This is a genomic window from Acinetobacter sp. LCT-H3 (assembly GCF_001866125.1).
In the GTDB taxonomy this organism is placed as follows: domain Bacteria; phylum Pseudomonadota; class Gammaproteobacteria; order Pseudomonadales; family Moraxellaceae; genus Acinetobacter; species Acinetobacter schindleri.
On sequence record NZ_MODX01000001.1, the window covers coordinates 115,344 to 280,873 of the forward strand.

At 43.4% G+C, this 165,530-nt stretch carries 175 protein-coding genes, 6 tRNA genes and 2 pseudogenes (1 of these 183 only partly in view); 117 read left to right on the forward strand and 66 right to left on the reverse strand.

What is annotated here, in order from left to right:
• The 4 genes in view from BK820_RS00585 to BK820_RS00600 are tightly spaced (at most 58 nt apart) and all read left to right on the forward strand, a layout consistent with a single transcriptional unit that may run on beyond the window.
• Window positions 1-1,113 carry the 3' portion of a UDP-N-acetylmuramoyl-L-alanyl-D-glutamate--2,6-diaminopimelate ligase gene (locus tag BK820_RS00585; RefSeq protein WP_004896282.1) on the forward strand. The gene continues 384 nt to the left of window position 1, outside the view, so only the last 1,113 of its 1,497 coding nucleotides appear in the window; its start codon lies off the left edge, out of view; the stop codon is at window positions 1,111-1,113.
• Window positions 1,114-1,125: 12 nt separating this feature from the next.
• Window positions 1,126-2,529, forward strand: coding sequence for a UDP-N-acetylmuramoyl-tripeptide--D-alanyl-D-alanine ligase (locus tag BK820_RS00590; protein WP_004896281.1), 1,404 nt, complete (start codon window positions 1,126-1,128; stop codon window positions 2,527-2,529).
• Window positions 2,530-3,648: a phospho-N-acetylmuramoyl-pentapeptide-transferase gene (gene mraY / locus BK820_RS00595; protein WP_048881757.1), complete on the forward strand. Its 1,119-nt coding sequence runs from the start codon at window positions 2,530-2,532 to the stop codon at window positions 3,646-3,648.
• Window positions 3,649-3,706: 58 nt separating this feature from the next.
• Entirely contained in the window at window positions 3,707-4,510 is an 804-nt protein-coding gene (locus BK820_RS00600; RefSeq protein WP_071319791.1) for a putative RNA methyltransferase, read from the forward strand.
• 71 nt (window positions 4,511-4,581) lie between these two features.
• Here the strand turns inward: BK820_RS00600 and ponA are convergent, their stop codons facing one another.
• Window positions 4,582-7,110 (reverse strand): penicillin-binding protein PBP1a, encoded by a 2,529-nt coding sequence (ponA, locus tag BK820_RS00605; RefSeq protein ID WP_071319792.1) that lies wholly within the window; start codon window positions 7,108-7,110, stop codon window positions 4,582-4,584.
• Window positions 7,111-7,279: 169 nt separating this feature from the next.
• On the opposite strand from ponA, the gene BK820_RS00610 reads away from it, so the two are divergent.
• The 15 genes from BK820_RS00610 (at window position 7,280) to BK820_RS00680 (ending at window position 26,336) form a co-directional block, all read left to right on the forward strand.
• The gene (locus tag BK820_RS00610; RefSeq protein ID WP_004810013.1) at window positions 7,280-8,338 is read left to right on the forward strand and encodes a pilus assembly protein PilM; all 1,059 of its coding nucleotides are present in this window, start codon (window positions 7,280-7,282) and stop codon (window positions 8,336-8,338) included.
• The gene (locus BK820_RS00615; RefSeq protein WP_005223471.1) at window positions 8,338-8,979 is read left to right on the forward strand and encodes a PilN domain-containing protein; all 642 of its coding nucleotides are present in this window, start codon (window positions 8,338-8,340) and stop codon (window positions 8,977-8,979) included. The genes BK820_RS00610 and BK820_RS00615 overlap by 1 nt, the downstream gene beginning before the upstream one ends.
• Entirely contained in the window at window positions 8,973-9,692 is a 720-nt protein-coding gene (locus tag BK820_RS00620) for a type IV pilus inner membrane component PilO (RefSeq protein WP_171260573.1), read from the forward strand. The genes BK820_RS00615 and BK820_RS00620 overlap by 7 nt, the downstream gene beginning before the upstream one ends.
• Window positions 9,692-10,219, forward strand: a complete 528-nt coding sequence (locus tag BK820_RS00625; RefSeq protein WP_004810006.1) for a pilus assembly protein PilP — start codon at window positions 9,692-9,694, stop codon at window positions 10,217-10,219. The genes BK820_RS00620 and BK820_RS00625 overlap by 1 nt, the downstream gene beginning before the upstream one ends.
• A gap of 16 nt (window positions 10,220-10,235) precedes the next feature.
• Window positions 10,236-12,401 carry a type IV pilus secretin PilQ gene (locus BK820_RS00630; protein ID WP_071319794.1) on the forward strand — a complete coding sequence of 722 codons (2,166 nt, stop codon included), beginning with the start codon at window positions 10,236-10,238 and terminating at the stop codon, window positions 12,399-12,401.
• A 36-nt stretch (window positions 12,402-12,437) separates the two neighbouring features.
• Window positions 12,438-12,974: a shikimate kinase AroK gene (gene aroK / locus BK820_RS00635; RefSeq protein ID WP_071319795.1), complete on the forward strand. Its 537-nt coding sequence runs from the start codon at window positions 12,438-12,440 to the stop codon at window positions 12,972-12,974.
• A gap of 27 nt (window positions 12,975-13,001) precedes the next feature.
• Window positions 13,002-14,081: a 3-dehydroquinate synthase gene (aroB, locus tag BK820_RS00640; RefSeq protein ID WP_071319796.1), complete on the forward strand. Its 1,080-nt coding sequence runs from the start codon at window positions 13,002-13,004 to the stop codon at window positions 14,079-14,081.
• 13 nt (window positions 14,082-14,094) lie between these two features.
• Window positions 14,095-14,937: a hypothetical protein gene (locus BK820_RS00645; protein WP_071319797.1), complete on the forward strand. Its 843-nt coding sequence runs from the start codon at window positions 14,095-14,097 to the stop codon at window positions 14,935-14,937.
• Between the two features lie 461 nt (window positions 14,938-15,398).
• On the forward strand, window positions 15,399-19,874 hold the full coding sequence (gltB, locus tag BK820_RS00650; RefSeq protein ID WP_171260570.1) for a glutamate synthase large subunit: 4,476 nt from the start codon (window positions 15,399-15,401) through the stop codon (window positions 19,872-19,874).
• A 72-nt stretch (window positions 19,875-19,946) separates the two neighbouring features.
• Window positions 19,947-21,368, forward strand: coding sequence for a glutamate synthase small subunit GltD family protein (locus tag BK820_RS00655; protein WP_071319799.1), 1,422 nt, complete (start codon window positions 19,947-19,949; stop codon window positions 21,366-21,368).
• A 185-nt stretch (window positions 21,369-21,553) separates the two neighbouring features.
• Window positions 21,554-22,144 (forward strand): LemA family protein, encoded by a 591-nt coding sequence (locus tag BK820_RS00660; RefSeq protein WP_071319800.1) that lies wholly within the window; start codon window positions 21,554-21,556, stop codon window positions 22,142-22,144.
• Between the two features lie 30 nt (window positions 22,145-22,174).
• A complete protein-coding gene (locus BK820_RS00665) occupies window positions 22,175-23,227 on the forward strand; it encodes a TPM domain-containing protein (protein ID WP_071319801.1) in 1,053 nt (350 codons plus the stop codon).
• Complete coding sequence (locus BK820_RS00670; protein ID WP_071319802.1) at window positions 23,221-23,781, forward strand: TPM domain-containing protein; 561 nt, start codon at window positions 23,221-23,223, stop codon at window positions 23,779-23,781. The genes BK820_RS00665 and BK820_RS00670 overlap by 7 nt, the downstream gene beginning before the upstream one ends.
• 211 nt (window positions 23,782-23,992) lie before the next feature.
• Window positions 23,993-24,478 (forward strand): pilin, encoded by a 486-nt coding sequence (locus BK820_RS00675; RefSeq protein WP_071319803.1) that lies wholly within the window; start codon window positions 23,993-23,995, stop codon window positions 24,476-24,478.
• Between the two features lie 220 nt (window positions 24,479-24,698).
• Window positions 24,699-26,336 carry a PglL family O-oligosaccharyltransferase gene (locus tag BK820_RS00680; protein ID WP_071319804.1) on the forward strand — a complete coding sequence of 546 codons (1,638 nt, stop codon included), beginning with the start codon at window positions 24,699-24,701 and terminating at the stop codon, window positions 26,334-26,336.
• A gap of 55 nt (window positions 26,337-26,391) precedes the next feature.
• Here the strand turns inward: BK820_RS00680 and bfr are convergent, their stop codons facing one another.
• The 6 genes from bfr to gmk all read right to left on the reverse strand — a co-directional run bounded on the left by bfr (window position 26,392) and on the right by gmk (window position 31,275).
• The gene (bfr, locus tag BK820_RS00685) at window positions 26,392-26,856 is read right to left on the reverse strand and encodes a heteropolymeric bacterioferritin subunit Bfr (RefSeq protein WP_071319805.1); all 465 of its coding nucleotides are present in this window, start codon (window positions 26,854-26,856) and stop codon (window positions 26,392-26,394) included.
• Window positions 26,857-27,097: 241 nt separating this feature from the next.
• Window positions 27,098-27,292, reverse strand: coding sequence for a bacterioferritin-associated ferredoxin (locus tag BK820_RS00690; protein WP_071319806.1), 195 nt, complete (start codon window positions 27,290-27,292; stop codon window positions 27,098-27,100).
• A 221-nt stretch (window positions 27,293-27,513) separates the two neighbouring features.
• Window positions 27,514-27,897: a deaminase RidA gene (ridA, locus tag BK820_RS00695; RefSeq protein ID WP_005223441.1), complete on the reverse strand. Its 384-nt coding sequence runs from the start codon at window positions 27,895-27,897 to the stop codon at window positions 27,514-27,516.
• Window positions 27,898-27,972: 75 nt separating this feature from the next.
• A complete protein-coding gene (locus BK820_RS00700) occupies window positions 27,973-30,078 on the reverse strand; it encodes a RelA/SpoT family protein (protein ID WP_071319807.1) in 2,106 nt (701 codons plus the stop codon).
• A gap of 217 nt (window positions 30,079-30,295) precedes the next feature.
• Window positions 30,296-30,577 carry a DNA-directed RNA polymerase subunit omega gene (gene rpoZ, locus BK820_RS00705; RefSeq protein WP_004896248.1) on the reverse strand — a complete coding sequence of 94 codons (282 nt, stop codon included), beginning with the start codon at window positions 30,575-30,577 and terminating at the stop codon, window positions 30,296-30,298.
• A 74-nt stretch (window positions 30,578-30,651) separates the two neighbouring features.
• On the reverse strand, window positions 30,652-31,275 hold the full coding sequence (gmk, locus tag BK820_RS00710; protein WP_004896246.1) for a guanylate kinase: 624 nt from the start codon (window positions 31,273-31,275) through the stop codon (window positions 30,652-30,654).
• Window positions 31,276-31,409: 134 nt separating this feature from the next.
• Between gmk and ispH the strand changes: the two genes are divergently transcribed.
• The 12 genes from ispH to rplS all read left to right on the forward strand — a co-directional run bounded on the left by ispH (window position 31,410) and on the right by rplS (window position 42,578).
• Window positions 31,410-32,360, forward strand: coding sequence for a 4-hydroxy-3-methylbut-2-enyl diphosphate reductase (ispH, locus tag BK820_RS00715; protein ID WP_071319808.1), 951 nt, complete (start codon window positions 31,410-31,412; stop codon window positions 32,358-32,360).
• A 160-nt stretch (window positions 32,361-32,520) separates the two neighbouring features.
• On the forward strand, window positions 32,521-33,033 hold the full coding sequence (locus BK820_RS00720; RefSeq protein ID WP_071319809.1) for a pilus assembly FimT family protein: 513 nt from the start codon (window positions 32,521-32,523) through the stop codon (window positions 33,031-33,033).
• Complete coding sequence (pilV, locus tag BK820_RS00725) at window positions 33,033-33,527, forward strand: type IV pilus modification protein PilV (RefSeq protein ID WP_071319885.1); 495 nt, start codon at window positions 33,033-33,035, stop codon at window positions 33,525-33,527. The genes BK820_RS00720 and pilV overlap by 1 nt, the downstream gene beginning before the upstream one ends.
• A 2-nt stretch (window positions 33,528-33,529) precedes the next feature.
• Window positions 33,530-34,483, forward strand: coding sequence for a PilW family protein (locus tag BK820_RS00730; protein ID WP_071319810.1), 954 nt, complete (start codon window positions 33,530-33,532; stop codon window positions 34,481-34,483).
• The gene (locus tag BK820_RS00735) at window positions 34,480-35,226 is read left to right on the forward strand and encodes a pilus assembly PilX family protein (protein WP_048881777.1); all 747 of its coding nucleotides are present in this window, start codon (window positions 34,480-34,482) and stop codon (window positions 35,224-35,226) included. The genes BK820_RS00730 and BK820_RS00735 overlap by 4 nt, the downstream gene beginning before the upstream one ends.
• 10 nt (window positions 35,227-35,236) lie before the next feature.
• Window positions 35,237-39,301: a pilus assembly protein gene (locus BK820_RS00740; RefSeq protein WP_071319811.1), complete on the forward strand. Its 4,065-nt coding sequence runs from the start codon at window positions 35,237-35,239 to the stop codon at window positions 39,299-39,301.
• Window positions 39,302-39,311: 10 nt separating this feature from the next.
• Window positions 39,312-39,827, forward strand: coding sequence for a type IV pilin protein (locus BK820_RS00745; protein WP_071319886.1), 516 nt, complete (start codon window positions 39,312-39,314; stop codon window positions 39,825-39,827).
• Window positions 39,821-40,288, forward strand: a complete 468-nt coding sequence (locus tag BK820_RS00750; protein ID WP_048881779.1) for a type IV pilin protein — start codon at window positions 39,821-39,823, stop codon at window positions 40,286-40,288. The genes BK820_RS00745 and BK820_RS00750 overlap by 7 nt, the downstream gene beginning before the upstream one ends.
• A gap of 143 nt (window positions 40,289-40,431) precedes the next feature.
• Window positions 40,432-40,689, forward strand: coding sequence for a 30S ribosomal protein S16 (gene rpsP, locus BK820_RS00755; RefSeq protein WP_005013161.1), 258 nt, complete (start codon window positions 40,432-40,434; stop codon window positions 40,687-40,689).
• A gap of 18 nt (window positions 40,690-40,707) precedes the next feature.
• Window positions 40,708-41,256: a ribosome maturation factor RimM gene (rimM, locus tag BK820_RS00760; protein ID WP_071319812.1), complete on the forward strand. Its 549-nt coding sequence runs from the start codon at window positions 40,708-40,710 to the stop codon at window positions 41,254-41,256.
• 26 nt (window positions 41,257-41,282) lie between these two features.
• Window positions 41,283-42,032, forward strand: a complete 750-nt coding sequence (trmD, locus tag BK820_RS00765) for a tRNA (guanosine(37)-N1)-methyltransferase TrmD (protein WP_071319813.1) — start codon at window positions 41,283-41,285, stop codon at window positions 42,030-42,032.
• A 174-nt stretch (window positions 42,033-42,206) separates the two neighbouring features.
• Window positions 42,207-42,578: a 50S ribosomal protein L19 gene (rplS, locus tag BK820_RS00770; protein WP_004787066.1), complete on the forward strand. Its 372-nt coding sequence runs from the start codon at window positions 42,207-42,209 to the stop codon at window positions 42,576-42,578.
• Between the two features lie 66 nt (window positions 42,579-42,644).
• Here rplS and BK820_RS15615 read toward each other — a convergent pair whose 3' ends face one another.
• From BK820_RS15615 to BK820_RS00805, 6 genes are all read right to left on the reverse strand, one after another.
• Complete coding sequence (locus BK820_RS15615) at window positions 42,645-42,869, reverse strand: hypothetical protein (protein ID WP_071319814.1); 225 nt, start codon at window positions 42,867-42,869, stop codon at window positions 42,645-42,647.
• 282 nt (window positions 42,870-43,151) lie between these two features.
• The gene (locus BK820_RS00785) at window positions 43,152-43,388 is read right to left on the reverse strand and encodes a lipase family protein (RefSeq protein WP_071319816.1); all 237 of its coding nucleotides are present in this window, start codon (window positions 43,386-43,388) and stop codon (window positions 43,152-43,154) included.
• 28 nt (window positions 43,389-43,416) lie between these two features.
• Entirely contained in the window at window positions 43,417-43,614 is a 198-nt protein-coding gene (locus BK820_RS00790; protein ID WP_071319817.1) for a hypothetical protein, read from the reverse strand.
• Between the two features lie 69 nt (window positions 43,615-43,683).
• Window positions 43,684-44,652, reverse strand: coding sequence for a lipase family alpha/beta hydrolase (locus BK820_RS00795; protein WP_071319818.1), 969 nt, complete (start codon window positions 44,650-44,652; stop codon window positions 43,684-43,686).
• A gap of 268 nt (window positions 44,653-44,920) precedes the next feature.
• Window positions 44,921-45,931, reverse strand: coding sequence for a lipase family alpha/beta hydrolase (locus BK820_RS00800; RefSeq protein WP_071319819.1), 1,011 nt, complete (start codon window positions 45,929-45,931; stop codon window positions 44,921-44,923).
• 396 nt (window positions 45,932-46,327) lie between these two features.
• Entirely contained in the window at window positions 46,328-47,359 is a 1,032-nt protein-coding gene (locus tag BK820_RS00805; RefSeq protein WP_071319820.1) for a lipase secretion chaperone, read from the reverse strand.
• Between the two features lie 156 nt (window positions 47,360-47,515).
• Here BK820_RS00805 and truB point away from each other — a divergent pair, with 156 nt between their 5' ends.
• From truB to BK820_RS00820, 3 genes are all read left to right on the forward strand, one after another.
• The gene (gene truB / locus BK820_RS00810) at window positions 47,516-48,421 is read left to right on the forward strand and encodes a tRNA pseudouridine(55) synthase TruB (protein WP_071319821.1); all 906 of its coding nucleotides are present in this window, start codon (window positions 47,516-47,518) and stop codon (window positions 48,419-48,421) included.
• A gap of 22 nt (window positions 48,422-48,443) precedes the next feature.
• The gene (locus BK820_RS00815) at window positions 48,444-49,211 is read left to right on the forward strand and encodes a sulfite exporter TauE/SafE family protein (RefSeq protein WP_071319822.1); all 768 of its coding nucleotides are present in this window, start codon (window positions 48,444-48,446) and stop codon (window positions 49,209-49,211) included.
• A 126-nt stretch (window positions 49,212-49,337) separates the two neighbouring features.
• Window positions 49,338-49,805, forward strand: a complete 468-nt coding sequence (locus BK820_RS00820) for a hemerythrin domain-containing protein (RefSeq protein ID WP_004809925.1) — start codon at window positions 49,338-49,340, stop codon at window positions 49,803-49,805.
• Between the two features lie 54 nt (window positions 49,806-49,859).
• Here the strand turns inward: BK820_RS00820 and BK820_RS00825 are convergent, their stop codons facing one another.
• The 4 genes from BK820_RS00825 to serA form a co-directional block, all read right to left on the reverse strand.
• Window positions 49,860-50,273, reverse strand: a complete 414-nt coding sequence (locus tag BK820_RS00825; RefSeq protein WP_071319823.1) for a hypothetical protein — start codon at window positions 50,271-50,273, stop codon at window positions 49,860-49,862.
• A 20-nt stretch (window positions 50,274-50,293) separates the two neighbouring features.
• Window positions 50,294-51,172 carry an EamA family transporter gene (locus tag BK820_RS00830; protein WP_071319824.1) on the reverse strand — a complete coding sequence of 293 codons (879 nt, stop codon included), beginning with the start codon at window positions 51,170-51,172 and terminating at the stop codon, window positions 50,294-50,296.
• Between the two features lie 245 nt (window positions 51,173-51,417).
• Entirely contained in the window at window positions 51,418-52,293 is an 876-nt protein-coding gene (locus BK820_RS00835; protein WP_071319825.1) for an EamA family transporter, read from the reverse strand.
• A 123-nt stretch (window positions 52,294-52,416) separates the two neighbouring features.
• Complete coding sequence (gene serA / locus BK820_RS00840; RefSeq protein ID WP_004809918.1) at window positions 52,417-53,649, reverse strand: phosphoglycerate dehydrogenase; 1,233 nt, start codon at window positions 53,647-53,649, stop codon at window positions 52,417-52,419.
• A gap of 354 nt (window positions 53,650-54,003) precedes the next feature.
• Here serA and BK820_RS00845 point away from each other — a divergent pair, with 354 nt between their 5' ends.
• The 3 genes from BK820_RS00845 (at window position 54,004) to craA (ending at window position 57,413) form a co-directional block, all read left to right on the forward strand.
• Window positions 54,004-55,413 (forward strand): D-2-hydroxyglutarate dehydrogenase, encoded by a 1,410-nt coding sequence (locus BK820_RS00845; protein WP_071319887.1) that lies wholly within the window; start codon window positions 54,004-54,006, stop codon window positions 55,411-55,413.
• 142 nt (window positions 55,414-55,555) lie between these two features.
• Window positions 55,556-55,933: a hypothetical protein gene (locus tag BK820_RS00850; protein WP_071319826.1), complete on the forward strand. Its 378-nt coding sequence runs from the start codon at window positions 55,556-55,558 to the stop codon at window positions 55,931-55,933.
• Window positions 55,934-56,183: 250 nt separating this feature from the next.
• On the forward strand, window positions 56,184-57,413 hold the full coding sequence (gene craA, locus BK820_RS00855) for a chloramphenicol efflux MFS transporter CraA (protein WP_071319827.1): 1,230 nt from the start codon (window positions 56,184-56,186) through the stop codon (window positions 57,411-57,413).
• Window positions 57,414-57,663: 250 nt separating this feature from the next.
• On the opposite strand, the gene BK820_RS00860 is transcribed toward craA, so the two are convergent.
• From BK820_RS00860 to BK820_RS00875, 4 genes are all read right to left on the reverse strand, one after another.
• The gene (locus BK820_RS00860; protein ID WP_071319828.1) at window positions 57,664-57,960 is read right to left on the reverse strand and encodes a DUF3817 domain-containing protein; all 297 of its coding nucleotides are present in this window, start codon (window positions 57,958-57,960) and stop codon (window positions 57,664-57,666) included.
• Window positions 57,961-58,173: 213 nt separating this feature from the next.
• The gene (gene sodC, locus BK820_RS00865; protein WP_071319829.1) at window positions 58,174-58,737 is read right to left on the reverse strand and encodes a superoxide dismutase family protein; all 564 of its coding nucleotides are present in this window, start codon (window positions 58,735-58,737) and stop codon (window positions 58,174-58,176) included.
• A gap of 128 nt (window positions 58,738-58,865) precedes the next feature.
• Entirely contained in the window at window positions 58,866-60,005 is a 1,140-nt protein-coding gene (locus BK820_RS00870) for an AI-2E family transporter (protein WP_004896196.1), read from the reverse strand.
• A gap of 116 nt (window positions 60,006-60,121) precedes the next feature.
• Window positions 60,122-60,766 carry a ParA family protein gene (locus tag BK820_RS00875; RefSeq protein WP_071319830.1) on the reverse strand — a complete coding sequence of 215 codons (645 nt, stop codon included), beginning with the start codon at window positions 60,764-60,766 and terminating at the stop codon, window positions 60,122-60,124.
• Between the two features lie 123 nt (window positions 60,767-60,889).
• Here BK820_RS00875 and BK820_RS00880 point away from each other — a divergent pair, with 123 nt between their 5' ends.
• Together BK820_RS00880 and BK820_RS00885 are read left to right on the forward strand one after the other, a co-directional pair.
• Window positions 60,890-61,366: a Holliday junction resolvase-like protein gene (locus BK820_RS00880; protein ID WP_034592066.1), complete on the forward strand. Its 477-nt coding sequence runs from the start codon at window positions 60,890-60,892 to the stop codon at window positions 61,364-61,366.
• Window positions 61,367-61,377: 11 nt separating this feature from the next.
• Window positions 61,378-61,956 (forward strand): hypothetical protein, encoded by a 579-nt coding sequence (locus BK820_RS00885; RefSeq protein WP_071319831.1) that lies wholly within the window; start codon window positions 61,378-61,380, stop codon window positions 61,954-61,956.
• Window positions 61,957-61,970: 14 nt separating this feature from the next.
• Here BK820_RS00885 and BK820_RS00890 read toward each other — a convergent pair whose 3' ends face one another.
• The gene (locus BK820_RS00890; protein WP_071319832.1) at window positions 61,971-62,597 is read right to left on the reverse strand and encodes a class I SAM-dependent methyltransferase; all 627 of its coding nucleotides are present in this window, start codon (window positions 62,595-62,597) and stop codon (window positions 61,971-61,973) included.
• A gap of 195 nt (window positions 62,598-62,792) precedes the next feature.
• On the opposite strand from BK820_RS00890, the gene BK820_RS00895 reads away from it, so the two are divergent.
• Window positions 62,793-63,344, forward strand: a complete 552-nt coding sequence (locus BK820_RS00895; protein WP_004809895.1) for a hypothetical protein — start codon at window positions 62,793-62,795, stop codon at window positions 63,342-63,344.
• Between the two features lie 80 nt (window positions 63,345-63,424).
• On the opposite strand, the gene BK820_RS00900 is transcribed toward BK820_RS00895, so the two are convergent.
• Window positions 63,425-63,757: a HopJ type III effector protein gene (locus BK820_RS00900; protein ID WP_071319833.1), complete on the reverse strand. Its 333-nt coding sequence runs from the start codon at window positions 63,755-63,757 to the stop codon at window positions 63,425-63,427.
• Window positions 63,758-63,924: 167 nt separating this feature from the next.
• On the opposite strand from BK820_RS00900, the gene crcB reads away from it, so the two are divergent.
• Window positions 63,925-64,305 (forward strand): fluoride efflux transporter CrcB, encoded by a 381-nt coding sequence (gene crcB, locus BK820_RS00905; protein WP_071319834.1) that lies wholly within the window; start codon window positions 63,925-63,927, stop codon window positions 64,303-64,305.
• A gap of 63 nt (window positions 64,306-64,368) precedes the next feature.
• On the opposite strand, the gene BK820_RS00910 is transcribed toward crcB, so the two are convergent.
• Window positions 64,369-64,620, reverse strand: a complete 252-nt coding sequence (locus BK820_RS00910; RefSeq protein ID WP_004809889.1) for a type B 50S ribosomal protein L31 — start codon at window positions 64,618-64,620, stop codon at window positions 64,369-64,371.
• Between the two features lie 117 nt (window positions 64,621-64,737).
• A complete protein-coding gene (locus BK820_RS00915; RefSeq protein WP_004809887.1) occupies window positions 64,738-66,036 on the reverse strand; it encodes an ABC1 kinase family protein in 1,299 nt (432 codons plus the stop codon).
• Window positions 66,037-66,291: 255 nt separating this feature from the next.
• On the opposite strand from BK820_RS00915, the gene BK820_RS00920 reads away from it, so the two are divergent.
• Window positions 66,292-66,501 carry a DUF1737 domain-containing protein gene (locus tag BK820_RS00920; RefSeq protein ID WP_004809883.1) on the forward strand — a complete coding sequence of 70 codons (210 nt, stop codon included), beginning with the start codon at window positions 66,292-66,294 and terminating at the stop codon, window positions 66,499-66,501.
• Between the two features lie 236 nt (window positions 66,502-66,737).
• On the opposite strand, the gene BK820_RS00925 is transcribed toward BK820_RS00920, so the two are convergent.
• Window positions 66,738-68,096, reverse strand: a complete 1,359-nt coding sequence (locus tag BK820_RS00925; protein ID WP_071319835.1) for an MATE family efflux transporter — start codon at window positions 68,094-68,096, stop codon at window positions 66,738-66,740.
• A 40-nt stretch (window positions 68,097-68,136) separates the two neighbouring features.
• Window positions 68,137-68,595 (reverse strand): DMT family transporter, encoded by a 459-nt coding sequence (locus BK820_RS00930; protein WP_004809881.1) that lies wholly within the window; start codon window positions 68,593-68,595, stop codon window positions 68,137-68,139.
• Between the two features lie 124 nt (window positions 68,596-68,719).
• On the opposite strand from BK820_RS00930, the gene hemW reads away from it, so the two are divergent.
• The 3 genes from hemW to BK820_RS15625 all read left to right on the forward strand — a co-directional run bounded on the left by hemW (window position 68,720) and on the right by BK820_RS15625 (window position 70,956).
• On the forward strand, window positions 68,720-69,874 hold the full coding sequence (gene hemW, locus BK820_RS00935; protein ID WP_071319836.1) for a radical SAM family heme chaperone HemW: 1,155 nt from the start codon (window positions 68,720-68,722) through the stop codon (window positions 69,872-69,874).
• Window positions 69,875-69,993: 119 nt separating this feature from the next.
• On the forward strand, window positions 69,994-70,398 hold the full coding sequence (locus tag BK820_RS15620; protein WP_228715846.1) for a hypothetical protein: 405 nt from the start codon (window positions 69,994-69,996) through the stop codon (window positions 70,396-70,398).
• 6 nt (window positions 70,399-70,404) lie between these two features.
• Window positions 70,405-70,956: an HNH endonuclease gene (locus tag BK820_RS15625; RefSeq protein WP_228715847.1), complete on the forward strand. Its 552-nt coding sequence runs from the start codon at window positions 70,405-70,407 to the stop codon at window positions 70,954-70,956.
• Window positions 70,957-71,295: 339 nt separating this feature from the next.
• Here the strand turns inward: BK820_RS15625 and BK820_RS00945 are convergent, their stop codons facing one another.
• The 5 genes from BK820_RS00945 to hemF form a co-directional block, all read right to left on the reverse strand.
• The gene (locus tag BK820_RS00945; RefSeq protein WP_004786992.1) at window positions 71,296-71,505 is read right to left on the reverse strand and encodes a cold-shock protein; all 210 of its coding nucleotides are present in this window, start codon (window positions 71,503-71,505) and stop codon (window positions 71,296-71,298) included.
• A 356-nt stretch (window positions 71,506-71,861) separates the two neighbouring features.
• Window positions 71,862-73,685 (reverse strand): acyl-CoA dehydrogenase C-terminal domain-containing protein, encoded by a 1,824-nt coding sequence (locus tag BK820_RS00950; protein WP_071319837.1) that lies wholly within the window; start codon window positions 73,683-73,685, stop codon window positions 71,862-71,864.
• A 391-nt stretch (window positions 73,686-74,076) separates the two neighbouring features.
• On the reverse strand, window positions 74,077-74,865 hold the full coding sequence (gene aroE / locus BK820_RS00955) for a shikimate dehydrogenase (RefSeq protein ID WP_071319838.1): 789 nt from the start codon (window positions 74,863-74,865) through the stop codon (window positions 74,077-74,079).
• 91 nt (window positions 74,866-74,956) lie between these two features.
• Window positions 74,957-75,163: a hypothetical protein gene (locus BK820_RS00960; protein ID WP_071319839.1), complete on the reverse strand. Its 207-nt coding sequence runs from the start codon at window positions 75,161-75,163 to the stop codon at window positions 74,957-74,959.
• 279 nt (window positions 75,164-75,442) lie between these two features.
• Window positions 75,443-76,387 carry an oxygen-dependent coproporphyrinogen oxidase gene (hemF, locus tag BK820_RS00965; RefSeq protein WP_071319840.1) on the reverse strand — a complete coding sequence of 315 codons (945 nt, stop codon included), beginning with the start codon at window positions 76,385-76,387 and terminating at the stop codon, window positions 75,443-75,445.
• 237 nt (window positions 76,388-76,624) lie between these two features.
• Here hemF and hemN point away from each other — a divergent pair, with 237 nt between their 5' ends.
• The gene (gene hemN, locus BK820_RS00970; RefSeq protein ID WP_071319841.1) at window positions 76,625-77,998 is read left to right on the forward strand and encodes an oxygen-independent coproporphyrinogen III oxidase; all 1,374 of its coding nucleotides are present in this window, start codon (window positions 76,625-76,627) and stop codon (window positions 77,996-77,998) included.
• Between the two features lie 142 nt (window positions 77,999-78,140).
• Here hemN and ribA read toward each other — a convergent pair whose 3' ends face one another.
• Window positions 78,141-78,743, reverse strand: coding sequence for a GTP cyclohydrolase II (gene ribA, locus BK820_RS00975; RefSeq protein ID WP_048881805.1), 603 nt, complete (start codon window positions 78,741-78,743; stop codon window positions 78,141-78,143).
• A 310-nt stretch (window positions 78,744-79,053) separates the two neighbouring features.
• On the opposite strand from ribA, the gene dxs reads away from it, so the two are divergent.
• The 8 genes from dxs (at window position 79,054) to BK820_RS01020 (ending at window position 87,857) form a co-directional block, all read left to right on the forward strand.
• Window positions 79,054-80,958, forward strand: coding sequence for a 1-deoxy-D-xylulose-5-phosphate synthase (gene dxs, locus BK820_RS00980; RefSeq protein ID WP_071319842.1), 1,905 nt, complete (start codon window positions 79,054-79,056; stop codon window positions 80,956-80,958).
• 120 nt (window positions 80,959-81,078) lie between these two features.
• Complete coding sequence (locus BK820_RS00985; RefSeq protein ID WP_004809859.1) at window positions 81,079-81,909, forward strand: inositol monophosphatase family protein; 831 nt, start codon at window positions 81,079-81,081, stop codon at window positions 81,907-81,909.
• Window positions 81,910-82,358: 449 nt separating this feature from the next.
• Window positions 82,359-84,227, forward strand: coding sequence for a DEAD/DEAH box helicase (locus tag BK820_RS00990; RefSeq protein ID WP_071319843.1), 1,869 nt, complete (start codon window positions 82,359-82,361; stop codon window positions 84,225-84,227).
• Between the two features lie 402 nt (window positions 84,228-84,629).
• Window positions 84,630-85,448 (forward strand): ABC transporter ATP-binding protein, encoded by an 819-nt coding sequence (locus BK820_RS01000; RefSeq protein ID WP_048881808.1) that lies wholly within the window; start codon window positions 84,630-84,632, stop codon window positions 85,446-85,448.
• Entirely contained in the window at window positions 85,445-86,224 is a 780-nt protein-coding gene (gene mlaE / locus BK820_RS01005) for a lipid asymmetry maintenance ABC transporter permease subunit MlaE (RefSeq protein ID WP_004809853.1), read from the forward strand. Before BK820_RS01000 ends, mlaE begins: the two co-directional genes overlap by 4 nt.
• Window positions 86,224-86,901 carry an outer membrane lipid asymmetry maintenance protein MlaD gene (gene mlaD, locus BK820_RS01010; RefSeq protein WP_071319844.1) on the forward strand — a complete coding sequence of 226 codons (678 nt, stop codon included), beginning with the start codon at window positions 86,224-86,226 and terminating at the stop codon, window positions 86,899-86,901. The genes mlaE and mlaD overlap by 1 nt, the downstream gene beginning before the upstream one ends.
• Before the next feature lie 17 nt (window positions 86,902-86,918).
• The gene (locus BK820_RS01015) at window positions 86,919-87,554 is read left to right on the forward strand and encodes an MlaC/ttg2D family ABC transporter substrate-binding protein (RefSeq protein ID WP_004809849.1); all 636 of its coding nucleotides are present in this window, start codon (window positions 86,919-86,921) and stop codon (window positions 87,552-87,554) included.
• 12 nt (window positions 87,555-87,566) lie between these two features.
• The gene (locus BK820_RS01020) at window positions 87,567-87,857 is read left to right on the forward strand and encodes an STAS domain-containing protein (protein WP_005223368.1); all 291 of its coding nucleotides are present in this window, start codon (window positions 87,567-87,569) and stop codon (window positions 87,855-87,857) included.
• Between the two features lie 269 nt (window positions 87,858-88,126).
• On the opposite strand, the gene BK820_RS01025 is transcribed toward BK820_RS01020, so the two are convergent.
• Entirely contained in the window at window positions 88,127-89,140 is a 1,014-nt protein-coding gene (locus tag BK820_RS01025) for a CorA family divalent cation transporter (RefSeq protein WP_071319845.1), read from the reverse strand.
• A gap of 153 nt (window positions 89,141-89,293) precedes the next feature.
• On the opposite strand from BK820_RS01025, the gene BK820_RS01030 reads away from it, so the two are divergent.
• A complete protein-coding gene (locus tag BK820_RS01030) occupies window positions 89,294-89,884 on the forward strand; it encodes an LOG family protein (RefSeq protein WP_071319846.1) in 591 nt (196 codons plus the stop codon).
• Window positions 89,885-89,915: 31 nt separating this feature from the next.
• Window positions 89,916-90,317 carry an NUDIX hydrolase gene (locus BK820_RS01035; RefSeq protein ID WP_048881813.1) on the forward strand — a complete coding sequence of 134 codons (402 nt, stop codon included), beginning with the start codon at window positions 89,916-89,918 and terminating at the stop codon, window positions 90,315-90,317.
• Between the two features lies 1 nt (window position 90,318).
• Here BK820_RS01035 and BK820_RS01040 read toward each other — a convergent pair whose 3' ends face one another.
• On the reverse strand, window positions 90,319-90,954 hold the full coding sequence (locus BK820_RS01040; RefSeq protein WP_071319847.1) for a ComF family protein: 636 nt from the start codon (window positions 90,952-90,954) through the stop codon (window positions 90,319-90,321).
• Entirely contained in the window at window positions 90,941-92,986 is a 2,046-nt protein-coding gene (gene recG, locus BK820_RS01045; RefSeq protein ID WP_071319848.1) for an ATP-dependent DNA helicase RecG, read from the reverse strand. Before recG ends, BK820_RS01040 begins: the two co-directional genes overlap by 14 nt.
• 34 nt (window positions 92,987-93,020) lie before the next feature.
• Between recG and BK820_RS01050 the strand changes: the two genes are divergently transcribed.
• Entirely contained in the window at window positions 93,021-93,839 is an 819-nt protein-coding gene (locus tag BK820_RS01050) for an NAD-dependent epimerase/dehydratase family protein (protein ID WP_071319849.1), read from the forward strand.
• Window positions 93,840-93,957: 118 nt separating this feature from the next.
• Here the strand turns inward: BK820_RS01050 and plsB are convergent, their stop codons facing one another.
• Window positions 93,958-96,519 (reverse strand): glycerol-3-phosphate 1-O-acyltransferase PlsB, encoded by a 2,562-nt coding sequence (gene plsB / locus BK820_RS01055; RefSeq protein WP_071319850.1) that lies wholly within the window; start codon window positions 96,517-96,519, stop codon window positions 93,958-93,960.
• A gap of 285 nt (window positions 96,520-96,804) precedes the next feature.
• Here plsB and BK820_RS01060 point away from each other — a divergent pair, with 285 nt between their 5' ends.
• Window positions 96,805-97,677, forward strand: a complete 873-nt coding sequence (locus BK820_RS01060) for an acyl-CoA thioesterase (protein ID WP_004809832.1) — start codon at window positions 96,805-96,807, stop codon at window positions 97,675-97,677.
• A gap of 58 nt (window positions 97,678-97,735) precedes the next feature.
• On the opposite strand, the gene BK820_RS15735 is transcribed toward BK820_RS01060, so the two are convergent.
• Window positions 97,736-97,864: a hypothetical protein gene (locus BK820_RS15735; RefSeq protein ID WP_005223361.1), complete on the reverse strand. Its 129-nt coding sequence runs from the start codon at window positions 97,862-97,864 to the stop codon at window positions 97,736-97,738.
• 199 nt (window positions 97,865-98,063) lie between these two features.
• Here BK820_RS15735 and BK820_RS01065 point away from each other — a divergent pair, with 199 nt between their 5' ends.
• On the forward strand, window positions 98,064-99,314 hold the full coding sequence (locus BK820_RS01065; protein ID WP_071319851.1) for a dicarboxylate/amino acid:cation symporter: 1,251 nt from the start codon (window positions 98,064-98,066) through the stop codon (window positions 99,312-99,314).
• Here BK820_RS01065 and BK820_RS01070 read toward each other — a convergent pair.
• From BK820_RS01070 to BK820_RS01100, 7 genes and pseudogenes are all read right to left on the reverse strand, one after another.
• Window positions 99,296-99,715 (reverse strand): VOC family protein, encoded by a 420-nt coding sequence (locus BK820_RS01070; protein ID WP_071319852.1) that lies wholly within the window; start codon window positions 99,713-99,715, stop codon window positions 99,296-99,298. The two genes, BK820_RS01065 and BK820_RS01070, sit on opposite strands and share 19 nt — an antisense overlap.
• A gap of 97 nt (window positions 99,716-99,812) precedes the next feature.
• The gene (locus BK820_RS01075) at window positions 99,813-100,757 is read right to left on the reverse strand and encodes a metal-dependent hydrolase (protein WP_071319853.1); all 945 of its coding nucleotides are present in this window, start codon (window positions 100,755-100,757) and stop codon (window positions 99,813-99,815) included.
• A gap of 248 nt (window positions 100,758-101,005) precedes the next feature.
• Window positions 101,006-101,782 (reverse strand): annotated as a pseudogene (gene yihA, locus BK820_RS01080) (ribosome biogenesis GTP-binding protein YihA/YsxC); the annotation flags it as partial.
• 99 nt (window positions 101,783-101,881) lie between these two features.
• Window positions 101,882-102,322 carry an RrF2 family transcriptional regulator gene (locus BK820_RS01085; RefSeq protein ID WP_034434119.1) on the reverse strand — a complete coding sequence of 147 codons (441 nt, stop codon included), beginning with the start codon at window positions 102,320-102,322 and terminating at the stop codon, window positions 101,882-101,884.
• Between the two features lie 85 nt (window positions 102,323-102,407).
• On the reverse strand, window positions 102,408-103,616 hold the full coding sequence (hmpA, locus tag BK820_RS01090) for an NO-inducible flavohemoprotein (RefSeq protein ID WP_071319854.1): 1,209 nt from the start codon (window positions 103,614-103,616) through the stop codon (window positions 102,408-102,410).
• Between the two features lie 152 nt (window positions 103,617-103,768).
• Complete coding sequence (locus BK820_RS01095; RefSeq protein WP_005223348.1) at window positions 103,769-105,352, reverse strand: helicase HerA-like domain-containing protein; 1,584 nt, start codon at window positions 105,350-105,352, stop codon at window positions 103,769-103,771.
• Window positions 105,353-105,370: 18 nt separating this feature from the next.
• Window positions 105,371-106,573: a PLP-dependent transferase gene (locus tag BK820_RS01100; RefSeq protein WP_005223346.1), complete on the reverse strand. Its 1,203-nt coding sequence runs from the start codon at window positions 106,571-106,573 to the stop codon at window positions 105,371-105,373.
• A 162-nt stretch (window positions 106,574-106,735) separates the two neighbouring features.
• Here BK820_RS01100 and BK820_RS01105 point away from each other — a divergent pair, with 162 nt between their 5' ends.
• From BK820_RS01105 to BK820_RS01245, 30 genes and pseudogenes are all read left to right on the forward strand, one after another.
• Window positions 106,736-107,470: a type 1 glutamine amidotransferase gene (locus BK820_RS01105; RefSeq protein ID WP_071319855.1), complete on the forward strand. Its 735-nt coding sequence runs from the start codon at window positions 106,736-106,738 to the stop codon at window positions 107,468-107,470.
• A gap of 274 nt (window positions 107,471-107,744) precedes the next feature.
• Entirely contained in the window at window positions 107,745-108,056 is a 312-nt protein-coding gene (rpsJ, locus tag BK820_RS01110) for a 30S ribosomal protein S10 (RefSeq protein ID WP_000070912.1), read from the forward strand.
• Between the two features lie 60 nt (window positions 108,057-108,116).
• Window positions 108,117-108,755 (forward strand): 50S ribosomal protein L3, encoded by a 639-nt coding sequence (gene rplC, locus BK820_RS01115; RefSeq protein ID WP_004809812.1) that lies wholly within the window; start codon window positions 108,117-108,119, stop codon window positions 108,753-108,755.
• Between the two features lie 11 nt (window positions 108,756-108,766).
• The gene (gene rplD, locus BK820_RS01120; protein WP_004786925.1) at window positions 108,767-109,369 is read left to right on the forward strand and encodes a 50S ribosomal protein L4; all 603 of its coding nucleotides are present in this window, start codon (window positions 108,767-108,769) and stop codon (window positions 109,367-109,369) included.
• Window positions 109,366-109,686, forward strand: a complete 321-nt coding sequence (gene rplW / locus BK820_RS01125) for a 50S ribosomal protein L23 (protein ID WP_004809809.1) — start codon at window positions 109,366-109,368, stop codon at window positions 109,684-109,686. Before rplD ends, rplW begins: the two co-directional genes overlap by 4 nt.
• Before the next feature lie 11 nt (window positions 109,687-109,697).
• Complete coding sequence (gene rplB / locus BK820_RS01130) at window positions 109,698-110,522, forward strand: 50S ribosomal protein L2 (RefSeq protein WP_004809807.1); 825 nt, start codon at window positions 109,698-109,700, stop codon at window positions 110,520-110,522.
• A gap of 19 nt (window positions 110,523-110,541) precedes the next feature.
• Complete coding sequence (gene rpsS, locus BK820_RS01135; protein ID WP_004673001.1) at window positions 110,542-110,817, forward strand: 30S ribosomal protein S19; 276 nt, start codon at window positions 110,542-110,544, stop codon at window positions 110,815-110,817.
• Between the two features lie 11 nt (window positions 110,818-110,828).
• Window positions 110,829-111,158 carry a 50S ribosomal protein L22 gene (gene rplV, locus BK820_RS01140; RefSeq protein WP_001982638.1) on the forward strand — a complete coding sequence of 110 codons (330 nt, stop codon included), beginning with the start codon at window positions 110,829-110,831 and terminating at the stop codon, window positions 111,156-111,158.
• Between the two features lies 1 nt (window position 111,159).
• Window positions 111,160-111,937: pseudogene (rpsC, locus tag BK820_RS01145) on the forward strand (30S ribosomal protein S3).
• Window positions 111,916-112,329 (forward strand): 50S ribosomal protein L16, encoded by a 414-nt coding sequence (gene rplP / locus BK820_RS01150; RefSeq protein ID WP_004809805.1) that lies wholly within the window; start codon window positions 111,916-111,918, stop codon window positions 112,327-112,329. Before rpsC ends, rplP begins: the two are co-directional and overlap by 22 nt.
• On the forward strand, window positions 112,329-112,526 hold the full coding sequence (rpmC, locus tag BK820_RS01155) for a 50S ribosomal protein L29 (protein ID WP_004786915.1): 198 nt from the start codon (window positions 112,329-112,331) through the stop codon (window positions 112,524-112,526). The genes rplP and rpmC overlap by 1 nt, the downstream gene beginning before the upstream one ends.
• Window positions 112,523-112,780, forward strand: coding sequence for a 30S ribosomal protein S17 (gene rpsQ / locus BK820_RS01160; RefSeq protein WP_004809803.1), 258 nt, complete (start codon window positions 112,523-112,525; stop codon window positions 112,778-112,780). The genes rpmC and rpsQ overlap by 4 nt, the downstream gene beginning before the upstream one ends.
• Window positions 112,781-112,871: 91 nt before the next feature.
• Window positions 112,872-113,240: a 50S ribosomal protein L14 gene (gene rplN, locus BK820_RS01165; protein WP_001982634.1), complete on the forward strand. Its 369-nt coding sequence runs from the start codon at window positions 112,872-112,874 to the stop codon at window positions 113,238-113,240.
• A 9-nt stretch (window positions 113,241-113,249) separates the two neighbouring features.
• Window positions 113,250-113,567, forward strand: coding sequence for a 50S ribosomal protein L24 (rplX, locus tag BK820_RS01170; RefSeq protein WP_004809797.1), 318 nt, complete (start codon window positions 113,250-113,252; stop codon window positions 113,565-113,567).
• Between the two features lie 16 nt (window positions 113,568-113,583).
• Window positions 113,584-114,120, forward strand: a complete 537-nt coding sequence (gene rplE, locus BK820_RS01175) for a 50S ribosomal protein L5 (protein ID WP_004809796.1) — start codon at window positions 113,584-113,586, stop codon at window positions 114,118-114,120.
• Between the two features lie 9 nt (window positions 114,121-114,129).
• Entirely contained in the window at window positions 114,130-114,435 is a 306-nt protein-coding gene (gene rpsN, locus BK820_RS01180) for a 30S ribosomal protein S14 (protein ID WP_004809795.1), read from the forward strand.
• Window positions 114,436-114,447: 12 nt separating this feature from the next.
• Window positions 114,448-114,843, forward strand: a complete 396-nt coding sequence (gene rpsH, locus BK820_RS01185; RefSeq protein WP_004809793.1) for a 30S ribosomal protein S8 — start codon at window positions 114,448-114,450, stop codon at window positions 114,841-114,843.
• Between the two features lie 13 nt (window positions 114,844-114,856).
• On the forward strand, window positions 114,857-115,390 hold the full coding sequence (rplF, locus tag BK820_RS01190; RefSeq protein ID WP_004809790.1) for a 50S ribosomal protein L6: 534 nt from the start codon (window positions 114,857-114,859) through the stop codon (window positions 115,388-115,390).
• 14 nt (window positions 115,391-115,404) lie between these two features.
• Window positions 115,405-115,755, forward strand: a complete 351-nt coding sequence (gene rplR / locus BK820_RS01195; RefSeq protein WP_004281497.1) for a 50S ribosomal protein L18 — start codon at window positions 115,405-115,407, stop codon at window positions 115,753-115,755.
• A gap of 2 nt (window positions 115,756-115,757) precedes the next feature.
• Window positions 115,758-116,255, forward strand: coding sequence for a 30S ribosomal protein S5 (rpsE, locus tag BK820_RS01200; RefSeq protein ID WP_004657688.1), 498 nt, complete (start codon window positions 115,758-115,760; stop codon window positions 116,253-116,255).
• Between the two features lie 5 nt (window positions 116,256-116,260).
• The gene (gene rpmD / locus BK820_RS01205) at window positions 116,261-116,437 is read left to right on the forward strand and encodes a 50S ribosomal protein L30 (protein ID WP_004809788.1); all 177 of its coding nucleotides are present in this window, start codon (window positions 116,261-116,263) and stop codon (window positions 116,435-116,437) included.
• A 3-nt stretch (window positions 116,438-116,440) separates the two neighbouring features.
• Window positions 116,441-116,881: a 50S ribosomal protein L15 gene (rplO, locus tag BK820_RS01210; protein ID WP_004809786.1), complete on the forward strand. Its 441-nt coding sequence runs from the start codon at window positions 116,441-116,443 to the stop codon at window positions 116,879-116,881.
• A 45-nt stretch (window positions 116,882-116,926) separates the two neighbouring features.
• A complete protein-coding gene (gene secY, locus BK820_RS01215) occupies window positions 116,927-118,246 on the forward strand; it encodes a preprotein translocase subunit SecY (protein WP_171056626.1) in 1,320 nt (439 codons plus the stop codon).
• 19 nt (window positions 118,247-118,265) lie between these two features.
• Window positions 118,266-118,382, forward strand: coding sequence for a 50S ribosomal protein L36 (gene rpmJ, locus BK820_RS15030; RefSeq protein WP_000867907.1), 117 nt, complete (start codon window positions 118,266-118,268; stop codon window positions 118,380-118,382).
• A 107-nt stretch (window positions 118,383-118,489) separates the two neighbouring features.
• Window positions 118,490-118,846: a 30S ribosomal protein S13 gene (gene rpsM / locus BK820_RS01220; RefSeq protein ID WP_004281492.1), complete on the forward strand. Its 357-nt coding sequence runs from the start codon at window positions 118,490-118,492 to the stop codon at window positions 118,844-118,846.
• Between the two features lie 19 nt (window positions 118,847-118,865).
• A complete protein-coding gene (gene rpsK, locus BK820_RS01225; RefSeq protein WP_001040166.1) occupies window positions 118,866-119,252 on the forward strand; it encodes a 30S ribosomal protein S11 in 387 nt (128 codons plus the stop codon).
• Window positions 119,253-119,264: 12 nt separating this feature from the next.
• Window positions 119,265-119,891, forward strand: a complete 627-nt coding sequence (rpsD, locus tag BK820_RS01230) for a 30S ribosomal protein S4 (protein WP_004809780.1) — start codon at window positions 119,265-119,267, stop codon at window positions 119,889-119,891.
• Between the two features lie 16 nt (window positions 119,892-119,907).
• Window positions 119,908-120,915, forward strand: a complete 1,008-nt coding sequence (locus BK820_RS01235) for a DNA-directed RNA polymerase subunit alpha (RefSeq protein ID WP_004809777.1) — start codon at window positions 119,908-119,910, stop codon at window positions 120,913-120,915.
• A gap of 18 nt (window positions 120,916-120,933) precedes the next feature.
• Window positions 120,934-121,299 (forward strand): 50S ribosomal protein L17, encoded by a 366-nt coding sequence (gene rplQ / locus BK820_RS01240; protein WP_004786886.1) that lies wholly within the window; start codon window positions 120,934-120,936, stop codon window positions 121,297-121,299.
• 219 nt (window positions 121,300-121,518) lie between these two features.
• Window positions 121,519-123,024, forward strand: coding sequence for a flavin-containing monooxygenase (locus BK820_RS01245; RefSeq protein ID WP_071319856.1), 1,506 nt, complete (start codon window positions 121,519-121,521; stop codon window positions 123,022-123,024).
• A 63-nt stretch (window positions 123,025-123,087) separates the two neighbouring features.
• Here the strand turns inward: BK820_RS01245 and BK820_RS01250 are convergent, their stop codons facing one another.
• A complete protein-coding gene (locus BK820_RS01250) occupies window positions 123,088-124,260 on the reverse strand; it encodes an acyl-CoA dehydrogenase family protein (protein WP_071319857.1) in 1,173 nt (390 codons plus the stop codon).
• 176 nt (window positions 124,261-124,436) lie between these two features.
• On the opposite strand from BK820_RS01250, the gene BK820_RS01255 reads away from it, so the two are divergent.
• The 5 genes from BK820_RS01255 to BK820_RS01275 all read left to right on the forward strand — a co-directional run bounded on the left by BK820_RS01255 (window position 124,437) and on the right by BK820_RS01275 (window position 129,659).
• Window positions 124,437-124,694, forward strand: coding sequence for an FAD assembly factor SdhE (locus BK820_RS01255; RefSeq protein WP_008302635.1), 258 nt, complete (start codon window positions 124,437-124,439; stop codon window positions 124,692-124,694).
• Complete coding sequence (locus tag BK820_RS01260; RefSeq protein WP_071319858.1) at window positions 124,687-125,073, forward strand: protein YgfX; 387 nt, start codon at window positions 124,687-124,689, stop codon at window positions 125,071-125,073. The genes BK820_RS01255 and BK820_RS01260 overlap by 8 nt, the downstream gene beginning before the upstream one ends.
• Before the next feature lie 535 nt (window positions 125,074-125,608).
• A complete protein-coding gene (locus BK820_RS01265) occupies window positions 125,609-126,649 on the forward strand; it encodes a hypothetical protein (protein ID WP_034592054.1) in 1,041 nt (346 codons plus the stop codon).
• A 59-nt stretch (window positions 126,650-126,708) separates the two neighbouring features.
• The gene (gene rrtA, locus BK820_RS01270; RefSeq protein ID WP_081405842.1) at window positions 126,709-127,287 is read left to right on the forward strand and encodes a rhombosortase; all 579 of its coding nucleotides are present in this window, start codon (window positions 126,709-126,711) and stop codon (window positions 127,285-127,287) included.
• A gap of 176 nt (window positions 127,288-127,463) precedes the next feature.
• The gene (locus BK820_RS01275; protein WP_071319859.1) at window positions 127,464-129,659 is read left to right on the forward strand and encodes a TRAP transporter large permease subunit; all 2,196 of its coding nucleotides are present in this window, start codon (window positions 127,464-127,466) and stop codon (window positions 129,657-129,659) included.
• A 47-nt stretch (window positions 129,660-129,706) separates the two neighbouring features.
• Here the strand turns inward: BK820_RS01275 and BK820_RS01280 are convergent, their stop codons facing one another.
• The 6 genes from BK820_RS01280 to rnr form a co-directional block, all read right to left on the reverse strand.
• Complete coding sequence (locus BK820_RS01280) at window positions 129,707-130,594, reverse strand: DMT family transporter (RefSeq protein WP_071319860.1); 888 nt, start codon at window positions 130,592-130,594, stop codon at window positions 129,707-129,709.
• Between the two features lie 56 nt (window positions 130,595-130,650).
• Window positions 130,651-131,082: a hypothetical protein gene (locus BK820_RS01285; protein WP_071319861.1), complete on the reverse strand. Its 432-nt coding sequence runs from the start codon at window positions 131,080-131,082 to the stop codon at window positions 130,651-130,653.
• 28 nt (window positions 131,083-131,110) lie between these two features.
• Window positions 131,111-131,311 (reverse strand): YheV family putative zinc ribbon protein, encoded by a 201-nt coding sequence (locus BK820_RS01290; RefSeq protein ID WP_171260576.1) that lies wholly within the window; start codon window positions 131,309-131,311, stop codon window positions 131,111-131,113.
• A gap of 40 nt (window positions 131,312-131,351) precedes the next feature.
• Window positions 131,352-133,391 carry a M3 family metallopeptidase gene (locus tag BK820_RS01295; RefSeq protein ID WP_071319863.1) on the reverse strand — a complete coding sequence of 680 codons (2,040 nt, stop codon included), beginning with the start codon at window positions 133,389-133,391 and terminating at the stop codon, window positions 131,352-131,354.
• 163 nt (window positions 133,392-133,554) lie between these two features.
• Window positions 133,555-133,932 carry a hypothetical protein gene (locus BK820_RS01300; protein ID WP_071319864.1) on the reverse strand — a complete coding sequence of 126 codons (378 nt, stop codon included), beginning with the start codon at window positions 133,930-133,932 and terminating at the stop codon, window positions 133,555-133,557.
• A gap of 119 nt (window positions 133,933-134,051) precedes the next feature.
• On the reverse strand, window positions 134,052-136,499 hold the full coding sequence (rnr, locus tag BK820_RS01305) for a ribonuclease R (protein ID WP_071319865.1): 2,448 nt from the start codon (window positions 136,497-136,499) through the stop codon (window positions 134,052-134,054).
• Between the two features lie 262 nt (window positions 136,500-136,761).
• Here rnr and BK820_RS01310 point away from each other — a divergent pair.
• The 6 genes from BK820_RS01310 to BK820_RS01335 all read left to right on the forward strand — a co-directional run bounded on the left by BK820_RS01310 (window position 136,762) and on the right by BK820_RS01335 (window position 137,940).
• A tRNA-Ser gene (locus BK820_RS01310) sits at window positions 136,762-136,851 on the forward strand.
• 16 nt (window positions 136,852-136,867) lie between these two features.
• Window positions 136,868-136,944: transfer RNA gene (locus BK820_RS01315), tRNA-Arg, on the forward strand.
• Between the two features lie 48 nt (window positions 136,945-136,992).
• A tRNA-Arg gene (locus BK820_RS01320) sits at window positions 136,993-137,069 on the forward strand.
• A gap of 296 nt (window positions 137,070-137,365) precedes the next feature.
• A tRNA-Arg gene (locus BK820_RS01325) sits at window positions 137,366-137,442 on the forward strand.
• Window positions 137,443-137,490: 48 nt separating this feature from the next.
• Window positions 137,491-137,567: transfer RNA gene (locus BK820_RS01330), tRNA-Arg, on the forward strand.
• Between the two features lie 296 nt (window positions 137,568-137,863).
• Window positions 137,864-137,940: transfer RNA gene (locus BK820_RS01335), tRNA-Arg, on the forward strand.
• Window positions 137,941-138,041: 101 nt separating this feature from the next.
• Here the strand turns inward: BK820_RS01335 and BK820_RS01340 are convergent.
• Window positions 138,042-139,343 carry a hypothetical protein gene (locus tag BK820_RS01340; RefSeq protein WP_071319866.1) on the reverse strand — a complete coding sequence of 434 codons (1,302 nt, stop codon included), beginning with the start codon at window positions 139,341-139,343 and terminating at the stop codon, window positions 138,042-138,044.
• Window positions 139,344-139,512: 169 nt separating this feature from the next.
• Between BK820_RS01340 and BK820_RS01345 the strand changes: the two genes are divergently transcribed.
• Both BK820_RS01345 and BK820_RS01350 read left to right on the forward strand, forming a co-directional pair.
• A complete protein-coding gene (locus tag BK820_RS01345) occupies window positions 139,513-140,010 on the forward strand; it encodes a YcxB family protein (protein ID WP_004809751.1) in 498 nt (165 codons plus the stop codon).
• Between the two features lie 31 nt (window positions 140,011-140,041).
• Entirely contained in the window at window positions 140,042-140,683 is a 642-nt protein-coding gene (locus BK820_RS01350) for a fumarylacetoacetate hydrolase family protein (protein ID WP_048881834.1), read from the forward strand.
• A gap of 59 nt (window positions 140,684-140,742) precedes the next feature.
• Here BK820_RS01350 and BK820_RS01355 read toward each other — a convergent pair whose 3' ends face one another.
• Window positions 140,743-141,543, reverse strand: coding sequence for an AraC family transcriptional regulator (locus tag BK820_RS01355; RefSeq protein ID WP_071319867.1), 801 nt, complete (start codon window positions 141,541-141,543; stop codon window positions 140,743-140,745).
• Window positions 141,544-141,649: 106 nt separating this feature from the next.
• Here BK820_RS01355 and BK820_RS01360 point away from each other — a divergent pair, with 106 nt between their 5' ends.
• Window positions 141,650-142,576 (forward strand): DMT family transporter, encoded by a 927-nt coding sequence (locus tag BK820_RS01360; RefSeq protein ID WP_071319868.1) that lies wholly within the window; start codon window positions 141,650-141,652, stop codon window positions 142,574-142,576.
• 123 nt (window positions 142,577-142,699) lie between these two features.
• Here BK820_RS01360 and BK820_RS01365 read toward each other — a convergent pair whose 3' ends face one another.
• Window positions 142,700-143,983 (reverse strand): YihY family inner membrane protein, encoded by a 1,284-nt coding sequence (locus BK820_RS01365; protein WP_071319869.1) that lies wholly within the window; start codon window positions 143,981-143,983, stop codon window positions 142,700-142,702.
• Window positions 143,984-144,093: 110 nt separating this feature from the next.
• Here BK820_RS01365 and wrbA point away from each other — a divergent pair, with 110 nt between their 5' ends.
• Window positions 144,094-144,690, forward strand: coding sequence for an NAD(P)H:quinone oxidoreductase (gene wrbA / locus BK820_RS01370; protein ID WP_071319870.1), 597 nt, complete (start codon window positions 144,094-144,096; stop codon window positions 144,688-144,690).
• Between the two features lie 25 nt (window positions 144,691-144,715).
• Here the strand turns inward: wrbA and BK820_RS01375 are convergent, their stop codons facing one another.
• Window positions 144,716-145,144 carry a hypothetical protein gene (locus BK820_RS01375; protein WP_167367454.1) on the reverse strand — a complete coding sequence of 143 codons (429 nt, stop codon included), beginning with the start codon at window positions 145,142-145,144 and terminating at the stop codon, window positions 144,716-144,718.
• Window positions 145,145-145,999: 855 nt separating this feature from the next.
• Here BK820_RS01375 and BK820_RS01380 point away from each other — a divergent pair.
• From BK820_RS01380 to BK820_RS01390, 3 genes are all read left to right on the forward strand, one after another.
• Window positions 146,000-146,383 carry a hypothetical protein gene (locus tag BK820_RS01380; RefSeq protein WP_071319871.1) on the forward strand — a complete coding sequence of 128 codons (384 nt, stop codon included), beginning with the start codon at window positions 146,000-146,002 and terminating at the stop codon, window positions 146,381-146,383.
• Complete coding sequence (locus BK820_RS01385) at window positions 146,377-147,579, forward strand: CsgG/HfaB family protein (protein ID WP_071319872.1); 1,203 nt, start codon at window positions 146,377-146,379, stop codon at window positions 147,577-147,579. Before BK820_RS01380 ends, BK820_RS01385 begins: the two co-directional genes overlap by 7 nt.
• An 83-nt stretch (window positions 147,580-147,662) precedes the next feature.
• The gene (locus BK820_RS01390; protein ID WP_004809734.1) at window positions 147,663-148,340 is read left to right on the forward strand and encodes a hypothetical protein; all 678 of its coding nucleotides are present in this window, start codon (window positions 147,663-147,665) and stop codon (window positions 148,338-148,340) included.
• A 259-nt stretch (window positions 148,341-148,599) separates the two neighbouring features.
• Here the strand turns inward: BK820_RS01390 and BK820_RS01395 are convergent, their stop codons facing one another.
• The 3 genes from BK820_RS01395 to BK820_RS01405 all read right to left on the reverse strand — a co-directional run bounded on the left by BK820_RS01395 (window position 148,600) and on the right by BK820_RS01405 (window position 150,820).
• Window positions 148,600-149,175, reverse strand: coding sequence for a xanthine phosphoribosyltransferase (locus BK820_RS01395; RefSeq protein ID WP_071319873.1), 576 nt, complete (start codon window positions 149,173-149,175; stop codon window positions 148,600-148,602).
• Between the two features lie 90 nt (window positions 149,176-149,265).
• Entirely contained in the window at window positions 149,266-149,979 is a 714-nt protein-coding gene (locus BK820_RS01400) for a DUF3108 domain-containing protein (RefSeq protein WP_071319874.1), read from the reverse strand.
• A gap of 151 nt (window positions 149,980-150,130) precedes the next feature.
• Window positions 150,131-150,820: a hypothetical protein gene (locus BK820_RS01405; protein ID WP_071319875.1), complete on the reverse strand. Its 690-nt coding sequence runs from the start codon at window positions 150,818-150,820 to the stop codon at window positions 150,131-150,133.
• Window positions 150,821-151,087: 267 nt separating this feature from the next.
• On the opposite strand from BK820_RS01405, the gene BK820_RS01410 reads away from it, so the two are divergent.
• On the forward strand, window positions 151,088-151,951 hold the full coding sequence (locus tag BK820_RS01410) for an energy transducer TonB (RefSeq protein ID WP_213030828.1): 864 nt from the start codon (window positions 151,088-151,090) through the stop codon (window positions 151,949-151,951).
• Here BK820_RS01410 and BK820_RS01415 read toward each other — a convergent pair.
• The 5 genes from BK820_RS01415 to miaB all read right to left on the reverse strand — a co-directional run bounded on the left by BK820_RS01415 (window position 151,948) and on the right by miaB (window position 155,899).
• Window positions 151,948-152,247 (reverse strand): antibiotic biosynthesis monooxygenase family protein, encoded by a 300-nt coding sequence (locus tag BK820_RS01415; protein WP_004896079.1) that lies wholly within the window; start codon window positions 152,245-152,247, stop codon window positions 151,948-151,950. The genes BK820_RS01410 and BK820_RS01415 overlap by 4 nt on opposite strands.
• Before the next feature lie 31 nt (window positions 152,248-152,278).
• Window positions 152,279-152,677, reverse strand: a complete 399-nt coding sequence (locus BK820_RS01420) for a hypothetical protein (protein WP_071319877.1) — start codon at window positions 152,675-152,677, stop codon at window positions 152,279-152,281.
• A gap of 143 nt (window positions 152,678-152,820) precedes the next feature.
• Window positions 152,821-153,303, reverse strand: coding sequence for an rRNA maturation RNase YbeY (gene ybeY, locus BK820_RS01425; protein ID WP_005223309.1), 483 nt, complete (start codon window positions 153,301-153,303; stop codon window positions 152,821-152,823).
• 22 nt (window positions 153,304-153,325) lie between these two features.
• Window positions 153,326-154,402, reverse strand: coding sequence for a PhoH family protein (locus BK820_RS01430; RefSeq protein ID WP_071319878.1), 1,077 nt, complete (start codon window positions 154,400-154,402; stop codon window positions 153,326-153,328).
• Window positions 154,403-154,441: 39 nt separating this feature from the next.
• Window positions 154,442-155,899, reverse strand: a complete 1,458-nt coding sequence (miaB, locus tag BK820_RS01435) for a tRNA (N6-isopentenyl adenosine(37)-C2)-methylthiotransferase MiaB (RefSeq protein WP_004809718.1) — start codon at window positions 155,897-155,899, stop codon at window positions 154,442-154,444.
• A gap of 366 nt (window positions 155,900-156,265) precedes the next feature.
• Between miaB and BK820_RS01440 the strand changes: the two genes are divergently transcribed.
• The 6 genes from BK820_RS01440 to BK820_RS01465 all read left to right on the forward strand — a co-directional run bounded on the left by BK820_RS01440 (window position 156,266) and on the right by BK820_RS01465 (window position 161,128).
• On the forward strand, window positions 156,266-158,167 hold the full coding sequence (locus BK820_RS01440) for a lytic transglycosylase domain-containing protein (RefSeq protein ID WP_228715864.1): 1,902 nt from the start codon (window positions 156,266-156,268) through the stop codon (window positions 158,165-158,167).
• A gap of 31 nt (window positions 158,168-158,198) precedes the next feature.
• Entirely contained in the window at window positions 158,199-158,837 is a 639-nt protein-coding gene (locus BK820_RS01445; RefSeq protein WP_071319880.1) for a ribonuclease T2 family protein, read from the forward strand.
• Window positions 158,838-159,010: 173 nt separating this feature from the next.
• Entirely contained in the window at window positions 159,011-159,997 is a 987-nt protein-coding gene (locus BK820_RS01450; RefSeq protein WP_004809714.1) for a malate dehydrogenase, read from the forward strand.
• Between the two features lie 169 nt (window positions 159,998-160,166).
• Window positions 160,167-160,445: a DUF2789 family protein gene (locus tag BK820_RS01455; RefSeq protein WP_004809710.1), complete on the forward strand. Its 279-nt coding sequence runs from the start codon at window positions 160,167-160,169 to the stop codon at window positions 160,443-160,445.
• Window positions 160,446-160,498: 53 nt separating this feature from the next.
• Entirely contained in the window at window positions 160,499-160,753 is a 255-nt protein-coding gene (locus tag BK820_RS01460; protein ID WP_004809708.1) for a DUF2789 family protein, read from the forward strand.
• 117 nt (window positions 160,754-160,870) lie between these two features.
• Window positions 160,871-161,128: a DUF2789 family protein gene (locus BK820_RS01465; protein ID WP_004809704.1), complete on the forward strand. Its 258-nt coding sequence runs from the start codon at window positions 160,871-160,873 to the stop codon at window positions 161,126-161,128.
• A 68-nt stretch (window positions 161,129-161,196) separates the two neighbouring features.
• Here BK820_RS01465 and BK820_RS01470 read toward each other — a convergent pair whose 3' ends face one another.
• Both BK820_RS01470 and BK820_RS01475 read right to left on the reverse strand, forming a co-directional pair.
• The gene (locus tag BK820_RS01470) at window positions 161,197-161,724 is read right to left on the reverse strand and encodes a hypothetical protein (RefSeq protein WP_004809702.1); all 528 of its coding nucleotides are present in this window, start codon (window positions 161,722-161,724) and stop codon (window positions 161,197-161,199) included.
• A 59-nt stretch (window positions 161,725-161,783) separates the two neighbouring features.
• Window positions 161,784-162,386, reverse strand: a complete 603-nt coding sequence (locus tag BK820_RS01475) for a 2OG-Fe(II) oxygenase (protein ID WP_071319881.1) — start codon at window positions 162,384-162,386, stop codon at window positions 161,784-161,786.
• Between the two features lie 115 nt (window positions 162,387-162,501).
• On the opposite strand from BK820_RS01475, the gene BK820_RS01480 reads away from it, so the two are divergent.
• From BK820_RS01480 to BK820_RS01490, 3 genes are read left to right on the forward strand one after another with little or no spacing between them, the layout of a single operon-like run.
• Window positions 162,502-163,359 carry a 23S rRNA (adenine(2030)-N(6))-methyltransferase RlmJ gene (locus tag BK820_RS01480; protein WP_004809698.1) on the forward strand — a complete coding sequence of 286 codons (858 nt, stop codon included), beginning with the start codon at window positions 162,502-162,504 and terminating at the stop codon, window positions 163,357-163,359.
• A 37-nt stretch (window positions 163,360-163,396) separates the two neighbouring features.
• A complete protein-coding gene (gene pssA, locus BK820_RS01485) occupies window positions 163,397-164,215 on the forward strand; it encodes a CDP-diacylglycerol--serine O-phosphatidyltransferase (RefSeq protein WP_004809697.1) in 819 nt (272 codons plus the stop codon).
• A gap of 18 nt (window positions 164,216-164,233) precedes the next feature.
• The gene (locus BK820_RS01490) at window positions 164,234-165,310 is read left to right on the forward strand and encodes a DUF6670 family protein (protein WP_071319882.1); all 1,077 of its coding nucleotides are present in this window, start codon (window positions 164,234-164,236) and stop codon (window positions 165,308-165,310) included.
• Window positions 165,311-165,530 lie beyond the last annotated feature (220 nt).

Sequence of the window (165,530 nt, forward strand, 5' to 3'; positions counted from 1 at the left end):
GGCAAACCTTGTGCGGTGATGGGCACCACGGGCAATGGAATTTTGCCAAATCTGGAAGCCTCTTCGCATACCACACTGGATGCGCTGCAATTGCAAAATGCCCTACATGGTTATGCGCAAGCGGGCGCAGAATTTGCTTCGATTGAAGCCAGTTCGCATGGTCTTGAACAAGGCCGCTTAAATGGCTGTGATATTGAAATTGCAGCTTATAGCAACCTGAGCCGTGACCATCTGGATTATCACGGTACGCTGGAAGCTTATGCTGAGGCCAAGTCACGTTTATTCAAATTTGAATCTCTGAAAGTTGCGATCATTAATCTGGATGACGCACATGCTCAGGTGATGATTGAGGCGGCTCAGGCTAATCTAGCGCAGCCGAAAATTTTGACTTATTCATTGTCGCAAGCTGCTGACTATCAGGTACAGGATATTCAATACCGGATTTCTGGTGCAGAATTTAAACTGATCACTGCGCAGGGTACATTCACCGTACACAGTCCACTCTTGGGTCATTTCAATGTTGAAAACCTAGTGGCGAGTCTGGTTGTTGCAGAACAGGCTGGTTTTGATTTAGCAAATTTGATTGAGACTGTGCCTAATCTAAAAGGCGCACCGGGTCGTATGCAGGTACTGCGTGATGGTGAGCGCTTGTTTGTAGTGGATTATGCCCATACGCCAGATGCTTTGACGCAGGTATTGGTGACTTTAAAACGCCATGTCAATAACAAGCTCTGGGCGGTATTTGGCTGTGGTGGTGACCGTGATCGTGGTAAACGTCCATTGATGGCACAAGCGGCTCTCAATGGTTCGGATATTGCGATTTTAACCTCTGACAATCCGCGTACTGAAAACCCGGAACAGATTTTCGCGGATATGAAGCAAGGTATCGATTTCGCTGGTAAAACTTATCAGGAAATTCATGACCGCCGTGAAGCGATCAAGTTTGTAGTGAAACATGCGCAAGCGGGTGATATTGTCGTGATTGCAGGCAAAGGGCATGAAAATTATCAGGAAATCGATGGCGTTCGCCATTGGTTTGATGATGTTGTCGAAGTACAGGCGGCCATTGATGCGCAGCACTGTAACTCTGATTCAGCATATCCAGCGCAGTAATAGGACGAATTTATGCATACTTCAACTACCAGTACTGTGCCTTTGGTACCTTGGACTGCAGTACAATTACAACAGGCGACTCAAGGTTACTGGCTGAATGACAAGCAGCCTGAAGGCGAAATTAAACGTATCCTGATGGATTCTCGTGATGCTGAAGCTGGTGATGCTTTTCTGGCTTTGAAAGGTGAACGCTTTGATGCACACGATTTCGTAGCACAAGTGGCGGCAAACGGTTGCCAAATTGTCATTGTCGATCATCCGGTTGATGCTGAAATCTGCCAATTGGTTGTGGACGATACCCGTCAGGCGCTGGGTCGTCTAGGCGCTTTCCGCCGTCAGCAAAATCCACAACTCAAAGTCATTGCCCTGACTGGCAGTAGCGGTAAGACCACTACCAAGGAAATGCTGGGTAGTATCTTGTCTCGTCTGGCACCAACTTTGGTGACGCGCGGTAACCTGAATAATGATCTCGGTGTGCCTGTGATGTTGCTGGAGCTGCGCCCAGAGCATCAATATGCAGTGATGGAGCTGGGGGCCAGCCATCAGGGTGAAATTGACTATACTGCTGGTCTGGTACAGCCGCACGTCGCCGGTATTATTAATATCGGCACGGCACACCTGGGTGAGTTCGGTGGTCGTGATGGGATTTGCTGTGCCAAGTCAGAAATTTATTCGCATATTTCTGAAACCTCTATTATTCCTGCAGCGGATGATTATGCCGAGCAGATTCGAGCTGCTGTGAAAACCGAAAAGACCTTAAGTTTTGGTCAGGGTGGAGAGGTCTACGCAACTGAGGTGGAATTACATCCGCAGTCTGCAAGCTTTATTTTGAATACACCTCAAGGTAATAAAACAGTAAACCTGCCATTTGCTGGTGAGCATAATGTGCAGAATGCAACTGCTGCTGCGGCCTTATCTTTAGCACTTGGTATCAGCCTGGATGATATTGTGGCTGGCCTGGAAGAGGCAGTAGGTGCCAAAGGTCGTCTGAACTTCATCAAGCACAAAGAATTTGTGTTTATTGATGATACCTATAATGCCAATCCAAACTCGATGCGTGTTGCCGCTGACGTTTTAGCACAGCAGGAAGGTATCCGTGTCATGGTGATGGGGGATATTGGCGAGTTAGGTGCATCAGCCGCGATTGAGCATTATAAGCTGGGTCGCGATCTGGTTTCGGTAAAAGGCCTGAACTTTGTGGTGGCAGTCGGTGAATTTGCACCTGCCGCACAAGAAGGCGCGCGTAGTACACAATATGGTAAGAAAATGCAGGCTTTCCTGAATCAGGAGCAGGCATTACCGTTTTTAATTCGTTTGATTGAAACACATCAACCTCAGCCGATGTCATTCCTGTTTAAAGGGTCGCGTTTTACTCATATGGAAACATTGATGGCTGCATTGATGGAGAAACTCTAAATGCTGTTATGGCTATTTGAACAACTGGCGGGCTATGACAGCACGTTTCAGGTGGTTCGTTATTTAACATTACGTGCTTTGCTCAGTGTCTTGACGGCATTGACCATTGGTTTGGTGCTGGGCCCTGTGATGATTCGCAAATTACAGGCATTGAAATACGGTCAGGCGGTGAGCTCATTTGCACCGGAAAACCATGCCAAAAAAATGGGTACACCCACCATGGGGGGTGTGCTGATTCTGCTCTCAATTGGTATTTCGACCTTACTCTGGGCAGATTTATCGAACCCATACGTGTGGATTGTACTTGCGGTGATGGTGATTTTTGGTGCCGTCGGCTGGGCAGATGACTGGATCAAGATCCGTTATAAGGATAATGCCGGTTTGCCTGCACGCAAGAAGTTTTTCTGGACCTCTGTAGGTTCAATTGGTGCCGGTATTGCGCTTTATGTGATTGCACAGCAACAACCGAATCCGGTCGTGACAGCCAACATGCTGGATGTGCTGATTCCATTCTTTAAGGATCACACGATTCCACTCTCAATGATTCCACTCGGTATTGGTTTTATTATCTTTACTTATTTCGTGATTAATGGCGCATCGAATGCCGTTAACCTGACGGATGGTCTGGATGGTCTGGCGATCATGCCGATCGTACTGGTGGCTGCTGGTCTAGGTGTTTTTGCTTATCTTGCCGGTGATGTACGTTTTGCGAACTACCTGCATATTCCATATGTAAAATATTCATCTGAGCTGGTGGTGATCTGTGCCGCGATGATTGGTGCTGGTCTAGCATTCCTGTGGTACAACGCCCATCCTGCGCAAGTGTTTATGGGTGATGTTGGTGCCTTGTCGCTGGGTGCGATGCTGGGGACGATTGCGGTGATGGTACGTCAGGAAATCGTATTTGCGATTATGGCCGGTGTGTTTCTGGTAGAGGCGATTTCGGTTTTCCTGCAAATTGGTTCATTAAGAATGCGCAATAAACGCGTATTCCTGATGGCACCATTGCATCATCATTATGAAAAGAAAGGCTGGCGTGAAACCCAGGTGGTGATCCGTTTCTGGATTATTACGATTATGCTGGTAGTTTTAGGTCTAATGACCTTAAAATTACGCTAAGAAATGCATTTGAAAAAGTCGGCGCATGCCGGCTTTTTTGTTTTGGAGAAACTATAAAATGAACCTACTCATGTGTCCGGTATGTCGTGAGCAGTTACGTCTAAATGAAGGGACCTGGCGCTGTGACAATCAGCATAGCTATGATGTAGCAAAGCAAGGCTATGTGAATCTGCATGTGGTTCAGCATAAACACAGTAAAAATCCCGGTGATACACCTGAATCAGTACAGGCGCGCCGCGCATTTTTAAGTGCAGGTCACTATGCTCCTTTGCAACAAGCAGTGGTACAAAAGATTCGTGAACTGCGTATTGAAAATCTGCTGGATATTGGTTGTGGAGAAGGGTATTACACTGATGCCATGCAACAGGAAGTACTGCAGTGTGTAGGCGTGGATATTGCCAAAAATGCGATTCAGGTAGCAGCGAAGCTGAATAAAGAGATTACTTGGGTAGTAGGTACAGGTGCAACTTTGCCTGTATTAGATGAGTCAATAGATCTATGTACCAGCCTGTTTAGCCCGATTCCGAAACAGGAAATTCTGCGTGTACTCAAGCCGAAATCTTATTTAATGGTTGTGACTCCTGCACCACAGCATTTGTATGCCATGCGAGAAGCCTTATTTGAGGAAGTTAAACCACACGAGCCACAAAAGTTTGTCGGGCAGTTGCAAGATGCATTTGATTTGGTGAGTGAACAGATTGTTGAAGCGCCTATGAATTTGCCACAAGCAGACTTAAAAAACCTGATTGCTATGACTCCGTACGCTTATAAGGCTAAGTCAGAACGCCGTCTGGCACTTGAACAGCAGGAGCAATTTGAATTGATGGCACAATACCAGATTTATCTTTTTCAAAAGAAATAATACTGATTATTATCTAAACAATATAAAGCCCTCAATTGAGGACCTTATATTTGACTGCTTAATCGGGAAAGTTACTGAACCTGTTCAATCAGAGTATCAAGAGAATCCGTTTTCTTTGGCTGCAATGGTTGTTCCTGCGTTGCTGGTGTTTCACCAGGTACAGTCAATTCTTCACCCGGTAGATCTTCAAAATCATTTTGCTCACGTCTAGGTATAACGACTGGGGCTGGACGATACAGTGGAGTGGCCATTGGTGGAGAAGAGTGGTCTTCCTGTACTTCTTCTAAATCCTGATTGATGACTTTAGTACGATTAACTGGGGCTTTGGCTTTACGATCCAGACGCACCCAAGATTCTGGTGTACCTTTTAGCGCATTGGCCATAAAGTCGGTCCAGATTGGCAGGGCAGCTACACCGCCATACTCACGGCGACCTAAAGTTGTTGGCTGGTCAAAGCCGACCCAGGCTACTGTTACCAGCTTACCATTAAAGCCAGCAAACCAGGCATCCTTGGCATCGTTAGTAGTACCTGTCTTTCCCCCCAGGTCACTACGCCCAATGCGTAAAGCTGCACGGCCAGTACCGTGCTGGATTACATCACGTAAAATATTAGCCATTTCGTAGGCAGAGCTGGATTTAAGAATACGCTGTGCCTGACGGTAATTGCTATGTTCAGCCGAAACTTTCGGTGCTACTGCTTTGGTTTCCAGTGAGCGGTTATTCATTTCGATCACTTCATCATCTGGCGTCACCACGTCAGCAGATGCAATCGTTTGTTCTTCCTGATTAATACAGGAAATGCAGGCATATTCAGGTTTTGCTTCAAAAATCGTCTTACCATAAGCATCTTCAATACGGCTGATGAAATGCGGCTGGATACGGTAACCGCCATTGGCGAAGGTGGCATAACCGGTTGCCATCTGAATAGGTAGTACTTGCGGCGTACCAAGGGCAATGGTGTAGTTGCGTGGAATCTGTTTGTCTTCCAGACCAAAATCCATCAATAATTGTCGGGTGCGCTCAATCCCCACCGTTTGTAGCAGGCGCACAGAAACGGTATTACGTGAAAGGTATAAGGCACGACGTAAAGGAATCATGCCCAGATAACGACCATCTGAGTTTCGGGGAGTCCATTTACCAATCGTAATCGGCGCATCATTGACCATGGTATGCGGACTCATGCCGCGTTCCAATGCCAGTGCATAAACAAAAGGCTTGATGGTCGAACCCGGCTGACGCCAGCCTTGAATGGCACGGTTAAAAGTCGATTGATAAAAATTATAGCCACCCACCACTGCTTCAATGGCACCATTATTTGGATTGATGGCAATCAGCTGACCTTGGACTTTAGGAATCTGTACCAGTGCCCAAGAAGTTTTTTGTGCATTAGGGCGTAAACGGACAATATCTTTCAGTTTAACAATATCCGCCGCACGCTTGGGTGCAGCGCCAACACTATTGGCGTTTCGGTAACGGCGCGCCCATGACATTCCTGACCAGGGAACGGTGACGGTGGTTCCATCCTGCATTAAGGCTTCAAAACTATTTGGGTTGATTTTAGTGACTTGAGCAGGGTAGGTATTGGCAAAAGGCTGGAATTTTTTTAAGGGTTGATCATTTGCTTCAGCACCGCGCCAGCCATGACGCCGGTCATAGGCTTCAAGGCCTTCTTGTACCGATTGCTCAGCATACGCCTGACGTTGACTATTAATCGTGGTATAGACTTTATAGCCAGAATCGATAGCCTGTGCACCAAAATTCTGGATCAGTTCAGAACGAACCATCTCTCCAACATAGGGAAACTTATTGCGAGTGCTACGATCCGGCATATCCAGATTGATTGGTTCCGCAATCGCTTGCTGATACTGTGTCTGATTCAGATAACCAAGCTGCAGCATACGTCCCAGAATCCAGTTACGACGTTCAAGAGCACGTTTAGGGTTGGCGACCGGATTGTACTTGGAAGGGGCTTTCGGCAAACCGGCAATCATCGCCATCTGAGCAAGAGAAAGTTCTTCCAGGCTTTTGTTGTAATAGATTTTAGCTGCTGCTGCGATGCCATAAGCATTTTTACCCAAGAAAATCTTATTCACATAGAGGGTTAAAATTTCTTCTTTAGTCAGGTTTTGCTCAATTTTACGTGCCAGGAAAATTTCAGTCAGTTTGCGCTTCAGTGTTCGTTCTGGACTGAGATAATAGTTTTTTGCCACCTGCATAGTGATGGTCGAACCACCGGTCTGTACATCGGAACCCGTGACGCTTTCACTTAATGCCCGGCCCAAGCCTTTAAAACTGATGCCACTATGTTCGAAAAAGCTGGAATCTTCTGCAGCGAGGAAAGCATGAATAAATTCTGGTGGAATCTGATCATATTCTACAGGCACAGAAAGTTTGCCGCCATATTCTGCAATCAACTCTTGATCGGAACTAAATACTTGTAAAGGCTTAAGTAAAGGTGACTTTTTAAGGATAGACATTTCAGGCAAAGATGGAGCAATATAAAGGTACATGCCATAAAAGCCCATCGGAATTGAGATCATAATTATGATAATGATCAAAAAAAATGGATGAACAAGGCCTGAACTGGATAGCTTTTTCATAACAAGTAAGTTTTAATAAGAGCTAATGGCAAACTAAGTGAGCGGTCAGTATATCCTTTAGATATACATAATGTTAGATGACTTATTGTATCTAGATAAAATTATTAGACCGATTATACCTAGTAGGCTACTTTATTTTTGGGGATAAAAAAATAATAGGAATGATATTGTGCGCAGGTTATATCGTAAGCCAAACAAGGGGTTAATAGGCGTCGACATCAGCTCGACTTCTGTTAAAGTTTTGGAACTCTCTATGAAAAGCGGACGGTACTGGGTAGAAAGCTATGCTTTGGTCCCATTACCAGAAGGTAGTGTTGTTGAAAAAAACATCTTAAATCCAGAAGCCGTCGGTGATGCTTTGGCTCGTGCTATTAACTTGGCCAATACCCAATCTAACCAGGCTGCATTTGCGATTCCTACGTCTATGGCGATCACCAAAACGATCGAAATGGATGCAGATATGACAAGTGATGAACGCGAAGTTCAAATTCGTGAAGATGCCGAACAATACATTCCATTCCCACTCGATGAAGCCAGCATTGACTTTGAAGTCTTGCCTGATCGATTGTCTAATCCAAATCGTGTCAATGTTCTGTTGGTCGCAACCCGTATTGAAAATGTCGAAGCCCGGTCTGAAGTACTGCAAATCGCGGGGATCACACCCAAGATTGCAGATGTAGAAAGCTTTGCATTGGAAAATGCTTTTAGGGTGTTTGCCGATACTTTACCAATGGGCGTAAATACTGTCGGTATTCTGGATATTGGTCATAGCATGACAACTCTATCAGTCATGCGGAACAACAAGATTATTTATACCCGTGAGCAGGTGTTTGGGGGCAAGCAGCTGACTCAGGAAATCCAGAATCGTTATGGTCTGTCTTTTGAAGAAGCGGGACGCGCCAAGAAAACACGTGCATTGCCAGATGACTATGATATTGAAGTCTTGGAGCCATTCTTGGATGCTGTGGTGCAACAGGCAGCTCGTTCATTGCAGTTTTTCTTCTCATCTTCTCAGTTTAATGAAATTGACCATATCCTGTTGGCAGGAGGGAATGCCAATATTCCGGGTCTGGCAAAATTATTACAGCAAAAGCTTGGTTACCGTGTCACGATCGCGAATCCATTTTTACAAATGGGCTTTTCTCCTCAAATTGATATTAAAAAAATTGAAAATGACGCGTCCTCACTCATGGTTGCATGTGGTTTGGCATTGAGGAGTTTTGATTAATGGCAAAAATTAACTTACTTCCTTGGCGTGATGAGCTCAGGATAAAAAGAAATAACGAATTTGTCGCATATTGCATCGGGGCCTTTTTGCTAGGGGTAACAGCAGCTGGAGGAAGCTGGTTCTACTATGATCAAAAATTACAGGATCAAGAACAAGCCAACCAACTCATCATCAGTACCAATCAGAATCTGGATGTACAGCTAAAATCTCTGGAAGGTTTACAGGAACAGCGTAATGCGATTGTGGAACGCATGAAACTGATTCAAGGTTTACAAACCCAGCGTCCAATTGCCGTACATCTTATTGACGAGATTGTACGTGTGACACCAAGTGATATGTATATCACCAAGTTTGACCGTGTCGGTGATAAGTTCACCATTGAAGGTAAAGCAGCAAGTCCAAATACGGTTGCAGAATTATTGCGTAATCTCGAAGCTTCTACCTGGTACCGTAATGCTTTCATGAATGCATTCCTGGTGGCGGAAGAGAACAAGGACAAGGCGCCAAGCTCTGTTATTCCACGTGTTGAAGAATCTTATGGCACATTTACAGTGACAGTGGATCTGGACCAGATTGCTCAACCGGTGCTTTCAGAACAACAGCCGCAAGCAGCTGCAGCAGCAGGAGGGGCAACATCATGAGCGAACAATTTGATGAATTAGGTCAGGAAGCTGTTGTTGTACCAAAAAATAAAATGACGGTAGAAAAGTTTTTTCAGCAATTTAATACCCTCGATCCAAATAACTATGGTAGCTGGCCACTGGCTGTAAAGATTACCTGCTGGGTATTTATTGTTTTCCTGGTTTTGATGCTGGCTTATTTCGGTCTGATTCGAGGCAAGATTGAATCAATTACTCAGGCCAATGCACAAGAACAGAATCTGTTAAATGAATTTCGTGAGAAAGATTCCAAACTGCGTAATTTGCAACAATACCAACAGCAACTTCAGGATATGGAAGCAAGCTTTAACCAGCAGCTTGAACAGTTACCAAAGGAAACTGAAATCCCAGGTTTGGTTGAAGATATTAACTTGAGTGGTGTCAATGCCGGGCTGAAGTTTAAGAATATCCGTCTTGAACCTGAAGTAAAACAAGAGTTCTTTATTGAACAGCCAATTTCTATTGAAGCAACGGGTGATTATCATGCCTTTGGTTCATTTGTCAGCGGTATTGCTGGGTTGTCTCGTATTGTGACACTACACGACTTTACGATTACGGGCACTGAAAATAAAGAGAAGAAAACAGATATCCCGGTTGTAGATTATACCTTGAAGGCAAAAACCTATCGTTATGTCGGTAGTGCGAACTCAGCATCACCAGATACAACAGCTGCGAATGGTCAGGGGGCACAGTAATGAAGATGATCAAGATTGCTTCAGCACTTACTGCCGGATTGATCCTGGCAGGTTGTGAATCACGTATTGATGTGGTCAATCAGGAAATGGCCAATATCCGCAATCAACCCGCATTGCCCATTGAGCCAGCACCCGATTTTGCTCCGGTTGAAACTTTTAGTTATGCAGCACATCAGCTGAAAAGTCCTTTCTTGCCAAGTTCATTGGCAGCAGAACTGAAGATCATGGCAGGGAAACGGGTTTATCCAAACCTATCACGTCAATTGCAACCCCTAGAAAGTTATCCGCTTGAAACTTTGACCATGAAAGGAAGTCTCAAAAATCAGGCTGGACAGATTATGGCTTTAATTAATACGCCAGATGGGGAAATTGAACGTGTACAGCGCGGTAGTTATATGGGACTTAATCATGGTCGGGTGATCCATATCACACCGACACAAATTGATCTGATCGAGATTATTCCAGATGGACGCGATGGCTATGTGGAACGCCCTCGCAGTATGGTCCTGATTGGGCCTGCGCCATAAGTTAAAGGGAATAACAATGAATAAAAGTTTTAAAGAATTTATTTTTGGGGATGCTAATACAATGAATCATGTGTTTCGTCAGTTTTCAATGGGGGCAGTTGCCATTGCTGTTATGCAGGCGGCAAGTGCACAGGTTTCGATGACCAATGTGGTACCAATGCAGCTTCCTGGTCAAGGTACTGAAATTCGCGTGATGTTTAATGGCTTGCCGCCTCAACCACAAGCTTATCAATTAGAATCACCATCACGTCTGATTCTGGATTTTGATAAAGCACAGCAGAATTTAAAACAAAGCAGTATTGCTGTTGCAACGAAAGAAGCAAGTTCTGTAGATGTGACTTCAGATGCCCAGCGTGCACGTTTAACTGTGAATCTGGCTGATGCGGGTGCATTTACCACGCGTGTTGAAGGCAATACCTTTATTCTAAAAATCAATTCAACCAATCCAGTTATCCCTGTACAGCCAGTCGTACAACAAAATACTCAAGGCATTACCAATATTGGGTTCCAGCGCGGGGCGAAAGGTGAAGGTCAGGTCGTGATCGATCTGGCGAGTGGTAATACACCGGTTGATGTACAACAGCAAGGCACTAAAGTTATTGTACGGGCATTAGGCTCCAAGATTCCTACTCATTTAACGCGTCGTCTGAATGTGAATGATTTTGCTACACCTGTTTCGACAGTAGATGCAGTCAACCAGAATGGCTCTGGAGTGATTACCATTCAAACTTCAGATAGCTATGAATACATGGCTTATCAAACCGATAATAAACTGACAATTAGTTTAAAACGCCCAGAAGAGAAAAATCCATTACGTCCAAAAGCTGCTCAGCATTATACTGGTAAGAAAATTTCTTTAGATTTTCAGGATATTGAAGTTCGCCGAGTATTACAGCTACTAGCAGATTTCACTGACATTAATATGGTTGCAGCAGACAGCGTACAAGGCAATATTACTTTACGTCTTAAGGAAGTGCCTTGGGATCAGGCTTTAGATATTGTTTTAAAGACTAAGAATTTGGATAAGCGTCGTAATGGTAATGTAATCTGGATAGCGCCTGTATCTGAGCTCATTAAAGCTGAAGAAGAAGAAGCCAAAGCACTTGCACAAAGTGTAAAGCTTGCTCCTATTCAGACAGAATATATGCAACTCAGTTATGCCAAAGCAGCTGATATTGAAAAGCTCATCACGCAGAATAAAGGGGCCTCAAGTGCCGGTTCTAATACAGGCAGTACAAGTGGAGATGATAAGGAGAGTCTACTGAGTTCACGTGGTTCTATTTCTATTGATGCACGTACCAATACTTTAATTGTAAATGATACTCAGCCTTTTATCGATAAAATCCGCAATATGGTGGATCTGCTTGATGTACAGGTAAAGCAGGTCATGGTTGAAGCACGTATTGTGCGTGCATCGACTGAATTCACCAAAGAAATCGGGGTGAAATGGGGAATTCTTTCTCAGGGCATTACTAATAATAATAATCTATTAGTGGGTGGAAGTGACACTACACTTTGGGATTTGCGTGATCCTCAAGAAAGTGATTTAGGTGGGTATACCTATGATATTCAACGCCCAGATAATTTGAATGTTGACTTGGGTGTTGCAAACCCTGCTGGTCGAATTGCTTTTGGCTTGATTAGCTTATCTGACTTTATGTTAGATCTGGAGCTTTCTGCTTTACAAGCAGATGGTTATGGTGAAGTGATCTCAACACCTAAAGTTTTAACAGCAGATAAGCAGGCGGCTAAAGTTTCATCAGGTACACAAATTCCGTATCAATCTTCAGAAGGGGGTGGTGCAAATGCAGTTTCAACTACTGAATTTATTGATGCAACCCTCAGCTTAGATGTAACTCCTAGTATTACACCTGACGGTAAAGTTCAGATGCTGCTCAATATTACCAGTGATACTCCTGGAAACCCGACTCCAACGGGTCAATTAACGATTAATAAAAATCAAATTAGCACTAATGTGCTGGTTGATAATGGAGAAACGGTAGTTTTGGGGGGAATTTTTGAGCAAGAAACACGGAATGGACAAACTAAAGTACCTTTCTTGGGAGATATTCCATATTTAGGTCATTTATTTCGTAGAGATCTTAAATCTGACAATAAGCGTGAGCTCCTGATTTTTGTTACACCTCGAATTGTTAATGACAGTGTTTCAAGAAATCATTAATATATTTTGAAATTAACAAAATGAATAGGTGACTCCTTGCCAAGCAAAGAGTTTGAATCCCTGCCAAATATCTATTTGGTAGGGCCGATGGGGGCGGGAAAGACAACAGTAGGACGGCATTTAGCAGAATTGTTAGGACGAGAATTTCTGGATAGTGATCATGAAATTGAGCGTAAAACAGGTGCAACGATTCCCTGGATCTTTGAAAAAGAGGGTGAGCAGGGCTTTCGCAGTCGTGAGACGGTTGTCATCGATGAGTTAACTTTACGACCACAGTTGGTTTTGGCCACAGGTGGTGGTGCGGTGACTCAGGCGTCTAACCGCGAATATCTGAAACAGCGAGGCATCGTTGTTTATCTCTACACTCCTGTAGAAATCCAGCTCCAGCGAACCTATCGCGACAAAAACCGTCCCTTATTACAAGTTGAGAATCCAGAACAGAAACTTAAAGATCTGCTGGCAATTCGGGATCCGCTGTATCGGGAAGTCGCACACCATATTATTGAGACCAATCAGGGCGCTGCACGCGATCTGGCACAGCGTATTCTGAATCTCATCCTTCCGAAAAAATAAGCTCAGTAAAAAAGTGGTTACCCCATCATGCAAACCTTACATGTCGAACTCGGTGAACGTCGTTACCCAATTTTTATTGGTAGCGATTTAAATCCTCAGCAGCTGTTAGAACCTTATATTCATGGTAAACAGGTGATGATTGTCAGTAATGATACGGTAGCACCACTATATCTGGAACACTATAAGACAGCCTTGGAAAAACTGGGTAAAACGGTAGCGACCTGTATTTTGCCTGATGGCGAGAAATTTAAGGATATTCAACATTTAAACCTGATTTTTGATGCATTGCTTGAAGCAGGTTTTAACCGGGATTGTACGGTATTGGCGTTGGGTGGTGGCGTGATTGGTGATATGGCTGGTTTTGCTTCAGCCTGTTTCCAGCGTGGTGTGTACTTTATTCAAGTGCCAACAACTTTGCTTTCGCAGGTGGATTCCAGTGTCGGTGGTAAAACCGGGATCAACCATCCACTCGGTAAAAACATGATTGGTGCTTTCCAGCAGCCACAAGTCGTGCTGGCGGATATGTCCCAGTTATCAACCTTACCAGATCGTGAATTATCAGCAGGTCTTGCTGAAGTCATTAAATATGCATTACTCGGTAATAAGGACTTCCTGGTTTGGCTGGAAGCCAATATGGAAGGTCTGATTGCTCGTGATGAGCAGTTGCTGGCTGAAGCTGTTTATCGTTCATGCGCGCATAAAGCCCGTATCGTGGCGAATGATGAAAAAGAGCAAGGTGAGCGTGCTTTACTCAACCTCGGTCATACTTTTGGCCATGCCATCGAGTCTTATCTGGGCTATGGTGAATGGCTGCATGGTGAGGCGGTGGCAACCGGTATGGTCATGGCCGCTGATTTATCACAGCGTATGGGCTGGATTTCCGCAGCCGAGGTAGAGCGTACAAAAAAAATCATTTCTCGTGCCAAACTTCCGATTGTTTGTCCTAAAATTCCTCTGGATGATTTCCTGGGATATATGGCACATGACAAAAAAGTCTTAAATGGACAGTTACGTCTGGTATTGCTGGAACAATTAGGACAAGCGATTATCACCCGAGACTTTGATGTAGAATTAATGAAGCAGGCCATTCTGGCCAATCAGGCATAGGTAATTTTAGAAAATGACAGCACTCCATACGCCATGGCAAAAGATTCAGCATTATTTTTGGCTGGTGACTGCGGTAGGCTGTCTTTTTGTTGCGCTCATTTTTTGGGCAATTACAGATAAGGATCAGGTCACTCCTGTAGAGAAAAAGCCTGAAACAGAGGTTGAACTACTGATTCAACCAGAAAAAGTTGCTTCAATGACCAATCTTGGTGCATTAAATGAGGAAGTTCATCCGCTGGATATGACCACACGCACCATTGTAAATGCAAACCATGAAGCCGAGTTTCGTGGTACCAAATATGTTACTCAATTTAAAAATCAGTATGCGATTGAGCTATTTCGGGTCTCTGATGAAATCATTATTAAAAACTTTTTAAGAAAACAGATAGATCGTAATAAATTCATCTACTTACGTCTGTCAGGCGAAAATATGCCTGAGCAATATGTTTTACTCTATGGTTCTTATAAATCAGCCAATCAAGCAAAGCAGGCACTGGACCATCTGAATATGGATTTGCCAAAATCAGTCAAACCGGCTGTGCAGCAAATTCAGGATTATCAACCTTATGTGAATAACTTAGGTTCTGATGAGCTGACGTCTAACCAGAAACTTTATCAAGTACGATTAAAAAATGTGCCTCTACCAAAAGTAGAGGAAACAGTAGTTCCTGAACCGCAGAGCCAGCCCTCATCAAATACGCCAAGTACCACCAGTACAACCATTGTTCGTCGTGATCCATCGGGAAATGTGGTAGATGTGCAGAAGTCTGAAAGCACTGTACCGTCAACGCCACGTGCTCAACCTAATGGTCAACAACGTGCTGAAGAACAAGAGATAAGTGATCCTTTTAACTGATACAAATTTGGGTGCGAGCTAAAATAGCGCACCCTGTATGAAAAAATGCTATAAATGTGCGCTTTTGGTGCAAAAAATACACAATAAAAATCATCACTCTGTATCTAATATTTGCTAAATCTTTGTCATTGGTATTGTTTCTGTCTTAGTGCATCAAGTTGGCATGTTCTTTGCTTTATTGGTGCATGAATTGAATTAATCTCCCTGTTTTGGCGCGAAAATGATTCGATGATTATGCGTAAGTGTCATATTTAGTCGTTATTTTTATGTGATTTCTGAGTCTTTTAAACTTTATTTTTCATGCGTATTAATCTGAAAAGGTTTATCTTCAAGGTGTGAAGAAAAGTTTTACTCTGCTAATAGAAATTTCCTCGAAAGTAAATTGGACGCCATCGCAAAGACGGATTTAGATTGTTTAACAGCCCGCCAGGGCTTTGTGATAAGAAGGGTACGCTATGCACATGCCATCGCCTAATAATGTAGCTCCCGCTCAAGGTTTATACCAACCGGATGAGTTTAAAGATAACTGTGGTTTCGGTTTGATCGCCCATATGCAGGGTGATGCAAGCCATGATCTCGTCAAGACCGCAATTCATAGTTTAAGTTGTATGACCCACCGTGGTGGTATTGCCGCAGATGGTAAGACCGGTGATGGGTGTGGTTTGCTTTTGGCAATGCCAAAGGAATTCTTTCGTGAAGAAGCAAAGCGTTTAAGTGATATTACCTTAAGCGAAATTTTTGCTGTAGGTACGATCTTCCTGAACCTGGATCCTGCACTGGCAGCACACGCAAAACAAGTATTAACCAAAGAAATTGAAGAAGAAGGTTGCCGCGTTATTGCATGGCGTGTGGTACCAACCAATAATGGCGCGTTAGGTGAGATTGCGATGCAGTCTTTGCCTGCTTTTGAACAGGTCATTGTTAACTGCCCAATCGGTGTCACTGAGGTTGAATTTAACCGTAAGTTATTCTTGGCGCGTCGTCGTGCCGAGCAGAAACTGACAAATGATCCATACTTCTATGTGACTACCTTATGCTCAACTGTGATCAGTTACAAAGGTCTGATGATGCCGGCAGCAATTGCTGACTTCTATACTGACCTGGCTGATGAGCGTCTGGCGTCACATATTGTGGTCTTCCACCAACGTTTCTCGACCAATACCTTGCCGCGCTGGCCTTTGGCGCAGCCGTTCCGTTACCTGGCGCACAATGGTGAAATTAACACCATTACTGCGAACCGTAACTGGGCGTTGGCACGTACACCTAAATTCGAAAATCCATTACTGCCAGGTTTGACTGAACTGAACCCAATTGTTAACCGTACTGGTTCGGATTCTTCTAGTCTGGATAATATGCTGGAAATCCTCGTAGGTGGTGGTATGGACCTGTTCCGTGCGCTACGTATGCTGGTTCCACCCGCTTGGCAGAATGTTGAAACACTTGATGCTGACTTACGTGCCTTCTATGAGTTTAACTCTAAGCATATGGAAGCATGGGATGGTCCTGCAGGACTTGTAATACAGGATGGTCGTCATGCGATCTGTATGCTGGACCGTAATGGTTTGCGTCCTGCGCGTTGGGTCGTGACTAAAAATGGTTACATCACCTTGGCGTCTGAGATCGGTGTATGGGGTTATGAGCCTGAAGATGTAGTATCTAAAGGTCGTGTAGGTCCAGGTCAGATTCTGGTTGTGGATACATTGACTGGTAAAGTATTAGATACTCAGGATGTCAATAACCACCTGAAACGTATGCGTCCATACCGTGAATGGCTGCGTGAAAATTCAGTACGTCTACAGGGTAGCCCTGAGCTGGAAGAATATCTGTGCGATCAAGGCTTAAAAGGCGATAGCCTGAAAGCGGCACAGAAAATGTTCATGGTGACTTTTGAAGAACGTGACCAGTTATTACGTCCAATCGCAGAAAGCGGTCAGGAAGCTGTAGGTTCAATGGGTGACGATACGCCTATGGCGGTGTTATCACGTCAGGTCCGTCACGTTTCCGATTACTTCCGTCAGCAGTTTGCGCAGGTCACTAATCCGCCGATCGATCCACTACGTGAATCAATCGTGATGTCACTGGAAACCTGTTTCGGTCGTGAACAGAATGTATTTGAGCAAAGCCCAGAACATGCAGACCGTTTGATTGTATCCAGCCCCGTGCTGACGAATTCAAAAATGCATCAGATCCGCACGATTGGTCGTAAAGGTTATGAAATTGCGGACATCGACCTGAACTATCCAGAAGCGGAAGGCCTTGAAGCGGCGATTGCACGTATCTGTGAAGAATCTGCTCAAGCGATTCGTGATGGTAAAACTTTACTGGTTCTTTCAGACAAAAAAATCCGTGAAGGCTTCTTGCCAGCTAATGCTGTGATGGTCACCGGTGCAGTACACCATTATCTGATCAATACAGGTCTGCGTACCGATGCGAATCTGATTATCGAAACCGGTTTTGCTCGTGATCCACATCAGTTTGCTGTACTTCTGGGCTTTGGTGCGACAGCGATCTATCCATACCTGGCGTATGACGTGATCAATGATCTGGTCGCGAAAGGTGAATTGCTGGGTGATCCGGTATACGCGCAAAACAACTTCCGTAAGGGTATTGAAAAAGGGTTGCTGAAAGTCCTGTCCAAGATGGGTATTTCAACGGTTGCTTCTTACCGTGGCGGTCAGCTGTTTGAAGCAGTGGGCTTATCCAATGAAGTCGTGAACACATGCTTCGTTGGTGTACCAAGTCGTATTCAGGGTGCAACATTTGTTGATCTTGAAAATGACCAGAAACAATTGGCTGATATCGCGTGGAAAAACCGTAAACCAATTGATCAGGGTGGCTTGCTAAAATTTGTATTCGGCAAGGAATACCATGCATTTAACCCAGACGTAATTAATTCACTGCATAAAGCAGTACGTTCTGGTAATTATGCTGACTTTAAAGAATATGCAGAACTTGTGAATAACCGTCCGATCGCAACGATCCGTGACCTATTCAAACTCAAAACAGACAATTCGATTGCACTGGATCAAGTGGAATCGGTGGAAGAGATCCTGCCTCGCTTTGACTCTGCGGGTATGTCTTTAGGTGCTTTGTCGCCTGAAGCCCACGAAGCGATTGCGATTGCCATGAACACGATTGGTGGTCGTTCAAACTCAGGTGAGGGCGGTGAAGATCCAGCGCGTTACGGCACCATCCGTAACTCGAAAATCAAACAAATTGCATCGGGCCGTTTTGGTGTGACGCCTGCTTACTTAACGTCAGCAGAAGTCCTGCAAATTAAAGTCGCGCAAGGTGCAAAACCAGGTGAAGGTGGCCAGTTGCCGGGCGGTAAAGTAAACGGTCTCATTGCTCGTTTGCGTTACTCTGTACCAGGTGTAACCCTCATTTCGCCACCACCGCATCATGACATCTATTCAATTGAAGATTTATCACAGTTGATCTTTGATTTAAAACAAGTTAACCCACAGGCGATGGTGTCAGTTAAACTTGTTTCTGAACCAGGTGTCGGTACGATTGCGGCAGGTGTAGCGAAAGCCTATGCTGACTTCATTACCATTTCTGGTTATGACGGCGGTACAGCGGCTTCTCCACTTTCCTCTATTCACCATGCAGGTTCGCCTTGGGAACTTGGTCTAAGTGAAGCGCATCAAGCCCTTCGCGTAAATGACCTGCGTGGCAAAGTCCGTGTACAAACCGATGGTGGTTTAAAAACCGGTCTGGACGTTGTGAAAGCAGCAATTCTGGGTGCAGAAAGCTTTGGTTTTGGTTCAACGCCAATGATCGCATTGGGCTGTAAATACCTGCGTATCTGTCACTTGAATAACTGTGCAACCGGTGTAGCAACTCAGCAGGATCACTTGCGTCAAGAGCACTACATCGGCGAACCGCAAATGCTGATTAATTTCTTCACCTTTATTGCTGAAGAAACCCGTGAATGGTTAGCAGCACTCGGTGTATCCAGTCTGAAAGACCTGATTGGTCGTACCGATCTGCTAGAAGTCTTGCCAGGTGAAACTGACAAGCATGCACATCTAGACCTGAGCAAACTGCTGGAGTCACATCCTGCAGCTGAAGGTAAAGCACAGTACTGTGAAGTTCAGGGCAATGCGCCGTTTGACAAAGGTATTCTGGCTGAGAAAATGGTAGAAGAAATTCTGCCAGCGATTGAAGCGGGTACTGGTGGCGAATATCACTACAGCATTGGTAACTGTGACCGTTCGATTGGTGCACGTCTGTCTGGTGAGATTGCAAAACGTTATGGCAACCTCAGCATGGAAGCTCATCCGGTTAAAGTAAACTTGCTGGGTACAGCAGGTCAGTCACTGGGTGTATGGAATGCCGGTGGTTTGCACATCAGCCTTGAAGGTGATGCCAATGATTATGTTGGTAAAGGCATGGCAGGCGGTCGTATCTCGATCTTCCCACCGAAAGGTTCGCCATTCCAGACGCAAAATACTGCGATCATTGGTAATACCTGTCTGTATGGTGCGACTGGCGGTAAATTGTTTGCTGCAGGTACTGCAGGTGAGCGTTTTGCGGTACGTAACTCAGGTGCCTTTGCCGTGATTGAAGGTGCGGGTGACCACTGCTGTGAATATATGACTGGTGGTATTGTGACTGTGCTTGGTAAAGTAGGCCACAACTTTGGTGCAGGTATGACCGGTGGGTTTGCCTATGTACTTGATCTGGATAATGACTTCGTTGACCATTACAACCATGAACTGATTGAGCTGAATCGTATTTCTACGGAAGCGATGGAAGAGCACAAAGAGTTCCTGGGTCGTATCCTGGATGAACATATTAAAGAAACAGGTAGTGCTTGGGCGTACAAGATCCGCCACGAGTTTGACTTCTATAGCCGTAAGTTCTGGTTGGTAAAACCAAAAGCTGCCAACTTGCAAACGCTGTTGAAAACAACTCAAGCTGATCCACAATAATTCCACTACTGCAGAAATAAAGGCAGATGCAAGGTAACTGTGAATCCCTTGCATCTACCCACGGAGAGAGACATGGCAGAACGCCTAAGTAATGACTTTCAATTCCTGGATGTAGCACGCCAAGATCCAGAGAAAAAAGAGATTGACGTCCGCAAAGCAGAATTTGTGGAAATTTATAAACCTTTCACAACTGAAGTGGCTGCAAATCAGTCACATCGTTGTCTAGGTTGTGGTAACCCGTATTGTGAATGGAAATGTCCGGTTCATAATTACATTCCAAACTGGCTGAAGTTGCTGGCAGAGGGCCGTATTTTCCAGGCAGCAGAACTATGCCATCAAACCAATACCTTGCCTGAAGTCTGTGGTCGTGTTTGTCCACAAGATCGTCTATGTGAAGGGGCGTGTACCTTAAATGATGGTTTCGGTGCAGTCACCATTGGTAATGCAGAAAAATATATCAATGACACCGCCTTTGCATTGGGCTGGCGTCCAGATATGTCCAATGTAAAATGGACTAATAAAAAAGTCGCGATCATTGGTGCAGGTCCTGCCGGACTTGGTTGTGCGGATATTTTAGTTCGTGCCGGCGTAAAGCCAGTCGTGTTTGACAAACGTCCGGAAATTGGTGGCCTGCTGACGTTTGGTATTCCAGAATTCAAGATGGAAAAAGATGTAATGAAACGCCGCCGTGAAATCTTCACCGGTATGGGTGTTGAATTCCGTCTGAATACTGAAATTGGTACAGATGTAACAATTGACCAGTTACTGGCTGACTACGATGCGGTATTTATGGGTATGGGTACTTATACCTATATGAAAGGTGGCTTTGCCGGTGAAGACCTGGATGGTGTTTACGATGCTCTGGATTTCCTGATTGCCAATGTCAATCGTTGCCAGGGCTGGGAAAAAGATCCATCAGAATACATCAGCGTTGAAGGTAAAAAAGTCATCGTGTTAGGCGGTGGTGATACTGCGATGGACTGTAACCGTACATCAATCCGTCAGGGTGCTGAGTCAGTGATCTGTGCTTATCGTCGTGATGAAGAAAATATGCCGGGTTCACGTCGTGAAGTAAAAAATGCGCGTGAAGAGGGTGTGGAATTCCAGTTTAACCGTCAGCCAATCGAAATCATTGGCGAAAATGACAAAGTGACAGGCGTGAAATTTGTGACCACTCAACTGAGTGAACCAGATAGCCGTGGTCGCCGTAGTCCAGAACCAATTCCAGGTTCAGAAGAAATTCTGCCTGCGGATGCAGTACTGCTGGCATTCGGTTTCCGTACCAGCCCAGCGGACTGGTTTGCAGATGTCGAGATTAATCTAGATGGTTCTGGTCGTGTGCTTGCCGCTGAACAGCAGCAATATAAATTCCAGACTTCAAATCCGAAAATCTTTGCCGGTGGTGACATGGTGCGTGGTTCTGACCTAGTAGTCACTGCGATCTGGGAAGGTCGTCAGGCTGCTGAAGGTATTCTGGATTACCTCGATATCTAACAGTTAAAAATTCACTGTAATCATTTAAGGAACCTGCTACGGCAGGTTTTTTTAATCTTTAATTATTTGCAAACTTAAAATAGGAAGCATTAAAAAGATTATAAAAAGTAACAAAACTTTAGAAAATACTGTTTAAAATCAAATTAATTATATAAATATCAATAAAGAATTGAGGAAGAGACATCATGCGTGTATTAAAACAATCTCTCATAGCTGTGATACTGGCCAGTACCTTAACCCTGAGTGGCTGTGGCTATAACACCTTGCAAGTCAAAGATGAGGCTGTGACTGCAGCCTGGTCTGAAGTACAGAACCAGTATCAACGTCGTGCCGATCTGGTACCGAATCTGGTGAATGTGGTGAAAGGCTATGCCGCGCATGAAGAGCAGGTACTCACAGAAGTCACTCAGGCGCGTGCTAATGTAGCAGGCCTCAAAGTCGATCAGGAAGTACTGGAAAATCCTGAACTATTCCAACGTTATCAGGAAGCACAGTCACAAATGACCAGTGCTTTATCACGTTTATTGGCGGTCACTGAAAACTATCCAGACCTGAAAGCCAATCAGCAGTTCCGTGATTTACAGGTGCAGCTGGAAGGTACAGAAAACAGGATTGCTGTGGCACGCAATCGTTATATCACCACAGTTCAGGACTTTAATAGCTACGCACGTCAGTTCCCGCAGGTCATGACAGCTAAAGTGATTGGTATGGATACCAAACCAAACTTCAGTGCCGAGCAAAGTGCTCAGAAAGCTCCAACGGTTTCCTTTGAATAATTCATGAATTGTAAATAAGCGAGAAATCACATGCCTGAGATGCTGCTGAAATACTGTGCTGGGTTGCTCCTCATGTTGGGGATGGGGCTAACCACACTTGTTTCAGCAGAAACAGCCACGACTACAGATACTGAAGAAGTCATCGTGGCGCGTGAAATTTTACAACCTAAAACTGGTCAGAATACTTCAGCTCAAAAAAGTGAAGCTGAAACAGAAATTGCACCAGCGCCACAAACACAGATTGCCAATGATATGGCAGAAGGACAGTTGCAGCGGGACTTGCCGAGTCTGAATGAACCGGTGATTGATCAGGCAAATTTACTCAGTCCAGCTGAAAAGCAGGCGATTAGTCAACGCATTTTAAACTTGCATAATGCCGGTAAAGGCCAAATTGGTGTCGTGATTGTGCCGACCACTGGGCAGGAAGATATTTTTGATTATTCCATGCGTATCGCTGAGGCCTGGCAACTCGGCTCTGCTAAACGTGATAATGGCTTACTTATGACCATAGCCATTAACGACCGCCGGATTCAGATCCTGACTGGTTATGGTCTAGAAGGTGTACTGCCGGATATTGTGGCCGGACGAATTATTAATAACAAAATTACACCTTTGTTTAAGCAGGGTCAGTATGCGCAAGGGATAGATGCTGGGCTGGCTGAAATCGAGCGTATTCTAAATCTGGATCCAGAAATTGCAGCTCAGGCAGCGGCTGAGCTTAAAGAGCGTCAGGAGCAGACTTATAAAGCGCAGCAAGCATCTCAAGCGACTTTTGGTTCGGTTATTTTTATTATCGTCGCTGGCGTCATTAGTTCCATGATCTTTGGCAGGAAGTTGAGTGCGGCCACTGCTGCAGTAGCGGGTACCGCAGCCGGGTTAGTCAATGGTATGGGATTGGTCGCTAGCCTATTAATTGGTGCTGGAGTTTTCTTTTTGCTCGTGACCTCACTTGCTCAGTTGATCCTGCATGCCTTTATGGCAGGTGGAGGTCGTGGCGGTGGTGGTGGGCGTGGTGGTTTTGGTGGTGGCTTCGGCGGTGGCGGTGGTAGTTTTGGTGGGGGAGGAGCATCAGGCTCATGGTAACAACAACAGATACAACAGAGATTGTCACACAGCCGAAGCTGGAAGAATATGCACAGCCAAGTTTTAAGCGTTGGCTCAAGCATTTCTTTTATATGCCGGCAACCAAGCGGTTTTTCTCCAAGCAGGATCAGCATGCGATTGCACTAGCTGTTGAAGAAGCAGAACATGGTCATGTCGGAGAAATTCAGGTCGTAATCGAGGGATGCTTATCTGCACGATCAGCCTATTATCAGGATACTTTATGTAGAGCTCGACAACTCTTTGCCGAGCTCGGTGTCTGGGATACCGAATATAATAGTGGGGTATTGCTATATTTAAACTTGTGTGAGCATAAGGTTGAAATTGTGATTGATCGGGGAATTAAGCAGGCAACCACTCAAGAAGTCTGGGATCAGATTTGTCAGCATATTGTTCAATTATTAAAGCAAAAGCAGTTTAAGCAGGGTGTGATTGAAGGTGTTATAGAAATTGGAAAAATTCTAGATCAATATTACGATCGAAAAATAGATGATTTAAAGAATGAATTGGGTAATAAACCCATTATATTAAGGTAAACTATGTCAACTAACTGACAATTTTTGTCAGTTATATACACAAAATGAAACCTAAAAATAACAAATTGAAAAATATTTTTTTAAACTGCTGTTTTTTCTGTCAATTTTATTATAATAAAACTTGGCATACTTAGTGCTAAATATAAAATTAAGCTAAATAAGTTTTTTCTTTAGGCTTATAAATAAACAAAAAACATTTGTGGAGAATGTTATGAATACAGTACAAAAGGGTTTTACCCTTATTGAATTAATGATTGTTGTTGCAATTATCGGTATTCTTGCTGCAATTGCGATTCCTGCTTATCAAAACTACACAGCAAAAGCTCAAGTAGCTACCGGTTTAGCTGATATAAGTGGTGGTAAAACTAATACAGAAGCTCAACTTTCAGAAGGTATTTCTGCTGTAATTAGTTCTCCAACAGCAATTGGATTACCTACTCAATCCGGTACTTGTGCTGGTATCAAAGCGAATGTCACTGTAGCTGGTGTTACCACTATTCAATGTAAGCTTAAAGGAAGTGCACGTATTAATGGTAAATTTATTCAATGGGAGCGTACTGGAGATACCGATGCAACAACTACGAATGGAACTACTACCCCAGCAAGTGCTGGTACTTGGACTTGCTATACTAACGTTGCAGATGAATTAAAACCTAAGAACTGTACAGCTAAAACTTCTATTACTGAATTATCTTAAATTATTTAATAAATACAAACGCATCTTTATAGATGCGTTTTTTGTTTTGTCTTGAAATCTCCTTGTTAATCTACTGACAATTTTTATACATAGCAAAAAACTAGAAATTTTAAAAAATCATTAATTTTTAACCTTAAAGTTAAAGCATGTAAAAAAGCAGATTACCTTTTAATCTGCTTTTTGTTTATCATGTGCCAAACTTTCATTGACTGATATTTCCATGAAATTCATGCTCGCCCTGATCGCAGCAATCTTCATCTCCCTTGCATGGCTCATGCCCATTCATTATCGGCCTTGGGTCACCTATACTGGTGAGCTATATGCCTTTTTTTCGCTATTTGGATTAGCTGCAATTTGCTTAAAAGATAAATTAATAATACCCGCCATAACCTTACCTTTGTTGCTACTCGCCTGTGTCCCGCTGATTCAATTTTTTATGGGACAGGTATTTTTCTTTAGCACCGCCATGATGGGCTTTATTTTTATCTTTAGTTTTTGGCTCGCAAGTGTTTTGGGTTATAACCTTTCAACTGGAAACTATAACCGGGAAGAAACTTTTACCAATCTTAGCTATGTATTTTTAGCTTCAGGAACGATTACAGGCTTAATTGCTGTATGTCAGTGGACGAATCTGGATTCAATATTGCCAGGCATGGTCAATATTAGTGGCAACCAGCGGCCTTATGCCAACTTTGCCCAACCCAATAATATGGCAACTTTTTTAGTCATGGCTTTGATGAGCTGCCTTTACTTATATGAAAAGAAAAAAATCCAAACCAAATGGCTATTTGCCTGCGCTGCTGTGATTGTGATTGGCGTGGCTTTAAGTCAGTCACGGACCGCCTGGGTCGCTGCGATCGCGATCATGTTATATCTGGCATTCTACCAATATAAAGGGATTATTCGCCTGAAATGGTATTACAGCATCGCTTGGTTCATTTTCTTTATTGCATGTATTGTCGCTTTTCCATTGTTAAGTCAATTGGCGACTCAGGTCATGGATACCCAAGTGGTGCAAAGCCGTGATGTAGTTTCGCGTGCTACAGGTGATATGTCACGACTCGCCATCTGGCAGCAAATGTTGGCCGCGATTCAGGCCCAGCCATGGTTTGGTTATGGCTGGTATCAGACCAGTATCGCTTTTGTTTCAATCACGGATACGGTTCAAGGTCCGGTCTGGATTCGTAGCGCACATAATTTTATTATCGATTTCCTGATCTGGAACGGGGTAGTGATTGGTGTCCCATTCTTAGCTTATTTCGGCTATCTGGGCTATCAAATACAGCGATGGGTGAAAACGCCGGAGTCAGTCATTGGCATATTAATGATCGGTGCTTTTGTTACGCATGCTATGTTTGAGTTTCCACAGCACTATGCCTATTTCCTGTTACCAGTAGGTTTTATTATCGGTACAGTACTGGCGCAGCGTTCAGATATAGCTAAGCAGCTTGTTATGCCATCGTGGCTGATAAAAGCCATCTTTGCGGTTGGTGTTATTTTAATTGCAGTCATTTACCGGGATTATGATACCGCTGTACCAAAACTCGGTCAGAGCATTCGCTATGAACAGCAGCCGGAAAAAATTACCAATGAAAAGCCGATCTTCTTGCTGACGGAATTTAATCATCGTATTGCCTGGATCCGGGTAGATCCTTATACCAAGATGAGTCAGGACGAAATCCATCAACATGAAAAATTGGTGGTGAGTTATCCAACCAAATACAACTTGCTAAAATATATTCGTTTACTGGCCTATAATGGTTATATTAAAGAGGCACATCACCAGCTCTGGCGTATGAATACGATTCAAAAAACTGAACTGAACTATGATGAAGTTATTAAAGATATGCAGAAATAGTTTCAGCTCAATAAAAAAGCCATCATCATGATGGTTTTTTTATGTCTTTAAGAAATCAAAGCTGGCTTTGAATATAGTTTTGAATACTCACACTTTGAATCAAATCAAGCTGAGTCGTTGTCCAGTCTAAATATTCTTCTTCTTTTTCCAGAATTTCTTGAACCAGATCACGAGTCACATAATCCATTTGAGTTTCAGCTAAAGCCACAGCTTGCTGGATGGTTTCAATATTCTCTTTGACTTTGCGTACGTCACATTGCAACACTTCTTGAGTGTGCTGACCAATATACAGTTTACCTAGATGCTGTAAATTCGGCAGACCTTCTAAAAATAAAATGCGTTCAATAATTTTATCGGCATGTTTCATCTGCACGATGGATTCTTTGTATTCGGCTGAACCTAGCTTTTCAATGCCCCAGTCATTAAACATGCGTGAATGCAGGAAATACTGGTTAATCGCGGTCAGGTGGTGATACAACACCTGGTTCAGCTGATTAATTACATCACGATTGCCTTTCATTGTATCACTCCGTATAGCTTGATGACCCATTTGTATTTATGGGTTTTTATATCAGATTATCTTAAATCATATGGCTCGGTAATGGCGAGTAATTTATTGAACTGCAAATGAAAATCGCAATCAAATAGTATCAAATGAAATCTAAAACAATAAAAACCCGCCAGAGTCGAGGGCGGGGAGGAGTAATGATCGGAGATCATTGTTTTTATCATTATATTTATAGAGGTATTCAATATGCTATTTAGGCTGCAACTGCCAGACGCGCCGCAATCTGGGAAACTTCATCACTGATGATCATACGGGCTTCTGGAGCGCAACGACCACAACATGTGCCTAGGTCAAGCATTTCACGCACATCACGGTAACTTTCGGCGCCATTTGCAATAGCATCTTTAATGTCTTGATCTGTAATGCCTCGGCATAGACAAACGTACATAGGATACAACCACAGTGAATAAATAAGATAAGAGATATTATTGATAATTGTTATCGTTTGTCAATAAAAATCATTTGAAAATGCTTTTTATAATGATCGATGATTCAGATAAAAAAATACCACCTGAGCGGAAATCCGAGTGCTGCTCGGACTTCTGCGCAAGAGCGATTTATAATTTAGAATTAAATATTGCAGGCTGGGGATTTAGTAATTTTTATAACTTATTGATTAATAATCACTACACCATCCATTTCAACCAGTGCATCCTTAGGTAAGCTTGCTACACCTAAGGCAGCACGTGCTGGATAAGGTTGAGCAAAGTATTCCCCCATAATCTGGTTGACGAGCTGGAAGTGAGAAAGGTCAGTCAGGTAAATATTGAGCTTGGCAATATCTGCCAGAGAGCCGCCAGCTGCTTCGCAAACTGCTTTCAAGTTATCAAATACGCGACGAATCTGAGCCTCGATGCCTTCAACCAGTTCCATGCTGTATGGATCTAGACCAATTTGACCTGAAAGATACAAGGTATTGCCAACAAGAATCGCTTGCGAATAAGTACCGATCGCAGCAGGGGCATTTTCAGTATGGATCACTTGGCGGGACATCAATTTCTCCTTTTATCATCAACATACATCATATTAGATCATGGCCATGGGCAAAAGCATTATCGTTTTAAATGATTAACTCGCCTTCGATGTAGCTTCTGAAATGCTTATTGGTTGGGATAGGCGGATAATTCGCGGGAAGCCGTAATGCATACGCAAGTCTCGAATCAGCTGGGCAATCTGCTTACGGTTATGTACGACTACGTTGACATAAGTCTTACCTTCGTAACTACGTACCGACTCTACACCAGACTTGGCTTTACGACATTCATAGATCAGTTCGGAAATCTGTTCATCATCCATGGATAGGTCAATGCAGAGATAAGCGGTAAAGCTGATATCTTCAATGTCCTCAGAGGTCCACTGCAATGGCATCATATTTTCTGGATGCAAATTTTGCTCATGTAGCAAGTTATGGCAGCGTGCACGATGCACGATCAGACCACGGCGGGTCAGATGACCTTGAATCGGATCACCCAGTACCGGATTACAGCAGTGCGCGTATTTGACATCGACCCCTTCTGTACCCTGAATTAAACGAGTCGAGTTGGAGCCAGTTTCTGCATCTTGAGCAAAGAGGTGATTGGCGACCAATTGAGGTAATAAATCACCGACTGCAATCTGTTCATACAGACGTTCCTGAGTCGGAATATGACGCCATTGCAGAATATTGGCCCAGTCCTCTTCAGTTAAATCCTGAATAGAACGATTAAATAATTTTAAAGCACGATTTAAAGCCTGTTCACCGACCATACGCTGCTCGTCAATATCCTGATCACGCAGTATGTTTTGAATCGCACGACGGGCTTTTTGGGTATTAATAAAGCTGAGCCAGTCTGGATTTGGTGAAGCTAACACATCAGTGATCACTTCAATGACTTGACCACTACTTAAAGGCGTAGAAAGTGGTTTGGTGTCGCCATTAATTTTGGCACCAACCGCGTGATTACCTAGAAATAGACTGGCAGAATAGGCAAAATCCACTACAGTCGCGCCTTGTGGTAATTCATGTAGCTGACCGTGAGGAGTATAAACCCAGATTTTTTCCTGATGCAGATAATCCAGTAATTCATTAAAAGTGGTCTTGGCACAATCCCCATCCACCAGAACATTCAGATTCTGCATGGAAGCCTGAATGGCAGAACGGCAGGCTTGAGGTGCATTTTCACCAAGGACTACACCAAAACGTGCGGCTTTACGCATCAGTTCAGTTTGAATGGTCAGGGAAAGTGTCGTCTTTTCCCCTTTGATACGCATACTCAGCGACTGGTTGCCACCCGGCAACGGGCGACGAATATGATCGGCAAAACTTAATACCTGGAAGCTCTCTTCCAAGAGTTCTGCAAAGCGGTCACAGTCAGCAATACTTTGTAAAATGATTTCAAAGGCGTGACTATGAGTGAGTTCCTGCAGGTTAATATCATTCTTAACAAAGTGACGTAGCAACTCGATATTATTATTTTTCTTTTTGATTCGGCCCTGGATATTATACTGATGGAGTAATTCATTCAGTTTTCTTTCCCAGATCGCCTGATATTCACAGCGTTTGGATTTGGTTTGCTGTAGGGCAGTCTGGACATTATTGTACATGTCCAGATCCAGGTTCTGGTAGCAGAGATGTTCCAGATTATCGGCCATCTCATTCATACCAACCAGCCGGGCCATCGGTACGAAAATTTCAAAAGTCTCTTTGGCAATACGTGCACGTTTATCTGGGCGTAAGGCATCTAAGGTAGTCATGTTGTGATAACGGTCTGCCAGTTTCACAATAATGACACGTGGGTCCTGTAGGGTAGCCTGAAGAATTTTCCGGAAAGAAGCGGCTTTATTATATTCCTTATCACTGGATTGGCTTAGTTTGGTGACGCCGTCCACCAGTTCAGCTACCGTCTTGCCGAATTTTTCAGCAATGTCGTCCTTGTTGAAATCCGTATCTTCAATCACATCATGGAGTAAGGCTGCCATGAGAGTTTCGGCATCTAAACGCATATGCGCCAGAATACTGCTCACAGCGATCGGATGCAGGATATAGGGTTCGCCACTTTTACGGGTAATGCCATCATGGGCAATATCCGCATAATCACAGGCGGCAAGCACACGCTCGACTTCACTGGCACTCAAATAAGCGTCGATGATGATATTAAGCTGTTGCTTGGCTTGACTGACCTGTGGGCCTGGCATAAAACACCTTTAAAACTGAATTCTTTACTAAAAATGTGCGAATACTTTTAATGAAAAGCAAATCGCAAAGTTTGTCAATTTATTCCGTTTCTATTCACGGAAAAACTGCATAAACTTGATAACTCGACCTTATGTTATAACCGTTCTAGACAGAATATAAAAGTCACAAAACAAAAAAAGCCTAGTTGAAAACTAGGCTTTTTATAAGAAGGGTTTCTTATTGGAAAGAAAAACCGTCCAGATTCAGGTTATTTGCTGAAAGTGCAAGGTCTAGACTAGAAGTCTGGTAGTCTTGGTCACGTTGTTTCAGGATGTCTTTAGATACATGACCTACTGCAATTTCACGTAGAGCAACAACGGTTGGCTTGTCATTGTCCCATTCTACAGTTGGTTCAATGCCTTGACGTGCCAATTGACGCGCGCGTTTGCTTGCCACTAGTACAAGCTCAAAGCGGTTGTCTACATGGTCTAAACAATCTTCAACGGTTACGCGTGCCATAAGAATTCTCGTTTGAATAATATTTTAACAGACTGCGAAGTATAAAAGGCTTTGCCTGTAGACTCAAGTTTTAATCACTCTTCGCTTGGTGTAATTAAAGCCTGAATCAGTTTTTCATGACGATTCGCTTGCTGATGAAGTGCCAATCGGTTGGCAATAATCACGGCTTCCAGATCATGCAGCGCTTTGTTGAAGTCATCATTGATAATGACATAATCAAAGTTAACATATTGCTGCATATCTTCTACCGCACAGCTCAAACGATGCTCAATCACGTCAACAGAGTCTGTACCACGGTTCGATAGCCGTTGACGCAAGTCAAACTGGCTCGGCGGTAAAATGAAAATTTGTTTGGATTCAGGAAATAAGCGACGGACTTGCTGTGCACCCTGCCAGTCAATCTCGAGCAGGACATCATGACCTTTAGCCAGTTGTTCTTTTACAGTTGCTTGTGCAGTACCATAATAGTTACCAAAGACTTCAGCATATTCAATAAAACCACCTTCATTGACCAGATTGAGAAAATCTTCTTTGGTAGAGAAGTGGTAATGCACACCATCGAGTTCGCCAGGTCGTTGACCGCGTGTCGTATGAGAAACAGAAACATGAAGATTGTTGACACGTTCAAGTAAAGCTTTAACGAGGGATGTTTTGCCTGTTCCAGACGCAGCAGAAACGACAAACAAGAGACCCGACATGATATTTTTCCTGATATGATAAAATATCTTCTCTATTTTAGAGTAGAGCGACTTTAAACTAAATAGTTGTACGTCGATTGTTTTACATTTATTTCAATTGTTGCAGCATAAATTGAGTGAGTATTGAGGATTCTATGGAAATTGTTTTAGCCAACCCGCGTGGTTTCTGTGCCGGTGTGGATCGTGCCATTGCGATCGTGAACCGTGCCCTAGAATGTTTCAATCCACCGATCTATGTGCGTCATGAAGTCGTGCATAACAAATTTGTTGTAGATGACTTACGCCAACGCGGTGCAATTTTTGTTGATGAACTGGATGAAGTTCCTGATGATAATATTGTGATTTTTAGTGCACATGGCGTTTCTAAAGCAGTCCAGCAAGAGGCTGAACGCCGTGGTCTGAAAGTTTTTGATGCCACTTGCCCCTTGGTAACCAAGGTGCATATTGAAGTGACCAAATATGCTCGTGAAGGGGTTGAAGCGATCTTAATTGGTCATGAAGGGCATCCGGAAGTTGAAGGCACCATGGGGCAATATGACAAAAAAAGTGGTGGTGAGATTTATCTGGTTGAAGATGAAGAAGATGTGGCTGCTTTAACGGTACGCAATCCTGAAAAAGTAGCTTTTGTCACGCAAACCACTTTATCAATTGACGATACGGCGAAAGTGATTGATGCTCTTCGCCAGAAATTTCCGCTGATTCAAGGCCCACGTAAAGACGATATTTGCTATGCCACTCAAAATCGTCAGGATGCTGTACGTGACTTAGCTGAACGTTGTGATGTTGTGTTGGTAGTCGGATCTCCAAATTCATCAAATTCAAACCGCTTACGTGAGCTCGCTGAACGCATGGGTAAAGCTGCTTACCTGGTCGATAATGCCGATGAGCTAAAGCAGGAATGGTTTACCAATATTTCTAAAATTGGTGTAACTGCTGGAGCTTCCGCACCAGAGATTCTAATTAAACAGGTGATTCAGCGTTTACAGGATTGGGGCGCACAAGCACCACATGAGCTGGATGGGCGAGAAGAGAATATTACATTCAGCCTACCGAAAGAATTACGTATTCCAGTTACTCAAGCTTAAGATGTCGCACTTATCACCTGATTTATAATTTTAAAAAAACAGATAACTAATTTTTGCAGTTATCTGTTTTTTTATGCCATTCATCTCTATTTGTGTGGGTTTTGTAATCTAATTAGATACTATTTTTAATGAGGTAAAGTTTCGCTGGTTTGAGGGCAGGATGCAAAAAGTAAAAGGATTTACATTAATTGAGCTGATGGTGACAATTGCGGTGGTGTCGATTGTTGCGATAATGGCAGCGCCTTCTTTTGGGAATATTTTAAAAAAACAACAGTTAGATAATACGGCTAAAGATCTTGCATATTTATTTGGTCAAGCTCGAGCCCAATCTGCTGCACTGCGTAAACAGGTAACTATAAAATTTACTAGTGGCACTAACGATGCGACTACGTTTTATTGGACCTCTAAGTACAGCGATATAAGGCTTACCAGTGATACGACAGATGTAGTATTTCAGCCCATAGGTCTGGTCACTAAAAGAAACAAGCAAATTGATAATCCTAGCTTTAATCCACTTCTACCTGAAAATAACACTACTAATCCTAAGAAAATTGATCAAGTAGTTCCACTCGTTTTTACAGTATGCAGTACGAAATTGGCTACTTCAAAGGAAATCAGTATTTCTAGAACGGGCGTAATTGAAAAAATTGAAAATAAAGCAGGGGCATGTTGATGATCAAGTCACAATATGGTGTTGGACTCATGGAAGTATTGGTAGCACTTTTTATTTTGGCTGTAGGAGTAGTAGGTTTCTCAGTATTGCAGCTTCGTGCACTTCAGGCGATGACAGAAGCAACTGACCGTACAATGGCCATGACAGTGGCTCGCGATTTGACCGATCGCATGCGCATTAATCGTTTAGCTTTAAATCATTATGTAACTGCTATCAACACCAAACAGTCAGAAACAGGCTGTTTAGGAAGTAGCTCTACCTATGTACCCGCATGTGATAGCCAAAAAATAGCCAAATATGATGCAACACAGATTTTAAGTAAGGCAGAAAGTTTGGGGCAGACGATTGTGATGAAACAGTGTGAGGGAAGCAGTCGTACCTGTATTTATATAGCGTGGGGAAAAACAGCGATTACAAAAGATGATATCTCTACATGTATGGCGAATGGAGTATATAAAGTTGGTGCACAATGCTTGGTAATGGAGGCATATTAAGGATGAGACCACAGTCTGGCTTTACACTTATCGAACTCATGATTGCCCTAGTATTGGGGTTACTTATTACAGCTGCAGCTATACAACTTTATATTACCGCTCAAAAAAATATGGCTATACAACAAGGCGCAGCTAATTTGCAAAATAGTGCCAGTTTTGGTCTGGAATATATGTTGCGCAATATACGTCTGGCGAATTTAAATTCAGGCAAACCGATTATGGATCCCTCGATATTACATGGTGGAATTGTCTTGGATAGGGCCAATCTTAGTACCAATTCAACGTTTAAGATCACTGGAGCTGATGCGAGTAATAACCTCATGACAGCAGGAAATATCGGACCTTCAAATTTACAGGGATTAAAAAGCGATCAACTGGTGATCCAGTATCGCAATACTATTAATAATAAATATGACTGTGAAGGTACTGAAATTGCTAGAAATGTATATGTAGTCGAACGTTATTTTTTAAGAGCAGATAGCAAGGTAAATAATGATCCAAATGCTGCTTTAGCATTAGCCTGTAAAGCTACCAGCTATTCTGGTGATAATGATCTTAAACTTGATAACTTAAATGGGAACGGTGAGGTCATTATTCCTCGAGTCGACCATTTACACATTTTATTAGGTGTCGCCAGTGACACTGTTGATGCTACCAAATCACCAGCAGTTGCAGGCCAGGATGGGGTACTGGATCGTTTTGGCTACATTAGTATTCCTAATTATTTAGCTTTGGCAACTAAACCTCAGATTGTATCTCTTCAATTAGGGATGCTGGTGCGTTCACCAGATAGTGTGGGGAATAATAGTGCTGTTGACCCAAATAAAAACTATCAAATTTTTGATATTAATAAGCCTTTAATTGCTGACAATAAAAATAATTTGTATATGAGGCAAGTAGTTACCCAAACAGTAGCACTGAGAAATGGATTTGGTATTCAGGAGAATCCTCAATGAAAGCTTTATCTATACAGCGAGGAGCTACTTTAATTGTAGTTCTGGTTATGCTCATCCTATTAACTTTAGTGGGAACCTGGGCAATCAGAGGAAGCTTAACCTCCTTAAATATTGCTACGAATACGCAGGCACAGGCCCTGCTTCAGCAAGCCTCTGATGCCATATTTTTTAGCTTGGAAAATCAGACTTCTGATGATTTTGCGCTAACCAATATGAGGATTGGGGATGGAATGCTGGCTTATGTATTAAGACCGGAAAATAAGGATAAAGAACTTGTATTCTGTATTCGTGGGGGGGATGCGAATACTCTGGAGGGGAGCCGGAATGCAAGTGCTGTCTATTGGGAAGGTAGTCAAATTAAAAATTCTCAACTGGGAAATATCGGCTTTTGCAAAATTTCTCGTAAATCAGACTTCATTAGTGGCCGTTCAGCAGTAATGACGCGAGTGGGCATTCGAGCGGATAGTTCTGGTCTGGATTGGGAACATTTATTGGAAGGAGATGATGCCCAGCTATCAAAAACTCAACAGATCCAGAAAGTGGCAGTCAACGTTATTTCTATTATTCCAAATTTAAGTGAAAGCTCTGCAACAGATATCCAAAACTGCTTATCCAATTACACAAGTTTTTATGATTCTTTGGCCGCCAATAAGACGGTAGCAGAGTGTTTAAAGGATCATAATGTGCCTTATAGCGATCAGGAAATGCAATACACCCTAAGACCTGTAAAAGGAACATCGTAAAGGAATGCTAATGATGAAATATATAAAAAAACAAGTGAATATGACACCATTTTTCCGAAAAACGATTGTCTCTAAATTTAAAGTAGCGGGAATCTCTACAGTATTAACTGCTTTATTATGTGCTGCGCTCCCTATGAGTTATGCAAGCGACATCGAAATTTATAAAGTGCCTGAAGATAGTGTGGGTAGTACGACTTTAATGCTGATGCTCGACTTGTCAGGCAGTATGGGGTATGGGGCAGGATACAGTAATACGTCCATGAGTATCCAGGATGATTATGGTGTATGTGTAGGATCAAGAAGTAGTGTAGTAGAAGATACAACAACAACCCCTCTTTATTCACGTTATTATTGTCCAGTTTCTGCTAGTGCAGCTAGTTCTAAAGTCAAGGATCCTCAAACGGGTTGTGAAAAACAAGCAAACGGTAACTATCGTTGTTACGATCGTTTGACCCGTTTAAAAGATGGGTTGAGAGAAATCTTACAGGGCACTCCTACTGTACCTCGGGTGAGTGATAAAATCGTATTAGGCCTATCTACCTTTGCTGGAGATAATGGTTATATCCGTGTGCCTGCACGTCCTTTGAGTGAAGTAATCCGTTCTTACCAAGTAGCAGAAACCTATATTGATCAAGAAGAATATGAGGAAAGGGTTCAAACGGGGACGACGCAAGAAAAATATTATTATGACTTGCCACGGTGGACAAGATATTCGGAAACACGACTAGAGAATCAAACCTGTATTTTTGGTTTCTGCTGGGGAGGATCTAATGTCAAAAGAACTTATTATCAAACCTGTACCTGGACTAATAATACCTGCTCATGGGGGACACGTACCGAAACACGTCCTTCAGGATTTAGTGATACTCTTCCTACTACTACCTGTACAGCTGGTAATAACAATGATTGCGTAATTTTTTATGAGAGAAATAAGGAAGGTACACGTGAAGTACCTGTTTATGAAACAGTCATTAAAACTCGTCCCGTAGAAAAAGTCCGTTATGTCACTAAAAATGTGACCCAGCGTGACTTGCTGCTAGAAACGATTAAAGATCTCAAGGCAAGTGGTGGTACACCTACACCTTATGCTTATTCAGAAGCTGCAGCATATTTAATGGGGCAGGCTACAAGCGACAGTACTTATAGTGGTTTTAGCCTATCAGTAGGAGATGCAAAAGATACGAGTAAGACTCGTACTTATTTGGCACCTCAATCCATTAGCGGCCAAGTTAATAATCCAGAAAAACGAGAATGCAGCGGTCAAGGGATTTATTTCTTGACTGATGGTGAACCGCAGCCTGGTGGTACAGCGATGGGCTGGGATGGTAAAAGCGGTACAGCCTATACTTTAATGTCAACGTCCTTGGGGAATAAAGGAACTCAATTTGATTGCTCTGTAAGTCCTTTGGGAAATCGTAGCGGTTACATGGATTCCAGAAATGGATGGGCATGTGTTGGTAAATATGCACAAGCTTTACTAGATCCTGCAAAAAATCCGGTCGGTTTAAAAATTAAAACTGCTGTTGTAGGGTTTGGTAGCGATTTTAGTGGGGATAGCAATCCTGATGTGCAAGATGCTAAAGATTGGGGAATACTGGGTGGCGGTGGCTGGAAAGCTGGTTCTAACTCTAAAGATATTTCAGACAGTATTAATAAATTTGTTGAAGAGCTGAATAAAGATATTCCATCTATGAGTACCGGTTCATCAACGATTCCATTGGATGATTTGAATCCTGCGATTGTACAACCTTATTCTTATTTCCCTCAGTTTGAGCCAAAAGTGAATCCGGTAGACCGTCAGCAGATCTGGTTTGGTAATTTGAAAAAATTCCATGTAGTGAACAATGGAGTTTATGCAAGTAAAACGCCTAGCGATTTAACCGTGGTGGTGAAAAAAAGTAAATTGCAAGATTTAGCGGATATCTGGGCCAAAGCTGGGATTAGTTATCCAGAGAATGCACCAATATTTAAAAAGGGCGGGGCTTTAAGTCAGCTTCCTTTGGGGCTCGGGACTAATACAGCGGGTAATACAGTAACTGCGAGAACTCTTTTAACTGACTATAGTTATGATGGAACTAAACCGGTAGCTGAGCAAGTTTCTCGTAATTTAGATCTAGTCAAAATTGATTACACTTATACAACTAATGCGAAGACTAAAACAGATGGTACTTATTCAAGAGCATTGATGAGCCTACTTGGTTTTAATATTCCGAGTGATATTTCTACGAATGATCTGGATCTTTCTACCTATTCGGCTACAGTAAGACAAATGGGAAGCATTCTGCATTCTAAACCTATCCTGATTACTCAGCAGGGTAAGGCAGTAGCCGTGAAAGACCCTAATACGGGTAAAGTTAGTATCGGAAGTGAAAATCGTGAAGATTATGTGCTATTCGGGACAACTCAAGGTTTGATCCATATTGTAAATGCAGAGACTGGGGTAGAAAAATTTTCTTTTGTTCCTAAAGAAATTATTGAAGGTCAGTCAGAAACTTTCAAAAATGAAGGAGGAAATCTGGCGGGAGGGAAAGATGCTCTTTATTATGGTATGGATGGCGAATGGACTGCTCACACAATCTATGTCAGTAAAAGTGATGGGACTCTAACTGTAAAAGGAACTTCTCGTACTGACTTGGATGGGAATACAGAAAATCTAAGTGGTAAGCAATGGGTGTATGGCGGCATGCGAATGGGTGGACGTAGTTATTACGCCCTAGATCTAACCGATATTAATAGTCCAAAAATTAAATTTCATATTGATCCAAGTACAGGCAAGGTATATTCACAAAAAACTCCTGCCGGTAAATCCTATAGTGCATTAAGTAAAATGGGTCAAAGCTGGTCTAAACCTAGCCTGGGTTATATTAACTGGCAAGGTAAGCGCAGACTCGTAATGATTGTTGGTGGGGGATATGATGCAGGAGGAGCGGATGGAGATGGTTTAAAAACCCAAGGCGTACGTACAGGTTACGCAGGTTATGAAAGCTATAACTATAAGCAAGACAATAAAATCGGTGCTGGTGTCTATATCTTTGATGCTGATACAGGTGATTTATTATGGAATGCAGATTCAAGTACAAATGAGAACTTAAAATATAGCGTTGTAAGTCAGATTCGTACAGTAGACCGAAATAATGATGGAGTTATTGATCATCTATATTTTGGTGATCTTGCGGGACAGGCCTTTAGAGTGGATTTTAAGAATGATGGCGCTACAACATTTACTGCTCAAGCCACCAGAATTTTAAATCTGAATCAAAATAATGGTACGAGTCCGCGTTTTTATACGATGCCAGCCTTCACGGCTCACTATAGCGCAGGTAGTAATGCTATTTATGGCGGAAATATTGTAGTTGCTACCTTTGTGTCTGGAAATCAAAGTTCTCCATTGGTAGGTACGACAGATTCAGCACAAAAGAAAGATCCTCTAGGTTTACAATACGATGCTGCCTATGCGATCTATGATTATGATGCTTATCCAAGTACTGCTGAAGGACGTTATCCAACTTCAAATATGGAAGCAAGAACATTGGCGAGTAGCTCCGCTACCAGTCCAGCCCCTACCCAGCTGAGATATGTCAATAACGCTACGTCTTCAACTACAGTAAATAAAACTAGTGGGTGGGGAGGCTGGTATTATGTGTTTAATAAAAAGTTTGATGGTAGTGAAGCTGCAGCAAACATTATTAAAGGTCTAACTACTCCAATTGCTTTAGAGGGTAGTCTATATGTTACTCAATATGACGCATCTAATAATGGTACTACTTCAAGTTGTGGTGCTGGGGTAAAAGGGCATAGTTTTACACAGCGTTTATGTTTGCCAACAGGTGTATGTAAGCAGGATGCGAATTACACTTATAATTTAGGATCAGGCATTGTAAGTCCAAATGTGGGCAGTACAGATAATGATCCAAATAAACGGAGTCTGGTGGTACCTGATCCAAATGATGTTTGCTCAGGACCTAACTGTAGTCCATGTAAAGGTGCGGCATGTGGAGCAAATGGAAAGTTCCTGGAAACAGGCGGTTCCTTACGTTTTATTCCAAATCGTTGGTATGAAAAATATGCACAATAATCATTGGACTATGCGTATGCCGCAACAAGGATTTACATTAATTGAATTAATGGTGGTGGTTGCAATTGTGGCTATTCTTGCCACCATTGCAATCCCGAGTTATCAGACTCATACCCGAAAGGCAATCGCTGGTCAGGCCCAGCAGGAAATACAAAAGCTAGCAGAGCAGTTAGAGCGCCATAAAGGTAAAAATTTCAGCTATTTAGGTTTTGATCCTAGCTATTTGTATAAAGATAATAGTGGAAATTTAATTGGTTATAGTACAACTAATGCGCAGCTAAACCTGCCATTAAATAGTTCAGGAACCGCAGTTAAATATATTGTTTCTGTTCGAGATGGTACAGATACTACTAAACTTTTAACTAATACTACCGCTTTAGGACAAAGATGGGCTATTAAAGCAGAAAGCCAAGATCCGAATAATTTTACCTTTCTTATGACGAGTACAGGAATCCAGTGTAAAAATCAGACTAGAGCAAATGTATCTTATACAGGGTGTGGCACAGGAGGAGTGAATACGTGGTAAGAAACAAGTTGGGATTTACTCTTATTGAACTGATGTTAGTGGTAGCTGTTATCGCTATTCTTGCAGCAGTAGCTTTTCCTTCTTATCAGGAGCATGTAAGAAAAACAAAGCGGACTGAGGTACAGGCCGAGTTAATTGACATAGCAAGTAGATTGCAACAATACAAGTCAACTAATTTTAACTATAAGATTAATCCAACAACTGCGATTGATTTAACTAAGCTAGGCTTTTCTTCAGCTACTCCTTTATCTCAAAATGGTTTGTATACACTTAATTTAAGTTTTAATACAGCAGCAACAAGCTGGGTGCTAAGTGCTATACCTTCACCCACAGGAAGTCAGAAGAATGATGGGGTAAGTTGTTTGGATGATACTGGTCAACGTTACTGGTCAAAAGTAACAGCGACTGCCAGTGCCTGTGGTAGTGCTTTAGCAGTAAATTCAAATTGGGACGGCCGCTAATCCAAACCCAAAATTGTAGCCAACCAATTTTTGATCTTTCATTCAGGGCAAACTTCGCGTAAAATATTGCCCTCTATGAAAGGGGTTTGAAGTGTTCCGGTGGTCGGCACATGAATAATCCGTAAAAACTATAAGGTTCTATCATGGTTGTTATTCGTCTTGCACGCGGTGGTGCTAAAAAACGTCCGTTCTATCAAATCATTGTGACTGATAGCCGTAATGCACGTGACGGTCGTTTCATCGAACGTATCGGTTTCTTCAACCCTACAGCTCAAGGTAAAGCAGAAAAACTTCGTTTAGATGCTGACCGTTTTGCTCACTGGGTATCTCAAGGCGCTCAGCCTTCTGATCGTGTTGCTTCTTTAGCTGCTCAAGCTAAAAAAGCTGCAGCTGCTGTTTAATACGGTAGTAGCTAGCCCATGACACCAACACAGAATGTTCCCGAAGATCGTATTCAGATTGGACAGCTACGTTCAGCATATGGATTAAATGGGTGGCTCTGGGTCTATTCCAATACAGAACCTATGAGCAACATATTTGACTATCTGCCTTGGTACATTGAGACCAAAACAGGTTGGCAAATTGTCGATGTAAAACGTTGGAAACCACATGGCAAAGGCTTAGTTGTTTCGCTTAAAGGTGTGAGTGATCGCACTGGCGCAGATGAACTGGTTGGTGCAAATATCTGGATTTCAAAAGCTCAACTACCTCAAGCAGGTGTGGACGAGTATTACTGGTCTGATTTAAAAGGTCTAACAGTGTTAGGTCTAGATGATGAAGAACAGGAAATTAACCTCGGTCAAATCCATGAAATGTTTGAGACAGGCGCTAACGATGTCATGGTGATTCGCGCAACCCCTGATAGCATTGATGGCGAAGAGCGCATGATTCCATGGCATAAAGATGTGGTACAACGCGTTGATCTCGAAGCTGGTCGTATCTATGTCAATTGGGGCGTAGACTACTAACATTTTTGGAAACACGGGAGTCTGCGATGTTTTTTGCAGTCATTACGCTTTTTCCTGAAATGTTTGAAGCGATTACACGTTTCGGTATTAGCGGGCGCGCAGCACAACGTGATTTGATGCAAATTCATTGCATCAATCCACGCGAATTTGCTGAAGGGAATTACAAACGGGTGGATGAACGTCCATTTGGTGGTGGTCCCGGTATGGTGATGATGGCTGAGCCATTAGCGAAAGCAATTCATCGTGCTAAAGAGCTTGCAACGCAAGCGGGTGCAGTTCATGTTCCTGTGGTATATATGTCACCGCAAGGAAAAACCTTAAATGAACCTGCGGTACAGGACTTCGTTAAATATGACGGACTAATTGTGTTGTGCGGACGTTATGAAGGTGTCGATGAGCGTTTGATCCAGAAATATGTTGATCAGGAATGGTCGATTGGAGATTACGTATTGTCGGGTGGTGAACTCCCTGCGATGGTTTTATTGGACAGTATTATCCGGAGACTTCCGGGTGCAATGTCGGATGAACAATCCCATGTGCAAGACTCCTTTGTGGATGGTCTATTAGATTGCCCACAATATACCAAGCCAGACCATTTTGAAGGTATGGATGTGCCAGACGTTTTAAAATCGGGACATCATGCCAATATTGAAAAATGGCGTTTTTTGCAGCGTTATCAGCGTACGCTTGAACGTCGACCTGAATTGGTCGAACAAGTCGAACTGACAAAGCAACAAAAAAAATGGCTAAAAGATTTGCAAGGGAATAAATCTTAATTTATTCTCCGAGCGCAAAAGGCATGAAGCTTCGCTTTTTTGCCACACTTAAATAGACTCTTTATGCATTGAAGCGGTCAAGCATAAAGGGAAAGTCAATCGGGTCTATGCGCTTTAGCCTCTAGCCCCAGTGGATATCAGACCTCTTCTGACCCACAATATTGGAGATACTCCATGAGCGGTAAGCATCCTTTAGTTCAAGCTGTTGAAAATGCTCAGCTTAAACAAGACATCCCAGCTTTTGCACCAGGTGACACAGTAGTTGTCCAAGTAAAAGTAAAAGAAGGCGACCGTGAACGTCTACAGGCGTTTGAAGGCGTTGTAATCGCTAAGAAAAACCGTGGTCTGAACTCTGCGTTCACAGTACGTAAAATTTCTAGCGGTGTTGGCGTTGAGCGTGTATTCCAAACTCACTCTCCAATCGTTGCTAAGATTGAAGTGAAACGTCGTGGTGACGTTCGTCGTGCTAAACTTTACTACCTACGTGAACTTTCTGGTAAAGCTGCACGTATTCGTGAAAAGTTGCCAGCTCGTAAACAAGGTTAATTTTAGCCTTGCTTCCAAGCAAAAAAATGCGCCTTTCGGCGCATTTTTTATGTCTGAATCTTAGGTTTATAAACCTTGCAGTTTTAAACAGTTGGCATGTTGGCGGTAGACATTGACAGGATCCGGCACAAAAGCCCCTTTGATGCCAAACATCAGGTTAATTTCATCTAAATGATTCCATGGATAATCATCACGGATAGTTTTACCAAATTTTGCAATACACATCGATACGATACCATCATTGGCACCTTCTTTATAGGCAGATAATCTATTTAAGGCTTTGATGACCACATCACTGATATCTAAAGCATTGGTTGTAGGCTGATTACCGGTGACTGAATATAGTGCTCTTGATATTTTCCTTCACCACATTTCTTTAAGAATAGTCCCGTATTAAAACGTTGGTTAAATTCGGCTGTTCCTTCCATAGAAGTGCTATGACCGGCTGGCAATGCGTTGTGAGGGAACGTTTGCCCATCTAGCCTTTGTCCCCACATTAGTACATTTCCGAAGGGATTAATCAGTACATTCAGTAGTTCAGCAGTACCTGTACTATTTGCTAGATTCATCACATCAGATAGATACAACAACCGTGCCTTGATTGGCACCGCCTACCGTTAGTACAGAGACAGTTCGCTTAGGCATCACACCCACAGCATAACGTACCGCATGTGAACCATGGCTATGGCCAATTAAATTGAGTTTTTTCGTACTTCTAATGGCTAGGACTTTATGAAGTTGAGCCACATATTGCTCGCCACGTAATTCGCTTAAATGGGGACATACGTATTGCAAAAGCGGTGGAACCATTTCGTGCCAAATCAGGCAGGATTTGGTATCAATAATCCATTGCTAAATTTTCTGTTGCTAAGCGATTAAAGCCGAGAAGTCCATGTGCAAAGACAATCGGATATTGGGTTTTTGCATAGCTTGATATGATAAATTTTGTTTCTGCCTGTTGGACATGAGAGATATTGGCTTGAACATTCAAGGTTGATGTCATGGCTAATAGCATCAATGCAATATTAAGTTTCATAAAGTTCCATTTTAAGAAGATATGAAAAAGCCCTACTCATGTTGACTAGGGCTGATCATACAAATTGCTTTATAAGCCTTGTAGTTTTAACCGGTTGGCATGTTGACGGTAAACATCCACCGGATCTGGAGCAAACAGGTTTTTCAAGCCAAGCACCATATTCACTTCATCCAGATGGTTCCAGTTGTAATTATCACGAATGGTTTTACCGAACTTGGCGCTACAGCGTGATACCAGCCCATCATTTTCTTTGCCACCATCAATGAGCAGGGCAGTGACTTTAAGTGCTGAATCAGGATCAAGCTGGTTCGTGACTTGACCAACACCTGTGAATGAATAGTTGTAAATGCCTTTCTGTTGATAGGCACCTTCACCACAAGCTGTAGTTGGCATACCAATTGGATATTTCTGATTAAATTTCGCAGAGCCTGCCAGGGTTAGACTGCTACCACCCGCCAGAGAGTCATGTGGGAAACTGTTTGGATCCAGACCTTGTGCCCAAGTAATGGCTTTAGATACCAGATTGATTCCCCCCACTAAAGGACCTTGTACAGGTGTTCCTTCTGCTTGCAGGATCAGGTCTGCAACAGGAGAACCTTTATGTGGTGCGCCGACTGAAGTTAGAGAAGCAACTAGAGCCGGTGCTACACCTGCGACATAGCGAATGGTTGGACCGCCGTGAGAATGACCAATCAAGTTGACTTTTTCTGCACCGGTAATCGCCAGAATTTCTTCAACTTGATGTTGAAGTTGTTCACCGCGGATTTCGGAAGAATTGAATGGTGAAACACGGGTTGCCCAGACATTGGCACCGTTACGCGCCAGATCTGGCAGAATCTGGTACCAGTAATCTAAGCCAAACTGATCGGTACCGATCTGAATAAAGCCCGCCATGCCATGTGCAAAAACAATTGGATATTTGGTTTTCGCATAGCTGGAACTGGCTTTTGCAGTGACCTGACTGGCTTGGGTGGATGCCTGAGTGCTGAGACATGAACCCGCCAGCAGCAGACCAGTGATTAGTACTCTACATTTCATTATATTTTCCTCACTTTGTTGTTTTAACCGGATGATCCTCATCCCGTTGTGCAAAGTTCCCTTATCGCAGGAACTCAGTTTTCTATGCTGTTACGGCTATAAAGGTGGTGCTTGATTAAAAAATAAGGGTCAGCCAATCGGGAAACCCACAGCAAAAACTTAAGTGATCTATTATTTTTCCATTACAGCTTTCAGATCACGGATAAGCCAAATAAAAAAAGAATCAGAAAAAAAAGCCTATATTTCACTGGAAATATAGGCACTCGCGTTATAAGCCCTGTAATTTGAGTCGGTTGGCGTGCTGGCGATAGAGAGCAACCGGATCTGGTGCAAACATTCCTTTCAGACCAAACATCATATTGGCCAGATCAGTATGGTTAAGTTTATACTGGTCATGGATGACTTTACCCATGAACGCGCTACAACGTGACACCATGCCATCATTGTCTTTATTGCCATACGATAAAGGGCCTAACTGCATCAGGATCGTATCAATATCCAGAGCATTGGTGGCTTGGGCTACGCCTGTCCAGGAATAGTAATGAATGCCTTTACTATCTTTCTGTTTTAAATTTTTATTACAGTTTTCGGTGGAAGCCAGTACACCATCTTTCACCATTTGCTGTGCCACGGTGGCATTAAAGGTATTAGATCCGGTCTGGGTCAGAGATTTCATGGAAGCATCAAAATCAATTTCCAGTTCCGGCTTCAACTGACCGAGTGCAATCAAAGGTCCAACAATATAATCACCTAGAATGTTGAAGGCAGTACGGCTCAGGCTATTGTTCTGGATATCATCTGCGACTTTGGAACCGTGGTAGGTGCCTGCCACGCCGGTAATCGAAGCGATATACTGCGGTTGGGTTGCTGCAACATAGAGTACCGTCGGCCCACCATGGGAATGACCAATCAAGTTCAGTTTTTTCTTGCCGGTAATGGCCAGAACATCTTCAACCTGATGAATCAGTTGTTCACCGCGATGCATCGTGGTATTTGCGGGAGACAATTGTGCAGCAAATACGGTCGAACCATTACGAGCCATATCCGGCAGAATCTGATACCAGTAATCCAGTCCGATACTATCGGTACCAATGCGTGACCAGCCTAGCCAGCCATGTACCATCAAGATCGGATATTTGGTTTTGGCATAATCGGACTTGGTCTTTTCGATGACTTGTGTGGCACTTGCCGCTGCCTGGGTTTGTGCAGCAAAGCTTAAGCCCAAAGCCGCTGCTAAAGTCACAGTCAGTAACTGTGCTGTCTTGTTGAAAGTACGCATAACCGTCCCTTTTTAATTTTATCGTTATTCAAGCAATCATTGCTTTTCTAGAGTGATGTAGCCCACACCATCAGACGTTTTAAAATAAAATACAGTCTTAGCCTTGAATGGCTGAGCCATTTTTCTTTGTAAGTAGCGGTATTTTTTCATTTTAGCTGTCTAAAACCATGTCATTTGGGGACATGTTTGACAGAAGGAAGTTTAATTTTAAGTGTATGTTTTATATACACATGTATTTAAATAAAAAGTCTTTGAAATATTTATAATTTGCTTAAGTAAATTTATGTAAAAGAAAATATTTTGAAACAATCATAGAAGTAGCTCCTTGAAGTTCAAGTACAAAATTGTCCAAATGGCAGTGATAGAAAAGCCATCAACAGGTGATGGCTTTCAGGCTTAATCTGCAAAGGGTAGCTTTCCTCCCTGATCATGTACCTGTTCAAAAGTTTCTACACGTAGGCGCTCTTCCGGTTTTTTGAAATGCTGCGCACGTAGCTCTTGAACTGCTTTTTGCTTGGCACTGTCATTCAGGCCGCTTTGCATGATGCTATCACGCTCATTTAAATAGCTGGTCACACTGGACTTCCAGCTCGTGCGTTTACTATCCAGATTTTCCAGACGTTGTGTGGCTTCAGGACCAACCAGATTTAAACGCATCTGGCGGATTTCTTCAGTCGAGCCACCACGCGCTTTAATATCTGCGGTCAGTTTACGTAAATCTTCCAGCTTATTGAGCTGCTCCAGATTTTCCTGCCAATCTTCCGGTAACTGCTGAAATAGTTCTTTCAGTTTCTGTGCTTTTTCAGTTTCACTTAAGTTCTTATCTGCCAGAACTGCCATACGGTCCAGCGTATATTCATGATAAGTATCTTCGGTACCAAACAGTCCTTCAATTTCATAATTAGAGAAAAATCGTTTACGCAGATTCTGGGTGCTGGTATAGATACTGCGGTAATAGGCAGGATCTTCCTGATTCAGACCGGCAGGTGGGGTTATTTCACCAAGACTTTGACGATACTGCATATAACGATCCCACAGATCCAGAATCTGGGACAGGGCAGGCTCTTTGTGGTTCTGAGAAATATAGGTCTTAAAGTCCTGCTGAATCTGTTCAATGGTTTTTTCACCGTACTGGGTAATGAAATATTCAAAACAGTTGCGGGTCTGTTCATTCACGATCAGGCGATTACTGCTATCCAGCTGCATCTTACAGTTGATTTCGGTATCCTGCTGGCTGGCGCTGGCAAAAAAAGTATTGTTCTGGGCACTGACATTCAGGGCGTTTGCTTCTGTATCTAGCATGGCTGGCTGAGCGCTATCTGGTTCATTCGAAGTCTGCTTTTCATCCTGAGGGGAAAGCCACAGTAACAGCGTGACCAGACACAGAATCACTAAAGCAACAATGATCCATATTTTATATTTCTGCATGTCCTATGCACCTTTATTTTGTTTTTCTTCAATTATTATCAAGAAATGAATCGGCTCAATATGCCATAAATACAGATTGAATAGCATAGAAAAGTTGTAAAACATTGACCAGGGTTTTACCATTGCGCCAACTTAAAAATTGTCTGATTTTTTGCCATGAAATCTTCATCTCCTAAAATTCAGCGTCGTCATATCAGCGGTGTGTTCCTGTTAAATAAGCCTCTAGGCATCAGCTCAAATGCTGCACTGCAAAAAGTACGCTGGCTGTATCGTGCGCAAAAAGCCGGACACACAGGTGCGCTGGATCCATTGGCATCTGGTTTATTGCCAGTCTGTCTGGGAGAAGCGACCAAGTTTTCGCATTATCTGCTGGATTCCACCAAACGTTATCAAACGACTATTTTTCTAGGTCATAGCACGACTACCGGTGATGTCGAGGGGGAAATCCTGCTTGAACAAGCTGTTCCTGAACTGAATGAACAGCTAATCAAGGATACGATTGCCCAATTTGTTGGTGAAATCCAGCAAGTACCACCGATGTATTCAGCACTGAAAAAAGAAGGTCGTCCACTGTATGAGCTGGCGCGTAAAGGTATTGAAATTGAGCGTGAAGCGCGTCCAATTACCATTTATGCCATCGAACTTTTATCTTTTACTGAAAATAGCATCACGCTGGACGTGACCTGTTCTAAAGGCACGTATATCCGTGTACTGGGTGAAGATATTGCTAAGGAATTGGGTACTTATGGTCATCTGACTTATTTGCATCGTACGCAAACGGGTCATTTTGACATCATTCCAAGTTATACCATTGAATATCTGGAAAGCCTGAGCGAAGAAGAGCGTGAAGCTTTATTGCTACCGGCTTATGCGCCAGTGCAGCATTTTCCGCAGGTTCAAGCCCCAGAAGGTCGTGCTGAATATTTTAGCCATGGTATGGAAAGTAATATTGACCATCCGGCAGAGCCACAAGTGCTGGTATTTGACGGTGAGAAATGTCTGGGCTTGGCAGAAATTACTGATCGTAAGCGTCTGGTGCCGAAGCGTGTGTTAAATCTCTAGTAGATATTAAGAGAAAGTTGATATGGACATCGAGATCATCATCAGTCTGATTGGCTTTGCCTTTATGGCAGGGGCAATTGATGCCGCCGTCGGTGGTGGTGGTCTGATCCAGATTCCAGCGATTATGAGCAGCCTACCGTATCTGCAGCCAGCGACCGTGTTCGGTACCAATAAGCTGGCTTCCATTTTCGGCACAGCCTCCGCGGCACTTTCCTATTTGCGACAGGTGAAATTGCCGTGGGCTTTGCTCGGCGTGGTTGCCTTGTGTAGCTATATCAGTTCTTTTGCTGGCGCGGCCAGCGTCACGCTAATTCCGGTCGATATTCTCAAGCCTTTTGTGCTGGTCATGCTGATCGTGATCGCGGTCTATACTTTCATGAAAAAACAGTTCGGCCGGGTACATGTCGAGCAAAAATTGACACGGAAAATGCTGATGTTCGCTGCCATTGGTAGCTTGATGATCGGGTTTTATGACGGAATTTTTGGTCCGGGCACGGGCAGTTTCTTTATATTTTTCTTTATCCGTTATCTGAGCGTGGATTTTTTACATGCGTCAGCACTTTCGAAAATTGCCAATTTCACTACGAATCTGGCTGCACTGAGTTTCTTTATTCCAACAGGTCATGTGCTGTTTATGGTCGGTGCCATGATGGCGGTGGCGAATATTGCAGGCTCGATTGTTGGGGTGAAACTGGCCTTTAAATATGGCAGCGGTTTTATCCGGATTCTGTTTCTCATACTGGTCAGTTTGCTGATCTGCCGGATGGCTTATCAGATGTTTTTGATTTAAAAATAGATGTAAACCATTCTCGATATTAAAGTTTTTTATACAATTTCTACTTATAAAACCTCCTGAATCCAGGCCATTTCCTCTTTATGATGCAAAAAGGCATGACAAAAACAGGAGAAAAATTACATGACCACCATTTTTGAAGCACTCAGGGAAAGTCATGAAATTCAGCGTGATCTCGCTGAAAAATTATTACAAACTTCCGGGGATACGGCAGAACGCCGTGAGTTGTTCAAGCAGCTTAAAAATGAACTCTTTGCCCATGAAACCGCAGAAGACCGCTATTTCTATATTCCATTGATGATGACTGATTCGGGATTGAATATTACCCGTCATGCCTTGGCAGAACATCATGAAATGGATGAGATGATTGAAGAGCTGACTGCAACCGAATTTAGTAATCCGGGCTGGATTGCGATTGCCAAAAGACTTTCAGAAAAAGTTCATCATCATTTAAAAGAAGAAGAACATGGCTTCTTTCAGCAGGCAGGTAAAATTCTTGGAGAAGAACAAAAGACCGCTTTAGCTGTGCAGTACAAGAATGAATACCAGCGTTATAAAGACATGAAAAAAGACATGCTGGTACAAAGTTAAGTTTTAAATTCAAAACTTAGAATATAAAAAAGATGGCTGAACAGCCATCTTTTTTTATTTATCTTCTAATTGGAATTCGATTTCAAAATTAGTATTGTCCCAATGAATTAACTTACCAATCCAATTGGTCTTCGCATTAAATCTTTTTGGATACTGGCTAGCATCATGCCCACTTAATATGTATTTAAAATCAGAAAAATTATTAAGCATTACAATAATGGGGCGAATAGGTAATTTAGAGGAATATGCTAAATCTAAATTTACTTTAAATTCATTACGTCCATGTCCAGACCATCGATCTATGCGATCTTTATAAATCTGTTTTCTTTCGATGGGATGTTTTGTTAGTAGGGGTGCATGGCCCCATAAGCTTACTATAAGTTCATTTTTCGAGTTTATAGCAGATACAGACCAGTTAGAATTCTTAAGTTCTGCATCAAATTTTTTAAATTCAGCGACAATTCCCATAATATTATCCTTTTATATTTCTAACTGAGTTTTTCTTTTCTAGCCTGACGTGCAGCACGCAATGTGACCCCGACAGAAGCCAGCATAATACAGGCCAAAGCAACCCATTGTAATACGCCGATACGTTCACCAAGCAGGATAAAACCGGTTAAGGCTGCCAGCGCAGGAGAAAGGCTGGACAGTGTGCCATAGCTCATCTTGTTCAGCTGTTTAAGTGCTTTCAGATCCAGCGCATAGGGAATCGCTGTTGCCAGAATTGCAATGGTAATGGCTTTGCCCCAATGCTGGGTATCGAGAACTGCTGCCGCATTGTGATATAGCCCGAATGGGAGTAAACACAGCGCAGAAATACTGATGGCAATGGTCAGGGCATGCATACCTATATTCTGCTGTACCACACGCTGACCAAAGAAAATATAGAAGGCCCAGCATAGACCAGCACCTAATGCAAAGGCAGCACCTAGCAGGTCAAACTGATGATTGGCAGCTTGTCCCCATGGCACCATCAATGCGATTCCTAAAATTGCCAGAATTACCCAGATATAATCACTGCGATTTTTAATCGATAACAGTGCCAGCCCTAGCGGTCCTACAAATTCCAGGCCAACTGCAATCCCTTGAGGCAGTCTGCCCAGTGACATATAAAACAGGATATTCATCAGGCCCAGTGCTGCACTGTAGCAGAGTAAATCTTTCCATTTGAGATAGGGGAGTCGCGAGATAATTTTCCAGGAACGGAACATCACACAGACAATAATGGCGGCAAAACATAGACGCAAAATGGTTACTGTCAGCGGGTCCAGTACAGTAAATAATTGCTTCGCGAAGGATGCACTGATCTGGTATGAAGTCATGGATAAAACCATGTACAACACAGCAAGGAGTTGGGCGTTTGGCATGGGAGTTTGATATGCCAGGCAGGCACAGATTTCAGGTCAGGGAGAAAGGCAGATTATAGCAAACTGGTTAATTTTTGATGAGTAGGCGGAGAGAATATTTTGTGAACAGTTGCCTTAAATTTAAAGCAAATGAATTTAAGTTTTTAAGCTCCATAAATGACCAGAAAATTTTAAATTCAAAGTGTAAAAATCACTGCGCAAAACTTTGAATTTAAAAATTCCTACAGTACAAAATAATTAATGATTTAAATATTTTTATTTTTGCGCTTTTGCATGGTCACCGTACAGCCAATTGAAGCGCTAATGATTGTGCCTAGTGCCAGCCATTGGTTCCACAATAAAGTCTCACCCAAAAAGATAAAACCGGAAAATGCTGCAATTGCAGGTTCCAGACTCATCAAGGTTCCAAAACTCAAAGCGGTTAAATTTCTAAGTGCAATCATTTCTAGGGTAAAGGGCAGTGCACTGGCCAATATTGCCAGAGCTAAAAAGTACATCAGGCTGATCGGTTCGAAAGTATGAGCTGGCATTCCTGCAAAGAGTGCAATTGGCATCAGTACCAGCATACCGACAAACATGCCTAAGCACACGGTATGGTTGCCGGAAACCCCGGAAGGCTTCTGTCCCGCGACGATATACAGTGCCCAGCAGGCACCTGCACTCAAGGCAAATAGAATACCAATCGGATCAAGCGGCTGTGCGGCCTGATCAAAGGGAAACAGCAGCACCAGCCCTAGAATTGCCAGTCCGACCCAGATAAAATCAAACTTCTGCCGGGCATGAAAAAGCGCCACACTGAGTGGCCCAATAAATTCAAAAGAAACTGCAATACCAAGTGGCAGGCGATCAATCGCCAGATAGAACAGCATATTCATGCCAGCCAGCGCTAAGCCATAACTGATAATCGCTGACCATTTCACCTGACGGAAATTGATTTGCCAGATTTTAAAAATCAACGCCAACACGGCTGCACCTAAGAGTAGGCGCATGGCTGAAACTGTCAGAATCGGGAACTGGCCAAACAGATATTTGGCAAAGGAACCACTGCTTTGCATGCTGATCATGGCGATCAGCAAAATCAGTGGCGCTTGCACCATCGGTGCAATTTTAAAATCTGGCATGACTAAATTTGGCTTCGAAGTAATCGAATACTGCGCACAGGAGCGGACTGTACTCAGGGAAAATAAATCCCTAAAAAATAAAAAAACCGCAGACCGAAGCCTGCGGTTTTTTCAGTAGTTGAATTAGAATAATACGCGTACGCGAATCGTGCCTTCAACTTCGTGTAGCGTATCAAGTGCTTCTTTAGATGCAGTCGCATCTACATCCATCACGAGGTAACCGACATCGCCTTTAGTCATCAGTGACTGACCAGAGATGTTGATGCCGTGTTCAGCAAACAGATTGTTAATCTTAGACAGAACACCCGGGATGTTTTTGTGGATGTGAAGCAGACGGTGTTTGCCTTCAGTCAATGGAAGCGCAATTTCTGGGAAGTTCACCGCAGAAAGTGTCATACCTTTGTCAGAATAGGCCACGAATTTTTCAGCAACTTCCAGACCGATATTCGCCTGAGCTTCCATGGTAGAACCGCCCACGTGTGGAGTCAGAATTACGTTTGGAATGTTACGCAGTGGAGAAACGAATTCTTCACCGTTCGCTTTCGGCTCTTTCGGGAATACGTCAACCGCGGCACCTGCAAGGTGACCTGATTTCAGTGCATCCGCCAGGTCTTCGATCACAACACACGTACCACGTGCCGCGTTAATGAAGATAGAACCTTCTTTCATTTGCGCGAACTGGTCTTTGGTCATGAAGTTACGTGTAGACGGAACATCTGGCACGTGTAGAGATACCACGTCAGCATTTGCCAAAAGTTCACCTAATGAACCGACCTGACGTGCATTACCTAAAGGTAATTTAGTCACTGTATCGAAGTAGATGACTTTCATACCCATGCTTTCAGCAAGCACAGAAAGTTGTGAGCCGATTGAACCGTAACCTACGATACCTAAAGTCTTACCACGCGTTTCGAATGAACCTACAGCAGATTTGTTCCAGCCGCCTGCATGTGTATCTGTCGATTTTTCAGGTACACGGCGAAGAAGAAGAATTGCTTCAGCAAGTACAAGTTCAGCAACCGAACGAGTATTTGAATATGGTGCGTTGAATACCGGAATACCACGACGCATTGCTGCATCCAGATTTACCTGGTTGGTACCGATACAGAAACATCCTACCGCGATCAGTTTGTTCGCAGCTTCAAACACTTCTTCAGTGAGCTGAGTACGGGAACGGATACCAATGAAGTGCGCATCTTTGATCGCTTCTTTCAGTGCTTCACCCTCAAGCGCCGTTTTGCGATAGTCGATGTTGGTATATCCAGCTGCATTCAATGTGTCGATTGCGTTCTGGTGAACGCCTTCTAGCAATAGAAAACGGATTTTATCTTTAGGTAGAGATAGATGTTGGCTCATTACGGCTCCGCTACAAAGGCCAAATTTAGTCGCGGTATAATAGCATAGGAAAGTACCTGATTTACATTTCCTTCGTGACGTGAATATCAGGTATTTTTGCAAGTGATATTGGTGGAAATGATGATTCTGGTTGAATTAAACTATCATTTTCAAAGGTATATTAGCTAAATTGTCATTTTTTCAGGGAATCGCCTAAAAATAGCTTATAATATTGCGCCATGCTTTTAAAGTAGCCCGTTTTGATGCTTTAATGGTCATGTATCGTCTGAATTTCATACAGGCCTTGATGCCTGAAAAATATGCAAATAAACAGACGACCTCTCTCTTGTTTACTTCATGCTAGGTCTGCAAACGATGAATGCTCCAGTCGCTTTAACCCCTGAGTTATTGACCCAATTGACTGCAATTGTGGGTGAAAACCGTATTAAAACCGATACGGACAGCCTCCAGAATTGGGGTCGCGATCATACTAAGCACTTTGATCCAAACCCGTCAGTCATCGTTTTCCCATCAACCACTGAGCAGGTTCAAGACATCGTAAAATTGGCGAACCAATTTAATGTTGCAGTGACACCGTCAGGTGGTCGTACTGGTCTTTCTGCAGGTGCAGTGGCTGCCAATGGCGAGATCGTAGTCAGCATGGACAAGATGAACCAGATTCTGGAATTCTTCCCGGCAGACCGTATGGTACGCGTGCAGGCAGGTGTCGTGACTGAACAGTTGCAAAACTATGCTGAAGAACAGGGGATGTACTACCCGGTAGATTTTGCGTCTGCGGGTTCATCGCAAATTGGCGGTAACATCGGGACCAATGCTGGCGGCATTAAAGTGATCAAATATGGCATGACCCGTAATTGGGTACTTGGCCTGACTGTCGTGACAGGTAAAGGGGATATCCTGCGCTTGAACAAAGGCATGATCAAGAACGCGACCGGTTATGCGCTACAACACTTATTCATCGGTGGTGAAGGTACGCTGGGTCTGGTGACTGAAGCAGAAATTAAATTAGAACGTCAACCACAAGATCTGCAAGTGATGGTACTGGGTGTGCCTGACTTTGAAGCAGTGATGCCAGTGCTCCACGCTTTCCAGGCAAAAATTGATTTAACAGCGTTCGAGTTCTTTGGTGAACTGGCAATGCAAAAAGTCCTGGCCAATGGACATGTACAGCGCCCATTTGAAACTGAATGCCCATTCTATGTATTGCTTGAGTTTGAAGCGCCATTTGAGCCGATTATGGACAAGGCGATGGAAATCTTTGAACACTGTATGGAACAGGGTTGGGTGCTGGACGGTGTGATGAGCCAGAGCCTGGATCAGGTGGAAAGCTTGTGGCGTTTACGTGAAGACATCTCTGAGTCAATCGCGCCGTTTATTCCATACAAAAATGACATTTCAGTTCTGATCACGCACGTTCCTGCATTTATTAAGGAAATTGATGCGATTGTTTCTGAGAACTATCCTGACTTTGAGATCTGCTGGTTCGGTCATATCGGTGACGGTAACTTACATCTAAACATCTTAAAACCTGCTGATTTGTCTAAAGATGAATTCTTTGCCAAATGTCAGGTCGTAAACAAGTACGTATTTGATACTGTGAAAAAATATGACGGTTCAATTTCTGCGGAACATGGTGTAGGTATGACCAAAAAGCCGTATCTTGAATATTCACGTTCAGCTGAAGAAATCGAATATATGAAAGCCCTGAAAAAAGTGTTCGATCCGAAAGGCATCATGAACCCGGGTAAATTATTCGATCTTTAATCTGGTCAAATTTACAAAAGCGCATCGAAAGGTGCGCTTTTTTTATTGTTGTGTAATCGTACTTACATTGTCTCAATAGTCGGCAAAAAGAAAGCCCGGCATCATAGTTTTTGATAATAAAGACAACAATGGAAACAAGACCATGCTACGAATAATTTTATTGGCAACTTTGACTTTGGGTGTGGCTGTAACAGGTGGTTGTGCAACGACGCAGGATACAATTTTTAAATTACAGTCACCAGATACCCCACTAGAGCAGGTTTTAAAATTGCGCCCTGAACTGCGTGAGAACCTTGCAACAGTGGAACTACGTCAATTCTTTAATAATGTAGAGTCACCTACTGCAGGTCAGGTGAAAGTGACAGAAACTGGGCTGAAAGATGATTCGGTAAAAGCCATTCAAACCATTTATCACTTTAAGTTAGATGGTCGTCAGTGGGAGCTGGTCAATACCCAGAAAGCTTATCAATGCTTGCGGGGAAGTGATAAGAAAAAATTCCAGCAAGAGCCGTGTCCATAATATTGTTTGCTCTTTAAACAGGTTTTAGTTAAAAGCGTATTTTAAGGATGCGCTTTTTTTCTTTTTTTAAAGAATGGCTTAATTTATTTTAAATTTACAAATACGCAACTTATAGAAGTTATTAAATAGTTATATTTGGATAGACTTAACCCAAAAAGCTTTAAACAATAAACTCTGCTACACTTCGCTCAATTTTTTAAATTCAGCTCTTTTAAAATTCTAAAAAGAGTAAATGAGCCTTAACTCTTCCATGCAAAATATTCAAACGACAAAACTCACCCGTGCCACCATTATGTTCCCATTGGCGCTGGTACTGTTTGAGTTCTCTGTCTATATCGGCAATGACCTGGTACAACCCGCCATGCTCGCTATTACCAAAGAGTTTGGTGTGAGCAGTACCTGGGCGCCGTCGTCCATGTCTTTTTATTTATTGGGTGGGTCATTTATTGCGGCTGTGCTTGGGCCCTTATCAGATCGACTCGGTCGTAAAACCGTATTACTCGGTGGTGTAGCTTTCTTTGTTATAACTTGTCTGGCAATTCTGTTTGCTCCGAATATTGAAAGCTTTATTGCACTGCGCTTTTTACAAGGCTTCGGCCTATCTGTGATCGGTGCAGTAGGTTATGCCGCAATTCAAGAAACCTTTGAAGAACGTGATGCCATTAAAGTTATGGCACTCATGGCAAATGTGTCTTTGCTCGCGCCATTGTTGGGGCCTGTGCTCGGTGCCTTTATGATTGAGCATGTATCCTGGCATTGGGGTTTTATCGGGATTGCCTTCTTGGCTTTTTTGAGCTGGTTTGGTCTTAAAGCCAAAATGCCTGACCCTCAAATCAGTCGGGTTAAACAGCCGCTGAGTTATGTCTGGGATGACTTCAAAGAAGTACTAAAGAATAAGCGCTTTGTGACACTAACCATGTCATTGCCCACCATCTGCATGCCGTTAATGCTGTGGATTGCATTGTCCCCAGTCATGCTGGTGGAACATTTGGGTCTAACCAGTATGCAGTACGGTTTGGCCCAGATTCCAGTCTTGGGCGGCCTGATTGCAGGTAATCTGGTCCTGCTGAAAATCATCGACAAAATGCCATTAGGTCACACCGTCATGCGTGCCGTCCCGCTGATGTTTATTGGGACATTGGTCATCGTCGCGGGGCTGTTTATTCCAGACTATTTTGTACACTGCCTGATTCTTGGCATGACTCTAATCAGTTTCGGTGAAGGCTTGAGTTTTTCGGTTATTTACCGTTTTGCTTTGATGTCTTCTGAAGTGTCTAAGGGCACCGTAGCGGCTGCATTATCTGTACTGATGATGCTGAGCTTCTTCGCTGTGATTGAGCTGGTTCGGGTGATTTATGAAGCTTATGCTATTTGGGGTTATAGTATTTCTTGTACTGTGCTGATTGCACTGTGGTTTGGCATTCCAAGAGTATGTTTAAAGACACTGATGGCAGAAAGAAAGGAAAGAGGGGAGTTTTGATATTATTTTCTTAATAACCTCACCTTAACCCTCTCCTGAGAGGAGAGGGAACATTCATTATAAATTTAATAGTTTTTGGAATTCAGAATAGAAAGTGAAAAAATATAAGAAGTCCTCTCTCCCTATGGGAGAGAGTTAGAGAGAGGGAAATATTAATAAAATAATCTTCCCGTTGCGCTGCAGTACTGCTCATCTCCTAAAAGGAGAGGGAATATCCATTATCTATTTGATAATGATTGCAATCCCAAAATTAAGCTTCAGCCGGCTGCTCCAGCTTTTTCAATTTCATATCAAAGATAAATGGCCCAAATGGCAGAATTGAAGCGATCAGGCCCATAATAAACATACTGAGTGACCATTTCTGTTTTTCACATACCGCAAACAGCACTACCAGAAAAAGAATAAATAACACGCCATGCCCCATGCCGACATATTTCACCAAAACAGGATTGTCCATCATGTACTTCACCGGCATGGCAATAAATAACAACAGCAGGAAAGAAATACCTTCAATCAGGCCAATAAGGCGTAGGGTTTTGATGTTCATAAGCAAGTCAGAATATTTGGAAACTCTACGAGTGTAGCCGATATAAGTATCAGAATAAATAGGCTTTATAACTATAAGTAATTGTATTTAAAATAAATAATTCAGAGTTGTATGGTTGGTTTTAGCTATATTTTTATATTGGTAAAATGATCTGTATGATTTATAAGATATAAAAAAGCACCTCCGGGAAGGTGCTTTGCTGTAGTCAATGAATTAGATCACGCCACAGGCAATACGGTCACCACCACCGCCAAGTGGTTTAGGTGAATCAGAGTAGTTATCACCACCGGCATGAACCATGATGGCACGGCCTTGAACATCAGCCAGCTTTAAGCGTGGTGCAACCACAGTCACTTTTGCAGTACCATCAGCAGCTACTTTCAGCGCTGGCAAGTCACCGAGATGACCACTCATTGGCGTACCGTGATTCGGTGACTGATTGGTATTCAGGTGACCGCCCGCAGCAATTGCAGCGCCGACTTTACCGTCTTTTTCAGCAGGTGCACATGAACCATTTTCATGGATATGGAAACCACGTTCACCCGCAGGCAAGTTGCTTAAATTGGTACGAATCACCAGACCCGCCGGACTATCAGCCAGATAAACCATACCAATCGACTGACCCACACCTTGTGGAGATACAGCATTTACCGTAACCGCTTTCATATTGTCGATACTTGGTTGAGTCGAAGAGGTTGCACAACCAGTGAACAGGGCCGCACTGATGATACCCAGTGCAGATAACTTGAACATTGATGACTTAAACAATGCAGACATGATATGGCATCCCATACTTATTTTGATTTTGTGTCCTCATTGAAACAGAGAATTTATGACAATTCTATATGGATTAAGCACTTAAATGTTTTAGCTTTGTAATGCGATATAAGCGCTGCCAACACCACTTAAAGTGACGATGTTGGTGGATCTTTCTTTTCTTCTTCCAGATCATAGGCCAGCGTGGCTTTCGGCATCATCAGCGGTTCATTCTGGCCATTTTCATGCAGCCATTCACGCCAGATTGCCAGTAGTACAGCCAGAATCACTGGACCGATAAATACCCCAATCAGACCGAAGCTGGCAATACCACCAAGTACACCAAACATGATCAGCAGGAATGGAATCTGGGTCGCGCCGGAAATGACCAATGGACGAATCACGTTATCGGCCGTGCTGACGATACAGACGCCCCATGCCATCACGCCAATCGCTTCGATGGTTTGGCCTTGTGAAAATAGCCAGAGGGATACTGCACCATACGCCATAGGTGGGCCAAACGGAATCAGGGCAAAAATAAAAGTAATAATGGTCAGAACCATCGGGTTTGGCACACCTGCGACGAAGTAACTCACACCCGCAAGGAGGGCCTGTGCAATTGCAGTCAGTCCGACACCATAGACCACGGCACGCGTGGTATCAGAAATGGTATCCAGATAATGATGCACACGTGGGCCAATCACTTTTTCTAAGGCTTTGCTGACCTGTTTCAGAATGATTTCGCCATCACGGTAGAAAAAGAATAAAGACAGCATCGCAAAACCTAATTTAATCAGGTTTTTGCTGATTTCATTAAATACCACTTTACCGTAGTTCAGGTGCCCCTGAATCCAGATAGAAATATTCTGGACAATGCTGTTCGGGTCGTTATTGATATCACGCAAGGTACGGGAAATTTCCTTACCTACGAGGGGCAGATTACGAATAAAGTCTGGAACATTGAGATGACCAGAAAAGACCTGTTTCTGTAATTCGTAATACAGGCTACGACCTTCATGTTGCAGCAGGAAGATGGCAAATGTTAATGGAATACCAACCACCAGCGTTACCATAATCATCATGATAATCGCACTCAGGTTCGGTCTTGAACCGACAGAGCGTTTGATAGACTGATACAGAGGCCAAGTCATATAGGCAATAATGGCTGCCCAAACTACAGGTACAATAAAGTATTTGAGTACATTAAAACTCAAATAAAGTAGGATAAAAAATAATCCAAACAATAAAACTTTTTGTAATGTAGGCGCGTATTGTTGCACTGAATTCAATGACTCATTCCTTAGGTCTGTCAGGCATATTAACTGAAAAAAAGCCGGGCGCAAATGTACACTGACAAAGTTATACGGATTCTTTTATCAAAAAAAAGATATCGTACGCTGTGAGTTTAGAACCACTGGGCTGGATCATCGATAATGGTATTTAATACAGGTTGCCATTGTGCCTGCATTTCCCGGTACATTTTTTGCGGTTTATCGAAAATCGACAGTCCTTCCATCGCCAGACGTCCATATGGTGCACGTTCAGAAATCCATGCCACTGGCTGCTGTTCAATCCGGTCAAAGAACTGCTGAATTTCCTGATTCGATGCTGCATTCGGCCTGTTACGATTTGCCAGAAGCAGGATCTGGACTTTACCTTTACGAATCCGCTTGATCTCCTGAAGATGTTTAAGAAAACGGCGGGTCGAATCGATATCAAAAAATGAAGGCTGTAAAGGAATGATAATGGCATGTGCTTCACTGACCAGTTGTTCCGCATGCTCACCATTTAAAGCGCCTGGCGCATCAATGATCAGGTATTCGATTTTCTTGGGTGCATCGCCAATAGATTTAGGACTACGCCAGTCCAGACTCTGAATTGGTGCAGCATTTTCAGGGCGATGTTTTAGCCATTGCAGTGCAGATTTCTGGTTGTCGGCATCAGCAAGCGCAACCTTGTAACCTTTTTGGGCCAGTGCTGATGCTAGGCTGATGGCAGTCATTGTCTTGCCACAACCACCTTTCTGATTTGCAACTAAAATTGTTTTCATGAGTCGGGGTGATTTATTTATGTACATTGCTAGCATATCATTCTTTTCTGATCGGCAGATGGCGGAAAACCTCGACTTCAGTCGAATCTAACCATAACTTAAGTGAAAATTAAGGAAGATTGAATGTCCATATGGATGGCAATGTTAATAGGAGCGTGTATCGGGATTGTGCTGACCACACTAATTCTGGGGCAAAGCCGTAATGGCCGCATCAAGGCAGAATATGAACACTACATTGCCGAGCTGGAACTAGAACATCAGCAGGCCCTGACCGCGGCCCAGAAGCGTAGTGTGAATACCAGCCGTGCTGTACTCAAGGGGAAAATGGCCGAACAGTTGGCACCGATTATGCCTGAATTTCAATATTTACCCAGTGATGCAAAGTTCTTGGGTGATCCGGTAGATTATGTAGTTTTTGATGGTTATACCGACTTCCGTGATGGTGATGGTCTGGCTGAAGATATTGAAGTGGTGCTGATCGATATCAAGAGTGGTGGCGCACGGCTGAGCAAAGGGCAACAGGCAATTGCCCGGGCAATTCAGGAAGGACGGGTACGCTTTGAAACCATCCGTATCGATTTTGAAGAATTCGAGGATTAGGAAAAGATCATATGGATAAATTACTGATCACCGCAGCACTATTCGCATTTGGGATCTGGGTCTGGTCAGAGTATTTTCGCGCCATCCCTCATCTGGAAGAAAGCGGCGTCCTTAAGAATTTTAAGGTAGAAGCGGTGCAGCCTGTTTCAGCAACGTATACAGTGCTGGATAAATCGTTTATCAAACCAAACCGTCGGGTCTTGCATCAGGCCAGTCCCTTTGTGGGTACTTTTAATGATCTGGCCTATGTCAGCAATATTGATGTCTTGCTGGCGACTCAGCCTTTGCCCACTATGCAGGCCAGACTGCAGCTCGATCAGCCAAAACGCTGCTTCCAGATTGAAGGTGCGGTCACTACAGCGGAGCAAGAAGCCATTAAAACCCATGTACAGCATTTTAGCCTGATTGCCGCCAATGAAAATATTGCCAATCAGATTCGCCGTCTGAAATCAGGACAGCAGGTTCATCTTCAGGGTGACATTGTCACTGTACAGTCGGGTACTACAGGTCAGGCTTTTCAGGCAGGAATCGGGTCGAAACATCGCGCCCAATGTCAGTTGCTTAAAGTGCATGCTATTCAGGTGAATTGATTTTATTTAATGCATCAAACAGGCTTACGTGCCCGGGCCAGCAACATACGCTGTCCAATACTTGGAATACCAGCGGCATCGACATATTTTACTTCATCCAGTTCAAAACCAGCTTCAAGTAAAGCAGTTTCAATATCCCGATCAAGATGGCAGCCATCCGCGACTTTCTTCTGAATCGGAGTCAATAAATACTGTAAACGCTGCACGTTCAGATTCTGCCGATTCAGTACATGTTCTACTACATGCAAAGTTCCACCTGGCATCAGTACCCGGTAAATCTCCTTTAGGCTTTGATGCAGATCAGGAATACTGCAGAGAGTCCAGGTTGAAACTACATTTTCCAGCTGATCACGATCAAAAGGTAATACTTCAGCACTGGCAAGAATGTGCTCAACCACAAAAGGCGCTACCTGAATCCGCTCTTGGCCTAATTTAAAAATTTCGAGATTAGGCTCTAAGGCATAGACAGTATCTACGCCTTGATAGAAGGGCAGATTCAGCCCGGTACCGAAACCGATTTCCAGAACTTCACCAGAAACCCCAAGTAACAGTTCACGGCGCAGATCCATGAGTGATGCGGTTTGCATGACCTGATTTAGCAGGTGCGGGAAAATATGTTTTTGATAAAGTTTATACAGCATGATTTTAGGTTCAATTTATTGCTGGATTGCGCTTAGCTTAACCGAAAATTCCTTGGTAAATATAATTTTTAGTACGACTCATTCATAGCACATTGTTACCAATTTCAACTATTTCCTTCATAAGTTCGCGCTAAGATATTTGGTAAACAGATGAACTGAGATGGTTGGGATAAAAGCAAGATGAGGTTGAAAAGCATGAAGCATATTGCCCTGTGTCTGGGTCTGATGCTACCGGTGCTGTCACAGGCATCCGTAGAACATAATATTGCCAAAGGCTTGCCACCCGTGGCAAAAGGCCAGTCAATTTCGGTATTGCAGCCGTTTAAAGGTGATTTCCGGATTTTGGGTTCAAAAATTTATAATAATGATCCACAAGCCAAGTTTTCTCCGATTGATTATGCAGTAAGTTGGGGACTATTCGCTGAACCGGAAATTGCCCGGCATATCACGGTAAACCAGTATGACCGCTATCTGAACTGGAAAATGGATCGTATTCCAGTGCCTAAAGCACAGGCCATGCAGATGGTATCCAATATGCATATCATTCCTGCCAATCCGCAGATTGCCAAAGCCATTAAACAGGTCAAACGTGGTGATCTGGTCCGCTTGAAAGGCGAGCTGGTTGAAGTGCGAGATAAAGATCTGGTGTGGACCTCATCATTGACTCCGACTGATACAGGTGATGGTGCATGTGAAGTGTTTCGTGTCAATTCAATTCAGTGGATTGAAAAGGTGCAACGTAGCTAGTGATAAAAGTTCATTCATGGCAATTTATAGGAAAAGAAAACCGCTCAAAGGAGCGGTTTTTTTATAGCTTGATTGAGCATTTATTTAGCAGCTAGCGCTTCGCCTTCAAACTGAATGCCATCCCAGCCATTGATCATGAACTGACGGATATTCTGGTGGTCGGTCGCTTCAGGCGTTGCCAGTACTGCGGCATAGTGTTCAGCAAACAGACTTAAGGTTTGCGCCTGATCCAGACCATTCAATTTAGCAAAAGAGAATACTTTTGCACTACCCTGGTTTTCAGTAGCAGCATTGGCTTGTTGACCATTTTTAAAAGCTGTTGGTGTGTGCTGATAGCGTGCATCAATGAATGCAATTACATCAGCAAATTTTGCTTCGCCAGCAGCCAATTGAGCCAGTAATTCCTGAGCCATGGGGTTTCCCTCTAGAACTTAAATAAATATGAATGGTGTCGAATATACCAATTTTTTGGCAAAGATCCATGTTCATTGTGCAATTTTAGGTGCATGATGTTATTCATTATTCTCGCCCAATATAAGGGCTGATGACGTATTCAGGATTGAAGGATAACGGAGAGGACATGAACTGGCTTTTGGTGGCAATGGGCGGCGCAATCGGGGCGACACTGCGTTATACAACAGGCATGCTGATTTTCAAGCCGCAGATGTTATTTCCCTGGCCGACCTGGTGGATCAATATTATCGGTTGTTTATGTGCGGGGATCTTCTTTGCATTTAGCCAGAAATACAGCTTTCTACAGAATGAAGCACGGCTGCTATTCATGGTGGGGGTCTTAGGCGGTTTTACTACTTTTTCCAGTTTTGGTCTGGAAACTTTTCAGCTACTTAAACAGGGGGCGCTAACAATTGCTGTCAGTTATGTCGTATCCAGTGTGATTGTCGGTGTACTGCTACTGGGAATTGGTTTCTATCTGACTCAGCTGGCTTTAGCGCAGGCATAAAAAAGTCAGGAAACTAGGGAGATTTCCTGACAATAGAGGATTTAGAAATAAGACATTTAAGTTTTAACTGCGTTTAAAGCGTGCAAAACGTTTATTGAAGCTTGCTACGCGGCCTTCATTACTGGTTTGACGCTGCTCACCGGTATAGAAGGGATGAGACGCACTTGAAATGTCGAGAGTGACATAAGGGTAAGTTTTGCCCTCGTATTCACGGGTCTGGCTGGAATTCATGGTGCTGCCAATAACGAAATAAACATCGGCATTGGTGTCATGAAATAGTACTTCACGATACTCTGGATGGATATCTGGACGCATATTTTTACCTTGCTTGAACAACAATGATTAGATTTAATGTTATGTTATAATATAACAATATTGTTTTCAATATAAGCCCGGTAACGATGTGTATCCTGGTGTAACTCTTGTTAAAGCTTAGGCACGTTTCGGTACCAGCTCCTCAAATACATCACTGAGATCATCTTTAACTTTCAAATGAATCAAATTCCAGTATTGTCCTGAAATGGTCCGGTTTACCATCAAGGTATCGGGAGAAGGTTTAAATACGTCCCAATATTTCAAGGATGGCTTGATCAGCTCTACCCCGTCATGGTGCGCCGAGTTTTCCTCAAAATCATAATAGCCATTTAGTGGGCGTAACAGTACTTCCAGCCATTGTTCATACAGTTCCTGAGGGAATTTTCCAAGTTCTGTAAGTGACTTAAGCGAGTCTAGCTGTTGCTCGATCATCGGAATATTCTGTTCCCGAGCTGCATGTACTAACTCTCTAAAATGACCAATCACTTCAGTAGATAAAGTTTTTACACCACCGAAATCGTAAATAATCACTGTGCCATCTTCACGGAAGGCGAAGTTACCCGGATGCGGGTCACAGTGGAAACGACGCAGATAGAAAATTTCCTGGCCAATGGCACGGAACAGGCGACGGCCCAGATCATTACGGATTTCTACAGGCCAAGTGCTGGCAGTTTCAATACTTTCACCATGTTCCAGACTTAAAGTCAGAATATGCCGTGACGAATAATCCGGATAGACTTGTGGAATCACAATTTTGCTATCCAGTGTTTCGTGGAAAGCACGAGCAACCTCTAAATTTTGGGCTTCGATTTCATAGTTCAGCTCATCGTCCAGACTGTGCTGAATTTCCTTAAACAGCTGATCTTGCAGTTTACGGTCAATTTTCAATACCCCCATCAGACGTAACGCCAGACGGACCTGTTTTAGGTCGCTTTCACAAGCTTCTTCCACACCCGGATATTGCACTTTCACCACGACTTGCTGACCATTCGGCAAGGTGGCTTTATGCACCTGACCAATTGAGGCAGCAGCAAAAGGTTTAGGTTCAAAATCCTGGAAGATCTGTTCCAGCGGTTTGCCAAGCTCTTTTTCAACCTGTGCTTTAATCACGTTAAACGGCATGGCTGGTGCCTGACGTTGCAGTTTGGAAATAGCACGTGCGACTTCAGGCGGAAAAATATCTTTATATTGAGAAGCGATCTGACCGACTTTCATCACTGCGCCCTTCATTTCTCCAAGGGTATCGGCAATCTGTACACCAATATCCTGAAAAAGTTTGCTGCGCGCTGCATTTTTCTGCTCTTCGTCGGCAGTTAAATTTTTAATAGAATTTGATAATGTTTTGCTGGCGATACTTGCTGTCATACCGGCAAGTTTCATAAAGCGACGACCGGGTGTGCTAGCCGTTTTTGCCATGCGGAATTCCTCAAAATCATCTTTTTAATGCTGTCTTTGATCATAGGCGACAAAGGCGTAAATGCCTATAACTAATTGTAGAGGTTGTGTTGCTAGCCCAATCTCATACTTCACAATTTCTTCAATAATCTTCCAAAAACTGTGCCAATACTACTTTGATTCATTATTTAGAGTGATTGGGTTCACCATTAATTCTGAGTTTTTATGCATTGATGAGATTAGAATAGTCAGCATGATTTAAGCTAAGACTATTCCATGAAAGTTTATCGTTATTTTACCGGCAAGGATGATGTGCATTTTTGTGCCCGTGTCACCAAGGCATTAAATGAAGGCTATGAGCTGTATGGTTCACCAACCATGACTTTTAATGGAACGGAAGTGATTGTGGGCCAGGTCGTCATTAAAGAAGTAGCAGATGAGTCTGAGATTCCACAGGGTTTAAAAGCAGCTTTAGAGGCGAACTAGAGTTCTGCATGATCATGCCCTCAATGTTTCATTCGCATTTTTATCTTATTGTGTAGGTGGTTTTTACTTTCACAGCGGCAAAAGTAATAAAACCCCTTTATTACTGATGCTATATTCTGGGCCACGCTTTAAGCACTGCTTTAAAGCGTGGCGCAAGATGACTGATCAACGGCGACATCCATGTCGTTGGAGAGTTAATTAAATATAGGATTGAAAATTCATCCTTTTTAATTCTTTTAAGCCTGCTGAATTAAACGTTTATTGTTGCCATAAAGGCGCATCAGCAGTAGCACACAGGCCACACTCAGGCCGACAATCAGCCCCACCCAGACACCGGCCGCACTCATATCCGTAAATCTGGACAGATAGACACCGACCGGGAAGGCAATCACCCAATAGGCAATCATGGTGATCCACATCGGGCCTTTGGTATCTTGCATACCACGTAAGCAACCTGCCGCACTGATCTGCCAAGCATCCATCAGCTGATAGGCAATTGCAAATAGTACCAGATACACTGCGATCTGGGAGACCTGCATTTCTGAGGTGTAGAGCGCCACAATCTCATGCTTAAAGAACCACAGCAGCAGCATGGTTAATACGGCAAGTACAGTAGCAGTGGCTAAACCCAGCCATTGCACCTGACGCATCGCGACCCAGTTTTTCTCGCCATAATAGGTTCCAACACGGATCGTCAAAGCAATCGCTAAAGACATTGGAATCATAAATAGCTGCGATGTAATCGAGATCGCAATTTGATGTGCCGCGACAATGGTTTCACCGAGTGGACTAAGGACAATCGCTGCCGTACTGAAAATGCTCACTTCAAAGAAAATTGCCAGACCAATCGGTAAGCCTAACTTGAGAATACGCTTGAGCCAGTAAGTATTAATTTTTTCCCAGTGAGTGAAGGGTTGGGTTGCCTGATAGGACTTATTTTTTAAAATATAAATCGCAAGCGTAATCAGCATCAACCATTGCAGAATCGCTGTAGCAAAACCACAACCAGCGCTGCCCAATGCAGGAATTGGACCGAAACCATACATAAAAATAAAGTTGAGTGGTATTAATGCCAGCAGGGCCAATAGACTGATTACAGTGACTGGGCGTGGATAACCGATTGCCTCGGAATAGCCACGCAGTGCTGCATACATAGTCACGGCTGGCATACCAAAACCAATGGCATGCAGGAACAGGCCAGCCTTAGGCTGCAGGCTTTCCGGCACACCCAGCAAAGGTAGGGTAAGAGGTAAAATCTGCAAAACTAGCCCTGCGATCACCCCGAGGACTAAAGCCACCCAAAGGGATTGACGGGCAATCGTTGAAATTTTCTCGGGAGTGCGAGCACCGTAAGCTTCAGCCACTAAAGGAGTAGTAGCAATCATGATGCCACTAAATAATAACATCACCGGAATCCATAACCCGACCCCGACTGCAATGGCTGCCAGATCAGTTGCAGACAGATGCCCTGCCATAATGGTATCAATCAGACCAAGACCAGCTTGGGAAAACTGGGTGATCAAAATGGGCAACATTAAGGTGAACAGTCGTTTTAATTCAAAGCTTAGGGTTGTGGCTGACGAAACATTCGACACAAAAAATACTCATCTTTCATCATGTGCTTAGATAGAAGGTTTAGCGTTGTAAAGTGAGAAGCACACCAATAAAAATCACCACGCCACCCAGAAGACGTTGCCAGTTGAGTTGTATTTTTTCACTGTCGAACCAGCCAAAATGATCAATGATCATGGAAGAGACCAGCTGTCCAAAAATCACCAATGCAGACAAAGTCAGTAGCCCAAGCTTAGGTGCACTATAGATGCTCATGCTAATTGCATAGACACCGATGACACCGCCCAGCCATAAATACCAGGGCAATTGCGTAAATGTACTGAGGCTCGGTTTATCCACCTGTTGAAAAAATACCAACACAGCAAGCAATATTGTACCAATCAGAAAGGAGAAAAGGGCAGCTTGTAAGGGAGAATATAAATATTCCCGTAGCTGGGTATTGATACCGGTCTGAAAACTTAAGCCAATACCAATTGCCATTGCCAAAGGGATAAACAGCAGGATCTCGGAAGATATTTTCATTCTCAGGGTCTTGTTTTTGTTAAGTTAAACTGAGTCTACTGTAAAGCGGATGAGAATTCATAAGCAGGGTACTTTTGTCATGCTAAAATACAACAAAATTCATCTGATGTTCTGAGCACTGTCCTTGACTGATTTAAATCCTGCCGCTATTCCCTTGTCCCTGTATATTCATATGCCATGGTGTATGCGTAAATGTCCATATTGTGATTTTAATTCGCATGCGGTACCAGATGGCAAACTGTCTCTAGATCTCGAGCAGGAATATTTGCATGCCTTGGTTGAGGACTTTAAGACCCAGCTTGACTTTGCTCAGGGACGTCAGATTCATAGTGTATTTATTGGTGGGGGTACACCATCCCTGATTTCTGCTCAAGGTTATCAGTGGTTATTTAATCAATTAAAAGCACTGCTTCCTTTTGAAGAAGGCTGTGAAATCACCTTGGAAGCCAATCCAGGTACAGTAGAGCATGATCCATTTGCCGGTTACTTGGCAGCGGGTATTAACCGTCTTTCCATCGGTGTACAAAGCTTTAATACTGAGCATTTGAAAAAGCTGGGGCGTATTCATAGCAATGAAGATGCGATCTCGGCAATTGCGCATGCGAAAGAGGCAGGTTTTGAGCGTATTAATGTTGATCTGATGCATGGATTACCAGAACAGACTTTAGAGCAGGCTTTAAATGACTTGAAATTAGCTGTGGAAAATGGAGCGACTCATATTTCCTGGTATCAGCTCACTATTGAACCCAATACGGTATTTTTCCGTACGCAGCCTATTTTACCTGTGGATGAGGTCTTGGAAGAGATTCAGGAACAGGGTGAGGCTTATTTAAAGGCTCAGGGCTTTATTAATTATGAAGTCTCGGCTTGGCGTAAAGAGTTACCGTCAGCACATAACCTGAATTACTGGCAGTTTGGTGATTATTTATCAATTGGGGCAGGGGCACATGGGAAAGTCACCCAAGCTGATGGGGTCTATCGTTTCCAGAAAACCCGTTTGCCGAAAGATTATTTATCGAAGGTGCCAGCAGAACATTTGCAGTTTAAACGGATTGAAGCTGAAGATATGCCGTTTGAATTTATGATGAATGCCTTGCGTTTAAATAATGGTGTAACAGCAAAGTTGTATGCAGAGCGTACTGGCCTTAGTCTGGATGGTCTGAATGCATTATTAACTTCACTGCGTCAACGTAAACTCATGGTTGAGGATTCAGAACGTCTGGCTTGTACTGAGCAGGGGCATGTATTTTTAAACTCAGTACTGGAAGAGTTTTTATAAGCCGGTGGATTTCTATTCAATAAAGTTTAATTCCATCTGCCTCTATTAATTTCTCAATAATTTTTTGATTATTCAAATATTAAGTCATTTGAATAACATAACAATATTGTGAGGGGCGGGTGAGTTCTTTATTAGATTTCTACAAAGTAGAATTAGACGATGCACGTTTTTTTATTTTTGATAGTAAAAGTGATCATCTGGTTTATGGTGACTTGGATTTTGAGGAATATCATTGGGACAAAGCAAAATTTAATAAAGTTCGTCCAGGTGATTTCTTTCTCTACCGTCGACCACAGAAAGCTTCAGAAATAAAAAACCAATTCTATATTTACGGTGCTGGCCGCATTGGTCAGATGATTGAAGTTCCGAATGCATCTAGGCCCGATAAAGTTCGTCAAAAGCCAGTCTATGCCACTATTGAACAAGGCATTGCCTTTGAAAATCCTATCCTACAATCCGATTTGGAAAATTTTCAGTGGAGCTTTAAGACCCGTGGCTCAACTTGGGAATATTTTTTCCAGTAATATGGTATGAATGAAATCCATGCTGATGATTTTTGGCGATTGCTGAATATTGGGGTGCAAGGTAATACTTATGAATTCAATGCATCCCAAACTCGTGTAGAGCAAGAAGTTGCTGATTATTTTGTTGAAGATAAGCGTGCCCATGTCAAAATCCGAGGCGTTGAACAAAGAGAATTTGCTTTAAAAGTAAAGCTCAATTATCAATATCAATGTGCAATTTCAGGGATCAAAACCAAAGATTTTCTAGTAGCTTCCCATATCATTCCTTGGTCAGAAAATTATGCTCAACGAACTAACCCACGGAATGGAATTTGTCTGTCTTCTCTGTTAGATAAAGCTTTTGATACTGGTTTTATGACTATTGATGAAAAGTTTAAAGTTTGTATTGCGAATAAAGCACTACACGACCAGTCCTTATACACCTATTTAAAACAGTATCAGGGGCAGAGATTACAGGTGCCAAAGAGCTATCAGCCCGATCAAAACTTTTTAGCTTGGCATCGGCAGCATGTATTTTTAGATAATCACAGTGCCGATATCAGTTTCAAGTTAGAGTAAGCAATAGATTAACCTTTGATATCATTTTGATTTTTTAAAAATAAAAAAGCCCGATGGATTACCTAAGGCTTTTTTTCTATTTCGACTTTTCCTTCAAGTCATTCATATTAACGAGGCTTAGGCGATATTTTGTAATATGGGCTGTTGTGATGATTATGACTTAGTGTAATTTTTTACATGACTGTAATCAGATGAAGAAATTAGACAGAGTATTTTGAATTAAAAGACTAGGGATCAAAGAAAAGCAAGACCTTAATTAATGGATCTAAGATAAGTATCTATTTATGTATGGCACAAAAAAAGCACTCTAATGAGTGCTCTTTTTCATCTTAGCAACGATTAGATTGCAGTGATGTTAGTCGCTGTAGGGCCTTTTTGACCTTGAGCAACGCTGAAAGAAACCTTTTGGCCTTCAGCTAAAGTTTTGAAACCTGAACCTTGGATTTCGCTGAAGTGAGCGAAAACGTCTGGACCGTTGTCTTGTTGAATGAAGCCAAAACCTTTAGTTTCGTTGAACCACTTTACTGTACCAGTAACTGTATTAGACATAATATAACCTATTGAGTTTTATTGATTTATAGTCAATCTATGGGATGACTAAGATGTAACTTGGAAAAATAGACTGGATGGAGCTTTTGATCTATAAAAACGGAGGTTTATGACTAAAACTGCGATACTTAAAGAAGACTAACCAAAACAAGAATTTTTCTAGTTGCAACCATCATACCCTGAATTCAGAGATATTCAAGCTGTATATCACTATTATTTTTTATGCAGTTGATATCACTTAAAATAAAATTGTAGAAAAATTATACAGAATTAAAAAATCAAGGACTTAATATGCTTTAACAAAAAGAGCGCCGTAGCGCTCTTTTTGTTATTTGACTTTCAATGTCAGCGAAAACTTAGTAATCGAAACTGAAGTGCTCAGATGCCAGTGAAGTCATCGTTTTAGATGGGTTGACCATGGCTTCAGCATGACCTTGAGTACGCGGCAACATGCGCTCAAAGTAGAAATCAGCTGTCTTGATTTTTGCCTTATAGAACTCAGGAACTTCAGTACCGTTGCCCTCAGCCAGTTTTGCGGAAGCTACCGCAGCCTGTTGTGCCCAGAAGTATGCCATCATCACATAGCCTGAGAACATCAGGAAATCTACAGATGCAGAAGAAACAATATCACGGTCCTTACGTGCAGCCAGCATGATACGAACCGTCAATGCATTCCATTGTGCGCAAAGTTTGGTTAAGTCCCAAGCAAAACGACGCATGTATTTGTTACGTGCATGCTGGCCACAGAATTTCAGGATTTCTGCCGTGTAATCACGAATCGCTTTGCCTTTAGAAGTTAACAGCACTTTACGGCCAATCAGATCTAGTGCCTGTACACCTGTTGTACCTTCATAAAGAGTAGAGATACGCGAGTCACGTACGATCTGTTCCATGCCCCATTCTTTGATATAGCCATGACCACCAAAGACTTGCATACCGTGATTGGCTGCTTCATAGCCCAGTTCAGTCAGGAAACCTTTCAGAATAGGGGTATAGAAACCTAAGTGATCATCATGCGCCTCGAAAGCTGCTGTATCGCCACGAACCAGAGCATCATTCATTTTGTCTGCAATTTGTGCTGCATGATAAATCATTGCACGACCGCCTTCAGCAATTGCTTTTTGCGTCAATAGCATACGGCGAACATCAGCATGGTGAATGATGGCATCAGCTACTTTTTCTGGATCTTTCTTGCCAGAAAGGGCACGCATCGACATACGCTCTTTGGCATAAGGCAGGGCACCTTGGAAAGACAGTTCTGCATGACAGATACCCTGAACTGCAGTACCGATACGTGCCGTATTCATAAAGGTAAACATTGCATGCAGACCTTTATTCTTTTCACCAATCAGGTAACCAACCGCATTGTCAAAGTTCAGTACAGCTGTTGCAGATGCACGGATTCCCATTTTGTGTTCAATCGAACCACAAGTAACCGGATTGCGTTCACCAATGCCGCCATCAGCTGCCGGAATGAATTTCGGTACGATGAACAGGGAAATACCTTTAGTGCCTGCAGGTGCATCTGGCAGGCGTGCAAGTACGATATGAATGATATTTTCAGTCAGATCATGTTCACCCGCCGAGATGAAGATCTTGGTACCTGAAATAGCATACGTGCCATCTGCATTTGGCTCAGCTTTGGTTTTTACCTGGCCCAGGTCGGTACCACATTGCGGCTCAGTCAAACACATGGTACCAGACCATGTACCTGCTACCAGGTGAGGCAGGTAAAGATTTTTTTGCTCATCTGAACCAAATTGAATAATGGTATTGATACAGCCGATACTTAAACCTGGATACATCTGGAAGGACCAGTTTGCAGTGCCCATCATTTCAGACTTAACCAGATTCAAAGATTGTGGAAGGTTTTGACCGCCAAATTCTTCAGGATAAGAAAGACCTTGCCAGCCGCCTTGTACGAACTGTTCGTATGCTTCCTTGAAGCCTTTAGGCGTAGTGACTTCACCATTTTCAAAATGACAGCCTTCCAGATCACCACTTTGATTCAATGGAGACAGTACATTTTCACAGAAATCTGCTGCACCTTCTAGAATCATGTCCACGGTATCAGCATCGGCATATTCACCATTTGATAGTGTCTGGTAATGTGCAGGGTAATCAAGCACTTCATTCATAAGGAAGCGAATGTCACGTAACGGGGCTTTATATGCTGGCATGCGTTTTAATCCTGATTAATAGTTTTGGATTATCTGTATCGATTCTTTGATTATTCACATTGCGGCTAAAAATACATTGATAAGGCAAGCAAATAAAAATGTCAGAAAGGCGAATCGAGGAGATAGGAAAATTAGGGTGATTCAGGTTAAAGATATGGGCTAATAATAAATAGCTGAAAAATAAAAAAGACTTATATGAGACGACTTTAATAGATAGTTATTCTGTTTGTCTAGGTGGTTTTTTGGGGGAATTGTACACAAATGTTATTGTTCGAAAATAAACAGAAGTGCTGTCATTAAATCCACTTATTGCTCTGTAGATTTCCTTCTGTCGGAAAATCAAAAGAGCCTCCATAGAGACTCTTGAATCATATTAAAAGCTTAAACGAGCTTAAAGGAAATCTTTGAGCTGTGGCTTGACCCCATTCCAGATCGAGAAGGATTCAATCGCTTGACCCACCAGCATGCCAAAACCTTCAGCGCTAGGAACACCACGCGCACGGGCTTGATCTAAGAAAGTAGATGGTTTGCCATAGGCCATTTCATAAGCATATTTAAACTGCAGTGCTTCCGGCAGGATTAAGGCATCACCACTCAAGCTGGCAGAAGTTGCATTGATGATAATATCGAAATCACCCGCCAGATCAGTCAAGGCAATCGCTTGCAGTTCAGCTTGTGGTAATGCATTTTTTAGATCCGCAATCAGCTGTTCGGCACGAGCGAGGGTACGATTGGCAATCACAATTTTCTTCACACCTGCCTGTACCAGTGGATAGATCACCCCACGAGTCGCACCACCAGCGCCAATAATCAGAATATCGGTATTTTCCAGATCCCAGTCTAAAGCACGAATAGCTTCAACCAGACCTTGACCATCGGTATTATCACCATGCAGGACGCCATTTTCCATCCATAGTGTATTTACTGCACCGGCAATACGAGCGCGTTCAGTCAGCACCTGACATTGAGCATAAGCTCGTTCTTTAAACGGAACCGTGACATTCATGCCGATACCGCCTTGGGCAAAGAAGTCCTGAATATTGACTTCAAAGCCATCCAGCGGGGCTAGACGTTTACTATAGGTGAGATCAATACCGGTTTTAGCGGCAAATGCATGATGCAATTCTGGAGAACGTGATTGTTCAATCGGGTTGCCAACAACAGCAAATTGTTTGCTCATTTCACAGTGTCCATGTACTGAAATGCTCAACAATATACGTGAAAACAGGTAGGTACTAAAGCATTGAAAGGTCTAATTCTAGGGGCTTATTTTAGGAGTTACAGGTTTTAATAATGCGTTCGGTCAGAAGCAGGGCACCACTTAAGATAATACCGATAATCATAATAATGCTGACACTGATTGCCAGACTGTCCAAGATAAGATCCTTGGTTAAGAATGTTGTAGTAATTGCACTGACTGTAACGGCCAGAAATATCCACATCATCAGCACATGACTTTTGAAATGTCGTAGCTGCATATATTTTTACCCAATATTTTTAAGATTTTACTATACAGCAGAGCTTGTGACGAAGTGAGGGCATTTCTGCTTATTTATATAAAGAAAAGTTTCTAAATGTTTATAGGAAAATTTTTCGTTCAAATTAATAGTTTTGAAGAATTACTTTTGTAAATTTGGGAAAGAGTTAATTGCAGGAACTTTAAGGAGAAAAAATTAGAGATATTGTAAGCAGAAAATAATTGGAACAGTTTTACAAAAAATGCCCTCAAACTGAGAGCATTTTGGTTAAGCGTACACTTACTTCTTTAACTCTTTTAGCCAATCTCGTGGCTTTAGATAATAATCGGTGAGTTGTTTCTCTGGTGAACCTTCGGCCCATTCCGGACGATAAGACCAGCCAGTGAGTGGTGGCAGACTCACTAGAATGGATTCGATCCGACCACCGGTCTGTAAGCCAAACAAAGTACCACGGTCATAAACCAGATTATATTCAACATAACGACCACGACGATACAGTTGAAACTCACGCTGTGCTTCGCTATAAGGTTTGTCCTGATTGCGCTGGAAAATCGGAATGATGGCATCTAAGTAACCATTGCCCACTGCCTGCATGTATTTAAAACAGGTTTCAAAATCCCATTGGTTCAGGTCATCAAAGAACAGGCCACCGACACCGCGCTGTTCATCACGGTGCTTTAAGTAGAAATAATCATCACACCATTTTTTATGCTGTGCATAAACTTCTTTGCCAAATGGCGCACACAGATCATGCGCCGTCTGATGCCATGAAAGCACATCTTCATCATTCGGATAGAACGGTGTCAGGTCAAAACCACCGCCAAACCACCAGATCGGATCCTGGCCTTCTTTTTCAGCAACAAATAGGCGCACATTGGCATGTGAGGTCGGCACATTTGGATTTTTGGGATGGATCACCAGTGAGACACCCATCGCCTGTGCCTTAGCCCCGGCAATTTGTGGATGACGTTCAGTGGCTGAAGCCGGTAGTTTAGAAATATTGATGTGCGAGAACATCACCCCGCCTTTTTCAATCACTGTCCCATTTTGCAGCACACGTGAACGGCCACCCCCACCTTCAGGTCGCTCCCAGTCATCAATGATAAACTCAGCTGAGCCACTACCAGCACGTTCTTGTTGTTCGAGAGCCGCACAGATGCGCGTTTGTAAGTCGAGGAGGAATTCGCGTACGCGTTGAATATCCGCAGAAGTTGGATGCTGCATCAAAGCCCTCATGGGGAGAAAGAAAGACTTTCTACATCAAAGCATAAAATGGCATAAAAATTAAGATGTATTTGCCGATACTGATGATCTAAAAAGACTTTCTGTTCCAGTAAATTAAAGCAGGGTAGCGTATTAAATCCGACCGAGATGCTAGGTTGAATTCTTTTTCCGAGCCCCACACAATAGCTTTAGATGGCCCATGCTTGGGTAAATTTTCGATGGTTATAGGTGGATATTATGTCGGTTCAGGCTACTTCCCTCATTCAAAAATACAATGTCCCAGGTCCACGCTATACCAGTTATCCAACTGTACCGTATTGGGAAGAACAGTACTTTTCTCTGAAACAGTGGAAACAGACTTTAAAGCGCTCTTTTGCTGAATCGAATCAGAAAGAAGGCATCAGTCTATATATCCATCTGCCATTTTGTGAAAGCCTGTGCACTTTCTGTGGATGCCATAAACGTGTCACCAAACGGCATGAAGTTGAGCAACCCTATATTCAGGCGGTGCTGAAGGAATGGGATCTGTACTGTGAATTATTGGAAGAAAAGCCAATGATCAAGGAAATCCATCTTGGTGGTGGTACACCGACTTTTTTCTCGATTGAGCATTTAACTCAACTGATTAAAGGTATCTTGGTTAAGGCTGAAATAGCGTCTGAGCATGAATTCAGTTTTGAAGGCCATCCGAACAATACCACTTATGAACATTTGCAAGGCTTGTATGACTTAGGTTTCCGCCGGGTCAGCTATGGCGTGCAGGATTATAATGAAACTGTGCAGAAAGCCATTCACCGCATCCAGCCTTATGAAAATGTCAAACAGGTCACCGAATGGGCGCGTGAAATAGGTTATACCTCGATTTCGCATGATCTGGTCTTTGGCTTACCATTCCAGAGCCTGGATGATGTACTGACTACCATTGGTCAAACCAATACCTTAATGCCGGACCGTTTAGCCTTATATAGCTATGCGCATGTGCCATGGATCAAGGGCAATGGTCAGCGCGGTTTTAAAGATGCCGATGTGCCTAAAGATGAAATCAAGCGCCAGTGCTATGAAGAAGGCAAGAAGAAACTATTGGCACATGGCTACTATGAAATTGGCATGGATCATTTTGCGCTAGAAAGTGACAGCATGTATCAGGCTTTTAAGGAGGGTTCTTTACACCGTAACTTTATGGGTTATGCGGCTTCCAAAACGCAAGTGATGATTGGACTGGGGATTTCATCAATCAGTGATAGCTGGTACAGCTTTGCCCAGAATGTAAAAACCATTGAAGAATATTATGAATGTCTGGAACGGAATGAGATTCCAGTAGTTAAAGGGCATGTATTAAGTCAGGAAGATTTAATCATCCGTAAGCATATCCTGAATCTGATGTGCAGTTTCACCACTTCTTGGGCAGATGAGCACATGCAATTTGCTGAAATTGACGAAGTACTAGAACAGCTCAAAGAAATGTCACAGGATCAGTTAATTAAAATTGCAGACTCATCAGTCACAATTTTGGAGAAAGGGAAACCTTTTGTACGTAATATCTGTATGGCTTTTGACCTGAGATTAAAACGTAAAATGCCGGAGAACCGGATTTTTTCGATGACGATTTAGAAATCCCTTCAATCCTCCCTTTCTTACACTTCAACTTAAAGCAGTGCTTAAGTCTTGCTTAGGGAGGCTTTTCCCCCTCATTAAGAAAGGGGAGGAACTCCCTCCTTTAGCAAAGGAGGGTTGGGTTGGATTTGTATGAAAGCTAAAAATCATCCTTCCGATACAGATGCGCCATACGTTCATGCTTGGTCTTAAGATACTGTTCATTAAATGGATTTAGACCAACCGTCAGCGGTACACGATCCACCACATTAATACCCAAATCTTTAAGTGCATTGATTTTTGTAGGGTTATTGGTAATCAAGCGTACTGCTTTTACACCTAAATGATCCAGCATGATGCTACACATATCGTATTGGCGTGCATCGGCTGGCAGGTTTAGCATTAGGTTGGCATCTACGGTGTCATGACCTTGATCCTGCAGGGCATAGGCCCGGATTTTATTGGTCAAACCAATCCCGCGGCCTTCCTGACGCAAGTATAGAATCACACCACGACCGACTTCATTAATCAGCTTTTGTGTCGCCTGAAGTTGTGGTCCACAATCACATTTCAGTGAGGCAAAAGCATCACCCGTCAAACACTCAGAATGTACACGTACCAGCACGGGTTCATCACTCGATTCTTCCAGTCCTTTAGATAACGCGACATGTTCTTCGCCAGTCTTAGGGTCTTGAAAAACAGTAATTTTAAATTCACCATGAGCGGTAGGTAATCTTGATGTTGCGACAAACTCGATAGGCACAGCTGAACCCGTTAAATCCTGAAATTGCTCAAAGTATAGCGTAATGATTGGACATTAGTAGGGTTGCATAGATGATTTTCTGGAGAACATTTTCTTTTTTGTATAAAGCGAACGATAATAGTTGATAAACAGTAAGATTATTCAGGATAATCGTATTCTGCAAATTTTGCCCTGATCAAGCTCATTGTTTAATATTGCGCCGTTAACAGCTTTAGTCAATTGAAGCTGCTACAATTCGACTATATGATCGGGACTCCCCATAGACAGACCTAGCTTAGGATTTGCCAGGCTTTTGAAGGCTTTGCCATTTATGCTGTATACAGAAATACCAACTCAACGCCCTGTAACACCGTTGCTTGATGCGATCGATCATCCAGAGCAATTGCGTTCACTTGAGCAAAATCAGCTTGAGCAGGTGGCCGATGAGTTACGTCAGTACATTTTGTATGCTGCAGGACAAAGTGGTGGGCATTTTGGTGCCAATCTGGGGGTGATTGAGCTGACTGTAGCTTTGCACTATTGCTTCAATACGCCAGACGACCGCCTGATCTGGGATGTAGGTCATCAGGCATATCCGCATAAAGCCTTAACCGGTCGTCGTGAGCAATTAACCACGATTCGTGCCAAAGATGGCTTGGCCGCATTCCCGGCGCGTGATGAATCTGAATTTGATACTTTCGGGGTAGGGCATTCTTCCACTGCGATTTCAGCAGGCTTGGGCATGGCCTTGGCGCGTCGCTATCAAAAGAATCCATGTGAAGTGGTGTCCATTATTGGTGATGGTGCAATGACGGCAGGTATGGCCTTTGAAGCCATGAATGACGCCGTCGCGCACAATGCAGATCTGATGGTGGTGCTGAATGACAATGACATGTCGATTTCCTGCAGCACTGGTGGTTTTGCCAAGCATCTCGCTGCATTGTGGGAACGTGGTGAGTCGGTGAATATTACTGAAGAGGGTGAAGCCTTCGTTCAGCCGCATCCAGAATGGGTGTATAACTCACGTCTGCATTGTGCTGCGACTGATGCTGCCGATAACCTGTTTAAGGCGATTGGTTTTGATTATTTTGGTCCTTATGATGGTCATGATCTGAGTCAATTGGTGCATGTGTTTAATGCACTGAAAAAGCGTAAAGGTCCACGTCTGATTCATGTCTATACCAAGAAAGGCAAGGGCTTTGCTCCGGCAGAAGCAGAACAAATTAAATATCACGCGATTAGTCGTTTAAATGCAGGGTCTACTGCAAATCCAGCACCAAAATATTCTGATGTATTTGGTCAGTGGTTGTGTGATGAAGCGGCGAAAGATGACCGCTTGCTGGCCATTACCCCAGCCATGTGTGAAGGCTCAGGCATGGTGGAATTTGCTAAGCAATATCCTGAGCGTTTCTTTGATGTCGCGATTGCAGAACAGCATGCGGTAACGCTAGCAGCGGGTATGGCTTGCGAAGGTTTGAAGCCAGTTGTAGCGATCTATTCAACGTTTTTGCAACGTGGTTATGACCAGTTAGTACATGATGTGGCGCTACAAAATCTGGATGTGACGTTTGGGATCGACCGTGCCGGTCTGGTTGGTGAAGATGGTCCGACCCATGCCGGAGCATATGACTATGCTTATATGCGTACCATTCCGAATCTGGTGATCATGGCGCCAAAAGACGAAAATGAATGTCGCCAGATGCTACATACTGCGTATCTCTATAAAGGTCCGGCAGCAGTACGTTATCCGCGCGGGAATGGACTGGGTGTGGAAATCCAGAAAACCATGACCGAGATGCAGATCGGTCAGGCAGAATTATTGCTCAGCCTGAACGAACAGTATGACGAATATGTTTCTATTCTGGCATTCGGTAGTCGGGTTCAGGCCGCAGTGGAAGCCGCTCAGGTATTTGCGAGCAAGCATGACGTGGGTGTACGCGTGGTAAATATGCGTTTCATCAAACCACTGGATACCCAAATGCTGGATGATATTGCGCCAAGTTCCACTTTGTTCGTGACAGTCGAAGAACATGCAGTGATGGCAGGTGCGGGCAGTGCAGTCAATGAATATCTGGCTGAAGCGCAGATCGTAAAACCAATTTTAAATCTTGGTCTTGCTGATACCTTTATGGCGCAAGCGACCCATGCACAGATGCTGCAACAGGCAGGACTTGATGCTCAAGGCATTGAAAAGTCAATGAATCAGGCTTGGTCTTCACTTACCCAGTCAGTCTGAAACAACGTCTTCAAAATTTTAGACACATTTTTTTCCCAAAAAGCCCTTATATTTGCTAAAATGTAGGGGCTTTTATGCATTATTCTTTATCAATATCTTCAAATTTGTAGTGGGTGTTCAATGGAACCTATGGTGGTGATGGCTGCGCGTGCGGCTCAATTAGTTGGTCAAGAGCTTTTAAAAGCGCATCAAAATCGTCATAAACTCGATCTACAAGTCGAAGAAAAAGGCATTGATGGTCCTGTAACGCGTGTTGACCGTTACCTAGAGCAACTGACTATCGATACGCTGCGTAAAAGTTATAAAAACCACAGCTTCCTTGGTGAAGAGTTTGGTCTGCAAGAAGGTAAAGGTCACGACGCTGAATGGTGTTGGGTGATTGATCCTCTTGACGGTACACTGAACTTCATCAACGGTTTCCCGCATTTCTGTATCTCTATTGCTGTTCAGCACAAAGGCGTAACCCAACACGGTGTTATTTATGACCCTGTGAAAGATGAGCTATTCTCTGCAAGTCGTGGTCGTGGCGCGATGCTGAACCAGCGTCGTATCCGTGTAAATGTGAAAGACAACTTGCAGAATTCTTTCCTGGCAGTCGGTCATGCTTACCGTGCTCAACGTGGCGGTGAAGTGGTGTCTTATGCGAAAAACCATTTCGAATCTCTATTAAACGTTACTGAAGCAGGTGCGCAATACCGCCGTGCAGGTTCTGCTGCGCTGGATCTGGCTTATGTTGCGGCAGGTCGTTTAGATGGTTACTTTGAACTTGGTTTGAAACCTTGGGATATCGCTGCTGGTGAACTGATTGTGAAAGAAGCAGGCGGTACAGTGGTTGATGCACGTGGTGGCAGCGAATCTATGGAAAAAGGTCAGGTCATTGCCTGCTCTATGAAAATGCTGAAACCTTTAATGCAGGCAGTTGTTCCTGCATGGGGCGAGGCAGCTAAATAATCGGGTTTAGACATTTTGGTTTAAAACATATAAGAGGCATCCTAAGGGATGCCTTTTTCATTACGAGAGAATATTTTTACTGCTAAATATGGTTAAAATATCAACTAATTTTAGATTAATACAAAATAACAATAAAACTTAATGACATTATTTTAAATCCTGCTATAATCCGCGCACGCACTTAATTTCTGTTCGTTACCTGAACATTTCTCTTCTTATCATTGTGTATGCGCGTGCGGTCCAAAGAGAGGACGATATCTCGCGCCCCAATCGCTAAAGCGATTCCTTCAGGTTATGCCGTAATCATGCGTGCGTTATATCACATCGTCGTTACTCGGATCGCCGCTGAATGATCTCTTATTTTCAGCGTATATTGCTGTACCGCTTTTTGTCGATGTTCATTTGACTTTATTTTTAATGGAGCACCCAATTTCCGGGTGAAAGACTCTATGAGCAAAACTTTTGCTGATTTTCCTCTACACGAAACCTTACAACAAGCTTTACAAGCACTAGGCTTTACTGCGCCTACACCTGTACAGGAACAATCTATTCCTGCGGCGCTTGAAGGTAAAGACCTTCTAGTGTCAAGCCAGACTGGTTCTGGTAAAACTGCAGCCTTCCTTCTCCCTACATTGAATGGCCTTGCAACTGAAGATACTTTCGTTCCGTTCAAAGAACGTATGAAAGCGGTAACTCAACCAAATATCCTGGTAATTTCACCAACACGTGAACTTGCACAACAGGTTTGTCAGGATGCGATTGCATTTGTACGTCACATGAAAGGTGTTCGTATTGCTGCAATCATGGGTGGTATGCCATTTGGTAAACAAATCCAACAATTAAAAGGCGCACAAGTTGTAGTTGCGACACCAGGTCGTTTACTTGATCTTGTTAACCGTCGCCAGATTAAACTGGACAAAGTTGATGCGTTAATCGTCGACGAAGCTGACCGTATGTTAGACCTTGGCTTCTCTGAAGACCTTGAGGCAATCGGTGACTTGGCGGCGAATCGTAAACAGACTTTGATGTTCTCTGCAACATTTGCACCGCGTATCATCACGCTTGCTGAACGCATGATGAATGAGCCAGAGCGTATTGCGATCGAAACTGGTCACTCTACGAATACTGACATCACTCAGACTTTGCACTGGACTGATGGCTTTGAGCACAAGAAAAAATTACTGACTCACTGGTTAAACGAAGAAGACGTTGATCAGGCAGTTGTATTCGCTTCTACGCAAGAAGATACCGATATGCTGGCTGAAGAACTTGCTGAAGCAGGTCTATCAGTAGTAGCACTTCACGGTGCAATGCCACAGACAGTTCGTAACCGTCGTCTACGCAGCATCCGTGAAGGTCGTGCAAAAATCTTGGTTGCAACTGACGTTGCAGCACGTGGTCTAGACGTACCAACAATCTCTCACGTCATCAACTTCGGTCTTCCAATGAAGAACGAGGACTATGTACACCGTATTGGTCGTACAGGTCGTGCGGGCCGTACTGGTAAAGCGATTACTTTAGCGACTTACCGTGAACGCGGTAAAATCCGTGCGCTTGAAGACTACCTAGATGCTCGTTTAGAAGTATCTGAAATCGAAGGTCTTGAGCCATCTCCACCTCCTGCACGCGGTAGCCGTGATGGCGCTGGTCGTGGTCGTGGTCGTGGTCGTGATGGCGGCCGTGGTGGCTTCGGCGGTGGTCGTCGTTTCGAAGGTGAAGGTAACTTCAAACGTCGTGATGGTGGTGATGACCGTCCACGTCGTAGCTTCGATGACAAACCTCGTGGCGACCGTCCTGCGTTCGGTGGCGAAGATCGTCCACGTCGTGACTTCAACAGTGATCGTCCACGTCGTGAAGGCGGTTTTGGTGATCGTCCTAAACGTGACTTCGGTGATCGTCCAGCTTCACGTCGTGAAGGCGGTTTCGGTGATCGTCCGCAACGTTCTTTCGATGACCGTCCAAAACGTGATTTTGGCGACCGTCCTCGTTTCGAAGGTTCTGATGATAACCGTGGCAACCGCGTAGATTACAAACCACGTCGTGAAGGTTCTTTCGGTGACCGTCCTAAACGCGATTTCGGTGATCGTCCGGCGCCACGTCGTGAGGGTGGTTTTGGGGATCGTCCTAAACGTGATTTCGGTGATCGTCCGGCGCCACGTCGTGAAGGTGGCTTCGGTGACCGTCCAGCACGTTCATTTGGTGATGACCGTCCTAAACGTGATTTCGGTGGTGATCGTCCACGCCGTAACTTCGATGACAAACCACGTGGTGAGCGTTCGTTCGGTGAAGACCGTCCACGTCGCAAATTTAATGACTAATTGAATCTAGCCAGAAAAAACCAGCGATAACGCTGGTTTTTTTATGGATGCATTTTTTTAAAGTTTTAGGTAAAGTGTGTGCCATTTCTGAATTTGAATCGGTTATGATAACTAATCCTCAAAAATCACACTTGGCTCGTTATATCCATGAGGTTATTATGCCTTATATTGCGCTGATCCTGATCTTATGTAACATCATTCTCTTTCTCTATAATTTTTATAATTGAATGATTATTGAACATATAAGCAAGCGATAAAATTATAAAAACAAATCATGCTTTCTCATTTTTTTCATTCAGATATTGCCTTTTTGCCATTGTAACATTCCGATCAAAAGGTAACATTTAGAGAGTTAATCCTTTATAGTACGCATGCTGAAAAAATGCAGGAAAACGCTTAGCTATGAAAAATCAAACAGCGTTTGAGACTCAATCACTCATAGAAGTGAAAGGTTTGAGCTTCAAGCGAGGCGAACGTGTGATTTATGAGAATGTCAGCCTGAACATTCGACGTGGTCAGATCACTGCCATTATGGGACCTTCTGGTACCGGTAAAACTACATTATTACGTCTTATTGGCGGACAGCTAACGCCAGATCAGGGACAGGTGTTGCTGGATGGCAAGGATATCGCACGCATGTCACGTCACGAGCTATTTGCTGCACGTGCACGTATGGGTATGTTATTCCAGAGCGGTGCATTGTTTACAGATATGAGTGTCTATGAAAATGTCGCTTTCCCGATTCGTGCACATACCAAATTGCCTGAGCACTTGATCGCAGAAATCGTGGCGCTCAAGCTGGAATCTGTCGGTCTGCGCGGTGCAGAGCAGATGATGCCCTCTGAATTATCTGGTGGTATGAACCGTCGTGTGGCTCTAGCACGTGCGATTGCACTTGACCCAGAGCTGATCATGTATGACGAACCATTCGCCGGGCAAGACCCGATTGTGATGGGCGTATTAACACGTCTGATTCGTTCCCTGCGTGAAGCATTAGACCTGACTACAATTATCGTTTCGCATGATGTAGCAGAAACTCTATCCATTGCGGACTACATTTACGTAGTGGCAGAAGGAAAGATCCAGGGCGAAGGTACACCTGAAGAATTAAAAGCACATCCTTCTGCATTTGTTCAGCAGTTCCTGACGGGTTCCGTTGAGGGGCCTGTGGATTATCAGTTTAGTCATGCGGCTTATTTAAGTGATGAGGTGCGTTCATGAATGCAATTGCCTTATTGGGTAGACGCGTCATAGAACGTGTGCGCGGGATTGGGGTTGCGACCCTGATGCTGTTGCAAATTCTGATTTCGATGCCAACCTGGCTGGGGTTTAAGCTATTTGTCTACCAGATGTACCGTGTTGGGGTGCTCTCTTTACTGATCATCGTAGTTTCAGGTCTGTTTATTGGTGCTGTCCTCGGTTTGCAGATGTATACCATTCTGGCTACCTTCGGCAGTGAAGCCATGTTAGGTACCGCAGTAGCTCTAACCTTATTACGCGAACTGGCACCTGTTGTGGCCGCTTTACTGTTTGCCGGTCGTGCCGGTTCTGCATTGACAGCCGAAATCGGTCTGATGAAAGCCACTGAACAGTTATCCAGTATGGAGATGATTGGGGTTGATCCGCTGAAAAGGGTCATTTCACCACGTCTTTGGGCGGGGATTTTCAGTCTGCCAATGCTGTCCGTAATTTTTGCTGCCGTGGGCATTATGGGCGGTAAAATGGTCGGTGTAGATTTCCTTGGCGCAGATGAAGGTGCGTACTGGAGCGGTATGGAAAGTACCGTGCAGTTCTACAAGGATATCTTTAACGGTACCATCATTAAAAGTTTTGTATTTGCATTGATTTGTACATGGATTGCGGTCTATCAGGGTTATGCCTGTGAACCGACATCTGAAGGGATTGCAACGTCCACAACACGTACTGTGGTGTATTCATCGTTGTGTGTTTTAGGTTTTGATTTCGTGTTGACTGCGGTCATGTTCGGAGGTGTTTAATGAAATCACGTACCAGTGAGCTGGCCGTTGGTGTTTTTGTCATTTTGTTTGGAATTGCAATTTTCTTCCTGGCAATGCGTGTCAGTGGTTTGGTCGGAACCAATATTGCCGACAGCTATAAAATGACAGCAACTTTCGAAAATGTAAATGGCATTAAGCCACGTGCCAAAGTGGCTTTAAGCGGTGTGAAAGTCGGTCAGGTCGATACGATTACACTTGATCCAGTCACCCGATTAGCCACTGTACATATGACGCTAGATGGTTCACTGACATCATTTAATGCTGAACAGTTAAAGAAAGTACAGCAAGAAGCCCTAGATGAGTTACGTTACAGCACTGACTATGAAGCTGCGGCACCTGCGCAACAAAAAGCAATGGAAAAGCAACTCTTAGACAACATGACATCCATTACCAATATTGATGAAGATGCTTACATTATGGTAGCAACCAATGGTTTGTTGGGTGAAAAGTATTTGAAAATTATTCCAGGCGGCGGTCTGAATTATTTGAAACGTGGTGATCATATTGCCAATACCCAAGGTACGATGGAAATTGAAGATTTAATTACCAAATTCGTGACAGGTGGAGCAGGCAGTAAGTCATCAGAAACTCAGGAGGCATCTGCTGATGCAGTAACTTCTGAAGCTACAGATGCAGAACCTGCATTTGTTGAATAATGATTGAGGAAATTTGAGTGAATATTTTAGTAAAGCAAACCCTTGCAGCATGCATTCTATCTACTATGGCGATGGGAAGTGTTTTCGCTGCACCGGCTGAAGCACCACCTGCATTTATCAAGAAAGTTGCAGACAATCTGGTGGCTCGTCTGAAAGCAGACCATAGCAAGTTGCAGAGCAATCCGGCACTGGTGAAAACTATTATTCGTCAGAATCTTGATCCATATATCGATTCACAAGCATTTACCCGCATTGTGATGGGAACGTATGCAACTAATCAGTATAGCTCTGCTGCACAGCGTGCTCAGTTTGAACGTAATTTCCGTGAAACGCTGACTGAAAATTATGGTTCAGCATTTGCCAAATATACCAACCAGTCTTATACCATGCGTCCGTACAAAGACACGGGTAGCAAAAATCCAGTTGTAACCATTGATTTCCATAATAATGGCGAGAAAATTCCGGTTTCTTTCCAGTTGGCCGATAAAGGTTCACAATGGAAAATCCGTAATATCAACGTGTCTGGTATTGATCTAGGTTTACAGTTCCGTAACCAGTTTGCAGCGACTGTAAAACGTAATGGCGGTAACCTGGATAAAGCAATTGCAAACTTCAAGCCAGATGCAGAAGCAGCGGTTGAAAAGAAAAAATAAGATAGGTGAGCTGTGATCAGATTCAGTAATCAGGAACTGCATGTTATAGGCAAAATCGACTATAACAATGCGCAGCAATACTATGAACAGGGGCTGCGTGAAATTCAGTCACAGACAGTTTTTCCTATTGTGGTAAATCTGGCTGAGCTTGAAAGTGGCAGTACTCTGGCTTTGGCGATATTGGTCAGATGGTTACGTCAGACGCCACAAGCCAAAGGATTGCAGTTTAAAGCCGTTCCTGCAAAAGTGATGAAGATCATACAGTCCTGTCACCTAGAGAATGATTTACAGATCATTCAGTAAAAAGAAAAAGCACCGAAAGGTGCTTTTTTATTGTGATTAGATTTTAAAAAAATAATGAAAATCAAATAGATTTAAGTATAGATTGCAAGTCCTCTCTCCCTCAGGGAGAGTTAAAGAGAGGGTGAAAATCCTCACCTAACTCCTCCTCTGGAAAAGGAGGGGGAATTTTCTTCACTTTTTTAGAGAGAAGTTGAAGAGGGATTAAATAGATATGAATTAAATACAGAGATTTCTTGCGCTTTGCTTTGAAGCAGTGCCTCAAAGCTCGCTCAAATCCATTTCTTCCATCTAAAGTAAATCAATGGTCCAATGAAGAATGCGACCAGAATCAGCCCGACAATAATAAAGCTGGTGGTGCCATGTGCAAAAGGCAGAACTTCTGTGTTCATTCCATAAATACTCGCAATCAGCATTGGCGGCGCAAGCATACTTGGCAAGATCGAGAATCGACGGATCGTGTCATTCTGTTCGGTATTAATGAATCCGGAAGTAGTATCAAGCAGGAATCGCACCTTTTGGAACAGAAACGCATCATGCTCAACCAGAGAGCGTACATCTTCACTGAGCTCTCGAATGTCCGCATCATAGATATGACTACCCAGCGCCCGTGGACGGGACAGGAAGGTCAGTACCCGGCGTAAATCGATCAGACAGAGCTGGGCTTTTCCAAGCATATCCTCGAGCTGTGCCAGACGGGTAATCATGTCATCCAGATCCAGAATCTGTTCACGATGGCGGTTATTCAGGACTTCGGTTGAGTATTTTTCCAGATCCTTGTGCACATCTTCCAGAATATCCGCCAGCTCATCCAGCTTGGCTTCAAGCAGGCCAAGTAGAATCCAGGTCGGATCCTTATAATCAATCTCATAATCATTGCGGCGCGCACGAGCACGAAAGGCACGGAACGCGACCAGCTTTTCCCCACGCAAGGTAAATAGCCGATCTTTATGCAGAATGAAGGCGACGGTTTGCACCGTGGCTAAAATGCTGGATTGATCTTCAGTATCTTCTTCGACCTGATAGTTTTTATTTTTCGTTAAAAAATAAGTGCTGATATGCAAAATACCGTCATCATCGCGGTAGAATCGGGCACTGGATGAAATGTCTTCTAATGATTTGAGCGTAGGAAGATTTTGCTCATAAGCATCCATGATCCATTGCTGCTCTTCCTGTGAAGGAGCAATCAGATCAACCCAAACCAAATCTTGATGTAAATCAAAGTCGCCATTAATAGTGGTATCTTCTAGGCTACCGCGCTCTGTGGCATAAAAGGCTTCAAGCATGCTGTCTTTTCTCCCTTGCGCAGTATGTAAATTGGAATGGGTGTATTTTAGACAAGGAATTGAATAAAAACACTGATTGAACAGTTATTTTTTCAAAAAAAGCTTCGATCAGGGATTCCTTGCGATACAGCTAGAACTAAATGGTGAAAAATGATGAATTCTATCGCAATTTTTTGTGGTTCCGCACTGGGGAACGCACCTGTTTATACCGAGATTGCTGAAAAAGTCGGCCAGACGCTGGCAGCTAGACAGCAAACTCTGATTTATGGTGGTGGCCGTTCAGGCTTGATGGGAATTGTTGCGGACAGTACTCTGGCTGCGGGCGGCCAAGTGATTGGGGTGATTCCAAAGCAGCTGGTAGACCGTGAACTGGCCCATCCTGGTCTGACTGAACTGCATATTGTTGAAAATATGCACGAGCGCAAAACCAAAATGTCAGAACTGGCAGATGGTTTTATTGCGATACCGGGTGGTGTAGGAACACTGGAAGAAATCTTTGAGCAATGGACCTGGGCACAGCTCGGTATTCATGAAAAGCCATGTGCATTTTTAAATGCAGAAAACTTCTATACCGGTTTGATTCATTTTATTCAGCACACGACTGAACAGGGTTTTACCAAGGCACATTTTACCGAGAAACTCATTGTCAGTGAAGAAATTGAAACAATTTTGGATGCTTTTGAGAATTATCAACCACCGCAAGCGAAATGGGGGATGGTTGATCAGCAAGATCTCGTGAAATAAGCCGATTGATCATTTTTAAATTTGAGTTGTTATGAAAGTTATTACTGTTGCCGCCGGTATTGTACTGAATGAAGCACAGCAATTATTGGTTGTGCGTAAGAAAGGCACCAGTTGCTTTATGCAGGTGGGTGGCAAGCTGGAACCGAATGAAGCACCTGAAGAGACGATTGTTCGTGAAATCCAGGAAGAAATTTGCTGTCAGGCTGAAGTACAGCAATTTGTGGGTCGTTTTGAAACGAAGACCGCGAATGAACCTGACCACCAACTGGTCAGTTATGTATATCTGGTCAAACTGGATCAAATGCCAAAAATTGAGGCGGAGATTGCTGAGATGAAATGGATTGATCTCAATGAACAAGACTTAGCACTGGCCCCGTTAACCACAGAAATTGTGATTCCATGGGTGAAGTCAAATCTATTGGCCCAAGCTTAATTTAAAGCTTTGCACCTGCGACACAGGCTGTATAAATTTGCTGGCAGCCAAGTTCTTGGAGCTTCTGATTAAGTGCACGAATTGAACTGCCAGTTGTTACCACATCATCAATAATCAGTACTTTACGATAACGCAATTTTGATGATGTACTGATCTGAAATTGTGCTTCAATATCTTCAATCCGTTCCAGGCGGCTTAAGCCTTTTTGTGAATGCTGTTTGAGCCGGCTCACTGGTTGCCATACTGGAACTTGAAGATGCTTTGCGACCTGTTTAGCCAGCAGTAAGGACTGGTTATAGCCGCGCTGTACCAATTTGTCTGTCGAGATTGGCATCGGGACGACTGCGCTGACTTTGGGAAGTTTCAAACTGATAAGCGCGCCTGCTAACAAGTTTTCCAGATAAAGCTTCTGCTCATATTTGAACAACTGAATCAGACGATCCATCGGATAATCATAATGGCAGGCAATCTGTACCTGCATTTCCTGGCGCTGGATGGTCTGATGTGCCCAAGGTAGCTGGTTCCAGCAATCCTGGCATACTGAGTAAATTGTTTGATAATCGTTGTGACAAAGCTGGCAGGGTTGTAACTTGTCCAGCCAATGTTTGCCTTGCTGAATCAGCTTAGACATAGGCATAACGTGGTGCCTCAGGTAACCAGCGTTTTAATAACGCAACGGCCTGTTTCGGACAATCCTTTAACATCTGCTGGGCCACGTAATGCGCCTGATTGAGCAGGTGGTCATCCCGTTCCAGCTTGGCTACCCGGAAACCCATATCTCCGGTTTGTTTGGTGCCAAGCAGTTCACCTGGACCACGCAGTTCCAGATCCTTTTCCGCGATGATAAAGCCGTCATTGGTTTCACGCATGATACGCAAACGTTCCTGACCATTCTGAGAAAGGGGATGCTTATACAGGAGTACACAGAAACTGGCTTTCGCACCCCGACCAACACGGCCACGCAGCTGATGCAGTTGTGAAAGCCCGAGACGCTCAGCATTCTCAATCACCATCAGAGAAGCATTCGGTACATCGACACCCACCTCAATCACGGTCGTGGCAATCAATAGCTGCAATTCATTATTTTTAAATTGTTGCATCACCGTCTGCTTTTCATCAGGCTTCATCTTGCCATGGACCAGACCGATATTGATTTCCGGGAAGCGTTCCTTAATTTCGGCAAAAGTGGCTTCTGCTGCTTGGGCATCCAGTGTTTCTGATTGTTCGACCAGGGTACAGACCCAATAGGCCTGCTTGCCTTCAGCACAGTTGGTGGCAATACGTTGTAGGACTTCTTCACGGCGGTCCAGTGGGATAGTGACGGTCTGAATCGGCGTTCGACCGGGTGGCAGTTCATCAATAACTGAAGTGTCCAGATCGCCATACGCAGACATGGCAAGCGTACGTGGAATTGGTGTCGCCGTCATGACCAGTTGATGCGGTGACATGCCATCCAGCCCTTTATTGCGTAGAGCCAGACGCTGATCCACACCAAAGCGATGCTGCTCATCAATAATTACCAGCCCCAATTTGGCAAACTCGACATTTTCCTGAAACAAGGCATGGGTGCCGACCACCAGATTGGCACTACCATCTCTAATGCTTTGTTCTGCCGCAGTACGGGCTTTACCTTTTTGCTTGCCAGATAGCCAGGAAACAGTCAGTCCCAGTGGCTCAAACCATTTTTTAAAATTTAAATAATGCTGTTCTGCCAGAATTTCAGTTGGTGCCATCAGGGCCACTTGCCAGCCTTCTTCCAGAGCATGACAGGCTGCCACACCAGCAACCAGTGTTTTACCTGCACCGACATCGCCCTGTACCAGACGCAACATCGGTTTGTTGCCTTTCATGTCATGGGCAACTTCTCGTGAAACACGTTTTTGCGCCCCCGTCATTTCAAAAGGTAGACCCGCGAGCAACTGTTTGGCATAACGCTTACTTGGTGAAAATGCAGGCGCTTCAATCTGCTGAATAAAGGCACGGCGGGTCAGTAAACTGATCTGATGCGCGACCAGTTCCTCAAAGATCAAACGCTGCTGGGCGGGGTGGGAACCCTGTGCCAGCTGCAACATATTGGCATCGACTGGAGGATGATGAATATATTCCAGTGCCTGCTTCAGGTCATAGCCATTGCTGAATTGAGCTGGTAACAGTTCCGGCAGATCATCACTGTGTAGGGCGAGCGCCTGCTTGATATATTCACGTAATTTGGGTTGGGTCAGGCCTTCAGTTGCCGGATAGATCGCCGTAAGTTGTGTCTGCGGAAGTGGGGTATGTTCAGTAATGACCTGTAATTCGGGGTGATACATTTCCAGGCCACGGGCACCAACACGCACTTCGCCAAAGACTCTTAATCTTGCACCAACTTTGCAGCGGTCGGTAATGCCCTTATAGATATGATAGAAACGTAGCGTCACCTTACCGCAATCATCATCCAGCAGTACGGCCATGGACTTGCGTTTACCTGGTGGAAAATCTACGCCTTTGACAATACCTTCCAGCAAATAGCTACGTCCCACAGTCAATTGATTCATGGGAATGATCGTGCTACGGTCTTCGTAGTCACGTGGCAGATGAAAGAGCAAATCATCAGTTGTGAACAGATTTAATTTTTCAAGTAATGTGGCGGCGGCATTGCCGACACCTTGTAACTGATGGACTGCAGCCATGTCCCCTCAACCAGGTTTTGTGATTCGGTGCTGAATGCATATTTTATTTATCGGTTATGGTAAAACATCCGCACGCATAGCTAAACAATTATTTGAGCAAGGTCATCAAATTAGCACAATCAGTCGCAGTGCGAAAACAGATTCCTGTGCCACTCATCATGTTCAGGATGTGCATCAGCTCGATTTAAGCAGCCTTGCACCGATTGACTGGGTCTACGTCTTGCTCAGTCCTGACCAAAGTACGCTCGAAGCTTATCAGCAGACTTATCTGGACTCAGTCGGTCCAATTGTTAGGGCGCTAAAATCCCATCCGATACAACGTCTGGTTGTTGTATCTTCCACCCGGGTCTATGGCGAGAATGCCGGAGAGCGGGTGGAAGATGACAGTGCAATTTATCCGAATGATCTGCAAGGCAAAGTCTTGCATCAAATGGAGCAGACTTATTTAGCTGCTTATCCAGACCAATGTACGATCATCCGCCCAAGTGGGATTTATGGAACTTCAGTTGCACGCTTGGAAAAAATGGCACGATCTATGTCCAGTTATCCAAATCTGTACTGGTCGAATCGGATTCATATTGAAGACTTGTCACGTTTTATGACGGAGATGATTCACGTGGAACATCTTGAATCTTCATATATTTTGACCAATAACCAGCCACAACTGTTGCATGAAGTTCTGCAATGGTTTCAGCAGCAGATGAGATTGCCTTTATTAAAGGTAGAAAGTGAGCAGGTGACGGGGAAGAAACTATATGCTACCCGTATGCAAAAAATGGGATATGAGTTAAAGCATCCGGACTGTTATGAGGATTATTTGGAATTGATGAAGTTATCCACTCATCTTACATAAAGTTGAGTTCCCTCTCCTTTTAGGAGAGGGTTAGGGAGAGGTAAGTTTTTAAACATTTTCTCTCATCCTTCTCGCGAAGCAGTGTCTTTCATCCCAGAGAGAGGGTGCTTAAATAATCTTACTTTTTCTTCCGTTTCGCACGCTTCTTGGCTTGTTCAGCTGCCAAGGCATCTAAAGCTTCTTTCAATTCTTCATCAGTAAAAGCTGTAAGGTTATGAAGCATTTGCAGCTTCACTTCGTCCAATACCAGATCCGCATACTGAGCGATATTTTTGAAGCCTTCATCAAAGACAATCGCATTGTCTTCATTAGTACTAATATAACCTTTTTGAGTTAGCGTTTTGATAAAGCTTTGGAACAGCGCCTTATCAAAGAATTCTGGTGAATTGAATTCATACAGTACAGACAAACGCTGACCTACCAGATGGCTTAATTCTTCAACCTGACGGGTGGAGATATTGCCTGAACCACGTTGGGTAATCAGTGCCAGCGTCATGTAATAGCGCTCGATACTTTGCATGACAGGTGCAGCCAAAACTTCTAGCTGATGATGCGCTTCGCTGTTTGGTGTAGGTGCTACCAGATTTTCACCATCCTGTGCAATCAGCTTCGCTGCAATCAAGGCATCAATATAAGCGTTTACTGGTACCTTGATTTCATCTTCATGCCATTTCAGGAACAGTTCAGCTTTCAGGAATGGATACAGCGTGCTGCTGATATTTACCAGATCATCACGGCGAATAATGCCATTATGATTTACCAAGGCGGCTACCAGTGACGGTAATACAAAGGCATGCACAATATTGTTACGGAAGTAGGTCAGTAAAATCGCCTGATTATCTTCGATGGCGATAATATTGCCCAGCACATGATTGACGCGTTTGATCAGTTTCAACTTCATTGCATAGGCAATGATTTCTTTCCCTGATAACGGCGTCACTTGCATACGTTCATCATATGGCAAAGACGTCAGCAGATTACGATAAGTATCTAACTGTTTGATACAAATCGCCTCATCCAGCGTGTGTTTTGGTGTTGCTAATAAAATGAGTGACAGCAGGGATACCGGGTTAATGACGGCTGCACGGTTAATATTTTCCAGAATCGCCTGTGCAGAACTATTCACTGCTTCAGATACTGCTGGCGGGATCGGATCATCATTCTTTTCAATCTTGATTTCATCTGCACCATGCTGTTTCAGCATGTCATCCAGAAACACGGGTTCACCAAAATTCAGATGTACCTTACCGAAAATACGTTCAATCTTGCGCAAGGTTTTTAGAATGCCAAAAATAGATTCTGCTTCTTTTTCCTTACCGTTCATTTCACCCACATAAGTTGCACCTTCCATCAGACGTTCATAGCCGATATAGGTGGGTACAAATACGATAGGCTTCGCTTTGCCACGCAAATGACCATGCACGGTCATTGCCAGCATGCCGGTTTTCGGTGGCAACAGACGACCGGTACGTGAACGGCCACCTTCAATAAAGTATTCCAGTGGAGTATTACGTGACAGAACGCTATACAGATATTCTTTGAAAACTGTCGTATAGAGTGCATTACCGCGGAAAGTACGGCGGATAAAGAAGGCACCACCGCCACGCAAGATCTGGCCAACAAATGGCATGTTCAGGTTATCACCCGCTGCGATGTACGGCACCATCAAACCACGACGATAAATCACATAAGATAATAACAGGTAGTCGATATGACTACGGTGACATGGTGCATAGACAATTTCATAGTCTTTCGCCAGTTCACGTACCGTACTGAAGTTATGTACATCAATGCCGTCGTAGAGCTGAGTCCAGAGACGGGTCAGGGCCTTATCGGCAAAACGTACGGTTGAGTTGGAGTAATCTGATACGATTTCATTTAAATAACCAATGGCACGGCGTTCAGCTTCATCCACACTGATCTTGCTGCGGATACTTTCATTACGGATAGCCGCCTGCACATCTGGAGATTTGATCAGACCCTGCATCACATTACGGCGATCTGAAAGGTCAGGTCCCAGCACTACTTCTCGTTGGGCATCCAGATAGTCATTCAAGGTGCTGACAATATAAGTTGCTGGAGACAGGTTCGGATGTGTCACTTTGGCATGATCAATGAGTGCACGCAGAGACTGTGCTTCATGGAACTCCAGATAAGACTGACGACCATGCAGACCAATATTCAACAGCTGTTTCATCTTACTTGGTGTTGACCAGGTATCGGTAAATAACAATTTGAACCAGGAATCTTCTTTCTCTGGTTCACGGCCCCATAGTACGGTCACCGGAATCAGTTCCACATCCAGTTCTGGATTCTGTTCCAGTACTTCAATCAGACGCAGCAGGCGTGGTGGAAAAGCATGTGGCGGCGAGCTCAGCAGATTGCTTTCATCATGATATTGCAGGAACAATACCGAAGCTTTTTCCCGGCGCGTACCTAAATCCATTGGATCAAGTGCAGCAGGCAATTTGAGACGACGGGTTTCACCGTCTACCACCAGCGCATTACTGCGAGAATGGTTTTGCAGAACATAGCAGACAATCTTTTTCTGATCTTGCTGGTCAGCCGCTGGAGCAGGAACTTCCGTTGGTACTTCCCCAAGTACATGCGGGGTAACCACAAGTTCAAGCATCTTACTTGAAAGCTTGCGATACATTTGACCAAAGCCACTCTTGGACATACCTACTCCTAATTTTACTGACCAGAACCACAGGATTTCTGAGGGGGATCTATTTTGATAGATTGTATTTGAAAACAATATGTCATTTTCTAACAAATTCTACAAAAATTCTTTGATTTTAACGTGAAAAAACGTTTTTTTTATCGGAACATCTACAAAGTGAATGACAGGTCAGTCAGTCAATCTCTAGGGATTTACTCAGAATTTATGGCAGAATATTACCAGAAATGAAGCACATTGTTATTTTTCCAATTTTGGATATCCCGAACATCGTATAGGTTGCCTATGAATGTCTTAACACAAGAACTGGTTGAATTGCTTAGCCTGGAAAAGCTGGAAGAGAATATTTTCCGTGGAATTAGCCGTAACCTGGTAGGCAAGCGCGTATTCGGTGGGCAGGTGTTAGGACAGGCTTTGCGTGCTGCATCGTATACGACAGATCGTCCAGCACATTCATTGCATGCCTATTTCCTGTTTGGAGGAGATGTCAATGCACCGATTATCTATGAAGTAGATCGTATTCGTGATGGCAAGAGTTTTGCCAGTCGTCAGGTGCGTGCGATTCAGCATGGCCGTACTATCTTTATGTGTATGGTGTCTTTTGCCGAACCAGAAGAAGGCTTGAACTATCAGATTTCTGAACCAGAATATCCCTCAGTCGACAGCCTGAAAAATGAGGCAGAACTGAAGCATCAGATTGTTGAATTCGTACCGGAAAATGTCCGTGCTTCATTTATGCGTGATCGCCATGTAGAAATTCGTCCTGTGATGCCGGTGAATCCATTCCAGCCGCAACCGGAAGCGCCAAATTATGCGCATTATATCCGTACCCATGGCCAAGTCGCTCCGGAAGTTGATGAGGTTTCGCTGCATCAGGCGATTGCTGCCTTCTACTCAGACTTTACCTTGATGACGACAGCATTGCGTCCACATGGTCTGAGCTATATTTCACCAAACCTGCAATGTGCCAGCATCGACCATGCCATGTATTTCCATAAGCCATTCCGGGCCGATGAATGGATGCTTTATGACATGGATGCGACAGTGAGTGCCAGCTCACGTGGCCTGAACTTTGGTCGTATGTGGCAGAATGGGGAACTGGTCTGTAGTACTACCCAGGAAGGTCTCATCCGTCTGCGGGAAATTGAAACCCAGTAAGATTCAAAATAAAAAAGCCGGATTAGAGTTCCGGCTTTTTTATGGGTGTGATTTGAAGTTAGTGGCAATGTGGAACATCATTGCTTGAATGCTTATGGCAACCTTGCTGTTCTTTACCGCCCGAAGAATGTGCAAAAACCTGCCCGATGCTGCAAATGAGTGCAACAGCAATGATCATTTTTTTCATGAACGTATATTTCCTTTGTATAAAACCAGTTTATTGCACTGATTAAGCACATCGCGTGCCAAAATTCGGTACATCACCATATGGATTAAATGAATAATAAAAGATATTTTGCTGTAAAGCGTTTATAAAATTTTACTCGATTATCCGAAACTTGCATGGCATAGTGCCGGATAAGTTCAATATTAAAATGTCCATGAAGATGAGCTTAAATACGCAGATTCTAGTTGCCGCAGTATTGGGTGTCCTGTTTGGTTTTTTATTAAATCTTTTCCCGCAAACGACGTTTGAAGAGCTCAGCCTGTATGGTCTGGGTATCATGAGCAGCATCTTCATTGGTTTGCTAAAAATGTTGCTGGTTCCACTGATCTTTAGCTCGATTGTGGTTGGAGTATCGAATCTGCAAGCTGGTGGTCAGCTGAGCCGAACCTGGAAAATTACCTTGGCATGCTGTGTCACCACGACCACCCTGGCTTTAATCTTGGGATTGGCTTGTGCCCATCTGTTTGATGTGGGCAAGGGTGTCGATGTAGTAATGTTTCAGGATGCCATGGCTCAGCATAAAACTCCGGATACCTTAACGCCGTCTTCATTCTTTACCAACTTTATTCAGAATACCCTGATCAATCCGTTTAAGGCCTTTGCCGATGGTAATGTGCTGGCAGTGGTGGTCTTTGCACTCTTTGTCGGTGTGGCACTGGTGGCAGGGGGAGACAAGTTCCGGACGGTACGTAAGCTCAGTATACAGTTCTTTGACATCATGATGCTGATGATTGGCTGGGTCATGAAACTGGCGCCATTCGGGATTTTTGCGCTACTGGCCAAGCTGATTGCCACTGAAGATATTTCGGTGCTGAGCCGTCTGGCAGAGTTTGCTGCGGTAGTAACAGGCACCACCATTTTCCACGGTCTGGTAGTTCTACCATTATTGTTGTGGATCTTCGGGAAAATGAACCCGATTACCTTTTTCAAAGGCACTCGCGCAGCCTTGATTACCGCTTTTGCGACCAGTTCCAGTTCTGCAACCATGCCTTTATCCATGAAATGTGCCCAGGAAAATCTGGGAGTACGTCCACATACAGCAGGCTTTGTCATTCCGCTTGGGACTCAGCTAAACATGGATGGTACGGCACTGTATGAAGCCGCAGCAGCTTTGTTTATTGCCAACCTCATGGGACTTGATCTGACGTTGGGGCAGCAATTGGTCGTGTGTGCCACAGCAATGATTGCATCTTTAGGCGCACCGGGTATTCCAAGTGCCGGAATGGTGACTATGATCATGGTACTGCAATCAGTGGGTCTACCTGCAGAAGCCATTGCGATCCTGTTGCCGATTGACCGACTGCTCGATACGGTCAGGACTGTGGTGAATGTGCAGGGTGATATGATGATCAGTGTCGTGGTTGACCGACATACCCGTGAACCGCAGCTGGATCAGTCCATCTCTAGTTGAGGATTGAAAACTATCTCCCACAGATGTCCATCTGGATCCTGAAAATAGCCTGCATAGCCGCCATAAAATGTGGCCTGTGCAGCTTTCACAATCTTGGCTCCAGCTTTTTCAGCCTGAGTCATGACCTGATCGACATCTAATGGGCTATACACATTATGTCCCAAGGTCATTTGAGTGGGACACATCGGGCTCGGTTCGAGTCCGGTATCATGCTGGATGCTGCTTTGCGGCCATAAAGCCAGTTTTAATCCAGCCTGTAGTTCAATAAATGCGACTGCGCCACATTCAAATTCTTTGCCAACAATGCCTTTACTGGGAAAGCCCAGCCCATCACAATAAAAGCGTAGTGCAGCCTCCAGGTCGCGAACACCGAGTGTAATCACTGAAATCCGTGCTTGCATGAGCTCATCCTTATGGTCATGTCTATAGCTTTATCTTAGGTCAAATAAAAAGCAGGGAAATGACCCCTGCTGTTAGAAATTGTAATAAGAGGAGAGCTTAGGCGACTTTTAAACCTGCCCGTTTGGCCGCAGGGGAATGCTCAAGATAATACAGGGCACCATCGGTACTGCCTTCATGCACCGGGTCATACCATGGCATCAGATAGCCGAGTTGCTGAGAAACCAGCCATAGGGGGTTCGGTAACAAACGATTATCCTGCTGTGAAATACGGAACCATTCTTTCCAGATCCAAGGTTTATACACCGCTGGTTTCAGCTGCTTAAAACGAGGGTCTTGTGCCAACAAGCGTGCTGCACCGTCGACCCACAGACCAATTACTCCAATAATCACCACCACACTTAAATAGTAGCGGGCAATATATCCGCCACCAAGATGACGATATAAGTCAAATGCCACACTGCGATGCTCAATTTCTTCTGCGCCATGGCATTTCACCAAATCTAGCATATTTGCATCAGCACCAAGCCGTTCCCATTCGGTGTTATAGAGCGCATATTTACCAAGGACACATGTCATATGCTCTACAGTTGCGACGATACCAAGCCGGAACAGATCCCATTGATGTTCTGCGATTTTAGGAATTTTCAGACCAAGCGGCTGATCAGCCAGCAATTGATTGAACAGGAAATCCATAATGTCCAGATTGCGCTGGATATCAATCTGGCGTTCAGATAGATACTCTTTATTGGCCGAATTATGTGCCTGAGCATGCATGGCTTCCTGACGGATAAAAGCCCGTACATCATGCTTTAATTTTTCATCGGTGATCTGAGCGAGAACCTTGTTATACAGGCGACAGAACCAGAATTCACCGGCCGGCAGAATATTATTAATTTCATTCACAAAGTAACTGGCAAAAGGCTGATTTGGAATCCAGTAAATCGGGGTAGCCTGCCATTCAAACTTAACTTTGCGTGGTTGGATAAAATAGGAAATTGAAGAGCCAATTTTTGTTGTTTTAAATCGTGAGAGTAAAGACATGGGTGGATCCATCACTGCTTGATCAATACAGTATGGAAAAAATGTCCCGAATCGCTGCAGGCAATACGAGACATTATTTTGTCACTTAGATCACATCAGACTTATTTTGGCTGTTCTTGTTCGACAATCTCTGTTTGATCAGCTTCAACCGGCTCATCCAGATTATTTAATTCACTCGCAGTAATTTCATGATCTGGGTCTGAGTCAGTTTCATCTTCTAGTTCAACAGATTCAATCGGTTCATCAGCTTCGTTTAAATCATGGATTGACGCTTCTGGAATACTATCCAGATCAAATTCCGTTGGTTGATCCAGGGTAAAGTTCAGACGACCGGCCATCACACTTGCCAGTTCTTCCAGACCTTCTTTATTTAAAGAGGAAAATAATTGAATCGAGAAGTTCAGCTTCATTTTATTTAATGTTGCTTTGACTTCCTGCAAGGCTTTGGACGCAGGACCACGATTCAGCTTGTCTGATTTGGTCAACAAGACATGCACGAACAGGTGACGTGAATAGGCCCATTCCAGCATCATCACATCAAAGTGTTGTAGCGGATGACGGATATCCATCAGCAGCACCAGACCTTGCAGGCTCTTACGGTGAATCAGATAGTTTTCCAGTTCTTTCTGCCAGACAATTTTCATGGCTTCTGGGACAGCTGCGTAGCCATAACCCGGTAAATCGACCAGACGCTGATCCGGATTGCCAAGGCTAAAGAAGTTGATCATCTGGGTACGGCCTGGTTTTTTGGAGGCACGGGCCAACTGTTTCTGATTGGTCAGGGCATTGATGGCACTGGATTTACCCGCATTGGAGCGACCGGCGAATGCCACTTCATAACCTGTATCTTCAACACACAGATTAAGTTTGGGTGCACTCATTAAAAATTCAGCTTTGCGCAGCCAATTGAGCGAGCGCACAGAGTATTCAGTAATCGCAGGATCGACTTTTTTGGTATAGCTAATCTTTTGCTTTGGGGCAGCAGCTGCCTTACTGTTTTTCGATTTTCCTCTGCTGTGGTGCATGGCTCAACTTCAAACTTAAATTTACAAGCAGCTATTATAAAGGAAGTCGCTTGGGCAAGCGAACTTTCAATGCAAGACTTGGTAAGCAGAAAGTGAAAACTAAAGATTGATCAGGCCGATTGGTGACTGGATGCTGTAATGGCCTTGCGGTGGTATTACCACTTCACTGAGCGTGTATTGTTCCAGGCTGGCATAAAACTGCTCTACGGCATCATCTAAAATGCCTTTTAAACCACAATTTTTACGCAGCACACAGGGTGGGGTATTGCATTCTACCACTTGGCTATCCTGTTGCAGGATACGCACGACTTGACCCAATGGTATTTTTAAGGTGAGCGGATTCATGCGAATGCCGCCGCCTCGCCCACGAGTAGTGATGAGCCAGTCCTGCTTTGCCATAAAATGTACGATTTTCATGGCATGGTTCTCTGACACCTGCAGCTCATTCGCGAGTTCCGCAATGGTATACGGCATTTCTTTCGGCTGAGCGATGTACATAAGAATCCGTAAGGCGTAATCGGTAAATTTATTTAACTGCATTATAAATCTAGAGTTTTCATACAAAGCAGGGCTAGTCTAACACAGCCAGACTAGCCCTTGCTTGATTTCAGTTTAAGCTGACTGCTTAGTGGCGAACGCCACCAGTACCAAAGGCTTCACTGTGAATATTTTCAGCAGGAATACCTCGTGCAACCAGCGCTTTGTGTTGTTCTGCCATAAACGGCATTGGGCCGCATAGATAGTAATCAGCATTTTCTGGTAATAAAGCACGATCAACTGTACTCAGATCCAGACGGCCTGCTACATCATAGTCTTCACCCAGTTTGTCACCTTGGTGTGGGAATTCGTAAGCAGTCAGCGTGCTTAAACGTGGGTATTTGGCTTTCAAATCATGAATGTGCTGTTTCATGGCATGCACCTGTTTGCTACGGCAGGCATGAATGAAAGTCACAGGTTGTGGCATATCCAGAGTTACCAACTGATTTAACATGGCTACCATTGGAGTTAAGCCCACACCGCCACTGATAAATACATTACGTTTGTTTGGATCAATCAGGTAGAAATTACCTGTTGGTGCAGACACTTCAATTTCTGAGCCTTCTGCCAAGCTATGTAAAGTATTAGATACCCAGCCTGGAACCAAATCACCTTTTTGATCTTCACGCTTTACTGAAATACGCAGGTATTCATCTTGAGGACAAGTTGAAAGCGTATATTGACGTGGTTGTCTCAAATTCAGTTCAGGCACAAACACACGTACAGAAATATACTGACCTGCTTCATACTTCGGTAATGGTCCGCCGTCGACTGGTGCCAGGTAGAACGAAGTGATCTCTTCACTTTCTACTACTTTCTTGGCAATTTTGAAATTGCGCCAGCCTAACCAGCTACCTTTAGTCTGTTCATGTTGATCATAAATCGCTTTTTCAGTCGCAATGAACAGGTCTGCTAATTGTCCATATGCAGTAGTCCACGCATCAATCAGTGGATCATCCATAGAAATATTGAGTACTTCACTGATTGAATGCAGCAGGTTTTCCCCAACAATGCCGTAATCAGGTGCTTTAATATTTAAGCTGACATGTTTGTGCGCAATGAGTTCAACCACAGGTAACAGCACAGAAGGATCTTCGATATTTTCAGCATATGCTAAAACTGCACCTGCCAAGGCTTGCGCCTGAGCACCGCTACGCTGGTGACCCATGTTGAAGGTTTCTTTTAGATCAGGGTTATTGTTTAACATACGGTTATAAAAATAACCGGTTAAAGCAACCCCATTTTCACGAAGCACAGGTACTGTAGCTTTTACTAAGTCAATTTGCTGTGGAGTCATAGCAGATCTCTCATGGCTGTTATTTATAAGATGTATTTAAAATACATCTTTAAGGATATATTCACAATACATCTTTAATTAAAAACCATGAAAAAATTATGGGATATTAAAATATCCCATAAAAATAAAGAAAATAATCGGAGAAAGAAGGGCTATCTCTTACCAAATAATGACCCTAATAAACCACGGACAATTTTCTGGCCGGTAGTGCTACCCAAAGTGCGTGCGGCACTTTTAGCAAAGGTGCCAACAATGTCTTGGGTGAACTTTTCACGCTGTTTCGCTGCACGTTCAGCTTCTTTCTGCTGTTCGCGTGCAAGACGTTCCTGTTCGCGGGCTTGCTGCTTAGCAAATGTTTCCTGCTCTTTTGCGACTTGTTTGGCATACGCTTCTTGTTCTTTGGCTTGCTGTTTGGCAAGTTCCGCAGCCTGAAGCTGTTGCTGGCGTTCAGTGACTTTGTTTTGCAGCATTTCATGCGCACTGTCACGATCAACTTGCTGTTCATAAATCTCAGCCACAATGCTTTGTTGCATTAAAGTTTTGCGTTCTTCAGGAGAAATGGGGGTAAAAGAGGAGTGTGGCGGCATCACCCAGCCGCGTTCTACAATTTGCGGTGTGCCTTTTTCATCCAGACAGCTAATCAGTGCTTCACCGACAGCCAGTTCGGTAATGGCATCCTGAACTTTAAATTCTGGATTAGCTCGAAAAGTATCTGCCGCCGTTTTTACCGCTTTTTGGTCTTTAGGGGTAAAAGCACGTAAAGCATGTTGCACCCGATTGCCGAGTTGGCCTAAAACGCTTTCGGGTAAATCAAGTGGATTCTGAGTGACAAAGTAAATCCCCACACCTTTAGAACGAATCAAACGCACCACCTGTTCAATCTTTTCTTGCAGGGCAGGGCTGGCATTATCAAACAGCAAATGGGCTTCATCAAAGAAGAACACCAGTTTAGGTTTATCCAGGTCGCCGACTTCCGGTAACTGTTCAAACAGCTCTGAAAGCATCCATAGCAAGAAAGTGGCATACAGCTTAGGTGTGTTCATCAGCTTGTCAGCAGCAAGCAAGTTGATATTGCCATGACCTTGACTGTCGGTTTGTAAAAAATCCATCAGATCCAGCGCTGGTTCACCAAAGAATTGCTCACCACCTTGATCAGCCAAGGCAAGCAGATTGCGTTGAATCGCGCCCAGACTGGCAGGAGACAGATTGCCATAGTCCGCTTTAAAATCTGCGGCATGTTCGCTGACATAACTGATCATTGCCTTTAAATCTTTAAAGTCGATCAGTAATAGTCCCTGATCATCAGCAATACGGAAAATGGCGGAGAGCACACCTTCCTGAGTGTCGTTCAGATTCAAAATACGGGCAAGAAGGAGGGGGCCAATCTCGGAAATGGTGGTGCGAATCGGATGGCCTTGCTCGCCAAATAAATCCCAGAACACCACAGGCGACGCTGAAAAAGGGATGGACTCGATATTCAGGCTTTTAATGCGTTCATCAAATTTGGGGTTGTTTTCCCCGGCTTTCGCCAAGCTGGAAACATCACCCTTGGCATCGGCCAAAAATACCGGTACACCAATTCGGGAAAAACTTTCTGCCAGTACCTTTAATGTTACGGTCTTACCGGTACCGGTTGCACCGGCAATCAGGCCATGACGGTTGGCAAGCTGAGAATGCAGCACGATATCCTGGGTGGTATCGGCGGTTTTTTTAGCGATTACGATTGGTGTACCCATATAATTTCCTATTGTTATTTATTCATTTTTAACTTTTTTCATGTTTTGTAGTGCGTGCTGAATGTCGTCAATCAGATCTTCCGGATGTTCTAATCCAATACAGAAGCGTACCAGGAAGCCTTCTTTCAAATGTGAATGTTCAAGCACGCGCATATCTTTTAAGTTATATAGCATGACCAGGCTAACAGGACCACCCCAGCTAAAACCAAGCTTAAACAGTTTTAAGCTGTCACAAAAACTGCGGATATCTTGCAGTTCATATTTACTGTCAAAAATTACACTGACCAGGCCGGCACTATGACCTTCCTTGCAAATTTCTTTCCAGTATTGATGGCCTGCGCTATGCGGATCGGCTGGATGCAGTACCTGCACAAATTCCGCTTGCTGTTTTAACCAGGTGAGAATGTTGAGTGCACTACTGGATTGATGTGCATAACGCAGCTGCATGGAAGCAAGACTACGTTGCACCTGAGCAACGTCATCACCTGAGACAGCAATGCCTTGAATGGCATGTGCGCGGAATAATTGGTGATGCAGTTCTTTATCACGCGTGACCACTGAACCCATCAGAATGTCACCACCACCGCTTGGATATTTGGTCAGCGCATGTACGGATAAATCTACACTCAGGTGTTCATCACCAAAATCAAAGGCATTAAAGGCCAGACCCGCGCCCCAGGTATTGTCCAGTGCAGTCAGAATATTGTGTGCCTGAGCTTTCTTCACGAGGCCATTTAAATCCGGAAATTCCAGTGTGACTGAGCCAGCTGCTTCCAGCCAGATCAGTTTGGCTTTATCTGAAGGATTAAAGCTTTCCAGGCATAATGGATTATAAACTTGTACCTGAATGCCATAACGTGTTTCCAGGTTGCGTAGATGCTCCATGTTTGGGCCATAAATATTGTCCGGTACCCAAACTTCCTCTCCCTGACTTAAAAAACAGCAATTCACGAGATTAATCGCAGATAAACCGCTAGGTGCAAGCAGGTGATAGAGCCCACCTTCGAGCTGGGCAATGTTATCGCCTAAGGTAAATGTGGTTGGGGTACCATGTGTGCCATAGCTATAGTCATAATCATCGGTCCAATGGCGATTAAACAGGGCATCGGTATTGTTAAAAATAATGGTTGATGCACGATAGAGGGGAGGTTGAACCGTCGAAATGTACTGAGGGGCCTTTCGTGGTGCATGAATCAGGGCGGTTTGAGGATTTTTTTTCATGCTGCAGCTCATATCTGGAGTCAAAAACAGCTTTAGCTTAAGAGAATCTTTGCTTTAGCGCTACTTGCGTTATCAATTGTTTAAAAACCTCACATAAAATAAAAAGTTGGCTTCATTTTTGCAAAACCTAGCCTATATAGATACAAGAACAGGTTCGAGCGCATGAAGTCGCATTTACGAGTACATTATTTTCAGCATATTGCTGGTGAAGGTTACGGTAGTTGTCATGAATTTTTAAAGCAGCATCAGGCGCAAATTACAGCGACTGAATTCTTTGCTTTACCTGTGGATCGTCCTTTGGAAATAGAAGCGCTACCTGCAGTAGAAGAAGTAGATTTGCTCATTATTATGGGCGGGACCATGAGTGTAAATGATGAAGCAAATTTCCCCTGGTTGAAAATAGAAAAACGCTGGTTACGTCGTTACTTGTCCCAGGGGAAGCCAGCGATTGGTTTGTGTCTAGGCGGACAGCTGATTGCCAATGCCTTGGGGGCAGCAGTTAGTTATAACCCGGAACAGGAACTGGGGTGGATGTCTGTCAGTAAAGTGGCCAATGTGCCAGCAGACTGTTTTAGTTTACCTGAGCAATTCCGGATCATGCAGTGGCATAGCGAGACCTTTGAAATTCCCAAAGGGGCGGTACATCTGGCAGAAAATGAAGCCTGTCGCAACCAGATGTATCAATTGGGCAAAAATGTTCTCGGTTTCCAGTTCCATCCAGAAATAACCCCGGAAACCTTGGCCCTGTTTTTAGAAGATGAAGACGAGTTGCTAAAATTTTCAGGAAAATATGTGCAGCCTGTGCATGAGCTCAGAAAAAGCCCAAAATCTAATTTTATTGAAGGAAATCAAATACTAAATCGCGCAATCGAATATGTGGTAGAGAAATCAGCCTGACGGGTGAAAAACAAACTCTTGATTTAGCAACCAAATTGATTTGCAGATGAAAACTATAAAAGGCATTTGCTTATGCATTAAACAATGGCTATAATAAGCCACCCTTCGATAGGAAGGATGTTAACTGCGAAGAAAGTAGTTAACTATCGTTACAGTCGTGGCATCGATCATGACCTTAGTGATAATTCACTGCTCTTGACACTTACCTCAAAAATTAGTGGGGTGAGATGCGTCAAGAGTGATTCTTTATATATTTGGCTTGGAGTTTACTGGTATGTCTAACCAGAGAATTCGTATCCGTCTTAAGTCTTTTGATCACCGTCTAATTGATCAATCAGCTCAAGAAATCGTAGAAACAGCAAAACGTACTGGCGCACAAGTTTGTGGTCCAATTCCAATGCCTACACGCATTGAGCGTTTTAACGTTTTAACATCACCACACGTAAACAAAGACGCGCGTGACCAGTACGAAATTCGTACTTACAAGCGTTTGATCGACATCGTTCAACCTACAGACAAAACTGTAGATGCATTGATGAAGTTAGATCTTGCAGCTGGTGTTGATGTTCAGATCGCATTGGGTTAAGGCTTTCGGGTTAATTAACGCTCTAAGTTAATTAGGCCGCTTTTTTAGAGGTTTATGCACATGGCTATTGGTTTAGTCGGTCGCAAGTGCGGTATGACACGTATCTTTACAGATGCTGGTGTTTCTGTGCCTGTTACAGTGATTGAGGTTGATCCTAACCGCATCACTCAAATCAAAACGCTTGAAACTGATGGTTATCAAGCGATTCAAATCACTACTGGTGAACGTCGCGAATCTCGCGTAACTAACGCTCAGAAAGGTCACTTCGCTAAAGCGGGTGTTGCTGCTGGTCGTCTGGTTCAAGAATTCCGCGTTTCAGAAGCTGAGCTTGAAGGTCGTGAAGTTGGTGGTACGCTTACTGTTGAGTTGTTCCAAGTAGGTCAAATCGTTGACGTAACTGGTACTTCTAAAGGTAAGGGTTTCCAAGGTGGTGTTAAGCGTTGGAACTTCCGTACTCAAGATGCTACTCATGGTAACTCTGTTTCTCACCGTGTTCTAGGTTCTACAGGTCAAAACCAGACTCCTGGTCGCGTGTTCAAAGGCAAAAAAATGGCTGGCCATTTAGGTGCTGAACGCGTAACTACACAGGGTCTTGAAATCGTTGCTATTGACACTGAACGTTCAGTTCTAGTGGTTAAAGGCGCGGTTCCTGGTGCTACTGGTGGCGACGTAACTGTTCGTCCTACGATCAAGGCCTGAGGGGAAATAACGTGAATTTAAATACTGTTTCCGGCTCTGCTGTTGAATTATCAGAAGTTGCGTTCGGTCGTGAATTTAATGAAGCTCTTGTACACCAAGTTGTTACAGCTTACCTAGCTGGTGGTCGTCAAGGTTCTAAAGCTCAAAAATCACGCGCAGACGTTTCTGGCGGTGGTAAAAAACCATTCCGTCAAAAAGGTACTGGCCGCGCTCGTGCTGGTTCTATTCGTAGCCCAATCTGGGTTGGCGGTGGTAAAACTTTTGCTGCTCGTCCACAAGACTGGTCTCAAAAAGTAAACCGTAAAATGTACCGCGGTGCTATGCAATGCATCCTGGCTGAACTTGTTCGTCAAGATCGCTTAGTTTTAGTTGAAGAGTTTGCTGTTGCAGCTCCAAAAACTAAAGAATTGCTTGCAAAACTTAACGACTTAAATGCGACTCGTGCATTGATCGTTACTGATGCTGTTGATGAGAACTTGTATCTAGCTGCTCGTAACCTTCCACACGTAGATGTGGTCGATGCGACTGCAATCGATCCTGTTAGCTTGATCGCGTTCGATAAAGTTGTTATGTCTGTAGCTGCTGCTAAGAAAATTGAGGTAGAACTCGGATGAACAACGAACGTTTATATCAAGTCCTGCAAGGACCTGTTTTCTCAGAAAAAGCACAAGTTTTAGGTGAAACTGCTGGTGTTCAAGTTTTTAAAGTTGCTACTGATGCAACTAAACTTGAAATCAAAAAAGCAGTTGAGCAATTGTTTGGTGTTCAGGTTGTTAAAGTTAACACTACGATCACTAAAGGTAAAACTAAACGCTTTGGTAAAACTATCGGACGTCGTTCTGATGTTAAAAAAGCATACGTCACCCTGAAAGCTGGCCAAGATGTAGAAATGGCTGACTTGGGCGATGCCGCTGAAAGCGCAGCGGAATAAGGACGAAAACTATGCCTATTCAAAAATGTAAGCCAACGTCTCCAGGACGTCGCTTTGTAGAGAAAGTCGTTCACGACCATCTTCACAAAGGTGCTCCTTATGCTCCACTAGTTGAAGCTAAAAAACGTACTGGCGGCCGTAATAACAACGGTCACATTACGACTCGTCACGTTGGTGGCGGTCACAAGCAACACTACCGTATCGTAGACTTCAAACGTAACAAAGACGGCATCCCAGCTGTAGTTGAGCGTATCGAATACGATCCAAACCGTTCTGCGCACATTGCGTTGTTGAAGTATGCTGACGGTGAACGTCGCTACATCATCGCGCCTAAAGGTTTACGCGCTGGTGATTCAGTACAGTCTGGTAACGATGCTCCAATTCGTCCAGGTAACTGCTTACCACTTCGTAACATGCCTATCGGTTCTACTCTTCACAACATCGAGCTTAAAATCGGTAAAGGCGCACAGTTAGTACGTTCTGCTGGTACATCTGCTCAATTGTTGGGTCGTGACGGTTCATACGCTATCATCCGTCTTCGTTCAGGTGAGATGCGTAAAGTACACGTTGAATGTCGCGCTGTGTTAGGTGAAGTATCTAACTCAGAAAGCAACCTTCGTTCATTGGGTAAAGCTGGTGCAGCGCGCTGGCGTGGCGTTCGTCCTACCGTTCGTGGTATGGCGATGAACCCGGTAGATCACCCGCACGGTGGTGGTGAAGGTCGTAGCAAAGGTATTCAACCTGTAAGCCCATGGGGTCAAAAAGCTAAAGGGTACAAGACACGTACCAACAAGCGTACGACTAAGATGATTATTCGCGACCGTCGCGTTAAGTAACAAGTAAAGGAATCTGACAATGCCTCGTTCTCTGAAAAAAGGCCCATTCGTCGATGCGCACTTGTTCGCTAAGGTTGAAGCGGCTATCGCGGCTAATAACCGTAAGCCGATCAAAACTTGGTCGCGTCGTTCGATGATCCTCCCGGATTTTGTTGGTTTAACAATTTCTGTACACAATGGCCGTAACCATGTTCCAGTGATCATCTCTGAACATATGGTTGGACACAAGCTTGGTGAATTTGCACCAACTCGTACCTACCGTGGTCACGGTGTTGACAAGAAATCTAAACGTTAATAGGTGCTATGATGGAAGTAACTGCTAAATTACGCGGTGCCGCTATCTCGGCACAAAAAGCTCGTTTGGTTGCAGATCTTATCCGCGGCAAATCTGTTGCGCACGCACTTAACATTTTGAACTTCAGCAACAAAAAAGCTGCAGTCCTAGTTAAGAAAGCGTTAGAGTCTGCAATTGCAAACGCTGAACACAATAACAGTTTAGATGTAGACGACCTTAAAGTTTCTACGATCTACGTTGATGAAGGCATGAGCCTGAAACGTATTATGCCACGTGCTAAAGGCCGTGCAGATCGTATTACTAAGCGTACTTGTCACATTACCGTTAAGGTAGGGGTTTGATATGGGTCAGAAGGTTCATCCAATCGGTATCCGCCTAGGTGTTGTGAAACGTCATAACGCTAACTGGTATGCGAGTCCGAAACAATACGCTGAATACTTGCTTAAAGATTTGCAAGTTCGTGAGTTTTTAACTAAAAAACTTAAGAATGCAATGATCAGCAATATTCTTATCGAACGTCCTACAGGCGCTGCTAAAGTAACTATTAGCACTGCTCGTCCTGGTATCGTTATCGGTAAAAAAGGCGAAGACATTGAGAAATTACAACGCGAATTAACATCTATCATGGGTGTTCCTGCGCAAGTAAGCATCAACGAAATCGATCGTCCAGACTTAGACGCACGTCTTGTTGCTGAAGCTATCGCTTCTCAATTAGAAAAACGTGTAATGTTCCGTCGTGCTATGAAGCGTGCGGTTCAAAACACAATGCGTGCTGGCGCTAAAGGTATCAAAGTTGAAGTTTCAGGCCGTTTAGGTGGTGCTGAGATCGCTCGTACTGAATGGTATCGTGAAGGTCGTGTACCTCTACATACACTTCGTGCAGACATCGACTATGCTACTATGCGTGCTGAAACTACTTACGGTACGATTGGTGTTAAAGTTTGGATCTTCCGTGGTGAGATCTTGGGCGGCATGAAACAAGTCATGAACCCAGCTCCAGCTGAAGAACGTCCAGCTAAACGCGGTCGCGGTCGTGGTGAAGGTCAAGAGCGTCGTGGTCGTCGCAATGATCGTTCTGCTGAAAAAGGAGAATAATCCATGTTGCAACCTAAACGTATGAAATTCCGTAAGGTGCAAAAAGGCCGTAACACTGGTCTTGCACACCGCGGTAGTTCAGTATCTTTCGGTACAATCGCTCTTAAATCAATTGAACGTGGTCAAATGACTGCGCGTCAAATTGAAGCAGCGCGTCGTACTATCAGCCGTCGTATTAAACGTGGTGGTAAGATCTTTATCCGTGTCTTCCCGGACAAACCTATTACTTCTAAACCTCTTGAAGTTCGTATGGGTAAAGGTAAAGGTTCTGTGGAGTACTGGGTTTGCCAAATCAAACCAGGTAAAGTCTTGTACGAAATTGATGGTGTTAACGAAGAATTGGCTCGCGAAGCATTTACGCTTGCAGCTGCTAAACTTCCGTTTAAAACCACTATCGTGACTCGGACGGTAATGTAATGAAAACTAAAGATCTACGTGAAAAGTCGGTAGAAGAGTTGACAGCTTTGCTTGATGAGCAACAGCTTAACCAATTCCGTCTTCGTATGGCGAAAGCAACTGGTCAATTGGGTAAATCGCACGAAGTGCAATTAACTCGCAAGACTATTGCTCGTATCAAGACCCTCCTTACCGAAAAACAGGGGAACGGACAATGAGTGAACAAACAGTCCGCACGTTAACAGGCAAAGTAGTAAGCGACAAAATGGACAAGTCTATTGTTGTGCTTATCGAACGTCGTGTTCAACACCCGTTGTATGGCAAATCAATCCGCCGTTCAACAAAATTACATGCTCATGATGAAAACAACACAGCTAAAACTGGTGATGTTGTAACAATCAAAGAAAGCCGCCCAATTTCTAAAACTAAGTCTTGGACTCTAGTTGAAGTTATTGAAGCAGCTGCTGAGTAATTAACGTTCTTGTTGCATCATCGGTCAAATTCGAGTACTCTTTGAGCCTTTCGAATTTGCGACCGGTGATGCTCGGTTTTGGAGTAGGGCAATGATTCAGACCGAAACTATGCTCGACGTAGCAGACAACAGTGGTGCTCGCCGCGTACAATGTATTAAAGTACTTGGTGGTTCACATCGTCGTTATGCTTCTGTTGGCGACATTATTAAAGTTACTGTAAAAGAAGCAATTCCACGCGCACGTGTTAAAAAAGGTGACGTGATGAATGCAGTTGTAGTTCGTACTAAATTCGGCATCCGTCGTCCAGATGGTTCAGTGATTCGTTTTGACGATAACGCTGCTGTTATTTTGAACAACAACAAAGCGCCGATTGCAACTCGTATTTTCGGACCAGTGACTCGTGAACTTCGTACTGAACAGTTCATGAAAATTATTTCATTGGCTCCTGAAGTTCTATAAGAGGCAATCATGGCTAAGATTAAAAAAGGCGATCAAGTAATTGTGATCGCAGGTAAAGAAAAAGGCAAACAGGGTACTGTTCTGTCTGTTTCAAATGACCAAGTGAAGGTAGAAGGTCTTAACCTGGTTAAGAAACATCAGAAGCCTAACCGAGCTACTGGCGCTGAAGGCGGCATCGTAACTCAAGAAGCTTCTCTTCACATCTCAAACGTGGCACTTTTTAATGCTACAACCCAAAAGGCTGACCGTGTTGGTTACCAAGTGATTGATGGCGTGAAAACTCGCGTATTCAAATCAAATGGTGAATCAGTGGCGGTAGCGAAGTAATAGGTTGAAAAAGGCAATGGCCAGACTTAAAGCACGTTACAACGACGAACTTAAAGCTCAATTACAAGAACAATTGGGTGTTAAGAATGTGATGGAGATCCCTCGCATCACTAAAATCACTATCAACATGGGTGTTGGCGCAGCTGCTGCTGACAAGAAACTCCTTGATGGTGCTCTTTCTGATATGCAAGCTATCGCTGGTCAAAAACCAGTACTTACGTTAGCTCGTAAATCTATCGCTGGTTTCAAAATCCGTGATGGTTGGCCGATTGGTTGTAAAGTTACTTTACGCGGCGAACGCATGTACGAATTCTTAGACCGTTTGATCTCTATTGCGATTCCTCGTATCCGTGACTTCCGTGGTTTCTCAGCGAAATCATTTGATGGTCGTGGTAACTACTCAATGGGTCTTAAAGAACAGATCATGTTCCCTGAGATCGATTTTGACAAGATTGACCGTATTCGTGGTATGGACATTACCATCACTACGACTGCTCGCACCGATGACGAAGGCCGTGCGCTTATGCGTGCATTCGGCTTCCCGTTCAAATAAGAGGTCGAAATGGCTAAGAAAGGTATGATTAATCGCGAATTGAAACGCGAAGCTACTGTTGCTAAATACGCTGCAAAACGTGCTGAATTAAAAGCTGTTATTGCTAACGTAAATGCATCAGACGAAGAACGTTTCGAAGCGATGATGAAATTACAAGCATTACCACGTAATGCATCTCCAGTACGTCTACGTAACCGTTGTGGTTTAACTGGTCGTCCTCATGGTTACTTCCGTAAGTTCGGTTTAAGCCGTAACATGGTACGCGAAAAAGTAATGCAAGGTGATGTACCTGGCGTTGTTAAGGCAAGCTGGTAAGGAGCACTATAAATGAGTATGCAAGATACCGTTGCCGACATGCTAACACGTGTTCGTAACGCACAAATGGCGAAGAAACAAACTGTTTCTATGCCTAATTCTAAGTTGAAGGTTGCTATTGCAAACGTTCTTCAACAAGAAGGTTACATTTCAAACGTAGAAGTTGCTGATGTTGAAGGCAAGGCAACTTTAACTATTACGTTAAAATATTTTGAAGGCAAACCAGTTATCGAAACTGTGAAACGCGTAAGCCGTCCAGGTCTACGTCAGTATCGCGGTAAAGATGCACTTCCAAGCGTTAAGCAAGGTTTAGGTATTGCAATTGTTTCTACAAGCAAAGGCATCATGACTGATCGCGCTGCACGTGCTGCAGGCATTGGTGGTGAAGTTATTGCTTTTGTTTCTTAATAGGTGATTCCTCATGTCTCGTGTGGCTAAAGCCCCAGTAACTGTACCTAACGGTGTAGCAGTTACTCAGAACGGCCGGCAGGTCGAAGTGAAAGGCACTAAAGGTACATTGTCTTTCAACCTGCATGCGCTGGTCGAGCTAAAACAGGAAGACGGTACTCTAGTTATTGCTCCTAAAGCTGAATCTAAAGACGCTTGGATGCAGGCTGGTACTGCTCGCGCTGTGCTTAACAACCTTGTTAAAGGTGTTAGCGAAGGTTTCGAACGTAAGTTACAACTTATCGGTGTTGGTTATAAAGCTGCGGTTAAAGGTAACATTGTTAACCTTAACCTTGGTTTCTCTCACCCGATTGACTACAACCTTCCTGAAGGTGTAACTGCAGAAACTCCTACAGCGACTGAAATTATCCTAAAATCTGCTGATAAAGCAAAATTAGGTCAAGTTGCTGCGGAAATCCGTGGTTACCGTCCACCAGAGCCGTATAAAGGTAAAGGTGTTCGTTATTCTGACGAAGTTGTACTTCGTAAAGAAGCTAAGAAGAAATAAGGCGCGAGGTTCTTATGAACGAAAAGAAACAATCCCGTTTGCGTCGTGCGAAAAGCACACGCTTGCACATCCGTGCATTGGGTGCGACTCGTTTGTGTGTAAACCGCACTCCGCGTCACATCTATGCTCAAGTTATCTCAGCAGATGGTGGCAAAGTATTAGCGCAAGCTTCTACATTAGACGCTACTCTACGTGCTGGTACAACTGGTAATGTTGAAGCAGCTCAAAAAGTAGGTGCTTTAATCGCAGAACGCGCTAAGGCAGCTGGTGTAACTAAAGTTGCATTTGACCGTTCTGGTTTCAAATATCATGGTCGTATCAAAGCCTTGGCTGATGCTGCTCGTGAAAACGGCTTGGAGTTCTAATCATGGCTAAAGTTGAACAAAACGAAGGTCTTGTTGAAAAGCTGGTTGCCGTTGATCGTGTAGCCAAAGTTGTTAAGGGTGGTCGTATCTTCTCTTTCACAGCATTGACTGTGGTAGGTGATGGTAATGGTCGCGTAGGTTTTGGTCGTGGTAAAGCACGTGAAGTTCCAGCTGCTATTTCTAAAGCACTTGAAGCTGCTCGTCGCAACATGATCACTGTAGATCTTGCTGGTACGACTTTACAACACCCTGTGAATGCTCGTCACGGTGCAAGCCGTGTTTACATGCAGCCTGCTTCTGAAGGTACTGGCGTAATCGCTGGTGGCGCTATGCGTGCCGTTCTTGAAGCTGCTGGTGTACACAACGTACTTGCTAAATGTTACGGTTCTACTAACGCTGCTAACGTAGTTAACGCGACTTTTAAAGGTCTGCGTGATATGACTTCTCCTGAGAAAGTTGCTGCGAAACGTGGTCTTTCAGTAGAACAAATTCAAGGGTAATAATCATGAAAACGATTAAAGTTACCCAGACTAAATCTGCATCGCATCGCTTGAAAAATCACAAGCTGAGCCTTAAAGGTTTAGGTCTGCGTCGTATTGGTCATACTGTTGAAGTGTTAGACACTCCATCTAACCGTGGTATGATCAACCAAGTCTACTATATGGTTAGTGTAGAGGAATAAGCCATGACTCTGCGTTTAAATACTATTGCACCTGCAGAAGGTGCTAAGCGTGACAACCTACGTCTAGGCCGTGGTATTGGTTCTGGCGTTGGTAAGACCGGTGGCCGTGGTGTCAAAGGTCAAAACTCACGTAAGAGCGGTGGTACTCGTCCAGGTTTCGAAGGCGGTCAAACAGCACTTTATCGTCGTTTGCCTAAATTCGGTTTCACTAGCCAACAGGCTTTGAAAACTGCTGAAGTACGTTTATCTGAGCTTGCTAAAGTTGAAGGCGACATCGTGTCTCTAGAAACTTTAAAAGCTGCGAACGTTGTACGTAAAGACATGACTCGTGCACGTATCGTACTTTCTGGTGAAATTACTCGCGCATTCACTGTACAAGGTGTTGTGTTGACTAAAGGCGCTAAAGCTGCTGTTGAAGCTGCTGGCGGTAAAGTCGAGGAGTAATCTCCAGTGTCTATGTCTCCTAGTTCTTCAGGTCATGTCAACATGATGAAAGGCCAACCATTTCATGTGAAATACCGTGAAATTATTCGTCGAATGATGTTTCTCATTGGTGCGTTGTTGGTGTTTCGACTGGGAGCACATATTCCAGTACCGGGCATTAACAATGCTGCGCTGGAGAATTTGTTTAATGCAAACCAAGGTACGATCCTTGGTTTGTTTAACATGTTCTCTGGTGGTGCATTGGAGCGAATGTCTATTCTTGCTCTTGGGATTATGCCATACATCTCTGCATCGATTATCGTGCAGCTGATGTCAACAGTCGTTCCTTCGCTGGAAGCTTTAAAGAAAGAAGGCGAGCAAGGCAAACGTAAAATAAATCAATACACACGACAGGGCACACTGTTCCTTGCATTTGTGCAAGCGGTCGGTATGTGCGCGGGCTTGATCAGCCAGGGAATTACCCTGACCTCTGGTCTGGCTTTTTATGTTCCTGCGGTAACCTCATTGGTTGCGGGGACCATGTTCCTGATGTGGTTGGGTGAACAGATTACCGAGCGTGGGGTGGGGAATGGTATTTCCATGATCATCTTCGCAGGTATTGTTGCAGGTCTGCCAACTTTGGTTATGCAGTCCCTGACTTCTGTCGATAATGGTCAGTCTAGTCTTATTGGTCTGGCGATATTTGCATTGTTATCCATCGCCGTGCTTGCAGCAATTGTGTTTATCGAGAAGGCGCAACGTCGTATTCCGGTCAACTATGCTCAGAAGCAGCAGGGTCGTCGCGTATTTACTGCACAGCAGACACATTTGCCATTAAAAATTAATATGGCCGGTGTGATTCCTGCAATTTTTGCAAGTTCATTGCTTTTGTTCCCAGCGAGCTTAGGTCAGTGGGTTGGCAGTGCGGATCCTGATGCAGGAATTATTAAGCGTAGTCTGCAAGATTTGGCATTGGTGTTGTCGCCTGGTCAGCCGTTGTATTTGGTGCTCTTTGGTGCGTTAATTATCTTTTTCTGTTACTTCTATACTGCGCTAGTATTTAGCCCGAAAGAAGTGTCAGAAAACTTGAAACGCAGCGGAGCTTACGTGCCTGGTATTCGTCCAGGTGAGCAAACTGCTCGTTACTTAGATCATATTCTCAATCGTTTGACCTTTATTGGCGCGATTTACATCACTGTCATCTGTTTAATGCCGATGATCTTGCAGAGCTCGTTTGGTATTCCATTCAGCTTGGGCGGAACATCGTTGCTAATCGTGGTAGTGGTGGTGATGGACTTTATGGCTCAGCTACAAGCACATCTCACTTCGCACCAGTATGACAATCAAACATTAATGAGAAAAACGACTGCTCATCCTAAGGGATAGCGCACTTAGAGGTTTCATCATGAAAGTACAAGCTTCTGTAAAGAAAATTTGTGGTAGCTGTAAAGTTATCCGTCGTAATGGGGTTATCCGCGTAATTTGTAGCGCAGAACCTCGTCATAAGCAGCGTCAAGGTTAATCTGATCAAGACCTGTTGATTTCAGTAGGCGAATTAGGTTATTATCCGCCCCTCAAGATTTTTGTGGGGCGGTTGATTATCTCTACTGCCTTTTTGGAGAAAATTGAATGGCTCGTATTGCCGGTGTAAACATTCCGGATAACAAGCATGCTGTTATCTCTCTAACGTATATCTTTGGTATTGGTCGCCATACTTCAAAAGCTATCTTAGCTGCTGCAGGTATTGCTCCAACGACTAAGATCCGTGAATTAGATGACGCTCAGCTTGATGCGATTCGTGCAGAAGTTGCCAAGGTTCCGACCGAAGGTGATTTACGTCGCGAAATTTCCATGAACATCAAACGTTTAATGGATTTAGGCTGCTACCGCGGTCTTCGTCATCGTCGCAGCTTGCCTGTCCGCGGTCAACGCACCAAAACTAACGCACGTACCCGTAAAGGTCCGCGCAAACCAATTAAGAAATAAGATTTCTGGAAGCTAAAAGATGGCTAAAGATACTCGCACACGCAAGAAGGTCACTCGTACCGTCTCTGAAGGTGTTGCACACATTCACGCTTCTTTTAATAACACCATTGTGACTATTACCGATCGTCAAGGTAATGCACTGGCTTGGGCCACTTCAGGTGGACAAGGCTTCCGTGGATCACGTAAATCAACTCCGTTCGCTGCTCAGGTAGCTGCTGAAGTTGCTGGTAAAGCAGCTTTGGATTACGGTTTGAAAAACTTGGACGTCCTTGTGAAAGGTCCTGGTCCAGGTCGTGAATCTGCGGTTCGTGCTTTAGGTGCAGTGGGTTATAAAATTAATAGCATTACCGATGTGACTCCAATTCCTCACAACGGTTGCCGTCCACCTAAAAAACGTCGCGTGTAAGGAGAAACATTCATGGCTCGTTATATTGGTCCAAAATGCAAACTCTCTCGCCGCGAAGGGACAGACCTGCAATTAAAATCTGGCGTTAAACCATTTGACGTTAAGACTAAAAAACATGCTAAAGCGCCTGGCCAACACGGTGGTGCGCGTGGCAGCAAACAATCTGAGTACTCACTACAATTACGTGAAAAACAAAAAGTACGTCGTATGTACGGTGTTTTAGAGCGTCAATTTAGTAACTACTATAAAGAAGCAGCTCGTGTTAAAGGCGCAACTGGCGAGAACTTGTTAAAGTTACTTGAAAGCCGTCTTGATAACGTTGTTTATCGCATGGGTTTTGGTTCTACACGTGCTGAAGCTCGTCAGTTAGTATCTCACCGTTCAATCACTTTAAATGGCCGTCGCGTTAACATCGCGTCTATCCAAGTTAAAGCTGGTGACGTGATTGCAGTTCACGAAGGCGCTAAACAACAATTACGTATCAAAAACGCAATTGAATTAGCTGCTCAACGTGGCATTCCTTCTTGGATGGAAGTAGATCATTCTAAACTAGAAGGTACGTTCAAAGCTGCACCGGATCGTTCTGATTTACCTGCTGAAATCAACGAAAGCTTGATTGTAGAATTGTATTCTAAATAATCCTTGAGGTAGCAATATGACGCGTACTGCAAATGAGTTTCTAACTCCGCAAGCGATCAAGGTCGAAGCGGCAAGCGGGACCTCGGCAAAAGTTATTCTAGAACCCTTAGAGCGTGGCTTTGGTCATACTCTGGGCAATGCTTTACGTCGCATCCTTCTGTCTTCTTTGCCTGGCGCTGCTGTGGTTGAAGTTGAGATTGAAGGTGTTGAGCACGAGTACAGTACTTTGGAAGGCTTGCAGCAGGACATCGTCGAGCTCTTGCTGAACCTAAAAGGATTGTCTATTAAGCTGTTCGATCAAAATGAAGCTTATTTAACATTAGAGAAACAAGGTCCAGGCGATGTAACTGCGGCTGACCTTCGTTTACCTCATAATGTTGAAGTGGTTAACCCTGAACACTTGATCGGCACATTAAGTGCTTCAGGCAATCTTAAGATGCGCCTGAAAGTGGCTCAAGGCCGTGGCTATGAGACTTCTGACTCACGTTTCCCAGAAGGCGAGACTCGCCCAGTGGGTCGTTTACAGTTAGATGCATCTTACAGCCCGATCAAACGTGTGTCTTACACAGTTGAAAATGCTCGTGTAGAACAACGTACTGACCTTGATAAACTGATCATTGATCTTGAAACCAACGGTACAGTTGATCCTGAAGAAGCAATCCGCAAAGCGGCAACAATCTTGCAACAACAAATTGCAATCTTTGTTGATCTTCAGAAAGATCAAGCTCCTGTTGCTCAAGAACCTCGTGAAGAAGTTGATCCGATTTTGCTTCGTCCAGTAGATGATCTAGAGCTAACTGTTCGTTCTGCTAACTGTTTGAAAGCAGAAAACATTTACTACATTGGTGATCTTGTACAGCGTACTGAGGTTGAGTTACTTAAAACTCCTAACCTGGGTAAAAAATCGCTTACTGAGATCAAAGATGTTCTGGCTTCTAAAGGCTTACAACTCGGCATGCGTTTAGAGAACTGGCCACCAGCTAGTCTCCGTATGGACGATCGTTTCGCCTATCGTAGCCGTTAATTAAGTAGGACTATCACCATGCGTCATCGTAATAGTGGTGTGAAATTAGGCCGTACAAGCAGTCATCGTAAAGCGATGTTCCAAAACATGGCTAACTCTTTGTTCGAGCACGAGTTGATCAAAACAACTGTGCCTAAAGCAAAAGAATTACGCCGTGTTGCTGAGCCTTTAATCACTTTAGCTAAAGTCGATACAGTAGCAAACCGTCGTTTGGCGTTTGCTCGTACTCGTTCAGCTGCAACTGTTGGTAAATTATTTACCGTTCTTGGCCCTCGTTACAAAGAGCGTAACGGCGGTTATCTACGTGTTCTTAAAGCGGGCTTCCGTGCAGGTGATGCTGCACCGATGGCTTACGTTGAGCTAGTAGATCGCGAAGTTAACTAATTTCGTGAAGAGCAGCAAACGTTGTTCGGAAAGGTCGGTTGAATAAACCGGCCTTTTTTAATGCCTAAAATTTATCTTTTTATAAATTGATTATCGGTTTAGCTATAAAAATGTCCCCAAAAGATAAAAAAAATAGGGCAAACACACAAACTTGACATGGAGTATTGTCAGTTTTGTGCTTTAATAAAATAAATGACAAACTTGGGTTAAAAGAAGAATATGGAAAAACAGGTTGATATCTTAATTGTGGGTGCAGGTATCTCGGGAATTGGTTTAGCAGCACATCTCTCTAAAAATTGTCCGAAGCGTTCTTTTGAAATTATTGAACGTCGGGAAAGCGTAGGTGGTACTTGGGATTTATTTAAATATCCGGGCATCCGTTCAGATTCTGATATGTCGACTTTTGGCTTTAATTTTAAACCTTGGAAAAAAGCCAGCGTGTTGGCTGACGGTGCATCAATTAAAAACTATCTGGCTGAAGTAGTAGAAGAATATCAACTTGAATCCAGAATTCACTATCAGCACCGTGTTTTAAATGCTAATTATGATACTCATACGCACAAATGGTCAGTGAAAATCGAAAATGCTCAAGGTAAGACTGAAACCTGGGTAGCGAATTTTGTTTTGGGTTGTACTGGTTATTATAATTATGACAAAGGTTTTCAACCAGAATTTCCAAATCAGGATGCATTTAAAGGAACTTTTATTCATCCGCAACATTGGCCGGAGAACTTCGATTATAGCGGTAAAAAAGTGGTAATTATTGGTAGTGGTGCAACTGCTATTACGTTAGTTCCAGCGATGGTCAAAGGCGGAGCAGGCCATGTGACTATGTTGCAGCGTTCACCGACCTATATTGCTTCGGTACCATCCATTGATATGGTCTATGACAAGATGCGTAAGTATCTGTCTGAAGATATGGCTTATAAGCTTACCCGTGCACGAAACATTGGTATGCAGCGCGGGATTTATGCGCTGGCACAAAAACAGCCAAAATTGCTTAAAAAGCTGCTTTTAAATGCGGTGAAGTTCCAACTTAAGGGTAAGGTGGATATGAAACACTTTACCCCGGACTATGAGCCTTGGGATCAGCGTCTGTGCGTGGTACCGGATGGAGATTTATTCAAAATTTTACGTGAAGGTCGTGCATCGGTAGAGACTGACCATATCGAGAAATTTACGGAAACCGGTATTCAGCTTAAATCCGGTAAACATCTTGACGCCGATATTATCGTATCAGCAACAGGATTAAATATTCAGATTTTGGGCGGGATGCAGGCTTCCATTGATGGCAAGCCCATCGATACCTCTAAACATATGTTGTATCGCGGCGTGATGGTGAGTGATATTCCGAATATGGCGCTGATTATTGGCTATATCAATGCATCTTGGACACTGAAAGTAGATATCGCAGCCGAATATATCTGCCGTCTGCTGAACTATATGGATATGAACGGTTTTGATGAGGTATTACCAGAAGGTAATGCTGCAGAGTTACTCGAAGATACGGTGATGGGCAGCCTGACCTCAGGTTATATTGCCCGTGCCGCAAACGTCATGCCAAAACAAGGTAAGCATGGCCCTTGGCGTGTCAGCAATAATTATTTAGCTGACCGTAAAGATCTTAAAACTGCAACTTTCGAGGATGATATTCTTCAGTTTAAATCTAAAGTTGAACAGGGAAAAGTTAATGGCAAAAAAGTTAAACCACGTCTGGTATCTTAATATCTGAACCTATAGAAAAGGAGCATTAAATGCTCCTTTTTTTATCTGTTTATATGATCTGAATTAAATTGCTCGTGAGATCAATTCTTTCATAATTTCATTGGTTCCAGCATATATACGGTTCGCACGATGATCGATGTAGGCACGAGCAATTGGATATTCCAGCATATAGCCATATCCACCATGCAGTTGCAGACATTCATCGACTACCTTGCTGAACATTTCTGAAATTTTGTATTTTGCGGCAGCAGCTGCATCTACGCCTAGCTGTTGCTGTAACTGTTGTTGCATACAACAATCCAGATAAGCTCGACAGATTTCGATTTCAGTACGTAGTTCCGCCAGCTTAAAACGAGTGTTCTGAAATGCTGAGATAGGTTTGCCAAAAGCCTGACGTTCCTTAGTGTATTTCACCGTATGTGCAAAAGCAGCTTCAGCGCCTGCCTGACAGATCATTGCCACAATCAGACGTTCCCAAGCCAGTTCTTTCATCAGCATCATAAAACCCATACCGGGCATACCCAATAAATTTTCTTTAGGAACACGCACGTTATCAAAGAATAGTTCACAGGTATCCTGGCCTTTCATGCCGATTTTATTTAGCGGTTTGCCTTTACTAAAACCAGCACGGTCAGCTTCTACCATGATCAATGAAAGATTAGCTGAGCCTTTGTCACTATCGCCTGTTTTACACACTACAATTGCCATATCGCAAAGATAGCCGTTGGTGATAAATATTTTCGAGCCATTAATCACATACTCATCACCCTCCAACACGGCACTGGTGCGTATAGCCTGAAGATCTGAACCTGTGCCGGGTTCAGTCATCGCAATCGCAGTAATCACTTCGCCACTGGCCATTTTTGCTAGCCATTGCTGTTTCTGGGCTTCATTGCCGAAATTCAGAATATAATTCGCCACGATATCAGAATGCAGGGAAAAACCGGTTGCTGAGTCACCGGCATAAGCTTGCTCTTCAATCAGGATCATACTGTAAAGCCGATCCACACCTGAACCATCATATTGTTCTGGTAAAGTCGGGCAAAGTAGCCCTAGGCTTCCTGCCTTATTCCACAGCTCGCGATCTACGTGTTGTTGCTGTTCGAAGCGTTCGGTATGCGGAATGACTTCCTTTTCATAGAATTTGCGCACCGTCTCGCGGAAAGCATCATGCTCAGCATTAAACAAAGTACGCGGTAAAAGATGCGGCAGTGGTCGAATCGCAGCAGATTGCATGATCAGGATTCCTTGTTCTGGTTATTGTTCTCATGAACATAAGGGCAGGGTCTATCTGGGGACAATGTGCGAAATGTACAAAATACAGATAATGCTGATGCTTTCCGCCAATTCCCTCGAAAATTACTTGGCGCTTAGGTAAACTACTCATGTTTTTAACACGTTGGGGAAATATGATGACTGAAGACATCAGCCTGGAAGAGCGTAAAGTGATTTACCGCGCACGTCGTGGTCTTAAAGAGTTGGATGTGTATTTTGATCCCTATGTCAAAAACTGCTATTTGACAGCAGACCCATTTGAAAAAGAAATGTTTGCTGAACTCGTAGCGCAAGAAGACCCGGACCTGCTGGACTGGTTTATGGAAGTATCCGAACCGCCACGTCCTGAATTACGTGAGTTTATTAACAAGCTTAAACACTACGTTCATGGATAGTCGTTGTTATCAGCTGAAACGCAGCCTGCTTGCACTTGCGTTTCAGTTTTTCATTTTTATTGTGTTGATGTTTGTGATGTACCAGTTATTGCCCTTATGGCTATGGGGAATCTGTCTGGTTGCAGGACTGATCATCTATCATCTGTTTTATCGCAAGCGTCCGCAGATCGCCCAGTTTGAATATCTGGATGGTCGGGAATGGACCATTACCCATCATGATCAGCGCATACAGCGTGCCCAGATCAGTCATGTGATTGATCACCAAGCTTATCTGGTGGTGTATTTTCAGCATGCCAAAATACCGCCATTGCTGATCTGGTGTGACCAGTTACCAACACAACAATGGAAGTCATTGAAAGTCCTTACGAAAATGATCTGATTGCCAGGCAATCGGTATTTTCATCAAAATTAAAATTATATATTTTTCAAATTCTTATCTTTATATACTGATCCTTTGTCAGACAATTCACATAATTCTTCGGAAAATATTTGAATTGTCTGACAATTTTCTTAATTGCTTTTATTTTAAACAGGTACATTTGAATCACCGAAGTCAACAGAGGAGATTAATATGGAATTTCCAACGTGGATATTTCCAGTAATCGCGGTAATTCTGGCACTGGTCATTGGACGACTCGGCACTATAGTTAGGGAACAAATTTCAACTCAATCACATTAACAAGCTAAAACGATAAGTTAAAGCTTTCCCAGTTAATAAGTAGCATGTGCTGAACCGTCGCAATGCTACTTTTTTTTGCCCAAAATTCAGTATTTCTTTCGATCAAGTCAATTGCAGAACCGGTAATCAATGGCAAAGTGACTCATCTAATTTAGAGTAAATACTCTTTAATTCATATAGTTCATCTGCTATGTTTAGCAGCATGGACATAATCACAATTATAGAGGACAGGAAAATGTCAAAAGTCCAACAAATATGCCAAGGTATGGCGGCCATAGTAATAACAACAACGGCTTTAACAGGTTGCTCACAGGTGGTTAAAACGGGTGCCAATGTGGCGCTGGGTTTCACTGAAAAACATATAGTGCCACCAATTCTGGCGATGGATGATGCAGAAATGGTGTGTAATTCAGGCAATGCCTTAACACCAGCGATCATGTCAACCAAGGAGATGGGGGCAGATCCGACCCGTGTTGCAGTACTGATGTACTCTGCAGCCGGTATTTGTGCGGAGCAGAAAGCGCTAGATGCCGAACTACGCTATATGCGTGCATCTAAAGCCAATCAGGTTACTGAGGCGCAGGATGCTCGCGTAGAGCAGAAACGTTGGGCAGCATTGGCTGCACAGCGTCAATATACCGGTTACCAGATGTTCCAGAAGCGTTACGAGAAAAAATATAATGTCGCGCTGGGTGAGAGTTGCCCAACCTTGAAGGGTGATACAGAACAGACTGTCTATCTGCTGGGCATGCTCAGTGGCCTACAAGCCATGACCAATGATATTAACTCGGGTGGAGCGGTGCAGGTACCGAAGGACATCGCTGCTGTGGTAGAACGCGGGATGACCTGTCTGAACAATGAAAAATTCTGGGGCGCACCAAATGCTACACGTGCCGTGATCTGGACCTTGTTGCCAGGCGCAGGTGATGGCAAGCCGGATCCATATCAGACCTTGAAACAGTCGACCCAGATTGGTGAACAGAAAGGTGTGCGTTTATCACATGCACTTTATGCCGTAGCTGCTCAGGCATCAGGTGATGATGCCAAGTTACGTGATGCGCTGAAAACTTTTGCACAGGCACGTTCTGATGAAAAGCCGGTCAATCCACAATTCAAGCTGATCGACAGTATGGCTTCGATTATGGTGGGTGGCATTGCAGACCGTTACTGGACCGAGCATACCGGCGTTCGCACTGGAGACGATGGCATGCAACGTTTCTGGGATGAAGCGGATACAGCATCTGACCTTGATGATCTGTTTAATGCGGATTCCTGATCCAGTCAGGTCCGTACATTAAGGCGGACCTAAATTGACATACGTTAAGGGACTAAGCGATGCAGATGCATGATCACTATCTTCGTAACAAGATTGTCTTTCTGGCAGTCTTTGTTGCTTTCTGCGCATGGCTGCAGATATTTAAAGATAGTTTTATCTTTTGGCAAGCTAGCCTGATAAGTGAGCCCTGGCGGCTGTGGACGGCACATTGGGTGCACGTTGGCTGGACACACTATTTCCTGAATATGCTGGCCTTTATCTGCTTGCCCTTTATCTTTCCACGTGTTTCGGTGTGGAACTTCGTCAGTATTCTACTGGTCTTGCCTCCGCTGATCAGTCTTAGCTTTTATTATTTCCTGCCAGATATCGAGGCTTATGCTGGACTGTCAGGTGTCTTGCATGGTGCGTATGCCGCCGTGGCCTGTGTGCATCTGTTGTATAAGAAAGAACGCAGTTTTGCAGCCTTGGTATTGTTTCTGATTTTTGCCAAGCTGGTCTGGGAAAATACCATCGGCAGTGAGGGCACGGCCCAATTGATTGGTAGTCCAGTACTGGTTGAAGCGCATTTGCTGGGGGTGATCTGGGGGATTGTAGTGGCCAATCTATATATCATTGGTAATTACTGGCTGGATCAATGATGCAGTTGGCATAAATAACAAAAAAGAAAATGCAAATTGTCATTTTCATTTCGCACAGTCTGGTGCAGAGTCAGAAGCATAATAATCAGATTGGTCTGTAAATCGGACTTACAAGACAAAGGGAAAGGGAAGCCAAGTATGGTAGACATTCCCAGAGAATAACAATAGGAATACACATGCAAAATGATGCTGAAAACAGATCGGGACTAGGTCTGTTGCGTTATATCTGGACAGAATGGATCTCGACATTTGTCGTACTGGTCTTGCTGTTACTGACTCTTGTCATTGGTACGGGTGAAATGATCCATGGGCAATTGCTGCGCATGGGTGAACGGCTTTATGGCGACCCAGCTACGGGGATGCAGTATTCATTCCTACGTGCTGAACCAACCCGACCACAATGTGAACGGAACATCGATGTCGATAGCCGTGTCCAACAGCAAATGAAAGCTGATGCTGCCGATGAATATGCCGATTTCTTTGGAGTGCGCTCCGAGGCTGATGTACGTGCAGCAGTCATGCAGGCGCAACAGGTTTGTGAAGAGTCTCATGCTTTCTATACCCAGGCCATAAATCATATCAATGCTCATCCGAGTATTCGTGCTTACCGTAGCTTTGAAACCAGTTTCTTTGGTCTGTTCAAGTTTGGTGTGGAAAACCGTGCGTTGCTGCTGGTGATTATGGTGGTATTTGCTGCTATCAGTGCGACTCTAAAAACTCATCATATTGGCCTGCGTAGCCCAGCCACCAAAATTGATTTCCGGGTCTATACACTGGCTATGCTCGTCGCGAATGCTTTCCTGGCATTCTCCTCCTATAGCCAGTATCAGTCAGTACTGAACTCTGGCGTGGCCATGGGAGAGATGAAATATATCTATTGGCTGTGGATGATTCTGTTTAGCACCTTAACCCTGATCAGCCTGTTCCAGGTGATTAAGCTGCCGAAGCCTACCCGTGAAGGCGGCAGTTTTGGTCTGGCTTTCCTGAGCGTACCGCTGTATGCCTATATGGCCATCAGTACCGGGATTAACTTTACCTTCTTCATGGATTATCCAATGGGGCAAGGGATTTATCTAGGTCAGCTGGTCGAGTTCTCTAGCATCTTCCTGAACTTGGCGCTGTTTATCTGGGCTGGTATGTTGCTGAAACAGACTCGTGTCGTGGATATGTTCCTGAATATTCTGCGTCCATGGAATTTGGCACCGGAAACCCTGACCTGGTTAATCCTGCTGGCAGCAGCATTGCCAACCGCTTATACCGGCGCATCAGGGATCTTCGTCATTGCTGCTGGTGCGATTATCTATAAGGAAGTCTGGAATGCCGGCGGTCGCCGTCAGTTTGCCTTGGCAGCCACTGCCATGTCGGGTTCTCTGGGTGTCGTATTACGTCCATGTCTATTGATTGTGGTTGTAGCCTCATTAAATAAAGAAGTAACGACAGACTTGCTGTATCACTACGGTGTGTATGTATTCTTGCTGAGCTCGACGCTGTTCCTGGTAATTTCACTGTTTTTTGCTGAAAGCAAGTTCCGTATTGCCCCAGCAGGCGTAGCAGCACCACAATCAGGTCGTGCCTTCTTGGCTGTGATTCCATACATCGTGATCTTTGTACTGATCTGGATGTTCTACAAATATGCATTGTCGACCAATCTGAACGAGTTCACTGCACCAGTGATGATGCCAGTCATCCTGTTAATGATTGTACTGTATGACAAACTGCGCTATCAGCCTGCACCAATACCACCAGTAGGACATTGGGATGAAAGTCTTAATATGAATCTGAATGGGATTGGTGGTACAGCGGCACAGCCTGAATCGTCACCTGGTTCATCCTTACGTCAGTTCGGTTTCTGGAAATCCATGCATATTTCCAGCAGCGAAACAGTAGGGCATATCGGTGCACTGGTCATTTTGATGGCTTTGTCTGTCAGCGTTGGCGGTTTGCTGGAACGTCTAGAAATCATGGAAGCTTTCCCGACAGATATAAACAGCACGATTCTGGTCATTACCATGATTGTTGGTTTGATGATCTTTGTGGGCATGATCATGGATCCGTTCGGCGCCGTGATTCTGATTTCCGCAACGGTAGCACCCGTAGCGTACCAATATGGTATTCATCCGGTACATTTCTGGATGATCACCCTGATTGGCTTTGAACTAGGGTATGTGACGCCACCAGTAGCACTGAATCATCTGCTGGCCCGGCAGTCGATTGGCGATGCTGAAGTGGCAGAAGCAGATGCAGAGGTACGACATTTGTCCTTCTATTACCGCTATGAGCGTTGGATTCTACCAGTAATTGTATTACTGCCAGCAATGCTGATCATTGCCTATGTACCCTACCTGTTCAAGCTGTTCGGCTGGTATCACTAACATCGGATATTAAAAAAGCACCTACGGGTGCTTTTTTATTGCTACCTTTAAGAGGACGGATGATTTCGTTTAAAGTGGTTTTGTAATAAGGGGCTACACAGTAAAATGGCTGAGAAAATCAGGGCCAGTCCAAGCAGGCTCATAAGATCGGGGATTTCTTTCCAGAAGATATAGCCCCAAATTCCGGCAAAGATGATCGCCACATAGTTGACAGGTCCGATCTGTCCGGCAGGTGCCAGCTTGTAGGCATTGGACATCAAGATTTGGCTGATATTAGCCAAAACGCCTGCTGCAATCAGATAAGCCAGTTCAGTCAGATGATAAGGGCGCCAGTGCCAGAATATCGGAATCACTGAAACCAGTGTGCCAATAAAGCAAAAATAGAACACGATCCGTTCTGGTGGTTCAGTATCTGTTAGCGCACGTACAGTGACAAAAGCCATAGCCGCTAAAAAGCTGGCACTGAGTCCAATCACTGACATGAGATTAAACAGCCCCGAATCTGGCTTTGTTACACACAAGACACCAATAAATCCGATAGCAGCGGCAAGCAGCATCGCTTTGGTGATCTTTTCTTTTAAAAATAGCCAGGCAATGAAGGGAATGAAAATTGGAGAGGAATAGGTAAACACCATGGCATTAGACAGCTTGAGATGGGCAATGGCATAGAAGAAACCATACATTGCCATTAAACCCACCACAGAACGCCAGACATGCATCCATAACTTTTCAGTTTTAAAGAAACCAACACCTTTACTGAGCAGCAAAGGTAGGAATAACAACATACCCACCGCATTACGGAAAAATACGACGGTCGCGTTATCAACCGTATGTGAAGCATAACGAATACACACACCCATCATAGAGAACAGCAAAGCCGAGCAGGTGAGTAGAAGGATGGCTTTAATCAGATCAGAAGGGGGTGCGCTGGGCATAAGAAAGCATCGCTAGAAGATTGTGGAATATTCTAGCGAACTATTTTGATCAAAAATTATGAATTTTCTGCAAGTTGGGCTTCCTGTAGCTTGATCTGTTCTTCCTTCAGCCTGATCAGTTCATCGGCATCCTTGTGCTGAGCATCTAGCATGGCTTTTTGCTCATCTAGCTGTGACTGGATATCTTCCAGACGGGATATTTCCTCTTTGGCCAGTGCAGGATTTTCAGGTACTGGAGTTTTAATGAGATCGTCCTGTACCAATCGATTGGCAAGATTTGCTTCTGTTTCAATTGGAGCTACTTGAGCCGTTGCCTCAGTCTTAATAGGCTCTTGAGCAGGAGTAACTGTTACAGTTTCCTGTTCAGGTATTTCCTGAGATGAAGATGCACTAAACCACTGATAAGCAAATACCAGAATCACGACAGTAACTAAAGCCCCAATAATCCCCATTAAAAGTTTAGAACTATGCCTTTGCTCTACACTCATATGTTCAACCTTATTTATTTTTCTATACTTAACGCGGTTTAAACTGAATCACACCCACTTCATCAGGTACAGCATGAACTTCAGGTTGCTCAACGTGGGTTGGACGGTTTTCCTCATAGCCACATTCAATACACTCAATCCATTCATTCTCGCCGGAGGTCAGCATGACAATCCGATCCATCGCCTGACATTTTGGACATTTAGCACCTGCAATGAAACGACGCTTGATGGTCATCATACTCACCTGTTGATTAATTTAAACCGTTAGTTTAAGCATTTTTTACCGTATTCGTCCAACCTTGATGACGGAGTAGGGCATCAATTTTCGGCTCACGACCCCGGAAGTTTACGAAAGCATCTAATGCAGTGTCTTTCCCACCAACTGCCAGAATGTTCTTGCGGAACGCATGACCCGTATCAGTATTGAAAATACCTTCTGTTTCAAAACGGTCAAAGGCATCACTGGCCAGTACTTCTGCCCATTTGTAAGAATAATATCCGGCAGCATAGCCACCTGCAAAGATATGGCTAAAGCTATGCTGGAAACGGTTATACGGTGTCGTTGGCAACACGGCATATTTGTCTCGGATCTCATTCAAGGTCGCCTGAACCTGTTCAGCGTTCAGCGCTGGATTGGCACGATGAATGGTCAGATCGAACAGGGCAAACTCGAGTTGACGCAAGGTTTGCATGCCTGACTGGAAGAAACGGGCATCTAGCAGGGCTTTCAGCAGATCTGCTGGTAGGACTTCTTTGGTTTCTATATGCTCGCTGAGCAGATTTAGACTGTCCTGATCCCAGGCCCAGAATTCCATGAACTGACTTGGTAACTCAACTGCATCCCAAGCCACACCATGTGTACCAGCAACAGAGATATTGTCTACTTCAGTCAGCATATGATGCAGACCATGACCAAACTCATGGAACAGGGTAATCACTTCATCATGGCTTAGCAGGGCAGGTTTGTCGCCGACCGGTGGGGTAAAGTTGCCAACCATATAACAGATGGGCTTTTGTACGCCGTCATGGGTACGCATGCGAGAGCGGAAACCACTCATCCATGCACCACCACGTTTACCTTGACGGGCATACAGGTCAAAGTAGAAACCACCGATGACTTCACCCTGATCTTCCAGTTCAAAATAATGTGCATCCGGATGCCAAAGCGGAGCTTCACGTTCGATGACCTGAATGCCATACAGACGGTTCACAATGCTGAATAGACCTTGAATTACTTTTGGGGTCGGAAAATAAGGTTTCAGTGCTTCCTGTGATAGATTGAACTGCTGCATTTTCAGCTTTTCAGAATAATAACTGCTGTCCCAAGGTTGCAGCTCGGTAATACCATCTTCTGCTGCAATTGCTTTCAGCTCGGCAATCTCTTTTTCAGCAGGCGCACGCGCATGCTCAGCCAGATCACGTAAAAACTCATCTACAGCGTCAACACTTGGTGCCATTTTGCTGGCCAGTGAATATTCAGCATAGTTGTTAAAGCCGAGGAGTACAGCCATTTCCTGACGCAGACTCAGGATTTCTTCCATCACAGCTGTATTGTCAAATTCAGACTTGTCGGACTGATCTGATGCACGTGTGGTATAGGCCTTATAGATTTCCTCACGCAGACTGCGGTTTTCTGAATGGGTCATAATGGCTAAATAGGACGGGAAATCTAGAGTGGCTACGGGCTGATCCAGTTCATGCTGTTTGCCATACTGTTTGAGCAGTTCAATATTACTTGCCGATAAGCCTGCTAGTTCATCCTCATTTAATGGTCTGAAGTAGGCTTGAGTCGCATCCAATACATGATTGGAAAAATCTGAAGATAGCTGAGATAAACGTGCGGAAATTTCTGCATAACGTTTTTTCGCTTCACCTTCTAGCGCTACGCCCGAAAGTTTGAAGTCGCGCAGTGCTAATTTAATCGCGCTTTGCTGTGCTGTAGGCAGGTCAGTAAATACCGGCGCATCATGCACATGCTGATAAGTTTGATACAGGGCCGTATGTTGGCCGAGTTGGGTATAGTATTCACTTAAGCCCGGTAATAAGGCTTGATAAACTTCACGCGTTTCCGCATTGTTTTTCACGGCATTGAGATGCGAGAGAATGCCCCAAGCCTCACTCATATTATTTTCAAGTGTGTCGACATGTTCCAAAATGGCAAGCTGTTCCTGAGCTGAATCCGGTGTTTCGGTAAGTTCATTCAGGAATTTTTGACCTTCAGCAATACAGCTTTCAATCTTTTGTTTCAGTTCTGCTAGCGTAATCTGATCAAATTGTGGAACAGGCAAAGTTGCCTTTTCTAAAGTCATGTCGGTCTGCCGATTTATTTCCTATGTTAAATCTAGATGTAGGGCTTATTGGCAAGGAAATCAAGGTGAAACTGGTATTTATTATTTGAATATTGAGAGAAAGAAATTTTCTATGAAAATTATTAAAAAAGCCTATAAATATAAAATTATAGGCTATTAAATTTTAACAGTCAGGATCTACAATGTAGCTTGTTTGATTAAATTTTTGCCATGCGCCTGTAGCAGCACCATCGACTACTAAAATAGAAATAATACCCCAGTCAATAAATAAACCTAGAAGCGTAGTAGGATCAAAAGTTTTCTGAGGGATTACTGTTGTTGTTTTGCAGCCATTTTTTTCAGCTTTTAGTACATAATTTTCTTTCTTTTTAAAAGTATAAACGGCGTTATTTTTCCCCATATATTCTTCATTCACATAAAGTTTAGCTTCGGCATCATTACTGCGAATATTTACAGTTTGACTTGACCCATTAAACATAGTTGCACACCCTGCGCTGAAGAGAAATGATGCAGCTAGAATAGGTGTTAGAATTTTTTTCATTTGTTACCCCTTTTAAAAACGTTAAAAAATATCTTTTCCAATAATTTAGTCAAGCTGTTTAGATTTAGGTCTATAGAAAATAAAAAAGAGCGCCGTAGCGCTCTTTTTAACTGTGAAAATTATTCACCCTTTGGCTTTGCATTGGATTTTTTCTTTTTCACTTTGGCCTTTTTCTTTACTTTACCTTTATCCTTTGTTTCAGGCTTTCCTGCAGATTTTTTAGCAGGCTTTTTGCTGTAGGAACTGGGTTTTCCTTTGTCTTTTTTGCGTCGTATGGGTTGTTCTCCATCTGTATTATCTTTGGCTTTGGATTCGCGTTCATGTTTGCCAAAGACTTGTTCAGTCGCTTCCGGACGGACTAAAGGCTTTTTCTCTGCGACACGGGGGGCACGGGCGCGGATTTGACGGCCAGCATGAGTTAACTGTTGTACCAGTTCAAAGTCAATCTTACGTTCTTCCAGATTTACCCCGGCAACCTTGATCTTGACTTCATCCCCCAGACCGAAGATTTGTCCACGGTTCTGACCGACCAGGCTTTGGCTGCTTTGATCAAAGACAAAGAAATCATCACCGAGCTGGCTGACATGTACCATGCCATCTACATAGAGATCTTTTAGGGTAACAAACAGACCAAATTCTGCAGTCGCACTGATAATGCCAACAAATTCTTCACCCAGATGCTGCTGCATGTAGTGACATTTCAACCAGGTGGTTACAGAACGTGAAGCTTCATCAGCACGACGTTCAGTTGAAGAGAAATGCTCACCGGCATCATCCAGTGATGCACCCGAAATCGGATATGGTTTTTGTGCCAACTGTGCTTTAATCGCCCGATGTAACAACAGGTCAGGGTAGCGGCGGATCGGCGAGGTGAAATGCGTATAAGCATCATATGCCAGACCGAAGTGACCATCGTTCTTCGCGCCGTAGTAGGCCTGCATCATTGAGCGTAACAGGACTGCATGAATACTTGGGGCATCAATACGGTCTTTGGTCGCTTCAATCACTTCCTGATAATCTTTCTGGGTGGGTTGTTCCGGGAATTTCAGACCGAGTAGCTTGACGAAGTCACGTACTTTCTGAATACGGGAAAACTCTGGTGGCTGATGCACACGGTACAGCATTGGAATTTCATTTTTCAGCGCATATTCAGCCGCCGCTACGTTGGCGAGCAACATGCACTCTTCAATCAGCTTATGCGCATCATTACGGGTGCGTGGCAGAATTTCTTGAATACCACCCAGCTCATCGAAAGTCATATAGGTTTCGACAGTTTCGAATTCCATTGCATGACGATCCGCACGCAATTCTTTCAGCACCTGATACAGCTGGAATAGTGTATTCAGTGATTTGCGTACATCACGATCTTCAGTAATCGCGTTACTGTCACCGTCAAAATACTGTGCAACCTGGTTATAGGTCAGACGCGCTTTGGAATGCATCACAGAAGGGTAGAACTCAAAACTGGTCACACGGCCTGCACGTGACAGTTTTAAGTCGCAGACCATACAGAGACGGTCAACATTCGGGTTTAAGGAACATAAGCCATTGGAGAGTGCTTCAGGCAGCATCGGCAAGACATAATGCGGGAAGTAAACCGATGTACCACGTTCCTGAGCTTCGTCATCCAGTGGCTTGCCAACACGGACATAATGGCTCACATCTGCAATTGCCACGACAACACGATAACCACCGCCAGGACGTTTTTCTGCATACACCGCATCATCGAAGTCGCGGGCATCTTCACCATCAATGGTGACTAAAGCCAGGTCACGCAGGTCAATACGACCTTCTCGATCCTTAGCATTTGGTTCTTTAAAACTTTCTGCTTCTTTGATGACTTCATCAGGGAATTCGTAAGGCAGACCATATTCCAGAATGGTTTGTGGAATGATGATTTCCGTATCTGCTTTATCTGCCATTGACTGGATAATATGCGCAGTCGCAAATTCTTCTTTGGTTGGGTAAGTATCAATCGCAACACGAATCGAATCACCAACTTTAACCTGAGCATGTTCAATCAGTTCTTTTTCTAGGGTGATGGGCTGATGCGCATTCGGACTGGCAGGTTGTACGAAATATTCACCTTCATGCTGGCAGACTTTACCAATAACCTGTTTGACACGATGTTGTACCACTTCAGTAATAAAACCCCAGGCCTTACCTTTGCGGTCGACTGAAGTTTGGCGGACTTTAACGCGGTCACCATTAAAGACCTGGCGCAATTCACGCTCGGGCAGTAACAGATCATCCTGACCGGAAATATTGGCTGTACCCATGCCTTTAGAATTGATATACACCGTGGCTTCATATTCCGGTTGTTCAGTAGCAATCTGGAATTTATAACCATCTTTCATTAACTGGCCATCACGCACCATGGCAATCAGGCGGTGACTCAGGGCATCAATACTTTTTTGATCTGCAATTTCAAAATGTTCCACCAGGTCGGCATGCGACTGGGCATTATTCTTTTCTATGGTTTCTAAAATTAGCGTGCGACTTGGGATAGGGTTGTCATAACGTTCAGCTTCAGCTTTTGCTTCAGGATCGACCCAATTTTTCATCATGTCTTTAAATTTTCCTAGGAGATGGGATTAGCATAAGACATGTGCGCTCAGACTGCACGTAAATGATTGCAATAATCTGTTTAAGTTTCCGTTTTTCGGCGGATTTTCGACTATTGGTTAAAAAGCGGAGCTTTTTCGCGCAATAAGTGTAGAAAAACAGATGAATTGTTTAAAAAGTATTTAATCGAGCAAAAAACTGCACTTTTTTTTAAAGCTTTGCTTGCAGTGCTATGCCGAAATTTGTATTATGGCGGCACGTTACGGTGAGATGGGTGAGTGGCTGAAACCACGTCCCTGCTAAGGACGCATACGGGTAACTGTATCGAGGGTTCGAATCCCTCTCTCACCGCCACGCTTACTTATGTCGCGCGCTCATAGCTCAGCTGGATAGAGCACTTGGCTACGAACTAAGGGGTCGGGAGTTCGAATCTCTCTGAGCGCACCAAGTAAGTTAAGCAGAAAAACGTATTGCCAACCTAGGCACACAAGTTACGCGCTCATAGCTCAGCTGGATAGAGCACTTGGCTACGAACTAAGGGGTCGGGAGTTCGAATCTCTCTGAGCGCACCAACTTGAACAATCAACCGCACATGTTGCGGTTTTTTTGTGCCTGAAATTTTCTGGAATTAGGCTCAAATGCCAGCGCTTAATTTTCGCTATGCCGCTATGAATCTGATAGCTAAACTAGCTTAAGGTCGAAAGCTGATACGCTATTAATTGCTTTTAAATATAAATCTGCAGGAAAATTCACCTATAAAACCTGAATTTAACCATATCGTTTATTTACTGTACGTTCGGTTGGGTTTTTATTAAAAAAGACTTAACAAGTTTAGAAAAACATATATAATGCACCCCATCAAGACGTCGCGCTCATAGCTCAGCTGGATAGAGCACTTGGCTACGAACTAAGGGGTCGGGAGTTCGAATCTCTCTGAGCGCACCAAGTTAGTTAAGCAGAAAAACGTATTGCCAACCTAGGCACACAAGTTACGCGCTCATAGCTCAGCTGGATAGAGCACTTGGCTACGAACTAAGGGGTCGGGAGTTCGAATCTCTCTGAGCGCACCAACTTGAACAATCAACCGCACATGTTGCGGTTTTTTTGTGCCTGAAATTTTCTGGAATTAGGCTCAAATGCCAGCGCTTAATTTTCGCTATGCCGCTATGAATCTGATAGCTAAACTAGCTTAAGGTCGAAAGCTGATACGCTATTAATTGCTTTTAAATATAAATCTGCAGGAAAATTCACCTATAAAACCTGAATTTAACCATATCGTTTATTTACTGTACGTTCGGTTGGGTTTTTATTAAAAAAGACTTAACAAGTTTAGAAAAACATATATAATGCACCCCATCAAGACGTCGCGCTCATAGCTCAGCTGGATAGAGCACTTGGCTACGAACTAAGGGGTCGGGAGTTCGAATCTCTCTGAGCGCACCAATCTTGATAAGAATTCTCAAAAAAACCGCACATTGATGCGGTTTTTTTACGTCTGTAGTTTTTGATTTATAGATATAAAAAAACAATAATTGCTTTTAAATTTACTTCAGTTTTTGCTGTACTTTAAGTGCATAGACCGTATTTGCTCCAACTACTGGCAGAATATCGTGATAAGGCATACTGCGCATGGCACGTAATAAAAATGGGGCCTGATCATGAATCTTCATACTGCTGGTCATTTGAAATAAAGTGCCATGAGCTTGTGGCAGCAGTTTCATTCCTGCCTTTACAAATTTTAAATCTCCGCCAATCGCATCAAACTGGCTTTGCAAAGGTGAGGGCTGTTGATAACGAAGCTTGAAATCGAATGGAATCTGGATCACTCCCAACCCAACCGATACCTTATAGTTAGCATCCATCTGCTGACGATTCACTGGATTGAGTTCCACTTTACGAATCTGTCGTGGGAATAATTGCTGACTGGCATCAGCTGCAAGCCAAGGCTGCAGTTTCTGAACCGGTTGTGGATAATAATGAAAACTGCTACTAAAACGCATGTTTTCTGAGGCTTGACCATATTTGAGCTGACGTGCAGGCAGAATAAAGCTGACAGGCTGGGCAGACTGCTGACTCAGTTGAGTGATCTTCTGAATTTGCCCGGCATTAAAATGTACTTGCGGGATCTGGCTTGCAGATAATGGAATGCTCGACTGGAATTTAAAACGTTGCTGTAAAGCTTCAGGCAGGAACGCATTGGTACCAGCAGGAATACCCAGTTTAGCTTCAGGTAAGGCATTTAAAATTTTGCTAAACAGAAAGCCTTTCGGCTGATTTAAGTCGCCCCATTGCGTCACGGTGACCAAAGTTTTATTTGCTCCAAGTGCAAACCATTCCAGCCGTCCAGCACCATAAGGAATCGGGGCATCCACAATTAAAGTTTCAATACTGTTTTCTGACACATGATGCTGCATCACCACATTTTCCTTGAAATTCAGTACTGGAATGGGCGTAGGAATATGTACCTGATAACGCACCTGCTGGATGTGTCCGCGGGACTCCAGAATCTGAGCAGACTTGAGCGCTGGAAACAGGCCGGCATAGCCCTGATAATTTAAAAGATGTTTTTTAACCTGAGCCTCAGGAATCGGTAATACCACCGCACTGCTATAAAATTGCACACTTTGAGCAGCTGCCTGCTTAAAGGTTGGAAGCTGTAAGGATTGTCGAGGATGTGCATAGATGAATAGTCGGTCACCGGTCAAATCCGCTAGCTGCTGTGGACTACCGGAAAAGACATCGATACTGCTCGGAAGTGCCGGCGACCAGGGAATAATTTTCGCCCAGCTGAAAGGAATATAAGTCGTGCAGAGGCAAAGAAGCAGACACGATTTTAGTGATTTCATACAACGTCCTGTTGTGCATTTTATTATTCTGATACTTGTGGATTAAAAACGATTTTTATAACCAACGGAAGCAAAGATATGTAATTCATTTCCGAACATTTTGCTAATGGGGATAGCAGTGAATTTGATATAGTATGAGCCAAGGATTTTTATATTTTGATGTGATGCTATGACTGAGTCAGCACCGACTTTATCGACCCGCTATTTTCTGACTTTAGAAGAATCTCAGGATGGATTTGCTTTGGCCACTTTTGGCAAAAAGCAGATCAGCCGATTTCTGACTCCTTTGGTGAGTGTCGGGATCATCATCTGGGGCTTTTCTATGGGCTTTGATGGGGTAGGGCGTTATTACGTGGCACTGGGTGCATTCTTTCTGCTTTTACAGGGCATCATGCGTTACTGGTTCCTGCCGATGATGTTCAAACGCCAGTTTGTAAAATACCAGTTCGGCAAGAGCGAGCAGGGTATTGACCTGTATCAGGACCATGCTGAAATCTTCCATAATGGCCGCAACAAGATCGTGCATTACAGTGAAGTGCAAAACTTTGCCAAAGGCAAGCTGACCTATATGCTGGAACTTAAAAATCGTACTGTGGTGATCGTACCTAAACGCGCCTTTGCCGATGCCACCGAACAAAGCATTTTCGAACGTACTTTCAAGAAATAATTTCAATATTTAAAAGGGAAAATAGTCAATCATGAGTACACGTCCATCCAAGATCGTTTGTGTCGGCCGCAGTTATGCAGATCATGCCAAAGAGCTGGGTAATGCCATTCCGGATCGACCGGTCCTGTTTATCAAGCCACCAAGTGCATTAGGCGATCTGGATGCAGGAATTGAATGGAATCGTGATCTGGGCAGCTGTCATTATGAATGTGAGCTGAGCCTGCGTATTGACCGTACCCTGAAAAATGAAACTGATCCTGCAAAAGCTTTAGAAGCAGTGGGTGCTGTGACTTTGGGTCTGGATCTGACTTTACGTGATTTGCAGGATGACCTTAAGAAAAAAGGCCAGCCATGGGAACGTGCCAAGGCTTACGATGGCGCTTGCCTGCTCTCTGACTGGGTGTCAGTTGAAGACGTAGTAAATGACTGGAAAGATGTACACTATACGCTGCATGTAAATGATGCACTGCGTCAGAAAGGCGATACTGCTTTACTGATCTTTGATGTGGGAACATTGCTGGCAGATATCAGTCAGGTATTTACCCTAGAAGAAGGGGATGTGGTAATGACTGGTACACCAGCGGGTGTAGCAGCATTGCACTCCGGTGAACAGCTGAAAATGACCTTAAAGGGTAAAAACCAGGAATATATCTGGACCACCTTTGTGAAATAAGCTGAGTCTTGCGTGGAAATAAGGGAGTCGAAAGGCTCCTTTATTTTTATTTAAAATTTTTAACTGGCTTGATGAATCTTCCTGAATTGATCAGGTGTATAGCCCATCCAGCGCTTAAACATTTGAATAAAGGCTGAGGCATTGGCATAGCCCAGATCAAAGGCAATATTTTCTACAGTTTTTTGCTGTTTCAGCATCGACATGGCTTTGATGACTTTCAGACGCTGCCGCCATTCATGGAGTGACATTCTCAGCTCCTTCTGGCAGTAGCGCGCCAAGGTGCGTTCAGTCAGGTTATGCATAGCTGCCAAATGCTGCAAGGTACTGTTATTCTCTGGATTTTGATGTAGGTAATCCAGAATTTGCCTGAGTTGAGGATGTTCAGTATGCGGTAAATAACTGCCAATCACCTGTGCCTGTTTAAGCTGATCAAGCAGCACGTGTAATAAACGTTGATGCTCTTCTGACCTTACCTCAGTCGGATGTAATTTTAAATGCTGCAAGAGTGAAGTGACCAGAGGACTGGTTAATAAGATCCCCGGCTGATTTGGTAAACCTGTACATAAACTTTCATGAATATAAAAAGTTCCATGTGAAACATCGGTACGATTTAAACCACTATGTTGTAAGTTAGGTGGTAGCCATACACCGTAAGGCGGAGGGGTAATATAATCAATATGCCCAATTTTCACTTCCATGATGCCATTAAAAGCATAGATAAACTCTCCCCAGGCATGATCATGCAATGGATAGACTGACAGAGCCGGGTCTTCACGAAAAATAATCCACAGAGCTGCGTCAATATCATCATTGGTTCTAAGTTGCTTAATATCTTGAGCGACTGTTTTATTGCTTCTCACGTTAGATTGCCTGAATAATGCGATTATTTGTCTGTTTTAAATTATATCTTTTATTTCTGACAGATTTATAGTGTGCATCTTTGATAGTGTGTGTAGAGTTGAAATTGTGGAGCAGCGTAAAGCGCTTGATGCGCAAGCCTCGTTAATCATGTTTATCCTGTGTCTGTTATGGGGACTACAGCAGGTAGTGCTCAAGCTAGCAGCCCCAGATATTTCAGCCTTGATGCAGATTGCATTACGTTCAGCCTTATCTGCATTAATGGTTTATCTTTTGATTCAAGCAGGTGTAAGGCGCCAGCTATGGAGCCGTAGCTATCTTCCGGCAGGTTTGCTGGTCGGGGTATTGTTCGCTTTAGAATTTTACCTGGTCGCTGAAGCACTGCGTTATACCTCTGCTTCACATACCATCGTATTATTATATACCGCACCAATTTTTGTGGCATTGGGATTACACTGGAAACTTCCTTCAGAACATTTATCTCCATTACAGTGGGGTGGAATTCTCGTTGCGTTTAGCGGGATCGTGGTGAGCTTCTTATTTCGTAGCCACACTGGTCAGGCTATGCAAGCCAGTATGCTTTGGGGAGATTTGTTGGCTTTAATGGCTGGTATATTTTGGGCTGCTACCACTGTGAGTGTTCGATTAACACGATTAGCTGAAGCTCCAGCAACACAAACTTTGTTCTATCAGCTCTTGATGGGCGGCATGGTGCTGTTACCACTTGCGTGGATGACAGGACAAGCAACGGTGAACTGGACAACCTTATCTATTTCTAGTCTGATTTTTCATACAATGGTCATTTCTTTTGCCAGTTATCTGATCTGGTTCTGGATGCTGAAAAAATATTTGGCTTCACGTCTGGGTGTATTTTCTTTTCTAACGCCGGTGTTTGGTATGATTTTTGGAATTCTGTTACTGGACGAAGAAGTTGAGATGAACTTTATTATCGGTACGATCATGGTCATGCTGGGTGTCGTGTTAGTAAGTTTGCAGGGATGGCTAAAGCCGAAAAATATAAAAGTAGCTCCTTAAAATATTGGTTATCGATAGTGTTTAAAAAAACGTGAATAACACAGTGAAAATTTTTACTGAAAAACTTACTTATATAATTCCCAATAAAAATCCTCTCATAAGAGAGGATTTTTATTGAAGTGTTTAAGGCTTAGGTGGAGTTTGAGTTTCATTCTGCCCTTCCTTTTGCTTAAACAGCTCTGAAAGTGGAATGCCCAGATTTTCCGCTAAATAATGATCTGCTTCTCGTAATTTGGGTTGTAGTCGCTGCATCCAGAGGTCATTGATCTGAAGATTTTCAATTTGATGTGTGTGTGGCAAGGCATAAGGAAGTTTGAGGTAGAAATCCCAGAAATTGACCTGATCAAGATCACGTACCAAGACATATTCATTATCCTCCGTACGTTTAATCAGATTCTGTTTTTCAAACATGCTGATATAGCTTGGCAGACGGCCAATTTCATCTCGTCCTAAAACTTCGAGTGCCTGTGCTTCACTGATACTTTCTCCAGTTTTCTGCTTACGGTAAAACAGCTCCAGTAAATCCAGTAACATCAGAATTGGATGGATTTTGCAATCTTGGCCCGATTCAAATGCAGTGATTGCATAACTGATCTCAACTCCGAGCAGGACAATATTCCAGGACAGATAAATCCAGAGCAGGAAAATAGGAACCGCTGCAAAAGCACCATAGACAATTTCATAACTGGTGAAATTGGACATGACAAAGCCAAACAGGTTCTTTAAGAGTTCAAAAACCACTGCACTAAATAAACCGCCCACGAATGCAGATTTGATCGGTACACTGCGGTTAGGAATGGTCCAGTTCAGGATAAAGAAGCCGATAATCGTCAAAGAAAATGAAATGAGCCACAGTATAAAAGCACCATTCAATTCGTAGCCGGCAAAGTTATTGCTCAGTACATTCATGGACGCTACAGTTGAAGAAATCACGAAAGCGCTACCGAGTAAAATTGGACCCAAAGAAATAATGGTCCAATAGCGCATAAAGCCGATAATCCCGCCACGTGTTTCTGTGACACGCCAGATTCGGTTAAATACTGTCTCAATACTGGTCAGCATCATCACGGTGGTAATAAACAGGAACAGGATCCCGATGATGGTCAGATTGCTGGATTTGTCAGTAAAAGCACTCAGGGCTTTATCAAAGGCAATGGTGGTCTTGGGCAGGAAATTGGTATAGATCATTTCTTGAAGTTGCTGACGTGCAGGTTCTAGTGCCTTAATTGAAGAGATGATCACCAAAAAAACCGTCAGCATTGGTACTACAGCAAACAAAGTAGTATAAGTTAATGAGCCGGCCTGTTCACGGCAACGATCCGCCTCAAAGCGCCTAAGTACAAATAAAATAAATTGAAACCAGTGTTTTTCATAAAAAGGTAATTTCTTTAAGTATTCAACGATCATGCGCTTGTTGTCTCAATTTCTTATACATCATGAATTTTCTGGTTCAGCTTACCCAAAAAAACAGAAAAATACCGTATAGTTTTCTTTTTTAAGTATCGAACATTTATCATATGCAACCTTATGTCCTTGTTTTATATTACAGCAAATATGGTTCAGTCAAAGAGATGGCACATCTGATTGCCAATGGGGTTGAATCCGCAGGTATGGCAGTGAAGATCAGAACGGTGCCGAATCTTTCCACTGTGGTAAAAGAAGCAGAGGCGAGTATTCCAGCGGAAGGGGATATCTACTGTACGCTAGATGAATTGGCGAACTGTTCTGCTTTGGCAGTGGGTTCGCCAACACGTTTTGGCAATATGGCTGCGGAAATGAAATATTTCTGGGATCAGACCACCAGTCTTTGGCTGAATGGAGCTTTGCATGCTAAGCCGGCATGCGTGTTCACAGCCTCTGGTGCAATGCATGGTGGCCAGGAAGGTACATTACTGAGTATGCTTCCGCCGTTGTTCCACCACGGTATGATGATCATGGGGTTAAGTAATGCTGTTCCAGCACTGTCAAATACTAAAACAGGTGGCACACCCTACGGCGCCAGCCATGTCAGTGGTGCACGCCACGATCAGACACTAAGCCAGGATGAAAAGGTACTGTGTGAAGCACAGGGTAAGCGCTTGGCAGAAATAGCTTTAAAGTTAAATCAGGTTTAATAATTCTCAATCAGGACAATAAGCTTTAAGCTTTATTGTCCTGATCACTCGATTCCCGAGAATCTTCTTTATTCACTTCTAGTGCCTGAGCAGCTGTTGCCTGGATATTAAAGCGATATTTGCACTTCAGGCAACGATAATCCAGAAACAGGTTGCGATCCACGGTTACACCAGCTTTTTTACCCAAGAAGTTACCGACTACACCACCAGTAATCCCAACACTAATTGCGCCAACGAAAGTCCCGACTGTTCCGCCGACAATTACACCAAGTGGACCTGCCACAGTCCCGATCGCAGCACCAATCGACGCACCTGAAGCTGCGCCACCTACAGTTCCCGCCGTTGCGCCTGCAGAGGTCATGAGTAGACCGCCAATTTTTTTCAGATTTTGCTCATGATCACGTTGTTCAATATCTGTTGAGCCACATTTAGGACATTGCATAAGGTATTCCATCAATGATTGTTATGGGCTGATATTCAGCCTATTTATGATTTGTCATTTTGCCTAATCAGGTGGATATATGACAGCTCTACAGTATGTCTGTCTTATATTTTGATGTCAGGGACATTTCCTGCAAATTTGATTGTAGAGGAGATTTTGATAAGGCTTTGTATTTGTGCTGTAAATTATTTTATATCGAAATCCATCTTGGAATTCTTTTAAATTTTTAGCTGCCTGATAATCTAGAGATGCTAAAAATAATATCTTCAAAGTATCTTTTCTATTTCTTATAAAAAATAATTTACTTGTCACCTTTTTACACTAAATAACATAACCATCATAAATTGAAATTAAGTACTGTTTAGTAGAGGTATTAAGTATCTATATTGAGTATTTTGTTTTGAGGGTTTTTAAAAAGTAAAAAAATGTATTTGGAAAATAGTCTTCGTATAATCGGTTAATTATATTTCTTAATAAAGTGATTTATTAATCGCAATTGAAATGTAAGCTTTTATAAAATGAAAAATTATTAATAAATGATCGTGAAAATCACTGTAAATATTTTCTTAATTAAAATATTTTTTCTAATTTAATCACTAGTTTTTATATATTATTTTAAATATTTTTTAAAAATAAATTTATGGTTTGAAAATATTTATAAAATATTTTTTATAAATAAAAGGATTGATTAAAATAATCAATATTAAATGAAAACAATAGCTTGAATTTAATTAAAAATCAAAAAGTATGTGAATAATAATTAAATGTAATTTTTAAATTTTTATATGATCTAATTTTTGTCAGATAAATTAAATCTTAATTAAGCAGAAAACGAATAAACATACTAAATCAGAGGATACTAAAGGTATGAAAATATTGGTCATCAATGCGGGTTTATTGTGTTTGTTTTTTTTGAGCAACGCTTATGCTACATCAGATGAGTGGACTCAGCGCTGGAAAACATCACCTGCACGTTCTAATGAGCATCTGGCACAGGCAAATCTGATTGAACTCAGAGAGTCTGATTATTATGAAAGTTTTGGAAAAGCAAGGACTACCGTATATAACACCTCTTCAAATTCTATCGGCACTGTGAATACTCCAACCAATAATATTACGGTGGAGGGCTCAGATAATGGTGTAAATATTTCCAGTGAATTATTCAATGAAGCTCCAGTGAGTTCTAATTCCAATCGGAATTCACCAAGCTGCCCAAATGTGAGTAACCAGCCGGGAGAAACACTATGCTGAATTTCCCGTATGGAAGGTCTTTATCTTCCGCCGGTATCATTTTGATTTTTACTCAATCCTTGACAGGATGTACCGGTCTGGCATCTTCAAATTCAAAGCCGGTAGAACTGGTACAAGGTCCGCCAATTACTGATATTTTTACTCCCTTTGATATGGCCTTATCTTGCTTAAAGGGGCAATTGCGCAATGACATCAGCTTTTCTGTAGGAGCAATTTTAGACCAGACAGGTAAAGACGTCGTAACCAATGGTGGTAGTGGAAAAATGGTGACCCAAGGCGCAGGAGATATGGTGCAATCCGCCTTATTTCAGTCTGGGGTCAGTGTAATGAACCGGCGTGATCCTCGTATTATTGAAAGTGAAGCCAAGTGGGGGATTCGTGATCCAAGACAAATCCAGGCCTCTGATTATTATGTGACGGGCAGTATTAATAGCCTGGATTTTATTCCAGGTGGCGGGTTGGACATGCAGATTGCAGGTGTTGGGCCGAATTATAGTCAAACCCGAATTATGGTGGGTTTGGATCTATCCCTGACTGATACACGCAGCAGTAAAGTTGTCGCGAATGTCTCATTACAGAAACAGATTGCTGCACAGGATTATGGTATCAGCGCTGGAAGATTTACCGGCCGTACCTTATTAAATATTCAGATCGGAAAAGGTGAGCGTGAAGCGACGAATTTTGCTTTACGTCAGATGTTGAATCTGGCCACTTTTGAATTACTGAGCCAGGTCGTTCCACCGCCAGTGTTCGAGAAGTGTCGTGCAGAAATTCCACCAGAATTTGGACGTTTAAACTTAACTCGAAGTTCGGTGGCTTTGCATAAATATAAAAAAAATCAGCAACAACATAATCTAGATTCAAGTATCCCGGTTCAGGAATTAACCTCAGACGATATTCAGCAATCTCAAGAGAAAAACAAATCTACCAATACACCGAGTAAAGATACCAAAGCACCAAAAAACAAAGAATCCGAGGTAATCCAAAATCCTGATCCAGAACCTGAAATAAGTAAACAGGATCTCATTAAATATATCAGTAAAAAACACTCTCCAGACTCTTCAGACAAAATGCTAGAGGAAAAAGAGAAGCAGGAAAAAAACAGCAAAGAAAAAGACGAGGAGAAAACATCCATGCTGTGGGATGCCAATCCTGAAGTTGTTAAAAACTATTGGTCAAGCACATTGCGTGATTAATAGTTTCACAAGTGGGCTCGCTCCCATTAGTAAAAGAAGTACTTAGCGAGGAGTGCTTCAAAACTAGAAAAGGAAAAACAAAGATGAAAAACACGATCAAAACAATCGCTTTATCCGTCACCTTCCTGTCTGGTGCAGGTATGGCATATGCTCAAGACACAAATGTAGAGGTAGATACCGGTTTACAGGCATCTCTGGATGCAATTTCCCAGCAGGTCGAAAATGGATCTGCCCTGAATCTGGCTGTCAATAGTGCTGATATTAATGCAAGTGTTAATACAGAAGCTTATGCTAATTTAGGAACAGATCTTGGAACAGATACTCAAGATGTGGTCAATTCAGTTGAAAATACAATTGAAACTACAGCAATGGGTGCAGCTAATACAGGTAGTATTGAAATCGCGCAAGGTAGCTTGAGTACAGTGACTTCAAATACACTTAATGAAACCCTAGATTGGGCATATACTGATGTAACTGGTGAAATCAATAACGAAACAATTGGAGAAGATATTTCGGAGAGTACAACGAGTGCGGATATTTCAGATACATTGAGCACAACGCTGGATAGGACTTTTGATGAGGAAGTTAATAAAACTTTAAGCAATTATAGTGTAGCGAATATTGCTTATAATGCTGGAGCAGTTGATGCCTCTGTAAGTGCAATTGCAGAAGGTGTAGATAATAGTGTGGCCAACACCATTACTACTACTGCGATTGGTGCTGTAAATACTGGAAGTATTACTGTTACAGTAGGACAATAATATAACTGTGCTTGATTTTCTTACAGGTCTAACTATTGGCAGATAGTTAGGCCTCTTATTTTATATAAAAATTTTAAAAAAAAATGTCTACTTGTCGGAAAGTAAAGCAATTTCTATTAATGATTATTTTTTAATTGAAATTTTTTAGGAAAAAACGAAGTAATAGAAGAATATAGTTGTCTTAAAATATTTCAATTCAAGAAAACAGATATAAAAAAAGAGCACCTCAGTACTCTTTTTTAATTTAATTCAAGAAATTTTAGTCTTGAACAAATTCAACCGTACCATTTGCTAGTGATTTCACACGCGCTAATGATTCTACGCGATAACCTTTTTCAAGCAGAATGTCACGGCCCGGCTGGAATGATTTTTCAATCACGATACCAATACCCACGACAGATGCTTCTGCTTGGTGAATCAGGTCTGCCAAGCCAAGAGCCGCTTGACCATTTGCAAGAAAGTCATCAATTACCAGTACTTTATCAGCAGCGTTGATGTGCTTTTTAGAAATTGCAATGGTACTTTCAGTTTGCTTGGTGAAAGAAAATACCTTAGAGCGATACAGATCATCTTTCAGAGTTAATGATTGATATTTGCGTGCAAAGATCACTGGAATACCCAGCTCAAGGCCAGCCATTACAGCAGGTGCGATCCCTGATGCTTCAATAGTGATGATTTTAGTGATACCAGCATCTTTAAATAGACGCGCAAATTCCTGACCAATTTGCTGCATCATAACAGGATCGATTTGATGATTTAAGAAAGAATCAACTTTCAAAACTTCTTCAGATAGAACGATACCTTCAGCTAAGATTTTCTGTTCTAGTGCGTGCACGGGAGAATCCTCAAGACCAGATGCTTTTTCAAGCAAAAGCGTATTTTAAAAAGCACCCGGAAAAAATCAAGCGAAAATCGTTAAAAATGCTTAGTTCGTTGGACCTTTATAGCCAGTGAGTAACAAACCATAGGAAGTTTTCTTATCGACATGCGCTACCTTGACTGGTAAACAATCAAGTTTTGGGGCTAACCAGAAGATGGTTTCGCGTCCTGGCTTGTCATGTTTCATTACGACTTTCATGGTGCTAAAGGTGCCGTAATTGGTTTTGATATTTTCTGTACCTTGTTTAACAAATTTACGTGCTTCCAGTTCTTTAGCATCTGCAATGTAATAATTGCTTTTTAAACCAGAAGCTTTTAGGTCTTCACGGATCTGTAACTCGGCATTTAATTCATCCAGGGCACCATCTCTCCAGGCAAATGAACGTGCCTTGTCATCTTTTTTAGTATGAATAGTTTTAGAAGACGGATTGAACTTGATACTCATGGTATTGTTATTAACCAATACCTTACTGCTACGGCTAAAATTGCTAGAATTAATCTTGCCATTATTAAAAGTAAAATGACTGGTTTCTGTCGCAGAAGCAATCGCGGCAGCCTTGGCTGCAAATACATAAGTCCAGTTATTGCCTGACTTAGTTAAGGTTCGTGTTGCCGATCCCATGTTCTTGCCATTATAGCTAAACTGATAAGTCGCCTGGAATGGGCTCATGGCAAAAGCTTGACTGGACATGCCTGTGAATACCAGTGCTGTGGTCAGTCCTGCAGTCATACCAATAGTTTTAATTAAGTGTTGTGCCATAAGTGAATTTTCCTGTATGAAAGGGCAGTCAGTCACTTCTGCCAAGCCTTTATTATCAGACTAAAATGTGGAGGGAGAATGAACTGATAAAATTTGCAGAAGTGTATCATTCATGTCATTTTTTTCATTGTTGTTTCACAACTTAAACACTTTACGAATCTTGTTTCTGCTTGATTGGGGTGACCTGATTTTCACTAAATTCATCTGCATCATCCCAGCTTTCTTCCTTTTCTTGAGAAAGCTTTCTGAATAAGGCTGCTAGATTCACATTCCCAATAACGACCAGTTCAGCCTCACGTAATACAGCATGATTGACATGTACTTTAGACAGAGTATCAATCACTGATCGGCTTTTACCGAGCCAGCGGTTAAGATCTAAATGTAATAAGTCATCAACAACTTTAATTACACCCAGCTTTTCCAGAATCATACCGAGAGGATCTTTATTCAAAATGCGCTGATAGAAAAATAGGGCACAACGTACGCCAATTTTATAGAACACATTTGGGTATTTAGCATCAATTACTTGGGTATCGCTAATCTGTTCAAAAACAATCAGCTGGCGGTCTTTATTCAGCTCCATCTGTACCAGTTTCAGGTCAACAGACAGAGTAATGACCATGCCATTGTAATCAAGTGTTGCATATAAGCGTAACCAGTCATCATGCAGATCCGCATGCAGATCTTTTAAGGCTTTGACGTTATCAGTCACAAAACGCTGAAAAGTTGCATTCAAAAATACCTGAGAGAGGGGAAACTCGCGTTCATCTTCAATAAACCCTTCCGCCTTCTGATACACCTGGCGAATGCGTCTGGAAATATTGGAAATGATGGTTTGCATATGGAAGCATCCTGGCAACTATATTTTTGATAGCATGTATCTTGTCGAAAAGTATAAAAAATACAAGAGCGTGTGCTTGCAGTTTAGCAAAATAAATTGCACCATTTTTAGTGTTTTGTTTATACAACGTAGAAGATTTGATATAGCTCTCACTATCTACTCAAAGTGAAAGATATATCAATATTTGTATATTGAAAAATTTTCTTTGCAAGATATTAAGGATAAAGGCTCCTGGCTGAGCCTGAAAATGTGACTAGAATGACCCTGATGCCTTTGGTTAAATCATGGTGGAAAGATCCAATTTTTAGCAGTGCTGTAGGGATTGCTGCATTATTACATATCATGATTTTAATGCTGCAGTTTGGAATGCCATCGGAACAGGATACTTCGACCAAGGAAATTGCAGTTAGCCTGCGCGTCAGTAATGACAAAATCGAGCATGCCGATTTTCTTGCCCAGACAGATCAGCAAGGTTCCGGTCAGTTCCGTGAAGCGCATCGTATGTCCAGTGATGCTCCATTGCCGATGCCAGATCAGACAGCTGGAAAAGAAGCAATGCTTCAAAACAGCCAAGATATGCTGCAACAAAAACAAGAGTTGAGCTTTGAAGAAAAAGTTCTGATGACAACCCTAAGCTGGCAGAAACAGGCAGAAGAAAATCAGCGCAAGAAACGTCAGGAAGAACTCAACAGCCAGTTTCAAGCCAAAGCTGCTATGGTCGCGAGTCTGGAAGCTCAATATACGCAGCGCCAGAAAAACTTTAGCCGTCAGCAGAAAATTAAAACTGTTGACGGTATCCAAGCCAAGCAGGATGTATCTGCAGCTTATCTGGAAAAATTCCGTCAAAAAGTCGAATTTTATGGGAATCGTTTTTATCCTAAATCTGCCCGTATACAGCGTTTGGCGGGCGACGTCCGCTTAATGGTGATTTTGAATCAAAACGGGGGTATTCGAGCGATTCGCTTGTTGGACTCTTCTGGTTATACTGTATTGGATGAAGCTGCTCGAACCTCATTACGTAAGGCTGCGCCGTTTGGTGCTTTTGATGCCAACATGAAAGATATTTCAGAGTTAAGAATTATCCGAACCTGGCGTTTTGATCCGGCAGAAGCCGAGTTTGAAGTGCGTTAATCTGGCGCTGTTTCATAATGGCGTAATACCTTACAGACATCCACGCTGAAATAGCGATACCAGTTATCTTTACCGAATTGTTGCGCGGCCTGGTGTTCAGCGTCCTGATGCCAGGCATGAATATCCTGCAGGCTGCTCCAGTAGGAAAGTGCAATCTCAGTGATTCCTTCAGTTAAACTTTCAAAATGCTGACAGTGAAACTGGGTCAAGGCCTTTTCCCGCATCTGTTGGGCAGTGGCAAAGTAATCTGTGTCTAACTGCTTAATTTTAGCTTTAAAAATAACGACATATTGCATAGTAACTTCTAATTTTAACTAATTTCTGAAATTATTCTTCCACACGATGATAATAACCGTGTTCTCCGGAACTGTTCCAAATCACATTTAAAAATTTGCCTTCAATTTTTAGATGCTTTGGAAAAATCCTCAGATGCTTTTTATATTTACACTCAGGTTTTAAACCGATGCAGTTGCCATTTTTCCACCATCTACCTTCAGCATATTGATCTAGGGCTCCATAAGTTAGATACCATTTAAATTTACCTTCAGGCAATAACAGCATTTCAGAGCCTGTTTCCATGACGCCATTTAAATAATAATGACCTGTCCAGACTTCATCTGCTTTTTGAAATTGGGTTTCTTTACATAGCGTCTTTGAACTTGCATAAAGTGTTGAAGATAGAAGGGAAGTACCCATGAGTAGCAATACGAGAAGAATCTTTTTCATTTTTATCCTGAACTTTAGCTAATCATCTTTATTGTTATGAGGTATATTTTATCAGCTTTGGTTGAATTAAATAGCATTGATTTGATTGCTATTTACAGGCATAAAAAAGCGAGCCGAAGCTCACTTTTTATAGTCGGAAAATTTTAGTCTCTTTCCAGATATGGATTTGCAAAACCGAGTTTTGCCAGAATCTCGATCTCAATGCTTTCCATTTCTTCTGCATCCTCTTCTGAAGTTTCATGATCATAGCCCATCAGGTGCAAGGTGCCATGAACCAGCATATGGGTAAAGTGAGTCAAAGGTGCTTTGCCTTGTTCAACGGCTTCACGCAATACCACTGGAATACAGATGACCAAGTCTCCAATCGGAAAAGCATCCAAAACTTCTGCCATTTCATCCGGAAGATCACTTGGAAAAGACAACACATTGGTGGGTTTGTCCTTTCCGCGATATTCCAGATTCAGTTTGTGGCTTTCATCATTGTCGACACAGGCAATACCAATTTCACAATCACTTTGCGTACCGATATGACGTAAAGCAGTTTCTACAACTTTCTTGATATAGGCACGCTTAATCACGAGTTCAGGTGCCTGAAAATCCTGTTGTAGACTAAGACTAAGTTTCAAAACAAATCCTTAAAAGTAAATATTAATGCTGGGCGTCAGCTGCCGCATCATTTTCAGCGACCAAAGCTTCCTGACGTGCTTTGCGTTCGGCACGTGCTTCGGCACTTAAACGTTGTTGTTCACTATCCCAGCCTTCATAGGCTTCAACGATTTTCTGAACCAGCTGATGACGTACCACATCACGGGAATGGAAGCGGGTGATATGAATCTCTTTCACATTTTCCAATACACGAAGTGAATGAGCCAAACCAGATTGCTGACCACGTGGCAAGTCGACCTGGGTCACGTCACCGGTAATCACTGCACGAGAGCCAAAGCCCAGACGGGTCAAAAACATTTTCATCTGTTCAGGTGTCGTGTTCTGTGCTTCGTCCAGAATCACAAAGGAGTGATTCAAGGTACGACCACGCATATAAGCCAGTGGTGCCACTTCAATGATCTGACGTTCAATCAATTTGGCTACTTTTTCGAAACCCAGCATTTCATACAGGGCATCGTAAAGCGGACGTAAGTATGGATCGATTTTTTGTGACAGATCACCCGGCAGGAAGCCAAGTTTTTCACCGGCTTCTACCGCAGGACGTACCAGGAGGATACGCTGAATCTCATTACGTTCCAGCATGTCCACTGCAGCTGCTACCGCCAGATAAGTTTTACCTGTACCGGCAGGACCAATACCGAAAGAAATGTCACTTTGCAGAATGCGTTGTACATAACGTTTCTGATTGGCACCACGTGGATTGATACGGCCTTTACGAGTCTGTAGCCAGACATTGTCCAGACCAGTATGTTCCTGATCATGTAGGTTGTCCTGCAATTCACGGTCGGTTTGGCTGCCTTGGATCATCAGGTGCAGGGTATCTGCACTGATCTGACCGCTCTGTTCAGATTCTTCATGAAGTCGCTGCAGGAGCAACTCCGCTCTCTCAACGGCATGGATTTCACCATCAATAAAAAAGCTGTCGCCTCGATGGGAAACTTTGACGTCTAAACGTTGTTCAATTTGCTTCAAATGACCGTTATAAGCACCGAGCATGCTCTGTAAACGGTCCATTGAAATTCCAGGAAAAGCTACTGTACGTCGAATCGCTGCTGTCAAAGAGAGTTCCTTATAGAGATAGGTTCTTATATCCCTACATTACGCCACGTCAGGCTCAAGATTCAATAGCTCACCGTAAACTAAATTGAGTGTTTTTATTTCAGTGATTTCAATCTCGGCAAAACGTCCAACCCATGCAGGATCACCGATAAATGTCACATAACGTGTGTTATCTGCGGTGCCTACCAGGACATTTGGATCCTTGTCAGAAACTTTTTCTATGAGAACACGTTGAATGGTGCCAAGCATCGCATCCGTTTTCTCAATACTGGATTGCTTGATCCATTTTTGAACTTTTGCCAGACGTTCTTTTTTCACCTGTTCAGGTGTAGTGTCTTCAAGTTCCGCAGCAGGCGTACCCGGACGTTTTGAATACACAAAGCTGTACGAATGATCAAAGTCCATATCTTTAATAAACTGATATGTTTCTTCGAAGTTGTCGTCGGTTTCACCCGGGAAACCAATAATGAAATCTGAAGATAAGTGCATATCCGGACGGACTTTACGGAGTTTGGCAATTTTCTCGATATAGACATCAATCGTATGGTTACGCTTCATCGCTTGAAGGACGTCATTGGAACCACTTTGTACTGGTAAATGCAGATGTGACACCATTTGTGGCAGGTCACGGTAGCATTGAATCAGGTCATCATTAAATTCGAGTGGATGCGACGTGGTATAACGTAAGCGGCCAATACCTGGAATTTCTGCAACTAAACGTAACAGATCGGCAAAAGTACAGATCTTGCCATCAAAGGTTTCACCACGGTAGCCATTTACGTTCTGACCCAGCAGTGAAATCTCACGCACGCCTTTTTCTGCCAGACCTGCAATTTCTGCCAAGACATCATCCAGCGGACGTGATACTTCTTCACCGCGGGTATATGGCACTACACAGAAAGAACAATATTTTGAACAGCCTTCCATAATTGATACAAAGGCTTTATAACCTTCAACACGTGGTTCAGGCAGGAAGTCGAATTTTTCAATATCCGGGAAGGAAATATCAACCAGTTTAATTTTATCTTTCTTTGGCTTTTCTACTTGCTCAAAATGCTGATCCAGCATTTGCGGCAAACGGTGCAGGGTTTGTGGACCAAAAATCATGTCAACATAATTGGCACGTTTCTGAATGTTGTCACCTTCTTGTGAAGCAACACAGCCACCCACACCAATAATCAGATCCGGATTTTTTTCTTTTAGTTTGCGCCAGCGACCCAATTCAGAGAATACTTTTTCTTGTGCTTTTTCACGAATTGAGCAAGTATTCATCAGAAGAATATCTGCTTCTTTAGGGTCAGTGGTTAGCACATAGCCATGTGAGTCGCCCAAAAGGTCGGCCATACGATGACTGTCATACTCATTCATCTGACACCCTTGCGTTTCAATGTACAGTTTTTTGACTGTAGCATCGTGGGCTGGGGTGTGCGCTGGCTGGGTAACAGTGTTTTCTGAGGCAGCTGGGGCACTCTTCGGAATGAAGGTTTGAACCGTCATGAAGGCTCCTAGGGATAATACGTTTAAATTGTGAACGGACGACCTTATTAATCTGCGAATCAGGTCAATTAGAATACAATTCACAGAATGAATTTTTTGGAAGTCGCATATTTTAGCAGGAAAGTCGCTTAAACTTATAGCCTTTATTGGTGGCCTGAAAATATTGATTTATGGACAGAAAATGTTTGAAAATTAATATTGCTGAATCATAAGGTTACATAAGAGAACAGTAGAGTCGGTCTAGAATTTATAAACTAGCACCGATGTTGAACAAAATTGTCTGGCACGAACTACATGATAGAAGTTAAGTTAATGTTGAAACAGATTATAAGTACACATAAATATTCAAGATTATTCACTGTAGGGATGGCCTGTCTGAGTTCAATGGGCGTTCAAGCTGCCGAAGAACAATTTAATGACGCACTCACTGCGGCAAATGCTGGAAATATTGAATTATTACAACAGTATCGTGCAGCCATGCAAAATGATGCCTTGGGTTACTACCCGGAATACTGGATTCTGAATCAAAATCTTGGCATGCAGCCGGCCAGTCAGATTATTAATTTTGCCCAGCGTTATCCGCAATCTGCCATGGCAGAAAAGCTGGCAGCAGACTATGTTGAAGAAAAAGTAAAGCAGGCCGATTTTTCAGCAGCACAGCCGGTCCTGCAATATGTGACCAATCCAGATCAGGCAGAAAGCTGCGCGATTGCTCAGGTACGTGCTAAAAGTGGTGATCCTCTGGTCTATGCCGAATATAAAGATGTCTGGCTGACCACCAATTCTCAACCGGAATCCTGTACCGGTCTAGGTCGAATGATGCTGTCCAGTCCCTTATTAACCATTGAAGACCGTCAGCAACGACTCTGGACACAATTGCGTGCCGGTCAGTCTGGACAGGCGATTGCGACCGCCCAGAGTATCGGCCTCAACCTTTCTTTGGCGCAGCTTAATAGCATTCAGGCCAATCCGACAGCCTATTTATGGACGGCACCCAAAGCGACCACTGCTGATCATGCTTATCTGGTTTATGCCATGGGGCGACTGGCGGATAGTGATCTGAATACAGCATTTTCGAGTGTGCGACGTACTGCTGAAGGCACCCCTGAACAGATCCAAAAAGCTTTGTACCGTGTAGTCGGCTATATCGGTGGCACCACGGTGATGAAAAACAACTTTAATCGTGAAGTCCTGAATTATCTGGATCTGAGTTATGGCCTGCCATTTAGTCCGGAAGAAGCAGAAATTTATGCACGTCAGGCGATTCGCTTTAGCGCTTGGGAAAGTCTGATTCGGGCGATTGATGCGATGAGTGTGACCCAGAAACAGGAAGACCGCTGGCAATACTGGCTGGCTCGTGCAAGTGAACAGCGCTCAGACCAAGCATCAAAAAAAGCAGCTGAAGATATTTATCGAAAACTGGCCACTGGTGATGATTATCATAACCTGCTGGCACGTGACCGCTTAGGACAGTTAACCTTAGGTACGCCGAAATCCGCACAGCCTTCTGCTCAGGCCATGCAACGCCTGAATCAGGATATTCATTTCCGCCGTGCTTTTGCCTTGCGTAATATCAATGCTTCAGCTGCGTATGTAAACCGTGAATGGAACTGGGCCGTGCGTCAGGCTTACTTGAAACATGATGATGATCTACTGCTTGCCGCAGCGAAACGTGCGCATGATATGGGCTGGCATGACCGTGCTATTTATGCTGCAGATCGTACAGTGAATAAGCACAACTATGATTACCGTTTCCCAATGCCATATCGAAATTATGTGGTCAGCCATAGCCAGAATGCCAGTGTTGATCCGGCATGGGCTTATGGTTTGATGCGTCAGGAAAGCCGATTTAATACTGTGGCGCGTTCACATGTCGGGGCAGGTGGCTTGATGCAGATCATGCCAGATACGGCCAAACTGGTCGCGCGTCAGATGGGCGAAACCTATAATCCGGCAGCATTAAGCGATATGAATACCAATGTTCGTTATGGCACCTTCTATTTGTCTACGATTCAACGCCAGCTCAGCAACAGTCCTGTTTTAGCAACGGCAGGTTATAATGCCGGACCGAATCGCGCACGCCGTTGGCAGCCAGACTTACAGAATCTAGCAGCAGATCAGTACACGGAAACCATTCCTTTATTAGAAACACGGGATTATGTGAAACATGTCATGACCAATGCGACACATTATGGCATCCTATTGGGCCAGGGAGCACAATCAATCGGGAAACGTATGCAAGCAATTCCGCTACGTAGTACACAATAAAAATTAATGATTTAGGGATAGTGAATTATTCATGAAGTTAATGAATAGTCGTCGAGTATCAGTATGGCTTTCTGCTTGTATAGTCGCAGGAGGGAGTTTTCCTGCGCTTGCGGCACCGACGGGCTATATCATGGATGTGCAGATGGTTCCCGCACTTTGCAGTCTGTATCCTGAATTGGCCAAAAAGCGAAAATGTCTGGAAGGTTATTCCTTGAATATCTCCGGCTTATTTCCTGAAACCAGTCAACAGGATTGCAGCACGCAGACTTCATCCGCACTTCCACCTTTACAAGCCAAGGTGGTTGCTCGTGTCATGCCGGACGAGGCTTCACGGGCACGCTTATGGCAGAGTACTGGAGGGTGTATTCCCATGAGTGCCAGCCAGTATTTTCGGACCATTATTAATTATGCGGATCGTCTGAAAGTACCACAGGAACTGACAGACCAAGAAAACATGGTCATGTCGATTAATACATTGCGTACAAAATTCCTTAAGATTAATCCGCAATTACCCACCAGCGGCATCCGGTTTAACTGCCAGACCAACCGTAGTGTCAGCCTGCTGACTGCGGTTAAGGTGTGCTATCGCAGCAATGGCCAATATAAGCAATGTCCGAGCAGTATAGTAAATACCTGCCCTCAGAACATTACAATTAAAGGTACATACTAAGCTTTTCAGCCAAATTAATTTATATTTCCTATCAGACTTTTGTTGGAATTCATTCGCTTTTACATGCATCTCCGAAAGGATTGGAGTACAATCTTTGCCGTTTATGATTATTAAGATTAGATAGAATAGCTATTTAATCCGCATTGACTATCCTCTCAATTGGAGATAATTACATGAAGCAACCTGTTCGCGTTGCCGTTACTGGCGCTGCTGGTCAAATTGGTTACAGCCTATTATTCCGTATCGCTAGCGGTGAAATGTTGGGTAAAGACCAACCAGTTATTCTTCAATTATTAGAAATTCCTGTTGAGAAAGCTCAACAAGCGCTTAAAGGCGTGATGATGGAACTTGACGACTGTGCTTTCCCATTATTGGCAGGCATGATCGGTACTGATGATCCTAAAGTTGCATTCAAAGATGCTGACTATGCATTGTTAGTAGGTTCTCGTCCACGTGGTCCTGGTATGGAACGTGCTGACCTTCTTAAGGTAAACGGCGAAATCTTTATCGGTCAAGGTCAAGCACTGAACGAAGTTGCTAGCCGTGACGTTAAAGTGCTTGTTGTGGGTAACCCTGCGAATACAAATGCTTACATCGCAATGAAATCTGCGCCAGATCTTCCAGCGAAAAACTTCACAGCAATGTTACGTCTTGACCACAACCGTGCGTTGACTCAACTTGCGCAAAAAGCGGGTGTTGCAGTTTCTGACATCGAAAACATGACTGTTTGGGGTAACCACTCTCCAACGATGTATGCTGACTACCGTTTTGCAAACGTAAACGGCGAAAGCTTGAAAGACAAAATCAACGATGCTGCATGGAACAAAGACGTATTCCTTCCAACAGTTGGTAAACGTGGTGCTGCGATCATTGAAGCACGTGGTCTGTCTTCTGCTGCTTCTGCTGCAAACGCTGCAATCGATCATATGCGCGATTGGGCTCTTGGCACTAACGGCAAATGGGTAACGATGGGTATTCCTTCTGACGGTTCTTATGGTATCCCTGAAGGCGTAATGTTCGGTTTCCCTGTAACGACTGAAAACGGTGAATACAAAATCGTTCAAGGTCTTGAAATCGACGAATTCAGCCGTGAACGTATCAATGTTACATTGAACGAACTTGAAGAAGAGCGCGCAGCAGTGGCTGACATGCTTAACTAATTTAGTCTTTTAAGATTAAATAAAAAAAGCACTCCAAATGGAGTGCTTTTTTTATTTCAGAATATCCTAAGAACAAAAAATAACATCCTGTCAAAGAGCGACAACTGAACTTTCTATATAAGTCGTTTAATTTGTAAGCAGAGTCATCAATAAAAGAGGAGGTACTGAGATGTTAGAGCAGCGACCTACCATGGAAGTTTTTTTTGAGCAACTCGGCTTGGATTCAAGCCCTGAAGCAATCGATGAATTTATCAGAACCCATCAGATCGGGATGGATGTGCCATTACATAAAGCACCTTTTTGGACCAAGAACCAACATGACTTTCTAATTGGGCATTGGAAGCAAGATGATGATTGGGCCATTTTTGTCGATGTACTGAATGAACAATTGCATATAGAAGCAGAGGGTTCAGGTACTTGTGATCTGCCGACCTCCTCACATCCTTGAACGTTAAAAAACTAGCAGCAAATTATTTTTTATTTCTATTACGGAGCAATCAAATGGTATTGGAACAGCAACCTACTTTAGAATTATTATTTGAACAACTCGGCCTGCCAGCAGACGAAAGGTCGATTGATGAATTTACCCGCACCCATCAGCTTCCATCTGAAGTTATTCTGCCAGATGCGGAATTTTGGAGTGAGGGGCAGAGTGCATTTCTTCGTGAACATTGGCATCAAGATGATGAATGGATTGTAATTATTGATAAGCTCAATCAATTACTGCATGTAGAGAGTGACAAGCAAAGCGCTTAGTCCACTTTTATACAAAAAGATACAAACAAACCTAGTCACAGGACTAGGTTTTTTTTGTCTTATCTTATAAGTTAGTTCTATAAAGAATTACAAATTAACTGATATAAGGAGGGCGAGATGCTCGGAACAATGCAACCATCCTTACCCCTATTATTTTCGCAACTTGGTTTGCCGAATAGTCCTGCTGCCATTGAGCTATATGTACGTACTCATCAGTTACCTAAGGAAATCTCATTGCATGATGCGCATTTCTGGAATAAAGCACAGCGTTCATTGTTAATTAGTCATTTGGTGCAGGACGATGACTGGGCAATTTGGGTTGATGAACTGAATCAACAGTTACACTTAGATGCCGATCGCCGTCGACTGGCTTAAGAAAATAAAACTAGTTATAAAAAATGCCTCATTCATGAGGCATTTTTTATAAAAATAATTTCACAGTTTTAATGCATCCGGCTGCGTAGAATTTGAATAAACCAGTCCTGTTGACGGTATTCTGCAAATGCTGGATGTTGATCTACCAGTTCCAGATCAAAATTGTTCAATTTACTGTATTTATTTAACCAGTGACGGGTCATAGCCGGTTCTTTTTTGCTTGCTGAGGCATATGCCAGGAAGAAATAGATATCCGCATGCTCATAACGGGTCATCGGTTTTAAAATCTGCTGGGTAATCAGTGCATAGCGATTTTCTTTAGTCAGTTCAAAATAGATCATGTAGGCTTTAGCCAAATGCAATGACAGATTGATATAAAGATCGAGTGGCATTTCTTCAAACTCGATTCGACCTTGTTCCAGCAGAACAATCGCTTCTTGCAGAAAATGCACCTGTTCCTGACGTAACTGGCTGATCGCTACCAGTTGCAGGCGAAGGTCAGCCCGTTCAAGCGCCAGCTCAGGGGTATTGCCATTTAAAAATAGCTGATCTGTTTCACCAATGCGTGCAATGATCTCTTTGGTGGTTGGTCGCATGAACGCAGTCCTCGTGTCTTAATGATTGCTATATGAGGATGATTGTCTGCTTTTAAAGGCTAGATTAAAGAGGTATCTGAGCGTAACCACGCGGTAATGGATAAACGTTGATGTTTGGCTACTAATACTTCGTGCAATAAATCACTTTGGAAGAATGCTAAACGGTTGGGCTTAGGTGAAATCGTATGCCACTGTCCATTTTTATCTTGTAAATGTAGTTTACCCCCCCAGTCATCTTGCCATTCTTCATGCAGATAATATACCGAGGAAATCATGCGGCCATTCTTACCTTGCGGGTTGTCGCGGTGAAGAGCATAGAATTCACCTGCGTTATAGCAGGCAAAATGCGCTTCGACATCTTTAATACCCAAATAAAATGCGCGGTTTAAAACTTGAGAAAATTGTTGCAGGGTTTCGGTATGTTGGTGAGAGATTTGAAATTTAGGTTGTAACCAAAGAATATGATCACTGCGGATGTTGCTTACTACGCCATTTTGAATCGCGGCATCACGAAATTCGTTTAAGTGACTTAGGCATTCTTGACTGACCGCATGTTGATATTCAATTGAATAAGCACCGTCAATAATACTAAAGCCATGTTGATCTAAATCATCTAAGATTTGATCAACATTCCAATCCCCTGGGATGACAACTGCTTCCATTTTTCAATTCTCGAGCGTGTGGTAAAAAAGGTTTGCTATTTTAGAGCAATAATCGTTTCTGAACGAATCAGTTTTTCATGTTAAAATAGCTATTGATCTTAGGAATAATTGAAACATGAATTATCGTCACCACTTCCATGCAGGCAACTTTGCCGATGTCATGAAGCACGTGTTATTGCTTCAGATTTTGTCTCGCCTTAATAATAAAGACAAGCCATATCGTTATATTGATACGCATGGCGGCGCAGGTAAATATGACTTGTCGACTTCAGAAGCGCAGAAGTCTGGTGAGTTCTTAAACGGTATTCATCGCCTGATTAAACTGGATGATTCAATCAAGCGCAATGCCCCTGAAGGCATACAGCAATATTTAAAAATTGTTGAAAAAATGCGTGAAAGTTTTGGTAAAGGCGCGTATCCGGGTTCCCCGTGGTTTGCCCTTGAAGGCATGCGTGAAATCGACAAAGCCACCATTTTTGAAATGCAGCGTGATGTCTTCCAGCAGCTTGATCAGAATATTTTTGACAAGCGTGCTGGTCTGCATGAGCGTGATGCTTATGAAGGTTTGCTCGCAGTCATTCCACCGAAAGAAAAACGCGGTCTGGTAATGATCGACCCGCCGTATGAGCTGGAACGTAAAGATTTCCCTCAGTTAGTCGAGTTGATTGCAGCAGCTTATAAAAAATGGCCGACAGGCGTATTTGCTGTTTGGTATCCAATTAAAGACCGTGCCATGATTGAGCGTTTCGAGAAAAAAATGTTCAAGACCGGTATTCGCCGTCAGCTGATCTGTGAAATATGTGTATGGCCAGACGACACTCCTGTTGGTTTAAATGGTTGTGGTCTGTTGGTGATTAACCCACCTTGGAAGTTCTCTGAAGATGCTGATGAAGCACTTCAATGGTTATTCCCGCATTTACGTATGCAGGAAACTGGTGGTCACGCCGCAGTTCGCTGGTTAGTAGGCGAATAATTTTTTAAAGATCAAGTCATAGCTAGGATCGACAAGAATGACAAATATAAGCAAACCGGAACGTGACTCTTCCACCGAAGCGCCTTTTGATGGCATCACCTTTGAGGTGGAAGAAGAAGAGCATACTCAGGAAGGGCAGAAAATTAAGCGTCGAGGCATCTATCTATGGCCGAACCTGATTACAACCGCAGCGTTGTTGGCAGGTTTTTACTCGATTATTGCCAGTATGAATGGCAATTTTCAGCAAGCCATTTATGCGATCTTTATTGCAGCATTACTGGATGGCCTGGATGGACGTGTTGCACGTGCTATTGGTGCGCAAAGTCCGTTCGGTGAACAGTTTGATTCGCTATCGGATATGCTGGCCTTTGGTGTGGCACCGGCTATCTTGATGTACAGCTGGGGCTTAAGTGAGTTGGGCCGGATCGGTCTGGCGGCATGTTTTGTTTATACCGCTTGTGCGGCTTTCCGTCTGGCACGTTTCAATGTGCAGATCGGTGTGGTTGATAAGCGCTACTTCATTGGCGTCGCGAGTCCACTTGCTGCCGTAATGATTATTTCGCTGGTCTGGGTCGGTTTAGATTTCCCGGAAATTTTCGATATTAAAGATTCAGTGGTTCAGATCATCAATGCCGTTGCGATTGTGATTACCGGTTTGCTGATGATCTCCAATATCAAATACTATTCTTTTAAAACGGTAGAGCGTAAGCGGGTTCCATTTTTTGTCTTGCCAATTGCCGTATTTATCTTTGCAGCGATGACTTACAACATTCCGGTCGGGATTCTGGTTATCTCTGTAATTTATGCTTTGTCTGGTTTTGTTACGACTTTTATGGCGAAACGACAAGTGAGCTAGTATGCAGGAGAGTCTGAGATGGCGTTTCTTCAGGATTTATTGGATCGTTCGAAACAGCTGAATCAGACTCCTGCTGCCCAGGCCGATCTGGCCTGTCACGGTCCAAATAAAAAATATAAATATATTCACCATCGTTTTGTTATTCCCAATCTGCCTGCGCCACTGCATTATTTCAATTTTTTTAGCATGATCGGTCAGCCGAATGTGCCGATGCTATGTAATCCCGATGCCATTCATACGGATGCCTTGGATACAGCAACGGTAATCTGTAGTACCAGTCCGCACATGGTCGGTCAGTTGAATCATTATTCCATCCAAAATGAGTGTCGCTTTGAAAGCTGTAACTTTAATTTTCATACACGTGAGCAATTGAGCAGTATATTTCCGGAATTTCATTTCACCCGCCAGGATGACGAGCTCAGTGTTGATCTGAAAATTAGAGCTATCGAGTTGATTACCCACTTTACCCAGCTTCGATTTTCTCTGGCTGATTATTGGTCGATTCCATGCTGGTGTGAAGGTGTTATTCATTATAAAGATCAACAATACCAAATCGAAAGTCTGGGCAGCTTTGAATATGCTCGTAGTTTCAAGTTTCCCTATTTGCCATTTGCTTTCTTGACTTATCAGATGATTAATCTGAGTCAAAACCGGCAGATTATCCTGGTTCAGGTACGAGATAGCTTTAATAAGATTATTCAGTCACGCATTTACTATAAAGATTTGGAAAGCCAGCAGACCCAAATGCTGGATGAAAAGGTAATGTTTAAAGTGCATCGGGTCTATCCAAGTGTGACCACACCAAATGGCCAGAAAATGTATTTACCACGTGAATTCGAATGGCACTGTGAAAATAAAGATGGAATTCAGATTTCAATTCAAGGACAAAGTCGAGGTGATTTTAAATTTGGTCTTGGGGCAGGCTATGTAGGGAGTTTTAGCTATCAGGTAAAGATCAATGATCAGAAAGAAAATGAGGAAGGGGGCTATATTGAATACATCGATTGTCGAGCTTTACGCTTTCAGGAACTCAGCAAAGAAGAAAAAATATTAAGTAACGTGCCCGATTCTGTACCATTTTTAGTCAAAAGATAGAGAAAAAGCTGATTTCTGTAGAATAAATAAACAGACGGTGGTTTTTGTTGAAAAAGGGGGTTGCAAGGCCTCTGAAATACTGTAGAATGCACATCCATCGGCGGTGATGAAGATTAAAACTTCTGATAAAACAGTAACTTAGTTAAGATTGGTTGAGTTGGGTTTTAGAAAGAAAGTTTAAAAATAATTTTCGTTACTAGTTGACTTTCTAGAGATAGAG

Coding starts and splice junctions, on each gene's coding strand:
- rplS (WP_004787066.1), top strand. CDS start 42,207: ATGAGCGGTAAGCATCCTTTAGTTCAAGCTGTTGAAAATGCTCAGCTT.
- BK820_RS01085 (WP_034434119.1), bottom strand. CDS start 102,322: ATGCAGTTAAATAAATTTACCGATTACGCCTTACGGATTCTTATGTAC.
- BK820_RS01420 (WP_071319877.1), bottom strand. CDS start 152,677: ATGAAAAAGATTCTTCTCGTATTGCTACTCATGGGTACTTCCCTTCTA.
- aroB (WP_071319796.1), top strand. CDS start 13,002: ATGCAAACCTTACATGTCGAACTCGGTGAACGTCGTTACCCAATTTTT.
- BK820_RS00660 (WP_071319800.1), top strand. CDS start 21,554: ATGCGTGTATTAAAACAATCTCTCATAGCTGTGATACTGGCCAGTACC.
- BK820_RS01480 (WP_004809698.1), top strand. CDS start 162,502: ATGAATTATCGTCACCACTTCCATGCAGGCAACTTTGCCGATGTCATG.
- rrtA (WP_081405842.1), top strand. CDS start 126,709: ATGCAGATGCATGATCACTATCTTCGTAACAAGATTGTCTTTCTGGCA.
- truB (WP_071319821.1), top strand. CDS start 47,516: ATGAAATCTTCATCTCCTAAAATTCAGCGTCGTCATATCAGCGGTGTG.
- rplX (WP_004809797.1), top strand. CDS start 113,250: ATGGCTAAGATTAAAAAAGGCGATCAAGTAATTGTGATCGCAGGTAAA.
- BK820_RS01390 (WP_004809734.1), top strand. CDS start 147,663: ATGAAAAACACGATCAAAACAATCGCTTTATCCGTCACCTTCCTGTCT.
- BK820_RS00665 (WP_071319801.1), top strand. CDS start 22,175: ATGCCTGAGATGCTGCTGAAATACTGTGCTGGGTTGCTCCTCATGTTG.
- rpsN (WP_004809795.1), top strand. CDS start 114,130: ATGGCTAAGAAAGGTATGATTAATCGCGAATTGAAACGCGAAGCTACT.
- BK820_RS00990 (WP_071319843.1), top strand. CDS start 82,359: ATGAGCAAAACTTTTGCTGATTTTCCTCTACACGAAACCTTACAACAA.
- BK820_RS01095 (WP_005223348.1), bottom strand. CDS start 105,352: ATGGGTACACCAATCGTAATCGCTAAAAAAACCGCCGATACCACCCAG.
- BK820_RS00880 (WP_034592066.1), top strand. CDS start 60,890: ATGTCCATATGGATGGCAATGTTAATAGGAGCGTGTATCGGGATTGTG.
- BK820_RS00720 (WP_071319809.1), top strand. CDS start 32,521: ATGCAAAAAGTAAAAGGATTTACATTAATTGAGCTGATGGTGACAATT.
- BK820_RS01445 (WP_071319880.1), top strand. CDS start 158,199: ATGAAGTTAATGAATAGTCGTCGAGTATCAGTATGGCTTTCTGCTTGT.
- mlaE (WP_004809853.1), top strand. CDS start 85,445: ATGAATGCAATTGCCTTATTGGGTAGACGCGTCATAGAACGTGTGCGC.
- BK820_RS00910 (WP_004809889.1), bottom strand. CDS start 64,620: ATGCGTCCAGATATCCATCCAGAGTATCGTGAAGTACTATTTCATGAC.
- BK820_RS00630 (WP_071319794.1), top strand. CDS start 10,236: ATGAATAAAAGTTTTAAAGAATTTATTTTTGGGGATGCTAATACAATG.
- plsB (WP_071319850.1), bottom strand. CDS start 96,519: ATGTCCAAGAGTGGCTTTGGTCAAATGTATCGCAAGCTTTCAAGTAAG.
- rpmD (WP_004809788.1), top strand. CDS start 116,261: ATGAAAACGATTAAAGTTACCCAGACTAAATCTGCATCGCATCGCTTG.
- rplN (WP_001982634.1), top strand. CDS start 112,872: ATGATTCAGACCGAAACTATGCTCGACGTAGCAGACAACAGTGGTGCT.
- BK820_RS00670 (WP_071319802.1), top strand. CDS start 23,221: ATGGTAACAACAACAGATACAACAGAGATTGTCACACAGCCGAAGCTG.
- BK820_RS00835 (WP_071319825.1), bottom strand. CDS start 52,293: ATGCCAGATTTTAAAATTGCACCGATGGTGCAAGCGCCACTGATTTTG.
- BK820_RS01405 (WP_071319875.1), bottom strand. CDS start 150,820: ATGCAAACCATCATTTCCAATATTTCCAGACGCATTCGCCAGGTGTAT.
- rnr (WP_071319865.1), bottom strand. CDS start 136,499: ATGATGAAAAATTGGGTCGATCCTGAAGCAAAAGCTGAAGCTGAACGT.
- BK820_RS01340 (WP_071319866.1), bottom strand. CDS start 139,343: ATGAAATCACTAAAATCGTGTCTGCTTCTTTGCCTCTGCACGACTTAT.
- BK820_RS00745 (WP_071319886.1), top strand. CDS start 39,312: ATGCGTATGCCGCAACAAGGATTTACATTAATTGAATTAATGGTGGTG.
- ispH (WP_071319808.1), top strand. CDS start 31,410: ATGGAAATTGTTTTAGCCAACCCGCGTGGTTTCTGTGCCGGTGTGGAT.
- BK820_RS01255 (WP_008302635.1), top strand. CDS start 124,437: ATGACTGAAGACATCAGCCTGGAAGAGCGTAAAGTGATTTACCGCGCA.
- BK820_RS00860 (WP_071319828.1), bottom strand. CDS start 57,960: ATGAACATCAAAACCCTACGCCTTATTGGCCTGATTGAAGGTATTTCT.
- BK820_RS01490 (WP_071319882.1), top strand. CDS start 164,234: ATGGCGTTTCTTCAGGATTTATTGGATCGTTCGAAACAGCTGAATCAG.
- BK820_RS00895 (WP_004809895.1), top strand. CDS start 62,793: ATGAAGCATATTGCCCTGTGTCTGGGTCTGATGCTACCGGTGCTGTCA.
- BK820_RS01455 (WP_004809710.1), top strand. CDS start 160,167: ATGTTAGAGCAGCGACCTACCATGGAAGTTTTTTTTGAGCAACTCGGC.
- BK820_RS00615 (WP_005223471.1), top strand. CDS start 8,338: ATGGCAAAAATTAACTTACTTCCTTGGCGTGATGAGCTCAGGATAAAA.
- BK820_RS00875 (WP_071319830.1), bottom strand. CDS start 60,766: ATGAAAACAATTTTAGTTGCAAATCAGAAAGGTGGTTGTGGCAAGACA.
- BK820_RS01440 (WP_228715864.1), top strand. CDS start 156,266: ATGGCCTGTCTGAGTTCAATGGGCGTTCAAGCTGCCGAAGAACAATTT.
- BK820_RS01295 (WP_071319863.1), bottom strand. CDS start 133,391: ATGACTTTAGAAAAGGCAACTTTGCCTGTTCCACAATTTGATCAGATT.
- BK820_RS00590 (WP_004896281.1), top strand. CDS start 1,126: ATGCATACTTCAACTACCAGTACTGTGCCTTTGGTACCTTGGACTGCA.
- BK820_RS01100 (WP_005223346.1), bottom strand. CDS start 106,573: ATGAAAAAAAATCCTCAAACCGCCCTGATTCATGCACCACGAAAGGCC.
- BK820_RS00890 (WP_071319832.1), bottom strand. CDS start 62,597: ATGCTGTATAAACTTTATCAAAAACATATTTTCCCGCACCTGCTAAAT.
- rplB (WP_004809807.1), top strand. CDS start 109,698: ATGCCTATTCAAAAATGTAAGCCAACGTCTCCAGGACGTCGCTTTGTA.
- mlaD (WP_071319844.1), top strand. CDS start 86,224: ATGAAATCACGTACCAGTGAGCTGGCCGTTGGTGTTTTTGTCATTTTG.
- BK820_RS01265 (WP_034592054.1), top strand. CDS start 125,609: ATGTCAAAAGTCCAACAAATATGCCAAGGTATGGCGGCCATAGTAATA.
- hemN (WP_071319841.1), top strand. CDS start 76,625: ATGTCGGTTCAGGCTACTTCCCTCATTCAAAAATACAATGTCCCAGGT.
- rplR (WP_004281497.1), top strand. CDS start 115,405: ATGAACGAAAAGAAACAATCCCGTTTGCGTCGTGCGAAAAGCACACGC.
- BK820_RS00785 (WP_071319816.1), bottom strand. CDS start 43,388: ATGGTTCCACCGCTTTTGCAATACGTATGTCCCCATTTAAGCGAATTA.
- BK820_RS00740 (WP_071319811.1), top strand. CDS start 35,237: ATGATGAAATATATAAAAAAACAAGTGAATATGACACCATTTTTCCGA.
- gmk (WP_004896246.1), bottom strand. CDS start 31,275: ATGTCGGGTCTCTTGTTTGTCGTTTCTGCTGCGTCTGGAACAGGCAAA.
- BK820_RS01035 (WP_048881813.1), top strand. CDS start 89,916: ATGAAAGTTATTACTGTTGCCGCCGGTATTGTACTGAATGAAGCACAG.
- BK820_RS01000 (WP_048881808.1), top strand. CDS start 84,630: ATGAAAAATCAAACAGCGTTTGAGACTCAATCACTCATAGAAGTGAAA.
- BK820_RS00825 (WP_071319823.1), bottom strand. CDS start 50,273: ATGGGAATTGTCGCTGAATTTAAAAAATTTGATGCAGAACTTAAGAAT.
- BK820_RS00690 (WP_071319806.1), bottom strand. CDS start 27,292: ATGTACGTTTGTCTATGCCGAGGCATTACAGATCAAGACATTAAAGAT.
- BK820_RS01285 (WP_071319861.1), bottom strand. CDS start 131,082: ATGAGTGTAGAGCAAAGGCATAGTTCTAAACTTTTAATGGGGATTATT.
- BK820_RS00675 (WP_071319803.1), top strand. CDS start 23,993: ATGAATACAGTACAAAAGGGTTTTACCCTTATTGAATTAATGATTGTT.
- BK820_RS00820 (WP_004809925.1), top strand. CDS start 49,338: ATGACCACCATTTTTGAAGCACTCAGGGAAAGTCATGAAATTCAGCGT.
- rpsE (WP_004657688.1), top strand. CDS start 115,758: ATGGCTAAAGTTGAACAAAACGAAGGTCTTGTTGAAAAGCTGGTTGCC.
- rpsK (WP_001040166.1), top strand. CDS start 118,866: ATGGCTAAAGATACTCGCACACGCAAGAAGGTCACTCGTACCGTCTCT.
- BK820_RS00920 (WP_004809883.1), top strand. CDS start 66,292: ATGAAAGTTTATCGTTATTTTACCGGCAAGGATGATGTGCATTTTTGT.
- BK820_RS00885 (WP_071319831.1), top strand. CDS start 61,378: ATGGATAAATTACTGATCACCGCAGCACTATTCGCATTTGGGATCTGG.
- BK820_RS00805 (WP_071319820.1), bottom strand. CDS start 47,359: ATGCAGAAATATAAAATATGGATCATTGTTGCTTTAGTGATTCTGTGT.
- rpsS (WP_004673001.1), top strand. CDS start 110,542: ATGCCTCGTTCTCTGAAAAAAGGCCCATTCGTCGATGCGCACTTGTTC.
- BK820_RS01465 (WP_004809704.1), top strand. CDS start 160,871: ATGCTCGGAACAATGCAACCATCCTTACCCCTATTATTTTCGCAACTT.
- BK820_RS01475 (WP_071319881.1), bottom strand. CDS start 162,386: ATGGAAGCAGTTGTCATCCCAGGGGATTGGAATGTTGATCAAATCTTA.
- sodC (WP_071319829.1), bottom strand. CDS start 58,737: ATGTCTGCATTGTTTAAGTCATCAATGTTCAAGTTATCTGCACTGGGT.
- rplC (WP_004809812.1), top strand. CDS start 108,117: ATGGCTATTGGTTTAGTCGGTCGCAAGTGCGGTATGACACGTATCTTT.
- BK820_RS01400 (WP_071319874.1), bottom strand. CDS start 149,979: ATGGCACAACACTTAATTAAAACTATTGGTATGACTGCAGGACTGACC.
- BK820_RS01250 (WP_071319857.1), bottom strand. CDS start 124,260: ATGCAATCTGCTGCGATTCGACCACTGCCGCATCTTTTACCGCGTACT.
- BK820_RS00945 (WP_004786992.1), bottom strand. CDS start 71,505: ATGTCTAATACAGTTACTGGTACAGTAAAGTGGTTCAACGAAACTAAA.
- hmpA (WP_071319854.1), bottom strand. CDS start 103,616: ATGACTCCACAGCAAATTGACTTAGTAAAAGCTACAGTACCTGTGCTT.
- BK820_RS01300 (WP_071319864.1), bottom strand. CDS start 133,932: ATGAAAAAAATTCTAACACCTATTCTAGCTGCATCATTTCTCTTCAGC.
- crcB (WP_071319834.1), top strand. CDS start 63,925: ATGAACTGGCTTTTGGTGGCAATGGGCGGCGCAATCGGGGCGACACTG.
- rpsP (WP_005013161.1), top strand. CDS start 40,432: ATGGTTGTTATTCGTCTTGCACGCGGTGGTGCTAAAAAACGTCCGTTC.
- BK820_RS00815 (WP_071319822.1), top strand. CDS start 48,444: ATGGACATCGAGATCATCATCAGTCTGATTGGCTTTGCCTTTATGGCA.
- bfr (WP_071319805.1), bottom strand. CDS start 26,856: ATGAAAGGCAATCGTGATGTAATTAATCAGCTGAACCAGGTGTTGTAT.
- BK820_RS01280 (WP_071319860.1), bottom strand. CDS start 130,594: ATGCCCAGCGCACCCCCTTCTGATCTGATTAAAGCCATCCTTCTACTC.
- BK820_RS01375 (WP_167367454.1), bottom strand. CDS start 145,144: ATGGAATACCTTATGCAATGTCCTAAATGTGGCTCAACAGATATTGAA.
- BK820_RS00600 (WP_071319791.1), top strand. CDS start 3,707: ATGAACCTACTCATGTGTCCGGTATGTCGTGAGCAGTTACGTCTAAAT.
- rpsH (WP_004809793.1), top strand. CDS start 114,448: ATGAGTATGCAAGATACCGTTGCCGACATGCTAACACGTGTTCGTAAC.
- BK820_RS00700 (WP_071319807.1), bottom strand. CDS start 30,078: ATGCCAGGCCCACAGGTCAGTCAAGCCAAGCAACAGCTTAATATCATC.
- BK820_RS00655 (WP_071319799.1), top strand. CDS start 19,947: ATGGCAGAACGCCTAAGTAATGACTTTCAATTCCTGGATGTAGCACGC.
- rplV (WP_001982638.1), top strand. CDS start 110,829: ATGGAAGTAACTGCTAAATTACGCGGTGCCGCTATCTCGGCACAAAAA.
- BK820_RS01070 (WP_071319852.1), bottom strand. CDS start 99,715: ATGCAAGCACGGATTTCAGTGATTACACTCGGTGTTCGCGACCTGGAG.
- rpsM (WP_004281492.1), top strand. CDS start 118,490: ATGGCTCGTATTGCCGGTGTAAACATTCCGGATAACAAGCATGCTGTT.
- trmD (WP_071319813.1), top strand. CDS start 41,283: ATGTTTTTTGCAGTCATTACGCTTTTTCCTGAAATGTTTGAAGCGATT.
- secY (WP_171056626.1), top strand. CDS start 116,927: ATGAAAGGCCAACCATTTCATGTGAAATACCGTGAAATTATTCGTCGA.
- rimM (WP_071319812.1), top strand. CDS start 40,708: ATGACACCAACACAGAATGTTCCCGAAGATCGTATTCAGATTGGACAG.
- rplW (WP_004809809.1), top strand. CDS start 109,366: ATGAACAACGAACGTTTATATCAAGTCCTGCAAGGACCTGTTTTCTCA.
- BK820_RS01040 (WP_071319847.1), bottom strand. CDS start 90,954: ATGCCTATGTCTAAGCTGATTCAGCAAGGCAAACATTGGCTGGACAAG.
- BK820_RS00830 (WP_071319824.1), bottom strand. CDS start 51,172: ATGCCAAACGCCCAACTCCTTGCTGTGTTGTACATGGTTTTATCCATG.
- pssA (WP_004809697.1), top strand. CDS start 163,397: ATGACAAATATAAGCAAACCGGAACGTGACTCTTCCACCGAAGCGCCT.
- serA (WP_004809918.1), bottom strand. CDS start 53,649: ATGAGCCAACATCTATCTCTACCTAAAGATAAAATCCGTTTTCTATTG.
- BK820_RS01365 (WP_071319869.1), bottom strand. CDS start 143,983: ATGATCGTTGAATACTTAAAGAAATTACCTTTTTATGAAAAACACTGG.
- craA (WP_071319827.1), top strand. CDS start 56,184: ATGCAAAATATTCAAACGACAAAACTCACCCGTGCCACCATTATGTTC.
- rpsD (WP_004809780.1), top strand. CDS start 119,265: ATGGCTCGTTATATTGGTCCAAAATGCAAACTCTCTCGCCGCGAAGGG.
- rplP (WP_004809805.1), top strand. CDS start 111,916: ATGTTGCAACCTAAACGTATGAAATTCCGTAAGGTGCAAAAAGGCCGT.
- BK820_RS01105 (WP_071319855.1), top strand. CDS start 106,736: ATGAAGTCGCATTTACGAGTACATTATTTTCAGCATATTGCTGGTGAA.
- wrbA (WP_071319870.1), top strand. CDS start 144,094: ATGCAACCTTATGTCCTTGTTTTATATTACAGCAAATATGGTTCAGTC.
- BK820_RS01075 (WP_071319853.1), bottom strand. CDS start 100,757: ATGTCTTTACTCTCACGATTTAAAACAACAAAAATTGGCTCTTCAATT.
- BK820_RS00950 (WP_071319837.1), bottom strand. CDS start 73,685: ATGCCAGCATATAAAGCCCCGTTACGTGACATTCGCTTCCTTATGAAT.
- BK820_RS00845 (WP_071319887.1), top strand. CDS start 54,004: ATGAATGCTCCAGTCGCTTTAACCCCTGAGTTATTGACCCAATTGACT.
- BK820_RS00790 (WP_071319817.1), bottom strand. CDS start 43,614: ATGAAACTTAATATTGCATTGATGCTATTAGCCATGACATCAACCTTG.
- BK820_RS00985 (WP_004809859.1), top strand. CDS start 81,079: ATGGAACCTATGGTGGTGATGGCTGCGCGTGCGGCTCAATTAGTTGGT.
- BK820_RS00735 (WP_048881777.1), top strand. CDS start 34,480: ATGAAAGCTTTATCTATACAGCGAGGAGCTACTTTAATTGTAGTTCTG.
- BK820_RS00930 (WP_004809881.1), bottom strand. CDS start 68,595: ATGAAAATATCTTCCGAGATCCTGCTGTTTATCCCTTTGGCAATGGCA.
- mraY (WP_048881757.1), top strand. CDS start 2,530: ATGCTGTTATGGCTATTTGAACAACTGGCGGGCTATGACAGCACGTTT.
- rplQ (WP_004786886.1), top strand. CDS start 120,934: ATGCGTCATCGTAATAGTGGTGTGAAATTAGGCCGTACAAGCAGTCAT.
- rpmJ (WP_000867907.1), top strand. CDS start 118,266: ATGAAAGTACAAGCTTCTGTAAAGAAAATTTGTGGTAGCTGTAAAGTT.
- BK820_RS01470 (WP_004809702.1), bottom strand. CDS start 161,724: ATGCGACCAACCACCAAAGAGATCATTGCACGCATTGGTGAAACAGAT.
- BK820_RS01050 (WP_071319849.1), top strand. CDS start 93,021: ATGCATATTTTATTTATCGGTTATGGTAAAACATCCGCACGCATAGCT.
- BK820_RS00900 (WP_071319833.1), bottom strand. CDS start 63,757: ATGGCTCAGGAATTACTGGCTCAATTGGCTGCTGGCGAAGCAAAATTT.
- rpmC (WP_004786915.1), top strand. CDS start 112,329: ATGAAAACTAAAGATCTACGTGAAAAGTCGGTAGAAGAGTTGACAGCT.
- pilV (WP_071319885.1), top strand. CDS start 33,033: ATGATCAAGTCACAATATGGTGTTGGACTCATGGAAGTATTGGTAGCA.
- gltB (WP_171260570.1), top strand. CDS start 15,399: ATGCCATCGCCTAATAATGTAGCTCCCGCTCAAGGTTTATACCAACCG.
- BK820_RS00730 (WP_071319810.1), top strand. CDS start 33,530: ATGAGACCACAGTCTGGCTTTACACTTATCGAACTCATGATTGCCCTA.
- BK820_RS00625 (WP_004810006.1), top strand. CDS start 9,692: ATGAAGATGATCAAGATTGCTTCAGCACTTACTGCCGGATTGATCCTG.
- rplO (WP_004809786.1), top strand. CDS start 116,441: ATGACTCTGCGTTTAAATACTATTGCACCTGCAGAAGGTGCTAAGCGT.
- BK820_RS00645 (WP_071319797.1), top strand. CDS start 14,095: ATGACAGCACTCCATACGCCATGGCAAAAGATTCAGCATTATTTTTGG.
- miaB (WP_004809718.1), bottom strand. CDS start 155,899: ATGACGGTTCAAACCTTCATTCCGAAGAGTGCCCCAGCTGCCTCAGAA.
- BK820_RS00795 (WP_071319818.1), bottom strand. CDS start 44,652: ATGAAATGTAGAGTACTAATCACTGGTCTGCTGCTGGCGGGTTCATGT.
- ridA (WP_005223441.1), bottom strand. CDS start 27,897: ATGTCCCGCCAAGTGATCCATACTGAAAATGCCCCTGCTGCGATCGGT.
- rplF (WP_004809790.1), top strand. CDS start 114,857: ATGTCTCGTGTGGCTAAAGCCCCAGTAACTGTACCTAACGGTGTAGCA.
- hemF (WP_071319840.1), bottom strand. CDS start 76,387: ATGCAGCATCCAACTTCTGCGGATATTCAACGCGTACGCGAATTCCTC.
- aroE (WP_071319838.1), bottom strand. CDS start 74,865: ATGAGCAAACAATTTGCTGTTGTTGGCAACCCGATTGAACAATCACGT.
- BK820_RS01275 (WP_071319859.1), top strand. CDS start 127,464: ATGCAAAATGATGCTGAAAACAGATCGGGACTAGGTCTGTTGCGTTAT.
- BK820_RS01415 (WP_004896079.1), bottom strand. CDS start 152,247: ATGCAATATGTCGTTATTTTTAAAGCTAAAATTAAGCAGTTAGACACA.
- BK820_RS15735 (WP_005223361.1), bottom strand. CDS start 97,864: ATGAAAAAAATGATCATTGCTGTTGCACTCATTTGCAGCATCGGGCAG.
- BK820_RS01385 (WP_071319872.1), top strand. CDS start 146,377: ATGCTGAATTTCCCGTATGGAAGGTCTTTATCTTCCGCCGGTATCATT.
- BK820_RS01060 (WP_004809832.1), top strand. CDS start 96,805: ATGAATGTCTTAACACAAGAACTGGTTGAATTGCTTAGCCTGGAAAAG.
- dxs (WP_071319842.1), top strand. CDS start 79,054: ATGCTGTATACAGAAATACCAACTCAACGCCCTGTAACACCGTTGCTT.
- BK820_RS01025 (WP_071319845.1), bottom strand. CDS start 89,140: ATGCTTGAAGCCTTTTATGCCACAGAGCGCGGTAGCCTAGAAGATACC.
- BK820_RS01065 (WP_071319851.1), top strand. CDS start 98,064: ATGAGCTTAAATACGCAGATTCTAGTTGCCGCAGTATTGGGTGTCCTG.
- rplE (WP_004809796.1), top strand. CDS start 113,584: ATGGCCAGACTTAAAGCACGTTACAACGACGAACTTAAAGCTCAATTA.
- BK820_RS01235 (WP_004809777.1), top strand. CDS start 119,908: ATGACGCGTACTGCAAATGAGTTTCTAACTCCGCAAGCGATCAAGGTC.
- BK820_RS15625 (WP_228715847.1), top strand. CDS start 70,405: ATGAATGAAATCCATGCTGATGATTTTTGGCGATTGCTGAATATTGGG.
- BK820_RS01345 (WP_004809751.1), top strand. CDS start 139,513: ATGACTGAGTCAGCACCGACTTTATCGACCCGCTATTTTCTGACTTTA.
- BK820_RS01030 (WP_071319846.1), top strand. CDS start 89,294: ATGAATTCTATCGCAATTTTTTGTGGTTCCGCACTGGGGAACGCACCT.
- BK820_RS00915 (WP_004809887.1), bottom strand. CDS start 66,036: ATGGCAAAAACGGCTAGCACACCCGGTCGTCGCTTTATGAAACTTGCC.
- rpsQ (WP_004809803.1), top strand. CDS start 112,523: ATGAGTGAACAAACAGTCCGCACGTTAACAGGCAAAGTAGTAAGCGAC.
- BK820_RS01260 (WP_071319858.1), top strand. CDS start 124,687: ATGGATAGTCGTTGTTATCAGCTGAAACGCAGCCTGCTTGCACTTGCG.
- BK820_RS00680 (WP_071319804.1), top strand. CDS start 24,699: ATGAAATTCATGCTCGCCCTGATCGCAGCAATCTTCATCTCCCTTGCA.
- rpsJ (WP_000070912.1), top strand. CDS start 107,745: ATGTCTAACCAGAGAATTCGTATCCGTCTTAAGTCTTTTGATCACCGT.
- BK820_RS00800 (WP_071319819.1), bottom strand. CDS start 45,931: ATGCGTACTTTCAACAAGACAGCACAGTTACTGACTGTGACTTTAGCA.
- BK820_RS01350 (WP_048881834.1), top strand. CDS start 140,042: ATGAGTACACGTCCATCCAAGATCGTTTGTGTCGGCCGCAGTTATGCA.
- BK820_RS01450 (WP_004809714.1), top strand. CDS start 159,011: ATGAAGCAACCTGTTCGCGTTGCCGTTACTGGCGCTGCTGGTCAAATT.
- ponA (WP_071319792.1), bottom strand. CDS start 7,110: ATGAAAAAGCTATCCAGTTCAGGCCTTGTTCATCCATTTTTTTTGATC.
- recG (WP_071319848.1), bottom strand. CDS start 92,986: ATGGCTGCAGTCCATCAGTTACAAGGTGTCGGCAATGCCGCCGCCACA.
- BK820_RS00850 (WP_071319826.1), top strand. CDS start 55,556: ATGCTACGAATAATTTTATTGGCAACTTTGACTTTGGGTGTGGCTGTA.
- BK820_RS01245 (WP_071319856.1), top strand. CDS start 121,519: ATGGAAAAACAGGTTGATATCTTAATTGTGGGTGCAGGTATCTCGGGA.
- rpoZ (WP_004896248.1), bottom strand. CDS start 30,577: ATGGCACGCGTAACCGTTGAAGATTGTTTAGACCATGTAGACAACCGC.
- BK820_RS01380 (WP_071319871.1), top strand. CDS start 146,000: ATGAAAATATTGGTCATCAATGCGGGTTTATTGTGTTTGTTTTTTTTG.
- BK820_RS00960 (WP_071319839.1), bottom strand. CDS start 75,163: ATGCAGCTACGACATTTCAAAAGTCATGTGCTGATGATGTGGATATTT.
- BK820_RS01460 (WP_004809708.1), top strand. CDS start 160,499: ATGGTATTGGAACAGCAACCTACTTTAGAATTATTATTTGAACAACTC.
- BK820_RS01410 (WP_213030828.1), top strand. CDS start 151,088: ATGCCTTTGGTTAAATCATGGTGGAAAGATCCAATTTTTAGCAGTGCT.